Consider the following 230686-nt stretch of genomic DNA (forward strand, 5'->3'; position numbering starts at 1 on the left):
GCCAGCCGGCAGAGCACGCCGGAGTCGACGCGGTGCAGCCAGAGCGTGCCGTCCGAGGTGGTGATGGGTTCACCGAGTGCGCCACCAGCCGGAATCGTCGCGGGTGGATCACCCAGCCGCACCACCCGCCCGGCCTCCCGGTAGACCAGGTACGGACCGCCCGGCGCCTCCACCCCGACCGGTCGCTCCCCGGTGGGCGGGGTCAGCGTCCGCTCGACCGACAGGCTCGACTTGCCGAACTCGACGATCCGGGAGCGGCCGACCACATAGCCACTCGTGTCGCCCTGCACCACCTGGCTGCCCGGCTCGATGCCGGGCACCGCCGCCTGGGCATCCACCCGCCGCGCGGAGCCGTTGACGTGGACGACGGCGCCCAGCGACGGGCTCGCGACCCAGTGCCCGCCCTGGGCGAGTTGCAGGCCGGGCGCCGGCGCGACCACCCCGGAGGCGGCCGCCGTCACGGCGGCGAGAGCGGCAGCCACCAGCAGCACCAGCGGCAACCGGCCGCGACGCAGCGGTCCCCGGTCACGCCACGAGCGGACATCGACCCAGGTGCGCAGACGACGCGAGAAGCGCGTGCCACGCCAGGAGGTCAGAGTCAGGCGAAGCGAATTGCCCAGCTTGGTCACCCGCTGAGCATAGAAGGCCGGATACACGATCGGTCCATCCCCGGTACAACCGTTCAGGAGTCGTTCGTGGGCAGTACGAGTTCGAAGATCGCGCCGCCCTCTTCCGCGTTGTAGACGCGCAGCATCCCGCCGTGTGCCCGGGCCACCCAGCGCACGATGGAGAGGCCGAGCCCGCTCGACCCGCCACCGCTGCTGAACCGGTCGAAGGTCTCCTGCGCCACCTCGGCATCGATCCCCGGGCCGTGGTCGGCCACCACGAGGCGACCACCGGCGACGGTGATGTGCACGATCGCGCGGTCGCCCGGCCGCCGGCCGTGCCGTAGCGCGTTGTCCAGCAGGTTGCCGACGGCCCGCTGTACCAGCCCGGGGTCGACGTCCACCTTGGTCGGCGCGGCGGTCACCGTCACCTGCGCCCCGTCGGTGGGAGTCTCCTCCACCACGGTGGTGACCAACTGGTCCAGCCACACCGGTTGGATGGCAAGCTGCTCGACACCGGCGGCCAGCCGCGCCCGCACCAGCAGCCCGTCGATGATGCTGCCCATCCGGCCCGCGAGCGCAACGGTGCGCGGCAGCAGGTCGGCGCGCTGGGTAGGGTGTTCCAGCGCCGTCTCGGCGAGCGCGCGCAGCGCCGCCACCGGCGTACGCAGGTCGTGCGCCGTGTCGGCGAGGAGTACCTCCTGCTGTTCGAGAGCGGCCACGGCGGGCCGGATCGCCCAGCCGGAGAGCAGGTGCCCGGCCGCCCCGGCAGCGGTCACCAGCAGCACGCAGCCGATGACCGCGAACAGCACCGTCCGGTGGTGGCGGTCCCGCTCCGGCCCCGCGTCGACGGCCGCGACCACGGCGCCGATGTACTGCCCACGGGTGTTGCGGAACGGCTCCGCACCGACCCGGACCAGTTCCCCGTTCGTTCCCCGGACGTAACCGTTGAGCAGGCGTCCGGTCCGCGCCGCCTCCGCCGCCAGGCTGGCGAGCAGCGCCGGATCCACCGACACGCAGCTCTGCTGACTGAAGTGGCCGGTGAACCGCTCGGCGCCACCGGGCAGGATCGCGAACTGCGGACACCGGGTGTTGAGTTCGTCCTCGCCGACGAACGCCGTGATCAGGGTGCCGTCGTACTGGACCAGCCGGGTCGCGGTCGAGGTCACCCGGCGCAGTTCGCCGTCCAGCCGCTGCTCCCCCAGCTCCGCGTCCCACCCGACCGCGACCCACGCGAACACGATCGACCCGGCGGCGGTCAGTACGGTGAGGAAGAGCGTGAGCCACCGGCGGCGGCGGCGCAACCGGACGGTCGTCGGAGCGGTCACCGGGGTCACTCCGGCCCGGCGAGCCGGTAGCCGTGGCCCCGTACGGTGTGGATCAGCTCAGGTTCGCGCAGCTTCGCGCGCAGCCGCCGGACCACCACGTCGACCACGTTGGACATCGGATCGGTGCTGGTGTCCCAGCAGTGCTCGATCAGCTCGGCCCGGCCCACGGCCTGCTCCGGCCGGGCGACCAGGTATTCCAGCACGGCGAACTCCTTCGCCGTCAGGGTGAGCAGGACACCCGCGCGGCGGACCTCCCGGCGGGCACAGTCCACGACGAGGTCGGCGTGCCGCAGCACCGAGGGGCGGCCCGAGCCGGCCCGGCGGACCAGCGCGTGCACCCGGGCCGCCATCTCCGCCACGGCGAACGGCTTCACCAGATAGTCGTCACCGCCCTGCTCGAAACCCGCCACCCGGTCGGCGAGGGTGTCCCGCGCGGTCAGGAACAGCACCGGTACGGCCCAGCCCTGCTGCCGGCGGCGGTGCACGTACCCGACGGAGTCGCCGTCGGGCAGCATCCGGTCGAACACGACGCAGTCGTACCGTCCGGCGTGCAGCGCCGCGTCGGCGGTGGCGATGTCGGCCGCCTGGTCGACCCGCAGTCCGGTCCCGAGCAGTTCGGTGGTCACCGCCAGCCGCAGGTCCTCGTCGTCCTCGACCACCATCACCCGCACCCGGGACCTCCTGCGGATCGTGTCATCGGAACCTCATGTACCGGAACGGATGGTAGTGCCGACCGGAAACTACCGCTCGGGGCGCTGACGATTGAACCTTTTCCAACCTGGACAGCGCGGTGCGTCGCCCCGACTCCCACCTGCGGCCACCACGAACCGCAGGGGGAGGTTGAAAGAGGTTCATTGGGGAGGTCGGGAGTTGGTGCTCTTCCATGTGCTGGGCCCGATCGAGGTGCACGGCGGCACCGCCGTACGCCGGATCGGCGGGAGCAAGCCCGGTGCCCTGCTGGCAACCCTGCTCACGAAGCCTAACGCCTGGATGACGACCGACGAACTGGTCGCGACCGTCTGGCCGGAACAGGCCGTGCCGGCCTCGGCGGAGGCCAACCTGAAGACGTACGTCTGGACCCTGCGCCGCGGCTTGCCGGAGCACGATGGTGGCCCACGGATCGAGAGCCGTCCCGGCGCGTACCGGATCCGGGTCGGTCGGGGCGAGCGGGACATCGACCGGGTCGGCGAACTCGCCGAGCAGGCCCGATGCGCCTCGGCGGGCGGTGACGCGGGCACCGCGGCCACCCTGCTCGACCAGGCGTTGCGGATGTGGCGCGGACGGCCCTTCGCAGACCTCGACGGGGACGCGGCCACGGGTGTGCTGGCCCATCTCGAAGACCTGCGCCTGGGGCTGGCGGAACGGCTCGCCGAGGCTCAGCTCGCGGTGGGCCGGGGACAGGACGCGGTGGCCACCCTGCGGGCGGTCACCGCGGACGCCCCGCTGCGGGAGGAAGCCTGGGCGCTGCTGGTGCGGGTGCTGCACGAGACGGGCCGGCGGGCCGAGGCCCTGGCCGAGTACCGGCGTGCCCGGCAGCTCCTCTCCACCGAGTTGGGAGTCGAACCAGGAGCCTCGCTCGCCGAGGCGCACCGGCTGGCCCTCGGTGCCGCGCGGATCGGGCCGGTACGCCGGGAGCTGCCCCGCGACGTGCCGCTCACCGGCCGCCGGGCCGAGCTGGCCGTCGTGGGCCAGGCCGCGCGGGACAGCCCCGCGCCCGTGGTGCTGGTGCACGGGATGGCCGGGGTGGGCAAGACCGCGTTCGTGGTGCACGCGGGCCACCGGCTGGCGCCGGACTATCCGGACGGTCAATTTTTCGTACGCGTGGCCGCAAACGCCGACCGCGGTACGCCGGGAGCGGCGGCCGCGCTGCACCGGCTGCTGCGCGGCGTCGGGGTACCGGTGTCGGAGATCCCGCCCGACCTGGACGAGCGGTCCGCGCTGTGGCGCTCGGAGCTGGCCCGGCGGCGCGTCCTGCTGGTGCTGGACGACGTCCCCGGCCCGGATGGGCTGACCCCACTGCTGCCCGCGACCCCCGGTTGCCTGACCCTGGTGACCACGACGAACCGCGGCTGGCATCCGGACGGCGCGACCCGGGTCGGCCTGGCACCGCTGCCCACGGAGGCGGCCGCCGCGCTGTTCCGGTCCGCACTCGGCGGGCGGCACGAGGAGGCGGACCAGCCGAGCGCCCTGGCCGTCGCGCAGCTCTGCGGTGGTCTACCGGCCGCGCTGCGCGATGCCGCCGCCCGGCTGCTGTGTCGGCCGCACTGGACGGCACGGCGACTGGTCGACGAACTCGACGAGGATCCGTGCCGGGTCCTCTCCGACGCCGTACGGCGCTCGATCGTCGACGCCCGCCGGCCGCCGGCCGGTCGGGAACTGGCGCTGTGGTACGCCCTCGGTGACCTACCGGGCGAGTTCGGCACCGCCGCCGCCGCACGGGCGCTAGGGGTCACCCCGGGTGCGGCACGACCGGTGCTGGAGGCACTGGTGGACCGGGGACTGCTGGACGTCGCCGCGGCGGAGCGCTACCGCAGCCATGTCCTGGTGCGGCATATGGCCCGGTGCACCGCGCCGGTCGGCGGCCCGGTCCGGGAACACCACCGTGGCCGCCGGGTCGCGTGAGGCAGACGATCCGCCGATGACCGCCGAACTACGCACCCGCCCGAGTGGCCCGGCGCGAACCACTACGGAGGTGACCAGATGACCGCGAACCCGCTGGCCGTCGTCCGCGACCGGCACCGATCGGTCCGACCCGCCCGCCCGCCGGGACCGAGCCGCCAGGACACGCAGCCGCTGGTGCTGTCGACGCATGCCGGAATAGCGGCGACGCTGGCCACGGCGGGCCACGACGTCCTGATCGCCAGCACGCGGAGCACGGTCCGCGACGATCCGCTCGGCATGCTCCGGCGTATCGACCACCGGAACCTGCGGCGCGGGGTACGGTACCGCGTGCTGTTCCCGGACCACGCCCGTACCGTCCCGGCACTGGCGCTGCGGCTGGGCAGCCTCGCCTTGGCCGGGGCCGAGGTACGCACCGTACCCGACGTGCCGGCGGACGCGACGGTGGTCGACGAGGCGGTGGCCCTGCTCCCCTCCGAGCCGCGGGACGGCCGTGCGGGCGGCGTCGCGGTGTTCCGCCTGCCCAGTGTGGTGAACACGGTCGTCGAACTCTTCGAACGGGTCTGGCCCTCGGCCGTGTCGCTGATGGCGTCCGACGTACCGGACGGCGCCGGGCTCACCGAGCGCGAGCGGGAACTGCTCACGCTGCTCTCGGTGGGCTGCACCGACGAGTCCGCGGCGGCCCGGCTCGGCATCTCGGTCCGTACCGTGCGCCGGACGATGTCCGCGATCATGCACCGGCTCGGCGCCCGCAGCCGATTCCAGGCCGGAATCAAGGCGGCCAACTCCGGTTGGCTCGTACGGCCGGAGGGCGGATAACGGCCACAGTGCGGCGGCGGGCTACCGTAGACGGTTGTGCGCGTACTGGTCACTGAGGACGACGCCATTCTCCGGATAGCCCTGGACGCGTCATTGCGCGGTGCGGGGTTCGCCGTGGACACCGCGGTCGACCTGCCGCAGGCCGACGAGGCGTTGAGCGTCAACGGCTACGACTGTGCGGTCTTCGACCGGATGCTGCCGGCCGGGGACTCGCTGCGGTACGTGGCGGACCGCCGGCGTACCGGATGGGCCGTGCCCGTCCTGTTCCTCACCGCACGGGATGCGGTGAGCGACCGGGTCGACGGGCTGGCCTGGGGCGACGACTACCTGGTCAAGCCGTTCGCGACCGCCGAGCTGGTCGCCCGGGTGGGCAGTCTGTGCCGGCGGGGCGAGACCGGCCAGGCCCCGGTGCTGCGGCATGGGGACCTCGAGCTGGACGTCGGACGCCACGAGGCCCGGCGCGGCGACCGGGTACTCACCCTGACCGCCAAGGAGTTCATGGTGCTCGAGCGATTGCTGGCCGCGAACGGGGAACCGGTCCGCCGCACCGAGCTGATCGCGATCGCCTGGGACGAGTTGGTCCCGCCCGCGTCGAACGTGCTCGATGTGCTGATCGCACAACTGCGTCGCAAGCTCGGCCCACCATCGGTGCTGCACACCATACGCGGAGTCGGCTACCTGCTGCGCTGAGTACCCAGGTAGGTACGCCGCGTTCATTCGTACCTGGCTGTGCACATCAATCCGTACGCCGACAGGAGGCGGCAGGTATGGTGCCGCGGTTGCCGTGCACGGCACCGGTAGCCGGCATGGTTGTTGACCCAGTGCGAGTCCGTCAACCGTTTGCACGGCCGGCAACGGATCAGCCCCACCAGCAGACAGCGGCTGCCATCGGAATTCGGCTGTCCAGCGTCGTTAGCCGCAGCCACATGAGGCTTTTCGTAACGCGACCTGACACTTGACGCCATGAAGCAACACCGGCAAACATCATTGAATGCCGATGCTTGGAGGCACCCTCAGTAGGGCCGTTGCCGTCGCGGGGGTGCTCGCCGCCACCGCGTCGGCCGCTCCGGCGTCGGCCGCGCTGCCGGAGTACACCACCGCCGAGGCGGGCAACCCGATCGTGGCCGGGTGGTACGCCGATCCCGACGTGGCGATCTACAACAACCGCTTCTACGTGTTCCCGACCGCTTCCCGCCCGTACGCGGAACAGACCTATCTCGACGCCTTCTCCTCGACCGACCTGATCGCCTGGACCAAGCACCCGAACGTCCTCACCACCGCGAACGTGAGCTGGGCGCGGTACGCCGTCTGGGCGCCCGCCCCGATCGCCCGCAACGGCAAGTACTACCTGTACTTCGCGGCCAACGACATCCAGAGCAACAGCGAGCTCGGCGGTATCGGGGTGGCGGTGGCCAACCGGCCGGAGGGACCCTACACCGACGCGATCGGGCGGCCGTTGATCGCGCAGTTCGTCAACGGCGCCCAACCGATCGACCAGGACGTCTTCATCGACGACGACGGGCAGGCGTACCTCTACTACGGCGGCTGGGGGCACGCCAACGTCGCGAAGCTGAACGCCGACATGACGAGCCTGGGCACGTTCGCCGATGGCACGACGTACCAGGAGATCACTCCGAGCGGGTACGTCGAGGGCTCGCAGATGTTCAAGCGGAACGGCAGGTACTACCTGATGTGGTCGGAGGGCGGCTGGACCGGGCCCGACTACTCGGTGGCGTACGCGATGGCCGATTCACCCACCGGCCCCTTCACCCGCCTCGACAAGGTCCTGGCGCAGGACCCCGCGGTGGCGCGCGGCGCCGGGCACAATTCGGTGCTGAACATCCCGGGCACCGACACCTGGTACATCTTCTACCACCGCCGGCCGCTGTCGGAGACCGACGGCAACGCGCGGCAGGTCGCGTACGACCGGATGACCTTCAACGCCGACGGGACGATCCAGCGGGTGAAGATGCTCGTGCAGGACAACTTCGCCGACGGCAACGCGCTCGGCTGGAAGACGTACGGCGGGGCTTGGTCGGTCAGCGGCGGCCAGTACCGGACGACCGCCTCCTACGGCGGCAAGTCACTGCTCGACGACAACCACGTGAACGCGACGTACGACCTCGACGTCACGGTCGCGTCCGGCATCGGCGACGCCGGGCTGGTGTTCCGGGCCGCCGACGTGGGGACCGGAACCGACGCCTACCGCGGCTACTACGCCGGAATCACCCCGGCCGGGCGGGTGATCCTCGGCCGGGCCAACAACAACTGGATGCTGCTCGGCTCGGCGCCGCTGCCGGTCGCCGCCGGCCAGCAATACCACCTGCGCGTGGTCGCCGACGGCTCGTCGATCAAGGTGTACGTCGGCGACCTGACCACTCCCAGAATCTCGGTCACCGACGCCACCTACGCGTCCGGCAAGTCGGGCGTTCGCGTCTACAACGCGGCCGCCTCCTTCGACAACGTCGCCATCACCAACCAGTAGGCGCCGGGCCGCGGCAGAAGCAGATACCGGCAAGCAGAGTACGCAGTACGTCGCGGGTCCGGTTGGATGAACGCCTGAGCGCGGAAGATCCATGGTCTTGATCTATCAACGCGGGGTCTCCGTCAGGGGGTTGGCGTACATCTGGACGAGGACCCGGTCGAAGCGCAGCTCCGCGAGGTCCTGCCGAGGGATCGTCCAGTACACCGTGGCCATGGGGAGGCCCTCCCACTCTCCGGCGGGGCGGCGGCGTAGACGGCACGCCTGGCGTCGACGTCGAGGCGCGCCGCGCTGTCGCCGGCCAGGGCATGAGTTTCCAGCGTGGTCAGGACCCGCGGTGAGCTGCCGTCCAGCAGGTAGGCAACGGCCTGGTCGTAGACCTCCGCGCCGGACTCTGCCTTCACCATCTGGTCACATGATCCCTACGGGTGCCTTCTGGCGACCCCGGCCAGTCACGGCTGCCATACCATCGTCTGCTGGTGGAGTTGCCTGCCGCCCTGCCTGGCACCGGGAACCAACGGAGTCGGACCATGTCTGGCGAAGCCGACCCGTTCGAAGAACCGTACCGCACGCGTGTTCTCGGCCAAGGTCTGCAGGTAGCACCCGGGTGAGCCGGTCTGGACAAGTCGATCGAACCATCGCTTCATCAGGCCATCGGCGGCGCCGGTTCCCCGTGCCAGGGGCGTCACGTTGATGTGCAGATGGGCCGGCCAACGGGCATCGTCGAAGCCCCTCGCGGTGGGCTTTCGCCGGACCGCGGCCGACGCCATGTCGACCATGCCACGAGCGAGGAAGGCTGCGGGCCTGGGTCGGAATACCAGCCGATACTTCGCGATCGCCCTCTCCATCCGCTCTTTCTCGCTGGGAAAGGTCGAGCTGTCCAGGCACCCCGCCAAGTAGCCGACGACATGGCCACCCGTCACGGCGACAAACAACGAGTCCGGTTCCTGGCTCATGTACGGCTCCAGGTACATGGCCGCCTCCGACTCTTCGTGCCCCCACAGCAAGGAAGACGGAGAGCCCTCGCCCGCCCGGCCGAACAGCTCACGCAGCGCGGCGCGGTCAGTCTCCGCGAAGCTACGGATCTCGATCATCCTGGACCACTCCCCGACACCCTCCCCCGGCTGATCCGACCAGTCTGCCACGTCCATGACCAGGGAGTTCCGGAGATGATCTTGCGGAAGCGACCAGAGGATTCCGAAGACGATCTTGCGGGAGCGACCAGGGGATTCCGGAGATGATCTTGCGGGATCTGCCGCTGCTGGGATCCACTCGTGACGGGGCACCGGTGTCCGGCGCACGTCGTGAACCAGGCGACCCCGGCGCGCGCCAGGCGGTCGCGCACCCGCGCCCACTCCGGCGGACCCGCGCCCTCCTCGCCGTACCGCGCGTCGTGCTCCGCCACCGGATCCGTCACCGGATCAACCATGCCGACCGACCCGAGTGATGAGTTGTCACGCCCGCACCCGTCACACCTACGACGGGACACGACGAGGCGGAAGGATGACGCGATGAATGCGGACACGCGGCTGGAGGAGCTGGGCGTGAGCGGTCTGGGTGGCAGCGGGCTGGGCGAGGTCGACGAGCCGGCGTTCTCGGGGCTGGCGGAGCGGCACCGGAGGGAGCTGCACGTGCACTGCTACCGGATGCTCGGGTCGTTCGAGGACGCCGAGGACACCGTGCAGGAGACGTTCCTCCGGGCCTGGCGGCGGCGGGAGACCTTCGAGGGGCGGTCGACGTTCCGGGCCTGGCTGTACCGGATCGCCACCAACGCCTGCCTGGACCTGCTCGCCAAGTACCGCCCGGAGCCTGCGACCGGCGGCGAGGTGCTGTGGCTGCAGCCCTACCCGGACCGGCTGCTCGACGAGCTGCCCGCGGGCGACGCGGACGAGCCGGAGACCCTCGCCGTCGCGCGGGAGACGATCGAGCTGGCGTACCTGGTCGCAGTCCAGCACCTCGCGCCGCGCCCGCGGGCCGTGCTGATCCTGCGGGACGTGCTCGGCTGGCCGGCGAAGGACGTCGCGGAGCTCCTCGGGGACTCCGTCAACTCCGTGAACAGCGCACTGCAGCGGGCCCGCGCCGGCATGCGGGAGCACCTGCCCGCCGAGCGGCAGGACTGGACCGGCGGCGAGGAGGACGCCGGGACGCGCGAGCTGGTACGCCGCTATACCGACGCCAGCGTGGCCACGGACATCGACAGGCTCGCCGCACTGCTGCGGGACGACGTCCGCTGCTCGATGCCGCCCACGCCGGGCCTGTACGTCGGCCGCGACACGGTGGTGAACGACTGGGTCGAGAGCGGCTTCGAGGGCCTGAAGGGGCTGCGCGCCGTCCTCACCTCCGTAAACCGGCAGCCCGCCGTCGCCTTCTACCTCTGGCGGAAGCAGGAGGGCGCGTACCTGCCGCTGACGATCGACGTCCTGCGCGTCACCGGCGGGGCGATCACCGAGATCGTCACGTTCCACGACGACCGGTTCCTGCGGCTCGGGCTGCCGGAGCGCCTGCCGGCGGACGGCACCGAGTAGCCCCGGTACGGACGCTCGCGCTGCACGGTGGCGCGCGTGTCGCGGTGGCCGCTGCCGATCATGTGCAGCGGCCCGCCGGCCCGGTCGGGATCGGCATCCGGTCGCTCGGCCTGACCGCACCGGTCCATCCGCGCGGAGTGGTGCGACGCGTCCGGCGCCGTCACCCACGGGCAGGTGCAGCTGGAGCTGCGCGCCGGCGAGCCCGGGCCGGTCCTCGGACGCGACGCCGGGTTCTGGCTCCGCGGCACCGGCGTCCGCGTCCCGCGGAACCCCGACCGTCGCACGGCGAGGGTGCGCATCGTCACGCCCAGGGCCAGGACCGTCACATGCCAGTCAACACACCCCGTACGCCAGTTACCGAATGATGGAGGAACGACGTGAACAGCATGAATGACAGCGGGGGTGTCGCAGGCCCGGCATCGGGCCGAACCAGCCACACCCACCGACTCCGCGGGCTCGCCGTCACCGGCTTCATCGCCACGCTCGCAGCGGTGGTGGCCACCACCCTCGCCGCTGCCCTTGCCCGGGCCGTTGGCGTCGACTTCGAGGTCCCCGATGGTGGCGAGACGATCCCGTTGTCCGGGTTCGCCGTCGTGACCGGCTTCTTCTCGGTCGTGGGCACCGTCATTGCCGTCGCTCTTCTTCGTTGGAGCGCTCGCCCTGCCGAACGATTCGTGTGGACGGCAGTGTCGCTGACCGCGATCTCGTTGGTCCCGCCCCTCCTCTCCGGGGCAAACACCGCCACCATCACCGCTCTCCTCGGGCTACACCTCGTCCCTGCGGCGGTGATGATCCCCACCCTGACACGGAACCTCCGCACCCGGACCGATTGACGATCCCGCAACGGGACAACGCGACGCAAGGGCGTGCGCGCACCATCACGGTGGTCAAGACCCCGCCCGCGATGGCAAGGTCCAGCGAACGATGCTTCGGAGACTTCGGGGTGGCGTTCATGGTCGCGTGCCGGCCTTCGGCAAGCAGTGGGTCAGGCGAGCGTCCGTTCGACTACCCTGCTCAACGTAGCCCAAGGCACGGCGTCAACGGGCGAAAGGGTCAGCGGTGGAAGGGGTAGTAGTGGTAGACGGCCCCTTCGGTGTGGAGCAGCCAACACTCCTGGCTCTGCCGGTGCTGGTGCTGCTCGCCGAACCGCTGCTCGAACACTAGGCCGCAGCCTTGGCCGAAGGTCGCCAGCTCGCATCGTCTAGCCGCGTAGCTGCGCTGCAGAGAAGCCGCGAGTTGTTCGGCGACATGCTGCAGCGCGCTGGCACGATCACGAAACAGGAGCGGCTGATCGGGCTCGAATACCGAGTAACGGTTCATCGCCATTCGCGCCGCCGGAGGGCTGAGCGCCGTCACACGTTTCCCCAGCTGATCTAGCTGTGCACGGATCGCCGCAACTTGCAGGTCTTCGGTGTCCACGACCAGCGCGGTATCGGGATCGAGCCTCAGCCAAGCAACTTGGCCGTAGTCGTCGACGAGGTACTCCTGACGTTTCTCGAAGGCCGCAAACGCCTGCCAGCAGTTTCGGCAGCACCAACCGAACGCCTCGGACTCGGTGCGAGGGTAGAGGCGGGCGCCCCGGAGGGCACGTCGGCCGCAGACCGCACATGCTCGGTGTAGTGGCCGAAGGAGTCGCACCACGGCAAACTAACGCAGCCCGCGGCCGGCGGCCTGGATGAGCGATGCCGCCGGGCCGGCTGGCGTTCACGTGGTTCGCCGAGGACGAGGCCGACTGCGCGCAGCGGGATTTCGTCGTGCTGGTCGACGCGGCCTGGAAGGCAGTGCAGACGGTCACGTCGCCGCACATCGAAACCGCCGAGGGCACGCCCTTCCGCCGGTACCGGATCGGACCGGCAGCGAAGGCGCGGGCGCTCGATCGCCCGGACCTCCTTCGGCACGACCACGCGTTACGCCTGAGGATCCGCCCGGTCCGCCGCGTCCCTGACAATCTCCGCGCCGGCTGAGCCGAGACAGGCCCGCGCTACCTCGTGGTGATCGGGTAACCGATGACGGCGAGGTCTTCCCTCAGCTCGGCGACGGTGAGTTGGGGGTTCAGGGCCTGTACCACGGTTTCGGTGAGCGGCCGGTGGGCGACGACGTGCTCGACTGCCGCCCGGTCCACCTCGATCTCGTAGTAGTCGCCGGCGAACTCGACGAACCGGTCGACGATGTCGTCGAGCAGGATCTCAAGCATGCCGGACCCGTCCGGACCGGTGCCGTCGTACGGCCCGCGCAGTGGTGGGAAGGTGATGCCCTCGCCGGCGTGCCAGCGGTCGTCACCAACCAACCGCCACAGCACCGCAGTGGCGATGAACTGCCCGGACTCGTCGCAGAACGCCGGTTCCGCCACCTGCGGACGCAACACCACGGGGAGGCCGTCAAGCAGCCCCGGCCACAACTCGTAGTCCGGATCGCCGTAGGGCGACATCGCCGACTCGTGATCAAAGACCCGGATAAGTACGCCATCGGCGGTGAACACGACGGCCCACTCGTCGCCGCTGCCATTGCTCATCAGTGCCGCCTCGTCCGTGCCCCATGTCGAGGTGTAGGCGTAGTAGGCGTCCCCACCGTCGATGATGCGTTCAAGCACCGCCAATGCCTTGCAGCGCTGTCGTAGCCGGTCGATGGAAGGTAGCTTGGCGGCGATGCCGTACGAGGTCACTGGATGACCCTACTTGGGCAGGCAGCGGCGTGCTCACCACCAGCCGCGCCGCGATCTCGTCATTGGACAGGGGCGCATCCGCGGATCGGTCCTACGGCCGTTGCCTGCGGCGAGCACCCGCACATGTGGACCCGAATGCCGGGACTACATCTTCCCCGACCCGGCCGACTACTACTGGCCCGACGACGATCGCCCGTGGTGGGAATGCCGGGTACTCCTGTGCATGATCGACGGATTGCGGGTCACCAGTTCGGTGGCCGTGCTCCCGCGACATTCAATGCGCTGCCATCGACCCTGTCCAGGAGGCGACAACGCCGACTCGCGCTGACTTGCCCGGATGCTCGAGCGGAACTACCACCTCTGGTTCACCGACCACAAAAAGGACTGCTCGCCTCAGCGTTGCGGCTATCCCGCCCAGCCGACCACGTAGAGACGACGACCGCCAACGGCGACTGCCACGTCTGTACGATCCGCTGCGCTCATTTGCCGCCCGACCGGGCGCACCACCAGCCGAAGCCGCCACCGGAACGAGTGCCACGACCACGAGAACGAAAGCGATAGCTGCGGTGTCGAGCGACCTAGCGGCGGTGAGACCGAGCTGCCTACTTCACCGTCCGCATCACCTGACCGGTCAAGATGCCATAGCCGACACCAATAAGGATCATGACTCCGACCGCCGCGAAGGCCGCGCCAATCAGCCGTTCCAGCAGGATGAAACGCGCTAGACGCTTCTCGTACGGAACACCTGGCAACCAGCGCCACGGTGGAACTCGCCGCAACACGCTCGCCTTCACCATCGACCGCCGCACGTGCCATTCCGTCACGCCGCGAAAGTTGGTGGCCAGGACGACGCCGACGAGACTCACAGCCAGACTCATGGCGGCACCTGCCAGGAAACGCCATGTCTCCATCTGACTCCTCTGCTGCGGTCACCGGATCATAGCCGGCGATTCTTACGGGTACGCATCCATGCCGCCGCACCCCTGTTGGGCAGCACTTGTGTTGCTCAGAGAACGACTGCGCAGGTCAGCGGTGGCGAAGGTCAGCCAGCGGGAGCAGCGGCGCGCAGCCCGTACATCAACGGGATTCGCGGCTCGTCGGCTGGCAGCCGCCACCATCCTCGCTCCGTGGTGGTCATCCGGCGCCAGCGCGGCCACGGCACCTCGTCGGTCTCCCGTAGCGCGGTCACCTGCAGACCGGCGCCGACCAGCGCGGTGACCAGTTCACCGAGACCATGTGACCACTCGTAACTCACCGTAGACCCGTCCAGCGGCGGCCCGTCCGTGTAGCTGTGGGCCGAGTCGAGTCGGCGGGGGCCACGCCCGGCCAGATAGTCGTGGCGGAGCACGAGATCGGTGCCCTCGTCCGCGGCCGGAACCAGGCCGAGTGCGGCCAGCAGCGGGTGGAACTCCACCACGTACACGATTCCGCCGGGTCGCAACAGTTCGGCAACCACGCGTGCCCAGCGGTCGAGGTCGGCAACGTAGACCAAAGCACCCTTGCCGGTGTAGACGACATCGAACCGGCGACCGGAAACGGCCCGCACAGCGTCGAAGACATTGGCCTGTACGTACTCGATGTCAAACCCGGCGTCGGCGGCAATTTGCCGGGCCGCTGTCACCGCCGCGCCGGAGATGTCCAGGCCGACCGCGCGGGCCCCACGTCGGGCGAACGCCGCCGTCTCGGTGCCGAGATGGCACTGTAGGTGCAGCACGTCGCGGCCGGACACGCTGCCCAGGTCGGCCCACTCGAACTCGGCGAACCAGAACTCGGCATCCCGCCTGCCGACGCCGTAGAACTCACTGGCCACATGGATCGGTGTCCTGGCGTCCCAGTTGGCCTCAATCGCACGCATCATGCCGCTGACGGCTTCGTCGAACCCATCGGTCACCAGTCCATCCAGCCATGACCGGCCGGTCGTGTAAAGAACCGACATCACCAGGCCGCCGGCCCGGATGGCCGCGCACCGCACAGCCGCAACAATCACGGCGCACTGATTGCCGCGATCGGCGTGGCGCTGACCGGCTCACTTCTGACGGTCGATCTCAACCCAGGTCAGCGCGTCGAGCGCCGACTGCACCTCGGGAAGCGGGGTCCCGCACACGGTAGCCGGTAGGGCCGGCAGGAGCGTGGTGCCTGACGCGTCCGTCAGTGCCAGCAGCACCGGCATGACGAAGACGGCCGGACACGCCAGGTCGCCGGTAGTCTCCGGCGGCGGTAGGCGCAGTGCGCGGACGAGGTCGTCGAACGGACCGGCGGAACGCTGCCCGGCGACCCAGGTGACGCCGGATGACGGCGAACCCGCGGACTGCGCCACGGTCAGCCGGAAGGTACAGCGGACGGCCGAGACCGGCCGGAAGTCCGCAGGCACCGGGTCGGCGGACCGTTGTCCGGCCAGCCCGTCCACTGCTGGACAGGAAGCAGCCGGCTGGGTGAGGTAGGGCGCGCGCCCGGAGACGTTCGAGCAGGCTGCCACTGCCAGAGCAGCCACGAGCACCGAGCCGATCCGTCGGAGTCCCATGGCCATGAGACGGCACAGCCGCGTCGCCGGTTTCCAAGAGACCCCGAGCGCGCACCCGATGCACGGTCGAGAATGCCCCTTCCGGTGAGCCGCCGCCCGACCAGCCAGTTCATGATCCGGCATCCGCTTCTGGCCGGGCGGGGGCCGCAGATCCAATTGCAAAGAAGTAGCCGCCGAGCGGGCGCCAGGACTGCTGATTCTCACCCACCGTCGTGGGTTTTCCCCGGCGTTACCAAGCCCCGGTGCACCCGTCTGGCGGTTGGAGGGGATCAGGGCACGTGAGTTCCACGCGGAAGTCCGTTGCCGCCGGTCGCGCGATTCGGTATGTCTGAGCCCGGCGCGCCAGCGTGAGCGACGGTGTTGGAAGGGGTGGCTCAGCGATGGACGTCCTCGACCAGGTGCTGGTGCAGGCCACCGCCGATCCGCGGGTTCGCGGCGTGGTCCCGACCGGTTCGCGTGCCCGCGGCGTAGCCACCGCAGATGCAGGTTCTCGACGATCTTGTCGTTCGCCGGGCGACTGACCTGGGACTTGCCGGGGTTTCTCAGCGGTTGGTCGGTCCGTCTTTTCCATCCGTCTGTCGTCTTCCTGATGACTACGCGCTGGTGGGCCTGCGCCGGGTCACCGGGCTGAGGCGTCGGCGGGTCCGGGCTGTGCGATGGCCGTCGTCCGTCAGCGCCGGCGCATCCGGAAGCGCTGCGTCGTTACGGGTAACGCCGCCGCCCACCCCGGCGCCGGGACGGCGCGGGATGACCGGTGCGTCACGGGCAGTCGCATGCATCCTCCACCATGAACAACTTGGATCCGAGGTGAGTCTGCTCTCGCGCATTTCGATGTCGGCATCTACTTCAGCTCTGCGAGTTGTGGAAGGAGAGCCAGGTCAGTGTGGCCAGAACACGGCGGTTCCCGTCGGCAGGGGTGATGCTCAGCTTGTCAAAGACGTTACGGATGTTTTTCTCGATGGCGCCCATCGACAAGTGGAGATCTTCACTGATCTGCTGATTGGTACGTCCTTGCGCCATCAGGGCGAGGACGTCCCTCTCGCGCGGTGTGAGCTGATCGAGCGGGCGGCGGTTACGCGTGACCAGATCGTCGATGACCTTGGGATCGACGACGACCCCGCCGGCGGCCACGGTGTGAATGGCTCGGTCGAGTTCGGTGAGGTGGCCGACGCGGTCCTTGAGGAGGTATCCCACGCCACCGGGCTGTGTCTCTGCTCGCGTGAGGAGGCGGGAGGCATATTCCCCGCCGAGGTACTGGGACAGGACGAGGATCGCCACTGTGGGGTGGCGCTCTCGTATCGCCAGTGCTGCCAGCAGGCCTTCGTCGGTGTGGGTCGGTGGCATGCGGACGTCGGTGATGATGACCTCAGGAAGGTCGGTTTCCAGGGCGTCCACGACGCTGCGGAGTTGTTCGGCGTCCTTGGCGGCGTGGACGACCTCATGGCCGAGGGCGCCAAGCAGCGTAGTCAGACCGTCGCGCATCAGGGCAGCGTCTTCGGCGATGACGATGCGCATCAGTCGGGATCCGTTCCGGAGTGGGGAACGGTGACTCGGACCGATGTGGGTCCTCCTGCGGGACTGGTGATGGTCAGGCCGCCACCCAGGGAGCGTGCTCGCCTCCGCATTCCGGTGACACCGGTGCCGCGATCGGCGTCGACGCCACCAGCACCATCGTCGTGAATGGTGAGAACGATTTGATTCATGACTCTACGGGCGGTGATGGTCACTGCTGAGCAGCCGGAGTGGCGCAGGGCGTTGGTGACCGCTTCCTTGGCGATGAGGAGCAGCGCAGGTTCAACCTCCGCGGTCAGCGGGGGAATGTCGACGTCCGCTGTACCGGAGATGGGCAGCCTATCCACCAATCGCGTCAGGGCCGTAGTCAGTGAGGCTGGGGCGTCCGGACGCAGCCCGCTCGCGACCGAGCGCAGATCATCCAACGCTCGCTCGTTCTCATTGCGTGCGGCTTCGAGGTGCTTGGCGAGCTGCGACCTTGTGGTCGGTTCGCTGACCTGTTGCAGGGTGAGTTCGATCATGCTCAGGTGCATGGCGGTCGCCGCCAGGTGCAGTTGCGCCCCGTCGTGGAGCGTTCGTTCCAGTCGGGCCCGTTCGCCCGCGGCGGCCTCGTCCATGACTACCTGCCGGCGCGCCATCTCCTCGATGTGTGCCTGGAGAACCTCCTCCTGGGTCCACAGCGTCTTGGTCGCGATGCCGCTTGCGACGCGTGCGACGACCACGGCGAACCAGCTCGTCGCCGCCAGGGCCAGGAGCCCAGCCGTGACCGCGAGTACGGCGGCCGACGGGCCGGTCGGGCCTGATGCCCCGCCGATGACCGGTTGGTCGGCGAGTGCTCTGAGGGGCGCCTGCACGACCACGCCTCCGGCCGCGACCAGGATCGTCCAGGCCACGGTGCCGATGGCTGCCACCGGGATGCTGGTCAGAGCGTGCGCCATGACGCGCCATGAGTCGTTGGTCGGCCGTGATGCTGGAGGCGGCGCCACCAGCCCTGCCCGCCGCAGCGGAACTTCCAGATTGGCAGCAGCATGTGCCCACAACGGGAACAGTGGAAGCGCGATCACTGCGAGGACCGACAGCCACCCGAGGGCAGTCTGGGCGGTCAGGTACGCCAGGTGGCCCGGAACCTCGCGCGGGGACACCGCCACTGCACGCAGCCCCGGCGCGCCTTCACTCATAGGACACCAGGATAGGTCAGCACACTTGACACTTCCGAGAAGGCTGCCCGCCGCTCAGCGGTGGGGTTTTCCTTACCACAGACGGGAGGCCAACGGGCTGGGACCAAATCCTGAGGCTGCTGGGATGGAGACATGCCACCTGCCGCTTCCACCCACCACCTGTCCAAGTCCTTCAGCCCACCTGGCGGAGGGGAACCGACCGTTGTCCTCCACGATCTCACTCTGGACGTTCCCAGTGGCGGGATGACTGCAATTGTTGGCCCCAGCGGGTCCGGAAAATCTACCCTCCTGTTCTGCCTGAGCGGCTTGGAGAAGCCCTCCGCCGGTGAAGTCACACTTCTCGGGAAGCCGCTGAGCAGGATGCCAAGAACACAACTGGCCCGACTTTTCCGCGACGAGGTTGGCTTTGTATTCCAGTCCTACAACCTGGTGCCATATCTGAGCGCCGAGGACAACGTCCTACTCCCGGCTACCCTTGCCGGCCGCCGGAAAGACCGCGGGCTCGTCAAGCGGACCCTCTCCGGCTTCGGTCTCGACGGCAAAGCACGGCAAGTGGTGTCGACGATGTCCAGCGGCGAGCAGCAACGAGTCGCTCTGGCACGTGCGATCACCGCGCGCCCGCGCATCATCTTCGCCGACGAACCGACCGGGGCACTGGACAGCGCTACGTCGTCGTTGGTGCTCGACACTCTGCGCAGTCTCGCGGACGAGAACCACGCCGTGGTGATGGTGACCCATGATCTGGACGCTGCCTGCCGCGCCGATCGCGTCGCCGTGGTGCGTGATGGGCGACTCGTCGCCCAGGTGCAGGCCACGACGCCCACCGAGCTGCTCACTTTGCTGCGCTCCACCGGTGAGGCAGCGTGATGGCCGCGCTCCTCTCCCAGACTTTCCGCGCGCGGTGGCGGGCGTGGCTGCCGGCGCTGGGCGTCGTCATCCTCGTCTCCACCCTGGTCGGCGTGAGTGTCCTGCACTTCTGGACAACGACGACACCGCAGATGGCCGACGCCGTCGAGCAGGCTGGCACCACCCTTGCCGAAGTCCGCATCGCCGCTCAGACGGTTTACGTCCTGACCGCCCTCTTCGGCGCGATCGCTCTCAACGTCGTGGGAGCTGCCACCGTACAAGCCGAACGCACCCTGATGGCGCAATGGCGCCTGGCCGGTGCCGTCCCCCGACAGACCGCAGGGATGGCCATCGGACTCGTCGGCCTCACCGCGCTGGCAGGCTCAATCCCCGGGGCCATCCTCGCAGCCCTCATCGGCCCGCCCATGGTCAGTCTGCTGAACACCATGGCCGGGCCCGACATCGCCTCCGTACCCGTGACCATGCATCTCGCCCCCGCCGCCGTGACCATTCTGCTTACCATTGGCACCTGCCTCCTCGGCGCGGTTTCACCTGCCCGGCGCGCTGGCCGCGTCCCTGCCATTGAGGCACTCGTGGCGACATCACCTCGGCCGGTCCGCCTCACCGCGTGGCGATGGGTACTCACGGTGATCGGCGCCATCACCACCGGGGTGATCGCGGTCGCCGCGCTGACTGTTCCCGCGACCTCCAACGGGATGGTGACGATCGCTCTCTACCTCGGCCTGTGCCTCATCTTGACGTTCCATGTTGCCGCACCCGGCCTCGTCCCGGCGATCATTCGCGGCTTCGGCCGACTGCTCGCCGTTGTCGACTCGCCGGCCCTCCAGATCGCTCGGCGCTCCGCCGTGGCACGCTCTCGGATCAGCAGCGCTACGGTCGCTCCGTTGGCCGCGGGGCTCGGTTGTGTCGGCATCCTCGTGGGCACGCTGAACACCTTCCTGGCCCGAATGCGCACATTCGGCGTCACGGAGGCCAACGTGGCCGACACCTGGATCATCGTCACCGTCGCCGCCGTGATGCTCACCGCGTGCAGTGTGGCGGTTGTCGCCCTCACCTCACGCAACCGGGAACGGGAGTTCGCCCTCCTCCGGGTAGCCGGTGCCACACCGACGACGCTGGGTCGCGTCGTGCTCCTGGAGGCAATGCTCTACGTGGTCACCGCGCTCATCCTTGCGGCAGTCGCCACACTTGCCACCACCATGACCCTCGCTTGGCTCGGCTACCAAGCTGGCCTCCCCTTCACAGCCCAGTTCCCGGGCGTCACCCTGGCGGCGTTCGGCGCTGGCGCCTACATCGCGATAGCCATAGCCACTGCGCTTCCCGCCAAGAAGGCCATCGGAGCAAACCTTCGTTCATCTCTCAGCCCCGAGTGACAGGACGTTGGAGGTACTCGTTCGTATCGGTTCCTCGGCGACTTCCTCGACTCATTGAACCTTTTTCAACCTCCCCTTGCGGTCCACCGGACCGCAGGGGAGGTGGAAAAGGCTCGGTGGTTGCGGGGATCCGACCGGACCCGGGGATTGGGCTTGGCCCCGCGCCCGATCCCCGGGCCACCGCAACGGCGTCCTAGTCCAGGTCGATGCGCGGCCCCGCCTCGTCAACCGCGGCCACGCAAGTCTTGCTCTGACGTGGCGAGTCTTCCTCGATCCGACATCGTCGGACCGTCATCATCACCTGTCGGCCCGGCGAAGCATCGCGTCTGTTTCGGGATCGGGCATGAGCTCCCGAACCTCTTGCGCGCAGCGGCAGGCGCCGGCAATCTTGGCAGCCCACGTCAGCGCCTCCTCGCGTGAGGCCACGTCGACGACCACGAACCCGCCAATGACCTCCTTGGTCTCCGGGTAAGGGCCGTCGGTGACCATCCCGTCCGTGGCCACGACGCTCGCCCTCTGGCGTTCGAGTCCAGCGCCGAACACAAACACGCGGGCGTTCACGGCCTCCTGGACCACCGCGTGCGAGGCCTTGCCCACGTCGGGCCAATCCTCGTCGGGGATGTGGTCCATCGCGCCGTCACTGAACGAGATCAAGTACCGCGTCATCCCGTGACTCCCTTGTCCCGGCGGCCTCGTCCAGCCGCCTCTCGCCTGCTCTACGAACGACTCGCCCCGGATCCGACGCTATGCCAGAAAATTCTTACGGGATCTCCGCCGCTCGGCGCGGCCTCGTTGACCGCGTCCCGGCTGGCCACCGACGATCTCGCGGCGGTGCCGGACGACCCCGACCTCGGCGCGGTGGCCGCCATCGCGCTGGGCAGAGACGGCGGCCTGTCCGCACTGCGCGGCCTTGCCAGCCGCACGGGTACCACCAACGAACTGTCGCGGACGCTCCGGTTGGTCGCCCGAGGATGAACTCGGCGATGGCGAGCCGCTGACGTCCGGACGGATCTCACGACTTTTTCCGGCCGTAGCCGTCGAGTCGGTTGGCGCCGGTCACGCGTGCCGGCTCTTGCCGGCGATCATGTGGACGAGGGTATCGGTGAGGTCTTCGGCGGAGACGCCACCCCATTTGGGATCGGTGAGCTGGCCGCTGGCCTCCAGGCCGGCGATCCCGTTCGCGCTGCTGATGAGCAGGGCCGCGTATCGGCGGGCGTCCTGCTCGCCGACCAGGTCGGCGACGACGGCGAGGAACTCCGTCTGGCTGCGCTGGGCGGCACGGGCGAGTGCCATGGGGTCGCCGGGTGGGTTGCTGAACATGAGCTTGTAGAGGTGTGGCTGAGAGCGGCCGATGTCGATGAGTGCGATGAGGCCGCCGCGCAGTTTGTCGGCGGGCGACAGGCCCGGATCCGCGCGAAGGGCTTGCATGCGGTCTCCGAGCCTGTCCCAGGCCTGGGTCCCGACGGCGATCAGCAGGCTTTCCTTGTCGGGGAAGTGCCGGTAGGGCGCTCCCCGAGTCACTCCGGCGCGTGCTCCCACCGCGCGCAACGTCACGGCGTCGAGGCCACCGGAATCGAGCAGGTCAGCGGCCGCACCGAGCAGGGCGCGGCGCGTGGCGGCGGCCGATTCGGCGCGGCTGGTCACGCGGACGATCCTAGCGCCCCTGTGATGACAAAGTCACTCGACCCAGTTGACAATGTCATCCCACCAACGCACACTGAAAAGATGACAACGTCATCTGAAACTCAGGGACTCGTGGTCGTGACCGGAGCGTCAACCGGCACGGGCGCGGCCACCGCGCGGGAACTGGCCAGCCGCGGCTTCCACGTCCTCGCCGGGGTGCGGCGCGACAGCGACGGTGAGCCCCTGCGCGCCGCAGGGATCGAGCCGGTGATCCTCGACATCACCAACCCCGACCACATCGCCGCGCTCGCCGCACGCGTCGAGCGGGACCCGCGGCCGCTGCGGGCTCTGGTCAACAACGCCGGCATCCCCGGCGCCGGCCCGGTCGAAGTGACGCCGCTCAGCGAATGGCGGCGCATCTTCGAGGTGAATTTCTTCGGCCACGTCGCCGTCACCCAGGTCCTGCTTCCCGCGCTGGTGCGCGGCAAGGGCCGCGTCGTCAACATCACCTCGATGCTCGGCAAGCTCTCCATGGCCGGCTACGGACCGTACGCCAGCAGCAAGTTCGCGATGGAAGCAATGAGTGACGCGCTCCGCAACGAGCTGGCCCCGCACGGTGTGCAGGTGGTGGTGGTCGAGCCGGGCGGCGTCAAGACCGAGATGGCCAGCCACGGAACTGCCGGCTTGAGCGAGCTCGGTGCCCGGATGACGCCGGAGCATAACGGGCGCTACGGCGACCTGATGCAGGCGCTGCCCTCCCACATCGCGGCGTTCACCAAGGCCGGTGTGACCGCAGGCGTCGCAGCTAAGACGATCGCCAAGGCGGTGACCGACCGCAGGCCCGGCACCCGGTACACCATCGGCGCCACGGCCACCTTCCTCATCGGTGTCTCCCGCTTCCTGCCCGACCGGATGCTCGACCGGATGACGACCTCCGACCTGCGCAAGCACTACCCGGCCGAGACCCGCGGCCGCACGACCGCGACACGTACCGCCTGACCGACACCCGCCGTCTGAGACGAATCGAGAGGACAACAATGTCGACCACCAGCACCGCCCGCAATCTCATCAACGGTGAGTGGAGCGACACCGGCTCGGTCCACGAGTCGATCGACCCTTCCAGCGGTAAGGTCGTCGGCGCCTACGTTTCCGCGGGCCGCACCGAAGCGCGGGCCGCGATCGCTGCCGCTCGCTCCACCTCAAGACCTACGGCAGCATGGTCCCACAGCCGGCCTAAGAACCCGGCCCAGCGCGACCCCGGGCTGACGCCGGGCCCGCCACCGTCGAACACAGCACGCCGATCCCACCGCGCTCACTCGTCCGCGGCGCGCGGAAGACCACCACAGGGACTGCTTCGGTGAGCGGATCTGCCGCAGAGCACGCGCGGCGAGCCGGGGGCGCACAGGTCACAGAGCGTGGCGGCGTACGGCTGGCGCGCAGCGTCCGATCAAGTAGCCGAGTTGAGGTGTCGACCGTGCTCAACGGCCAAGCCTTGGCACCCGGAGTCGCTCCAGTCGGATCAGGCTGTCGGGGTGTTCAGCCGCGTAATCAGCCGATCCTGGACGGTCGCTGCCTCATTCAGGAACGCGACCAGCCACGCTACGAGCCCGTCGTGCCCGGCGATGCGATCGGGCCACGGAACATCCTGCATCCAACCCGCTAGATCCGGCCCGACTACCTCGGCGAACAGGTCCAGCATTCGATCCGGCACCGGCTGCGTGGTCGCGCACAGCCAGCTCAGCGCGGCGGCGAATCGCACGTCGGGCGTATTGGCCACGTCGGTCCACAGCGCACTGGTCCACGTCATCGCGTCCGGGTCGCCGTGCTCCACCGCCAACTGCGCGAGGGCCAACACCAGACTGATACGTACGACTTGAGAGGTCTCGGCCGCGAGCCGCGCCCGCAGCGCGGCCGGTACCTCAGGCGGTGGCCACAGTGCTCCAGCGAGCGCGTACGCCGTGTTCGCCCGCACCAGCGGATCAGGGTCGTCCAGCAGTCGGATCAACAGCGCCGCGTCGGCCGTGACCGCCTCCCGCGCCGCCTGTTGGGTCCATACGAGCGGGCGCCCGTATCCGTCGATCATCAGCTCGTCCGGATCATCGGCCACTTGGAACAGATCCGTCCTTAGGTCGGTCCCGAAGTGGTTGCGGTGGCCGGCCTCGGCCGCTAACCTCAGCACCCGACTGCGGCCGTGCGCCCCAGGCGTGGCAGCGATACGGAGCAGAAACGGTACCGCTAGCGCGAGCGCGGTGTCGCTGTTGCCCTGATGCCGCACCTTGTTCCAGAGATTGACCAGACCATGACGGGCGACATCGGGTTCCGGGGCGTACAACACCTCCAGCATCGCCGGCACGTCGTCGGCCGGCCCGTACGCGTGGCTGAACCTGGCCCAAGGCACACGATCCAACGTCAGGTCGCCGGCAGCACGGAGCTCCGCCATGACCCGCCGGACGTCCTGCTCTCCACCCGGTTCACTAATCTCGATCACGCCGAGATGATGACACGTTGCGAACGACAATTCCGGCTCTCGTGGCAGGTCGCTCGGTCGCGAACTCCAGGTAGGCACCGCAGACGGCCTGTCCAGGTTCGGGAGCTGCCTGCCGGGCGCGGCGCAGATGCGCAGCAGGTTCGCCGAATCCGTCCAGGGCAGTACTGCCGATCCTCCGGATGCGGCGGAGGCCCCGTTGCCGGTCGCCCCGGAGGCCTCCCCGGCTCGTCAAGGCGAGGGCGAGGACGGCGCTGACGGCCCCGACACCCGTACGGACGTGGAAGGAATCATGCTCAGCTTCGAGATCACCCCGATAGGTACCGTCCGGAACGACAGGACGGACGTTCAGTACACGGACAACTGGGGTGCCGTCCGCAGCACTATCACCATCGACGAGCGCTTCGGCGAGGCATGCCTCCAGGGCCTGGAGGGCTTCTCCCACGTGGAGGTCCTCTTCGTTTTCGACCAGTTCCCGGAACACGGCGATTACCGCGAGCCCCGCCCCTACCGCGGCCGTCCCGACCTCCCGCCCGTCGGCGTGTTCGCCGGCCGCGGCCCCCGCAGACCGAACCGCATCGGGGTGACGTGCTGCGCCATCGAATCCGTCCACGGCCGCGAACTGACGGTGATGGGCCTCGACGCGATATCGGGCACCCCGGTCATCGACCTGAAGCCAGCGATGGCAGAGTTCTTACCGGAGAACGTCAAGCAGCCGGAATGGGTCAGCCGCCTGATGTCGGAGTACTTCCAGCCGTAAGGCGAGGTCTAGGCGGTCGACCGGACTCCCCACCGACGCATCGATCTCTCGCATCCACAATCACATCAGCCCCACGAGAGTCAGCGGCCTTCCGAAGAAAATCCCGAGGCGGCCGAGCGACCATGATCCGACGTACTCTCATGGCCGAGCGGGCGCGGCGACAGGTCGCCCAGAAGGCACACAGGGTGACGGCTCTGCCTGGCGTGTGGCGCCGGTCATGCCGATGGGCGCGCGCCGTCATGGCGGGCGCGGTCGTCCTGACTTGCCAAAGGGCTCCGGCCTCAGCCCTCCACTGAACCTTTTTCAACCTGAACCGCGCGGCGCTCACACACCGCGTCCGACCTCGCGCTCCGACGGACCGCAAGGGGAGGTTGAAAAAGGTTCACTGTCCGGCCGGCGGCGTGAGACCCCCTGCTCGGTAGGCCGCCGCCACGATGGCATTGTCCGGTTCCGCCCACACGATCTCGAAGAAGTTGTCTTCCGGATCGGCGACGTACGCGGACCGGCCAGGAAAGAACTCAGCATTCGTCGGCTTCTTTGTGATGCCTCCTCCGGCAGCTCGGAACTGCTCCGCAAGGCGATCGACTTCGGCTGCTTGACGCACGACGATGCCAATGGTGAACCGGATACCGCCCCGGCCGAGTTCCTGGTCGCCGCGCCCATCGGCGGCGGGCTTCGTCGCCGGGAACAACGCCAGGACTACTCCGTGCAGCTCGAAGGCGGCGAAGTCGGCATCGTCGACAACCCTCAGCCGGCGCCGGCACGCTTCGTGACCGGGCTCGCATGTCGATCGGCGTCCGAAACAGCCGAATTGGGTACGTCTGACCTTGTATTTGGTCAGCGCCCTCGAATGAGTCGAAGGCCACCTATCCCACATGCAACGGTGGTTCACAGGTCGTGCAGCTGGCCGCGAAGGAAGGCGAGAATCTCGCGCCGTGCGGGCCGGGCGGCCGGTACAAGGCCGGGGATGCTGAGGAAGCTGTGTGTGGCCTTCGGGTAGCAGGTCAGGCGGGCATCGGTGCCGTCCTCGCAGAGCCGTTCGACGTAGCGGCTTCCGTGGTCGGCTATGGGATCCAGTGCGGCGGTGACGACCAGTGTCGGTGGTAGGCCGGCGAGATTGTCGAACTTCACGGGAGACACGCTGTGTGGGTCGAGGGTCGGCGGCACGCTCAGTTTGCGGGCGGCGCGCAACCGGGGCAGCGAGAGCGTGGGGTTGTCGGCGTTCTCCGTGACCGAGGGGTAGTTCTCCACGGTGTCGGTCCAGTCCGTACTCGGGTAGTTCAGCACCTGGGCGCGCAGCGGCGGACCGTCCTTGCGGGCCCGCAACGCAACGAGTGCGGCGATCATGCCGCCGGCGCTCTCCCCCATGACCGCGACGGCGGCGGGGTCGATACTCCAGCCGGCGGCGTCTTCGACAAGCCGGACGAGCGTGTCGTAGCCGTCCTCGACGGGCTGGGGCAGCGGGTGCTGCGGGGCGAGGCGGTACTCCACCGAGACGACCACCGCTGGACAGCGGGCCGCGAGGTGGCTGTTGAGCCAGTCGTTCTGCGCGGCGGTGCCCGCGATGAAGCCTCCGCCGTGGAACGAGACGATCAGCGGCAGCGTCCGGTCGGCGCGCGTCGGGCGGTGTACCCGCAACGCCAGGCGGCGGCCCGGAAGGTCGATCGTGGCGTTGGTGATGCGGGCGCGGCGGTCCGGCAGGCCGGCGATGATCCGGGCGGGACGAGACGATGCCATGCGGTTGACCTTCTCGCGCACGGCGATTAGCTGGTCGTCGGTCATGGCCTCCCAGTCCTGGGTGTCCCGGAAGATGCGGGTACCCAATGGAGCCTTGACTCTCATGGTGGCCTCCTGTCACCAGGTTACGCTACGAGCGGTAGCGTAATTGCCAGAGTAGCCTGGCGCGGTGCCGGTTTCCACCCCGTCCACGCCCGGGCGTCCTCGCGCAGACCTCCACGCGACCGTGTTCGCGGCCACCTTGCGCACGGTTCACGAACTGGGCTACGTGAACGCGACGATGGATCGCATCGCGGCGGCGGCGGGCATCGCGAAAACGACGATCTACCGTCGATGGCCGTCGAAGGGCGCCCTGATCACGGACTGTCTCCTTGACGCGTTCGGCGTCCTTGATGTGTTCCGCGCGGTGCCGCTGACCGGGGCCAACCGGGACGAGGCCGTGTCCGCACTGGTCCGCCTCCTTGACGCGTCCGGCCCGGTGCCGCTGACGGGCGCCACCCGGGAGGAGATCGTGTCCTCGCTGGTCCGCTTCCTCGCGGCGAAGATCGGCGAGCCCGGCGTGGGCGCGGCGTTCGCCGGCGTGTTCGTTGACGCCATCAGCGATCCGGCCCTGCGCGGCATCCTCTCCACACGCTTGCAGGCGCCGGGTTGGCTGGCACTCCAGGACGTGCTGGGCGAGCCGGAGGACCGGGTCCTGCTTATCATCGACGTCATCGTCGGGACGCTGCTGCACCGGATGGGGATGACCGGCGAACCGATGGTCGACGCCGACGTCGCCACGCTGATCGAGATCGTCCTGCACGTCCTTCGCTGACGGGATCCTCCTGCCGGGGCAGCAGCAGCGGACCTACCTACCCGGCGAGACGACAGGCGAGCGCGGGCAGCGGTACCGGGCCGTATGGGAAGTCCAGGCGGATGTGCCGGTGACCGTAGTCGCCGAGCGGTTCGGCGTGTCCCGTCAGGCGGTGCAGCCGGGCCGGCCGACGGGCCCGGCGCGGCGGAGTCGGTACCTTCGTGCCGCTGCTGCAGGCGGTCGGGTGGCCCCTCGACGTACAGACAGCCGGGCGTCCGCTCCACCTGCCTCGGCGTCAGCGGTCCCTCGTCATCGGTCCTCGCAAGCACGCCAGCGCGACATCGGCCAACTCGAGAGCGAGTTGATCGGCGCCCGCCAAGCGCATCGCCACCGACCGTGGTCACGCCGCACAGCCTGCGCTACGAGGAGCCGATTGGCTTCGTTAGGCAAGGTTGCGAGCCTTCCCGACTCACAGTGCGGATCGACCGAAGATCTCGATCGACCCCGGTCCGGTCAGGCTGGGCCGGTGACCAGCGGGTCGTGGACCCGGCCGAGGAACAGCGGTACGCCAGTGAGCTGGTCGTGGATGACGTACAAGAATGGCCGGTTGACGAAGAACTGCGGCCCTTGCGGGATCGACGGCGGCCGGATGATGACGGCCGACGCGGCTGCGGCCTCGGTACCCTTCTCGTCCACCGCGATGAACGTCTCGTGCACCACGTCGTCGATGCACAGGGCTGGTTCGGTGCTCATGGCGGTGAAGTCGGCCTGCGACGTGAACGCCGTGGGCATGCCGAGGCTGCCCAGCACGGCACCCAGCTCGGCCGGCAGGCGGAACGTCCACCGGGGCAGGCGCAGTTGGACGTCGACCAACCGGAACCCGGTCAACAACGCGCCCAGCCACGTCACATCGAGATCCGCCTCAACCGCAGTGAGATCGTCCCGGGTCGGCATGACGATGGCCATGGCGAGCCCGCCGCCCGCGTAAGGCACGTCGACCGCGCGCCACCCGTCTCCCTCCAGGTAGCCCATCCTGTCGAACGGTCCGCGCATGATCGGGACGTCGACGACGCTGCCGTCATCCCGGGTGAACGGCCCCACCGCCGTGGCCGTCGGGGTGAACGGGTACTTCCAGGCCGCCATGAGGTAGGTCGTGTTGGTGAGGATCAGGCTGGTGTCGGGGCTCACGGCGCCGGACCGCAACAGCTCCGGGATCTTCGCGTTGGTCCGGTCGGACACCCAGGTGTTGATCTCCTGACGGGCCACCTCCGGCGCGCCGCGGAAGTCGACCGGGTGCGGCGCGGCACCGTAGTAGCCGGCCAGGGTGTCCCGGAACCCGGGTCGCAGGCCCAGATCGAACCGTGTCCACAGGGCGTTGGCCGTGGTCAGCCGGGGCTGCTTGGTTCCGTCGCCGTCCTGGTACCGGCCGGCGAGCATCTGGTCGACGGTGTTGAACCCGCTGTCGAGCGCGCCGGGTCGCGGATACGGCGCGTGGAGCACGGCATCCATCTCGTCCGCCGTGGTCGAGCCGGCGCCCGCCCTGGTCATCGCGAGCGCGAGCCCGACCGAGTACGGCGCGCACACCATGTTGCCGCCTGCACGGGTCGACGCCAGGGTGCGGTAGAGGTCGGCCGTGAAGCCGCGTACCGCAGTCGCGGCGGCCTCCGTCGTAGCGGGGTCGGGGGGTACGCGTACCGGATCCGTCGACGTGGACGCCCCGCCGAGCCAACGGAGATGGCCTGGGGCGGCGGTAAGGGCAGCGGCCGCGAGCGGTACCGCCCGCAGGACCGATCGACGCGAGACCATGCAGCGACGGTAGAGCAGTCCTACGGGGACGCGCCAGGTACAACTCCAAAATTCATCGAAGTTCGGCGATGTTTGCCAGTTGTGCGCCGAGCGGCTTCGCGCAGTTCAGCCGAGCGGTGACGACCAGGGCTTTCCTCTCGTTGCTGCAGGCGGTGCGGGCTGTGACCGCACCGGTGCTGGCCAGATGCAACGCGCGGATGGACTCCGCGATGCCGTTGCCCGCCTTCGGCACCCCGGTGGCCCGGCCGGCTAGCACAACGTCGACGCGGCGTACGCGTCGAGCGGGGCGGACTTGCCCTTGGTCCGGCGTTGTCGCTGGTCTGGGCGGTCGACCTCCCCGACCTGGACCCTGTTGCCGAGTAGGTGCCGGGTCAGCCCGGCGCCGTAGGAGCCGTGCCCTGCACGCCGACAGCGTGCAGGGTGCCGAACGATCGCATCCACCTCAGCAGGTCGGCGTGACCGGCCGCGGTGGCCGGAAACTCCGCGTCCGCGAGCCGGTGACCGTTCATGAGAACCACGGCGCCGTGGTGGGTGCCCTTGTGGGTGTCGCCACCGCCGGCAACCCGGCGTTTCTTTGGCTTTCGTCGTCGTCACGCGGAGTTCGGCGATGCGTGCTCCGGATCATGCAAACGGCGATAGGCGGCGGCGTCCCACTCACCGTCCGGCCAGCCCTGGTTCGGCTCACGAGCTCGCGGCCCAGGTCTGTCCCGGCCCGCTGGACCAGCGGCTCGCGGCCACCCAGCCCGGCCGCGAGCACCGCGGTTACGTCTCCGTCGCCACGGTGCTCGCGCAGCGCAAAACCGCCCGAAACAAATTTTGGCAACTGTCTGGTCGGCGGATTCAACGCCACACATTGAACCTTTTTCAACCTGAACCGCGCGGCGCTCACGCACCGCGTCCGACCTTGCGGTCCGCCGGACCGCAAGGGGAGGTTGAAAAAGGTTCATTGGACTGTCGCGGACGCCGACCCGTCACGCCGGGGATCTCCAGGATCCGGAGAGCGGAACCCCCTCCGGCCACCCGACCCTACCCAACGTCATCCGACCAGCAACGGGAGTCGACATTGGTTGGTGGCGACGTACCGTGGCGACCATCGTCAACGCCGATCGTCAGGAGCGCGGCGGCGTAATCGCGAGGGTCTGGCACGTGTCGTTGATCGGGAAAATGTCACCGGGCTGGAAGAACTGCACGAAGCCCGAGCCTTGACCGGGATTTGAGCACTCGAGCCAGCCCCAGTAGCCGCCGGCCACGAGACTCTGTACGTAAAGTTGGCCCAGGTCCCAGGTACCGACTGTGCCGCCGTAGCAGATCACGGCACCGGGCGCGAGGACGAGCCGGATCTGCCTGGGGGTCTGGCTGGTGTTGCACGGCCGGGCATCGATCAGCGGAACCACGGGTGGGTTCTCAACCTGCGACGAGACGACGTGCGCCTCTTTCGCTGATGCGGATGCCGTGGTCACCGATGCCTGCGCCGGTAGCCCGGTCGCCATCGAGCCGATGATGACTGCGGTTGCCGCCAGGCCGGCGAAGATTCGTTTCTTGGCCACGGGATCCTCCTGAGCCGCATCGTGCCTCCGTTCTCCACGAAGGCTGTCCCCAGCTCAGCAGACGGCGCATTCAGTTCGACTTCACCGGTCGACGACCGTGCGCTGACGCCGTAGGGCGACGGGCGCAGATTGGTTCTGGCCCACTGGCCAACGCCCTCGACGAGCTGGGCGTCGCGCGGCGAATGGTCGGAGACTTCCTGGGCGCGGACGATCTGCTGCGCCAAGCCCTGAAGCTGCATCGCGCCCCGGGTCGGTGGCGCCCGTAACTGGCGGTCCTGGCTGACCAGCCGGCTGATCATGCTCTGCTACCCGCCGTTCCGGGCGCTGCACCGGACCCACCCGACCTACACCGCCGCCCCGCCCCGCCCGGAAAAATCCGATGGCGGCGGAGCCGTCGCCCCGACCAGGCTGAAACATCCACAGGCCCTGTTACGCATTAGCCCGGCGGAGCCGTTCGGCTGCCTGCACCCGCAGCGCATCGGCGCCCGCCGGGGTGCCACCGCACAGTGCCATCTCCCGGGCGTTGTACGCGGCCATCCACAAGCTGGCCGCCCATGCGATCTCCAGCTCCACGGCCGTGAACAAGCGCCCTCGAATGTCTTGATAAGCCACCAGGAACGCCTCGGAGCTTTCGATCGGCGCCAGCGTGGGCGGCCCGGAACTGGCGAACGACCCGCTCGCCGCGCCCACAAGCGCCGCCTCCGGCTGCCACGCCAGGCTGTCCCAGTCGTGCACCGCCCACACCTGCCAACCCTGCCACCGCAGGTTCTGCGCCTCGAAGTCGGCGTGGCCGAGCACGCACGGCAAGCCGGCGGCCAGCAGCCGCTCCCGGGCCCGCTCAGCCGTCCCGACAATGTGCTCGGACACGACACTCTGATCCCGGCTGTCGAGAAAGTCGATCGCCGGCCACACCCCAGAATCGGTGTGGTCCCAGCGCACCCAGGGCGGATTCGGCAGCGGCGGCGCGACGGGCACGCCGGCAAGTTCGGCCATCAGCCCGGCGAACACCTCCGCGCAGCGCATAGCAATGTCCGGGGAGTCCCCGTGCAACACCTCGCCTCCGGGCCGGAATTCTTCGGCGTGCACGGCCAGTGCACCGACACCGACCACCGGCGTGAGCGGCCGGGCACACGGAAACCCGCGCTCGACCAGCCGGGCCTGCGCCGCGACGCACGACGAGGCCCGGCCGTCGTCGGCGCGCGCCTTGACCACGACGTCCCTGCCACCGGCCAACCGCAGACCGAACACCATCGAGACCTGTCGCGACCGGAACAGCACGCCGGCGGGTTCGCCGCCCAGATGGTCAAGACACCAGGCCGGCAACCAGTCCGGCAGCTCGTCCAACGGCACACCCAGGACTGTGCCATAGTCACCGAACGCACCGGAGGCGAGATCGCCTGCTGGACGATCACCGGACCTCCGTGACGATCCGCCCTGCCACACATCGCCCGATGCGGTGCCGCAGTCATCACCGACCCGCACCTGTAGCAGCTCCAGCAACTCGACGTCCTGGACCAGTGCGCAGTTCTGCTCTCGCGAACCGGAAACATGCAGGTCACAGCATCAAGCCGGCCCGGAACCCTGAATGGTGAGCCAGGTCGGGTCCCATACCGCGTCCGACCTCGCGCTCCGACGGACCACAAGGGGAGGTTGAAAAAGGTTCATTGTCACCGTAGATGGTGACTGGGCGAGGATCTGCCGGCCCGCTTACGGGCTGCTCAGCTCGCCAGGTGCCGTCCGGCATACGCCGCCTGGCACCACAACGACGTCCCGGTGGCCAAGGCGCTCGCCGGTGCCTCGGGTCGACGGGTGTTACTTCTCGGCCGTGCCGGATTTCCCTTTGACCGACTCCTGATAGATGTCCGCGTAGGTGCGCGAGTCCTTGATCAGGTCGTCGCAGAAGGCCGCGACGTCGTGGCCGATGAGCTGCAGGACTCCCTTGCCGGCCGCGACGCCTTCCTCGAAGAAGTCGAGGATCCCCGAGAGCAGGGACCCGTCAGTCAGCCCGACCGGCCCGACCTTGAAGAAGTACCTCTGAATCTCCTTGTAGACGATCTGGTAATCCCGTGGGAGCGCCTTGACCCGCGCCATGTGCGCCCGCCACTGCTTCTTGCCCTCGATGATGTCTTGGATACCCACGTCTAGCCTCCTAGCCGGCCCAGTTTCCTTGCGACATTTCTGTTCAACTGCTCGCGCCACCGGTCGCGATAGCTCCGGGCCCCTTCTCCGCCGGCCAGCGCCGCGCAGAAGCCCGCGATGTCGTCACCCAGCACCTCGTGAATGTTCTGCCCGTCCGCCGCTGCCTCCTCGAGCAGCCCCAGGGCGCCGTCAGCGATCGGTGTCAGGTTGCGGCCCGTGAACCCGCCGTAGGGGAAGAGGTGAACCACGATCTGTCCCCATGCCGCCCGGTAGTCGGCCGGCAATGCCCCGGCCCGGGCTTCGAACGCCTTCCATTCCCTGGTGAGATCGCTGCCTGTGATGGTCTCCCAGAAGTTCATCTCCCGCCCTCCTTGAGCTTGTCGATCCGTGTTGTGATGTACTCCCATTTCGTCCAGAATGTCGCGAGTTCTTCGCGCCCCGCGTCGTTGAGCGCATAGAACTTGCGCGGCGGGCCCAGCCCGGACGGCCGTTTCGTCACTTGGACGAACCCGTTCTTCTCCAGTCGCAGCAGGATGGCGTAGACCGTCCCCTCGACGACGTCAGCGAAGCCGAGTTCGTTCAGCCGACGCGTGATGGCGTAGCCGTAGGTCTCCTCGCTGCCGATGATTTCAAGCACGCAGCCCTCAAGCGTGCCCTTCAGCATCTCCGTCAGGTTGTCCATCGTGAGTCCTCTTCGGTCTCGCGGTACTCAGTACTGCCGAGTACCGCTACACGGTATCACAGAGTAGTGCACGTGCCCAGCAAGCGCCAAGCGCAGACCAGCGATCTGGATCATCGACCCCGCGCTCGGTGCACGGCCCGTAACGGGTACTGGAGGTTGCTTGCCGGCGGGGGCGTTGTTGTGTAGGCCGACCCGTCCGTGCGGAGCGCCCGTGGCCTCGCTACGCCAACCGCGCGACACCTACCGCGCCCCGGGCGTCCTTGACGCCGTCGCCTGGCTCCGGCAATTGTCAGACCCGCTCCTCGCCCCACTCCGGCCGCAGGTGCCACGGTTGGAAGACCTTGTGCCGATGTGGGGTCCGCGCGGCCGGCCGTTGGAAAGGAGGCGTGGCGCTGCTGCGACTGCGGCGCGACCCGGGCCAGCATCGCGGCGACGTGGGCTGCCGTCACCGCAGGTGTGCGGTGTGTCCGTGGCAAGCGGGCGGCCACCGTCGGGCCCGGACGGCTCTGCGAACCGACCAGGACGCCGCAGTGGCCGCCTCAGGGTTGACGTTCAGCGCGGGGCTGGGCCGTTCTGCAAGCGGCCGGGCGGGAGCCGGTCAGCGCAGCCTGTCCGGGGGACCTGGCGCCCGGCCGGACCAATCACGGTGCCGTCAGGAGATTTTGCGGCGGTAGATGGCCATGGCGAAGACGTAGGTGACGATGAGGATGCCGACGCACCAGGCGAGGGCGGTCCAGATGTCGGTACCGACCGGCTGCTGTGTGAACAGGTCGCGGATGGCGTTGACGATGGCCGTTACCGGCTGGTGTTCGGCGAAGGCGCGTACCGGGCCGGGCATGGTGTCGGTGGGTACGAAGGCCGAGCTGATGAACGGCAGGAAGATGAGCGGGTAGGAGAAACCGCTCGCGCCGTCCACGCTCTTGGCGGTGAGGCCGGGGATGACGGCGAGCCAGGTCAGCGCGAGGGTGAACAGGATGAGGATGCCGGCGACGGCGAGCCAGGCCAGTACTCCCGCTCCGGAGCGGAAGCCCATGAGCAGGGCGACGCCGACGACGACCACGAGTGAGATCAGGTTGGCGACCAGCGAGGTCAGTACGTGCGCCCACAGCACGGACGACCGGGCGATCGGCATGGACTGGAAGCGCTCGAAGATGCCGCCCTTCATGTCCAGGAAGAGTCGGAACGCGGTGTAGGCGATGCCTGAGGCGATCGTGATGAGCAGGATGCCGGGCAGCAGGTAGTTCACATATGAGTCCGACCCCGTGTCGATAGCGCCGCCGAGCACGTAAACGAAGAGCAGCATCATGGCGATCGGCGTGATCGCGGTGGTGATGATGGTGTCGACGCTGCGGGTGACGTGTGTCAGGGATCGTCCCAGCAGCACGGCGGTGTCGCCGAAGAAGTGCTTGGTCATCGTTGTTCCTCTACTTGTCCGCGCCGACGGTGCGGGCGTTGGCGGCGCCGTCCTTGCCGGCACCGACGATGGCGAAGAAGACGTCCTCGAGGGTCGGCTGCTTCTCGACGTATTCGACCTTGGCCGGTGGGAGCAGTTGCTTGAGTTCGGTGAGGGTGCCGTTCACGATGATCCGGCCCTCGTGGAGGATCGCGATCCGGTCGGCGAGTTGTTCGGCCTCGTCCAGATACTGCGTCGTGAGCAGCACCGTCGTGCCCTGGCCGGCGAGCTTCTTGACGGCCTGCCACACCTCGATGCGCGCCTGGGGGTCGAGTCCGGTCGTCGGCTCGTCGAGGAAGATGACCGGTGGATTTCCGATGAGGCTCATCGCGATGTCGAGTCGGCGGCGCATGCCTCCGGAGTACGTCGACACCTTCCGGGCGCCCGCGTCGGTCAGCGAGAATCGCTCCAGCAGGTCATCCGCGATGATGCCCGGGTTCTTGAGGTGCCGCAGCCGGGCGACCAGCACCAGGTTCTCCCTCCCGGTGAGGATCTCGTCGACGGCCGCGAACTGCCCGGTGAGGCTGATGGACTCCCGCACCCGCGCCGCCTGGGTGGCGACATCGAAACCGTTGACGCTGGCCGCCCCGGCGTCCGCCTTGAGCAGCGTGGACAGGATCCGCACCACGGTGGTCTTGCCCGCCCCGTTCGAGCCGAGCAGGGCGAAGATGCTGCCCCGCGCCACGTCGAAATCCACGCCACGCAGCACACGTAGCTGCTTGTACGACTTCTCCAGACCCTTCACGTGGATCGCCGGGACATGCTGTGCCGTCATCAGATTTCCTCTCTTCCCTTCCGGTGTCTTCTCCGGTGGCGCGGTCGATCGCTCTGGTCAGCCGTTCCCGCTCCCGGACGATCCACTGACCCCTGGGGTAGTTGCGGACGGACGTCTCGATGAAGTCGACGGGGCGGAACGACCACCCTCCCGCTACTCAGCACCACTTACTACCGGTAGATAGTAGCACTGACTACCGGGCGGGCAAGCCTCCATGTGACGGCCAGGGGTGACGGCGGCACCGAGCTGGCGGCTACCGAGCCGGGGTCCGCCACCGTCTTACGTGCGGCCTGCCTCGCGGCTTCCTCATCGAGCCTCGGCGCGGCCAGGGGCAGCCTCGGCCCGTCGGCGACGACCCGTTCCCGCAACCCGTGCAGCTCGTTCTCGTCGAAGCGACGTCCTGGTTCTGCGGGTTCTCTTGCCGCAGCGTACGGTTCTCCTCGACCAGGCCGGTCGTCGGCCGGGTCCGGTTCCTAGCCTGGCCGCGCTTGCCGATCTTTCCAGCGGCTCCGGACCGCCGGCCATGCGGAAACAGCACCTGCGTGATCTGGTCCATGCGGGATTCATGTCGCTCGACGGCGTGCTGGATTCCCAGGTCAGCCCTTCACCGCGCCCGCGGTGAGCCCCTCGGTGAGGAAGCGCTGCCCGAAGGCGTACATGACCACCACGGGGATGCTGACGAGCAGCGACGCCGCGGCGAGCTGCCCCTGCGGCACGACGTCCCCGGTGATCATCGACTGCATTCCCACCGGGAGCGTCTTGTACTCGTCCTTCGTGATGAACACGAAGGCGAAGAGGAACTCGTTCCAGGCATTGGTCAGGGTGAACAGCGTGACCGCCAGCAGTCCCGGCTTGGCGAGCGGCAGCACCACCCGGCGGAACGCCTGGAGGCGGGTGCAGCCGTCGACCAGCGCGGCCTCCTCCAGCTCGACGGGGATCGACGAGAAGTACCCCGCCAGCAGCCAGGTGGCGAACGGAAGGGTGAAGGTCGGGTACGTCACCACCAGAGACCACAACGAGTCGGTGAGCCGCACCCCGATGAGTAGCTGGTACAGCGGGATGAACAGCAGCGCGCCCGGCATCACGTAGGTGATCAGCACCGTGACGGTGAAACCCTGCGCCCCGCGGAACCGCAGCCGGGCCAGCGCGTAGCCGGCCAGGACGGCGCAGAACAGCGCCACCACGGTGGACGCGGCGGACACCAGCACGGTGTTGAGATACCAGCGGCCGAACGGCTGGTTGGCGAACAGGGCGCCGAACTGATCCAGGGTCCACGGCGTCGGCCACAGGTCGTGTTCGCGCATGACGACCTGGCCCTCGGACTTGAAGGCCGTCACGGCGATCCAGTACATCGGGCCGAGCACGAAGGCGAGCAGGCCGGTCAGCGCGACACCGGAGCCCAGGCCCGACACGAGGGACGACGCACGGCGACCTCCCCGGGCCTGGAAAGCCGAGGCCACCCGGCCGACCCCAGCCGCGATCAGCAGGATCACCCCGAGGACCACCGCCGCCTTCCAGAAGATCTGCGGCGACGCCCAGAGCAGCAGACCGGCGACCGCCGCGGTGACGACCCACGGCAGCGCCTTCCGCGCCGTCCCGGCCCACCGCGCCGTCCGGGTATACCGGGGTGGCCTGGTACCGGTGTCCTGGCGCAACAACCGGACCAGGACGAATACCAGCCCGCCGATGATCGGCAGCATGACGAGCGTGACCGCCGCCCCCGCGCCGTACTGTAGCTGCAGGATCGCCTTCGAATAGGCGACGAGCACGTACGGCGCGGTCACGTCGCCCGGGCCGCCCTGCGTCAGCAACCAGATGAGGTCGAAGTTGTTGAACGTCCAGATCGACGACAGGGTCACCGTCACGGTGATCACGTGGCGCAGTCCGGGCAGCGTCACGTGGACGAACCGCTGCCACGACGAGGCGCCGTCGATGGTCGCCGCCTCGTACTCCTCCGCCGGGATCGCCTTCAACCCCGCGAGGAAACAGACGGTGAAGAACGGCACGCCCTTCCACACGTTGACGAGGATCACGGAGGGCATGGCCAGCGAGGCGTCGGACAGCCAGCCCGCGGGCCAGCTGTCGACCAGCTGCGCGGAGGCCAGCAGCGGCCCGATCCCGGAGGCGGTGAGCAGCGTGTTGACGCTGCCGAAGATCGGGTCGAGCAGGGAGCGCCAGCTGAACGCCGTCACCACCGTCGGCACCACCCACGGCACCAGAAGCAGCCCGGTCAGCAGGGCCCGCCCGCGACGCCGATGGTGCAGCAGCAGGGCCGCGGCCAGCCCCAGCACCACCTTGAACACCTCGGCGTAGGCGGTGAAGACGAAGGAGTTCACCACTCCCGTGTAGAACTGCTCGTCACCGGCAAGGGCGAGGTAGTTGCCCAGGCCGACGAACACACTGTCCGGGCCGTGTCGTTCCGTGGTGCTGGTGACGATCGACCGGGCGATCGGCACGAGCACGAGCACCCCGACCAGCACGGCCGTGGGCGCCAGAAACAGTGTCGCCAGCCGCCAGTCACGACCCAGCCGCCGCTGGGTCGTCGTGAGGGAGCCCGGCCCCGGCGGCGAGGATGCCCTCGTCACCGGGGCCGGCGCTGGACGAGCCGACCTCACTGCGGCAGCCCCTGCTGGGCGAAGATCCGCACCATTTTCGCGTGCGCGGCCGTCACGGCCTGCGCGGGCGCCGTTCCCTGGATGACCTGCTGCATCATGTCGGTGAGGACGTAGGCCGCGACGACGGCCTGCTGGCCGGCGCTGGCCTTCTGTGGGAAGGTCAGGCCGTTCTTGGTGGGCAGCGGCAGCGGCTGCTGGGACATGTTGCGCAGCATGGGAAACGCCGGGTCGCCGTTGGTGAAGAACGGGTCGGCGTCCCAGACCTTTTCCCAGGCGGGCATCGCCAGGCCGGGCGCCTCCTTGGCCACCCCGACCAGCGCCGGCGCACTGACCAGGTACTGCGCCAGCAGCTTGGCGAGCGCGGCGTTCTTGGCGCCCTTGAAGACGACGAAACCCTGGGACTGCCCGAACAGCAGGGACTTGTCGGTCGCCGGCCCGATGCAGTCGGAGAAGACGTGGGTGTTGCCGTAGACCGGGTACTTCTTGGTCTTGGAGTCCGCGTAGACGCTGAAGCTGTTGCGGGTGTAGCCGGAGATCCCGGCGAGCCAGTTCTCGTTGTTGCTGGTGTCGGTCCAGCTGGCCACCCCCGGCGGCAGCATCGGCCGGTACTTGGAGTTGGTGTAGATGTCCCCCAGGAAGGTCACCGCCTGCACCGTCTCGGGCGAGTCGAACGTGACCTTCCGGCCGTCGTTGGAGGCGATCGCCCCGCCATAGGAGTTGATCAGTGCCTCGATCATGCCGTTGCCGTCACCGGACCGATTGACGGTCATGCCCCAGCCGAACCGGCGCTTGGTCGGATCCGAGATCGCCAGGCACAGGTCCCGCAGCTCCTCCCAGCTGTAGACGTCCTTGGGGGCGATGCCCTTGTCCTGCATCCAGTCCTTGCGCAGGAACGACCCGATCCCGATGAAGTGGTACGGGATCGCGAACCACTTGCCATCGAAGACGCAGAAGTGCCTGGCCTCCGCGCAGGGCTCGCCGTACTTGGCCGTCAGCGCCTCGACGATGTCCGTCACCTCCTCCAGGTCGCCCAGCGCCTGGAACTGCGCGACGAACCGCGAGTCGGTCATGAACGCCAGGTCACGAGCCACGCCGCCCTTGACCTCTGCGTCGATCTTGGCCACCACATCACCGGCGTCGGCCTGGACCAGACTGTTCTCGATCTTCGTCCCGGTGGTGTCGGCGAATTTCTTGATCGAGCTGTCGAGCACTTCGTTCGCCGCCGTCGAGTACAGCTTCTGCGACAGCATTCCCATCGAAGAGCCCTTCAACGACGCCGCGGCGTCGAGCAGCTCCTTCGGAACCTCCGCCTGCGCTCTCGGGGGCGACTCCGAATCGCCCCCGCACGCGGCCAGACCGGCCGCGCCGAGCACCCCCACCCCCATCCCCAGAAAGCCGCGCCGGGACCACAACGGGTTGTCCTCCATGGCCACTCGTCTCCTTCCTATCCCCTCACCGCTGCACGCCGAAGGGGCCGGAAGGCCTGCCGCCTCCCCTGTTGACACCTGCGAACCGCTCACGAGGACAGATCGCCCGAACGGGGGGTCGCAGCCCGCCTCTGCCGCGCAGTCATCGGAAAGTTGCCCCGGTGCGCGGCGGCCCTTCCCCCGACTTGCCCCGAGACATGCGCGCCGCCGGCCCGGAACATCGGCCTGCCCGGCGGTGCGCTCACCTTACACATTCCGGAAAGTCGCGCCTAGAGGGTGAAGCAAAATCTGGGAAGCAACGCCATTGACTGCCGTCAACCACCCGTGATCGAGGTCGGGGCACGGTTCATGGGCCGCGCCATTCAACGACGTCGCTCCACATCGGGACGCCGAGATCCGCCGACGTGGATGCCCGCCTGTGTCGCTCTGCCGACGGCCTGGTCCTCGCGCTCCGTACCGGGCCGGCGGCGGCCGGCCGCCCGGCGACGCAGATCCGACCGGCCGGAGCCTCCATAGTGGACCTTCTTCAACCTGAACCGCGCGGCGCTCACCCACCGCGTCCGACCTCGCGCTCCAACGGACCGCAAGGGGAGGTTGAAAAAGGTTCAGTGGAGCGGCCTCGCCGGTGGTCCGGGCCTCCCGTCCGCCGCGGCCCCGTGCCGAGCTACCTGATCAGAGGGAGTACGTGTGCAGCACGGCACTGCGCTGCGCTGCTGAAAGGTCGTGGCGAGACGCCCTTCCCGGCGGTCGGCGCGCCAACGGAAGAAGCACGCCAGCATCCCCGAGGCGGCCCGCCGCCGCGCCACCTCGGCGCGCCACAGCGAAGTTGCGGGCTTACCGGGTCGCCCCTGCCCCGGTCGGGTGGGCGGTGACGCCGAGTAGATGGATGCGCCGGGTAGTCACCTCCATGACCACCAGCGCGTACCGGCTCCCAGTTCACCGCCTGTGCGACCAGTTTGGCGCAGTACACGGCGAGCAGCGTCTCCGTTCCGGAAGATTTCCGGAAGGGTGTTGACACGATGGCGAATCCGTATCGATACTTGCTCATCGACAGGCGTCTACCCATGTAGCTCGGGTTGATCCAGGACTCGCCACATGGTCATCGACCATGACAAGCAACCAGGGTCAGCCGCAGGCCAGCCACACCGGCGACAGCGCCGCGCCAACCGGGTTCAGCCTCAACGGCGCCGCCTGCCACTGGACCTCTTCGACCTGGACCGCGCGGCGCTCACGCACCGTGTCCGACCGTGCGGTCCGCCGGACCGCACGGGGAGGTCGAAAGGGTTCACTGAACACCCCGCCTGGTCCGGCACCTGCCGGGCTTCGGCATGAATGTCAACCACTTGATGCTGACCTGTAAGGAGATGCCTCGTGAGCAGCAACCCGAGCCAGCGTAAGAAAGGTACGAGAATTGCTCTGCTGCCGGCGGCGGCGCTGCTTCTGGTCGGCGGCGCGGTGATCGTTCAGTCGAACACGCCGGCCGTCGCGGCCGAGACGACGCTGCGGGCCGCGGCCGCCAAGGCTGGCCTGTTCTTCGGCGTCGCCGCCTCACCCGGCCGGCTCAGCTCGATCGTCAACCAGGAGTTCAACCAGCTCACCCCCGAGAACGACATGAAGCCGTCGACGATCGCCACGTCCACCGGAGCCCTGCAGAACACCGGCAACGCGGACACGCTGGTGAACTACGCGCAGTCCAACAACATGTTGGTCCGCGGTCACACCATGGTGTGGCACTCGCAGGCAGGCTCGCTGCAGGGCGCCAGCCAGGCGACGCTGAACACCTTCATCGGCAACGCGTTGACCCGCTGGGGCAACAGGATCGCGTACTGGGACGTGGTCAACGAGCCGTTGGCCGACAACAACACCGGCACGCGCCGCACCCAGTGGCCGCACACCCTGAACCGGGACGCGAACGGTGACGGTGACTTCTTCGACGCGACCGACACCGACGTCATCCGGGACTCGTTCATCCGGGCCAAGCAGGTCGTGCAGCAGAACAACCTGAGCACCAGGCTCTGCATCAACGATTACGACATCGAGGGCCTGACGGTCCAGGGCGGCACCGTCAACCGCAAGGCCAACGCGATGTACGACATCGTCAGGACCTACCGGCAGTACATCGACTGCGTCGGCTTCCAGGCACACTTCAACGACAACCCGAACAGCATCATCACCGACGATCTGCAGGCCAACATCCAGCGGTTCGCCGACCTGGGCGTCGAGGTGCACATCACCGAACTCGACATCGACGACGACCTGAGCAACAACGACATCGGCCAGGGCCAGGCGGACAACTACCGCAAGGTCGTCCGCGCCTGCCTGAACGTCGCCCAGTGCACCGGCATCACGGTCTGGGGCATCTCCGACAGTGAGTCGTGGCGCGCCTCCGAGCGCGGGCTGCTCTTCACCGGCAGCAACGGCAACTACCAGAGGAAGGCCGCGTACACCGCCGTGCTCGATGAGTTGAACAAGGGTCGGAACGTCTCGCCGTCCACCCCGCCCGTCTCGCCGTCCAGCCCGCCGGTAACGCCCTCGGTCCCCCCGGTGTCGCCGTCTGGGTCGCCCAGCTCGTCGCCGCAGCCGCCCGCCGGCTGCACGGCGTCAATGTCGCTGAACTCGTGGAACGGTGGATTCGTCGCCACGGTCCGGGTCACCGCCGGCTCCGCGCCGATCAACGGCTGGTCCGTCGGGCTGACCCTGCCCAGCGGCGCCACCGTGTCGAACTCGTGGAACAGCACTGCCAGCGGCACCAGCGGCGCTGTGCGGTTCACCAACGTGAGCTACAACGGCCGGATCGCCGCCGGGCAGTCCGCCGAATTCGGGTTCCAGGGTACGGGGAGCGCCACCGGGATCACCCCCACCTGTACCGCGTCCTGACCTGACCCGGTCCGGGACGGGTGTCGACTGCCCGTCCCGGACCGGCCGAGCTTGTACCGCTGCGATCAGGCCGCTGCCGGTGCGAAGACCACGTTGAAGTGGACGAACCGGCAGCCTGTTGTCCGGGTCAACCTGGCGATTTCGGTAAATCTCGTGGCGGGTCAGTACGGGTGGAACTGCTCGAACGGCGGCTCGACCAAGGAGTCCGGAAGCCGGAGAGCGCGGCAGCGGGGCACCGCCTCGGCTCTGGGGTCGTCGCCGATGTTCCGCAGGGTTCCGCCGCTGAAGGCGTCGGGAATCGCCGTCCAGCCCAGGTTTTGCTCGTAGTACCGCACCGCGGTGCGCACCGAGGGTGTCCAATCGTCGTCCACCACGATCAGTCCGCCCGGCCGGACGATCTTGCGCAGGAAGTAGAGGTCCACGAAGACCTCGTGATAGCGGTGACTACCGTCCACGAACGCCGCGTCGGCGACGAGACCCTCGCTGACAAGTTCGGGGAGCGCGATGGAGGACCACGTACGCACGAGCCTGGCGATCGAGTCCAGTCCCGCAGCGCGCAGTAGATCCCAGCCGACATTGGAGTACGCGTGGTCCTGAAAGGGATCGATGATGACGTGGCGGGGGCGCGGCGGGTCGACTGCGACCAGCGCCTCCCCGACTGCGAGGGCAGAACCGGCGTATGCAAGCCCGACCTCGACAACCGTCTCGACCCGCTCAGAGATCAACAGATCTCGAAGCAGATCGCAGTCCCGCTCCGGCATCGTGACCGTCTCGAAGTCACGCTCGTGAGGTCGCGTCCACGGGGGACCGTCCCGGGCAAGTCGGCGGCGTACCTCCCGAACTCGTGCCCCAAGCTTCGGTCCCGATGAGGGATGCGGTAATCCGATCATGCGGAGTCGCGCAGCACCAATCTCGTAGGAAGGATAAGGGAGGCGGCTTCCCGGCCCGCGATCAAGTCGATGAGCACTCGGGTCATTTCCTTTCCCAGGGACTGAACCGATTGATGAACCGTGGTCAATGGTGGATCGGTCCGTTCGGCTATTCCTAGATCGTCGAAGCCCACGACCGCTACGTCCGCCGGTACGGACCGACCGGACTCGCTCAGCACGCGCAGGGCTCCGGCCGCCATGTTGTCGCTGGCAGCGAACACGGCATTGAGATCCGGGTGGTCGTCGAGCAGCGTTCTCATCGCCACGGCCCCACTGGCCTCGGTGAAGTCACCTTCCGCCATGCCGTACGGAGTCAGACCCGCCATGATCATCGCCTCACGATAACCGCGGTAGCGGGCTGCGCCGACCTCAGTGCTCATCTCGCCCGTAATGGTGACAATACGGGTTCGACCGAGGCTGATGAGATGCTCGGTAGCCAGCCGCGCCCCACCGAGGTTGTCGGAGTCGACGTACCACTGCGGCTTGAAATGCAATGGCCGACCGCCGTACACGGCCGGCAGGCCGGCTCGGCGCACAATGTGGGTCAGCGGGTCGTCGCCGCGTAGCGCCATCAACATGATGCCGTCGACGCCCCGCGTGTTCAGCAGGTTCGTGAGCCGGGACCGGCCCCGACCGGAACTGGCCAGACACAACAGCAGGTGTAAGTCGGTGTCCTCCAGCGCCGAGGAGACACCGACAATGACCTGACCGAAGAACGGATCAGCGAACAACTCAGGATCGTCGTGGGAGATGGCGAGGGCGACGACTCCGGTCTGCTGGGTGGCCAGGGCACGAGCGGTGCGGTTGGGCAGGTACCCCAACTCCTTGATGGCCCTCTCGACGGCGTCGCGCGTGGCGCGACTGACGTGCGGCGCCTTGTTGAGGACCCGAGACGCGGCAGAGCGTGACACACCGGCGCGCGCGGCCACCTCGTCGAGCGTGGGCTGGCGCCGAGTTGTGCCTGTTTCCATCTTGATGCCGCGTCCTTCCTGCCTAACGTCGGGGACAGGCCGGCGACGGGGGACCCGGCGTGGCTCGATCGATGCCAACCCGGCTACCGACCGTGCTGACGTCGCCGGTAAATGGTATCGGCCTCCGACGACCAAGGTCGACACCGTCACGCCAGGTACGACCGTGATGCGTCGCCAGGGCCATCGGCATCTTCGAGTAGCCGGAAGCGGGTAGATCCTTCCCGTAGCCCCTCGGCGCGCGATGGGCGCATGCACGAACGTTGGTCCGCTCGCGCGCCGTCGCACCGCCCGAGTCCGACACTGCCGGCGTGAACCAGTGCCACATCCTGGAAGCGGTTCCAGTATCGCCGACGCCAGGACCGTGCGGCAGACCCGGGGCCTGGCGAGCAACCTTGACTTTTGCTCGTAACATGCCCAACATGAGATTGACGTCGCTGGATAGGAGCAAACTGGAAGCGCTTCCGGTCTGACTCAAACCTCAGGCCCGTAGGAGTTCACGAGCGCCGCCTCGACGCGGGACGTCACAGCGCACCGACCACAACGCGGTGACCAGACAGGTGGAGGTCGATCCGTCAGCTTCGGGACCCGGACGTCCACTCAGAACGCTTCCCCGCGCCGGTTGCCTGACGGCGACGCGGTAGGCAGCGGACGGGGCGAGCGTGTTCTGACCACCACGTCACCGTCGTTGGCGGTCCGGGGTTGGCGCAACCGCGGGTCCAGGCACTCAGCACCAGTTCATGTCGATGCACTTTCAACGCGCTAGGAGACTCGCAATGAAACGACCCGCCCGGCCGCTGCTCGCGCTTGCAGCCGCGCTGGCAGTGGCGGTCCCGACGATCCTGTTCGGCTCGTCGGCCGCCTACGCCGATCCGATCAGCCAGACCAGCGGCTTCTACGTCAATCCCCAATCCAGCCCCGCGTCATGGGTCGCCGCCAACCCTGGCGACGGACGCGCCAACGCGATCAGAACCGAGATCGCCCAGAAGCCGATGGCCTCCTGGTTCGGCAACTGGAGTGGCGACATCACCGCTGCGGTCGGCAACTACGTGGCGGCTGCGGACGCCGTCGACAAACTCCCCCTGCTCGTGGCCTACAACCTCCCTGGCAGAGACGCCTGCGGCGGACACTCCGGCGGCGGTGCCGGAAGTGTCGCCGCCTACGACGCATGGATCGCAGCCTTTGCCAGCGCGATCGGCAACCGGCCCGCTGTCGTGGTCCTCGAACCAGACTCACTGGGTGACTTCAACTGCATGACCCAGCCGCAGATCAACGACCGCGTCGGCATGCTCGCCCGCGCCGCCAACCAGTTCCGATCCAATGCGCCCAACACATGGGCCTACCTCGACGCCGGCAATCCTGGCTGGGTCGACTCTCGGACGATGGCGCAACGCCTCAACATGGCCGGCGTCGCCAACGCCCACGGCTTCGCCCTCAACGTATCCAACTACTTCACCACCGGCGAGAACACCAACTACGGCAACGCGGTTGCCTCCACGCTGCGTAACGACTTCGGATACACCAAGCCCTACGTGATCGACACCAGCCGCAACGGCAACGGCTCCAACGGTGAGTGGTGCAACCCGGCCGGCCGCAGGATCGGCACACCGACCCAGACCGGAGGCGGTGCCGAGATGCTGCTGTGGCTCAAGACACCGGGAGAGTCCGACGGCAATTGCGGGGTCGGAGCCGGATCCACCGCCGGTCAATTCCTACCGGAGGTGGCATATAAGATGATCTTCGGGTATTGAGCTGGGCGATACGCGACGATCACCGGACAAGCCGGTTCGCCCGGGCGCTCGCGCTGGCGCACCACCTGCCTTGGGGCCGGTGGTGGCCGGGTTCGCCCGGGTACGGCATCGAGATCGAGCTGTCGGCGTGATCGCGTTGCCCGAACCTGGATCACACGGTGTGGCGCACCGCGTGCAGCGTGGCGACCGCGCCGCACCGGCGTCGATAACAGAATTTCGCTGTTAGATTCATTGGGCATCCGATCCGATTCTCTTCGACGAAAAGTGTTATCTGTCGCCGCTGTACGCGTCGGGTTGTCCCAGGTGCGTCCCGTCGGTCGCTCCGGCGCTCATACGGGTTCACGCATTGATGCCCGCCCCTTGAATACCTCGAAATGTTCTGGCAATATGCCGTACATCCGCCTGAGCGGCTTCCCCGTGTCTCACTTGATGCCCGTGAGGCAATGCGGCCGGTCATGTTAGCGGTAACACCTTCGGTTCCGTACCCCGGGAGGGCAGATCAGAGCATTAGCGCGCTGGCGACGACATGGCCGGGCAATCCATCCGTCCACGCCGTCGCGCCGGAGTGCCGGACGGCGTCGCCGGCCACTCCCACGCTTCTACTGTGTCGTCCCGGGAAGCGCGGATCGCCACCACTCCACGCGTGGCGCAGGGCGCCTCGGGTGGTTCGGGCAAAGGAGAAAGACCATGGATGCAGTGGCGCAGGCGCCACCAGTCACGCCGGCTTCAGGACCGGCCCGCCAGAATTCGGCCCGCATCCCGCGACGTCGCGGGCGGTACGCGCTCGTCGTCACCGTGGTGGCCGCCCTCGTCGCTACCGCCGCGGTCGCGTTCGGTCCGGCACCGGCGTCGGCGGCGACGGTCGACACGAGCGCGTGGTACGTGTTGGTCAACCGCAACAGTGGCAGAGCGTTGGACGTGTACAACCTGGCCACCAATGACGGTGCGCGGATCGTGCAGTGGGCGCGGAACAACGGCAACCAGCAGCAGTGGCAGTTCGTCGACTCGGGCGGCGGCTACTACCGGCTGCGGTCACGGCTGTCCGGCAAGGTGTTGGACGTCTACAACTTCTCCACCGCCAACGGTGCCAGCATCGTGCAGTGGGCCGACGGCAACGGAACCAACCAGCAGTTCCGGTTGGCCGACTCCGACGGCGGTTACGTCCGGCTGATCAACCGGAACAGCAACAAGGTGGTGGAGGTACAAGGCGCCTCGACCACCGACGGCGGAAACATCGTCCAGTACGACGACTGGAACGGCAACAACCAGCAGTGGCAACTCGTCCGCGTCGACGGCGGCACCAACCCGACCACACCACCGACAACACCGCCGCCGACCGGTACCTGCGATCTCCCGTCGACGTACCGCTGGACATCGACCGGCCCGCTGGCGCAACCAAGGTCGGGGTGGGTCTCACTGAAAGACTTCACCTACGCCCCCTACAACGGCAGGCATCTCGTCTACGCGACGACACACGACACCGGAACGACCTGGGGCTCGATGAACTTCGGCCTCTTCACAAACTGGTCCGACATGGGCTCGGCCAGCCAGAACGCGATGTCGTCGTCCACCGTCGCACCGACACTCTTCTACTTCGCCCCACGCAACACCTGGGTGCTCGCCTACCAGTGGGGCGGACCCGCCTTCTCCTACCGGACCTCAAGCGACCCCACCAACCCGAATGGATGGTCATCACCACAGACGCTCTTCTCCGGAAGCATCTCCGGCTCCGGCACCGGACCCATCGACCAGACACTCATCGGCGACAACACGAACATGTACCTCTTCTTCGCCGGAGACAACGGCAGGATCTACCGGGCCAGCATGCCCATCGGCAATTTCCCGGGCAGCTTCGGCTCGAACTACACAACAATCATGACCGACTCGACGAACAACCTGTTCGAAGGGGTCCAGGTCTACAAACTCCAGGGCCAGAACCGTTACCTCATGCTCGTCGAGGCCATCGGCGCACAAGGCCGCTACTTCCGCTCGTTCACAGCCACCAACCTCGGCGGCTCCTGGACCCCGCAAGCCACGACCGAGAGCAACCCCTTCGCCGGCAAAGCCAACAGCGGTGCCACCTGGACCAACGACATCAGCCACGGCGAACTGATCCGCAGCAACGCCGACCAGACCATGACCATCGACCCATGCAACCTTCAACTGCTCTACCAGGGACGCTCCCCCAACTCCGGCGGCGACTACGGCCTCCTACCCTACCGACCAGGCCTACTGACACTGCAACGCTAACCCCATGACACAGGCCGGACTCCGACGTCCCTAACACATCCAGACAACGACACACGCCAAATCAGATGAGCGTTGTCAACGCTCGCGATCAGGATCGGACGGAACAAGAGCGGGCGGGCTCGGCCCAATGCCGAGCCCGCCCGGTGGATCCACGCTTCGCCAGCGTCGGGTTCGGCCGCACCGTGGCCCGGGTCGCGAACTGGGGCGGCACACCGACCCTGCCCTCTGACCCGCACCAGCCCTCTAGTCAACGCACCCTGTCGGGAGAGTTCGTGATGTCTGAAGTGACACGTAGGAAACTTCTCACGGTCGGGGCGGCCGGGGCGGGAGTCGCAATGCTGCCGGCGGGGTGGACCGCCGTCGCCCGAGCCAAGTCGGCGGCACCGCCGCAGGTGCTGGCCGCCAACGACCTGGCGCTCTGGTACGACGAGCCCGCCGGCACCGACTGGCTGCGGGCGTTGCCGATCGGTAACGGCCGGCTCGGTGCCATGGTGTTCGGGAACGTCGACGCCGAACGGTTGCAGCTCAACGAGGACACCGTCTGGGCCGGTGGACCGTACGACTCGGCCAACCCCCGGGGGGCGGCGTCGCTGGCGGAGATCCGGCGACTGGTCTTCGCGGACCAGTGGGGCCAGGCGCAGACGCTGGTCGACCAGGCAATGCTCGGCCGACCCGCGGGGCAACTGGCATACCAGCCCGTCGGCAACCTCCGCCTCGGCTTCACCTCCGGCACGGTGTCGCAGTACAACCGGACACTCGACCTCACCACCGCCACAGTTTCGGTGACGTACGTGCTGAACGGAGTGCGGTACCAGCGTGAGGTGTTCGCGAGCGCGCCGGACCAGGTGATCGTGATCCGCCTGACCGCCGACCGCGCGAACTCGATCACCTTCAGAGCAACGTTCGACAGCCCACAACGTACGACAGTTTCCAGCCCGGACGCCACGACGATCGCCATCGACGGCATCTCCGGAAACATGGAGGGCATCAACGGATCCGTCCGCTTCCTCGCCCTGGCCAACGCCACCGCCAGCGGTGGCACGGTCAGCAGCTCCGGCGGAACGCTGCGGGTGTCCGGTGCTACCGGTGTCACGCTGCTTGTCTCGATCGGCTCCAGCTACGTCGACCACCGCACCGTCAACGGCGACTACCAGGGCATTGCGCGCACCCGCCTCGACGCCGCCCGAAACGTCAGCATCGACCAACTGCGTAGCCGGCACCTTGCCGACTACCGGTCGCTCTTCGACCGGGTCACGATCAACCTGGGCCGGACGTCGGCGGCCGATCAGCCGACCGACGTGCGAATCGCGCAACACGCCGGCGTGAACGACCCACAGTTCTCCGCGCTGCTGTTCCAGTTCGGTCGCTACCTGCTGATCTCCTCCTCGCGGCCAGGCACCCAGCCGGCCAACCTTCAGGGCATCTGGAACGATCAGATGGCGCCGCCCTGGGACTCGAAATACACGATCAACGCCAACCTGCCGATGAACTACTGGCCCGCCGACACGACCAATCTCGCGGAGTGTCTCCTGCCGGTCTTCGACATGGTGCGGGAGCTGGCTGTCACCGGTGCCCGCACCGCCCAGGTGCAGTACGGCGCCGGCGGATGGGTCGCGCACCACAACACCGACGGCTGGCGGGGCTCGTCGGTCGTGGACGGCGCGCTGTGGGGCATGTGGCAGACCGGCGGCGCGTGGCTGGCCACGCTGATCTGGGAACACTACCTCTTCACCGGCGACGGCGAGTTCCTCCGGTCCAACTATCCGGCCATGAAGGGCGCCGCCCAGTTCTTCCTCGACACCCTCGTCACGCATCCGACGCTCGGATACCTCGTGACCAACCCGTCGAACTCTCCGGAGCTCCCGCACCACGCCAACGTCAGCGTGTGTGCGGGCCCCACCATGGACAATCAGATCCTCCGCGACCTGTTCGAGGGCTGCGCCCGGGCCAGCGAGGTGCTCGGCGTGGACACCACCTTCCGGATCCAGGTCCGGTCGGCGAAGGATCGCCTCCCACCCATGCGGGTCGGCTCCCGCGGCAACGTCCAGGAATGGCTGGCCGACTGGGTCGAGACCGAGCAGTACCACCGGCACATCTCCCACCTCTACGGCTTGCACCCCAGCAACCAGATCACCAGGCGTGGCACGCCGCAGCTGTACGAGGCCGCGCGCCGCACGCTGGAGTTGCGCGGCGACGACGGGACCGGCTGGTCACTCGCGTGGAAGATCAACTACTGGGCCCGGATGGAGGAGGGCGCCCGCGCGCACAAGCTCATCCGCGACCTCGTCCGAACCGACCGGCTCGCGCCGAACATGTTCGACCTGCACCCGCCGTTCCAGATCGACGGCAACTTCGGCGCCACCTCCGGCATCGCCGAAATGCTGTTGCAGAGCCACGACGGCGAACTCCACCTACTGCCGGCGCTGCCGACCGCCTGGCCCACCGGCCAGATGTCGGGTCTGCGGGGGCGCGGCGGATACACCGTCTCCATCGCGTGGACCAGCGGGCAGGCCGATGAGTTCCTCATCAGGGCCGACCGCGACGGCACCGTCAAGTTGCGCGCCCGGCTGTTCACCGGCGGCTTCACCGTTGCCGACGTCACCGACGGCAGCACGCCCACCACCACGCAACCCGAGTCCGACGCCGTCCAGCTCGGCGTCCGGGCCGACCACAGTTACCGACTGGCACGGCCAGCGGTACAGCCATCGCCGACCCTCAGCCCCACGGCATCGACGAGCCCGGGCACCCCGACGTCGAGCGCTACCAGTTCACCCGCGCCTTCCTCGGCCCGAGCAGTCTACGCGGTGACCAACTCGTGGCCAGGCGGCTTCCAGGGCGAGGTGACGATAACCGCCGGATCGTCGCCGATCCGCAGTTGGAACGTCTCCTGGGCGTTCCGCGACGGACAGGTGGTCAGCCAGGTGTGGAGCGGCTCGTACACGCAGAGCGGAGCGGACGTGACCGTGATCAACAGTGCCTACAACGGCGCTCTCCCCGCCGGCGGCTCCACCACCTTCGGGTTCATCGCCTCGGCGAGCGCCGTCAACGACCCGCCCACGAACATCACCTGTACGGCGACCTGAGCCGGTGCGGTGTGTGCCTCCTCCTCGACCACTCCCCCTCCGTAGGCGCGGAGGCGCGCCCGTGCTGGCCGGTGACGACGGCGGCACCACGGCGGGCACGCCGAGGCCGCCGGGGCCGGCGCCGACCAGGGCGGAGTCGGCCGTTGAAGTCGCAGGTCACGGCCGGAATCCAGCCTCCCCGCCGACAGGTCGTTGACGAGGACTGTGCGGATGAGTATCCTCATACGTCATATGATAGAGATCGATATCAGTCGATCAATATCTCGATTCGGCTTCGCCGCGAGGGCCATGCCGATGGGGCCGTGGCTGGCGACCCAGGTCGCAGGTGGGCAAAGCCAGCACCTCCGCCGCGGTGTGCCAGCCGATATCTGATGCCCAATGACTCATCGCGGTCACTCCGGACCGCACACCCTATGGAGGGCCGCGTGAAGCGCGTCATCACCACCGCAGCCGTCTTCGCCGCAGCCGTGCTCCTGGCATCCGGCTGTTCGGCGGGATCGGGCGGCGACTCCGACTCGTCCGGTTTCGAGTTCTGGTCGTTCACCGGAATCAACCAGAAGGCCGACGTCGAGGCCTACACGAAGGCACATCCGGACGCACGCGTCAAGCTCACCGAGGTGGGCAGCACGACCGAGACGGCCCAGGCACTCACCGCGGCACTGGCCGGCGGCAAGGTGCCCGACCTCGTGCTGATCCAGGGTGACGACCTGCCGAAGTTCATGCAGTCTCCGGAGAATTTCGTGGACCTGTCCACGCTCGGCGCCGACAAGATGAAGGGCGACTACCTCGACTGGGTGATGAAGCAGTCGACGACCGGGGACGGCAAAATCGTGGGGATACCGACGGATGTCGGCGGCATGGCGATCGCGTACCGCACGGACCTGTTCAAGGCCGCCGGTCTGCCCACCGATCGGGACCAGGTATCGAAGCTGTGGCCGACCTGGGACGCGTTCGCGGAGGTCGGCAAGCAGTACGTCCAGGCGACCGGCAAGCCGTTCCTGGACAACACGCCGACGAGCATCTTCTTCCAGGCGGTCAACCAGGGCACAGAGCGCTACTACGACGCGGACCACAAGCTGTCGTACGACAGGAACCCACAGGTCAAGGCCGCATTCGATCTGACGCTGAAGATCTTCGCGACGGGCATCTCCGGCAAGCAGACTTCGTTCTCGACCGGGTGGACCGCGGCCATGAGCAAGGGCGACTTCGCGGTCGTCTCCGCGCCGGCGTGGATGCTCGGCTCCATCCGTACCAACGCCCCGGATACCGCCGGCAAGTGGGATATCGCCACCATTCCCGGCGGCTCGGGCAACTGGGGTGGCAGCTACCTGGCCATCCCCAAGCGCGCGAAGAACCCGAAGGCGGCCTGGAACTACATCGCCGAGATGCAGTCGCCGGCCGGCCAACTGGCGAACTTCCTGTCGAAGGGGAACTTGCCGACGACACCGTCGGTCTACACGGATCCGCAGCTCGTCGGAAGGGCCGAGCCGTTCTTCTCCAACGCACCGATCGGCAAGATCTACACCCAGTCCGTTCTGAACATCAAACCCTTCTACATCGGTCCCGACGACGCCACCATCGGCAGCGAACTGCTCAACACCCTCACCAGCGTCGAGCAGGGCAAGGTCGATCCCGCCAACGCGTGGGACACCGCGCTGACCAACGTCAAGAACGCCCTTCGGGGCTGAACGGACGACTGATGCGCGGCGGTCGGTGCGGACCCGACCGCCGCACGTCGGGAAGGTGACCGCTGTGACCACCACGCTCAGCCCGGCCACGACCGCCCAGGCCCCGCCACAGCCCAGTCGGTACCACCACATACAGCAGGGCGTACGCGAGCGACTGGCGCCCTACGCCTACGTGGCGCCGTTCTTCCTCCTCTTCTTCGTCTTCGGTCTCTTCCCGCTGCTGTTCACGTTCTACGTCGCCCTGTTCGACTGGGACCCCATCGGCGAGCGGCACTTCGTCGGGATGGACAACTTCTCCCAGCTCGTCCACGACCCACGGTTCTGGGGCGCGTTGCGCAACACGTTCAGCATCTGGGTGCTGTCGACGGTTCCGCAGTTGCTGCTCGCGCTCGGCGTGGCGCACCTGCTCAACCACGTACGGCTGCGGGCGGCCACGTTGTTCCGGATGTCGGTGCTCGTTCCCTACGTCACCTCCGTGGCCGCGACGACCATCGTCTTCGCCCAGCTCTTCGACCGGGACTACGGCATGCTCAACTGGTTCCTGGAATTGCTGGGTTTCGAGCACATCGACTTCACGGCGTCGGTGTGGGGAAGCCACCTCATGATCGCCGCGATGATCGCCTGGCGGTGGACCGGATACAACACCTTGCTGTACCTCGCCTCGCTACAGGCGGTTCCCCGCGAGCTGTTCGAGGCCGCTGCTGTGGACGGCGCCAGCGGTTGGCAGCAGTTCCGCCACATCACCATTCCGGCGCTGCGACCGATCATCGTGTTCACCGTCGTCACGTCGACGATCGGCGGGCTGCAGGTCTTCACCGAGCCGCTGCTGGTCAATCCGGTGGGTGGACTCACCTGTGGAGCGGCACGGCAGTGCCAGACCCTCACCCTCTTCCTCTACGAGCAGGGCTTCGGCCGGTTCCACTTCGGCTATGGCGCCGCCGTCGCCGTCGCGCTGTTCGTCATGGTCGTGATCGTCGCCACGATCAACTACCTGTTGGTCACCCGCATCCGCTCGGAGCGTCCATGAACCCCGCATCCTCCACCGGGCGGACACCGCACCGCCGACGCAGCGTCAACCGGGTCCCGATCGTGGTGTACGGGGTACTCGGCGTCATGGTGTTGCTCAGCGTCTTCCCGCTCTACTGGATGTTCGTGGTGTCCACGACGGACTCGGCCACCGCGACCAGCCTTCCGCCGCACGTCCTGCCCGGCGGAAACTTCCTGTACCTGGCGAACATGGTCTTCGACACCGTGCCGTTCGTGCAGGCGCTCGTCAACAGCGTCATCGTCTCCACCGCGATCGGCGTGGGCCAGGCGGTGCTGTGCGCGCTGGCCGGTTTCGCCTTCGCCAAGCTGCATTTCCGGGGGCGCGACACGCTGTTCCTCATCGTCGTGTTGACCATGACCGTGCCGGCGCAGCTGGCCGTCATCCCACAGTATCTGATCATGTCGAAGCTCGGCTGGGTGGACACCTTGCAGGCCCTGATCGTCCCCGGGCTGGTGAGCGCGTTCGGCATCTTCTGGATGCGTCAGCACATGGGCAGCACCATCAACGACGAACTCATGCACGCCGCCCGGGTGGACGGCGCGACGACCTGGCAGATCTTCTGGCGCATCGCCTTCCCGCTGGTTCGCCCGGCGGCGTCCATTCTGGGACTGTTCGGGTTTGTCAACGCCTGGAACGACTTCCTGTGGCCGTTCATCGTGCTGAAGTCCCCGGAGCGGTACACCGTCCAGATCGCCATCAAGGCCCTGCAGAACAGTCGGGACCTCGACCTGGGTCTGGCCATGTCGGGCTCGTTCCTGGCCACGCTGCCGCTGCTGGTGTTGTTCGTTTTCGTCGGGCGGCGCCTGGTCCAGGGGATCATGGAAGGTGCGTTCAAGGGCTGACCAGCGCCGGTTCCCACGCCCGCGCCCGTATCGTGCTACCGCCCGTACTCCATCTCAAGGCCTGCCCGGAGTTGGCGGCGCGGAGGTTGAGCGACGGACGAGGGCGAATCCACCCTACTGAACCTTTCTCAACCTCCTCTTGCGGTCGGACGAACCGCAGGGCCGGACGCGGTGCGCGGGCGCCGCGCGGTTCAGGTTTGGTCGTGGTTTGCGACGTCGGTTCAGGACCGGCGGCTGCTGCCGCCGTGGCCGGGGGCCGGCGCGGAGAGGGCATACTCCGCGCCGGCCCGGCCGTGACCACCTCGCGACGGCTCAGCCGTTCGCCGCCGACCCGTCAGCGGTGCGGGTGGCCACGTCCTGGCGGGCCCGCCGGACCAGCAATCGGCGGTGCGGCCGTGGAGTGGCGGGTGGGGTCGTCCGCGGTGCCGTGGTCGGCCAACCCGCTACCGTGGCTGGAACTGCCACCAGTCGACGTTGAGCAGGTAGCCGCTGCCGCCGGCGAAGCGCAGGTACAGGTCGTGTGTGCCGGTCGCGCCGCTTATCGGGCAGGTGACGGTCGTCCAGGTCTGCCAGCCCCCGGTACCCGGCACGGTGCAGGTTCCCACGAGGGTGCCGTTGGTGCCGCCCAACCGCAGTTCGATGCGGCCGCCGCTGGTTCCCGAAGCCACTCTGGCGTTGAGGGAGGCGGCGCCGGAGCCGAAGGACACGCCTTTGACCTTGGTCCAGTCCCCGTTCTCGATCCAGCCGACGTTCATCCCCCCTCCGCTGGCCGGCTCGGTCTCCACACCGGTCTCCCAGGCGATCGTCTCGGCCTCCTGCCGGACGTAGGGATTCAGTGTCCCGACCTGCGGAGCGCCCGTCGCGGTCATGTTGATCGTCGGGATCGTGCCGTCGGAGTTGTAGGTGAACTTCTCCACCGCCACGGAACGGGTGAAGCCGCCGCCGCCCGGCAGGGCGCCGTTGTGGTAGAAGAAGTACGAGCCGCCGTTGAAGTCGATGACGCCAGCGTGGTTGGTGAAGCTGCCGCCCTGCCGGGGCATGACCGTTCCTCGGTACGTCCACGGCCCGGTCGGCCCGGGGGCGGTCGAGTAGCCGATGAACTCCGAGCAGCATTCCGCCGCGAAGACGTTGTAGTACAGCCCGTTTCGCTTGTAGACCCAGGGTGCCTCTTCGTAGAGGGTCGGGCGACTCGCGTTCCCGCTACGGGCGCCGAACCCCGCCGTGGTCAGCGGGATCTGCGTCGCGCCGCCCGAGAACGAGATCATGTCGGCGTTCAACCGCACGTACCAGAGATTGGGGTTGCCCCAGTAGAGGTATGCCTGCCCGTTGTCGTCGATGAAGGCGGCCGGGTCGATCTCCCCGTTCTCCACCAGTGGACGACCGAGCGCGTCCCGGAACGGCCCGGTGGGGCTCTCCGACACACCGACCCCGATCGCCATCCGTCCGGTCGCCCGGTTCTTGACCGGCACGTACCAGTAGAACTTGCCGTTGCGGTAGATGGTGTGGCCAGCCCACGCATCGGCGCTGGCCCAGCTGAAGGTGGCCAGACTCATCGGAGAGCCGTGGTCGGTCCAGTTCACCATGTCCGTCGACGACCAGACCCGCCACTCGCGCATAGTGAAGTACGTCGAGCCGTCCTCGTCGTGACCGGTGTAGAGGTACACCCGGCCGTTGTGTACCAGCGGAGCCGGATCAGCCGTGTAGATCGTTTGCACGATCGGGTTGTCCGCCCGCGCCACCCCGGGCACCAACGCCACGAGACACAGCAGCGCGGACATCATGGCCACGCCGCGTCTGCCCGCGACGCGGCCGAGAATTCCGGATTTCATGGTTGCCTCCTCGGAATCATGCTCATCTCCAGCGCGGACGCTTCGTCGCGAGTGGTGGTCGCGCCGGCCGGGCCGACGCGGAGCTTGCCCGCTCCGCGCCGGCCCTCCCAGGTCACGACGGCAGCGACATGTCGGCGTTGATGACGCTGCCGGCCGCGCCTGGAGTCCGCGCCCCGGCCCTGCCCGCTGCAGGCCGGCTAGCAGGGGGTATTGCCGTACGAGGCCGCGTGGCGTGCCTGACGATGTGCCGTCCTGGCGGCGCCGCTACCCGACGCGCACGAGTTGCCATTGCTGGTTGTTGCCGCCCCAGTCGGTGTACTGCACCACGTTCGCGCCGTCGTTGACGTCCGCGCCCTGCACCTCCAGGGCCTTGCCGCTGTTGCGGTTGATCAGCCGGACGTAGCCGCCCGCCGAGTCGGCGAGCCGGAACTGCTGGTTCGCCCCGTTGAGATCAGCCCACTGCACGACCGTGGCGCCGTCCGCGGTGGACGCGTTGGCGACGTCGAGCACCTTGCCCGAGTGCCGCGACTTCAGCCGGTAGTAGCCCCCACCGGAGTCGACGAACTGCCACTGCTGCCAGGCACCGTCGTTACGCGCCCACTGGGTGATCCGCGCCCCGTCGCTCGTGGCCAGGTTGTACACGTCCAACGCCTTACCGCTGTTGCGGTTTGCCAACACGTACCACGCGGTCGTGTCGACCTGCCCCGGGTTGGGGACGCTGCCGCCGTTGAGTGCGCTCAGCACCGCGTCGTAGGCGGGCTTCTTGTTGCCGTTGCCGTCGAAGAGCAGCGGGTTCTGCCCGGTGCGCCACGAGTCGGTGTCGCGGATGCCCCAGACGGTGATACCGGTGCAGCGGGCGACGGCAAGGCAGGCCCGGGTGACGGTCCCGTAGACGGCGGCCTGGTTCGAGCCGGAGATGTCCAGTTCGGTGATCTGCACGTCGACGCCGAGGTCGGCGAAGCGTTGCAGGTTGGCTTGGTAGTCGCCGGGCACCGAGTTGCTCAGGTGCGACTGGAAGCCGACGCAGTCGATCGGTACGCCGCGGGCCTTGAAGTCGCGCACCATGTTGTAGATGCCGGTGGACTTCGCGTTGATCCCGTCGGTGTTGTAGTCGTTGTAACAGAGTTTGGCGCCCGGGTCGGCGGCGTCCGCGGCGCGGAAGGCCGCCTCGATCCAGTCGTTGCCGGTGCGTTGCAGGTTCGAGTCCCGCCGCCCGCCACTGCCGCCGTCCGCGAACGCCTCGTTCACCACATCCCAGGAGTGGATCTTGCCTCGGTAGTAACTGGCGACCTGAGTGACATGGTTCATCGCCGCGTTACGCAGCGCGCTGCCGGACATGCCCTGCGCCCAACCTGGCTGCTGTGCGTGCCACAACAAGGTGTGACCCCGCACGGACATGCCCCGCGACCGAGCGTGGTTGACGATCCGGTCCGCGTTCGTGTAGCTGAACCGGCCCTGTTGCGGCTCGGTCGCGTCCCACTTCATTTCATTCTCGGCGGTGACGCTGTTGAACTCGCGGTTCAGGATCGTCAGGTACGTGTTGTCCCCCATCCTGCCGGCTGCGACGGCGGCGCCGAAGTAGCGGCCCTTCTCCGCCGCCGAGGCACCCAACGTGGTGCCGGCGCTGGCGGGACTGGCGATCTGCAGTGCCATACCGGCCCCGAACAGCCCGGTCGCCAGCAGTGACAGGATCGCCCTCGTCCACCATCGTCGCCGGGGAGGCCTGGTCGAGTATCCGAGTTCGTTCATCGATCAGTAGCCTTTCGAGATCGTTACCGGGCAGGGATCGCTGCCACATGAAGGGGTGGGCGCGGCGAGGTGCGGCCGGGATGCGAGTCCTCAGGCCGATCGCGTCCGCCGCCGATGCGATTCTCATGCGATACGGCAGCAACGCCCATGCGAAAAGTCCGAAACCTCACGCCGCCGGGAATGTGACCGGCGACCAGTCGCTCCATCGATCCTCCCTTGCGATGTGGTAGCGCATTCTGTGAGCGCTAACACACTTCGCCCACCTAGTCGGGGTTAGCGAGGGCAGACATCAAGGGAGCGCTCACATCGATGTATGGAGATTGCCAGATTGTTTCGCGGCCTTCAAGAGGTACGCGGTAACACCTACACGAAATCCGACCACCGCGCAGTTCGCTTCAGGTACGGACCTGCGACAGACGCGGTCGATAACACTTTTTGGACGGTGGTGACGAAATGACAAAGGCACAAGACCACAGCAGCTTTCTGTTATGGGAACCCGTGACATATGGTCGCCGCCGTCCCACCTCGGCAGTGGCACGCCGGGCAGTCCTCCTCCCCCGCTGGCGGTAGCCGAGGCCGCGGAAAGCTGTCCGGGCCGTATCCATCGCCGCCAGACCGGGGCGACCCGCAGCCCGCTGCCGCGCCCGTCCCTCAACCGCGACCGCGGCACGCGTCAGCGGGGGCAGAGGAGCAGTGCGAGGCCGGCTATCAGCCCCTGGAGGGGAATCGGTCGCCCGTGGCGCTGGCAGACCGTGCACGACCGGGTGTGCCGCGTGATGCGTTTACGCCACAGCGGGCTGGGGACGCCGTCCCAAGCCTCCAGCGTCGCACTCAGCCGTGCACACCTGGGACGCGCTTCCAGCGCGGCTACGAGTGACCGGCTCAGCTCGAGCCGGTCGCGCATACGCTGGACGCGTACACCGGCCTGAGCCACGCTCGTCGCCAGTGCCGCCGCGAGGGCGATCCTGGTCAGCAGCCCTACCGTCTCCAGCCACCACAGCGACAGCAGCCTTCGATCGTGCCGGTCCAGCCAGGAACTGGCGCGCATCACCTGCCCGCGCTGGCTGGACAGCTCCACCCGAAGCAGGGCCAACCCCTCCGCGTCGGCAACCGGTGCGTCGGCCACCTCGGCGAGCAGCGTGGTCCGTTCGGCATCGGCCCGCCGCCGGTGCAGGTGGGTGCTGACCTGGCGCGTCGCGATCGTCAGCAACCACGGCCGGAAGCTTTCTGGAGAGCGCAGTGCCCGCAGCTCCCGCAGGGCGCGCAACATGGTCTCCTGCACGACGTCGTCGGCATCGGGCAGCCCACCCAGTGCCCTGTGCACGACGGTGTAGACAAGCGGCAGGTACACCGTGACAAGTTCGTCGAGCGCCCGCCGATCGCCGGCCTGGGCCGCCACGACCACGCTCGCCTCGTCATCCCTGCTGGCCGGCATGCTCCGCACCATTGAACCTTTTTCAACCTGAACCGCGCGGCGCTCACGCACCGCGTCCGACCCTGCGGTCCGTCGAACCGCGAGGGGAGGTGGAAAAAGGTTCATTGGCGAGGTCTCGGTCAGGTCGTGCTCAACCAGATCGACGGGCACCCTGCCCACCCGAGGCGCCTGCCGTGGACCCGCCGCCGACCGCGGCCGCCGCCTCCCGGAGAGTTCGGTGAGTGGAACCGCACCCAGGGCCCGGCCCCACTCACCCCGTGCCGTCAGTTGCGCAGGTTCCACTGCTGGTTGGTGCCGCCGTGGCAGGCCCAGAGGTGCACCTTCGTACCGTTCGCGGTGCCCTGGCCGCTCGCGTCGAGGCACAGTCCGGACTGCACGCCGGTGACGGTTCCGTTCGCGTTGACGTTCCACTGCTGGTTGGCCTGACCGTTGCAGTCCCAGATGATCGCCAGGGTGCCGTTGGCGGCGCCCTGGCCGGAGGCGTCCAGGCACTTGTTGCCGTACACGGTCAGTTGCTTGCCCGCGGTGTACGTCCACCGCTGGTTCGTCCCGCCGGTGCAGTCCCAGAGCTGCGCCTGGGTGCCGTTGGTCGTACTCGACCCGCCGATCTCGAGGCAGCGGCCGGACTGACCCCCGACGATCTGCCCGTTCTGCTGGCCACCGCCGCTCTGCGGCCCGGCGGCCGCCATCACGGCCTGGGCGCCCGAGGGCCAGTTGCCGCCCGTCACCGTGACGTTGCCGGAGACGACGTTGCCCCGGTCGCCGTTGGTGACGTTGGTGCTGCCGTTGGTCGACCAGTTGTTGGTGACGGTGAAGTTGCCCATGTTCTCGGCGAACCAGTAGTTGGCGGTGGCCCAGGTACCGGTGTTCGAGAAGACGTTGTTCCGGGCGCTCCAGTACCGTGAGCCCTCGTCGAAATAGATCCCGAAGTAGCCGTTGGTCCGCAGGCAGTAGTTGTCGCTGATCAGCCCGCCCTGGTTCGCCGACAGCGTGTAGACGCAGCCGCCGTCGTTCATCTGCTGCATCACGTCGTGCACGTAGTTGCCGATGAGCCGGTTGTTCGACGCGGTCGTCGGCGTCGAGTACCGCGGCTGGTAGTTGTACAGACCACGGTCGGCGTAGTGGTTACTCCCGCCCGCGTCGTTGGCCCCCCACCCGTATCCCATCGACATACCGGTGTACGGCATGTTGTACACCTCGTTGTACGAGACGGTGGCGTTGGTGACGTACGTGGTCAGCACCGACACGATGCCCCGGTGCTCCACACCGAGGTCGTGCAGCCGGTTGTTGCTGATCGTGATGTCCCGGTTGACCATCCGCTGGTCGCCGGGGTGGTGCGCGTCCGCGCGCACACCGCCCACGATGATGCCGCCGGCCGAGTTGCGGGCGATCTCGGACCTGGTGACGGTGATGTTGCTGGCGCCGAGGCCGACCCCGCTGGCGTGGGCGCTGGGGTCGTTGCCGATCCCGACCGCCGTCTGCCCCAGGTTGACGAACTGTGAGTCGGTGAAGGTGATGTTGTTGGCGGCGGAGATCTGCACGGCGGCGGGCGACTGCAGCCAGTTCGGTCGGGCGGCCTCGAACTGCGGACAGCCGTTGTGGCAGGAGGTGAAGCTGGGCCAGCTCCAGTTGCCCGCGATGTAGGCACCGGTCTGCTGGTCCGCATAACCCTGGTTGCTGCTGGGTCCGAGCCAGCTCGTACCGGTGAAGGTGATCCCGCTGAAGGTCATGTGGTGGGCGGGCGCGTCGTAGCTGCCGCCGAGGTTCACCAGGGACTGGAGCGTGGGCAGTTCCACGCTGACGTTGCTCATGTTCTGGCCGCCGAGCGGGATGTAGGACAGTGCGCCGGTCGCCGGGTCGAGATACCACTCCCCGGGTGCGTCCAGGAACTCGTAGGCGTTGCTCAGGTAGAGCGGACCCGCCCGGTGCGGGCTGGTGAAGGTGTCGTACCCGAAGTTGTTGTTGCTCCAACCGGGCTGCTGCATCGCGATCAGGTTGCCGTTGATGTTCTGCACCGAGACGTACCGGTCGGTGAACGAGCCCACGCTCTCCAGCTGGATCCGGTTCTCGTTGGCCAGGTTGTTCAGGTAGCTCAGCGCACTGTTGGTGAACCTCATGCCGGTGCTGTCCGCGGTGAAGTCGGCCCGGTTGACCTGGGTGCGGGCCCGGGTGGCGATGGCGCCGTCGACGTAGAGCTGCCGGCTGTCGAGACCGGCGCCGACGCTGGCCCGCCAGATGTTCTTGCCGAGGTCCACAAGGGACCAGCCGGTGACCGCGCGGGCACCGCTGATCACGGGGCGGGCCGACGGGGCCGCCTGCCACAGCACCCGGTAGCCGTTCGTTCCGGAGTCGGCGGCCGTCAGCCGAAGCGGGGACGTGAGCCGGTACACCCCGTCGGCCAGCTCGACGACGATGTCGCCGGACATCGAGCCGGTGCGGGATCGGACCGCGGTCTGCGCGCCGGTCAGGGAACACGGCGCGGCGGCGGTGCACGCGGTGCCGCTGCCCGAGGGGGACGCGTAGAGGGTGGTGGTGGCCGCGAGCGCGGGGGTGGCCGAGGTGGCCACCACGGTCGCGGTGGCCACGGTGGTCAACGCCGCCGCGGCTCCGGCCAGCACCCGCCGCCGGGCAGCGGGAACTGAGGGTACGGACACGGGAGGTCTCCTTACCTGCATGGGGGTGGTGTGGTGTGGCCGATGATCCAGATGTGACTGGTCGACGCTGCGCGGCTGTCGACGCTGAGCAGGAGTCGCCGCCGGCAGCAGGCGTGGCCGGGCGCCGCGTCGGACGCGAACCGTGCCGCCGCGAAAGCGTGAACTCGATTGACAGAAGTTCATCATACGAATGATGTGTTTGCAAGGACCGATAGATCTACCTCCGATCGGCCGTCCCGGATGGACGTCCGCCGTGCCCTGCCGAGCCGGACCGGGTCGACGAACGCAAGAGCCGGCGTCTCAGCGGAGGATCCGCCGGAGATAGGACAGGCCGTCCTGGGCGAGCCGATCCTGTGACGGGGCGAGCGGACGCCAGATCGACGCGGCGGTGGCGATGGTCTCGTTCTCGGCGGTGAACGACTCGATACAGACCGCGCCCCGGTAACCGGTGGCGTCCAACGCGGCGAAGAAGCGGGGCCAGTCGAGATGGTCACCGCCGGGAGCGCCCCGGTCGGTGCCACTGACCTGGACATGCTTGATGTACGGGCCGGCCAGGACGAGGGCCCCGTACGGGTCGGCCTCCTCGATGTTCATGTGGTACGTGTCGATCATGATTCCGACGTTCGGCGGCAGGCCGTCGAGCAGTTCCACCGTCTGCTCGACGGTGTTGGCGACACTCGTCTCGTAACGGTTGAGCGGCTCCACACCGATGGAGACGCCCCGCTCCCCGGCGTGGTCGGCGACCGGCGCCAGCGCCCGGCGGAAGTCCGTGTAACAGGCCACGCGAGCCGCCGGGCTCATCCGCCAGGTCCGGCCCACCGCGGCGTAGACCGGCCCCCCGACGCAGGGCGCACCGACGACGGCCGCGCTGTCCACACAGTCCTTCAGGTACGCCACGGTCGCCTCGACGACGGCCGGGGCGGCGTCCACAAGGCCCCGCCCGGGCGGGGTGACCGCGCAGACGCCGGCCGCGGCCAGGCCGTGCGTCGCCAGCAGGTCCCGGGTACGGACCGGATCCCAGTCGCCGGGTTGCTCGATCGGCAGCTCGACCGCGTCGAAGCCGAACGCGGCGATCCGGGGAACCAGCTCGGCCAGGGCCTCGTCGTCGACCGGCGAGGCCCACACCCAGGGATTGACACCGATGGCGTGCAACGGGGCCTACTTCCAGCGCTGCGGGTAGCCGGGCAGGTCGCGGCAGCCACACATGGCGTAGTGCAGCGGCGGCATGTCCGGGTCGAGGTAGCTGTCCAGGTTCTCCCGGGTGACCGTCGGCTGGGGCAGCTTCCACGGGTTGGCCACCTGCTGGCCGTCGAGGATCCGCAGCGCGGCGATGACCGGCGTACGCCACTGGTAGGTCGGATAGGTCGGCGCGATCGCGGTGAGGTTCTTGTCCTTCCAGATCTTCAGGAAGTCGAGCTGGTCCTCGCCGTTCATGGGCGGCACCGGCTTGCCGGCGTCCTGGAACGCCTCGACCGCCGCCACCGCGACCGCGCCGGCGTCCATCCAGACGCCGTCGATCGTGCCGTACCGCTGGAGGTAGTCGTCGACGATCTTCTTGGTCTTGGCCGGGTCGCCGTCGGTGAACTCGACCCCCACGACGTCGACCTTCGCCTTGTCGAAGGCGACCTTCGCGGCGGACCAGCGGGTCTCCAGGACATCGACACCGGGCAGGATCCGCAGGGCGAGCAGCTTGCCCCCGGGCTTCATCTGCTGGCTGACGAACTCGGCTCCGACGTGGCCGAACCCGTACCCACCGATCGGGTTGATGAACGTCACCGGGCACTTCGTGTTCACGCCACGGTCGAAGACGACGACCGGCAGGCCGGCACGGCAGGCCGCCTCGACCGCGGGGGTGAGCGTGGCGGTGGTGTTCGGCGAGACGATGAGCGCGTCGCAGTCCTTGCCGAGCAGGTCGTTGATGTCCGCGATCTGCTTCTGGTCCTTGCCCTCGGCGTCGACGTGGACGAACTCCCTGATCCGGCTCCGCTGCGCCTCGACCTCGGCCTGCATGGTCTTGAACCCGACCTGCCGCCACGGGTTGTTCAGCGCCGCGTTGGAAAAGCAGATCTTGTACGGGCCGGGCTTCTTGAACTTCGCGGTGTCCACCATCGTCGGGTTGAGCGCCTGCTCCCACGGCTTGTCGGCCGGCCCGGTCGGGGTGGCGGCGAGCAGCGCAAGTTCGTCGTCGTAGTCGGCCTGCACGAAGAACTTCGACTGCTCCCCCGTGCCCGCTCCCGGGGCACCGGTGGAGCTGCCCGACGGCGTCGCGGCCGGCTCGTCGGTGGCGCAGCCGACGAGCGACAGCAGGGTGACCGCGGCTACCGCCGCTATGTGACGTCTCACTGGAATCCCCTTATCTGGAAGAGAAACGCAGGGCCGAGACCGCCACGGCGCACAGGATGATCGCGCCCTGGACGGTCGATCTGAGGGCGCCGGAGACGCCGTAGAAGTTCAGGAGGGCGAAGAGCAGCTCGAGGGTCACCGCGCCGAGCATCGCGCCGAGCACCGAACCGCGACCGCCACCCAGTGCGACGCCGCCGAGGACGACCGCGGTGATCGCCCCGAACTCCAGGCCGGCGCCGGCCTGGAACGAGACGCCGCTGTAGCCGCCGAGGAGGATCGCCGCGACCGCCGCCGCAAGTCCGCTGAGTACGAAGGCGGCGGTCCGGGTACGCCAGACCCGCACCCCGGTCAGCTCGGCCGTGCGCGGGTTGTCGCCGACGGCGACCAGCGTGCGGCCGAAGTCGGAACGCATCAGGAACACGGCCAGCCCCGCGAGAACCAGCAGGACGACCAGGGCGTACGGCAGACGACCGAGCACCGGCACGTCCTCGAACGCGCGTCGGCCGAACCGGCGGAACTCCTCGGAGAGCCCGCCCTTCGGAGCGCCGTCGGACCAGAGGTACACCGCGCCGACGAGGATCAGGAACATCCCGAGGGTGGTGATGAACGAGGGCACCCGCAGCCGCGTCGTGACCAGACCGTTCACCAGCCCGACTAACGCACCGCCGACGAGCAGCACCAGTACCACCGGCCAGGTTCGGGACGGATCGCTGTCGACGAGCCGGGCGGCGACGACGACCTGGGCGGTGACCAGGGAGCCGACGGAGAGGTCGAACTCGCCGGAGACGATCACGAAGTACTGGCCGGCCGCGAGCAGGATGATCGGCGCCGAGCGGCCGAGGAACGACATCAGCGACGGCGGGGCGAGGAAGTCGGGCTGCCGGACGGCGACGAGCACCAGCAGCACCGCGAGGATCGTGAGGATCGGCAGGACGCCACCGGCGCGGGACCGCAGGATCCGCAGCGGCAGCGGAGAGCGTTGCACGGTCTGCATGGCTAGGAGTCCGCCTTCCGCACGGCCCGGCGGGCGTAGACGGCGACCGCGGCGATGATGACGGCGCCGCGGATCACCTGCTTGAAGAAGGCGTCCACCTCGAGCTGGTTGAAGATGGCGTCGATGCTGGCGAGCAGCAGCACCCCGCCGACGGTGCCGATGACACCGCCGCGTCCGCCGGCCAGGGCGGTGCCGCCGATCACCACCGCGGCGATCGACTCCAGGTCGTAGAGCCCCTCGGTGCCGACCCGGGGCGCGCCCGAGCCGAGCCGGCTGGCGAGGTAGATCCCGGCGAGCCCGGCGCAGAGCGCGCAGAGCACGTGGGCGGTGACGAGTACCCGGTCGGTGCGGACGCCGGAGAGCCGGGCGACCTCCGGGTCACCGCCGACCGCGACCAGGTGGTGGCCGAACCGGGTCCGGGAGAGCGCGAACCAGGCCGCCCCGGTGACGGCGATCAGCAGCAGGAAGGCCAGCGGTACCGGACCGACGCGCTGGTATCCGAGGGTCTGCACGAGCGAGCGGGCGGTGCTGCCGGCAGGGCCGTCGTAACCGTTGTCGAGGTATCCCTTGAGCAGCAGCCCGACGCCGAGGGTCACGATGAACGCGTTGATCCGGAGCTTGGTGACGAGCAGCCCGTTGAGCAACCCGACGCCCGCGCTCACGGTGAGCGCCAGGCCGACCGCCGGCAGCAGCGCGCCGTCCCGGCCGTCCATCGTCTCGGCCGCGACGAGGGTACTGAGGCTGACCACGTACGCCACGGAGAGGTCGAGCGAGCCGCCGAGGATGACCAGGGTCTGGCCCACGGCGACGAGCCCGAGCCCGGCGGCGACGTGCAGCAGGCTCACCGTCGTCGCCTGGTTGAACAGCTGGCCGCCGTCGATCGTCACGACCAGCCAGCCGATCGCGAGGACGAGGGTCAGGGCCACGAACACGCCCGGTACGGGCCGCCGGGCCGACACGAGTGGAAGGCCACTCACTGGACCGCCTCTGTTCGCGACTGCGGGGCTCGCAAACCCGGCTCACTCCTCACGCTCACTGGACCGCCTCTGTTCGCGACTGCGGGGCTCGCAAACCCGGCTCACTCCTCACGCTCACTGGACCGCCTCTGTTCGCGACTGCGGGGCTCGCAAACCCGGCTCACTCCTCACGCTCACTGGACCGCCTCCCGTACGGTCCCGACCGCCAGGGCGACGACGTCCTCCTCGGTCGCGCCGGCGGGCAACTCGCCCGCGACGCGGCCGTCGCGCAGCACGACGATCCGGTCACTCATCCCCAGCAGCTCCGGCAGGTCGGATGAGACCATCAGGACCGCCGCACCGTCGCGGGCGAGGCGGCGGACCAGATCGTGGATGGCCGACTTCGCCCCCACGTCGATGCCCCGGGTCGGCTCGTCGAAGAGCAGGATCCGCGGGTTGACCGCGAGCCACCGGGCCAGCACGACCTTCTGCTGGTTGCCGCCGGACAGGAAGCGGATCTCCTGGTCGTCACCGGCGGCCCGGACCTGCACCGCGGCGAGCAGCTCGCGGATCCGCCCGATCCGGGCGGCGCGGCCGGACCGGGCCGCGAAGACGGCCCGGCTGGCGAGCAGCGCGTTGTCCAGTACGGACTGCCGGGCGACGATGCCTTCGCCCTTGCGGTCCTCGGTGATGTAGGCGACGCCGGCCCGCATCGCGGCGCGCGGCGAGCGAAGCCGGACCGGTGTGCCGTCGAGCGTGACCTCGCCGGTGGTGAACGGGGCCACCCCGAACAGCGCCCGGGCCAACGCCGACCGCCCGGCGCCCTGGAGCCCGCCGACGCCGAGCACCTCCCCCGCGCGCAGTTCCAGGTCCACGCCGCGCAGCTTCCGGTTGCCCCCGCCCCGGACGGTGAGCCGGACCGGACCCCGGTCCTCGGGGCCGGCCCGGTCCGGGTAGTAGCTGGACAGTTCCCGGCCGACCATGTGTCGCACCAGCTCGTCGGCGGTGGTGTCCGCGGTGGGCACGGTGGTCACCCGGCGGCCGTCCTTCAGGACCGTGATCCGACCGGACAGGTCGAAGACCTCGGCGAGCCGGTGCGAGACGTACAGCAGGCCGATGCCCCGCTCCTGGAGCCGGCGTACCAGCCCGTACAGCAGCTCGACCTCGTGGTCGGCCAGCGCTGCGGTGGGCTCGTCCATGATGAGCAGCCGCGCGTCGAGGGCGAGCGCCTTGGCGATCTCGACGACCTGTTGCTGCGCGACGCCGAGACCTCCCACCCGGGCGTCGGGCGGCAGGGCGGTCTCCCCGATCGAGGCGAGCAGTTGCCCGGTGCGGCGCAGCATCTCCCGACGGTCGACGAGCCTGCGGCGTACCGGCTCGTGTCCCAGGTACACGTTCTCTGCGACGGTGCGCTCCGGCAGCAGGTTGAACTCCTGGTGGATGATGCCGATGCCGGCCCGCTGTGCGTCGCGCGGACTGCGGAACGCGCGTGGTTCACCGGCGAACTCGATGCTCCCCTCGTCCGGGACGTACCCGCCCGAGACGATCTTCATGAGGGTGGACTTCCCGGCGCCGTTCTCACCGACGACGGCGTGCACCTCGCCCGGCGGGACGTCGAGGTCGACACCGTCGAGGACGCGTACCCCGAGGAAGGACTTGCCGATGCCCCGCAGGGCGAGCAGCGGCGCCGGTCGTGGATCTGACATCGCGGAAGCCCTTACAGATAGTAGTCACCGAAGAGGGTTCGTTCACCGCGCGCCGGGTCGTTCTGTTCGCACAGCAGCGAACTTTCGGGCGTGGTACGGAGGCTTACGTTCTGACGTCGCAAACATTCGCTTGACACGAGCGAAACATCACACGTATGAAGATAGATGTTTGGATGCGGCTCCGCAATCCTCGACCTGAGGCGATCGCCGGGCCCGCCACTCGACCGGCAGCGGCGCCGGAGCGAGGAGCCAGACACGGCGGCCCGCGCCTCGGAACCGACGTGAAACACAACCACAGCCATCGATGGATCTCGATAGGTAGCCTATCCCGACACCTTGCAGACCACGGGGCGAGGAACACACCTACGTCACGGTGTGTGACGTCCTGCGGGGCTGACTGCCGTTGCGGCGGACGGCACGACGCGACCAGCACACTCGTGCCCCAGGCGTGCCCAGGCACAACCTGACGCGCCACCGGGCCCGTGGCCGCAATCCCGTTGCCCGCCCGAACTAGGAGACGGCATGCGTCGCAACACATTGATCATCGGAGTGCTCGCCGGCCTGTTACTCTCGCTCGCGCTCATTCCCCCGGCGTCGGCGGCTCCCGCCTTCCGCGCGCTGCTGTTCACCAAGACCACCGGCTACCGGCACGACTCGATCCCCGCCGGGATCTCGATGTTCCAGCAACAGGCGGCGGCGAACAACTTCGAACTGGTGCACAGCGAGGACTCGAACGTCTTCACCCCGGCCAACCTCGCAACCTTCGACGTCCTCATCATGTTCCAGACCTCGGGCATGGTGTGGACCTCGGCGTCCCAGCGCCAGGCGGTGGAGGGCTTCCTCGCCACTGGCAAGGGCATCGTCGCCGTCCACAACGCCACCGACATGGGCATCGAGGGCGAGTACCCGTGGTGGGACCAGACCGTGAACGCCGGTGCCCACATGCCGGAGCACTCCCCCGGCGTGCTGCCCGGCACCGCCATCGTCGCCGACAAGAAGCATCCCTCGACGGCCGGCCTTCCGGACCGGTGGAACCGCAGCGAGGAGTGGTACAACTTCGACAAGAACCCGCGCGGTGACGTCCACGTCCTGGTGACCGCTGACGAACGCACGTACAACCCGGGCTCCCGGGCGATGGGTCCGGACCATCCGATCTCCTGGTGCCGCAACGTGAGCGGCGGCCGGGTCTGGGCCACCGCGATGGGGCACGCCGCCGAGTCCTACAGCGAGACCAACTTCCGCAACCACGTCCTCGGCGGCGTCAAGTGGGCCGCCGGCAACGAGCCCGGCGACTGCGGCGGCACCGTCTGGGGCAACTTCGAGAAGCGCGCCCTCGACGACAACACCGTCGACCCGATGGCGCTGGCGGTGGCACCCGACGGACGGGTGCTCTACGTCCAGCGGGGCGGGCAACTGAAGATCTTCAAGCCGTCCACCAGCACCACCGTCACCGCCGGCACGCTCAGCGTCTACACCGGCGGCGAGGACGGCCTCACCGGCATGGCGCTCGACCCGAACTTCGCCAGCAACGGCCACGTGTACCTGTACCACTCGCCGGCGGGCAGCACGACCGACGTCAACCGGGTCTCCCGCTACACGCTCACCGGCGACACGCTGAACCTCTCCAGCGAGGTCAGGATCATCGACATCCCCGCGTACCGCGACCGTACGTTCCCGGAGCCCGGACACACCGGCGGGTACCTCGAGTTCGGCCCGGACGGGAACCTCTACATCGGCACCGGCGACGACACGCCACCGAACCTCGACCCCAACTGGCAGGGCTACGCCCCGCTGGACTGGCGGCCCGGCAAGGCCAACCTCGACGCCGCCCGGACCGCCGGCAACACCAACGATCTTCGTGGAAAGCTGCTGCGTATCCGGCCCTCGGCCAGCGGCGGCTACACCGTCCCGGCGGGCAACCTCTACCCGCAGGGAACGGCGCAGACCCGGCCGGAGATCTACGCGATGGGCTTCCGCAACCCGTTCCGCTTCTCGATCGACCCGGCGAACGGCTGGGTCTACCTGGCCGACTACGGGCCCGACCGGAACCCCCCGACCACCAACCGCGGCCCGGAAGGGCTCGTCGAACTCAACGTGATCAAGTCCCCCGGCAACTACGGCTGGCCGTTCTGCCACGGCGACAACCAGCCCTACGCCCCGTACAACCCGGACACCGGCACCGTCGGAGCCAAGTTCAACTGCACCGCGCCGGTCAACAACTCGCCCAACAACACCGGCCTGACCACCCTGCGGCCGGTCGTCGCGCCGCAGATCTGGTACGGCTACGGCACCTCGCCGACCTTCCCGGAACTCGGCTCCGGCGGCTCCGCGCCGATGGGTGGGCCGGTCTACCGGTACGACCCGGCGAACCCGTCCGCGACGAAGTTCCCGCCCTACTACGACGGCGTGCACTTCTTCTACGAGTGGTCGCGCAACTACATCAAGGAGGTCCACTTCGACTCGGCCACGACGGTCACCCGCACCAACCCGTTCCTGCCCGCCGGCAACTTCAACAAGCCGATGGACCTGGAGTTCGGTCGGGACGGCTCGCTCTACCTGCTCGAGTGGGGCACCAACTTCGGCGGCGGCAACAACGACTCCGGGCTCTACCGGATCGACTACATCCAGGGTGGACGATCGCCGATCGCCAGGACCACCGGTACGCCCACCAGCGGCAACGCGCCGCTGACCGTCCAGTTCAGCAGCACCGGTACGGCCGACCCCGATCCCGGCGACACGCTGCGCTACCAGTGGACCTTCGGCGACGGCACCACCTCGACAGCGGCCAGCCCGTCGCACGTCTACACCACCAACGGCAACTACACGGCGCAGTTGAAGGTCACCGACAGCACCGGCAAGACCGGCTTCGCGAACGTGCAGATCACCGTCGGCAACACCGCGCCGGTGGTCACCATCACCACCCCGCCCAACGGCGGCATGCTCACCTTCGGCGACAAGGTGTCCTACACGGTCAACGTCTCCGACCCCGGGGGCGCCCCGATCGACTGCACCAAGGTGTTCGTCAAACCCGCCCTCGGGCACGACGACCACCACCACGAGACCACGGACTACCCGGGTTGCTCGGGCACCATCTCCACCGACCTACTCGGCGGACACCCCGACGGCGCCAACCTGTACTACGTACTCAACGCCCACTACACGGACGACGGCGGCGCCGGCGGCGCGGCCCCGCTCACCGGCTACGGGCAGGCGATCCTCCAGTCGAAACACAAGCAGGCCGAGTACTACAGCAGCCAGTCCGGCACCCGGATCGTCGACCAGGCCGGCGCCGAGAGCGGCAAACGCGTCGGGGACATCTCCAACAACGACTGGATCGCCTTCACCCCGATGAGCCTGTCGGGCATCACCAACGTCAGCTACCGACTGTCGTCGCCGTCCGGCGGCGGCACCATCGAGCTGCGCGCCGACTCGCCAACCGGAACGCTGCTGGCCACCACCCCGGTGCCCAGCACCGGCGGCTGGGACAACTACCAGTCCACGCCACCGGTGAACGTCGCCGCTCTCGCCGGAACCCACACGCTCTACCTGGTGTTCAAGGGCAGCGCGAACAACTGGTTCGACCTCGACTCGCACACCTTCGGCGGCGCCGGGGTCGGCGTTCCCAACACCGACGGCATAGCGGGCCGGACCTGGACGCTCACCGCGCAGCACAGCGGCAAGCTGATGGACGTCAGCGGCGTCTCCACCGCCGACGGCGCCCAGATCCACCAGTGGGCGGCCACCGGTGGCGACAACCAGAAGTGGCAGGCCGTCGACGCCGGTGCTGGTGCGGTCTACCTGAAGGCGGTACACAGCGGCAAGTGCGTCGAGGTGACCGGCGGCTCCACCACTGCGGGCGCCTTCCTCCAGCAGGCCACCTGCAACAACGGCAACCAGCAGAAGTTCACCGCCACGCCGACCGGAACCTCCGGGGTGTACACGGTGAAGAGTGTGCCCAGCGGGCACTGCGTGGACGTCAACGGCGCCGCAACCAGCGACGGAGCCCGGCTGTTGCAGTGGAACTGCCTCGGCAGCACCAACCAGCAGTGGCGGTTCACCGCGGCCTGACGGGACCGCGGCTGCCGCGTGGTCAGTGACGTCCCGGTCGGCACCGGCCTCCAGCAGGAACGGAACCGGTTCCGACCGGGACGTCGGCGTCGACCAGGGCGGGCCGGCCCGCCCTACCCGGGCGACGGCGCCAGCAGCCCGGCCGCCACCAGCGCGTCCCAGATTTCGTCGTCCGGCACGGTGGCCGCCGACCGCCGCACGGCCTCGGTCAGCTGAGACCCGTTCCGGACGCCGACCCCGGTCGAGACCACGGCCGGGTACCGGCGGACGAAGGCGAGCGCCGCCTGCGGCAGGGTGACGCCGTACGTCTCGCAGACCCCGGACGGCCGGACGGCCCACAGGTGGTGGTGCGCGTCGAGGACCCGGCACCTGACCGCCCGTCATCGGCCCAGCCAGCCGCCGTCCACGGGCAGCACGATCCCGTTGACGTAGTCCGAGGCCGCCGACGCCAGGAACACGGTGGCGCCGCCGAGGTCGTCGGCGCGCCCCCACCGGCCCGCCGGGATACGGGCGAGAATGGCCCGGTCACGGTCGGGGTCGTCGTGCAGCGCCCGGGTGTTGTCGGTGGCGATGTAACCGGGTGCGATGGCGTTGACGTTCACCCCACGGGGCGCCCACTCGTTCGCCAGCGCCTTGGTCAACCCGGCCACGCCCGACTTCGACGCGGCGTACCCGGGAACGGTGATGCCGCCCTGGAAACTCAGCAGCGACGCGGTGAAGATGACCTTCCCTCGACCGCGCTCCACCATGGTCCGGCCGATCTCCCGGCTCAGCACGAACTGGCTGCTCAGGTTCACCTCGATGACGTGGTCCCACATCTCGTCCGGGTGCTCGGCGGCCGGGGTACGGGCGATCGTGCCGCCGTTGTTCACCAGGATGTCGATCGGCCCGAGCGCGGTGAGGTCCCGGGCCAACCGGTGTACCGCCGCTCGGTCGGCGAGATCGGCCCGCAGCGCGGTGAACCGGCGGCCGGCTGCCCGTACCCGGCGTTCCACCTCGCTTCCGTCCGGTTCCATCTGGGCGGAGACGCCGACGACGTCGGCGCCGGCCAGGGCTAGGGCCTCGGACATGGCCAGACCGATTCCGCGCCGGGCGCCGGTCACGACGGCGGTCCGGCCGGACAGGTCGAACAAGGTGGTCACCGGTTGGCCTCCCGCCAGTCGAGCAGCACCTTCAGCACGCCGCCGCCCTCCAGGGCCGTGAACGCGGCGTTCACGGCTTCGACGGGCTCGACCCGGGAGATGAGCCGTTCCGCCGGAATCGCGCCGGACGCGACCAACCGAATCGCCTCCGCCATGTCGGCCCGTTGGTACAGGCGGGCGCCGAACAGCTCCAACTCGCGCCAGAAGAACCGGTGCAGGTTGACCTCCCGGGGCCGGGGGTGGATCGCCACCATCACCAGCCGGCCCCGGGTGGTCAGCACGTCCACCGCCGTGGCGACGCCGGACGCGGAGCCGGAGACCTCGAAGGCGATGTCGGCGCCCGCGCCGTCGGTGCGGTCGTTCACCAGCGCCACGACGTCGGTCGTCCCCGGGTCGACGGCCTCGATTCCCATCCCGCCCGCGGCGGCACGCCGGAACGGATCCGGCTCGACGAGGAGCACCCGCGCGCCGCAGCCCTTCGCGACGGTGGCGATCAGGACCCCGACGGGCCCGCCGCCGACCACGATCACCTGGTCGTCGGCGGTCACGTTTCCCCGCCGGACGTCGTGTACCGCGACCGCGACCGGTTCGACGAGCGCGGCGTGGTCGAGCGGCAGTTCCTGGGGCAGTGGCAGGACCAGATCCGCCGGGACGTTCCAGGACGACTGCATGGCGCCCGGCGAGTCGATGCCGAGGAAGTCCATGGCGTGGCAGATGTGGGAGTTGCCGCGCCGGCAGGCGGCGCACTCCCCGCACGAGCGGGTCGGCATCACGGTGACGGCCTGGCCGACGGACCAGCCGGTGGTCTCCGCTCCGACGGCCGCGATCCGCCCGGACATCTCATGTCCGATGATCGCCGAGGCGCCGACCCGGGCATCCATGTCCCCGTGGTAGATGTGCAGGTCGGTGCCGCAGATCCCGGTGTAGGCCACCGCGATCCGCACCTGGCCGCGACCCGGCGGTTCCGGGTCACGATCCTCGATTCCGAGGTGGCGCGCCCCCCGGTAGACCACTGTCCTCATCGATCCTCCGTCTCGGTGGTCGGTACGTCGTTCGTCCCGACCGGGCGGGACCGGGGCGCAACGCCGTGGCGGAGCACCCACGATTGCCTGTTCTGGCGGTCAGCTCGGGCTGAATTCGGTGAAGCTGAACTGGCCCGTCACGGGTACCGGGGCCGTTGTCGTCGGCGTTGGCGGCTCCGGTGGGAGCGACCACGACCGTGCGGGCCGCCGGGCTGCTCCGGCGCTCCCGGCCGGCGGCCCGGCGCCCACTCCGGCGGCCCGGCGCACTCCGGGGGCCAGCGGCGCGGCGGCATCCGCGCTGGTTCGTCTGGACGGTACGGGCGAGGGGCACGCGGAGGTCCTTTCGGTACGCGGACCGGTTGGGTCAGTGGCGTGCGGTGGACGACACGTCGTTGTGGGAGTGCAGCGGCGCGCCGGGGAACCGCCGCGCGGGGGCGATGACGTCGACCCCGGCCAGTAGTCGCCGTCCGGCCCGCTCGGGCCGGACGTGGGGGCCCTCGGACGTCTGCGCCTCCGGGTGCCGAGTGGTCGCCCGGATCTGGTCCTCGTCGACCCGGACGCCCAGGCCGGGCGAGTCACCGAGCACGAAGGCACCGTCCTCGACGTGCAGGTCGATGGAGACCCCGACCGGTGGAGCCAGGTCCTGCAACTCGCTGGTCAGGTGGTTCGGCACCGAGGTCGCGGCGTGCAGCAGCCCGACCGGACTGTTGCCGATCGGGCTGACCGGCAGGTCGTGCGCGTGCGCCAGGGCGGACGCCCGCAGGAAGTGGGTGACTCCCCAGACCGCGGCCATCTGCACGATGTCGACCGCACCGGCGGCGATCAGGGGACGGTACTGCTCCAGCCCGGTAAGGTTCTCCCCGGTGGCGACCGACGCCCGCACTCCCCGGCCGACGGCGGCGAGGCCCTCGGCGTCCCAGCGCCGGACGGGTTCCTCGATCCAGATGAGGTCGAGGGTGCGTTCGAGTTCGTAGACGTGCCGGACGGCCTGCTTGCGGGTCCACGCCTCGTTCACGTCGAGCATCAGACCCGGCCGCAGTCCGTGCCCGGCCTCGGTCAGCACATCCCCGACCAGGCAGAGGCGGTGCCGGTCGCGCTCGATGTCGAGACCGCCCTTGAGCTTGGCGGCCCGCAGGCCGTACCGGGCGTAGACCTCGTACGTCGCGACGAGTTCGTCGTCGGTCAGCCCGATGTCCAGGCCGGACGCGTAGGCGGGCACCCGCCGGTCACGTCCGCCCAGCAGCCGCCACAGTGGCTCGCCGGCCGCCTGTGCCTTGATGTCCCACAGGGCGGTGTCGAGCGCGCCGATGGTGCCGAAGACCGGGCCCGCGTGGCCCGCCTTGAAGGTGTGCCGCAGCATGCGGTCGTAGAGGGTCGTCACGGCGCGGGGGTCTTCGCCGTCGATGGCCGCGAAGATCCGCTCGATCTCCACGTGCGGCCCGAGGCCGACCCCCGAGATGCCCTCGTCGGTCTCCACGATGACGATCGACACCGGGACCACCCCGTCGGAGAAGACGCCGTTGGCGTCGCCGACGGGCCGCCCCCACTCCTGGACCGTGGTGAGTGTCCGATATCCGGTGATCCGCATGTCAGCCCTTCGTGGAACCGGCGGCGACGCCGTCGGCGATCTGGCGCTGGAGGAACAGGTAGACCACCAGGACGGGAACAGCGGCGATCAGGACCCCGGACGCAAAGGTGGGGATGTCGTCGGAGTACTGCCCCCGCAACGAGGTGACGCCGACCATGAGGGTCCGATGGTCGGCCGAGGGCATCATCACCAGCGCCATGAGGACGTCGTTCCAGCAGAACAGGGCGTTGAGGATGCCGACCGACAGCAGTGCCGGGGTGCCCAGGGGCAGCATGATCCGGCGGTACACGCCGTACACGCTGTTGCCGTCGATCCTGGCCGCGTCGACGATCTCCGGCGGGATGGTCTTGTAGTAGCTCGTCATCAAGAAGACGGTGAAGGGCAGGAACTGGGCCACGTAGACGAGGACCAGCCCGGGGTACGTGTCGATGAGACCGCTGTCTGCCATGATCCGGGCGAGCGGCACCATGATCACCTGGAACGGCACGAACAGTCCCGCGAGACAGCCCAGGAACAGCGCCGTCGAACCGCGGAACCGCAACTGGCTCAGGGCGAAACCGGCCATCGAGCCGAACAGCAGCAGCAGGACCACCGACGACGTCACCACGAGCAGCGAGTTGACGAAGTACCGGCCCATGCCGACGCTGCTCCAGGCCGTGCTGACGTTCTCCCAGCGCAGCGCGTCGGTCAGGGAGAACCGGTCGAGGATGTAGTCACGCCGGGTCTTCATCGCGACGTTGGCGGTGAACAGCAGGGGGTAGACAGTCGCCAGCGCGAGCAGCGCCATCGGGATGGCAACCAGCCACCGGCCCAGACGGATGCGAGACATCAGTCCTCTCTTCCCGCCCGCTTGAGCAGCTTGATCTGGAGCAGCCCGACGACGATCATGATCACGAAGAGCACCGTCGACGCGGCCGACGCGAGGGCCGGTCGGTTCATCTGGCCCTGCTGGATCCAGATGTAGTACTCCGGCAGGTACGTCGCCCCCTCCGGACCACCGCTGGTCATGACGTAGAGCAGACCGAACATGGACGTCAGCATCCCGATCATCGTGGTCACGAAGACGAACTGGATGGTGCGCGACAGGCCCGGGATGATCACGTGCCAGATGACCTGGGGTAGCGCCGCCCCGTCCACCCGGGCGGCGTCCAGGAGCGCGGTGTCCAGGGTGGCGAACCCGGCGAGGAACACCACCAGGGCCATGCCGAAGGTCGCCCAGACATGCACCCCGACCACCATGAAGATGGCGACGTCCGGGTCCCCGAGCCAGTCCACGGGACCGATGCCGACCGACCCGAGAACGGCGTTGAGCGGGCCGTCGAAGGCGAGCAGGAGGTTGAAGATCGCGCCGACGATGACCGGGGAGAGCACCGCGGGGAAGAAGTACACGCCGCGGTACACCCGATGACCGGGCACCCGGAGGTAGATGAACGTCGCGAGCAGCCCCGGAATCGCCACCGCCACCGGAAGCAACAGCACCAGCAGTCCCACGTTGCCCAGCGCGGTCCGGAACAGCGGATCCCGGAACAGCTGCAGGTAGTTGTCGAGACCGACCGCCACCCCGTTCCGCTCACCGTCGCCGGTGAAGGAGAAGTTGACCCCGAGAAGCAGCGGGTAGAGCCGCATCACCACGATGATCAGGACGGCCGGGGCCACCAGGACGTAGGGGGCGAGGCGCTCGGACCGCAGGCCACGGGTGCGCCGGGAACGGGCGCCGCCGCGATGGGTGGCGAACCCGGCCGCCGCCCCGTCGGTCCGACCGGCGCGGGCCGGCCGGACCGACGGCGGTACGTTTCCGATCGGCACGGGTTCAGCCCGCCTGGTCGGAAGCGGCCAACTGCTTCACCACCTCGTCGACGGTTGTCGAGCCGCTGAGCAGTTGCTGGGAGAGCCGACCCATCAGGTCCAGCGTCGTCGAGGAGAGCGCCACGTGCAGGGCCGGCTTGCCGCCTTTGATCTCGGAGACGATCGTGGCGACGGCCGCGCCACCCTGCGACACGTCGATCGTGGTGTCGGCGGCGATCGCACCGGCCTCGGCGTAGAAGGCCTTCAGCGCGTCGGTCGAGGTCAGCGCCCGCACCAGGTCGGCGGCCACCTTCGGGTCCTTCGTCCACCGGGCGACCCCGTAGCCGATGCCGCCGTCGTACGGCAGGCTCGGGGTGGTCCCGGCGGTGACGACCGGGGCGTCCATGACGCCGAGCTTGTCGGCCGTCAGGAACTCGTTGAAGTCCTTCCAGTGCCCCACGTCCGACATCAGCCCGATGACGTGGGCGGCCTTACCGGACTGGAAGAGTGCGAAGGAGTCGTTGAACATCGCGGTCGAGTTGGCCCCGTCGTTGTTCAGACCCGCGTCGCCGGCCTCCTTCCAGAGCTGGAAGACCCGCTTGACGTTGGGCGAGGTCCAGTCGCGCTTCCCGGCGATCCAGTTGTCGTACTCCTGCGCGGTGAGGATGCCCGACGCCAGGCCCGAGAGCCAGAACTGGATCCCGACACCCTCCTTGTTGCCGAGGGCGAAGCACTTGGCGCCGGCCTTGGCGATGGCGGCGCAGTCGGCGACGAACTCGCTCCACGTGGTGGCCGGGCTCGCCGGATCGATCCCGGCCTTCTCGTAGAGCGCCTTGTTGTAGTAGATGGGGTGGCCCTGCAGCGTCACCGGGCCGGCGTAGATCTTGCCTTCCTTGCTGAACGCGTCCCAGCCGGCCAGCCGCTGCTTGTCCTCGGCCACGTACTCGTCCAGCGGCACCAGCGCGTCCACCCGGTCACGGATCTGACCGCCTCCGTTGAACAGGATGACGTCCGGGCCCTTGCCGGACTGGATCGCCGCACCGAGCAGCGTGTAGTACTGGTCGAAGGGCTGGGCGACGAACTCGACCGTCACGTCCGGATGCTTCTTCGCGAAGTCCGCCTTCGCCTTCTCGATATAGGGTGCGGCAGAAGCCTCGCCAGACTTCCAGTCCCACACCACCAGCTTGCCCTCCGACCCACCCTGCGACGAGTCCGACCCTGTGGCACTTCCGCAGCCGGCCAGCGCCAGTCCCACAACGAGGATGGCCGGCCATATTGCTCGCTGTTTCATCGTTGTCACCCTTTGAATGAGGGGTGGCCGGCGAACCGACCGTCAGGCGTCATCATTACGCGGAAACGTAACTCGTATGATGTCTGCCCGTCAACGGTCGGCCGTACACTGACCACGGACACCGGGCTACCAGCGCGGTGAGCCACCCGGAGGGGACATGACGCGATCGCAGGAGACCGCCTTGAATGCTGCAGCGCCCCCGGCCTGGACGCGACGACCGACCAACCTCGCCCGGGCCGTCACCGCCGAGCTGGTGGAGCGCATCGTCCGCGGGACACACCCGTCCGGGACGTCGCTCCCGCCCGAGCCGGTGCTCTGCGAGACCTTCTCCGTGAGCCGGACCGTCGTCCGGGAAGCGGTGAAGATCCTTCAGGAGAAGGGGCTGGTACAGGTTCGCCAGGGCGCCGGCACCATGGTCACCCCGCCGTCGTCGTGGGACATGCTCGACGAACTCGTCCTCGCGGCCACCATCGCCGAGGACGACAGCCTCGCCATCCTCGACGACCTCGTCGTCACCCGGCGGGTACTCGAGTCCGACATGGCGAACGTCGCCGCCCGGCTGGCGGACCAGGAGACCATCGAGCGGTTACGCGGTCAGGTGAAGCGGATGGACGAACTCGTCGACGACCACGTCACCTACCACGAACATGACCGCGCCTTCCACGACACGATCATGCAGGCGTCCGGCAACCGCATCGCCCGTGGTGTCGTACGCGCGCTGGAGAGTCAGGTCGTCAACACCTCCCGGTACATGGGCCGGACCGAACGTTCGCTGTGCGTAGCGTCCAACCGCGGGCATCGGCGCATCTACGAACGCATCGCCGCCCACGACCCGGACGGCGCCGCCGAGGCGATGTTCACCCACATCACCGAGGCCTGGCTCGTCCGCCGCAGCGGAACGGGCAGCCCCAGCCGTCTCCAGCGGTGAGCTATCGCCGGACGGACGGGCTCCCGGTACGCAGCGGGTGCCAGCACCCCTGCTCGCCACGAGCCCGCCCGTCAGGTCCTTCCGACCCGTCTCAGGAGAACTGCGCGAAGAACCGCCAGATCTCGCCCTTGGTCCAGGTGGTGATGCCGCTCTCGGCATAGGTCCCGTCCACCGGACCGGGCATGTGTCCGTTGTCGAACGCGGCCCACTGCACGGGGTAGCCGGACCGGCATCCCGAGTAGGCGGTGGTGACGTGCGTCCGGCTACCCGCCCCCGGCTCCGGCGGGCTCTGCGCGGTGCAACCGTTGTTCCGGACGAACGTGTCCCGCAGCGACCGCCCCTGCGAGATGTTGAGGACGTTGTCCGAGATGCCGTGCAGCCCGAAGTACGCGATCGGCTGAGTACCGCCGCTACACCCGCTGATCTGCGCTCCGGCGATGACCGCGACGGCCCGGAACACGTTCGCCCGGGCGCAGGCGAGCGCGTAGCTCATGCCGCCGCCCCAGCTGAAGCCGAGGGCGAAGCGCTGCCTCGGGTTGACGCAGAGGTCCGCCTCGATTCGCCGGATCATGTCGTCGACGAATGTCACGTCCTCGCCGCCGGCATTGCCCCAACCGTTGCCGAGCCCCTGGGGCGCGACCAGGATCGCGCTGTTGCCCGACTGTTCCTGCTGGCCGTAGTAGGACCAGGCGGCCCCACTGGTGCCGCCCGAGGAGATGTCCTGCATGGTGCCGCCCCGCCAGTGGAATGCGAAGATCAGCCGGTAGGGGTTGCTGTTGTTGTAGTTTGCCGGCACCCGCAGGATGAAGGAACGGCTCTTGCCGTTGCTCTGGATCGTGTGCGTGCCGCTCGACAGCGTCGGGGCCTTGCCGCAGCCGGTACCACCCTGCGGTGGCTCGCCGCCGTCGACGCGGGCGAGCTGCCACTGCTGGTTCGTGCCGTTCCAGTCGGAGTACTGCACGACGTTCCCGCCGTCCGCCGAGGATGCGCCCTGTACCTCGACGACCTTGCCGCTGTGCCGGCTGACCAACCGCACGTGCCCCCCGTCGGAGTCGGCCAGCCGGAACTGCTGGTTCGTCGCGTTGAGGTCGGACCACTGCACGATCGCACCGCCGTCGGCGGTCGACCAGTCGTGCACGTCGAGGACCTTGCCGGAGTGCCGGGACTTCAGCCGGTAGTAGCCGCCGCCCGAGTCCACGAACTGCCACTGCTGGTTCGCGCCGTTGTTCCGCGTCCACTGGCTGATCCGCGCGCCGTCGTTGGTGGCCGAGGCGTACAGGTCCAATGCCTTGCCGCTGTTCCGGTTCACCAGCACGTACCAGGCGTTGGTGTCCACGGTCGCCGCCGACGCGGGCGCGGCGTTCACCGCGACGAGCGTCCCGGCCGCGACGACCGCCGCCGCCGCGACGGCCAGCCCTGACCGCCAGCGATGTCTCTGTGGAGAGGCGGGCCGAGCCTCACCGGTGGCCTTCATGATCCGCTCCTTCGGTCGGGGTCGCACGCAAGCAGAACGGACGCGTGCGCCCAGGGGTGGTGCCGGCGTCCGGTGGTGGCGTCGGCACGTGAAGTGATCCGCGGCCTCCACGCGGCCACCGCCCCCCGAATGTCCGGCCCTGCCCTGGGCCGGCGATGCGGCGAGTCCGCGCGAATCGCGGCGATGCATCGTCAGGGCTCCCGGCAGCGACCTGACCCGCGATCGACAAGTTAGCGCTCACATCATCATACGTCAAACGACTCATGTCAATGCCGAACCCGCCCGCTCGACCGCTGTCGCCTGTCGGCGGCCCGAACGTCTCCGAGACCGCCAGGGTCATCCCGGCGGCCTTGAATGGCTTAGATGTCGACCGAAGCGCATCCACGGCCGCCCTGGGTTGCGAACCGCCCGCAGCACCGTGCGTCGGGGGACACGCACCCGAAACTCGACCAACACGAGTCCACTCCGGACACAGACTTCCGATGAGCGCGCTCGGTAACACCTTTCAGTGTCGATGACGAGACGGCAAAGGAGCAGAACATCACAGCGCGTTTCTGTTATGGGAAGCGGTGGCACATGGTCCCAGCCGCCTCACCGCGCGCCGCCATGCCGCGACGGACGCAGATTCCCGCTGGACGCCGCAGCGACAAGGAGATGGAGACGGGCCTGATTCTTGTCCGGGCCACTGGACACATATTCGGCCACCGAAACTCCCGTCTTGCGCTTCCAAACGCGACGGCGTATGTTACCGCTCACATCGATGCTGACCCATGGGATGAGTACAGACCACCCGACCTGGCGCCGGCCTGGTGCGCGCGACTTCCGCCCGAGTGGTACGGGGCAACACGCTCACCCAGACCCCGGAACCCGCTCGGATGCGAAGTCCGACCGGCCTCACATCCAGGACGTGCTGCCGTCCGTCCCCGTAGCTCGCTGGAGGCTCAATGCACGCACGTACGAGATTGTTGGCCACCCTGACCACAGTTCTGGTGGCCGTGGGAGTGGCCGTTGTCGAGCCCACCGTCTCGCCGCGACCGGCACAGGCGTTGAACAACGGAGTGGCCCGGACTCCGCCGATGGGCTGGAACAGTTGGAACACCTTCGGCTGCAACATCAACGAGACGTTGATCCGGCAGGTGGCCGATGCCATCGTCAACTCCGGCATGCGGGACCTGGGCTACAAGTACGTCGTCGTCGACGACTGCTGGATGAACTCGACTCGGGACGCGCAGGGCAACCTCCAGGCCAACCCGTCCCGGTTCCCGAGTGGCATGAAGGCGCTGGGTGACTACCTGCACGCCCAGGGTCTGCTCTTCGGCATCTACCAGGCGCCGCTGGACCGGACCTGCGCCCAGTACTTCGGCAGCTACCCGGGGGCGACCGGCGCCCAGGGTCACGAGGCCCAGGACGCCCGGCAGTTCGCCGCATGGGGCGTCGACTTCCTCAAGTACGACTGGTGCTCGCCCACCGGAACGATCAACGACCAGGTGGCGAGGTTCGCCCTGATGCGTGACGCGCTGGCCGCCACCGGCCGACCGATCGTCTACAGCATCAACTCCAACAGCATCCACGAGAAGACCGGGCCGATGCGCAACTGGGGCGACGTGGCCAACATGTGGCGCACCACCGAGGACATCACCAACGCGTGGGACACCGGGCAGACCAACGGGTACCCGATGGGCATCCAGAACATCGTCAACGTCACCGTGCCACTGGCTCACTACGCCGGGCCGGGTGCGTTCAACGACCCGGACATGATGGAGGTCGGCCGGGGCGGCATGAACGACACGGAGATGCACAGTCACTTCGCGCTGTGGGCAATGATGGCGGCCCCGCTGATCGCCGGCAACGACGTGCGGAGCATGAACTCGATCACCCAGGCCATCTTGAAGAACCAGAACCTCATCGCGATCAACCAGGACTCGCTGGCCCTGCAGGCGGTCCAGGTGTCCTTCGACGGAACCCGGCGGGTACTGGCCAAGCGCTTGTCCAACGGTGACGTGGCGGTGGCACTGTTCAACCAGGGCGGTTCCACCACGACGATCTCCACGACCGCGGCGGCGGTCGGCAAGACCGGCAGCTCGTTCACACTGCGTGACACCTGGACCAACGCCACCTCCAGCAGCACCGGTACGATCTCGGCCAGCGTGCCGGCGCACGGCACGGTCGTGTACCGGGTCAGTGGCGGCGGCATCACCAATCCACCGTCGACCTTCCGGCTGCGCGGCGAGTCCAGTGGCCGATGCCTGGATCTCGACAACGGCAACACGGCCAACGGCACCGGCACGCTGATCTGGGACTGCCACAGCGGGGCCAACCAGCAGTTCAGCCAGTCCGGCCAGGCCCTGCAACTGCTCGGCAAGTGCCTGGACATCTCGCTGAACGCCACCGCCGGCACGCGGGTGCAGGTCTGGGACTGCAACGGCGGCACCAACCAGCAGTGGGTCCACAACGGCAACGGCACGATCAGCAGCGTCCGGTTCCCCTCGCTCTGCCTGGACGTCGACAACGCCGGAACCGCCAACGGCACCGCCGTGATCGTGTGGTCCTGCCACGGCGGAACCAACCAACGCTGGGCCCGGACATGACGTCGGTGTCGGTCGCGGACCACCGGACCGCGACCGACACGGAGTCGCCGACCTCCCGCGGGGACGGCCCCATCGACCGATCGAGCGAAGACCGGCCACCACAGCGTCTCCACTCGTCGTCGACGGGGCCGTCCCGGCGGCCAGACGCGACCCACCCACCACCAAGGAGGTACCGACAGTGCGCGGACACACACCTGGACCTGCCCCTTCCGGGGGTACGAAGGTCGGCCGGGTGGCACCCGGCGCCCGGGGCCGACTGCTCACGCTCGTCACGGCCGGGATGGCGGTAGCCCTCGGGATGTTGTCCACGGTGGCGACGACGACCGGCTCGGCGTCAGCCGCCGACAACCCGTACCAGCGGGGTCCGGACCCCACCCGGGCCAGCGTCGCGGCGGTGACCGGACCCTTCGCCACCGCGTCGGTCGGCGTCCCGACCGGGTACGGCTTCGCCGGTGGCGCGATCTACTACCCCACCGACACCAGCCAGGGGACCTTCGGCGCGATCGCCATCTCGCCCGGCTACACCGCGCTGTTCTCCGCCGAACTCGCCTGGACGGGTCCGTGGCTCGCCTCCCACGGGTTCGTCGTGATCGGCATCGAGACCAACAGCCGCAACGACTTCGACGTCGCCAGGGGCACCCAGTTGCTCGCCGCGCTGGACTACCTCACGCAACAGAGTCCGGTGCGTGACCGGGTCGATCCCAACCGGCTGGCGGTGTCCGGCCACTCGATGGGTGGCGGAGGCGCCCTCAACGCGGCCATCCGGCGCCCGTCGTTGAAGGCCGCGGTCGGGATCGCGCCGTACCTGCCGTCGTCGAACCTGGCGAACGACCGGGTCCCGACGATGGTCTTCGCCGGGCAGGCCGACACCGTGGTCACCCCGACCTACCTCAACGGCCTCTACGGCAGCCTGCCGGCCACGACGGAGAGCGCGTATCTGGAGATCGCCGGCGCCGACCATCTCTTCCCGGTCGGCAGGTCGAACGCCGTGACGATCCGGACGATGCTGCCGTTCGTCAAGATGTTCGTCGACAACGACACCCGGTACAGCCAGTTCCTCTGCCCACTGCTGGACTCGACCGGCGTGGTCGCGTACCGCAGCACCTGCCCGCTCCTGCCACCGCCCACACCGCCGACCGGCACCCCCTCCGCAGGACCCTCGAACACCCCGACTCCCCCACCGACCACCACCCCGCCGCGAGTCGGCGCGTGCGGCGCGACCTACCGCACGACCAACTCGTGGCCGGGCGGCTACCAGGGCGAGATCACGGTGGCGACGGGCAGCGCGGCGATCGACGGCTGGACCGTCCGATGGATCCTGAGCAGCGGCCAGACCGTCGACCAGGTCTGGAACGGCACGTTGAGCATCAGCGGCTCGACGGTTTCGGTACGGAACACCTCGTACAACGGCTCGCTCCCGGCGTCCGGCTCCACCACGTTCGGCTTCCTCGGCAGCGGAACACCGGCAACCGCGTCACCCACCTGCACCAGCCCGTAGCCACGGCCGACCCGCAGCCGACCGCGGCCGGCGCGGCGGTGGCGGACCCGCGCGATCGCGACCGTGCGACCGCGCGGGTCCACGTACATCCGTACCGGCGGCGCGGAGGTGGTCGACGGTGGATGACGGGATGGCCGGCGGGCTACCCGGGGCCGCTCGACGCCCTGCGGGTCAGCCGGTCGCGTACCGCCGGAACGATGCCGTGCGGCAGGAAGACCACGACCAGCACGAGCAGGACCGCGTAGACGGCGTAGGAGAGCACGGTGGGTGCATAGCCGGGCATCCCGGGCTGGGTGCCGAGCGTGTTGAGTACCTGGACGAGCAGGATGATCGCGGTAGCGCCGACGAGGGCGCCCCACAGGGTGCCGAGCCCGCCGACGACGGCCATCACCACGTACTCGATGGAGAGCAGCACCGGAAACGAACCCGGCGCGAGATAGCCGAGATAGAACGCGTAGATGCCGCCGGCCAGGCCGGCGAACGCGGCGGACAGCGCGAAGACGGTGAGCCGGTAGCGCCCCACCGGCACGCCGCTGGCCGCCGCGGCGGTCTCGCTGCTGGCCAGGGCCCGCAGGCCACGACCCGGACGGGAGGCGACGATGTTGCGGGCCACCAGCAGGGTGAGCGCGACCGCGACCGCGACCAGGTAGGCGTAGGAGATGTCGTCGGCGAACTCGTAGCCGCCGACCGACAGCCGTGGGATGCCCTGCAGGCCGATGGCACCGCCCGCCCAGTCCGCCCGGGCGACCAGGGACAGCAGGATCAGCTGCATGGCGAGGGTGGCGAAGGCGAGGTGGTGACCCCGCAGCCGCAGCAGCGGTACTCCCACGACGACCGCGAAAGCGGCGGAGACCAGTGGTGCGGCGAGCAGACCGAGCACCGGTGGCAGACTGTGCACGCTGAGCAGGCCGGCCGTGTAGCCACCGATCGCGTAGAAGGACGCCTGCCCGAGAGAGATCTGACCCGCGTACCCCATCAGCAGCGACAGCCCGACGGTGACCATCACGGCGAGGCCGAGCAGGATGTAGACGGTCAGGTGGCTGCCGGACAGCAGCGGTGGCAGGGCGAGCGCGCCCACCGCCACGGCCACCGCCGGCACCCGCCGCGACATCAGGCCGGCTCCTGCTCGGCCACCGGCGTGCGCGCCGCCTGCCTCATCATCACGGCGAGCAGCAGCACCAGCGCCACCTCCATCTGGTAGGCGGCACCGCCGTAACCGGCGACGAAGGACTGGGCCACGCCCAGCAACAGTCCACCGACGAGGGTGTGCAACGGCCGCATCAGGCCGCCGAAGACGGCGGCGGCGAAACCACCCACGATCAGCGTGACGTCGTAGTCGAAGGTGACGAGCTGGATCGGCGTGACGAGTACCCCTGCGAGCCCGCCGAGCGCACCGCCGATGCCGAAGGCCAGCAGCCCCATTCGGACGACGTCGATCCCGACGACCTTCGCGGCGTACGGGTTGGAGGCGCAGGCCGACAGTGCCCGGCCGATGTCGGTACGCGCGAACAGCGCGGCCGTGCCGGCGAAGACGACGGCCGTCGCGCCGATGATGAGCAGGTAGTGCGCCTGGAAGCGGACGCCACCGAACTCGACCGCACCGGGTACCCCGGCGAACGACCGAGGCTGGTCACCCCAGATCAGCACCTCGACCGCGTACGCGAAGACGGCCAGCCCCAGCGTGATGATCAGTGACGCGCCGGGCGGCGTACCCGGCCTGCCGATCGCGACCAGCCCGACGAGCAGCCCGGCACCGGCACCGACCGCCACCGCGGACACCTCGGCCAGGCCGTGCGGAAGCCCGCTGGCCAGCAGCGTCGACGCGGTCATCGCGGCGATCACCGCGAACGAGCCCTGGGCGAAGTTGACCACCCGGGTGACTCGGTGGACGACGACGAGACCGCTGCCGACCAGCGCGAACGCGCATCCGCCGCCAACGCCGGTGATCAGGTACTGGAGGAACTCCGTCACCCGGCCACTCCCAGATAGGCCTCGGCCACCCGTGGGCTGGCGGCCAGTTCCGCCGCGGTCCCGGCGGCTACGACCCGCCCCGCCTCCAGCACGTATCCCCGGCTGCACAGGTCGAGGGCGAGTCGGGCGTTCTGTTCGATGAGGAGCACGGCGAGACCGCGTTCGGCGTTCAGCTCCCGCAGGTGCCGCACCAGGTCGGCGACGACGAGCGGGGCGAGGCCGAGGGAGAGCTCGTCGACCGCCAGCACGTCCGGCCGGGCCATCAGCGCCCGACCGACGGCCACCATCTGCTGTTCCCCGCCGGAGAGCTGACCGGCGCGGCGGCGGCGCAGCGGGGTCAGGCCGGGCAGGATCTCGTAGATCGGGCCCGTGTCGCGGTTGCGGATACGCCAGCCGCCGAGCCGGAGGTTGTCGTCGACGGTCAGGTCGGGGAAGACCTGGCGTCCCTCCGGCACGTGGGCCAGCCGGCCGGAGATCGTCACCGTGCCACCGGCCGGCCGCTGGATCCCGGAGAGCGTGTTGACCAGTGTGGACTTTCCCGCGCCGTTGGGGCCGATCAGCGCCACCATCTCCCCGTCCGCCACGGTGAGGTTGACCGCGTGTAGCGCGACCGCGACGCCGTACCGGACGGTGAGGTCGACGACGTCGATCACGCGGGCACCCCTGTCCCGAGGTACGCGGCGACGACCGCCGGATCGGCCCGGACCGTGGCGGGGATGCCCTCGGCGATCACCCGGCCGAGGTCGAGTACGGTGACCCGGTCGGCCAGCCGGGTCACGAAGGCGACATCGTGCTCGATGATCACCATCGTCAGGCCGCTCGCCTTCAGCTCCTCGAAGAGTCGGGCCAGTGCGTCCCGCTCGGCCGTGCGCAGGCCGGCCGCAGGCTCGTCGAGCAGGAGCAGGCGGGGGCGGCCGCAGAGCGCGCGGGCCACCTGGAGTGCGCGCTGCTGCCCCAGCGGCAGCGACTCCGCCGGCCGGTCGGCCCAGTCGGCGAGGCCGACCCGGGCCAACGCCTCCCGGGCGCTCTGCCGGATCTTCCGCTCCTCCCGGCGGTGCGCCGGCAGCCGCAACACGGCGCCGACAAAACCTCCTCCGGTGACGGCGTGCGCGCCGACCATCGCGTTCTCCAGCGCCGTCATGCCACGGAAGATCCGGGCGCCCTGGAAGACGACGCCGATCCCGAGCCGGGCCCGGCGGTGGGCCGCAAGCCGGTCGATCCGGGTGCCGGCCAGCACGATCTCGCCGGTACGCAGTGCCAACTGGCCGCCGACCAGGTTGAACAGGGTGGACTTGCCGGCGCCGTTCGGCCCGATGACGGCCCGCAGTTCTCCGTGCGCGACGTCGATGTCGACCTCCCGCACGGCGTACACCCCGCCGAAGGTGTGCGACACACCGGCGACCCGCAGCAGCGGCTCGGTCACTTGCCCGCCACCGCGGCGAGCTGCTCCCGCGCCCAGTCGGTGGGGACGAACGCGCCGCCCCGCACGGTGTTGACGGAGATGTAGTCGGCCTTGAGGCCGGCGTGGTCGGTGGCGCTGTAGGTGTAGGTGCCGTTCGGGGTCGTCACCGTCAGCCCTTCCAGAGCATCCCGGATCTTTTCCCGGTCGGTGCCGCCGGCCTTCTCGATCGCGGCGACGAGCAGTCGTACTCCGCTGTAGCCGTCCTGGGCGAACTGGGGTGGCGGGTACCCGTACTTGCCGCGGAACGCACCGGCCAGTTCGTCGATCGCCTGCTTCTGCTCCCCGTCGGGGAGGGTGTCGCCGACCACGCCGATCGAGCTGGCCACCACCGCGCCCTCGGCGGCCGGGCCGACCGGGTCCAGCCAGAGCCTGCTGGCCTGCGCCCCGGTGAAGACTACCGGCACGTCGAGCCCGGCGGTGGCGTACTGCTTGGCCAGCGCCACGCCGGGAGCGCCGGTGGCCCAGACGACGAGCGCCTGCGCCCCCGAGGAGCGCACCTGGTTGAAGACAGCCGAGAACTCGGTGGTGGTGGTCTGGAATTCCGGGCTGGCGGTGAGCGTGACGCCGTGACCGGTCGCCTTCTCCCGGGTGCCGTCGAAGCCGGCCTTGGCGTAGGAGCTGCGCCCGTCGTACGCGACGGCGATCCTGGTGATGCCCTGCGCCTTGAGGTACTGCAGGATCCGGTCCGCATAGGTCGCCGAGGTGGCCGGCACGACGAAGACGTACGGGTGCACCGGGTCGACCTGCTCGTCGGCCGGGGTGAGCGAGATGTACGGGATCTTCTCCCGGTCGACCAGCGGGATGGTGGCCAGGGCGGAGTTGGAGAAGGGCGAGCCGATCACCGCGGCGACGTCGCGGCTGCGGAGGTCGTTGAAGGCCAGCACCGACTGGTCGGGCTGGCTCTTGTCGTCGCGGACGATCAGCTCCACCGTGCGGCCGAGCACCCCGCCGGCCGCGTTGATCTGCTCGACCGCGAGCGCCACGGACTTCTCGTTCTCCGTGCCGAGCGGTGCGTAGTTGCCGGTCAGGGAGACGATCTGGCCGACCCTGATCGGGCTATCAGCGTCTCCGGTGGACGGGTCGCCGCCGCAGCCGGCCGTGGCGACCGCCACGACGAGCGCGACGGCGGATACGGCGGTACGTCGCACGGTTGCCTCCCACCATATGAGGGAAAGCCCTGTCACGGAGACGCTAGACACCTATTGCACGCCGGTCAACATTCATGCCTAACGTTCTCACTCCGAGACGGCGTGTCTCCCGCCGCCGCCGACCGGCTCCACCCGGCGGTCCGCGCCGCCGGGGCGGGTGACGGCCAGCACCGCGGGGATCCGTCCCGCCGGGCACCCGGCGTCGGTCGGGGCAGGCTGGCCGGCTGTCGGACGACGCGGAATCTGTAGAGTCAGCCGCATGTCGATGCAGTCCGCGTCGCCCCCGACCGACCTGCCGCGCGTGCAGGCCGGCGGCAGCCCGCAACACCTGCTGTTGACGTTGCTCGGCGACTACTGGTATGGCCAGCGCGCCCCGCTACCCTCGGCGGCCCTGGTTGCACTGCTCGGCGAGTTCGGCATCACCGAGGTCAGCGCTCGGGCCGCGCTGAGCCGGCTGGCCCGGCGCGGGCTGCTGGAGCAGTCCAAGTCCGGCCGGCGCACCTCGTACGCCCTCAGCGAGCGGGCCGCCGGGGTGCTCGCCGAGGGTCGTGGCCACATCCTGTCGTTCGGCACCGGGCGGACACCGTGGACCGGCCGGTGGACCATGGCGGCGTTCTCGGTGCCCGAGGACGACAGGTCCCGGCGGCACACCCTGCGCACCCGGCTCGGCTGGCACGGCTTCGCCCCGCTCTACGACGGCCTCTGGGTCTCGCCGCACGAACGAGTGACCGAGGTGACGACGATCCTGTCCGAGCTCGACATCGACCGGGCCACCGTCTTCACCGCCGAGCTGGCCGACGGCGGGCCGACCGGCGGGCACCCGATCAACGCCTGGGACCTGGCCGCCCTGCGCGCCGAATACGAGCGGATCCTCGCCGCGTACGAGCCGGTCCGGCGACGGTGGCGCACCGGCCGGATCGGCACCGCCGAGGCCCTCGTCGCGCGGACCGCCCTGATGGACGACTGGCGGACCATGCCGAGCCTCGACCCGGAGCTGCCGACCGAGCTGCTGCCGGCGCGCTGGCCCCGAGCGGCGGCCCGGGCGCTCTTCGTCGAGCTGTACGACGGCCTGACCGGACTGGCCGAACAGCGCGTGGTCCAGGTTGTCGCCGGGCACGACCCCGACCTCGCCGCGCTGGTGCGTACCCACACCAGCCGGACAGGCGATATGTGACACTAGTCTTGACGCTAGGCACATAAATAGTCAGACTCGGTCCAGGCTCGACGCCGTCGGGCCGCGCGTTTGCACCGGACGACACCAGCGACAGGGACCAGCGGGGAGACCGGGATGGCCGAGCCAGCGTCGATCGTCGTGCGCCGTCGTCTCGAGTGGTCGGACACCGACCCGGCGGACAGGTGGCACTACGGTGTGGTCCTGCGGTTTGTGGAGAGCGCCGAGAAGGAGCTGCAGGACCAGCTCGGCGTCACGGCGGCGGACGCCCGCTGGATGCCCCGGGTGAACCTCACGGTCGACTACCTGGCAGCCCTGCACTTCGGCGAGATCGCCGAGACCACCCTGGCGGTGGAGCACGTCGGACGCGCCTCGCTGCGCTACGCCTTCACGGTGGCCCGGGACAACACGACGCTGGCCCGGGGGACGTTGACCGTGGTGTGGATCGATGCCGACACGGGCCTGAGCAGTCCGTGGCCGGACCGGCTCCGCGCGCTGCTGACCGGGACCGGGCCGGCGGAGGGCTGACGGGTGCGGAGCAGCATGGGCTCGATGCCGCTGTCCGTCGGGATGATGCTGCGCCGGGCCGCCGCGATGGGCCCGCACGCCCGGCTGGTCGGCTATACGGAGGCGGGTCGAGCGGAGTGCCGCTGGCCCGAGCTGGCCGGCCGGGCCCACCGACTGGCCAACGCGCTGACCGCGCTCGGTGTCCGCCCGGGCGACCGGGTCGGCACATACGCCTGCAACGGGCTGTCCCACCTGGAGCTGTGTTATGGCGTGCCGCTGGCCGGCGCGGTGCTGCAACCGCTGAACACCCGCCTGCATCCGGACCAGGTGGTAGCGATCGCCACGCACGCCGAGGACCAGGTGATCTTCGTGGCGGCGTCCCTGACCGGACAGCTCGCGCCGATCCGGGGCCGGCTCCCCGGCGTCCGGCACTACGTCGTGCTGCCAGACGGCAGCGCACCGCACCCGGACTTCGCCGACGCGACGGACTACGAGCAGCTCCTGGCAAGCGCGCCGGAGGACCAGCCGGCGGAGGTGGACGAGTGGAGCGCCGCGTGCCTCTGCTACACCGGTGGCACCACCGGCCGTCCGAAGGGCGTGGTGTACTCGCACCGGTCACTGACCCTGCATGCGATGAGCGGTCTGTTCGTCGACTCGTTCGCCATCCGGGAACGCGACGTCGTGCTCCCGCTCACCCCGCTCTTCCACGCGCTGTCCTGGGGCATGCCGTACTCGGCGGCGCTGGCCGGGGCCGGTCTGGTGCTCGCCGGTGCCGACACCAGCCCGGCCACCGTCGTACGCCTCGTGCGGGACGAGCGGGTAACCGTCGCGGCCGGGGTGCCCACCTTCTGGCTCGCCGTCGACCAGCTCGCACCGAGCCCGGACGATCTGGCCAGCCTGGACCGGATCCTCTGCGGCGGCTCGGCGGTCCCGTTGGAGCTGATCCAGCGCTATCAACGGCGCGGCGTCGCCATGCGGCAGGGCTGGGGCATGACCGAGATGTCGCCGTCCGGCAACCTGACCATGGTCCGGCGGCACCTGGAGGACCGGCCGGAACAGTGCCGGCAGGCACTGCACGCCACCCAGGGCGTACCGACCGCCGGGGTAGAGCTGCGGGTGGTCGACCCGGACGGCGTGGTGCTGCCGCACGACGGGCGGTCCGCCGGTGAGGTCGAGGTACGCGGGCCGTGGGTCACCGAGTCGTACCACCAGCCGGAGGACGACGCCAACACCGCCCGGTTCCGGGACGGCTGGCTGCGCACCGGCGACATCGGCACCGTCGACGGCGACGGCTACCTGCGCCTGCTCGACCGCGCCAAGGATCTGGTCAAGTCGGGCGGCGAATGGATCAGCTCGATCGAACTGGAGAACCACCTCATGGACCACCCGGCGGTGGCCCAGGCCATGGTCATCGCCGTACCGCATCCGACCTGGGGCGAACGGCCCGCCGCGCTCGTCGTCGCGTGCGCCGAGGTCACCGCCGACACGCTCGTCGCGCATCTGCGCCCCCGGGTGGCGAGCTGGTGGCTGCCCGACATCGTCCGGTTCGTCGACACGCTGCCGATGACGGCGACCGGCAAGTTCGACAAGGTGACGGCCCGCCGGGCCTGGCAGGACGTGTTGGCTGCCGAGCTCGCCTCGGCGACGGAAGGACAGCCGTGAGCGAGTGGAGCGAGCGAATCAGCCAGCTCAGTGCGACGGAGCCTGATGGCGGCACGGAGCGAAGCGGAGTGCCGGCATGAGCGGATTGTTGGCGGAGCGGGTCGCGGTGGTCACCGGAGCGGCGCGCGGGATCGGCAGGGCGACCGCCGAACTGCTCGCCGAGCACGGTGCCCGGGTGGTCTGCGCCGACCTGGACGGCGACGCCCTCGCACGCACCGTCGGGTCGCTCGGCGGTCGCGGTGTCGCCGTCGCGGCCGACCTGACCGTGCCGGCGGCACCGGCCGAGGTCGTCGCCCGCGCGGTCGACGAATACGGGCGGCTCGACATCGTGGTCAACAATGCCGGCTACACCTGGGACGGCATCTTCCACAAGATGACCGACGAGCAGCTCACCGCCATGCTCGACATCCACCTCACGGCGCCGTTCCGGCTGCTGCGTGCCGCCGCGCCGGTGCTGCGCGAGGCCGCCAAGCGGGACGCCGCAGAGGGCCGCGAGATCTTCCGCAAGGTGGTCAACGTGACCTCGATCGCCGGCACGATGGGCAACGTCGGGCAGGCCAACTACGCCGCCGCCAAGGCGGCCCTGACCGGCCTCACCAGGACGCTCGCCAAGGAGTGGGGCCCGTTGAAGATCAACGTCAACGCGGTGGCGTTCGGATTCGTGCAGACCCGGCTGACCGCCGACGCCGCCGAGGCCGGCACCTTCGACCACGGCGACCACCGGATCCCGCTGGGCATCCCCGGCGCCGTGCGGGAACAGGCCGCGGCGCGCATCCCGCTGGGCCGGCCCGCCACCCCGGCGGAGGCGGCCGGCGGCATTTTCCTGCTCTGCTCGCCGTGGTCGAACTTCGTCCACGGCCAGGTGCTCACCGTCGCCGGTGGGCAGGCCGAAGGGATGGGCTGAGATGCGACCCGCCGGACAACCCGCCGACCTCGCCGGGAACCGGTGATGCGGCTCTCCGGGGTGGCGATGCCGGTCAACCTGGTCTGGTCCTCGCCGTTCTGCCGCTGGCAGGGTCCGCTCGCCGAGATGTCCAGCCTGGACCTGGCGGTCGACGTGACCGGCCGGGCGCTGACCAGGGGCGGGATGTCGACCTCCGAGATCAGCCAGGTCGCCTTCGGCACCACCGTGCCGCAGCCGGCATCCTTCTACGGAGTCACCACCATCACCCCGCGGCTCGGGCTCGACACCGTCACCGGTCCGACCATCGCCCAGGCCTGCGCCACCTCGGTGGCGGTGGTGCAGGCCGCCGCCGTCCAGGTCGAACTCGGCGCCCATCGCACCGTGCTCGCGCTGGCGGCCGACCGCACCAGCAACGGTCCGCTGCTGGTCTGGTCGGCACAGCACAGCCCGGGCGCGGCACCCCGGACCGAGCACTGGGTGCTGGACCCGATGCGGCACGATCCCAACACCGGTCAGTCCATGCTCGACACCGCCGAGCACGTGGCCGCCGAGGAGGGTTACTCCCGCGCCGAGATCGACGATGTCACGCTGCTGCGCCACGAGCAGTACCGGTCATCCGCCGCCCGACGTCCCGGCCACCTGGTGCAGGTGCACGTGCCCGGCCGGCGCGGCAGCGTGGTGGTCGACGACGACCACGGCGTACACGACACCACGGCCGAGGGGCTCGCCGCGCTCTCCCCCGTCCGGCCGGACGGCGTCGTCACGTACGGGTCGCAGACCCATCCCGGCGACGGCACCGCCGGAGCGGTGCTCAGCACGGTCGACCGGGCCCGCGAACTCAGCGGCGGTACCGGCGTCGCACGACTGCTCGCGGTCGGGTTCGCCCGCACCGACCGAGCCCGGATGCCCAGGGCGCCACTGCCGGCCGCCCGCGCCGCGCTCACCCACGCCGGCCTCGACATCACCGGCATCGACGTGGTGACCACGCACAACCCGTTCGCCGTCAACGACCTCTACTTCGCCCGGCAGACCGGCTTCGCGCTGGACCGGATGAACCCGTACGGCTGCAGCCTGGTCTACGGGCACCCGCAGGGGCCCACCGGCCTGCGCGCGCTCGCCGAACTCGTCGCCGCGCTGCACGACCGGGGCGGCGGACGCGGCCTGTTCACCGGATGCGCGGCCGGGGACACCGCCGGCGCCGTGGTGGTGGAGGTGACCGACTGATGACGTCCTTCGACGAAACCGTCGTCGGCCGCTGGAGCGAACCACGCCCGTTCGACGTCACCCCGGCCGGCCTCGCGGCGTACGCCGACGCCGTCGGCGGACCCTCCCCGGTCTACGCCGTCGTCCCCGCCATGGACCTGGTCTTCATGGTCGCCGGTACCACCGCCGCCACCGAGCTGCGCGCCAGGGTCGTGCACGGCCAGCAGGACATCTTCTTCCACCGCCGGCTGCCGGTCGGCGAGACGGTCACCGTCCGCGCCGCCGTGCTCGGGCTGCACGGCAAGCGCAGCGGAACGATCGCCACCATCGGGGTGCGGACGTACGACGCCCACGGCGCGCTCCTGAACGAGCAGTACGTCACCGAGTTCTACCGCGGCATACCGACCGACCTGCGACTGGGTACACCCTCCCCCACCCTGCCGGCGGATGCGCCCAGCGGCCCGCCACTGCGCACCGCGACCACACCCCTGCCGCTCGACCTGCCGCGTCGCTACGCCGACGCCTCCGGCGACCGCAACCCGATCCACCTCGACGACGACTTCGCCCGCACCGTCGGGCTGCCCGGCGTCATCGTGCACGGTTTGGCCAGCCTCGCCGTCGCCAGTCACACCGTGCTCGCCGGCGGGGCCGACCCGGCGCGACTGAGCTGCCGCTTCACCCGGCCGGTGGCGCCCGGCGACACCCTCACCACCCGGGTCTGGGCAGACGGTCACGGATACCGGTTCGAGAGCGTGGACCAGGCCGGCGCCGTGGTGCTCGGCGCCGGCCTGGTCGAACTCACCCGAACCTGCGTCACCTGACAGTGGGCGTTGCCGTCGACACTGAACCTTTTTCAACCTGAACCGCGCGGCGCTCACGCACCGCGTCCGACCTTGCGGTCCGCCGGACCGCAAGGGGAGGTTGAAAAAGGTTCACTATTTGCGCCGTCATTGACTGCACGCCGCGCCGTTGAGCGTGAACTGGGTCGGCGCCTGGTTGGCGCCGCTGTAGGTGCCCTGGACGCCGAACGTGACGCTCGCCCCGATCCCGATCGCGGCGTTGTACGCCGTCACCTGCGCGCCGGACTGGCTGACCGTGGCGTTCCAGGCGTTCGTCACCTGCTGGTTGCCCGGCCAGTTCCACTGAACGGTCCAGCCGTTGACGGCGGTGGTCGAAGTGTTGGCGACCGTCACGCTGGCGGTGAAGCCGCCGGTCCAACTGTTGGCCGTATAGCCGACTCGGCAGGCACCTGCGGACGGCGGCGGGGTGGTCGTCGGCGGCACGCTCGGCGAGGTCGTGGGCGTACCGGTGGTCGGGTTCGGGGTCGGTGATCCGCCGTCGAGGCCGAAGAACTGCACCGCCGCCTGTGCCATGCCACTCATCGGCAGGCTGTGGCCGGCGCCGTTGACACTGATCGCCTCGAGCAGCGTGACACCCCCGCTGGTCCAACGCCGCCGGTTCCAGTTCGCCTGGGGCGTGTCCGTGGAGGTCGGTGTGAGACTCAGGCCGTGCACGTTGGTCCACTGGTCGACCGCCTCCTGGAGCAGTTGGAACGGCACGAGCGTGTCGTTGGTGCCGTGCCACAACTGGATACGCGGGCGGGCACCGCTGTAGCCGGGATAGGCCTGGCGCACGGCGTCGCCCCACTGCTGCGGCGTCCGGTCCATCCGCCCGTTGACGCACTGGCTGTTCTGGGGCGGGAAGTCGGCCGCGTTGGCGAAGCAGTTGAACGGCACCCCCATGAACGCCGCGCCCGCCTTGAAGACGTCCGGGTAGAGCGCGAGCATGGCGTTGGTCATCATGCCGCCGGACGAACTACCCGTGGCGTAGACCCGGTTCGGGTCACCGCCGTACTGCCGCTGGACGTACGTCACCATGGACATGATCGACACCGGATCGCTCCCGCCGCCCCGGCGCTTGGACGCCGCCGACCAGACGTCGAAGCAGTTGCCGAAGCCCGCCTGCTGGGTCGCGGTCGGATAGATCACGACGAACCCGTACCGATCGGCCTGCGAGGCGAACTCGCTGCCGGAGTAGAAGCCCGGACCCGACCCGCCGCAGCCGTGCATCGCCACCACGATCGCCGGGTTGGTGGGACGGGAGTCCGGAACGTAGACGTGCATCCGCATGCCGCCCGGGTTGTCGCCGAAGCCGGTCACCTCGACCAGGGACGCCGCCGTGGCCGGTGGAGCGAGCACGATCCCGGCGGTCGCCGCGAGCGCGGTGGAAGCCAACGCGACGAGTGCCACCCGGAGCCGGCGCCCGATCACTCCATTGATAGTCATCATTGCAGCAAGCTAGCAACTTGGCTGACGGTCGTCAATAAAATGTCTTAGAGTGGCACCCGACCGACGCCGCGGTGGCCACCCTCGGCGAGCCGGCAGGTCCCGGAACTCAGCGGCCCGCATCATTGAAAGCCTCCGGCCGGCCCGCTGCGGCAAGGAAGCCCCGGCCAGCAGCAGGCCGGCAACACCGATCGCCGCTGCGAGCCGGGCGATGGCGTGGTGGGCGAGGGTACGCCGATCTCCGCCGAGTCCGGATCTCCGCACGGAGTCGAGCGATCGTCAGGATCGCGTAGTCGGTGCCGGTCGCGACGACGAACGCGACCACCCCTCCACGAAACAGCACAAGCACCCCACCGGCGCCGCGGTCGGGGAAGCCGGGACACCCAATCCCGCTGTCGTCCCACATGGCGAGCCGTCCGAGCCAGCGCCGGACCGGCCCGGTGGCCGCCCGGGCGGGCGGATCCACACCGGCAAAGAGCCAGCCTGCGATCCGGAACGCTCGGACAGCTTCGCCGCGCTCGCGCGGGCCGGCGAGCACGCCCCGGCCGGGGTCGCCCCAAATTCAACGCTTAACATTTCCATTGACGACCGTCACACCCACTCCTATATTGGCACTGATAGTTGTCGATGGATGCGGAGGTGGGCTCGGGTCGGTGCAGGCCGACCCCCTTCGCGCAGGAGGGGGGCCGGGGAGGTCACGCGCCGCCGGCTCGCGGCCACCGAAGCGGTCAGCCGAGTGCGGCCGCGTAACCGCAGCGATCGACACGCCGCCGATGTCGGCCCGCGCTGACCCGGTCTGCCGAAGTGCCGGGCGCCGCGGTGAGATTGCAACCTGGAGGAGGAAAGGTGACTGAGCGAGCAACTCGCCGAGGTCGTGCGACGATCCTGTCGCTGTCGGGCGCCGCGGCCGCCGCGGCCGTCGCGGTGCTGTTAGCGGCCGCGATGCCGTCGGGTGCAGCCGCGCCGAGAGAGGCGGGGGCAACCACGCTGGACACCGGCGTCGGCGTCTTCGCGTCCACCGCCGGATGCGGTCGGACACCAACACTGACCAGCGGCACGCATTCCATACAGAGCGGCGGGAAGACTCGTAGCTTCGTCCTGAGGATCCCCGACAACTACGACAACAGCCGCCCCTACCGACTGGTATTCGGATTCCACTGGTTGGGCGGCAACGCCAACTCCGTCGTGAGCCAGAGCTACTACGGGCTCCTGCCGCTGTCGAACAACAGCACGATCTTCGTCGCCCCCGAAGGCCTCAACAACGGCTGGGCCAACTCCGGCGGTGAGGACGTGACCTTCACCGACAACATGATCCAGACGATCGGAAATGCTCTCTGTGTCGACACGGCACAGTTGTTCTCCCTGGGGTTCAGCTACGGCGGCGGGATGAGCTACGCGCTGGCGTGTGCCCGGGCAGACGTCTTCCGCGCGGTCGCGATCTACGCGGGTGGCGTGATCAGTGGATGCAACGGCGGCACCCAGCCCATCGCCTACCTTCAGGCGCACGGGCTCAGTGACAACGTACTCAGCATCTCCGGCGGACGAGCGATGCGCGACAGGTTCGTCAGGAACAACGGCTGCACCGCGGCAAGCCCGCCCGAGCCGGCACAGGGCAGCGGCAGGCACACCGAATTCCACTACTCGGGATGCTCGGCCGGACACCCGGTTGCCTGGTACGCGTTCGACGGAGGCCACACCCCCACACCGCAGGACGCCGGCTCCAACGCGCCCTGGCTCCCCCAGGAGACCTGGACGTTCTTCACCCAGTTCCAGAGCACGCCGACGCCGGGCCCGAGCACGCCGACGCCGGGCCCGAGCACCCCGACGCCGGGCCCGACGACACCGCCGCCCTCCACCGGCGCCTGCCGAGTCACCAGCACCGTGAACGCGTGGAACACGGGCCTGACCGAGAGCATCACCATCACCAACACCAGCACCACCGCGATCAACGGCTGGTCTCTCGTCTTCGCCCTGCCGAGCGGGCAGACCATCACCTCAAGCTGGAACGCCAGCTACTCACCGGCCTCCGGACAGGTGACGGCCAGGAACGTCTCCTACAACGCCGCCATCGCAGCCAACGCATCGGTCAGCATCGGCTTCCAGGCCACCCACACCGGCAACACCTCCAGGCCAACCTCATTCACCCTCAACGGCGCGGCCTGCGCCCTCGCCTGACCGTCAGCGGAGACCTGGGGGTGGAGCCCGACCGGGCCCCACCCCCAGACCCTTTCGCCGGAGCTCCGCGGATCTGAGAGCCGGTCTCCGGAGGCTTTCCGGCCCGCCCAGCGGCGGTCGGCGAATGGTAGCCGTGGGCCGGGCGCTGACGGCCCGGCCCGGACCGGCTCGCGGCGCACGAACTCACGCGGTGCCTTGCCCCGCTCGTCGTCGCCGACTGCACACACCTGCGTACGCTCCACCTCGGGGCGTCGCTCGCCGTGCCGCTAGTGGTGCCCGTCCTGCCGCACGGGATCGTGCCGGCCGTCCGCGACCGGCTGTCTCAAGTGAGCGCCGCCGCAGGGTAACGCCCGGGTGGGGTGGCAGCGATCCCGCGTCGGACGACCCTCCGGTCGACGGATCCGTGCGGCGAATGGTTGCGGGGTGCCCGGACTCGCGCGCGGTAACGATCATGGGGTGGTGAGGTCGAATCGGCGTACGGTGACGGAGCCGCCGAGTGCCTGGGTAGCGTGGTTGAAGATGCCGAAGCGGTAGCCCATGAAGAACTGCCAGGCGTTGTTGAGGGTGAAGGCCGGCCCGAGGCTGGTGAAGCTGGTGCCGTTGGTGCTGTAGGAGAAGCGGGCCTGTCGACCGCTGCCGGGTCGGATGTCGGCGTTGACGCGTAGCCAGATCCGGCCGCCGGAGACGGTGGCGGACGCGCGTTCGGTGCCGGTGCCGGTGGTGTTCCAACTGCTGTCCATGGTGAGGCCGTCGGTCATCACCACCCGGGTGGTGCCGTTGTCGCGTTTGACGCCGATCCAGGCTGACTGGTCCCGGAGCATGGCCAGGCCGGTTCGGTCGCCGTCGCGCATGGTGGAGTAGTCCAGCTCGATGGTGGCGGTCGAGGATGGTCCCTGGATGCGGTGGGTCAGGGTGTTACGGGCGCTGTAGAGGTCGTTGGTGACGGTGGCGGTCTGTAGGCGCAGGCCGCTGTTGAGCGACCAGCGGGTGTTGTCGGGGACGTGGTTCCACTCGTACTGCGGCCCGAGGGTCGTACCGGTGAAGGTGTCGGAACCGGTGAGGGGTTTGACCTGCCGGGTGGGCAGCGGGTTGGGGTAGCTGACGCCCCAGCCGCCGTTGACGGTCTGGATGCTGGGCCAGCCGTCACCGCTCCAGGTGATCGGGGCGAGAGCGGGGACCCGGCCGCCGGGGTAGGCGTCGACAAAGCTCATGTAGTACCAGGCGCCGTTCTGGGTCTGGACGAGGCCGCCCTGGTGGGGCACGCCGCCACCGGCGATCGGACCTGGCATGTCGAGCAGCACCTGGCGCATCTCGTACGGGCCCCATGGGTTGTCGGCCTTGAGGACGTATTGACCATTGGCGGGGCGGGTGAGCCAGATGTAGTAGCTGCCGTTGCGCTTGTAGAACCGGGCGCCTTCCAGGGTGCCGACGCTCGACGGGGTCTGGAACACCTGCTGCGCGCGGACCTGGGACAGACCGTCAGCGGAGAGCTGCGCGACGCTGATCGCGCCGTTGCCGTACGCGACGTACATGGTGTCGTTGTCGTCGACGAGCAGGCCGGCGTCGTAGTAACAGTTGTTGATCCGGGAGCGCTTCGTCCAGGGACCCTCCGCCGTGCTGGCGGTGTAGACGTAGGTACGGTTGAACTCGGTACAGCCGATCCAGTAGAAGGTGTTGTTGCTGCGCCGGTGGCCAAGGGTGGAGGCCCAGATGCCCCGCACGTACGCCCGTCCGCCGGTCAGGCTGTAGGCGTTGTTCTCGAACTCGGCCAGGCTCGGCACCGAGTGGCCGGCGAACTCCCAGTTCACCAGGTCGTAGGAACGCAGGATCGGCGCGCCCGGGGAGTAGTGCATGGTCGAGGCCGTCATGTAGTAGACGTCGTTCACCCGGATGACCTCGACATCGGCGAAGTCCTGCCACACCACCGGGTTCGCGTACGAGCCGCCGGGCGGCGGTGTGGTGGGGTTGCCGCCGCCGTTGACACGGACCAACTGCCACTGCTGGTTGGCGCCGTTCCAGTCGTCGTACTGCACCACGTTTCCGCCATCGGCGGTCGAGGCGTTCTGCACCTCCACCACCCGGTTACTGTTCCGGTTGACCAACCGCACGTAACCGCCATCGGAGTCAGCCAACCGGAACTGCTGGTTGGTCCCGTTGTGATCGGCCCACTGCACAATGCTGGCACCGTTCGCGGTGGAGGAGTTGTACACGTCCAGGACCTTGCCCGAGTGCCGCGACTTCAACCGGTAGTAACCACCACCAGAGTCCACGAACTGCCACTGCTGCTGGTTACCGTCATTCCGCGCCCACTGCGTGATCCGCGCACCGTCGCCGGTGCCCAGGTTGTACACGTCCAATGCCTTGCCACTGTTCCGGTTGACCAACACGTACCAGGCACTGGTGTCCACCGTCGCCGCAGCAGCCGGCACCGAACCCACCGCCACGGCACCACCGCCCACCAGCACCGCCACCGCCGCCACGGCGACAACCCGCGGCGACCACCCTAACCGCGGCGGCGCAGGCCGCGAGAACCGGCCGAAAATACCCATGATTTTCCTCCAATTGGCGATACTCGGGCCGACGCCGACCGGCGGGTGCACCGCGGCGCGCGAGAGCGACCCGCTCGCACCGTCTGATTTAGAACGCTCACAGGGTGTCCGGATGCCCTGACGCAGCACCCGGAGCTACGACGAGGTGGCTCGCCCGGTGAGCCACCTTCACGTCACCCTTCGCCCATCGACTGTGAGCGATAACATCGCTCGCCGTCAAGTTGTAGCGGCGCCGCAAAATCGGTACAGCCAGGCCATCGCTCCCTCCTGCGGTTGCCGCCGTCGACTATCGCCCCCCGACGACGAACGTTCCCTGGGCTCCCGGGCGCAGGGTGGATACGGCGACCAGACCGCACATGGGGCGCACTTATACGTTTCTGCCCGGATTTCGGCTCTATGTCGTACCGGCAACAGCACGCTTGCGGCGCGCCACCGGAGGATGTATGTTACCGCTCACATCGACGTCTGCGTATGACATCAGACGTCTGCCCGTCCTCTACCGGTAACGACCTCGGTCTGAGCGGTCCAGACGGCACCGCCGGATCGCCGGCCGCCCGACCACGCCTAGCGCTTCCGTCACCACCGCCGGGCCGGGGGCATCTGCCGCCCGGCCCGGCTCACCGCCCGCCTCGACCGACCAATGGCCGCCGTCCCACCCGGCCCGCCACTCCGCGCTACAGGAGAACCACCATGCCGTTACCCCCCATGAGCCGGCGCCTGCTGTTGCAGGCTGCCGGTGCCGCCACCGTCGCGACAGCCGCCGGTGCCACCACAGCCGCCGCGCCGGCACTCGCTGGTGCTCCGGCAGCCGCCGCACTCCCCCCGGTCCGGCCGGACATCGGCGTCTCCGCGTACCCGTTCGAGCTGGGTCAGGTGCGGCTGACCAACAGCCGATGGCTGGACAACCAGAACAGGACGATGAGCTACCTGCGTTTCGTCAACGTCGACCGGCTGCTCTACAACTTCCGGGCCAACCACCGGTTGTCCACCAACGGCGCCGCCTCGAACGGCGGCTGGGACGCACCGTCGTTCCCCTTCCGCACGCACATGCAGGGGCACTTCCTGACCGCCTGGGCGCAGGCGTACGCCGTGCTCGGCGACACCACCTGCCGGGACAAGGCCAACTACATGGTGGCCGAACTCGCCAAGTGTCAGGCCAACAACGGCGCCGCCGGCTTCAACACCGGTTACCTCTCCGGTTTCCCGGAGGCCGACTTCACCGCCCTCGAGGCGCGCACGTTGAGCAACGGCAACGTGCCGTACTACGTCATCCACAAGACCCTGGCCGGCCTGCTCGACGTGTGGCGGCACCTCGGCAACAACCAGGCCCGCGACGTGCTCCTGGCGCTCGCCGGCTGGGTCGACTGGCGCACCGGCCGGCTGACCTCCAGCCAGATGCAGAACATGCTCGGCACCGAGTTCGGCGGGATGAACGCCGTACTCACCGACATCTACCAGCAGACCGGCGACAGCCGTTGGCTGACCGCGGCGCAACGGTTCGACCACGCTGCCGTTTTCAACCCGTTGGCGGCCAACTCCGACCAGCTCAACGGGCTGCACGCCAACACGCAGGTCCCGAAGTGGGTGGGCGCCGCCCGGGAGTACAAGGCCACCGGTACCACCCGCTACCGGGACATCGCCGGCAACGCCTGGAACATCTGCGTCGGCGCGCACACGTACGCGATCGGCGGAAACAGCCAGGCCGAGCACTTCCGCCCGCCGAACGCCATCGCCGGGTACCTCCGGCAGGACACCTGCGAGCACTGCAACACCTACAACATGCTCAAGCTGACCCGGGAGCTGTGGCTGCTGGACCCCAACCGGGCGGCGTACTTCGACTTCTACGAGCGCGCCCTGCTCAACCACATCATCGGGGCGCAGAACCCGGCCGACGGCCACGGACACATCACCTACTTCACCCCGCTCAACCCGGGCGGTCGACGCGGCGTGGGTCCGGCGTGGGGCGGCGGCACCTGGAGCACCGACTACAACTCCTTCTGGTGCTGCCAGGGCACCGGCATCGAGGTCAACACGGCGCTGATGGACTCCGTCTACTTCTACAACGGCACCACGCTGTCCGTGAACCTGTTCATGCCATCGGTGCTCAACTGGACCCAGCGCGGTATCACCGTGACCCAGACCACCGGCTACCCCGTCAGCGACACCAGCACCCTCACCCTGTCCGGCACGATGAGCGGTTCGTGGAGCATCCGGGTACGGATCCCGGCCTGGACCACCGGCGCGACGATCAGTGTCAACGGCACGGTGCAGAGCATCGCCACCACCCCGGGAAGCTACGCCACCGTCACCCGCACCTGGGCCGCGGGTGACACCATCACCGTCCGCCTGCCCATGCGGGTCATCATGCAGGCCGCCAACGACAACCCGAACGTCGCCGCGGTCACCTACGGCCCGGTCGTGCTCTCCGGGAACTACGGCAACACCGCCCTGGGCGCCTTGCCGGCACTCGCCGTCTCGTCGGTCACCCGGACCAGCGGCACTTCGCTGGCCTTCACCGCCACCGCGAACGGCGGCACGGTCAACCTGGGTCCCTTCTACGACGCCCACGGGCACAACTACACGGTTTATTGGAGCACCAACGGCGGCGACCCCGCTGCTGTCAGTCACCGGCTGGTTAACGCCGGCACGGGCCTGGTCCTCGGCATCCAGGACATGTCCACCGCCGACGGCGGACTCGCCGTGCAGTGGGGCGACACCGGCACCGCCGACCACAACTGGGTGGTCGTCACCGAGGGCAGCGCCATCAAGCTACGCAACGCCAACAGCGGCAAGGTCCTCGGTGTGCAGGACATGTCGACCGCCGACAACGCCCGCGTCCTGCAATGGTCCGACAGCGGTACCGCGGACCACCTGTGGACGCTCCTGGATCAGGGCGACGGAACCTACAAGATCCGCAACGTGCACAGCGGCAAGCTGCTCGGCATCCTCAACGGCTCCACGGACTGGGGAGCGCAAGCCGTGCAGGACCCCGACAACGGCAGCGCCGACAACCGCTGGCGGCTCGTCCGCAACACCTGAACATCCGCGACGGCCGGGCACCCGGCAGTGACCCGGATGGCGGTCGATCTCGTCGTTGACCGGCAGCGGCTTCGCGGACTCAGGTGTGCTGACTACCTCCGCATGCCGCGGACAACGACACCGATCAGCGTGTCCGCGGCGTAGTAGCCGGCATTCCTCGAGTCGTAGCTGGCGTCGGCGTTGTCGCCGAGGACGATCAAGCGGCCGGGTGGTACGACCCGGTCGGGCACGGGTACCCCGGCGGGTACGGGATCCCCCGGTACGGCCACGGCACGCTTGATGATCAGCAGTTCGCCTGGTGGATCGCGTCGCGCCGCGGCCGACCGGGCGGGACGCCGTGGCAGGTCGCGGTCGGCGAGGACGACGACATCGCCCCGGCGGACCGTGGCCAGTCGTACCCGCCGCACCAGCAGCCGGTCGCCCTCGGTGTACGTGGGTACCATGCTTCGTCCGGCCACTGTGGTGACGAGAAAGGTGTGGCGTAGCCACCACCCCGCCACCCCACCGGTTGCGGCCGCCACGACCACGGCGCTGACCACCGCCCGCGTCATCATCGGATCTCCTCGACCGCCGTTGCGCCGTAGCCACTGGCCTGGGTACGGAACAGTTGCGCGTACCGGCCGTCGAGGGCCATCAGTTCGTCGTGGCTGCCCTGCTCGGCGACCAGGCCGCCGTCGAGCACGACGATGACGTCCGCGTCCCGAACCGTGCCCAGCCGGTGCGAGATGAGCAGGCTGGTGCGGCCAGCACGATGCGTCCGGAGACGCTGGTGGATCTCGTGTTCGGCCTTTGCGTCCAGGCCCGCGCTCGGTTCGTCGAGGATCAGCAGGTCCCGCGTGTCACGCATGAACGTCCGGGCCAAGGCCAGGCGCTGCCACTGGCCGCCGGACAGCACTACACCAGTTTCCGCGTCGTCCTTCTCCTCCTCGAGGTAGAAGATGCGGCTGAGCAGCGTGTCGTAGCCCCGCGGCAGTGCGGCCAGATTGGTGTGGATGCCAGCTACGCCGGCTGCCTCCTCGACCCGCCGCCGGTCGGTTACCGCGTCGATGTCACCGACCCCGATATTCTCGGCGGCGCTCAGGTCGTACGACACGAAGTCCTGGAACAACACGCCCATCCGGCGCCGAAGCTGCGCCGGATGCAGTTCACGGATGTCGACACCGTCCCAGAGGATCGCGCCGTGGTCCGGGTCGTAGAACCGGCACAACAGCTTGACCAGGGTACTCTTGCCCGCGCCGTTGAGCCCGACCAGCGCGACCGCCTGGCCCTGGGAGATGGTCAGGCTGACGCCCTGCAGGATCCACGGATGGTCCTCGTGGTAGCGGAACCACACGTCCCGCACCTCGATGCCCTGCCGCAACGGCGGGAGATGTGCCGATCGGCGTGCGGGTGGCAGGTCGTCACCGAGGCGGCGTACGGCGGAGTGGTGGCTGACCATCAGCAGCGCCTGGTGCCCGCTGGCGATGCCGCTGACCAGGCCCATGAGCGATCCCTGGATACCCCCGACCGCCACCACGAATGCCGTCACGTCGCCCAACGTCAGCCGGCCGGTGGTGGCGCTGTGCACCGCCCAGACCAGGCCGAGCCCGGAGACCACCGCGCTCAGCAGCGCCAGCAGTGACTGGGTACGCAGCACCTTGCGGTCGAGCCGCCGTTCCCCGTCCTGCACCTCGCGCAGTCCTCGCAGCAGCCGACCTTTGAAGAAGTCACCAAGGCCGAACAGGCGGATCTCCTGTGCGGCCCCGACGTCGGTAATCAACTGGCTGTAGAAGGCCTGCCGCCGCATCGCCGGTGACAGGCCCAGGTACATCCCGACCCGCTGCCTGGCCAGCGAGATCTCCGCCAGCAGCGCTGGCACCGCCGCGACCACCACGACCGCGGTCATCACCGGGCTGAGGATGTACAGCGCGCCGAGCAGACTGACCAGCGTGATCACGTCCCGGCCGATGCCGAGCAGGCCGGACGTGAGCGGGCTGAGCGCCGGACCGGTCGCCTCGGTCGCCATTCGCAGCCGGTCGAGGAACCGAGGGTCCTCGAACCTGGACAACCCCTGGAAGGAGTTCACCGCGGTGTACAGCTGGTCCTGCATCAGGCGGTCCATCCGCCGCTGCTGCTCACCCTGCAGGTAGCTGGTCAGCTGCGGCAGTACCGCTGCGACCAGACCGGCCCCCGCCAGGCCCACTCCGGCGCCGACGGCCGCCTCGACCCGACCGGCTGCCAGCCCATCCACCACAAGTTTGGTCAGCCACACCGTGGTCGCCGGCAGCAGGCCGCTGGCCACGGTCGTCACCACCTGCGACACGGTCAACCACGGACCGGCCCGCCACGCCGTCCGCCACACCCCCGCCAGCTCGTGGAGCGGGCGCCGCGGGCTGTCCGGCTCTGCCGCCGACATCTCGGGAGCTGACACCGTCAGGACGTGGCCGCCGCTTGCGCCACCACGCCGCGGACCGTGGCATCCGCACCGGCGATGACGCCGCCCGCATCGACCCGTAGAAACGTCGGGAACCCCCGTACCCCGAACGCCTGGGACACCGTGAAAGCGTCCGGTTCGACGACCACCGTCGCCTTGCCGCTCAGCGAGGTGGCCAGCTCAACGGCTTCCGGACCGGAGTCGGTGATGACCGCGACCGCGGCAGTGGCGTCGTCGCCCTGCTCGGCCAACCACGTGGCGAATACGGGTGCCTGTTCGTGGCACGGCGCGCACCCGGCGGAGAAGAATCCCACCAACCCCGGTCGGCCCATCAGGCTGTCCCGGGTGACCGGTGTACCGTCGATCGCGGTCGCCGCAAAGGCCGGCACCGGCGTACCCACCAGCTCTTCCGGCGCGGGCATTCCGGGCGGTAGGGCACCGGACAGTCGGCTCAACTCAGCGGTCTGCTCGCGCAGCCGACGCAGTATCCCGAACGTCAACAGCAGGTTCACCATGCACAACGCCCCAAGCAGGACGACGGCGGCGATGACGAAGGGCATGGTCATTTCCTCCGAGTATTTCCGGGATGGTACGTGGGGCGGAACAACGCCACCAGGTCATCGAGCCGCAATATGAAAGGCAACACCGCCGCGGCCACGGTGAGCGCCACGGCGATGCCGGCGGGATGCCGGCTGCCGTCCGTCGTCGCGGTCGTCGCCACCAGGCCGACCAGGCACACGACAACCAACAGCAGGTTGCGCACCACGTGCGGGACGCCGAGTGGAGTCTCCGATGCGCCGAAACACCGGCACGGGGACCGCTGGCCGCGCCTCATCGCCAGCACGACCGCGACCGAGAACGCCGCCAGGAGCGCTGCCGCCAGTGCCAAGCCCGTCGGTGCCGTCGCCGGAATCACCACCAGCACCGTCACGGCAGCCTCGGCAATCACCGTACCGGCCGCGGCCGCTGCCACACCGCGTCGCGGCCGGCCCAACAACTCGCCAGCCGACGCGACAAAACTCGAATACGCCACTGGACCGCGAAGCTTGCTGATCAGCGAGCACAAGAAGACGCCGAAGACCAGGGCACGGCAGGCCACTGCCACATACGTCACCGGCCGCCTCCCGCCACGCCCTGGTCCCCCGCTCCGGACAGCGCCGGTCCTAACAGCCCTCTGTCGAGAAGATGGTCCATGAGGTGCAGCTCATGGGTCGACTCGGCCCGTAGTAGCAGCACCGCCGGCTCCAGCGGTACCGCACGTTGTTGAGGGTCATACACCTGTACTCGGTCCAGCAGTCGATGGCGTGGGCATCGGCGCGAGGCACCACAACCTCAAGCAGCCGGTCAGCTACCGCCTGCATCCGTCGGACGACACTCCCCATGTTCGCTCCTGATCCATACACAGTCGTGATCTTGGCGAGGAGGGACGGTACACCACACCGCGTCCGATCAACAGTGACCCACGCCTCCACACCCGCCTCCCTGGTCCTCGTCGCCTGCCACCGGACCGGCGCCTGCCTGGTCCGGCTGGCCACCCTGGTGACAGAACGGGGTAACCTCGGATTTCCGCGGATTCGTTGGGTTGTCGGCCCATTGGCGATGGGATGGGATGGGCGGGTCCCACAGTTCGTCAGCGAGCGTCGCGGTGATCATCCGGTATGCGACACGAACAGGATCTTGCACCGCCCCTGCGGGTCCGGGATCGGCTTTCGTCCTGGATGCCGTGGGTCGCGTTCGGACTCGGGCAGCAACGGCCCGATGCGCTGCCACAGCTCGTCCGGCACGATCCACGGCGGCTGTTCAGCACGCCTCAGGACGGAAGATCGCAGATCGGCATCCGCAAGAGATGGAACACCCATAGATCACCTTGTCAGAAACTCTAGCTGGACGGTGCTCTTGCGTTTCGACCTTCTTGGCCCGCTGACCGTCTCCCGTGACGGTCGGCCGGTTCCGCTGGGCTCGGTGAAGCAGCGTCTACTGCTGGCGGCCCTCCTGTTGCGGCCCAACGAAGTTGTCGGCACCGATGAGCTGGCCGCAGTGTTGTGGGACGACAACCCACCCCCGTCAGCGGCGGCTAACCTGCGTACCTACGTGCGGGGGTTGCGGCAATCGCTGGGTGGCGGCGAGTCCTGGGAGGGGATTTCCGCCGCGGCCGGTGGCTACCGGGCCCGGGTGGGGCCCGACGAGCGGGATCTGGACCGGTTCGACGCCGCTGCGTCCCGTGGCCGGGACGCTCTCGCCGCCGGAGACGCGGCCCGGGCCGAGGCCGAGCTCGCCGCCGCCGTCGGCATGTGGCGTGGGGCGGCGCTGTCCGATCTGCCGCTGGGGCCACTGCTGGCCCGGCGGGTCGGGCAGTTGGAGGAGCGGCGAATGGTCGCCGAGGAGGACTACGCCGAGGCGATGTTGGCGCTCGGCTCGGCGGCCGAGGTGGTCCACCGGCTACGTGCCCTTCTCGACCGGCAACCGTTGCGGCAACGGGCGTGGGGTCAGCTGATGCTCGGCCTGTACCGCATCGGCGACGTGGCCGGCGCGTTGGACGCCTTCCGGCAGGCCCGGCAGGTACTGGCCGACCAGACCGGTCTCGACCCGGCGCCGCAGCTGACCCAGTTGCACGACGACATCCTGCACCACCGCCCGAGCCTGGCTGCGGGACCGGCGACCGGTCCGGACAGGCCGGTACGCGACGTCGCACTGTCGGACCCGCTCGGCGGACGCCCCGAGCAACTGCCTCTCGCGGTGCCGGGATTCGTCGGCCGCAGCGCCGAACTCGCCAGCCTCGACGCACTCCTCGACGAGGGGGCGCAAGGGCGGACGACGGTGGTCATCTCCGCGGTGTCCGGCATGGCCGGGGTCGGTAAGACCGCCCTGGCGCTGCACTGGGCACACCGGGTGGCCGGGCACTTCCCCGACGGCCAGCTCTACGTGAACCTTCGCGGGTACGACGAAGCCGACGTGGTGCCCCCGGCCGACGCCCTGCTCGGCCTCCTTGAGGCGCTCGGTGTGCCCCAGGCCAAGATTCCGTCGAGCGTGGAGACCCGCACCGGGCTCTACCGTGGCCTGCTGTCCTCTCGCCGGATGCTCGTGGTGCTCGACAATGCACGGGACTCTGCCCAGGTACGCCCCCTGCTGCCCGGTGCCGGCGGTTGTGTGGTCGTGGTCACCAGCCGCGACCGACTCAGCGGCCTGGTCGCCGCGGAGGGCGCCGCACCCCTGACGCTGGACGTACTCACCACCGAGGAGTCGATGAGCCTGCTGGCCGGCCGGCTCGGCTCCCACCGACTCGCCGCCGAACCTGCCGCGGTCGCCGGCATCATCGCCGCCACCGGTCGACTTCCACTCGCCCTGTCGATGGTGGCGGCCCGCGTCGCCACGCACCCCTCGTTCCCCCTCGATGCCTTCGCCGCCGAGCTGCATTCGGCCGAAGCGAGACTGGACGCCCTGGCCGACGGGGATGCTCGGCGTGTCTTCTCGTGGTCGTACCTGGCTCTGAGCCGGGACGCGGCACGACTGTTCAGATTGCTGGGGCTGCATCCCGGCCCCGACCTGACCCCCGACACCGCCGCCGCACTCGCCGGGACGACCGTGCCGGCCGTCGTTCCGCCGCTGCGTGAGCTGACCCGGCTCCACCTGTTGACAGAACATGTGCCAGGCCGGTACGCCTTCCACGACCTCCTTCGAGGCTACGCGGCCGAGCTTGCGCAGTCGTCGGAACACGCCGACGAACGGCTGGCCGCCCGGCACCGGTTGTACGACAACTATCTACACAACGCCTATCCAGCCGCCTTGCTACTCCAGCCGCAATGGGCGCCCATCGACCCGCTGCCAGCGCTGCCGACTCACCTGAGCAGCCCGGCCACCGATCACGACACCGCGCTCGCCTGGTTCACCGCAGAGCACCGCGTACTGCTCCGCCTGGTCTCCCAGGCCGCCGAGACCGGATTCGACGCGTACGCCTGGCAGATTGCCTGGACGCTGAACGCGTTCCTCGCACCGCTCGGTTTCTGGCAGGACCAACTCGCCGTCCAGGAGGTCGCGCTCGCGGCCGCGGAGAAGATCGACGACGTCGCCGGGCAGGCCGCGGCCAACCGGCTGCTGGCCCGCGCGTTCACTCGACTCGGCCAGCACGACACCGCCGAGTACCGACTGACGCGCGCGCTCGATCTGCACGAACGCCTCGGCGATCCGACCGGCCAGGCCCAGACCCTGCACAACTATTGCGAACTCTGCTACCTGCTCGGCCGGCTGGACGAGGCACTCGCGCATGCCCGCGAAGCGCTCCGGCTCTACCGGCTAGCCGGCAACCGCTCCGGGGAAGCCCGGGCGCTGAACGCGATCGGTTGGTTGTACGCCAGCACGGGCGACTACGCCCGGGCCATCGAGAGCTGCATGGAGGCACTCGCCCAGCAGAAGCGCAGCGGCGACCGCAACGGCCAGGCGGCGACGCTGGACAGTCTCGGCTTCGCGTACGACCGCCTCGGCGATCACGCCCGGGCCCTGAGCTGCTACGAACAGGCGATCCAGCTATTCCGCGACTCCGCAGACCGGTACCACGAGGCCGAGACCCTCATTCGGCTCGGCGAAACGCGGGAAGCGACTGCCGACCTGTCCGGGGCGGCGGCCGCGTGGCGGCGAGCGGCGCAGATCTACGACGATCTGGGTGACCCGGCGGCCGAGGACGCCCGCCGCCGTCTTCAACGCCTGGGCTGATCCTCCGGTCAGCCGTATGCGCGTGTCTCGACGTAGGGTGCGGGAGATCATTCGCGAAGTTGACGTCATCCTCGTGCGGCACGAAGCGGTGCGCCGTACCAGGCCACGTCCAGGGCAACGATCGTCGCCGTGTGCGCCCGGCTCCGGTTGATACTCCCGGACGACGCGTCGTTCCTCGGATCAGGCGATAGCCGCCGCATCGCGCTGGCGGGGGCCCGGCTCGACCGCCCCGGCCACCCGTCGCGCCCACTGCTCCCAGTCGTCGAAATCCAGAAACCGGCCCAGCCGCGCGAGCTGCGCCAGCGGGTCGTCGACGAGGTCCTCGTACGTCATCGTCAACAGGTCCCGCGGCCCGGCATCGGTGATGGCCTGCTCGGCCTCGCTGGTGAGGAACGCGCACAACCTCCGGTAACGCTGGACGTCCCGGCCACGCTCGCTCAGCGTCTCGGCGGTCAATCGGCTCGGCAGGTAGCGCTCCAACTCCTCGGGCACCTGCTGGTCGGCACCGAGGTGGAACGGATCGACCCCGTACTGGCCGAGAAACTCCAGGCTGAGCTGGAGAAGCTGGAAGGAGGAGTGCCGGCTCATCGATCGGGCGGTGTCCTCCCGGTTGCGGGTCAGGTAGACGATCTTCGCGGTGGGGAATTCCTCCAGCAGGTATCGCGCGAGGTGGCTGGAACCGCCCGAACGCTCGACCCAGCGCCGCCGGGCGGCGAGCGAGGTGAGCAGGTCCAGGAACATCTGGTGGTGCCGAGCCAACGGCTGAGCCGGAAACCCGGGCACCAGCTCGGCAAGGATGTCGAACAGCCGGTCCGGGTCGGGCGAGATCTTCGGCAGCGTGGTCGCGAGGATCCGGGGCAGCTCGACGAGGTTGCCGGCCCATCGACCGTCAGTCGGGTAGCACACCTCGGCCGGGCCGAGGCCGATCCGGAACAGAGTGGCGAGCTCCGGTCTGGGGCTGCTCAACCGTGACCAGTATTCGGCTCCGCTGAGTACCCCTCTGTCGCTGGTCCAGGTCTCCACCGACGCGAAGAACTCATGGGCTGAGAGGGTGTCGGACTGCTCGGCGATCAGGTCGGACAGCAGCGTCGACCCGCACCGACCGGTACTGATGATGATCGCCTGGCCGGCGGGCGGTGACTCCATCGAAGCTCCTCCTCTGCGATGCGGATCAGTGAGTGGATCAGTGGGCGGTCGCCGGTGCGGACGGCTGGTCCTGACCGTCATGACCGGAGAGCCCGGTGATGTCCGGCTGGCCGGGTGGCAGGCCGCAGTCCTCGCGTAGCCAGGACAGGACGATGTCGCGTACGGCAGCCGGCTGGTCGACCAGGAGGGAGTGCCGCTGGCCGGGAACGGTGACGAACCGCGCCCGCGGCAACAGCCGTCGGGCCTCGGGGACCAGTCCGACCACGGGCGAGTCGCCGCCGTACACCCACAGCACCGGGCAGCCGATCGCGGCAATCCCCTCCTCCGCCGGTAGCCGGCTGGCCGGCAGGTCGCGTACGAGGCTCGTGGCGGCGAGCACCTCGCGGGCGGTCCTGGCCCGACGGCTGGCGAGTTCCCCACGTTCGGCCCTGATCTCGGCCAGCGCGTGCTCGCGCGGCAGGTACGCGGCGGCGTGGTGAAGCTGCTGGGCCACCCGCTCGAACCACGCCACCGTGGGCGGGGAGGACTCGATCGCGGCGACGGCGGTGACCCGCTCGGGGTGGCGTACCGCGTAGCCGAACGCGATCGTGCCGCCGAAGGAGTTGCCGAACAGGTGGATCGGGCCGGTCACGTCGAGCGCGGCCAGCAAGGCCGTCAGGTCGTCGACGAAGTCGTCCAACGCGTAGCCTTCCGGCGGGCGTTCGGTGTGCCCGTGGCCGCGCAGGTCGTACATGATCACGCGGAGGCCGGCGGCGGCGAGCGGCTGGGCGAGGGTGAGATACCAGCTCGCCAGGGTGTCCGTGGTCAGGCCGTGGATCAACACGGCGGTCGGTGCGGCACCGTGCCAGCCGGCAACCGCCTCGGCCGGGGCGAGTTGCTCCACGTGCACGGAGAGGCCGTTGGCCCGGACCATACTCATGCCGGCACTCCGCTTCGCTCCATGCCGCCAGGAGGCACACACACCCTGAGCCTGAGGATTCGCTCGCCACCCTCGCTCATGCCGGCGTACCCGCTCTGCCCTGGCTGCTGTCCACGGCGCCGACCCGGGTGTCTGCGGTGCCGCTGGCATCCGTCCGGTCGAGCGCGGCGGCGATGTGTTCGACGAGGTGGCCGACCTGTAGTTGCCGGATCGAGTCCAGGTCGAGGCCGGCCACGAGCTTGGCGAGGTTGACCGCGTCGCCGTACCGCCCCTGTAGGCGACCGGCGAGGGAGACGACGTCGATGCTCTCCATCTCCAGGTCGTCCTGGAACCTGGTCGCCATGGTGATCTCACCGTCGACTCCGGCGTCGTCGAGGATCGCGTGCAGCATCTCGGCAACCTCGGCGAGGATGCCGGCCCGGTCCACAGGCATGTGATGTCTCCTTCTCGTGGTCCCGGTCGCTACGGGCGGCCGGTTCGGTGGGCAGGCTCCGGCCCCCAGGTCCAGCCGACGACGTACCGCCGTGCGGGCAGGTCTTCAGGATTGACTACGTCTCGGTGCGCGACCCGGTAGACGCGGTTGCCGACCTTCACGGTCAGGGTGCTCGGGCTGGCGCCCACCACCGCGAACCGGCGCGGGTCCCCGGTGATGTCGGTGCCCTCCGCCTTGGCGGCGGCCTCCTTCGCGACCCGGAAGCGGGCGAGCCACGGGCACAGATCTTCGCCCGTCGCCACCGAGTCGAGCAGCCGCCGTTCCGGTTCGGACAGCGCGGCCGTGACCGTGCCGTCCGGCTGGTCCGCGATCTCGGCAACGTCGATGCCGACGCCGGGGGCACCGGGCGGTGCGTCGGGCGGGCGGGGCTTCGCGATCGCCACTCCGATCTCGGCCGTGTGGGCGAGTGAGACGTCACAGTCGCGGAAGCCCCGGCCGGGCCGCAGGCGTACCCGGGGCCGGCCGTTCGGCTCGTCCGTGACGGTCAACTCGATCGGGTAGACGTCGGTGTGGCCGTCCTCCCACTGCTGGAAGCGGACGGCGTCCTTGACCGCGATCCGGCCGAGCAGCCAATGCTTGCGTGCCTTGGGCGGCTGCCGCTCGTAGTCGGCGTAACCGCTGGTGCCGAGGATGCCGCGGGCGGCCATGGCGCGGGTGACGAGGTCCGTCCAGCAGTCGAAGGCCATGGTCCAGCCCTCCGGTTGGCGCAGCGACATCGGGTGGCGTTCGGGGAAGCGCTCCGCCGGACGGGCCGTGGGGTGGCTGTCGAACCGCCGGTCGACGCAACCCTCGATCTGTGCCCATACCCGGCCGTCGACGGAGAGCTGGGTGTCGGCGACGAGTTGCCGGTTGTCGATCGAGCGCACCCGGGCTACGCACTCGAACGCCGTACCGGGCGCCGGCGACGGCCCGAAGAACCGGACGTGGCCGAACTCCATCGGCAGCGCGACGGTCCGCACCGGCTGCGTCGTGATGAGCCAGTTGCCGACCAACTGGAGCGCGTTGTCGAGCAGCGCGCCGGGCGGGGCCGGGGCGATCACCACGCCGCGGACGTGCATGTCGCCGAGTGCGTGCACCTTGGTCACGCCCCGGAACAGGGGACCGTGGAACATCAGGCGTTCGGCGTACATCTGCTCGGCGTGCAACTGCGGCGGCCGCTCGGTGGCCGGGTCGTACCGCCAGACCGCCGGACGGTCGGCCGGGTAGTTCGGCGCCACCTCCACCGTCGCCCGGGCGTAATTGTTGAGGATCACCTCGAGTCGGCCGGGCCCGACCGGCTGGACAGTGATCTCGACGTCCTGCGGCGGCGCCGCGATCAACCAACGGTTGAACCGCGCGGCGCGTACCCCGACCACCCGGGTACCCGGGGCGGCCTGCTCGGCGGCGTCCACCATGTGCTGTACGACGGTGGTGGCCGGCACTACCGGCCAGCGGTCCTCCGCGTCGGGCCAGTCGTCGGGTTGGACGAAGAAGCAGTGGTCACGCAGGTACGGCATGGTGTCGAGGGCGACCCGCAGGACCGTGCGGTACGGGCGCGGCGGTGGTGTCCGGGCCGGCTGCCCCGTCCCGCCGTCGGTGGCCGTTACGGCCGATGTGTCGGACAGCAGCATGGCGAGTTCCGCCGCGGCGCTGGAGTGGCCGGCGAGCCTGTGCAGCGTGGCCAGGGCCGGCGATCCCGGCAGCGCCGCATCGGCCTGCGCCGTTGTGCAGCCCTGCGCCGGCACGGAGTCCTGCGCCGTTGTGCAGCCCTGCGCCGGCACGGAGTCCTGCGCCGCCATGAAGCCCTGCGCCGGCACGGGGACCATCCCTCCCTCGACGGCTGAGCCCGGTCTGCCCGGTACCGCGATCGGGCTGGACGTGGCGCCGGCGCCGCCGGTGTCGTCCGGACTGCCGCCCGGCGCGAGGTGCACCGACACGCCGAGCAGAGCATCGGCTCCCTCGCCGAGGCGGACCAGCGGACCGCCGAGGTCGAGCCGCACGGTCGGGCCGCGGCGGGCGGACTGGGCGGTGCTGGGCGCCGTGATCCGGGTACGACCCACGGTCGGCGGCGCGAGTGCGCGCAGGTCCGGTGCGGCGCCCTCGACCCACAGTGCGGTGGCGACCCGGCGCAGTTGGTCCAGCCCGCTGCGGTGGGTGACGTTGACCGGCATGGCGAGGTGGTCCCGGCCACGCAGGTTGTCGCCGATGACCGAGGCGAGCTGTCCGGCGCCGACCTGTAGGAACACCCGGATGCCGGAGTCGTACATGGCCTGGACCGTCTGCCGGAACCAGACCGGTTCGAGCATGTGTCGGATGAATATCTCCAGTACCCGGGCCGGCTCGGTAGGGAACGGCGCCCTGAGCGTGGTGGACCAGACGGGTACCCGGGTGGGGCGGACCTGCCAGCGGCGGAGGGCCGCGCCGATCGACTCCAACCCGGACGCGAACATCGGCGTGTGGAAGGCGGAGCGGAACGGCAGCTTCTGGCAGAGCAGGCCGTCGTCGCGAAGCGCCTCGACGAGCAGTTCTATCTCGCCCTCGGGCCCGTTGACGATGCACTGGGCGGGCGCGTTGTCGTGGGAGAGGGCCACCCCCGGGTAGCCGGCGAGCCGCGGGGTGACCTGTTCCGCGGCCCCGCCGACGACGGCGAATGCGCGGCCGGGCACCTCGATCGACGTCGAGTTGAACCCGGCGAGGAAATCGTCGATGGATCCCGAACTGATCTGCCCGGTGGTGGCCGCGGCGGTCCACTCACCGATGCTGTGCCCGGCGACCGCGTGCGGGGTGATTCCGATCCGGTGCAGGGCGTCGTTGAGCAGCCTGCCGACCTCGATCACGCCGGCGCCGTGCCGGCCGAGATCGTCGGCGGACCACTGACGGTCCGGCAGGCCGAAGTGCGCCGCGATGTCCGCGGTGCGCGGACAGAACTCCGCCTCGAGCCCCGGATACACGAAGGCGAGCTGCCCACCGGAGTCGTCGGCGAGCAGTGGGGTGGGGCTGAACCAGATGTCCCGGGCACCGCGCCAGGACTGTCCTCTGGCCACGGCGCGCCGGGCGGTGCCGAGGTGTTTGGCGTCGGGGCTGACGATGCCGAGCCGGCAGCGTTCGCCCGCCGCCAGCGGCCGTACGCCGGTGGGACTGGCCTGCCGCGCCCGGGCGGCGCCGAGGATGCGTACGTTGTGGTCGTCGGTGTCGAGCAGGCGGGCGAGCGCGGCCGGCTCGGGGGCGGCCAGCCACAGCACCTCGTCGGGCTGCTCGACGGTGACCCGCACCGTGGCCTGACCGCCCGCCTCCCCCGGGCCCACGGACTCCGCCGCCGCCACGGACTCCGCCGCCGCCACGGACTCCGCCGCCGCCACGGACTCCGCTGCGGCCACCGGCACCGGCCCGGTCACCGGACCGGCCGAGCCCGTGCCGCCCCGCCGGTCCGCGAATGCCTCCGGTGTCTCCTCCAGGACCACGTGGGCGTTGCTGCCGCCGAAGCCGAACGCGTTGACGCCGGCGCGGCGTGGTCCGTCGCTCTCCCACGGCTGGGCGGTGGTGATCGGCGCGAACCGGGTACGCCCCAGCTCCGGTCGCGGCGTGTCGCAGTGCAACGTCGGCAGTAGCACGCCGCGGTGCACGGCCAGGGCCGCCTTGATCAGGCTGGCGATACCGGCCGCCGGCATGGCATGGCCGATCATCGACTTCACCGAGCCGATCACCGGTCGTGCCCCACCTTGATGCGGACCGAACACCTCGGCGAGGGTGGCGAGTTCGACGGCGTCCCCGGTCGGCGTCGCGGTGCCGTGCGCCTCCAGCAGGCCCAGCGCATCCGGTGCGGTCGGGTCCAGCCCCGCGGCCGCCCAGGCTTGCCGGACGGCCAACACCTGACCGGCGCTGGCCGGATTGACCATGCTCGCGGCGCGCCCGTCGCTGGACATCCCGCTGCCGCGGATCACCGCGTACGTCCGGTCACCGTCACGCACCGCGTCGGCCATCCGCTTGAGTACGACCACACCGGTGCCCTCGCCGATGAGCAGCCCGTCTGCCGCGCTGTCGAACGGTCGGATCTCGCCCCGCCGGGAGAGGGCGCCGAGTTGGCTGAACACGGACCAGAAGCTGATGTCGTGCACGTGGTGTACGCCACCGGCGAGGACCGCGTCGAGCCGGCCGCTGTTCAGCTCGGTGATCGCCTGGTCCACCGCGATCAGCGACGAGGCGCAGGCGGCATCCACCGTGTACGCGGGCCCGCGCAGGTTGAGCCGGTTGGCCACCCGGGAGGCGGCCAGGTTCGGCACCAGTCCGATCGTCCCCTCCGGCTGGTGTTTGCCTAGCCGCTCGTCGAACCTCGCCCGTACCGCGTCCAACCGGCCCTCCGGCAGGTCCGGGATCAGCTCGCGGAGCACCTGGATGACCTGGCTGGACATCCGTACCCGCTGCGCGTACCGAGCCTGGGCCGGGCTGAGGATGCCACCCCGGCCGAGGATCACCCCCACCCGCTCACCGGCGGGCAGCCGGTCCAGCCCCCCGGCGTCCTCGACCGCCGCCGCCGCGACGTTCAGCGTGATGAGCTGGTCCGGCTCGATCTCGGCGACGGACGCCGGCATGATGCCGAACCTGAGCGGATCGAAGGTGGCCAGGTCGTCGACGAAGCCGCCCCGGCGGCAGTAGAGCCGGTCCGGCCGGTGTGCCCGCGCCGGGTCGTAGAACTCCGGGTCCCATCGGTGCGGCGGCGTCTCGGTGATCGCGTCGACGCCCTCGACCAGGTTGCGCCAGTAGCTGTCCAGGTCACCCGCGGCCGGCAGCAGCACCGCCATCCCCACGATCGCGACCGGGTCGCCGGGCATGCCGGTCACCAGACCGACGCGGTGTGGACGACGGAGGTGAGCGTCGGGTCGCCCCAGGCCAGCTCGCTCAGCAGGCTCTGCGCGCCTTCCTCCGGGTCGATCAGGCCGACGCCGCGCCGGGCGAGTTCCCGACCCAGTTCGGGGCTGACCATGCCGCCGTGCCCGTCGGTCGGTGCCCACGGCCCCCAGTGCACCGTCAGGCAGCGGTTGCCGGTTCGGGCGGCCCATCGGGCGCCAATCGTCTCCAGCGCGTCGTTGGCTGCCGCGTAGTCGCCCTGGCCGCGGTTGCCGTACACCGCCGCGATGCTGCCGTACAGCACGACGAACCTCGGTCGGCTGCCGACGGCGTCCAGCGCGTCCAGCGCCGACCGGGCACCCGTCACCTTCGTGTCGAAGACCCGGACGAACGACTCAGGGTCCTTGTCGACGATCAGTTTGTCCTCGATCACGCCGGCGGCGTACACCAGCCCGTCGATGCGGCCGTACTGATCGTGGATGGCGTTGATCAGCCGCTGGGTCGCCTCCGGGTCGCGGACGTCGAGGTTGTGGTAACGCACTCTGGCGCCCAGTTCACCGAGTTCCCGCACGGTGGCCCCGACCTCCCGGCCGGCGAGGACCGCCTGGGCCGCGCGGGCGATCGCCGCCGGGGAGCCGATCCGCTGGCGCGCGAGCACCGCCCGCACCGCCGCCGCGTCCGTGGCCGCAGCCAAGGCCGGATCCGGGGGGCCGGCCGGCAACGGAGTACGGCCGGCCAGCTCGATGCGGCACCGGGCAGCCGTCGCGAGGGCACGGGCGACCCAGGAGGTGATGCCACGGGCGCCCCCGATCAGCAGCACCACCGAGTCGCGGTCGAGCCCCATCGCCCGCGCCTCCGCCACGCCGTCGCCCGCCGGGCCGGCACCACCGGCCGCCAGCGCCCCGAGGCTCGCCGGCATCAGGTCGTACGCACACCGCCGGCCGCCGCCCCGGTTCACCACCGCCGCCTCGCCCCCGAGCAGCATCTCGTCGACCAGCGTCTGGGCGAGCCGCGCCGCAGGCTCCGTACCGTCCACGATGACCAGGCGCGAGCTGATGGAGGGATACTCCCGGGCGATGGTGCGGAACAGGCCGCGCAGCCCGTCCGCCTGTGCACCCGTGTTGGGGTCGGCGGCCGCCAACACCCGGCGCACCCCGCCGGTCAGGGCCCTCTTGATCGACTCGAACGCACCGGGGAGCACCGGTGCCTGCCCGCCGACCAGACCGTCGAGCAGGACCAGCCCGTCCGCCCCGTCCAGGCTGCCGGGCTCGGCCGCGGTGCCGGTGCGTACGGTCGCTCCGTGCCCGCGTAGCAGCTCGACCAGCCGTACGGCGGTCGGACCGGATCCGGTGACCACCAGCGTGCCACCCGCGAGCACCGTCGCCGGTTGCCTCGGTGCCTCCGGGACCGGAACCGTCGTGCAGAGCATCCGCGTCGGCGCGACACCCAGCGACGTGGCACCGCCCACCGGTCCCGGGCTGCCCGTCGGCGGCGCCGGGAGCGGGTACTCCTGCCCGGCGGGCACCGCCGCGGCCGGTCCGGTACGTGCCCGTGCCGGCGCGGTGGGCGCCGCCTCGGTCGCTGTCGGCCGGGCGGCCGCGACCGAGGACTGTACCGGCACCGTAGCGGCCACGGCTGCGTTCACCCGGCTGGTGAGCCAGTCGACCATCGCCCGTACGGTCCGGGCCTTGACCAGTCCCTCCAACTCCGATTCATCTCCCTCGGCCGACAGGCCGAGCCGGGCGGCCACCTCGCCGGCCACCTCCGCCCGCTTGATCGAATCGATGCTGAGATCGGCCTCCAGATCCAGGTCGAGCTCGATCAGGTCGGCCGGGTAACCGGTCCGCTCACTGAGCACCACCAGCACCGCGGCCTGGAAGTCCACCGCGATCGGCATCGCGCCCCCGCCCGGCACCGGCGAGACGGCCGGGGCGCCGGGCCCTCCGGCTGGCGGCGCCGTGTTGGCCACGTTCGCCGTCAGCGTCCGGACCGCCGGGGCGGCACCGACGGCCGCCGGAGGGGCAGCATCGGCACCGTTCGCCACCCGGGACGCCACGACGTCGTTCACCCGGCTGGTGAGCCAGTCGACCATCGCCCGTACGGTCCGGGCCTTGACCAGTCCCTCCAGCTCCGATTCATCTCCCTCGGCCGACAGGCCGAGCCGGGCGGCCACCTCGCCGGCCACCTCCGCCCGCTTGATCGAATCGATGCTGAGATCGGCCTCCAGATCCAGGTCGAGCTCGATCAGGTCGGCCGGGTAACCGGTCCGCTCGCTGAGCACCACCAGCACCGCGGCCTGGAAGCCGAGACCCGGCGGTTCCGCCGCGAGCGTGCCGACCGGTACGGCGGCCACGGCGCTCCGGGTGCCGGCGCTGGTGCCGGCTCCTCCTGCGCCGGTGCCGGCTTTTCCGTTGCCGGGCGGCTCGACCATCGGCGCCGTGACCGACATCGGTCCGGCCGGGAGGGGCACGGACGGGCTGCCCGTAGCCGGCCCAGGCGAGATGGACAGGGCCTGACTCGCCGGCGCCGGCAGGATCGGTACGTCGTAGCTCGCCGCCGTCTGCGTCTGGGTTGGCGTTGGCGTTGGCGTTGGCGTTGGCGAGATCCGTACCGGCGGACCGGCCGTGACGGCTGTGCTCTCGACCGGCGGGCCTGCCGGATGGTGGTTCCCCGGTAACCGTCCGGCGAGATGTCCCCCGCCGGTGCTGCCGAGGTAGGCGAGCAAGACGTCGTGCTGAGCGGCGATCAACTCGCGATTGGTCCGGAGGAACTCGGCGAGCAGTTCCTCCCGCCCGTCTCGCCTGTCACGGTCGTCGGTGCCGCCGGCCGTGGGTCCGACTGTTGCGATCATGGACAACTCCTTGCTACGTCGCGGGGCCGTCATGCCTCCGGGGAGACTGCCTCCGTCGCGGTCGCGGACGAGTTGCCCGTCGACGGTCCAGAAGGGACGGTCGTCGGGTTCGGTCGTACCCGCCACGGCGGTGTCGCGGCTGTGGAAGAGCCAGCCCGTCTGTACCGGTACCCCGGTGCACGCGAGCTGTGCCACGGCGACGAGGAAGTCCCGGAGCCCTTCGCCGGTACGCCGGTCGCAGGGCACGGCGAGGTGTGGCCGGTCGGCGAGGATGGCCTGGACCAGGCCGGTGAGCACCTGCCCGGGTCCGGCCTCGACGAAGGTGCGGGCGCCGGCCGCGTACATGGCTTCGATCTGTTCGACGAAGCGGACCGGAGCACCGATCTGGGCCGCGAGTTCGTGCCGCAACTCGTGGGCGTCCGCCGGGTAGGCGGTGGCGGTGCGGTTGGACCAGACCGGGATGGTGGGCGTGGTGATCGGGTGAGCGGCGAGCATCTGCGCGAAGCGATCTACGGCGGTGGCGACGAGCCGGCTGTGGAAGGCGCAGGCGACGTTGAGCCCGCGAGCGGTCAGACCGGCGGCCTTGAACGCCGAGATCGCCGCCTGCACCGCCGGGGTGCGGCCGGAGATCACCTGCTGGGTGGGCGCGTTGCTGTTGGCCAGGACGACCTGGTCGGCGAGGCCGGAACTGTCCAGGACCGCACCGACACGTTCCGCGGTGGCGACGACCGCAGCCATGGTGCCCGGATCGGTGTCTGGATCGTCGCCGACGGCGGCGAGGATCGCGTCCGCGCGCTGCCGGCTGAGCCGCAGCAGGGTCGGCGGGTCGTACGCGCCGGCGGCGCACAACGCGACGAGTTCGCCGTAGCTATGTCCCGCGGTGAGGTCGGGGTGGATGTTGAGCCGGCGGAGCAGGTGGTCGACGGCGAGCCCACCGACGCCGAGTACCGGCTGGGCCACCCGGGTGTCGCGGAGCCGATCCTGCTGGGCGCCCTCCGTGGTGGGATCGAACGCGCTCGGCGGGAACAGCAGGTCTGCCCACTCCTGGCCGAGCCCGAGATACTGGCGCAGCTCGGGAAAGGTGACGAACAGGTCGGCCAGGGCGCCGGGATGTTGACTGCCCTGCCCGGGGAAGAGGAACGCGACCTTCCCGGCGGCGTTGCCGGATCCGGTGCGCTGCGGTGGCGGCTGGACGAGTCCCTGTCCGGGATCGTGCTCGCCGGCGAGCGCGCGGTTCAGCAGCAGATCGAGTTCGGTGACGTCCCGGGCGACGATCGCGACCTGGACCTCTCCGGAGCGTGGGTCGGCCTGGGCGGCGGCCGTACCGGCCAGGTCACGTAGTCGCCACGGCCGGTCGTACCGGTCGGTGGTCCGCAGCGTGGCGGCCAGCTTCCGTACGCCCCGGTGCGCCGCGGCCCGGTCGGGGCCCCGGAAGCAGAACAGCTCCGCCGGCCACTCCTGGCGCGCGTGGCGCGGTTCCGGGGTACGCGGGTGCGCGGCGAGCACCACGTGGTAGTTGGTGCCGCCGAAGCCGAAGGCGCTGACCCCGGCGAACCGCTCGCCCGGCGGGGCGCTCCACGGGCGGGCCGAGGTGTTGAAGGCGAACGGGCTGCGCTGCGGATCCCAGGCCGGATTGGGGCGGGTCAGGTTGATGGTCGGCGGCCGGACGCCGGTGTACAGCGCGAGCGCCGTCTTGATCACACCGGCGAGCCCGGCGGCGCACTTGGTGTGGCCGATCTGTGACTTGACCGAGCCGAGCGCACAACTGCCCGGCCGGGCACCCGACTCGACGAAGAACCTGGTCAGGGTCTCCAACTCGGTACGGTCTCCGACGACGGTGCCGGTGCCGTGCGCCTCGACCAGCCCGACCTGTCGCGGGGAGATGCCGCTGCGCGCGTACGCCCGGTCGAGCGCCCTGCGTTGCCCCTCGGCACGCGGCGCGGTCAGGCCCAGGGCGCGCCCGTCGCTGGACCCGCCGACCCCCTTGACGACGGCGTAGATGCGGTCACCGTCGCGCTCGGCGTCGGCGAGCCGTTTGAGCACGACACAGGCGACACCCTCGCCGAGGGCGATGCCGTCGCCGGTGCTGTCGAACGGGCGGCACCGGCCGGTGGGCGACAGCGCGTGCGCCGAGGTGAACATCAGATAGTCGTTGATGCCGTTGTGCAGATCGGCGCCGCCGCAGATCATCAGGTCGCTGGTGCCCGCCGCCAGCTCCTTGCACGCCGCGTCCATGGCCGCCAGCGACGAGGCGCATGCCGCGTCCACCGTGAAGTTCGGTCCGCCCAGGTCCAGTCGGTTCGCGACCCGTCCGGCGATCACGTTGGCCAGCATGCCGGGGAACGAGTCCTCGGTGACCCTGGGGAGCTGGTCCTCCAGCTCGGCGGGGACCTCCCCGAAGTACGCCGGCAGCATGGTACGCAGCGTCTGCGCGTGTCCCATATCGCTGCCCGCCTCGGCACCGAACACCACCCCGCTACGGGAGTGGTCGATGCCCGGCACGTCGTGGCCGTACCCGGCGTCGACGAGGGCCCGGTGCGATGCCTCCAGGGCCAGCAGTTGGGTCGGGTCGATGCTCGCCAATGCCGCTGGCGGGATGCCGTACCGGATGGCGTCGAACGGCACCGGCGCGATGAACGCGCCCCACTTCGACACGCTGATCCGGCCCGCCCGGCCCGGCTCCACCTCGGACGCGTAGTAGGTCTCCACCGGCCATCGCTGGGCGGGCACCTCCCGGATGGCATCGCGACCGCCGAGAATCGTCTGCCAGAAGCTGGCCAGGTCCGGCGAGTCCGGAAAGATGCAGGACATGCCGACGATGGCGACGTCCAGCGGGGCCGCCGGCACCGGTTCGGCCGGATCGGTCCCCAGTTCGGGCGTCGCCGCCAGCGCGGCTCTCCGCTCGGCGTGGAAGCGCTGCGCCCCGACGGTCACCCCGGCGTGCAGGTCGGCCACGGTCGTCCGGGCGTCACGCAGCACGGCCACCTGGCCCGCCATGAAGAGCCCTTCAGCGCGCTGGCCCGCCTCGTCCACCGCGACCAGCGCGTCCCCGTCGCGCCGTCGGCCCTTGCTGGCGATCCGCAGCCGGCCGACGTTGAGCATCTCCAGCCGCTCCCACACCTGCCTGCCGGCCGCCCCCGTCGCCGCCAGTTCCTGCCGCACCCGCTGGAAGTCGTCGACATACGGGCTGGGCAGGCAGCGGGTGACGTGTCCCGGTGCCGTCTCCAGCGTCGCCGTACCGGTCGCCGCGATCGCCTGGCGCTGGAACAGCGGCTGGATCGCCCCGCAGTCGACCGCCTCCCGGGTGAAGAGGTAGGCGGTGCCCAGCAACACCCCGACCTGTACGCCGCGCCGCGCCAGCGGCCCCGCCAACGCCGCCACCATCGCCGCCGAACGGGCGTCGTGGATGCCACCGGCGAAGAACACCTGCACCTCACCGGCGGTCCCGGCCGGGGCGTTGTCGAGGAAGTCCGCCAGGGTCAGCACCTGCGCCTCCCAGAGCGGAAAGCTCGTCCGTGGCCCCACGTGTCCACCGCACTCGGCGCCCTCGAACACGAACCGCCGCGACCCGGCGCGGAGGAACTGTCGCAACAGGCCCGGCGACGGCACGTGCAGGAACGTGGTGATGCCCTCGGCCTCCAGGGCCTTGGCCTGCCCGGGCCGACCGCCCGCGATGATCGCCACCCGGGGCCGGACCTCCCGCACCGCCGCGAGCTGCCCGGCCCGGACCTCCTCCGGGACGAACCCGAGCACCCCCACCCCCCAGGGCCGCTCGCCCAGCGCCCGCCCCGCCTCCCGCAGCATCCGTTGGGACTGTTCGCCGCTGGCCAGGGCGAGCGCGATGAACGGCAGCGCGCCGTCACCGGCCACCGCCGCCGCGAACGCCGCCACGTCGCTGACCCGCGTCATCGGCCCCTGCGCCACCGGGATCCGCACCCCGAGCGCCCGCGCCAACGGCGCACCCGGGGCCAGCAGCTCGCCCGGCGCGTCGTCGGTGACCGCGTCGTCGATCTCCGCACGGATGCCGCGCACCGCGGCGGCCGTACTTCGCCAGCGCTCCCGGAACACCGCCGCCAGCCAGCCGTCCTGACCGACCGGGAGCAGCTCGGCGGTGCCGTCCGGCCGACCGTCGCGACGTACGCCCCGCACGCCGTCGCGCAGCACCGTCTCCGAGCCGTCCATCCGCCCGATCACGGCCCGCACGTCCTCCGGCAGGTCCGACTCCGGCATCAGCGCCAACTGGTTGTCCAGGACCACTCCGGTCGCCCCACCGACCACACAGGCGGCGGCGGTACGCGGCCCGATCCCGCCGGCCACCCAGATCGGCAGGTCCAGCGCCTCGTCAGCCAGCAAGTGCTGCAACAGGACGAACGAACTCAGCTCGCCGACCCGTCCGCCCGACTCCGAGCCGCGGGCGATCAACCCGTACGCACCGGCGGTAGCCGCCGCGTGCGCCTCCGTACGACTGGTCACCTCCGCCAGCACCCGGTACCGCTGGGCGGCCTCACCCACCGGCCACGCGCCGTCCGGCGGCAACACCACGAGGCTCACGTTGCCCTTCGCGGCCCGCTCCACGTGGGTCACCGTGGCGACACAACCCGCCGGGATCCGTACCCCGATCGGCGTCGCCGACCACGACGCCGCCTGTTCCAACGCCCACAACGCCCGGGTGTCTCCCCGGGCGAGATCGAACACGCCCACCCCGCCGCCGCTACCGGCGGCCGCCACGATCCGTGGGCCAGGCTCGACCCCGCCGCACGGGTTCACCACGATGATCGGATCACGCCCGGCGGTAGCAGTATTCATGCGAACTCCCGTCCTGGGGCCAGGCGCGGCGGGGACCTCGTCCGCCGTGCCGGTGCGGTGTCACGGGCGCCGTCTTGACCCCTGCCAACTTACGCCATTTGGCGACGTTTTTGCAGGTCATGGGCCAAAAGAGCTAAAAGCGAGCTACTCTCTGGTTCTTCCGAAAAAGCCTCGGGAACCACGATCTTTTGGCGAACTCAATCGGCCCCGCCGGGCCTGGTCCCGGCGCCCGCAGCCGACGCCGGCCCCAGCCCCTTTCCGGCGCGCGATGCCGCGCCCCTCGTCTCCCTCGGAGATCCCTCGCGCAGTTTCACGTTCCCTGCGCCTGCCGCCCCATTCGTGAGCTAGCGTCATGATATGGCCGGTTATCGCCCGCCTTGGACCGGAGGGGCCGATGGCGCATGACACCCGTTTTAGTACTGCTTCAGGCTGATTTGGCGCGCTCTGTGTGCGTCGGCGGAACCCGCGCACCCTCGGTGTCCCGGACGACATAGGCGATTCCCGGGGCGCCATCAGCGGCCTCGTCATGGGCCGACCCCCCTTCGCGCGCCAGCGGATGCTGCCCATCAGACGGTTCAACCCCGCCTTCCCCCCGCCCTCCCCTGCCGTCCGCCCTGCCGACGTTCGTGGCGACAGCCACGCGACGAACCGCAACCCGAAGAAAGGACCACGCATGGACAGGACCAGGAACATTGCCCGGTCTCTGCTCTCCACCGCCACCGTCATGGCGACCTCGCTCGCGCTCGCCGCCGTGCCGGCACACGGCGCCGCCGACAGCGAAGCACCGGCGGAGAAACGCCTGCAAGACGACAAGCCGCTCGAAGGCGGCCAGGCGCTGGCGACGCCGGCCATCAGCCCGGAACTGCTGGCGAAGGCCGCACCGGACGAGTGCTTCGGCGGGAGCGGCCCGCCGCCCTCGGCCTGGGCCGGATGCGAGACCGGGCTGCCGAAGGTGAACCAGTCGTACGTGTGGGGCCTGACCGCGTCCGGCGACCACCTGTGGTTCGGGACGGCGTCCAACGTCCACTGCCTGACGATCGGGACAAGTCTGGCGGTGACCGAACCAATCGAGAACGACGACTACGTGTGCGAGTACGGCGAGAGCCCGCAACGGTCGGAGAACCCCGCCATCCCGCCGGCCGGAGGTGACTGGCGGCCGCCGAAGATCTACCTCTACCACAAGCCGTCCCGCAATCTGGTGGACAAGACCGCAGCTATCGCGAGAAGGTCCGAGGCCGATCGGCAACGGTTCGAGTCGACGGTGGGAATTCGTGCCGCCGGCTCACACCGGGGCGTCGTACTGCTCGGCGGACCGAGCATCCTCGGCCTCAACCTGTTCGCGTTCGACGGCGAGTCGGGCGAGTACCTCGGTTCGACAACCCTCGCCGCGTACGGCAATGTCCGGCACTTCCTGGTCGCCGACCACACCCTCTACGCCGGTGTGGGTCTGGGGACCGACGGTCAGGCCGGCGGAGCCGTGCTGCGCTGGACCGGCAGCAAGTCCCGCCCGTTCGACTTCAGCATGGTGGCCAGCCTGCCGCAGCAGGTCGCGGACCTCGTCGTGCACAAGGGTCGGATGTTCGTCACGACCTGGCCCAGCATCGCCCGCAGCTTCGACAGCGACAACACCGCCGGCATATGGATGAGCCCGTGGCTGGTGGACGGTGCCCGGGGGCTCACCACTGCCGACGCCAACGCCTGGAAACGGGTGTGGAACGTGAGCCAGTACGAGCCCGACCCGGTCATCGCCGCGACCTACGGCCTCGGCGGGCTCGCCTCGTACGAGGGAAACCTCTACTGGGGAACGATGCACGTGCCGATGAAGGCTGCCCAGGCCCACACGACACGCTACGCGCCGGAGAGCGACGCGCAGAACCTCGTCGCTACGAAGAACACGCAGCGGACGACGAGCATCTTCCGGGCCAGCAGATTCGACAACGGCAAGGCCAGGGCCGACCTGCTGTATGGCGCGGCGGAGCTGCCCGCGTTCGACCCGGAGGCAAACGACGGGGCGGGCGAATGGCAGCTCATCCCGACCGGATACAAGCCCAGGTACGGCGCGGCGGGCTTCGGCAACAGCTACAACAACTACACCTGGAAAATGCTGGTGGCCGGAGGTTCGCTCTACATCGGCACCATGGACTGGAGCTACCTCGTCAAGGATCTGCCGTTGGAACTTCGCGGCGCGGTCGAGGGCGGGCTCGGCACGGCCGATCCCGCGTCGTACGGCGGCGACCTGTGGGTGTTCGACGACACGCACGGGCCGGCCAAGTCGGCGAGCACCACCGGGCTCGGTAACTACCTCAACTACGGGTTCCGCACGATGGTGGCCGATGGACCGGCCGTCTACAGCGGCATGGCGAACCCGATGAACCTGAGGACCGACAGGGACGACGATGTCCCGGAGGGCGGTTGGGAACTGATCCGGCTGCCCGTGGCCAACTCCCCGGCTACGGCCCGGCAAGAGAAGGCCCTCCGCGCGCAGCGGTGAGCCCTGCCAGCGCAGACATCTGAATATCCGTTGGAAGTAGCGATCCGTACGGTCGTTGGCCGGTCGGTGCGGGACACCGACCGGCCAACGACCACCGGTGACGAGAACGGGTCCCACGAGGGATGGAGGCGAGGCTTCATGGACCGGCGAGCTAGGGTCTGTCGCACCACGGTGGCGGTGCTGGCGATCGCGAGCGTCCTCACCGTACTGACCGGCTGCGACCTGGTGCGGTCGCCGCGGCGGGAGGCGGGCGTACCGACCCCACCGGCCAGCGTCGCCCCGACCGGGCCAGCGGCGACCGGGCCCGAGCCAGAGAACCGGGCCGTCGCCACGGGGTCGTCGGTGCACCGCGTCACGGTGGACGGCCGGAGTCGCACGTTCCGGCTGTACCGGCCGGCCAAGTTGTCGTTGTCGACGCCGGTACCGCTCGTGGTGATGTTGCACGGTGCCCTGGGCAGCGGCCGCCAGGCGGAAACGACGTACGGCTGGAACGCCATGGCGGACCGTCACGGCTTCGTGGTCGCGTACCCGGACGGGCTGAACCGGTCCTGGGCGGTCAGCTCCGACTGCTGCGGATCGCCGGCCCGGGACGGGGTCGACGATGTCGCGTTCATCGCCGCGACGGTGGCCGACCTCTCCACCAAGCTGCCGGTCGACCCGGACCGGATCTACGCGACCGGGCTATCCAATGGCGGGATGCTCGCCTACCGGTTGGCCTGCGAAACCACCACCTTCGCCGCGATCGGGGTGGTGGCCGGTACGCTCCTCGGGCCGTGCCCGACGCCAGCACCGATCTCCCTGCTCCACATCCACGGCACGGCCGACGGCGTGATCCCGTACGACGGTCGCCCGGGGGCGCTGAACAACGGCGGAGCCGGGCCGCTACCGGTCAAGATCGACGGCGGTCCCGTGCGCGACCAGATCGACAGGTGGCGGGAGCTCGCGCGGTGTCCCACCCCGGAGGTCCGTACCGCGGGAGCTGTCACCACCTCGGCGGCCCACTGCCCCGACGGGCGCGACATCGACCTGATCACCGTCGCCGGCGCCGGACACCAATGGCCGGGAGCGACACAGTCGACAGTGGAGCGTCTGCTCGGGCTGGATCCGCCCTCGACGGCGCTGACCGCCACGGAATCGATCTGGAGCTTCTTCGACACCCACCCCCGCGTGGACTGAGGTCCCGGCGGCACTGCGCGGAGGCCGACCGCCACAGCCGGGGACGCCGGCGGCGAGTACGGCCGCTCTTCGTCTCGTCATGTCGCTGTTTTCCATCATCAGCGGACGTTCGGCTCGCCGGCGCTGGCCGGCGAGCGGCGGCGTTCCTGGGCGGCGGCAAGGATGAGGTAGCTGCTGGCGGTCCAGGTGTAGGCGCGGTCGCGCAGCCCCGCGCCGGTCTCGGCGTCGAAGTTCTCGGCGAACCCGGACTTCTCGCAGAGAGTGCGGAAGCGGTGGCTGATCTCGTCGGCGAGACCGGTGTGGCCGGCGCGGCGTAGGCCATCCTCGATCAGGATGGTGGAGGGTGCCCAGATGGGGCCGCGCCAGTAGCCGTCCGCGACGTAATCCGCCGAGTCGACTGGTTCGGTGGCCAGGCCGTACGCGGTCAGGTGGGTCTCGATGCGGCGGGCGAGGGCGGCGGCGACGTCGGCGGGCAGGTCTGCGCCGAGGGTGATCGGCATCAGGTCGAGCAGGCTGGTGCTTGCCTGCGCCTGGCCGGTTTCGGCGCTGCGGGCGGCGAACCGGTCGCCGGTCCAGAGCTGATCCAGCATCGCGGTGAAGATCTGTTCCGCGGTGTGGTTCCAGTCCGCGACCGCCTGCGGTTGGTCGAGTTCGGCGGCGAGGTCCGCGAGCTGGCGCAGTTGGACGACCAGGAACGCGGCGAGGTCGGCGGTCTCGACGACGCGGTGGTGGTCGAAGGTGGTGGCGTTGTCCCAGCCGCTGTCGTTGCCGTGCTGGTAGTGCGGCAGGTCGTGGTCGGGCACTCGCCGGGCGGTGAGCCAGAATTCCGTCCACCGCGCCAGCCGGTCGTAGGTGTTGGTCAGCTCCGCCCGGTCCGGCGGCGTGGTCAGGTGTCGGCGCAGGTGGTGGAGCGCCCAGCCGTGGATGGGGGGCTTGACGTAGTTGTAGAGGACCTCCGAGTGGGTGACCGAGTCGGGCAGAGCGCCGGTCTGGTCCTGATGGTCGAACGGGAGCTGGAACTGGTGCCAGGCCAGTTCCGGCTGCCCGACGGCGAGGGCGAGGGCATTGAAGCAGTGATCCCAGCTCCAGACCTTGTCCATCCAGTGCTTGGACATCAGCACAGCGGGCCGGGCGAGGAAGCCGGCCGGCGCGACGGTGGCCGACCACAGCACGTACGCGGCCAGCTCGGCGGCGGGGGTGTCGGGGCTACGCCACGGGGCCACCGCGTCGACGAACGCGGTGAACGCCGCTCCCCCGGCGCGACAGACCTCGTCGAAGGTGGCGGTGGCGGCGTATGAGCGGCGGGCGGTGTCGTACTCCTCGATGGCGATCTCCCACGACCGTCCGGCCGGCAGGGTCACGCTCCGTTCGGCGGTACCGAGAGACTGCACGCCGGCGGCTCCGTCCAGGTCGCCGTGCAGCATGGTGAGGCGGTAGCGACGGCCGGTCTCGTAGGAGGTGAACACGTGGGAGCCGTCGACCGGGTCGCGGTAGAGGTAGATGCCGCTGAACGGGGTCAGGGTGGCCGGGGCCGCGGCGATCCGCATGCCGAGGCCGTCGCCGCGCAGCCGGATGGTGTCCGGGCTCTCATAGGTGAGCTGGACCCGGCCGGTGCCGTGCCGCCACGTCAACAGCGCGGGTGTGCAGGTCACCGAGGTGTCGGCGGACGGGGTGAACCGGAGTACGGGGTGCAGGCCGGTCTGGTGTGAGACCAGATGCAGGTCGTCGGCGTAGGTGTTCTCGGCGACCACCGGTGAGATGTTGATCCAGGATCCGCGGTAGCTGAACGGGATGTCCTGGATGGAGAACGTCGGACCGGGTGGGGCGACGGCCATGGGTTGCGGCTCACTTTCTCGTTGTGCGCAGTGCAGGTGTCAGTCCTTGACCGCGCCGGCGGTCACGCCCGCGGCGACGTACCGCTGGGCGAGGACCAGCAGGATGGTGGCGGGGATGGAGGCGACCACGGCGGTGGCCATGATGGCGTTCCACTGCTGGTTGTTGTTGCCGATGTACTGGTAGATGCCGAGCGTGATCGGCTGGTGCTCGCCTCCGCCGTCGAGAGTGGACGCGAAGACGAAGTCGGACCAGGCCCACAGGAACGCGAACAGCGACACGGTGACGATCGAGTTGCGGCTGACCGGTAGCACCACCGACCAGAACGTGCGTAGCCGGCCAGCCCCGTCGACCACGGCGGCCTGCATCAACTCCTCCGGTATCCCGGACATGAACGCGGTGAAGATCAGCACGCCGAACGGCACCGCGATCGTCGAATCAGCGAGGATCAGGCCGGGTACCGAGTTGAGCACGCCGAGGTGGAGGTAGATGGCGTAGAAGCCCATCGCCATGATGATCCCGGGAATCATCTGCGCGACCAGCAGTACGAAGCTGAGCGCGCCGCCGCCAGCCGGCCGCAGTTTCGCCAGCGCGTACCCGGCCGGAGCGGCGAGGGCCACGGTCAGTGCCACGGTACCGAGCCCGACCAGCAGGCTGGTACCGAGGTAGGGCAACTGCTGGTCGAGCACCGCCCGGTACCCCTCGAGCGTCCCGTCCACGGGGAACAGGTGCGGCGGGTCGGCCCGCATGTCGCGGTCGCGGGTGAACGACACATTGATCATCCAGTAGACGGGGAAGAGCATCAGCGCGGTCAGCGCGAGGCCGACGCCGGTCTTCCACCACGTTCGTCGGGTCGGCTGCCTCATCGCGGGTGCTGCTTCCGCTGGAGCCGGATGTAGACCAGCCCGGCGACCAGGGCCATGACGATCAACAGGTTGCCCACGGCCGCGCCGGGCCCGAACGCGGGCAGCAGGTTGCCGAACCCGAGCCGGTACGACCAGGTGGCGAAGGTCGTGGAGGAGTCGGTCGGGCCGCCCCTGGTCATGATCCAGATGATGTCGAAGACTTTGAGCGTGTAGATCAGCCCGAGCAGGAGCGAGATCGCCGACACCGGGCGTAGTAGCGGAAACGTGATCCGCCAGAACCGCTGCGGTCCGGTCGCGCCGTCCAGCGCCGCCGCCTCGTAGAGGGTGGCCGGGATCGCCTGCAGGCCGCTGTAGAGCACGACCAGGTTGAACGGGATGCCGATCCAGACGTTCGCGATGATCACCGAGACCAGCGACCACCGCGGCGAGGTGAGCCAGTTGACCGGCTCGACGCCGACCACGCCGAGCGCGGCGTTGACCACGCCGGCGTCGCTGTTGAGCATCCACGACCAGGTCGACGCGGACACGATCAAGGGCAGCAGCCAGGGTACGAGGAACAGCGCCCGCAGCGTACGCGACAGCGGGAAGTGTTGATAGAAGAAGACCGCGAGCGCCAGGCCGATGGTGAACTGGAAGGCCAGTGACACGACGGTGAAGACCACCGTGTGCAGCAGCGCCGGGCCGAAGGTCGGGTCGGACAGGACCGTCTGGTAGTTGTCCAGCCCGGCGAACGGGGCGCCGCCCTGGACGAATGACCGGACGGTGTAGTCGCGCAGGCTCAGCTCGACGTTGCGATAGAGCGGGTAGGCGTAGAACGCCAGCAGGTAGACGGTCACCGGGGCCAGAAACGCCCACGCCGCCCACCGGCCGCCGGATCGATGCCGGCGGCGCCCCGGGCGCGCGGGCGGGGCGACGGTCGCCGCCCCAGCACGGCGCGCTGACACCAGCGTCGGGTGGCTGGCCATCGCTACCTGGTCGCGGCGGCGGCGGTGGTCTGCGCGGCGGACAGTGCCTCCTGCGGCGCCTTCGCGCCGCTGAGCGCGGCCTGCACCGCGGTCCACAGCGGCTCGGAGATCTTCGGGTACCTGGTGCCCAGGTTGTCGCCGGTGCGTCCCTTGGCGGCTCCCACCGCGTCGACCCAGACCAACAGGTCGGGGTTGGCCGCGACCTGCTTGTCCTGCACGGCCGCGACCGGTGCGATGTACGACAGCGTGGTGTCGGTGGTCAGCAGATTGTCGGCGCTGGTCAGGCAGCCGACCAGCTTCTCCGAGGTCGCGTACCGGCCGGTGTCGCTCTGCACGGGGATCGAGACGAACTCCCCGCCGGTGGGAGCCGGCGCCGTGCCGCCGCCGCTGGCGGGGATCGGGATGATTCCGTACTCGAAGTCGAGCTTCTCCGCGTTGGCCAGCTGCCAGGTGCCGTTCTCGCCGAACGCGTAGTCACCACTGGCGAACTCCTGCCAGCTCGTGGTCTGGGTGTTGTTGATGACGGAGTTCGGCGCGTACCCCTTCGTCAGCCAGTCCGTCCACAGTGTCAGCGCCGAGACCGCCTGCGGCGAGTCCAGCGCGGTCAGCCGCGCGCCCGAGCCCCAGAACCACGGCAGAAACTGGAAGCTGCCCTCCTCGGTGCCGATCGCGGCGAACGTGATTCCCTTCTTCCCGGCGGCGTCGACCTTGGCCAACGCCGCGGTCAGCGACGGCCAGTCCACCACCTTCGCGACGTCCACGCCGGCCGCGGTCAGTACGTCCTTGTTGTAGTACAGGGCCAGGGTGTTCGCGCCGATCGGGACGCCGTACGTCCTGCCCCCGACCTGTCCGGCGCCGAGCAGGTTCGGCTGCATCGCCGACGTGTCGAGCTTCGTCTCCTCGGTCGCGGTGAGCGCCCCCGCCTCGGCGAGCGTGGAGACCACCGGGTTGTCGATGATCAGTACGTCCGGCGAGTTGTCCTGCTGCGCGGCCAGCAGGGCCTTGTTGGTCAGGTCGGTGGTGTCGTAGCCGGTCCGCTCGACCGTGACCCCAGCGGAGGTGCCGCAGTCCTTGAGCAGCTTCACCCACCCGGAGTCGTCGTTGAACTGCGGATACGGGTCCCAGATGGCGTAGCTGCCGCCCCCGGATCCGTCGGACGCGCCGTCGGAGGACGAGCAGGCGGTCGCGCCACCCGCGACCGCGACGGCGACCAGCGCGGCGCCCACGGTGCGCCACCTGCTGGAGGATGTCTTCATGTGATGCCCCTCTTGACGTTGGACCAGTGCGAGGGCTGGCGGGCCAGCCGGAACGGCGGCAGAACGGCGTCTGCACGGCGCCGGGTGCGCAGCGGCCGGCCCAGGTCGGACGCGGCGGACGTGCCAGATCGTCAGTGTGAGCGAATCGGTTCGGCGAATCGGTTCGCCAGAACATAGGACGGCCGCTCGTCGCCGGTCAAGGGGCTGGATTGGCCTAACCTCGCCCCAGAAGCACGGGCCGTTACCCGGACGACACCATATTGACACGGCTGAGAGGCGAGTCCTAGGCTCGCCAACGAACCGATTCGCCACTTCTGCCGCCCCCAGAGACGGACCATCCCGGCGCTACGTCAAGCTCCTCGTACGTCGCGCCGCGCCGAACCGATTCGTGAGGAGTGCGAGATGAACATCGGCGAGATCGCCCGCCGGGCCGGGGTGTCCCGCAGCACCGTCTCGTACGCCCTCAGCGGCAAACGGTTCGTCTCCGAGCAGACCCGCCAGCGCATCCAGGCCGTCATCGACGAGCTGGACTACCGGCCCAACGCCGCCGCCCGCGCCCTGAAAGAGGGCCGCACCCGCACCCTCGGCCTGGTCATCCCCCCGGCCAGCCTGCGGCTGACCGACATGCAACTCGGCTTCGTCGCCAGCGTGGTCGAGGCCGCCGCCCGCGCGGACCTCGACGTGCTGCTCTCCCCCTCCGGCGGCGACCACGACCGCTCCTTCGAACGGATCGTCAGCGGCCGGCGGGTCGACGGTGTGATCCTCATGGAGATCCGTCTGGAGGACGAACGCGTCACCCGGCTGCAGCAGACCGGCCTGCCGTTCGTCACGATCGGGCACACCGCCCACCCGCACGGCACCTGCTGGGTCGACGTCGACTACACCACCTTGATCGCCCGGTGCGTGCACCACCTGGCCGACCTCGGCCACCGCCACATCGCCCTGATCAACCGGTCCACGGAACTGGTCGCGGCCGGCTACGGCCCGGCCCAGCGTGCCCTGACCGGCTTCACCGAGGCCATCACCCAACGCGGCCTGACCGGCGTCGACCTGTGCTGCGCCGACGACGCCGCCGGCGGCGAGGCCTGCCTCGAACAGCTACGCGACCAGCACCCCGACGTCACCGCCATCGCCACGATCAACGAGGCCGCGCTGCCCGGCATCCAACGCGCCCTCGAACGTGCCCGCATCACCGTGCCCAGGGACATGTCGATCGCCGGCGTCGCCGCACGGCACTGGGCCGAGGACTTCCGCCCCCCGCTGACCGCCGCCGACGTGCCGACCGAGATGGGCAACCACGCGGTCGACCTACTCCTGGAACGCATCGCCACACCCGACGCGCCGCCCCGCCACCTGCTGCTCACCCCGCCGATCTCGCTACGCGAAAGCACCGGACCGGCACCCACCAGGTAACCCCCAAGATCCGCCCGGGACGCGCCACTAGCTCGCCCCGCGCTCCCGGCTGCCCGGCACCCGTCCACCCCCACACCCGAAGGAGCCACCGTGACCCCCGCGACCCCACGCCGAGCAAGACGGCTCGGCACCCTCGCCGTCGGCATCCTCGCCGTCTCCCTCGTCCCCCACGCCGCACCCGCACAGGCCGCCGACGAGTCCATCACCGTCAACTTCTCGATAGCCGGCGGCTCCCCGACCTACCGCGCCTCGGGCTGGATCTACGGCATGACCGAGAACGCATCGGGGCCGGCCGACAACTTCTACCGGGACGTGAAGTTCCGGTACATGCGCGCCGGCGGCGCACAGCTCGACAGCCCGGGCGGCTGGGTCTCCGGCCGCTACGACCGCCGCTGGAACTCCACCCTGGCCCAGGCACGCCGCACGATCGCCCTCGGCGGACAGTTCATCCTGCTCCCGCACGACCTGTGGGGCGCCGACGGGTACCCGATCTCCCGCTTCCCCGGCGACAACGGCAACTGGACCGACTACGACGCCTTCCTCACCCGGCTGATCAACGACGTCCGGGCGGCCGGCATCACCGTGCAGTGGGACATCTGGAACGAACCGAACCTCGGTCTGTTCTGGAACCGCCCGCAGGCCCAGTACTTCGAGCTGTGGCGCCGCACCTACCAGCGGCTCCGCGCCGCGTTCCCCAGCCAACTGATCGTCGGCCCGAGCTGTGCCTGCGTCCCCACCACGACCGGCGCCTGGTGGGGCCAGTACCTCGACTTCATCAGGTCCACCAACACCGTGCCCGACATCATCAGCTGGCACAGCCTGCCCGGCGACCCGGTGGCCAACGTCGCGGCGGCCAACACCACCCTCGACTCGCGCGGCATCCCGCACCCACGTCCCTACCAGATCAACGAATACGGCTCGCCGAGCGAGCAGAACCCGGGCGACGGATCCTGGTACATCGCCCGACTGGAACGCGCCGGCGCCGACGGGCTACGCGCCAACTGGGCCAGCAGCGGAAACCTGCACAACGACCTCGGCAACCTGCTCGTACGCAACTCCGCCGGTCAGCACCAGCCCAAGGGCGAGTGGTGGGTCTACCGCTTCTACGGCTCACAGACCGGCCAGATCGCGTCCGTCACACCCAGCCGCGCGTACGACGCCTTCGCCACCAAGGCGACCGGGGTCGGGAAGATCCTCGTCGGCGGTGGCGGCACCACCGGCAACATCGCGGTCAACCTGCAACGCCTGGACACCACCAGCGGCCTCGTGCAGAACAACCAGATACGGGTCCTCGCACAGCGGATCCCGTACAACGGCGGCGGCGCGGTACAAGGCCCGGTAACCATCCAGAACTCGGTGGTGACGCTGTCCAACAACGCCACGACGATCAACCTGCCGCATACCAACGCCGACGAGACCTTCACCCTCACGCTGCTGCCCCCGTCGGCCAGCGGCTTCCAGTCCGTCGCCCAGCAATCCCGGAGGTGACGTCCGACGGCAACGACGCGCACGATTACCAGCTCGTCGCCCGGCCGGCGGCAAGCGCGTGGACGTGAGCGGGACCTCGACCCCGGCGCGGGCGCGGGTCCACCGATGGACCTACGACGCGGCCAGCCAAGCCGGCCCGCCCCACCAGACCTGGCGGCGGTGGGGCCGTTGACGCCACCGCAGCACGGCGCTGGGCCGCCATCCCAGGCGGTCCAGCACCTGCCGGCCGGGTGTTCAACACCAGCAGGCCGCCGTGCGCGGGCTCGACCAGTGGTACGGCGCGTGACCCGAGTCCGCTTCCCCGGTCGCCGGAGGGTCTTGCGGCACTTCATCGGGCCAGGGCGGGTTCGACCTGCGCTCGGTGGGAGGTCGATGCTGTTGTCGAGGGTGTCGGCGGACACCGGCGCGGTCTCCACGTCGAGGGCTACCGGGAGGGGACGAGGTCGTACCGGACCCAGGGGTCAGGACGACCGGCGCAACTCGTCCAGAATCGCTCGGGCGGCGGCGTCGTTGTGCCGGAAGGTCGGGGCGTCGACAGCCGGCGGTGCGAACGCCATCGCGTGCCGGCCGTCGGTGTAAGGGCCGAGCGCGAACCGGCGTGGATGTGCGGTCCCGGTCCGGTCGATGATCCGGGAATCGGCCGACGCCACCCGCAGGCGGCCGGTGGGCACCAGCACCCCGCCGCAGTCCACGACCGCCGGTACGACGTCGCCGACATCCCGCAGGTCGCGCAGCAACGGATCGGCGAACCGGTCCAGGGTGGCCGTCGGCAGGCGTGCCTCCACCAGGACACGCGCCCCGACGGTCTCCGGGGTCGTGGCAGCGCCCGCCCGGTACACCCGTCGGCGGTCGTCGGGCGACACCCACATCCGCTCGCCCAGGAACGAAACCACGCCAGCATCGGCGACCGCACGCAGTTGCTCGAGCCGGTGAGCGGGCGGCCCGGTGGCGAGGTGGCCGAGGAGGCCTGGCCACCAACCCTGCACCTCGGTGCGCACCGATTCGGCGGAGAACCGGCCGGCCGAGGCGAGCCGGTCCAGCTCACCCCACACGGACATGGCGGCGAGTAGCCCGCCGAGGTCGCCGCTGCGGGCGGGGTCGGTACGGCGGCGGGCCGACCGGGTCAGCCACCGGCGCAGGTACGGCTGAAGTTCGGCCAGCGACCGGGCACGGATCCGGCGGAGCGGCCGGTCCAGGCGGGCCAGGTCCAGCGTGTCGGCCCGGTCCGGTACGGCTCGACGGACCAGTTCGACGCGCCTGGCGGAGTACCAGTCGAGTGCGGCGTACCGGTCGGCGAACTCGGCGAGGGGCAGGGCCGTGCGCTCCGGATGCGTGCTGAACAGCTCGTGATAGTAGCCCCAGCCCAACTCCTTGGCCATCGCCGGCCACACCGCGGTGGCGAAGTCGAGTGGGCGTTCCGCGTCCAGCAGCGCCCCGGCCTCGAAGAACCGGGGTAACGTCGGCGGTTCGCCGGCCAGCCGGTACCCGAACTTCGCCAGGTGTGGGACGCCACGCCGCGACCCGACCAGCAGGCGTGGCTCCCGACCCGACGGCCGGTACCGCAGCACACCCCCGCCGTCGCGGTGGTACTCGCCGCCCCGTCCCTCGGTGACCAGCACCATCAGGTCCACGAAGGTCAGGCCCAACCCGCGCACCAGTACCGGTTCACCGGGCGCGAGCGCGCTGAGGTCAGCGTCGGCGGGGTTGCCGGGTGGCAGGTAGGTCAGGTTGTACCGGGCGGCAAAGTCCCGCAGCCGGACCTGCTCGGGATCGAGCTCCGCGCCCAACTGCCCGACCGCGAGCACCACAACGTCGGCGAGCAGCGGCTCGGTGCCGCCGTCCAGGTAGAGCCGTTGCTGCCCCCGGCGGTCGCCCCGCAGCGCCCGGACCCGGGTCGGGTGGACGCGGACCCGGGCGGCGGGGCCGAGTTGCTCCACGGCCCGCTCCCACACCCAGCTCAGGTAGCGGCCCTGCGTCGCCCGGGTGGCGAAGTCCTCGGCCCCGATGCAGGCCCACTGGGCCAGGGTCGGACCGGACCGAACCGGACCGGCGCAGGTCGCGCTCGGATCGGTGAACATCGTGACGTTGCCGGCCGCAGTGTTCAACCTCAACAGTGCCGACTGGTCGACCCGCCAGACCCGCCCCGACCCGGCCGGATACGGATCGACCAGGTGTACGTCGAGGGGCCCGTTCCCCAGCAGTTCCGACCGGCTCGCGCCAAGTCGCTCCATCAGACCCACCGCCCGCGGCCCGGCGCCGACCACCGCCACGGTCACCGGCGCCCCGGTCACCGGTCCCCCGGTGCGGTACCGTCCGGTACGGGCGCCTCCGCACCTCCGCTGTCCGGTACGGGCACCAGCCCATGACAGCCGACCAGCAGAGCCAGCAGCTCGCGTACGCCTTCCCGGGTGGCCGGCAGCGGTGCGGGACGGTCCGGACGGGCTGCTTCCGGGCGGGCCCTTCCCGAACCCGCGCCACGGACGAGGTCGTCGAGGAGTACGCCGACCCGCACCACCCGACCACCGGCCAGCGATGCCAGCAGTCGCCGCACCCCGGCCGGCCGGACGGCGGTGTGCAGGACATGCCCGTTCGCCGCGAGCATCGTCCCGGTCCCGGCGGGCGACCACAGCAGCGGAACCTGCGGCGCCACCTGCACCGGGGTGGAGTCGTCGAGCCGGCGCGGTGGGGCCGGCGCCGGCACCGGCCGGAAGCCGCCGGCGGTCCAGAACCGCAGCGACAGCGCGGTCGTCCGATCCCGCAATCCACCGCCGTGGGCGAGGTCGCGCAGCGCGGCGGTCGCCTGCCGGAGGCTGGCCGGCAGCGCGTCCGGCAGCCGTCCGTCCGGTCCCGGCCCTGGGGCGTACGGCGCGGCCGGCACCGGTTCGAGCTGGTCGAGGCCGGCGGTCGAGTCGCCGATCCGGACCGGGTCGACGTCGGCAAACAGCTCCGGCGCCGCCAGCACACCCGAGGCCTCCCGGGGAATCCCCACGTTGACACTGGTCGCCGGCTCCGCCCCGGCGCTCTCGCCAACGTGGTAGTAGCTCGCCGGCCAGTACAGCAGGTCGCCGGGGCCGACCTCGACGGCGAAGGACTCCGGGCGGTAGCCGTCGTAGTCCAGCACCGTCGTCACCGGCGCGGACCACGGCCGGTCGGCCCAGAACCGCATCCGTTTGCGGCCGCGCAGGCCGAGCATGAACGTCCCGTACCGGTCCCGGTGCACGCCCACCGGGCTGTGCTCGTACGTGCCGTGGAACATCGTGGTGATCGCGCTGACGTACGGCAGCCCGACCCGCTGCCAGAGCGGCGCGAAGAACGACCGCTGCCGGCTCCACAGTCCGTAGTCGAAGGCGTGGAAGCAGTTCATCACCAACGCGTACCGTCGTCCGCCGAGCAGGACAGCCAGCCGCTCCTGGTAGCCGTCGAACGACCCGTCGTCGTCGACCGGCAACTGGTCCCCTGCCTCGACCCGCTGGAGTCGTTCGACGGTGAACTGCGCGTTCGGGGTGAGCGCCGGTCCGTTGCGAGACGGCTCGGCCGCCCGCACCGCGGTTCGGAAGGTCGCCGTCTCGTCGAACGGCGGGTTCGACACCCCCCGATACAGCACCGGCCGGCAATCCCAGTAGGACGAGACGAAGGTGTCCCAGTTCAGGTCGCCGTCGACCACCGCCAGGTCGGGCATCCTCACGGCTCCTCCCCCGCCGGTGCGTCCAGCACCTCGATGCCCCGCAGCCGGTACAGGGTGGTCAGCAGGGCCAGCGCACCCGGATCCGGCGTACCGTCCCCGGACGGGCCGGATACGTCGGCGACCCGGACCGGGACGCCGAGCGGGAGTCGACGCAGCAGCGACCGAGCGGCGCCGCGTACGACGAACGCATGCCCGTGCACCGCCCAGATCCAGCCGGACCGGACCTCGCGCATCCGGACCACCTCGGCGGTACGCCGTACCACGGTTCGGGCAAAGAGCTGGACCGGTTCCCTGGCCGGCGGTACGGGTTCGAGGCCGCCCGCGCTGACCCGGGCCGCCCAGCGGACCCGTAACGTACGGGTCAGTTCCGCCGCCGTGCTCAGCTCCCGTACCGCGGTGGCGGCCCGGGCCAGCGGGTCCGCCATCGGCACCGGGCCGATTCCGTCCGGCGGCGGCACCGGCAGGTACGGCACCACCTCGTCGGTGGCCGGACCGTCGCCGGCCAGTTCGACGGCGGTGTCGTGCACCGCGCCTACCGCGAGTCGGGAGTCGCTGGGCACCCGGAGCAGCAGGGTCAGGCAGTCGTCGGCGAAGGTCTCGGCGTAGGGAAGCCCGGCCGGCCAGTACGCCAGGTCCCCCGCCCCGGCCCGGCACCGCACCGCGCCGGCTACCCGGACCTCCAGCCGACCGCGCAGTACCCAGACCAGCACCGCGTGCCGAGAGTCCCGGGTCAGCCCGCCGGTACGGGTCACCCCGTTCCCGAAGGCCAACTCGGCCCGGACCGGTACGACCGGGAACCCCACCCGTCGCCAGAGTCCGTCGATGCTGTTCCGGACCCGGAGCCACCCGGCGAAGTCCCCGAACAGCGGCTGCTCCACGTCGAGCAGCCAACCCTGTCCGGCTAGTTCGGCGCCGAGCCGGCTGCGGTAGCTGTCGGGATCCGTGTCGGCGGCACCGGGCAGGAGGTCGCCGGGCGCGCGGATCCGGCCGCCGGCGGTGCCGAACCGCACGTCGGGCAGGACGTGGAACCGGGTACCCGCGCGGAACGGCGCGCTCGCCTCGGCGATCATCCGGTACGCGTCCGGGACGGTCAGCGGCGCTGCCATCGGTACGACCGCCGGGGCGACGTTCCAGCACCGCTCGGCGAACCCGGCCCAGTCGTCAAGGGTCGGCCCGTCGAGGGTCGGCCCGTCAACGTGTGGCCCGTCAAGGGACGGCCCGTCAACGTGTGGCCCGTCAACGGTCGGCCCGTCAACGGGCGAGGTCTCGGGCCGCACCGTCGACGAGCGGGCGCCGGAAGGCTGGGCCACACTCCCGCCGGCAGGCGACCGAGTGGTCGGCGACCCGGTCACACTCCGCACCCGCACGGCGCCTCCTCGCTCGTCCTCAATGGATCGTGACGGTTGGTACTCGGCAGGTAGCGGTTCCGCAGCCGGTGTGCGTAGCGAACCAACGGCTCCAGCCGCATCCGCCGGCGACGTTCGTCCACCGTCTCCGGACGCTCGATCGGGTACGGCACCAGCACGCCGTCCCGCTCGACGAACTTCGTGCCGAACAGTTGCGGACGACCCTGGCGGACCCGCAGCGCGTCCGTCAGGTACGCCACCTGCCGCCACGGCACCTCGCCGCGCCGCGCGGCGGTCCGCACCAGTCGGAGACAGCGCCGGTGGTGTGCGATCGGGACCTGCGCGTGCTGGACGAGCCGGCAGGCTGCCTCGGACGCCGCCGGGCCGACCAGCGCACGGGTCGGCCACCCATATCGGCGTACCACGTCGCCGAGCCAGGCCGAGGCCGCGTCGGTCAGGGTCCGTAGCTGTTCGGCCAGCGCCGGATCCGAGCGGCCATGCACCAGCCGCGACCGGAGGGCCTTGTCAATCCGGTGGACCCGCAGCAGCCGCCCACGGACCTGCCCCCAGTCGGGCACGTCCGGCTCCGCCGATTCGCCCGACGCTGCCGGTCCGACCGCCTCGCCCGACCGCTCCGGCGCGTTCGACCCGGCCGCCCCGTTCGGCGCTTCCGCCATGACCGACAGCGGGTCAAGGCGGAGCCGTACCACGTTGGCGGTCCAGACGAAGGTAATCCGGTGCCCCTGCTCCGGCCAGTCGAAGCTGACCTCGCCGTGCTGCGCGTCGGTCAGCCGTACCTCGACGCCCCGCCGCGGATCCGTCAGGGTGGGCCCGGGCAGGTCGGGGAGGACGTACTCGATGGCATCCCGCAACGCGACGCCCAGCGCGACCAGGTCGAGGTCGGCACCGGTCCGCACCGCGGCGGACGGGGAGGACCGGCGGTCCGGGCCGAGCCGGGTGCCGGCCGGCAGGGTACGGAACCCGTGGCTCGGCGGGGCGAGCCGGCGCAGCGGGCCGCCGGCGGCGGGGCGGACGAAGTACGGCACGTCCAGCTCCCGTAGCTGCGCTAGCTCGCCGGTACCGTACCGGATCGCCGGGTCGTCGGCCCGGGGTGCCGCGCCGCCGCCCGAGTAGCGGCGGCGGCGGATCGCGTCGAGGTAGTCCACGGTCGGCCGGGCGAGAACCCGGACAAAATTGTCCCGGCAACGCCGCTCGACGAACCGGGCGATCCGGACCCGCTGTGTGCAGGCGAGCGTCCAGAGATCGAACATGCCACGCAGGAACTCCGTCAGGTACGGCCCGTAGCCGATTCCGCCACGGCTGTCCGCCACCACCGACCGGGCCTCCCGCCGGGTCCAGGACCGGTCCGCGCGGCAGAGCTGGTATCCGCCTTGGCAGCCGGCTCGGAGGTACTCCAGCGAACCGGCGATCGTGCACCAGCGTGCCTCGCGCTCGATGCCCACGTGGTGGTGCCCGCCGTTGACCGGATCCATCACCAGGCCGGTCTCGGAGAGCCGGCGCACCGGAGAGAAGTAGACCTCCAGGTCCACCGGGTAAAGCATCGGGGTCCGGTCCTCCGGCCGGGCGCCGGCGAGCAGGTTCTGCTCGAACAGGTCGGCGAGCCCGAAGGCGAAACAGGCCGCGGCCAGAGAACCCGCCCGATGCCAGAAGTCCCCGGCCTGGCGTACCGGGAGCCGGGTACCGGACAGGCGACGGCTGCCGGAACGGCGCAGGGTCCCCCACTGGGCCGGGTGGTCAATCCACTCCTGCCAGAGGTAGGCCTGCCGATCCCGGCCTCGGCCACGCCAACACCGCAGCACCGGAAGCCGCACAGGGCCGGAAACCGCGGGCAAACGGTTCAGCAGCTCGAACACCGAGCCGTCCCGGCCGGGGCTGCCCTGGGCCAGGAAGAGCAGCTCGCCGTTTGCCGGGCGGGGCTTGTACGCCACCGCCCCGCCGCCGTGCAGCCGTACCCGCAGAACCCGTTGCCGGCCGTTGTGCGTCTCCTCGCCCTGGGCCTGGAGTTCCACCACCGGACCGCGGAACTCCGGCCGGTCCGGCCAGCCCGCGTCGATGTCCCGGCGCAGCCGTCGCAGGAATGTCGCCAGGAACGCGGCGTATCGTGCGGCCTCCTCGGCGGCGAGACGGCGGGTGTGGGTCAGCCTCCCGGCCGCACAGGCCACGAACATCTCGGCGACCACGGGGCCGAAAAGCTCCGCGTTGGTCACGGTAAGCAGTTCCGACCGCAGCACCTCGCGGTAGCCCGGAGCGGTACGCCTGCACCACTGGTCGAGCCGTTCCAGCAATGCCAGCAGCGGGCCGAACTGAGGCTCCACCAGCACGGACGCCAACCAGGACGCATCGGCGTCGCCGGCAAGTCGACGGGTCGCCGTCAACGACGCGCCATCCGGGGACGGCGCGGCCACCGGCGGGAACAGGCCACCTCCGGTGCCGGCCCGTACTGCGGACAGCACCTCCCGGGCCACCGGCGGCAGGGCGTCGGTCCTGGCGGGTCCGGTTGCCAGGGACGTCGTCGCGACAGCGGTCGGCGACGGCTCCCACAGCACACCCCTCACCTTGCTACCCCCTCGTCCTCGGTCAGCCGAAGCCCGGTGCTGTTCCGCCGGTCCCGGAGTCGGACCGGCAGAACAGCATCGACAAAATCGACGGGCAGCGGACCTTGGCTCATCGCCGCCAGAATCCGCTGCCCCGTCGCCATGCAGCGCCGAGGTCAGGCGCAGTACATGGCGCCCGGCGCGCAGGAGGTCGGGTCAGCCTTCGTCCGGGTCGGGATCGTCTTCTCCAGCTCGCGGACGATGACACTGAGCCGGTTCGCGCTGCCCGATGCCGCCTTGTTGGTCGTGGTCTTCCGGACCGCACTGCTTCTCATGGCACGTCTCCTCTCACCGAGGGTCCGGCTACCGAAGACCGGACCCGAAAACGGAATCAGTCTCGCCGTAAGCGCTGTCTACCTGCTTTCATCTGGCTTACAGAGCGCCATCGACCATGGACTGCCATATCTGTCGCGCGCAGGCACGCGCAGACCCTCCGACCCCAGCCCACAGACATCCGCGGGGCCCGGCGAGCGCCTACAGCCACACGAGGAGTCTGAAACGCCGGCCCAACGTCGAGATCGTCCTGAGCATCGAGGTGCTGCCCCGGCGGTCCGCCGAGCGACCGGCGCGCCGGCAGCCCGGCAAGTCGGACAGGCCAACAGGCAGCGGCCGCGGCCACGGCCACGGCGAGCGGTTAGCCTGCCGTCATGAGCGCCGAACTGGATGAGTTGATCGTCGCAGACGCCGACGCGCTGCGCGCGTGGTTGTCGGCCAACCACGCCACGTCGCCCGGCGTCTGGCTCGCCCTGACCAAGAAGGGCGGCACAGTCACCACGCTGACCTGGCAGCAGGCGGTCGACGAGGCCCTGTGCTTCGGCTGGATCGACGGGCAGGCCCGCAGACGGGATCAGGAGACCTCCTGGATCCGGTTCACCCCTCGCACGCCCCGCAGTTCCTGGTCACAACGCAACGTCGCCCACGTGGCCCGGCTGGAGGCACAGGGGCGGATGCTGCCCCCGGGCCGCGCCGCGGTGGAAGCCGCGAAGGCCGACGGGCGGTGGGCGGCCGCCTACGCCCCACCGTCGGAAGCCGAGATGCCGGCCGACCTCCTCGCCGCCATCGCCGCCGATCCCGCCGCCCAGGCCATGTTCGACGTACTCACCAGAACCAACCGGTTCGCCCTCATCCATCGCGTCAATGCCGTCAAACGGGCGCAGACCCGTGAACGAAAGATCGGCGAGTTCGTCGCCATGCTGGCCCGCCACGAGACGATCTACCCGCAGAAGGCCAAGCCTCCGACCTCGCCGTAATCGACATCTTCATGATCAAGTGCACTCACGTGCCGCCGAGCGGGCGCGGTGACAGGTCGCCTACAAGTCACACAGGGTGACAGCCCTGGCTGGCGTGTTGCGCACGGTCATGCCGATGCCAGTGCGGCGCCCGCTGCGGTGGATACCTGGCGACGGCGTTGCTAAGGTAGCTGTTCCAGATCAATGGTTCGCCTCTCCTGACCGTCCGGGGGAAAGGCGGAAGTCGACAGGGCGGCCTGAGGGTCGCCGTGCTTGTCGCACAAAACCGCTCCGTCGTACGTTGTGTCTGGGCCGTCTTTTTCGTCAATGGAGTCGTGCTCTCCAGTTGGGCTCCGCGAATCCCAGAAGTGGCCCGACACCTCGATCTGAGCGATAGCGAACTAGGCGCTGCCTTGTTCGGCGTCGCCGCCGGTTCCGTTCCCGCGCTGCTACTCGCCGGACGGATCCTTCACCGCATGGAGCCGGCCCGGGTCTGTGTCGTCACTGCGCTGGTCTTCAGCGCGGCGCTCCCATTGATCGGCGTGGCCGGCGGCGTCTGGCAACTGACCGCGATACTGATGGTGCTCGGCGCGGCGAGCGGCGTCCTCGACGTCGCTATGAACACGCTCGCCATCACCTGCCAGGAGCGATCCGGCCGCCGGGTGCTGTCTCGCATGCACGGCGGATACAGCCTCGGGGTGCTTGCCGGAGCCGCAGGTGGCGTCGTGGCAATTCGACTCGGTGCCACCGTAGCTCTACACCTCGCAATTGTCGCGACCGTCCTTGCCGCCATCGTTCTGGCCAGCGCTATAACGCTGTGGCCGCATGACCATGGCGACGCCGGACGGCAGTCCGTGGATACCCGCGCCGGCTCGCCAACCGGACGGTGGGGCATTCCGCTGACCGTCGCGGCTCTCGCCGTCTGCGGCCTGCTCGTCGAAGGCCTGATCACCGACTGGTCGGCCCTGCTCATCAGCCGCGATCTCGGTGCATCGGACACCACAGCCGCCACCGCCCTGGCCATCTTCAATCTGGCGATGTTCATCTCCCGCTCGATCGGCGACTCCGTGCTCAGCCGGTTCGGCGAGGGTCGGCTTCTGACGACAACAGCCGTCTCCACCGCCTTCCTGATCACCGTCGGGTTGCTGATCGCTCAGCCTTTAGTCATGGTCCTGGCCATCGGCTTGACCGGACTGGCCATCGGACCGATCTTCCCGCTAGCCGTCCAGGCCGCCAACCGGTCCACTCCCGGCCGGGCGGCAGCGATGACGGCGCGGGTCAGCGCCGTCGGCTACATCGCCTATCTCGGCGGGCCGCCGCTGGCCGGATTTGTCGCCGAAGCCGTGGGCCTGCCCGCCGCCTTCGCTGTCGTCACACTTGTCTGCAGCGCAGGGATCGCCGTCGCTCGCCGCAGGCCGGCACAAGCCATGACAGAGCGCTGATCTTTCAACGGAGGGGCATCCGCTCATGGCACAGTGCGGCTGGTGCCTGCCGGACGGGATGTCAGCCCTGGACTGCGGCTAACCTTCCGCGGCTTCCAGTTGTTCCAGTCGCCGCAGCACCGCCGGTGGCAGTTCGTGTGCTTCGAGACGGTACCGCTTCCAGCGGTCGTTGGAGCCGTCCTTCATCGACGCACTGAAGCGATACCGGCCCTTGCTACTGGGCTCACCGAGAGTCTCCGCATAGACCGTGCTGGGAACGAGCCATGCCTTCATCACGATCCCATGGACCACGTCGATCGCGACGAACAGCATGTCCAGGTCTTCTCGGGGGACGAACGTCTGCGACCGCACGAAGGCGACGAAGCCTTCCGACTGGATGCGCTTGCTGTCGGACATCCGAGCCTTGACCTGGACGGCGAGCGTTCTGGTGGAGCCGCGCCGATGAAACACGAGGTCTACCCCCTCGTCATCGACGAGGGAGGTGGATACGTTGAGAGCCCCTCGCGTCGCAAGGATGCAGAACGCCGCGACCAAGTGTTCAGCCGCCTTCCCCATGCGGCCGGCGTCCGCTGACTTCTGGGTGTAGTCGTAGTCCGCTTCCTCGTCCACGAGCCTAACGTAGCGGCCTTCCAAGCAGTGAACCCTTTTCAACCTGAACCGCGCGGCGCGCACGCACCGCGTCCGACGCTGTGGTCCGACGGACCGCAAGGGGAGGTTGAGAAAGGTTCACGTGGTGACGACGTCTCATGCCACAGAGCAGGCGCGGTGGCGGGCTGCGCGCGGGGTCACAGAGCGTGGCGGCGTACGGCTGGCGCGCAGCGTCCGCTCATGCTGATGACCTGGTACGTGATCTTGGCTGAGTGGACCGGTCGACCTAGCCTGGGCCGTCTCCCGAGATTGTCAGGTGACCTGACTAGGGGCTTGTATCTCAAGCCGCTTGAGATCGCATAGTGGGCGTCGTGGACATGAACGAGCTGTACGCCATCGGGGATGTCGCCCGGCGGACCGGCCTGAGCGTCAGCGCCGTCCGGTACTACGCCGACGCCGGTGTCGTAACGCCGGCCGCCAGTACCCCGGCCGGCCACCGCCTGTACGACGTGTCGGCCATCGCCCGGCTGGAACTGGTCCGGACGCTACGGGAACTCGACGCCGGCCTGGACGAGATCCGGCGGGTGCTGGCCGGCGAGGCGACGCTGCGCGAGCTGGCCGCCACCCACCTGGCTCTGCTGACCCGGCAGGAGGCACGGCTGCGCAGCCGTCGCGCGGTGCTGTCGGCCATCCTGCGGCAGGACTCCACGGCCGAGCAGGTCACGCTGATGCACAAGCTGGCCGGCATGCCGGACGAGGAGCGCGACCGGCTGATCGACGAGTTCTGGACCGACGTCTCCACCGGCTGGGAGCCGCCGGAGCGGATGGTCGAGTGGTGGCGGGCAGCCCGGCCGGAGCTGCCCGAACATCCCACCGCAGCCCAGCTCGAGGCGTGGATAGAGCTGGCCGAGCTGGTCCGCAACACCGAGGTCCGGCAGGCCGTGCGTCGTGAGCTGTACGAGGTGTGCACCACCGGGGCCGGGCCGCTGATGACCTCATCGCCGATGCTGGACACCCTGGAGGCGGCCACGCCGATCGGCCAGGCGGTGATGGACGCGGCGCGGGAGCGGGTGCCGCCGGACTCGCCGCGGGGGCGGGAGATCGCCGACCGGTGGATCGGGTGGCTGACCGGCATCTTCGCGACACCGGACAGCCCCGGGATGCCGGACACGCCCGAGTTCCGGATCCAGGCGGCCGACCACATGCTGGCGGGCGCGGAGTGGGACCGCACCCCGCCCGAGCCGGAGGGACCGTTCGACCGGTACATGGCGCTGGTCACCGCCGTGAACAACGCGCCGCCGGAACGGTTCCCGTTCGAGTGGCTGGCCGCCGCACTGCGCGCGTCCGCCCTACCGGCTACCTGATCGGCGGTACGCGGCTCAGCCGGTTGGCCTACCCCCAGTCGATGTGGCCCATCGGGCCGGATTCCTGCGCATTGCAGAAGTGACCGGCGAGCACGGGGTCGCTTCGGATCCATCCCTGCTGGCCGGCCAGCCTCCTGCGGTCAGCGCTCGATGCTCAAGGCGGGACGGCAAGCTCACGTCATGTCGGGTCGCGCACCGCCCTGTCGACAGGAGCCCCAGGTCGCCGGTGCTTCGTCACCTATGCCGACCACCGTCGTGCCGGATCCGATCGGCGCGATGGCCGCAGGCGGGCTCGGCTGCATCCGCTACTGCCGAGAACCGGGCATCCGACCATGTTCGGCAAGCTGCGAATACAGGCGCTACTGGGCGTTCCACAGGCTGGGGTCGTCGTAGTGGCTTTTGGCGCCCTTGCGTAGGACTGCCCGCAGCTGGGCGAGGCCTTCGGCGTCGGTCGGAAGGCGCAGGTGTTCCAGCAGAGTGAGCGTCTCCGCCGGTTGAAGGTCGCCGTAGACCGCGTGATAACCGGCCAGCAGACCGTGGAACACCGCCGGGTGTAGCTCACCGACAGTCGCGGCGGCTCGGAAGATGTCGTGCTTGTCGGCCCAGCAAACCGTGCCCGAGTCCTCCAGTACGTGGCGGGCGCGGCGGTGCAGCGGACCGTGGGCCAGCCGCGGCAGGCGATCCTCCGCCGCGAGACGGCGTACGTCGTCGCCGATCATCGCAGCGAAGGCGGCCTTGGAAGTGCCGCCGACAAACCAGTACGTCCGTAGGGACAACCGCAGATTCTCGATCGGATCGGCTACTTCCATACGTGCACGGCAGCCGGCCCAGAACGTGTCGATGACCGCCGGATCAGCATGGTCGACGACGTACGCGTTCAAATGGGTCAGCACCTCGAACTCGCCGGTCAGATCCAGCAGGCCCAACGCGGTGCGGACACGCCGTACCGGACCCGATTCGTCGTCGAAAACCATCGGGTACGCGCAGGCGAAAGCCACGTCGTCGTTCGACATCTCCGTCACGCCAGACGATTTGCTGTCCAGCCAGCGGCCGGGGCCGACCGGTGTTATCCCCGCCTCGGCCAGCCACTGCAGGGCCAGGTCCGCATCTGACGTACGCATGCCGTGGAGTGTGTACGCATCCAGAGCGAATCTCCATCAGATAGCGAGGTCCCTCGCGAGATCCACCGACTCGATGCTGATCGGCTACGTCGCCGTCATGATTCCCGATCCAGCCACTCCTTGTCGGCAAGGTCAGCCATCCGCTTCTACCGCCGTCCGAGTGTGACAGCCGTCGGGCGGCGCGCTCGAGCCGGTCAGCTCACGCGGGGCCGTCGAGATGGCCGACGTCCGTGCAGCCCGACGCGACGCGGACGCGATACCCCCAGTGCCGTAAGACCTGGGCGATCTTCGCGGCGCCGGCCGGGTTGACGGAGTGGGTTCGGAGCGGGCTGCCCCACACGGCCGGCCGGTCCGACAGCGACCCGTCCTCGACCGCCGGGAAAGTCACGGCCGCCGGGCGGCGATGATCGTCGACCAGGTCCAGCGCCAGCCTGACCAAGGGTTCGAGGCGGGCCGCCCCACACGACTGGCCGGATCGTACGAACCCTGCCGGCGGGCCCCCGTTCACCGCCGCAACGCCCACCGTACTCGGCTTGCTAGCGACGGGCTCGTGGATCGTGGTCGCCGCCGCATCGGTAGCCAGCCGCCGTACTCGATGCGGCAGGGTGATGGTCGGTGAGGCGGTCGAGGGCGCCGGCGCTGGCCTCGTCGGCGGCGAGGTAGACGATCAGCCGCTGCTCGTCGGGGTCGGGCAGCTGCAGGTTCTCGTACGCCAGCCGGAGCTGCCCCACCTGCGGGTGCGCCCATCGCTCGACGCCGGTGCGCGTGGGCAGTGCGGCCGAGCCTTCGAACCGGTCGCGGAAGCGGGCGCCGGCAATGATGGTCAGTTCCTCGGCGAGTAGCGCTGCGTGTGGGTCGCCGAGCGCGGCCGCGGTCCGCAGCGCGGCGGCCCGGTCGTCGGCGAGCGTGTCCCAGTCGGGGTGAGCATCGTGCGCCCGAGGGTGGGTGAATATGTATCGGGCCAGGTTCGGCGGCTCTGCCTCCAGCAGCCCGGTCGGGCCGGCCAGCCTCGCGAACCCGGCCGTCCACGCGAGCAGGTCGCCGGGTTGGTTGGCGACCAGCGCCGGTGCGGGCTCGAGCCGGTCCAGCAGCGCCTGCACGGTCGGGCGCACTGTCCGGGCCGGTGTCGTGGCGGCCGCGTCGCATGCGCCGCCGCCGGCGGCGGTCTTCGCTAGCCGGTACAGGTGGATCCGCTCGTCACGGGACAGCCCCAACGTCTGCGCGAGCGCGGCGAGGACCTGGGCGGACGGGCTGCGGTCGCGCCCCTGCTCCAGCCGGGTGAGGTAATCCACGCTGACGCCGGCGAGCGTGGCCAGCTCGGCCCGGCGCAGCCCGGGTGTACGGCGCCGGGTTCCGTCCGGGAGCCCGACCGCCGCCGGCGGGACCGCCTCCCGGTGCGCGCGTAGAAACGCGCCCAGCTCTGCCTCTCCCATCAGCGGTGATTGTATTCAACGCGAGCCTAGCCCTGCCAAGGCTAGGGAAACCGCAGCCTGGCCCGACACCCCTGGCGCCGGGACGCTTGCAGGCATGAGCACCTTCACCGACGGTGGGCACGCGTCCCTGAACGGGGCGCCGCTGCGCGGGCTGCTCGGGTGGCTGGCCACGGTCGGCCCGGAGGTCGCGCCGCACGTCACCCCGCTGGGGTGTCTCACGAGCGCGGTCACGAGGCGCTCGTGACCGGCAGCCGCGTCGGCACCACCTTGGCGGCGAGCAAGCGGTTCATGCCCGAGCGAGAAAGATCTAAGGGAGTAGGTTCGTGATCCAGATCGCGATCATTCTGGGCAGCACCCGCCCCGGGCGCCGGGCAGAGGCCGTGGCCCGGTGGGTCACCGAGGTCGCGGGCCGGCATCCCGCCGTCAAGGCGGGGCAGGCCAGCATCGAGCTCGTCGACCTGGCCGACTACGGGCTACCGCTGTTGGACGAGCCCCTGCCCGCAGCCTCCGGTTCGTACCAAAATCCACACACCAAGCGGTGGGCGGCCACAATCGACAGGTTCGATGGGTTCGTGTTCGTCACCTCGGAGTACAACGGCTCCATGCCCGCCGCGCTCAAAAACGCCATCGACTACCTGTACGCGGAATGGAACCACAAGGCAGCCGGGTTCGTCAGCCACGGGGTAAACGGCGGCATCCGCGCCGTGGCACAACTACGACAAATCATGGGCGACATCAAAATCGCCGACGTGAACCCCCAAGTCGCACTCCTCACGTATACCGACTTCGACCTCACCGGCTTCGACGCCACCGACATCACCACCTACGCAGGCGTCTGCGCCCCCGGCGAACACCACGAAACCGCCCTGAACACCATGCTGGACGAAGTCCTCACACGGTCCCACGCCCTCCGAGCGCTACGGGGCCCCACCGTGAGCGCCGATCCCCGGCCCGGGCCGACCTGATCCACGCGCTCTACTCTGCCCGACACCTCAGATGGACGTCTTCCAGATCGAGGTCATGGCAGAGGCCACCCGGATCGCCGACGCGCTACCTGCACGAGAAAGGACCCAGGATGAAGGTAGAGGTATACGACGACATCGCATGCCCGTGGTGCCGCCTCGGCACGCACCAGTTCCACCGAGCGGTGGCCGCGGCCGGTGCAGAAACGGACGTCGAACTCGTCCATCGTCCGTACCAGTTGATGCCCGACGCGCCCGAGGATCCCCGACCACTGATGGACACGGTGGTCGAGATGTTCGGTCCGGAACAAGCCGAGGCGATGCTCACACAGATGACACGACTCGGTGCCAGTGAAGGGATCGAGTACCGATTCGACCGTGCCATAGCGGTCAACACCTTCACCGCGCACCGGCTGCGGTGGCTCGCCCTGCACCAGCACGGTGCCGCGATGCAGGCCGCACTGACTACCGCGCTCTTCGACGCGTACTTCCGCGATGGCGTGAACATCGCCGACCACACCCAACTCACCGAGCTGGCCGAGCAGGTCGGCTTGGATGGCGGCCGGGTCCGGGACTGTCTCACCTCCGAGGAGGGGCACGCCGAAGTACGTGAGCAAGTGACCGCAGCGCGGCGGTATGGCGTCACCACCGTGCCGAGGTTCGTCTTCGACAACGGCGACCTGATCGTCGGTGTGACCAGCGCCGAAGCGCTCGGCGACGCGCTCAGGAAGGCCAGCGGCCGGTAATGACGCCCCGGCCACGACGAGCAACGACTCCGAACGACACAACGCCCCGCTCCGCCGGTCGCGACGCTAGTGGTCGGATCGCCCAAGAGGCGGCTCCATAGGCTGAAGGACGTCTCGTAACTCGGTGAAGGCGTTGCCTGGCAAGGGGTTGGTGTCACCCGGTCAGGTCCGCAGGCCGTAGGCGTCCGCGATCAGTCGCACCAGCCTCACGGCCTCACCGACGTCCACGCCGAGACCGGTCGCCGCACCGTGTCGCCCACCCGCACCACAGCATTGACGGAACCGCCAGGCAGCAGCTCCGGCCCGTCCGCGCTCACTCCACGGTCCTCCGCACCTCCGCACAGACCGTACTAATCTGCCGCAGACGGTGCGCGGCTTCTCAGGGCTCAGTGTCGGCGTCGCTGTAGCCATGCGCCTCAAGCACGGTGAGTAGTAGTTCCTGCCACGCCTTCTCGTCGCTGTCCTGCCAGCGGTGGTTCCGTGGGCACTGCCAATTGGGCGGCTCGTCCTCGACGATGCAGCCGCCGAGTGCAAGCTCTCCGTGGTCGGCGGCATCACGCGCTTCCGGAACCGGCAGGCCAAACAGCAGCGGCACACCCGGCGCACCGCATTCAGGGCAGGTGGAGATCACGTCGAGAGGGTATTGGGCCGGCCGCTCTTCTGTCGCCGCCCCGGTTGCAGGGCTGCTCGGGTAGGGACGGCATGCGGCGGGCCGAGTCGTGCTTCTTCGGGCAGGTAGGGCGTCGAGCCCACGCCCGGCGGGCTCAGACCGCCTGCACATGCGGCTTGAGCAGCGCCGCGTTGGCGGTTCCATCCCCGACAACACGGGCACGGCGCGTCGTCGGCTGGAAACTCTAGGACCAGCTTGACATACGGACGGTGTGACGCCACCACCCTCAGCCGCCGACCGCGTAGCCGGCCCCGCCCCTGCCCCAGGCCCGACCACTCCTGACACCGCGCCGATACACGCACATCGCTGCCCTCCCAGACCGGGCCGAGGGTGAACAGCGTGCAGCGGTGCTGGCGCGCCTTGGCCGTGAGCCGTCGCGCCAACTCTCCCGAACACTCGCGTCGACGGGTCCACCAGAACCGCCTCCATCCCCGTCACCGGAGCCCCGACCACATCCGCCCACGACGGCCCGGGCTGAGACCAACGCCAACGCCTCCAGCCGGATACCCACCTCCCGGGCGGCAAGACGGCCGAACGCCGGCAGACCGACCACACCGCACCAGCCGCCCGCCGCCGACACCCCCGGCCAGCATCATCATCGCCAGCGACGACCGGCCTGCCGCCCCCTCGATCGCGACCACGGCACCACGCCTCACCCGCCCGCTGAACAGCGGTTGCACCGGCGCCAGCAACGGCAGACGACTATCAACGCCCCGCGACGGTCTGCTTCTCGCAGCGCCGTCCGCAACCGGGCGACGTCAGCCATCACGACCTCGCACCGACGTCACGCCGACGCGATACCCGCAACGGTCGCCCGGTGTCCCACCAACCCACGCCGAACAGCAGCAGGCCAGAGCGCTAACGTAGTGCCGCTCCGGCCTACTTGCCACGACGGAATCTTTGGTGTGCAGCTGGTGGTAGATCTGCTCGGCCGTTTCGTCAGGATGCCAGCGTTGACTTATATAAGTGGTAGCCGGTACGATCCCTATTCATACACGCGTTCGACATCCTCGGCGACCCTCGACGCCGGCGCATTCTGGAGCTGCTCGCCGACGGCGAGCAGACCTCTGGCGCGATTACGGACGTGATCCGGGCCGAGTTCGCCATCTCCCAGCCGGCTGTCTCACAGCATCTGCGCGTGCTGCGTGACAGCGGGTTCGCGTCGGTACGGACTGAGGGCGCTCGCCGGTTCTACACCGTCGAACCCGCGGCGCTGAGCGAGGTCGACGCATGGCTGGACCGGTTTCGCCGCTTCTGGGAACAGCGCCTCGACGCTCTGGAAACCGAGCTGGCCCGGGGCAGGCGTGCAGCTCGGACTCCGGCTGGCGAAGATCCCAACCGACCGACTGGGTCCGGGCTCGGTGCCGGCAAGACCGATCCATCAGCGAAGGGAGCGTGACATGAAAGACATATTGGACGAACTGGCCGCCACTCGCCGGGCAATGGGCACGGGCAGCGTGCCCGCCGGCGACGCGTACACCGTCGAGGTGCGGCGTCGATACGAAGCGCCGATTGACGACGTCTGGGACGCCCTTACCAGCCCCGAGCGGCTGCATCGCTGGTTGAAACCGGTCACCGGGGACCTGCGGCTAGGCGGGAAGTTCGAGCTGGACGGTGGTGAGCACGGCGAGATCCTACGGTGCGAGCCACCGCGTCTGCTGAAGGTGTCCTGGCTCTACGGGCCGGACGCCGACGCTTGGACCGGCACGAGCGAGGTGGAAGTGCGCCTGGTCCCGGACCCGACCGGCGGCACCGAATTCGAGCTGATCCACGCAGCGGTCGTCGAGGAGCCCCTCTTCCCGACCTACGGCCCCGGTGCCGGTGGCGTTGGCTGGGACCTGGCTCTCCTCGCCCTGGCCCGGATGTTGGCCGCTGGCGAGACCGCCGACCGCGAGGTGGTTGAGAAGTCACCCGAAGGGCGCGAGTTCATCCGGCGCAGCGCCGCGGCCTGGGGCGAGGCTCACCTGGCCGCCGGTGGCGAACCGGAGCACGTCGCAGCCGCAGTCGAGGCCACCACCAAGTTCTACGCACCCGACCCGACCTGACCTGACATCCCCGCTGCGGTGGGCTGACCGGCATTCCTGGGGCCTCCACCGCCGATGAGAACTGTCAATCGCGAAACGGATGTCAGACCTCTCCCCGAGGAGCAAGACGAGCAGTACAACAGCATGTTGTCCCACACCTAGAAGGGAATTCGCGCCATGAAGTACACCAACTCGATCGAGATCGCGCTGCCGCGAGAGAAAGTGGTCCAGCTGCTCGCCGACCCGACACACCTACCGAAGTGGCTGCGAGGCATGGTGCTGCACGAGCCCGTGAACGGGATACACGGACAGCTCGGCACCAAATCTCGGGTCGTGATGCAGTCGGGAAAGCGGAAGTTCGAGTGCATCGAAACGATCACACGCCGGGAGCCGGCAGACCTGCACGAGATCCCCAAAGAGGTCGTCGTTCACTTCGACCGCGAGACCGTCGGCGCGGGCATGTGGAGTGTCGTGCGCGATCGGCTGACCGAAGCCAATCCAGAGACGACGCTCTGGGAGAGCGAGAGCGAATACCGGTTCAGCGGCCTGCTGATGCGGCTGGTGGGGCTCCTAATGCCCAGCGCCTTCCACAAGCAGTCGCAACAGCACATGCAGGATTTCAAAGCGTTCGCCGAAGAGGGGAAGGATGTCGGCGAAGGGAAAGACTGACCCGTCGCAATCAGCAACGAGAATCTTCGACGGCGATCGGCCGCCGCTCGGCGTGATCGGGATCTGGCACTTGCGTTCCCACGTTCGGTTCCTGGTGGGTGATCCCATCCGGGTGGGACGCGTCTCTTGCGGGGTATCGAAGAGCAGGCGTCACAACTCAGAGATGTACTTCGACAAGTCCATCACGCCGGATGATGCCCGCTGGTCGCACCCCGAGCCGCTCCATGACCGCCCGCGAGGCACGGTTGTGCACCTCGGTGAACGCCACGATCGGCAGATCCGCATGGTGGGTTACCGCCCAGTCCAGCGCCGCCCGGCCGAGCTCCGTCGCATAGCCACGGCCCGTGCGGGCGTGTGCCTTGATCCGCAGGTAGTACGAGAGTGAATTCTCATGCCGCCGATCGGGCGCCACGTTCTGCGACGGTCGAATCCTCCACAGCCACGTGGCGGCGGTCGATTCCGGCCCGGACGCCGGACCAAGGACTGCGGCATCATGACGTCGCGGCAGGTAGCATGCTGCGGTGCCGACCGACATCTACGGCTTCCTCGAGGTCCGTCGCCCCCACTTTGACGGCAGCTCAAATCCGTGGATCTGCCTGATGGATCTCGCTCCGCTCCATGACGGCATGGACTACGCGGCGCTCGGTTGCCTGTTCGGGGTGAGGAACTGGCTCTCCTGGGAGCCGGTCGCGGCCGACCGCGGTCTGCCGCCCGACGTGTCGGCTCCCGTCCGGGACGATTACGAGAAGTGGTCACGGCTGGACGGAGCCGTCCATGGCGCCACCTGGGTTTCCTGGGCCGAACTTCGTGACCTCGACCTGTCGGTCCCCGCACCTGGTCGCGGTGTGTTGGAGATCCAGGAAGGACCACGGGCAGGCCATCCCGACTACAACCGGTGGCCCGCCGGAAACCCCGAGTGGTACGGCCTCCGCCAACGAATCCGGGTGGACGACGACTGGCCCGATGACGTCGTCGAGACGTACGGCGTCCCGCCGGTCGGCATCACACCGGTTGAGGCGTCGCCGGGTTGCTGGGCAACCGCCGACGCAAGATTCCAGTACGACTCACGAACGCGGCAGGACTTCATCGGACCGGAAACTGACTGGGAACACGTCTTCGCTGTGATGCGCGCGCTCGGCCAGCGCTTCGGCGACGATGGGGTACGTCTGGTCGTCTGGTTCGACTAGCCGGGTTTCAGGGGTCGGGTTGAAGCATCGGATGGCCTCGCGGTGGGTCTTGCCTTCGCTGGTGCGTCGTTCGACGTAGGCGCGGCTGCGGGTGCGAGTGCGAGTGCCCCAGCGGAGCCGGGCGACCACGAGGATGTAAAGGGCAGAGTTGGCTCGTCTGTCGCCGCCGCTGTTGAGGCGGCGGCGTTGGGTCTTGCCGGAGGTGGCTCCGATGGGGCTGACGCCGCAGAGGGCGGCGAACGCCGCATTGATGTTGAGGCGGTCAGGGTTGTCGCCGACGGCCAGGAGCAACGCGCTGGCGGCGTCTGGTCCGACGTCGTAGCGTTCCAGCAACCCGCCCCTGAAACACGGCTAGCTAGCGGATCCAGGCGTGCGGACGTCCGGAAATGCCGACGACGGTGCGCGTGGTCACGGCGAGGTCACCGCTTGGCCTCGCGCGCCGATGGCCTGGTATTGCAACGGCGGTCGGACGACGCGGGCACTGGCCGGGGCGGGGGCGCAGGTGACGGTGACCGCTCGGGACGACAACGCCCGCTGGCCGTCAGCGGGCGTAACGGGGCTCGTTGAGCCGGTGACGGAACTCTGCGTGCGCGGTCTGGAAGACTCCGTTGAGCCGTTCGAGTTCGGACTCGGTTGGCTCCCGCCGCAGCCCGACATCGATCTTGAAGTCGCCGTCTACGATCGCCACGTCGAGGCGGTCGAGCAGGTCCGCGGGAAGTCTGGTGATGACGAACTCGCGGAACGCGTCGGCGATCGTGCCCGCCATGTCGCCACACCCGCAGGTGCGACCGTCCAGGACCGCACCGAGGTGGCTGCGGCCGATGATCGCGTCCGGGTGTACGGGATCCATGACGGTCAGGCCCTCCTCCAGGACCGTGCGGGCCTCCGACAGCCGCGCCTCATGCTGGAGGAACAGCCCGAGAGCGACGCAGGCCCGCCCGACCGTGTCGTAGTCGGTGCCTCGGCGCGCCTGGCCCACTGCCTCGGTCAGCCGTTGCTCCGCCAGGCCCACCTGGCCGGCCTCCTTCAGCGCGAGGCCCCAGTTGCGCAGCACCTGGCTCCGCAGCTCCGGACGACCGATGCGCTCGGCCCTCGCGTGCGCCGACTCGTACGTGCGCAGCGCCGCCTCGGCATCGCCGGCTTCGTCCTGGGCCATCGCCAAGCCGAGCGCTGCCATCAGCGCCTCCTCCTGCCGGCCCTGCCGGTCGTACGAAGCGAGCACGCGCTCGATCGCATCAACCCGCCCCACCTGGTCACCGAGATCACGGCCGAGGTTCGCCAGCGCGGACAAGGCGTTGAGCGTCGCCTGGTGGTCAATGCCGAGCCGCTCTTCCAAAGCGGCGACCAAGGAGGTGAGCAGGGCCTTGGAGGCTGGATCGTCGTGGTCCAGCATCTGGGTGACGGCTCGCCCGATCTGCTCGACGACCTCGTCCGGCAGTTGGTGCAGTCCCACGAAGAGCGGCTCGCCGGTGCCACCGGCCTGCACAATCGCCGCTCGCAGCGCCAACGCGGAAGCCACCCGCTCGTGCCCGTCACGCCACAGGTTGGCCACCGCCTCCTCGACGACCTGCCGCGCCTCCGCCACGTCGCCACGCTCCCGCAGCAGGTCCGCCAACGGTTCGAGACCGAACGCGTACCCGGCATGCTCGCGACCGTAGAAGGCGAGCCGCTCCTGAACGCCCTGACGCAACTCCGTCTCCGCCTCGTCGAGTCGTCCGACCATGCGCAGCGCCAGTCCCAGATTGAGTCGGTAGGTCAACTGGTCCTTGCGGGACTCGTGATCGCGCGGCGTCGCGGAGACGGCCCGGCGGAAGCACTCGATCGCGCGGTCGAGTTGACCGGCGTTGAGCAGCACATTGCCGAGGTCGCACTGGGCCGAGGCCCATTCCGGGCTGCCGTGACCGTGGTTGTCCGCCGCGGCCTGTAGCTCGCGCGTCATGAGGTTCTCGGCGTCGCCCATGCGGCCCTCCCGCAACAGCCCGAAGGCCACGTCGACCGGGGTGGGATGTGTCGTCACGAGCCGGAAGTTTACGGCCGCCCGCCTGGTGGCGTTCGCGCACCGCTGGGCTCGCCTCGAACGAGGCTTTGACCATGCTGAACCGCCTGTGCCTCGGGCCGCGGGTTAACCGCGGTCAGTCGCGGTATCCCGAGTTTGTTGTGGCGGCCGCGCGGCGCCGGCCGTAGGCGGACAAGCTGCGCGACTACTCTGAGTCGGCGTGGTAGCGCCATCGGCGGGCATCGGGGTAACTGATCAGGCTGTGAGTGGCGTGGCGGCATGATCCTGGTCCTGCCGGTCGTGTGGATATGCCACTCCGGAACGGACAGATCATGCCGCTTCGACCGATCTCGCCCGCGTCGGAGACTCCTCACGACCCACCAGCCAAGATCCACGCGCCTGCCTTGGCTGTTCAGCGCGCCGGACGGCGGAGCCAGCGGCGGAGTGTGCGTGGTGGGTCGAGGTGGCCGCCGGCGTACAGCCAGGACTCGAAGCGGTCGAGGTCGGCGCGGAACGAGGAGTCGACCGGTTTCGGATGGTCGAGTGCCCAGGTGTCGAACAGTGGCCGGAACTCCGTGCCGAGCCGTTCGGCCAGGTCGGGGCGCAACCTGGCCGCGACCGAGCGGCGTTTGGACTGGAGCGCCCGGGCCTCGACCGCGACCCGGTGCGCGTCGAACCCGGCCGGCACTTGGCCGCCGGCCAGCAGCGCGCGAAGGAGTTCCCGCTGCCGCGCGGCCAGTTTGTCCCGCTGTGTCACGGGGTTCCGCCGCCGCAGCCACCGCCACCACCGCCGCTGTCGCTACTCGACGTGGGCGGGCCGTAGTAGTAGAAAGCCTCCCGCTGGCGACCTCGGCCCTTCCTCTTGGGCGGGGTGGCCGACGCGATGAGCGTCGCGCGTAGCTCCTCGTCTGGGTAGGCGGCCATCCCGGACACCGCGACTCGGTCGACCCCGTCGAGCTGGCGGGCGGCCAGCGTCACCACCGGGTTCCTGCGCCGCGCGCCGGCGGGAAGCGGCCAGACCGCGATATAGAACGCCGAGATGATCGCCATGCTGACGATGAGCTGGATGAGCAGGTAACCGATCGGGTAGCCGTCGGTGATGCCGTCGACCAGGCGGGCCACGCCGACCGCGAGCACCAGGCACAGCAGCGCCAGCGAGGCGTACTTGGCAAGCGCCCGCTCCCGCGGCGACCGGGAGCGCTGACCGGGGGCCACGCGTTCGGCAAGCGCCCGAACCTGGGGCATCGCCTTGAGCCGACGCCGCAGAACGTGGACCTTCGTCGGCTGCTGGCGGACGACCTCGTAGACGTCCCGGTCGATCGGGTGGTCGGAGACCGGGTCACCCGGTGCGGACAGCACGCCTCTGCGGTTCACCCTGACCTGTTCACTGTGGACGAGCCGGGCGACGGCAGCGTCGACCACCCGATCGGTACCACCCGCGAGGAAGGCCACCTCCGCATACTCCACGGCGGGCGGCAGCTCGGCCGGCGCGGTCCGGTTGGCCCAGCGGCGGGCGTACCCCGCCACGGCCAGGCCGGCGATCACGGCGAGCGGGTAGAGCAGCAGGAACTGCGGGCCCGAGATACCCCACGGCTGCATCAGGATTCCTTGGAGGCAGCGACGACGGCACGGATCGCGGCGAGTTCGGCAGCCAGATCGGCGTCCGGTGGGAAGTCGTCGTCGCGTTCCAGCATGACCCCCGGCTGGTCGACGCGGGCGCACAACGCGGCGAGGACGTCCAGCACCTGCGGCGGCACGGCGTGAGCGTGCGTGTCGTGGTAGAGCCCGTCGTGGGTGACCCCGCCCGCGACGTGCACGTAGGCCAGCCTCTCCAGCGGCAGCTCGTCGAGGAAGGTCTCCGGCGCGGTGCCGAGGTTGACCGCGTTCGCGTACAGGTTGGCGACGTCGACCAGCAGCCAGCAGTCGGTGCGCTCGACCAGCTCGGCCAGGAACTGTCCCTCGGTCAGGTCGCTGTCCGGCCAGTCGAGCAGCGCCGCGATGTTCTCCAGCGCCAACGGCACCGGCAGCTCCGCCTGCACCCGATTCACGTTGTCCACCAGCACGTCCAGCGCGTCACGGGTGCGCGGCACCGGCAGCAGGTGCCCGGAGTCGAGCCCGCCGGCGCGGCTGAACGCCACGTGCTCGCTGACCAACGGCGCGTCCACCGCCTCCGCCACGGCGGCCAGGTGCGCGACCCGCGTGCGGTCCACCGGCTCCGCGCCGCCGAGCGACAGCGACACCGCGTGCGCGATCACCGGCACCCCACGTTCGCGCAGCACGGTCAGCGACACCGGCAGCGGGTCCGGGTGGATGTTCTCCGCCAGCACCTCCACGAAGTCGACACCGGGCAGCCGCTCCACCGTCAGGTCGATCTCCGGCCGCCAGCCGATCCCGACGCCGAGTCTCGGCCCTGTCATGGTGCCGCCTCCACCGAACCCGCTGTCGTGCGGCAAACCCGGTCCACGGCAGACATCAGGGGGTACCGCCGCCACAGCCTCCGCCGGACGAGTGGTCGCCGGAGGACGCGGTGTAGTTGTGCGTGTAGGTGCTGCCGCCGGACGAGCCGATGTGCACGAAGGAGTCGAACGAGCCCGCGGAGGCGTAGCTCCACGTGCCGCCGGCGAACGCCACGGCCGCGCCGGCGGTCAGCGCCTTGGAGAGCTCCTTGTCCGGGTAGGCGTGCGGGCCGCTCACCGCCACCCGCTCCAGCGGATCCGCCGCCTGGCCTCTCGCCGTGACCTCGGCCAGCACCCGGTCGCCGTGCACCGTCCGGGCCTTGGGGGCGGACGTGAGCCGGGTGCTCAGGTACACACTGGCGATGAGCGCCGCAGCGAGCAGAAAACTCAGATAGTTGGTGGGCAGGTCGTTGGCAATCCCGTTGATCCAGCGGGCCAGGCCGATCACGAACAGCAGGTACAGCAAGACCGGAGCGAGCCATCGTGCCCGGACCGCACGGGCCGGCGCGACGAGCAGGCCTCGGCGGACCAGTGACTCGCCGATCTCGGTCATCACCGGTTTGCCCGCAAGCCTCTCGGCCACCGTCGCGACCTTCTGCGGTGCGGTGAGTTCGGCGAGCACCGCGTCGTCGAGCGGGCGTCCGGTCGGCTCGCCGTCCGCCGTGGCGGTCAGGGTGCCCTGACGGTCGACTCTGACGTCACCGGCGTCGACCAGCCGGACGACGCCGACCTGGACCGCGTGCTGCGGCCCGCCCGCGAGGAAGCCCAACTCCTCGGGAGCCGGCGGGTCGGGCGGCTCGGCAAGCCGTGGCCTGCGCACCGCCATGCGCACCCCGACCGCCACGGCAAGCCCCACGACCAGGCCGGCGGAGTACAGCCAGAGGAACTCCGGCCCCGACAGTCCCCACGGATGCATCGCCTACCCCTTCCCCACGCTTGGCGGACATTGTCTCTGGTGTGACTCAGCGGCGCCCACGAAGGGGCTCGGCATGGACGAGCCGCGTCTCCACGCGGTCGCCGTGCACCCTGCTTCAGGGTGCATAACGGTTTAGGTGCGGGTGACTGGCCGGCCGCACTGGGGGCACTCGGCGCCGACCAGTAAGTGCAGCCTGGGGAAGAGCTCGACCGCGGCCACGTCACTGAACCGCGGGAACCCCCCGCTGGCCCTCCGCGCCCGACGGCTCGGATGCCCGCACCAACCGAAATCACGTACGCGCTTCTAGCCGCCGACCCTGCGCGCCCGTGCTGGCGTGTCGGGCACCCTCGGTAGCCGCTGACCTCATCATGGCCAACTGCGAGGACGTCCGCACGTGTCGGAGACGAGCGCGTGGGATTGTGTAGTGAAGCCATCTGTGGGATGCCTGTACCTCTCTGGCCGTTGTGGCGCTCGGCCTCGGCAACCTCGACGGTGACGGGCTGTAGGTCCTGTCCGGCTGGGCCACCGTCTAGCAGGCTGGGCCACCGTCTAGCAGGAGGTCCACCGCCGGTGCGCCGCGGCGCGGACGATCTGGTTGGATCGGCAATCATGCAGATGGTGGAACGCCCATGGGGGATCACCGCGTTCGGCGCGGCGAGTGTGAAAGCAGTCCCGGATCTGGTCCGGGTGCGGTTCAAGGTCGTACGTGTGGAGCAAACCCCGAACGCCGCGTTCGAAGCGGCCCGCGCCGCCGTACGGGCCGTGCGTGGCGCGCTACGGGCACACGGGATCAGCGATGCGGCGGTCGAGGGTTCGCGGTTGGACCTAAAGACCGCTACCGAGTACGTGGACGGCACACGCAAGTTCGTCGGCTACCAGTGCCAAGCCGCCTTCGCGGTCGAGTCTCGCGCGCTGGACGACGTTGAACCGCTGCTCGTCGATGTCGTCGCGGCCGGCGCCAACGAGATCGAGGGCGTCGACTTCGATGTCGTCGCCAAGCGCGAACTGCGGGCCGAGGCCCGGCGCAAGGCGGTCGCCGCAGCCCGCGCGAAGGCCGACCTCTACGCCGAAGCGGCCGGCGTCCGCGTCGGCGCGGTCCTGCATGTCGAGGACGTCGACCCGGAACAGCCCGGCACTGCCCGCTACCGCAGCCACGCCGAGGCTGCGGCCACCACAGCCCAGGACCTCGCCCCGGGCCACATCGTCGTGTCTGCCGCCGTGATCCTCGGCTACGCCGTGGCCCGCGACTGAAGCCGTCGCTCGCCGCCCCGCCCGGTTGGAATTGTCGAACTGGTCGCACGTGCGACCTCTCCCGCACCGCCAGCGCCCCCGTCCAGGTGCCGCCGGGTCGTACGACATGTCGCATCGTGGCGGGGCGACGGGATAGGGCGGCCGCGCGCAAGGGCTTGCTCGATCGGATACCGCAGAAGCTCGCCAGCGTCGATGGACCCGGGGCACCGGGCCCACGGTCGTGCTGAGAGTAGTGCTCACTCGGCGAGGCACCGCGGATGTCTTGCAGTGGGGTGGATTAGGGGGCACCAGCACGATAGTCGCAACCGTCAGTGTCGCAGCGGTTACTAGCCCGGTTCCCACGGACCAGCGGTCGACGATCGCGCCGGCCACGGCGACTCCTGCGGCCCCGCCCAGGGCGGTCGAGGCGCCGAGCCAGGCGAACGCCTCGGTGTCGCTGCCGTTCTGGGTCCGACGCCACCAGGCGGGCCAGGTTGGTCAGTGCGGGCGCGACCTGACGCCGGCAAGAACCATGAGGGGACGCGCGGCGAAGTGTATGCGCTGCGGTAGAACGCGAACGATGACGGCACGTAGTGAGGCACCCGGCGCCGGCAAAAGCAGTGGCGCGGCCGGGCCCCAATCGAGAAGATCGATCGCGTGCTTGCCGAACTCTGGCCCCAATATGGCCTCACGATAACCACGCCACGGCTGAAACTACGCCTGCCCCACGAGGCCGAGCTGACCAAAATCGCTCACCTAGCCGGCGCCGGGGTTCACCACCCGGCCGAGCGCCCCTTCCTCACTCCCTGGACCGACGGCAGCTACGAAGACCGCGCACGGGCCGTACTTCAGGGCCACTGGAACGGCCTCGCAACATGGCAGACGACGGCATGGCAACTCGGGTTGGGAGTCTTCCACGCGGACGAGCCGATCGGCCTGGTCAACCTTCGAGCACGCGACTTCCCGGTCGTTCGCGAGGTCACTACCTCAGCCTGGCTCGGCGTCGAACACCAGCGCAAAGGCTACGGAACGGAGGCCCGCCTAGGCCTGCTCACCCTGGCCTTCGAGCACCTCGGTGCCAACGCGGCACTCACCGAGGTGTTCCAGGACAACCACTCCTCCCAAGGCGTGTCCCGCAAACTCGGCTACGAACACGACGGCATCTCCGTCGACGCCCGCGGCAGCGAAGCCGTCATATCCGACCGCCTTCGGCTGACACGACAGAAGTGGACCACACAACAACGGCCCGCAGTGACGATCGAGGGATGGCCAGCCTGCAAGACCATCTTCGGTCTCTGACCACGCAACGACCGCCCGAGTCACCTAGCCTCTGCAAGATCAGTCGTACTTGCCTCTGCACTACGACGGCTCTGGCAAGATTTTCGTAGTGGAAGATCGTCAGCCAGTCGCGGTGCTGCGCCGTAGGTGTGCGATGAGTACGACTCTTTGGCGTAGGAGTGGGATTTTTGCTCGGCCGGCCATGAGCCGCTTCTGGAGTTTCACGTCGGTGATGCGGCCTTCGTTGACGCCGGAGCTGTAGGGCGAGGTGATGGCCTGCACGACTGCCGGCAGGTCATCGCGGATCACCCTGGCGAAGCTGGGTAGTCCGGGCAGATGGCAGGTTTCGAGTTGGTTGAGCCAGTCTGATAGCGGACCGGGTTCGCCGGTGTCGAACAGGGTGGCGAAGGTCCGGACCAGGCTATGGGTGCGCTCGAGTTCGGGGCAGTGTGCCAGCAGGCGCTGAAGCCGTTCGATGGTGTCGAGGGTTCGGCGTGGTGGGCTGGTGGTGATCCAGCGGGCGGCTTCGCGTGGTGACGGGGCACGCTTGTGCGGCTCGTCGATGGGCAGACCGCGGCGCAGCGGCGCGATCGCCATCTTCACCCGCTGATAGTGGCCGAGGAAGCCCTTGGCTTTCAGCTCCGCATGGAGCACTTTGGCATTGTGTTCGCCCTCATTCCAGCGTTGCTGCAGGTACTGCAGGTAGGGGTCAAGAGCGGACGGGACCCGTGGACGCTGGCGGCGTACGCAGTCCTGCCAGCTGGTCGCGGTCGCGTACTTGCGCACGGTGCGCCAGTTCATTCCCAGCTCGCGGGCGACGGCGTTGTAGGCGCGGCCGGTGTCGGTCAACGCGTGGACGGTTTCGAACAGGTGCCGGGCATGGCTGGCCGATCGGCTGTCGGCTGACCGGGTCGCCTCGGTGTCAGCGGGGGCTGGGCGAGCTGGTTCGGGTTCGGGGTTCGCGGTGGGTAGGCAGCCGCGGTGAACGGTGGTGATCTGTTGCACGCGCCGGGACAAGCCCTGCCACAGGTGAAACCGGTCGCTGACCTGGATGGCCTGGGGGGCGCCGCTGGTGATGCCCTGACGATAGGTCGGTGAGCCGTCCCGGCAGGCGATCTGCACGCCCGGATGTGCCTGCAGCCAGTCACGCAGCGTCTCGGCGTCGCGTCCTTCCCACAAGGTGATCGGCAGCCGGGTGTCGCCGTCGACCAGCAGCGTGCCGTAGACGCGGCCATACAAGGCGAAGTCGTCCACGCCCAGGACTCGTGGGGTGACCGGTGTCGGCAGCGGCATTCTCATCAGATGCGACAGCACGCTGGTCCGGGACAGCCCGGCATGCAGCAGGTGCAGCAGCCGGGCACCGCCGCGGCCGGCGAGCAGAACCCCTGCGATCTGCGTCAGGCGTTGCAACAGCGGCGTGCGGCGCTGATAGCGCACCGTCAGCCCGTCGATCTGTTCGGCGAAGGTCACCTTCGAGCACACCGGATTTTCGCAGTACAGGCGACGGACCCGCAGCTCGATACGAGCCGGCCGCCCGCCAATCGCGGTGTCGGCCAGCCAGCGTGTGTATCGACTGTGGGCCCAGTCGCTCACGCTGCCACAACCCGTGCAGGACGACGCCTCGTCTTCGCGGGTACGGGCACGGATGACCAGCACAGGACCAGAGCCGTCAACCGAGGTGACCACGACCGTGGCCAGATGGGGCAACAGCTCAGACAGCTCGACGTCACATTTGGACAGGATCTCGTAGACGCCATATCCAGTGCTATCACCCGTACAAGTGATCTTCCACTACGAAAATCTTGCCAGAGCCACTACGACGGGTACCGGACTACGACAGGTACCGGACACCCCGCAAGACCGACGTCGCGGACGCCGCCGGCGTCGCCCACGCCGCCATGCGACACAAACGGCTGCGCCAGGTCGTCGCCGAGGACCACCACACCCGACTGCGACCGCTCTCCGAACGCCGCGACGACCTGGCCCGCGAACGCGTCCGGCTGCTCAACCGAATTCCATTTCCTGCTCCGCGACCTGAGCGGCGCAGCGCTGGACCTCACCGCCGACAAGGCCGCCGCGCTGCTGGTATGCCCGTTGTCAGGAGTCCTTGCTGGGCGCACGGCGCCTTCGCATGGTTGATCTTCTTTATTGCGTCCCATTGGGTCCTTGTGCTCTTTCCCGGAGACGATCCGACCGGTGACGGCCGCCCGTGGGGCATGACCGCCTACGTGATCCTCAACGTCGTACTCATCTCAATGTCGGTCGTTGGGGCAGCCGTCGCTGTAGCCACAGTCCGGCCGTGGGCTCGAAATCTCCCGCAGTGGTTACTCCTGACGCCGCTGTGGTCGGGGAGCATGCTGCTCGTCCTCCGGGGTGTTTCAGGGATGGCCGAAAATCTGCTGATGGTCACGGGCATCCGTCGCGGCGGCTTTCTGGGGGCACAGGACATCTCCACGGGTGAGTTCTGGGCCGGCCTCGGAATCAACACCTACTTCTTCACAGGGGCGGTGCTGCTGGTTGCGACGACCGTCTCCTACACCGGCCGCTCGCAGGAAGGTGGGCAGGAGAGATCCGCGGACCCTGTCTGAGTCTCCTCAACTGCCGCCGCGCGTGCGCACTGACCGATGGCCCCCTCGTCACTGTACGTAAACATGCGTCGTCGGGGTGGACGCTGCCAGTGCACGCACGTGCCGAGGTCAGCGCGCTACCACAACGCGGGCCACCCGGATGGCCGGTCGCCTCGGGCAGGCGGCCGGCCATCCGGTTCGGGACTACCTCACGACCCCAGACGGGTAGCTCAGTGCCAGACGCGGAACTTCACTGTCTGAATGACGGGGTCGATGTAGTCGATGGCATAGATCACGATGTAGCGGGCGTTGTTGGGCACATCGCGGGCCAATACCGTACGGTGCCGGCCACACGCGGTTACCGGATCCGTGTAGGTGAGGGAGCCGTCGACGAGCGGCCAGAACCCGAGCAGGAAGGTCTGGCACCGGTCGGTCGGATTGGCCGGATCCTGGATGTGGGAGACGCTGATCGTCGAGCAGCGGGAGTTCGGCGTCGTCAGTTCCTCACTGCCGACCCGGCCGGCCTCGTAAAATCCGGACTCGGGCCGGATCGGCACACACCGGTCGGCGTTCCCCCCGACGGTGCGGTGGGCGGTGACCGCAGTCGCGTCGGCCGTTGTGGCCACGTCGCTCGCGGTCGCCGGACCGGTACTGGCCGCCAGCGCTCCGGTAGCCAGCGCCGAGGCGAGCAACACGGCGACGGTGACGCGTACGGCGGCGCCGCGATGGCGGGTGCGGGGGGTTCGTGGTTGATGCATGGCGGACTCCGCTTCCTGAGTTCCTGGATGAGCTGTCAACCAGTTGGTCCTGCGGCCAGCGCCTGCGGTTCGCCTGTGTCGCGGGATTGACAGTCCGCACGGGCCGCTCCACCCGACGCACCTGTCGTCGACTCGCTCCAGTCGCGGCGATACGCGGTAAGGGCTCGACCGGGTGTTACGCAGCGTCATGGGCATTGATCGAGCCATTGTCCGGGCGTGCCGGGAGTAGTACGTCGATCATGAGTAGATGTGCTCCTGGCAGGTTGACATTAATCGATTGATCGTGGTCCTCGGTCGCCCTAGGGTCGCCGGACCATGGGATCGAACGTTTTGGGGCCGGCGGACTGGCTTGAGGTGAACCGCGCCAACTGGGATGCGCGGGTACCCGTCCATCGCAACAGCCAGTGGTACGACATTGCGGGTTTCGTGGCCGGGCAGGAGACGCTTCGCGCCTTCGAGCCGGCCGAGGTCGGCGATGTTCGCGACAAGACCCTGCTTCACTTGCAGTGTCATCTAGGTCTGGACACGTTGTCCTGGGCACGGCGGGGTGCGACTGTCACGGGTCTGGACTTCTCGGCGCCAGCGCTGGATGTGGCCGCTTCCGTGGCGAAGCGGATAGGCACCGATTCCGCACGGTTCGTGCTGGCGAATGTCTACGACGCGGCGACCGTACTGGCCGGACAAATCTTCGACATCGTCTATACCAGCATCGGCTCCCTGCAGTTCCTGCCCGACCTGCAGCGTTGGGGCCAGGTCGTTGCCGAGTTGGTCGCTCCGGGTGGCATCTGCTACGTGGTCGAGGGTCATCCGTTGGTCCATTTTGTGGGGGATGACGGCCGGACCCTGCGCGGGGACTACTTCAGCCGGGACGCGATCGTCCTGGACGAGAGCACGTACGCCGACCCGAGCGCACCGCTGGCATCGTCGGCCAGCGTCGAATGGGTGCACCACACCGCGGAGGTGGTCAGCGTTCTGGGCGCCGCCGGCCTGCGGGTGGAGTTCCTACATGAGCACGACTGGACCGGCTATCCGCTTCTTCCGGTCCTCACCGAGCAGGGCGACGGCCGCTGGGGGTTCCCTCCAGGGCAGCCACGGATCCCGCTGCGCTACTCGCTGCGGGCGGTGAAGGACCGATCGGCCTGACAGCCAGCACCCCGTACTGATTCCGTAGAGCCGAAGCTGACGTCCGACGACGCACCTGCCCTGCGATCTTGCCAACGCACACTTCTGCCGCCGAGAAGGCACGGCACTTCAAGCAGGTCTGACCGCCCAGCTCGTCCTGCCGGCTGGACCTGTCAGACTTCCGACCTTCCAGGATGCCGCTTCCTTAACAGCGCTTGCGTTCCTGCTCCCACAGTTCGTCGTCGCTCAGCGAGGCATGCTCGGGCCGCATCTTCGAGGTCAGGCCGTAAAAGCCCGAACTCGGTCGGTCGGTGCTACGCGAGACGACCAGCGCGCTGCACAGCGGCTCACCCTGGTCGAACGCTCGACGGGAGACCTGGTCGAGCGGCTGGCTCAGGAAGTCCGGCCCGGTGTCCATCCGCCTCGCGAGGAAACCATGGCCGATCAGTCCCTTCGCCGTTGCGACGCCCAAAAGGATGTCCGCGATATGGTCGACCCGGTCGACCTCGAACGTCTCAGGCATCCGGTCACCGTCGAGCAGGTCTTGCCCGTGACGGTTCAGCTGATCCGCCACACCTGTGGCCATACAGGTCCTTCGAAGCGTCCTCACCTGTCGCGATCCGCGTGGACACAGATCGACGGAGGGCGTACCCAGAGGTCACCCCGGCCATACTCCGATGATGGGGAAAGCGTCAGTGGCGATGTGGTGCTGCGCGGCGGTAGGTCTTCTCCTCGCCGGTGCAGCGGCGTGCGGAGGCGATCAACGCAGGGAGGTACGACCGAGTCGTAGTGCGTCCACTGGCGGCACGGCACGTACCGCCGAGGTGCTCTGCGAGGTGAGCGACCTTCCGCCGGGGCGGAGGCGGGACGCACCAACCGAGCCGGAGCTACGGCGGGAGTTCCTGGAGATGGCCGAGGCTGACCAGGCCGAGCGTACTGGCAAGGTGAACACCAACAACGACGTCCGCCGGACCGCCCGGCTCCGCGACGTTATGGACAAGCACGGCTGGCCGGACGCGCGTCTCGTGGGCGCGGACGGCGCCAGTGCGGCCTGGCTGATCGCCCAGCACGCCGATCACGACGTCGCGTTTCAGCGTCGGGCGTTGGGACTGATGTGCGTGGCGGTGGCCGCCGGGACCGCTGACGCGACCGAGTTGGCCTATCTGGAGGATCGGGTGGCGGTGAACTCGGGACGGCCACAGATCTACGGTACTCAGTTCGGTGGATGCGAGGGTGGACGCCCGGTGCCGAGGCCGATCGCCGACGAGGCCGGGGTACACGAGCGGCGCGCCAAGGTTGGCCTCCAGCCGCTGGACGAGTACCTTGCACAGTTTCAGGACGCCTGCGACGAATAGGCGATCCTCGCCGTGTGGCGACGACTTGACCTTGGGCATGCGATGGGGCGTCGTACAACGGGAGCGGATTCCCGAGCGGCGAAGGCCGAGTCGAGGTCTGGCGAGACCAGATGCACGCAACTGCCGCCGTCCGAACGCGCCGCCCCAGCCGGAACCGTCACGCTTCGTGACCGACCTGCCGTGACGGTCGACGTCCAAAGGTGGCTGACGCGGCGTCGGCGGAACCGAGCGCCGCGTCAGGACCGCCTGGGTCAGACCATCCGCAGCACGACCTCGGCCACCGGCGCCTCGGGTGAGACACGCAGCGCGACGGCCGTCCACACCAGTTGCTCGGCCGCGATGGCGAACTGCCCTTGGTAGCCCGGCAGCGGTAGACCCGTGACCGGGTCGATGGGCACTCCGGTCAGGGGGTGCAGCGCTGGCAGAACGGAGATGAGCTTCCTTGGTTCGGTGGGGATCCGTCGGCCGTGCGGCCGCCCGATGCCGACGCCGGTTTCGTGGACCCGCCGGCGCTCCTCCGCCTCGTCCCTCTCCCGTGCCGTCCACAGCGGACGCAGGAAGCCGAGCTCGATGACCGCGCCTCGGTCGTCGCAACGGGGCAGGCCCTGCAGGTAGAGGCTGCGCCCGTGACCCAGCACCTGAGCGGTCAGGCCCTCGCCGGCCGGCAGCGCCGTCCCGCGGAGGCGGCTGCCTGGCCAAGACGGATGCTCCGCCTCGGCCGGGCCCGTGACGACCGGGGTGAGCGTGTCTCCGGGTGGCTCGCCGGTCGCCCGGGACCCGTCCAGGTGCACGACGTCGACGAGCAGCGCCCTGCCGGCCGCGACCAGGGCGTCGAGCGCATGGTTGTCCTCCGTGGAGCCCAGCGCCTGCGCGATCCGTTGGCGCAGCGGGTCGTACGCCGGCCGGGCGGCCACCAGCCGGGTTCCGGCGACGGCGCCGGCCGCCACGACGACAGCCCGCGCGAAGGCGACACGACCGGCGGCCTCCCCACCCGGCGCATCGAGCAGCGGCTTGAGCCGGGTCACGAAGTCGGCCCGTGAGGCGACCCGACCCAGTCCGCGCAGCGCCTCGGCGTCGACGAACCCCAGCTGGCCGTTGGACGGGTCGAGGATCGGCACCTCACGGACGCCGCCGGCCAGCGGCCCGGAGGGCACGGCCGCGTTCCAGGCCTCGACGGCCGCGGTCAACTCGACCTCACCGGTCGGCGCGCAGCCGAGCAGCGCAGTAAGGAACACCGACTCGAAACCGCCGAGGGTGCCGGCCTGCCGGGCGACCGCGGACGCGTGGCCCAGCACCGCGCGCAGCGGAACCGCGTCCAAGACCGCGAGCTGGCCGAGAATCCCGGCCGTTGCGTTCGACAGCGTGGTGAACGCCGGGCGTGACCCCTCCAGGGCCTGGGCGTGCAGGGTCGTGAGGGAACGCAGGGTGGGTGCCGGGAGGTTGGCCCGGACCAGCCCCGGCTCGAGCGTCAGAGTCATCTCGTTCACATCCCGTACGTGTACTGGCGCAGGACCGCGACGGCGTCGCGGACGGACGTCTCGGGCGAGACCCGGACGTGGCGCAGGGCCTCGACCGTGAGGCGCTGGTAGTCGCGCAACGTGGTGAGCCGCGTCCGCGGCACGCGTTCGACCCACCGCTCGACGCCATCGGCGGTCAGACGCCACTCGGGCGCCACCAGCAGTTCCTGGAAGACCGCACCCGGGTCGTGCAGCGTCCCGAGCTCGTCGATCTCGGCCAGCTCGCCCATCAACAACGAACCGGTCGGTGACCGCTGGAAGAGGCCCTGGCGGCCGGGCCCGATCGGCACCATGCCCCCGACAAGCTGGGCCTCGGCGGCCCAGAACGGCACGGCGAAGGCCTCGTCGAACCGGCCCTCGACCTCGCACTTGTGCGGATGAGGCTCGATGGTCTTGTGGCCGAGTCCGTGGTGCGGGCGATGGCCCGACGCCGGTGCGTGATGCGAGGGCCCCACGTGGCCGTGTGGGTGGGCGACGTACGGCTTGCCGTCGCGAGTCTCCAGCCGCACGTCGGAGTGGACGGGAACCTTGTCGCCGGACGCATGCTCGCGGCTGTGGTGGTCGCCGGACCCGCCGAAGAGACCCTGGAAGAACCCGGCCACGGCGCCGATGATCCCGCCTGCCAGCGTGCCCACCCCGGGGATGGCCGAGCCGAGGAGAGCGCCCCCAGCCGCGCCGGCCGCCGTGGAACCGATGACCTCCCCGACCTTGCCGGCCGCGTGCTGGACGTCAGGCCCGCCGCCGACGTCGCGGGCCAGCCCGGCCAGGTCCCGCGACATCTCCTGTGAGCTTGTCACATGGGAGAAGACGTGTGCGACCTGGCCGATGGGCGTCTGACCCAACGTGCGGCTCGCGACGTCGAAGATCGTGCTGTGCTGGGCGCCCCCGCCGGAGTGGGAAGGTGCGCCACGCGAGGACGCCAGCCACTGGAACTGGTCCATTTCCGCTGTGACGCCGCCCAGCCGTGACGCGGACTGGAACGCCGCGGCGGCGGCCGACTCGAGCCCGTCGAAGCCGCCGTACAGGTCGACGGTGTCGCAGATGGAGCCGAGCAGGTGGTTACCGACGGCCGGAGAGGTCACGCCGATCTGGCCCAGCACCGCCGAGAGCCCGTTGCTGTAGGCGGTGAACGCGTCGTCCGGCCAGAGCTTGCCCGCGTCGGTCACGTAGCGGAACCCCTCGGTGCCGATCGCCGCGTGATGCAACTCCCGCAGCCCCAGCCAGGCCACGTCGGGTTCGACCAGCGCGATGAGCGACGGCGCGATCCACAGGTCGCCGGCCGCGTTGGCGCCGGTGGCGTCGGGCGGCCCGAGCCGCGAAAACCATTCGTCAGACATGTCAGCCGCTCCTTCGGTCAGCCGGCGGCGATGGCCGCGCGGTGGAGGTACGTGAGCACGGCGAGGACCCGCCGGTGGTCGCCGGGTGCCGGTTCGAGATCAAGCCGCACGAATATGCTGCGGATGTGCGACTCGACGGTCTTCGGGGTGAGGAACAGCCGGTCGCCGATGCCTTGGTTGGACCGGCCGGCGGCCATCAGCTCGAGCACCTCGCGCTCGCGGTCGCTCAGCGCGGTGACCGGATCGCGCCACAGCGGCGGTGGTGCGGCGTTGGCGCACCGGGCCCGCAGACTCGGTGCCACCGCGCTGCGACCGGCCGCGACGGTGCGGACCGCGGCGACGAACGCCGGCAGCCCGACATCCTCCTCGACCAGGTAGCCGAGGCCGTCGGCGCCGGCCGCGAGCAGGGCCGCAAGCAGGTGCTCGTCGGTGCGGTCGGCCAGCACGACCAGCCGGTGCGTGCGGCGCAGCCCGACGAGCGTGTCGGTCATGTGTTCCGTCGCCGTGCCGCGCCGGTCGACAACCACGACGTCGGCCGCCACCCGGCGCATGACGGCCTCGAGAGCGGCCAGGGTCGGCGCCACGAGGCGGACGGCGCAGCCGGATCCGCACAGCGCCGCGGCGAGTGCCTCGCCGGCCAGGCCGGTGCCGGCCAGGACGATGCGGGTCGCGGCCGGGCGGGCCGCCTGGTGCAGGTCCGTGCGCATGCTCCTCCTCCCACGTCGGTACGCCAAGTAGATGCGGCCCGGTGCACGTCTGATCCGTCGAGCGGCGGTCGTTTTCCAATCGCCGAGACGGACCGGACGGATCAGGGATGCCGTCGCAGGCATCTGGTAAGCAAGCCGTGGAGGTGAGCGATGGAGGCCGAGGTGCTCGCGGCGGCTCGTACCGGTGACCAGCGGGCCTGGGACGCGATCGTGGACCGGTACACCGGCCTGCTGTGGTCGGTGGCGCGCAGCTTCCGGCTCGACGCGGCCGACGCGGCCGACGTCGTGCAGCTCACCTGGTTGCGCCTGGTCGAACACCTTGACGACGTCGTCGACCCGGACCGGCTCGGAGCGTGGCTGGCCACGACCGTCCGCCGCGAGTGTCTGCAGTTACTGCGGCGCCGGCGGGAGCGGCCGGCGGCGGTCGACGACTGGCTGGCCTCCGTGCCCGACCCGGGCCCGCCGGTCGACGCCCGGATGCTGCGGGTCGAACGCGACGCCGGCCTTTGGCGGGCCCTGCACACGCTGTCGGGCCGATGCCAGCAGTTGCTGCGCGTGCTGATGGCGGTGCCGCCGCCGTCCTACGCCGATGTGTCGGCCGCCCTCGACATGCCGATCGGCGGCATCGGCCCGGCCCGGCAACGCTGCCTGGCGGCGTTGCGCCGCGCGCTGGACGAGACGCCACTGTCCCCAGGAGACCGCCGTGACGGATGACGAGGCGCCACTGTCCCCAGGAGACCGCCGTGACCGATGACGAACTGCTGGCCGAGCTGACCCGGGTCGCCGCGGCCGCCGACCCGCCGCCCGAGTTCGTCGTGGCGAGCGCGCGGCACGCGCTGTCGACCCGCGGGCTCGACGACCGGCTGGCCGCCCTGCTGGCCGACTCCGCGCTCGACGCCGACGTGCAGGTGGTCCGCGGCGACGACCAGCTCCGGCTCCTGTCCTTTGCCCACGCCGACACGACGATAGACCTGCAGATCCAACGCACCGCCGACGGCCTGGCGGTGCGCGGCCTGGTCACCGGCGCCGCGGGCGAGGTCGTCGTCGACGCGAGTGATGGCCCGCACGCCGCCCCGCTCGACGAGGCCGGCTGGTTCACGGTGGCCGATCTGCCGGGCGGGCCGCTGCGGGTGCGACTGCCGGGCCGGCCGGCCGGCGGCATCTCGACCGGGTGGATCGCGCCGTAACGTGTCGGCTGCCGCCGCGCTCGCCGCTCGCGCGTTGGATCTGGTCGGCGCGGATCCGCGCCGCGCGCTGGAGACGGCGGACGCGGCCGTACGGGCCGACGGGTCGGACCGCGCGGCCGTCTCCCGGGCCCACCGGGCGGCCGCGCTCGCGCTGCGCGAGCTGGGCGATCCGGCCGCGGCCGAGCGCCGCCTCCGGGTGGCCGTGCGTAGCGCCGGGCCCGTCGCCGAGGCCGCGGCGGAGGCGCGGATGAGCCTCGCATTCGTGCTGGTCGACCGGGGCCGACTGCGGGCGGCGCTGGTCGAGGCCGACCGAGCCGCCGCCGCGCTCGACGGGCTGCCGGCCGTGCGGCTGGCAGCTCAGCGGGCGTTGATCCTGCAGCGGACCGGGCGGCTGGCCGAGGCCCTGTCCGGGTACGCCGCCGCGCTGCCGGCCCTACGGTCGGCCGGCGACACGCTGTGGGAGGCGCGGGCCCTCAACAACCGCGGTCTGCTGCACAAACACCGCGGGACGCTGGATGCTGCCGACGCCGACCTGGTGCGGGCCGCAGCCCTCTACACCGAGCTGGGTCTGCACCGCTTCGCGGCAGACGCCGAGTGGAACCGGGCCACCGTGGCCGCCCATCGCGGCGACGTACCGGCCGCGCTGGCCGGCTTCGACCGGGCCGAGGCGGCTCACGCCCGGGCCGGCACGCCGCGGCCGCAGCTGTGGCTCAACCGCAGCCAGGTGCTCATGTCGGTGGGGCTGACCGCCGAGGCGTACGCCACGGCAGTCCGGGCGGTGGCGGCCCTGCGGGCCAGCGGGCACGCGACCGATCTGGCCGAGGCGCGGCTGCTGCTGGCCGAGGCGGCCGTGGCCGACGGCCGTCCGGCCGAGGCGGTGACGCAGGCCCGCACGGCCGGCCGGGCGTTCGCCCGCCAGGGCCGCGACGGCTGGGCGCTGCTGGCCCGGCTCGCCGCGCTACGCGCGACCTCGGCCCGGCCCCGAGTCGGCATGCGCGACGCACTGGTCTGCGCCGAGGCGCTGGCCGCAGCCGGCTGGCGCGGCGCCGAACAGGACGCGCGGGTCGTGGCGGCCCGGTTCGCGCTCGCCGCAGGCGACCCCGCAGCGGCCGCCGCCCAGCTCCGGCGTGTCCGGCCGCGGCGGGCGACCGCCCCGCTCGACCTGCGCGTGCGCTGGTGGCATGCCGAAGCCGACCGGCGCCGGGCCGTCGGCGACCGGGCCGGCGCCCTGAGCGCGCTCCGGGCCGGCCTGCGCCAACTCGACGACGCCCAGGCGGTGCTCGGGGCGACCGACATGCGGGCCCACGTGGCCGGACTCGGTCATACGCTGGCCGCCGACGGGCTGGACCTCGTGGTGGCCTCCGGCCCGGCGCGGGCGGTGCTCGTCTGGGCCGAACGGTCGCGGGCGCGAGCGCTGCGGCTGCGTCCGGTCCGTCCGCCGGACGACCCGGAGCTCGCCGCAGCGCTGGCCGACCTGCGCCGGCTCGCGGCCGCGGCGGGCCCGGCCGGCCCCACCGCGGCGGCGCGGGCGGCCGCCGAGAGCCGGGTGGTGCGGATCAGCCGCATGACGGGTGGACCGTTGCACCGGCCGGCGGACCTGCCCCCCGACCCGGCCGCACTGGCGGCGGAGCTGGGCGAGCGGGCACTCGTGGCGTACGTCCGCCATCGCGACGAGCTGCTGGCGGTCTCTCTTGCGGACGGACGCTGCACGCTGCACCGGTTGGGCCCGGCGTCGGCGGTGACCGCGCCGTTGGAGACGTCCCACTTCACGCTGCGCCGGCTCGCCCTCGGCCTCGGGCCGCCGGCGGCCACCGATCGCATGCGGCACCTGGCCGAGGCGGCCGGCCTAGCGCTCGACCGGCTGCTCCTGGCCCCACTGCGGCGTGCGGTCGGCGACCGGCCGCTGGTCGTCGTGCCTACCGGCCTGCTGCACGCCGTGCCGTGGGGGCTGCTCCCCAGCGTGTCGGGGCGGCCGGTGACGCTGGCTCCGTCGGCGGCCGCCTGGCTGCGGGCGGAGTGTCGGCCCGCGCGCCGCGGGCACCGGCTCTTCGCCGCCGGCCCGGGGTTGCCCGGCGCCCGCCAGGAGGTAGCGGGTCTGGCCGGCCGTAGGGCCCTGCTGGACGGCGCGGCGACCGTCGAGTCGGTACTGTCCGGGATGGACGGCGCTGCGCTGGCCCACGTTGCTGCCCACGGTGTTCTGCGGGTGGACAATCCGCTGTTGTCGGCCCTGACGTTGGCCGACGGTCCGCTGACCGTTTACGACCTCGAGCGGCTGGCCACGGCACCGGACACGGTCGTGCTGCCGGCCTGCCAGTCCGGCGTCGCCGCCGTGCGGGCCGGTGACGAGCTGCTCGGCTTGGCGTCGGCCCTGCTCGCGCTCGGCACGCGAACGGTCGTCGCGACCGTCCTGCCGGTGGCCGACGGGGCGACCGAGCCGCTGATGCGCGACTTCCACCGGCGCCTGCGGTCCGGGCAACGCCCGGCCGCCGCGCTGGCAGCCGCCCGGGCCGGCGCCGGTCCCGACCACGCCGCCTTCGCCGCGGCGGCGAGCTTCGTCTGCCTCGGCGGCTGACTACCAGATGCTCTCGACGTCGCCGGCCGGCAGCAACCGGCCGGTCAAGCCGGGCCACGGCACCGGCGGCAGCTCGGCCAGCAGCCGGTCGCGGTGCGCGGCCACGGTGCCACCGGCGGGGTCGGCGATCAACCGCCGGGCCAGCTCGGCCGCGAACAGGGGTGCAGCGAACGACGTACCGCTCCAGCTAGCCCAGCCGGCGAAGGCCGACCCGGCCTCGTCCTCGTGCCCGTCGATGTAGGCGCTGCGCAGCCGAACGCCTGGCGCGTACACGTCGACCCACGGGCCCCGGTTGCTGAACGGCGCCGGCGCCGGCCCGCCGTCCACCGTCTGATAGGCGCCGACCGCGACCACGCCCTTGATGGCAGCCGGCCAGAACGGCCGCTCGGCGCGCTCGGCGCGCTCGCCGTCGTTGCCGGCCGCCGCCACCACGACCCGGCCGGCGGCGAGGATCCGGCGCACGGCCGCGATCAGCGCCGCCGGCGGGGTGTCGCCTTCGGTGTAGCCGCCCAACGAGAGGTTGACGATGGGTGTGGTCGCCTCCTCCAGCAGGGCCAGCGCGATCCGTGCCTCGTCGCCTTCGCCGCTGGCGTGCAACACGGTGGACACCGCGACGCCCGCTGCCGGCGCGACCCGGCCGACCAGGCCGCAGATGAAGTAGCCGTGCCCGGCCTGCCGGTCCAGCCGCCCGTCCTCGTTCTCGTCCAGTGGGTTGCCGATCCGGTCCGGCACCGGGAACCGCTCGACGACGAGGGCCCGCAGGTCACCGGGAAGCTCACGCCACCGCGGTGGCATCGCGGTGTCGAGGATGGCCACGTGCGCCGTGCCGTGCGCCTCTCCTTCGGCGAGCGGCCAGTGCGTCGGCGGCGGCACCGGGAGCGGCCGGTCACCGGGGCCGCCGTGGTACCAGTCTTCGCCGACGAACACGTGGTTGAGCTGGACGCTGGCCCCGCGCGCTCGCAACGCGGCCACCAGGTCGGGCAGGTCGCGGCCGCGGCGGTCGGTGACCGTCCACAGTCTGTGGTGAGCCTCGGCCGCGGCCAGACGCTCGTTGACGTCGCCGTAGTCGGGTCCGGCCACCCGGTCCCGCCAAGGCGCGTGGCCGGGCACGTACGGCTCGGCCGCGACGTCCGCGGCGTCCAGCAGGTCAGGCAGATCGGGCTCGACCTCCACCCCGACCAGGAGCTCGTCCGGCCGGAACCAGCCGTCGCGGCCGGCCACGACCGGGGAGACGGCTCCCTGGGGCAGCCATTCGATGGTCATCGCGGATCCTCTCGTGGCGGTGGTGGCACCAGCATGGCGCCGGGGCCACCCCTCGCACCATCGGCCGTTAGAGCGCCAGCAACGCCAGTCCGACGACGAGTAGCCCTTCCAGCAGTCCCACGCCGCCGGTGCCGTCGCCGCCGCCTTCCGGCAGGAGCGGGGCTTCGTCGATGTAGCCGATGGCCTGTCCAAATCGGTCGACCACGGTGATCATTGTTCGTCCTTTCCTTCCATCTCGGTCCGAAGCTGAGTCGCGGCCGTCGCCACCCGGCCGGCGATCAGCTTGGCGAACGCGGCGACGTCGCCGTCGGTGGTCCGGTCGATCAGCGTGCGGATCTGCACCATCGCGTTGTCGAACGCATGGGCGGCGTCCGGCTCGCCGAGGGCGGTGCGCTTTTCCTGCAGGGCGTCCAGCTTGGACCGCACCTCGTCGGCTCGGCCGGCCAGTACGTCGGCCAGCCGTGTGGTGGCCGTCACGTAGTCGTCCAGGGTGCGGCCCAGCCGTTCGCGCGCCGCGGCCCGGCCGTCGGCCGATCCGCCGAGCACCGGCACGGATGCCCGCAACTCGGCCACGAGCCCGACCGTACGGGCCACGTCGAGCCGTTCGTCGATGGTCTTCCTGTCGGTCATCACCTTTCTCCCTTCGGTTCTATCCCACGTCGAAGTGCATGACGTCGCCGCTCTCGCGAGCGCCGAAGTCGCTGGCCCCCCACCGCATGCGGCGAGTGCCGAGGATCGCGTCGCCCACGTGGATCAGTGAGCACACCAGTTCCTTCCGGAGCTGGAGGAACCCGTGGGCCGGATTGCGCGTCGCCGTGATCGGCTGGGCCGGGTTGCCGTGGAGCATCGGGGTGCGGACGGTCTCGTAGTCGCGCAGCATCTGCCAGTACTGCTGCTCCGGCCCGTACGGCCAGCCCTGGTGGTTCTGGGCCCAGAACTCGTCGGCGTAGAGGAACTCGATCGCCGGGATGGCGGCGTCGGCCGGCTGGGCCAGCTCGGATGCGGGGATCGCGCGCAGCGCCGGGTGGCCGTCGGGCAGGGCGTGCGCGTCGGCGATGGGTGGCCGGTTCACCCGCACGTGCACGGCCGAGATCGCCCAGGACAGGTAGAACACCAGCGCGTCGGACAGCTCGCGGAACCGGTCGTAGGTGAACTCGATGGTGTCGTTCACCCGGATGCTGGTGTCGGACCGTCGGCCGCTGAACGTGAAGAACGCGACCGCCCGGTCGTAGACCTCGACCACCCGCCGGCGCAACTCCTGCTGGTCGTGCGCGGCCGCCTCGCCGCCGTACGTTTCACCGGTGCGCGTGACGATGTACGGGCACTCGGTCACGTTGAGGTCGACGGCCGCGCCGGTGGCGTGCCGGCCGTCGCCGGGCCGGGTGCCGATGACCGGCTCGACCAGACCGGCCCAGGGGTGGAAGTCCGCTTCGTCCGGCGAGGCCTTCCACGTGCTCCACAGGTCGTCCTCCACTGCGGTGAGGACCTGGGCCATGGTCGCGTTGACGCCGCCGGTGATCGGCTGGCCGAGAAAGGTGTCCATCGGGTATCTCCCGTCAGTGCAGAAAGTCGACGACGCTCTGGCCGCCGGGCACCGCGACCATGTTGCGGTCCACGAGGCCGGCGATGCCGGGAATGCCCGCGCCGATGGCGTGCTGCCAGACCGAGTAGTCCGACCAGCCGCGCGGCAGCAGCGGGCCGTTGGGCCGGGTGGCGTGGGCACCGTGGCCCAGCGGCCGGCCGTAGCTCGCGATCCACAGGTGATGCTTGCCGTCGAAGGTGGCGTTCCCGCGCATCTGGCTGGTCCAGAACGACGGGTACGTGTAGATCAGCGGACGCTGTCCGGTCGCCTGCCACACGATGCTGATGAAGAACTGGAGCGACACCACGGCCTGCTCCGCGGTCACCCCGTGCGGCAGCGTCTCGACGTCGACCGCCGGCGGCAGCTCTGCGCCGCCGCCCGCCGCCGTCAGCACGTTGGTGAAGTGGTCGGCCTGAGCGCGGGTCGCGTCGGGCGTTGTGCGGGCATGGAAGTAGTGGTAGGCACCGCGCGGCAGATGGCCGGCGCTGCCCGCCCAGTTGTGGGCGAACTGGTTGTCGGTGTGGTTGTCGCCCTCGGTGGCCTTGATATAGGCGAAGCCGAGACCTGCCTGGCCGACGGCCGACCAGTCGATGGTCCCCTGTGCGTAGGAGACGTCGATGCCGTCGACGACCTCGAACGCCGTGCCGGGGGCGCTGAGCGCCCGCAGCTCCACCAGGGTGCCGTGGTGGTAGAAGATCGAACCGTACTGGAAGTGGCTCACCCGGCCGACCGGCTGCCCGCCGACGACGTCGTCGACCTCGTCGCTGACCGGGAAACCGAGGGCCAGCGGGCCGCCGAGCTCGAGGTAACGGGCCAGGATCGCCCCGTGCACCTCGAACGTGCCGGTGTCCGGGTGCTCGTAGATCGTGACCGCTACGCCGTTGGACAGCACGTACCCGAAGAAGCGTCCGTGGGTGCCGGGTGCGGGCAGGGGTACGACCGGCAGCGGCACGGCCGGCACCCAGCCCTGATGCAGCAGTTCCTGGTACTTCTCTTCGATCCCGCTCATGACCCCAGGGTCCGGCCTGGGACCGGATCCGCCATCCGGGTTAGCCCTGAAGCCCGGCGGACGGATCCGTCGATCGGCTTCGGGACTGGAGAAGGAGATCTCGAAAGGCTGCGGTCTTCGTCGCGCGCGAGACGAAGCGGCGAACCGGGCCGAGGAGTATCGGTTCACCGCTGCGGAAGAGGGCCACCTACCCGGTCCGTCTGCTCTGCCGCCTCCTCGGCGTCGGACACAGCACCTTCTACGGCCGGCTTCTCAAGCAGCACGTTGGTAGTCGCGGATGAACTTCCCGGGGACCTCCGGAAACCTTGACCTTGCTACTCTACTCCCAGCCTGGGCTACCGAGGATTGCTCGCCTGATTGTGCCTGACGTAAGGCTTCGAATATGGATAGTGGATTGCTGGCGACACGAGACCACGAGACCGTATCGGCGATCAATCAGCGTACTGGCACGGGTCTGAGGGTCATTGGTCGCGCTCCACACGGGAGGCTCGGCGGCGCGATCTACGCCTCGTGGCCGGACGGCCGACTTGCTGTGGTGACTCGTTTCCTGGGCCCACTCGCCGAGGCGAGGCGTACCGCCGAAGTGCTTGCCTATGTCCGTGACCGCGGGCTACCGGTGCCCAGGCACGACCTGGTGGTCGAACTGGATGACGGCGTAGCGTTCGTGCAAGAGCGGCTGCCCAGTGCACCGCCCCGGCGCATGACCCCTGCGCGGGTAGACGCGATTGTAGAGATCAACGACCGTTTCACAGGCGCTCTTGCCGCGCGGCCCGATGTGCCGGTGCGGCCGCTATGCCCTGATCGCAGCGGCGATCCATGTCCCCGCCACGAGGTGATGGAGGCGCACAGTCCGCGCAGCCACTGGGTGCTGAGTGAAATGCTTCGCATTCTCCAACGCGAGCCACACGAAATGGTTGGCAATGACCTGGTGCACGTCGATCTCACAGCGGCGAATGTTCTCTTCGATGAGAATGACCGCGCTACCGGGGTCGTCGACTGGAATCTCGGTGCATACCGTGGTGATCGACTCTTCGCTCTCGTCCAAACCCGTCTTGATCGAGAGTGGTTCGTCCGGTCACCGGACGCCGACCCCGTCGAGAACGCGGCTGCAGCCCACCTGGACGAGATTCTCGTCGACCGGATCGCCCCCGCAACCCTCCGGATGTACTGGGCACATTGGATGCTGCACCAACTCTCCCGGGTGATCGGATCCGCTTCATCTGAGGTCATCGACTGGCATTTGGACGTGGCTGAGTCCCGGCTGAGCTGAACCAGGCTGGGCACACCGCGCGACTCGTTGCATGCCGTCGTGTTCATGACCTCAGGCCCCATCGACGCAATCCCCTATCCCGCCTCGACATGACTGAACCTTTTTCAACCTCCCCTTGCGGTCCGGCAGACCGCAAGGTCGGACGTGGTGCGTAGGCGTCGCGCGGTCCAGGTTGAAGGAGGTTCACTGGTTCACTCGGGACATGGCACCCGTGGCAACCGCCTCGATGGCGACCAGGGGTGTCAGCCCGCGTTCGGCCGCGGCGGACTGGGTGGCGAAGTCGTAGAAGGCATCCTGGTCATGGACTCGTCACCGCCGGCAAGGGCGAAGTCGACGTCGTTCCAGCCCATCTCCATGGCCGCCGACCAGATGGCCTGGCGTCCGGACCCGCACAACCGGTTGACGGTGTAGGCCGGTGTGGATAGCGGAAGTCCGGCGGCGATGGCTACCCGACGAGCGTTGTAGGGCATCGGGCCCGACCTGGCCGACGCAGCCCATCACGACTTCCTCGACGGCGTCGGCAGGCACCTCCGAGCGCGCCAGCGCCGCCCTGGTGGCGACGGCGCCCAACTCGTGAGCGGGCGTGTCCTTGAACACTCCACCGTAGTTGCCTACCGGTGTACGGGCACCGTCGACGATCACGATCCGCTGGTCCGGCCTGGTCATATCGAAATTCCTCCGTCCACGGGAAGGACAACTCCGGTGATGTATCCGGCCTCTTCTGAGGCGAGGAACGCCGTGGTAGTGGCCATTTCGCTGGGCGCCGCGAACCGACCGAGTGGGATGGCGGCGGCGAGTTCTTGACGCTTCTCCTCAGGAATCGAGCCGATCATTCGCGTCTCGGCGTTGGGCGAGATGGCGTTGACGGTGACACCGAACGTCGCGAGTTCCTTGGCCGCGGTCTTGGTGAAGCCGATGATTCCGGCCTTGGCCGCGCCATAATTTGCCTGCCCGATGTTGCCGCGCAGGCCCGTGTACGAGGTCACGTTGATGACGCGGCCGTACCGCTGCTCTCGGAAGACAGGAACCGCAGCGCGGGTCAGCCGGAAAGTCCCGCCCAGGTGGACGTCCAGCACCTCGGCCCAGTCCTGGTCCGAAAGCTTCCACAGTCGACGGTCCCGGAGGATGCCGGCGTTGTTGACGATGATGTCCAGGCGGCCGGCCGTCGTGACCACCAGCTTCACCAGGGCCTCGACGGCTTCGGTGCTGGTGACATCGCAGGCAACGCCGACGGCGCCCAACTCGTCTGCCGCCAGCGCGACCGCGTCGGCGTCGGCGTCGACCAGGAACACCGTCGCCCCGGACTCGTGGAAAAGGCGGGCGAACTCGAGTCCGAGTCCTCGCGCCGCTCCGGTCACGATCGCGGTTCTCCCCGCGAAGTCGAACGTCAGGTTCGGCAACTCCTGCTCCTCCTCACATGCCCGGGTAACGGCCGACGAGCTTGTTCATGATTGCGTTGGAGTCCGCCCAGGTCCTGGTAACCCGGGCGGCCTTCCAGGCACTCCCCACGCGATACTCATTGAACCTTTTTCAACCTCCCCTTGCGGTCCGTCGGAGGGCGAGGTCGGACGCGGTGTGTGAGCGCCGCGCGGTTCAGGTTGAAAAAGGTTCATTCATGATCCTGTCCGCCCCGGCTAGCGCAGTTCCTCCGCCGCGTCTCTCAATGAGGTCAGGACGCGGCGGGTTTGCGGCGTGTCAGGGAGCAACGCGAGGAGCAGTGGAGAGGTGGAGAAAGTCGACTGCTGGACCATGAGGCGGCGGACCCATTCCATGCCCGCCTCCAACTCGGCGACGGCGTCAGTCGCGCCGCCGCTGCGTACCCAGTTTCCGAGCGCGGATCGGTGGATCGCGTCGATGAGGGCCGCAAGGGCCGTCGACTGAAAAGGCGGGGCGTCGGCCGAGAGATGATCGCGCAGGAACGAACGTGTGAGCGCCACGTACCGCTCGTGTTCAATGACCTCCCGCTTCCGTAGCTCGGGCACGACGCGCGTCAGTTTGTATCGCCGGAGGACCAGTTCGGGTCGACTGAGGAAGTCGCGCAACGACTCCTCCGTGGCTGCGACGACGGCCTCTACCGGATCCGTATCAGGAGCGGATTCAACGAGGCATCGCTCGACGAGCCTGATGCGTTCGGTGTGGTCCGGAAACGCGAGTTCGTCCTTGCTTTCGAAGTGTCGGAAAACGGTGCGGCGGGACACGCTCGATGCCTCCGCGACGGCTTCGACAGTAACATTTGCGTACCCCTCCTCGAGGAACAAGGCCATTGCCGTTTCCGAGATCCGGTACTTGGTCTCGAGTATTCTCCGCGAAGTCACCGACAGGTGCCCTCTCCTGATCTGGTGTTGCGCGAAGTTCAGTTCCCGCGCATCGTGAGTTTGCCGAACTCTGTAACCCTGCGAGACGTCTGCAGCGGCTCACGGCCCGCGCCTCGCCGGGTCGGCACCGGCCGACGTGCGGCGCGACGACGTACGGCGCTGCCGCCAGGCCAGCCATTGGTGACGAACGGTACCCCAGACTCCACGCCGGAACAGCAACACCACGAGGACGAAGACCGAGCCGGTGACCAGGTCGATGCCGTCGAAGCCGGACGAGGCGAGATAGTCGGCGAGCATCACGGACAGGAACGCACCCAGGACCCCTCCCCACAGCGTGCCGATGCCGCCCAGCACCGTCATCAGCACGACTTCGCCGGAGGTGCTCCAGTGGAGTTCGGTCAGCGCGACGAAACCGTGGTTGATGGCGAACACGCCGCCGGCCAGGCCGGTCAGTCCGGCGGAGAGCACGAAGGCAATGACCTTGTACTTCTCCACTTCGTAGCCAAGCGCCCGTGCTCGCTGGGTGTTGTCCCGGATCGACACCAGGACTCGTCCGAACGGCGAGTGCACGATCCGCCAGGCTGCCCACATGCCGAGCAGGAGGATCGGCAAGGCCGCATAGTAGAAGTAGAACGACTCGGTCTCCACCAACTCGATGCCGAAGAACTTCCGGGGCACCCCTTGCAGCCCGTTTTCGCCGCCGGTCAGGTCGCTCCACTGGTACCCGATGAAGTAGACCATCTGCGCAAAGGCGAGGGTCACCATCGCGAAGTAGATCCCGGACCGGCGCACCGACAGATAGCCGGCGGGAAGGGCGAGAACCATCGCGAACAGGGCGCCGCCGACGACGGCCACGGGAAACGGCACACCGTAGTGCGTCGCGATCAGGCCCGTCACGTACGCCGAGCTGCCCCAGAACGCCGCGTGTCCGAAGGACAGCAGGCCGGTGTAGCCGAGCAGGATGTCCAGGGCGATCGCGAACAGCGCCATGGCCACGATGTCCATCGCCACGGGCGGATAGACGAACCACGGCAGCGCCAGCGCTGCCACCAGGCCGGCGGTCAGCAGAACCCATCGCAGCCTCGGGCTTTCGGCCGCGACGGGAGCACGCGCCTCGGTGACCGGGGGCTGGGTGACCACGGGCTGGGTCATGCCGTCGCCTCCTTGCGTCCGAACAACCCTGCGGGGCGGACCAGGATGATCAGGGCCATCAGGACGAAGATCAGGATCTGCGCGAACGTCGGGGCGTAGGCCTGACCGAACGCCTCCACCAGGCCCACCATGAAACCCGCGAGCACGGCGCCGACGATCGAACCGAGGCCCCCGATGACCACGACCGCGAACAGGATGATCGCGAAATTGTTGCCCATGTCGGCCGTGATCGCCCGAAACGGTGCGGCGAGCACGCCGGCCAGGCCAGCGAGCGCGACGCCGAAACCGAAGACCGGAGTCACCCAGCGGCCCACGTTGATGCCGAGGGCACGGGCGAGCTCGGGCTTCTCGGTTGCCGCCCGGACGATCATGCCAATCCTGGTCCGCGTCATCAGCAGCCAGACGAGCACACAGATCGCCACGGAGAACAGGAAGACGAACAGTTGGTAGCGCGGCAACACGACGCCGGCCAGGTCGACGCGTCCCGATAGCGCGTCCGGAGCCTTGTACGGCAGCCCGGAGACGCCGTACCTCTGCTTGACGAACTCCACGAGGACCAGCGTGAGGCCGAAGGTGAGCAGGAAGTTGTAGAGGGGGTCGAGCCGGAGCAGCCACTGCACGAGCAACCGCTCCACCACGACGCCGAAGACGAACATCAGCACCGGCACCACCAGCAGCGACCACCACAGCGTGAGACCGAGTGTGTCGAGCAGGACGGCTGCGGTGACCGCGCCGAGCATGTAGAACGCGCCGTGGGCGAAGTTCACCACGCCCAGGACGCCGAAGATGATCGCCAGTCCCAGGGCGGCCAGCGCGTAGAAGCTGCCGGCCGCCAGGCCCTGTACGGCGTACTGCAGCACTGCGTTCATGGGTTCCTTTCCCGGTGCCGACCCTGGGCGCCGAGGGGTGCCTGGGGCTGGGGTGCCTGGGGCTTACGAAACCGGACCACCGCTCAGATCGCGCACTCGGACGCCTCGGCAGGAGGGAATGCCTTCGCCGCGGGGATCGTGGTCACGATCTCCTCGTAGTCCCACTCCTCCTTCACCTCCGACGGCTCCTTGACGCGGGCCAGGTACGCGTCGTGGACGACGAGGTGGTCCTTGGCGCGGATCTCGCCATTGCGCAGGAACACGTCATTGATCTTCTTGCCTTCGAGCTTGCCGACGACCGCGTCGGCGTCGTCGGTACCGGCCTCCTGGACCGCCTCCAGGTACTGGAGCGCCGCAGAATAGTTGCCGGCATGTTCGAAGGTCGGGCGGGTCCCGGTCTCGTCGCGGAACCGGTCCGCCCACACACGCGACTCGTCGTCCATGTTCCAGTACCAGGCGTCGGTGAACATCGTGCCGGCGAACTGGTCGACGCCCAGAGAGTGGATGTCGGTGATGAGCATCAGCCCGACGGCCAGGTCGATGCCCTTCTCCTTCAACCCCGACTCGTTGAACTGCTTGACGACGTTGATCAGGTCACCGCCGGCCTGCATCGTGCCGATCACGTCGGGATTGGTGCTGCCTGCCTTGGTGAGGAAGGTCGCGAAGTTGTCGTTCGGGAACGGCGTCGGGATGGTGCCCTGCACCGTGCCACCTGCCTTGGAGATCGCGTCGGTGAAGGACTCGGTCATGTTCTGGCCGAACTCGTAGTCGGGGTAGATGATCTGCCAGTTCTTGCCACCCTGCTCGGTGACGGTCGTGCCGGTGCCGTTGGCGAGCATGTAGGTGTTGTATGCCCACTGGAAGGTGTACTTGTTGCACTGAGCGCCGGTCAGTTCGGTGGTCGCCGCGCTGACGTCGAGAAACAGCTTCTTGTGGTTCTTCGCCTGGTTGGCGACGGCCAGCGCTGCGGACGAGGTCGGCACGTCGAGGATGACGTCCGCTCCCCCGCGCTCGTACAGCTCCTGAGCCTTGGTGTTCGCGATGTCCGGCTTGTTCTGGTGGTCGGTCGACGTCACCTCGATCTCGTCGACGACGGCCCTGTCGCCGTACTTCTTCTGGTAGTCGGCCACCGCCATCTTGACCGCCTTGACACTGTTGGGCCCCGACGCGTCCTTGTAGACGCCGGACTGGTCGTTGAGCACCGCGAGAACCAGCTTGCCGTCCGTGAAATCACCACCCGAACCCCCGGGGCCGCCGCGACCGCAGGCGCCGAGGAGCAGTACCCCTGTCATGGCCGCGGCCCCGGCCCGAATCCGCTTGCTCTTCATGGTGGTTCTCCTCGTGTCGTGTCGGATGTGTCGCGTCGTCTGGTCGACCGGTCAGATGCCGAGGTGCTTGAGGAGTTCGCCCTCGCGCCGCCGAAATTCGGAGTTGTCGAGGGTCTCGACGATGCGGCCCTGGCTGAGCAGGTAGTGCCGGTCAGCCACGGTGGCTGCGAACTTGACGTTCTGCTCGATGAGCAGCACGCCGACGCCGGTGGCCTTGATCTGGCGGATGATCGCCGCGATCCGGGCCACGACCACCGGGGCCAAGCCCTCGGAGGGCTCGTCCATCAGCAGCAGCCGGGCACCGGTCCGGAGTGCCCTGGCGATGGCCAGCATCTGCTGCTCCCCACCCGACAGCGTGGTGCCCGGCGCCTTGCGGCGGTCGGCGAGCACCGGGAACGTTTCGTAGACCCGTTCCAGCGCCCATGCCCGGTCGGAGACCTTGGGCGGAAGCAGCAGGTTCTCCTCCACGGTGAGGCTCGCGTAGATGCCGCGGTCGTCCTGGACCCAGCCCATGCCGGCGCGGGCCCGCTGGTGGGCCGGCACGCGGGTGACGTCGCGGCCGAGGAAGGAGACGCTGCCGCCGACCTGCCGGTGCAGGCCGATCAGGCACCGCACCAGGGTGGTCTTGCCCGCGCCGTTGCGTCCGAGCAGGGTGACGACCTCGCCCTCTCCCACGCGCACGCTCACCCCGTGCAGCGCCTGCGCCTCGCCGTACCACGCCTTCAGACCATCGACCTCAAGCATGGTCGGCCTCGCCCAGATAAGCGGTGATCACCCGTTCGTCGTTGCGGACTTCGTCGTAGGCACCCTCCGCCAGGACCTTGCCCTGCTGCAGCACCGTCACCCGGTCAGCCAGGCTGCCGACCACGTGCATGTTGTGGTCGACGAACACCACCGTGCGGCCGACCGCGATGCGACGGACCAGCTCGATGGTGCGGTCGACGTCCTCGATCCCCATCCCGGCCGTCGGCTCGTCGAGGAGCATCACCCGTGGGTCCAGCGCCAGCACCAGTGCCAGCTCCAGCGCGCGTTTCTGCCCGTAGGCGAGCAGTCCGACCGGCTTCTCCGCCAGCGGTGTCAGCCCCACCTGCGCGAGCAGCTCGTCCACGCGGGCGCGGTTCCTGCCGAGTAGCTTCTCCGACCGCCAGAACCGGAACCCCTGGCTGGTGAGCCCCTGGAGAGCAAGCTCCACGTGCTCCCGGCTCGTCAGGGTCTCGAAGAGGCTGGTGATCTGGAACGACCTGGCCACGCCACGGCGCGCGACCTGCTCGGGCTGGTGGCCGGTGACGTCCTCGTCGAACACCGCGATCGCCCCGGACGTCGGGGACACGAATCCGGTCAGGAGGTTGAACAACGTGGTCTTGCCCGCACCGTTGGGACCCACCAGCGCGTGCACGCTGCCCTCGCGAACCTCGAGGTCCACCGAGTCGACCGCGCGGAAGCCCCGGAACACCTTCGTCAGGGACCGCGTGCGAAGCGCCACCCGACCGCTGGTCGTCACCCGGCTTCCTTCCTGGCGACCTGCGGACTCCTGGCGACCCGCGGGCTCCGAGTGACCTGCGGGGGCCGGACACCCGCGGCCGGACAGGTCATGGACGTCGCACGCCGGGAACCAACGGTGGTACATGCCAGACGCGCGGAGGCGGAGATGCCCTGGACTGTGGTCTGTCGGAGTACTGGCGAACCAACGTCCTGCGCCCCCCTGACAGGTAGCTGGCCGCACCCACACGAGCCTGCTGTCAACTCGGCTGCACTCCCCCGGGCGAGGAGCAGCGCTGGCGGTCGAGGCATCTCAGTCCCTTCTCAGTCACACGGTTCGCGCGGCTCTGCGCCGCGGCTGGTCACCGAACCTTTTCCACCTGAACAGCGGGGCACCTGCGCCCCGGCCGTGCTGGGGCGCCGACGGAGCGCCACGGCGCGGCGCGTGGTCGGCTGACGTCAACGCGCACACACGAAGCTGTGGGCGCTGTCGGGATCACCCGAGCGGTACTTCGGCCAGCGCGGGTACTCGCAGAGCGGGCGCGTTCTGCCGCTCCTGCCGTCTATAGCCACCGGTTTGACAGGCGGCCGTCCTTCCTCGACCCAACGTTCGAGAGCGGAGAGCGAGTCCCAGTTGGCGGCGAATGCGGGTGCGCCGACGTTGGCGTGATTTGCACCCGGCACGAGGTAGTACCGCATGAATTCCTGTGTCTGCCGGGGCCCTACCGTGTCGAGCACCCGCCGGTAATAGTCGTTCGTCGAGCGGTGGGAGACCAGCTCGTCCGCCGAACCATGAAGGAGAAGCAGCTTTCCGCCGGAGCGCGCGAAGGGACGGAGGTCCGAGTTGTTGCGATCCTGGATGGTGGAGAGGTAGCTGATTCGGGGGAGCCATTTTCCTGGTCGCCGAGGGTCGATAGCAAGGGAGTTGTAGTCGGGGTCCCTCGTCAGGAAGTACTTTACCCACTGGTCCCAGTACTGGGCCCCATATCCACTTGTTGCCGGCATGGGGTTAGCGGGCGCGGAGGTGCCGAATCCAAGAACCGGCGTTCTCATGTCGGCACCTGAAAGGAGAGGAAAGCCGGGATAGTACCGCTCACCGCTGGCGATCCGGTATGGCCAGCTGAACGGCCTGGACGCGGCAATGACCGATGTGATCTGCGGATCGGAGAGACATGTCGGGCCGGCATCGACGCCTTCGGGGCAGCGGAGCACGCGGGGGTCGAGGTCACAGCCGTCGAGGTTCGAGATGATTTTGTCCTCAAGGCCGTCTCGTCCGTCGCATGCCTCCATGACGCTGTTGTAGAGGAGGGCCTGCTTGTCGGGCCCGGGAAATGCGCCAGGACGGGACATCACCTGCGCAAGGTATCCGAGATGCAGGACTTCGGCCGTGTTGTTCCAGGCAGGGTAGGCGGAGATGACGCCGTCGAAGGCGTCCGGCCACCGTTGCGCGACGACGAGAGCCTCACGACCGCCTGTCGAACCGCCCGCGAAGTACGTTCGGCTGGGCCCTGCACCGTAGCCACGACGGACGAGGTACATGGCGGCATCGCGGGTCTTCTTGAGCGCATCGCCGGCGGCGAAATTACGAAGTGCCTCGTCGTTCATGCCGAAGGACCCGTCCAAGGAGCCTGCGGGACCTGCCTGGTGGCCGGAGTCACTTGCGAACGTCACGTACCTACGGGCCAGGGGTGTCGGTTGATCGGGACGCCCGAATGGCACGTTCTGCGTGATGTTGGGAATCGTTCCGTTGTATCCGCCGCCACCGAACATCATTGCGTTGCGGTTCCAGTCGACAGGCATAGCGATGTGCAGCCTGATGTCCGGCGCGGAGGGATCGATTGGGAAGAGCGCCGCACCGACGCTGCAGTACTCGATGGTCTCGCCAGCCACGGTCTGGGTTACCAGGGCTGCCGACCCGACGCGGCCGCCCTTGGTCGGCAAACTGATTGCCGACGCCGGAATCTCCCTGCCCGCCAACTCCGCGCAGCTCGGAGCCGTGTCCACTGAACCTTTTTCAACCTCCCCTTGCGGTCCGTTGGAGCGCGAGGTCGGACGCGGTGTGTGAGCGCCGCGCGGTTCAGGTTGAAAAAGGTCCACTGTGGCGGCGGCAGGCGCAGGCCCGAGGACCGCCGTCGCGCTCGCCAGCGTGGTGGCGAGCACCAGTCCGGCAGGGAATCGTCTCGATCTTCCACGAACTCGCAGCACTTGGCTCATTGCGGACCTCCTGCCTAAGCACGCTGTGCCGCCAGGCCGCTCGCAGACGGCACTGAGTGCCATCACTGTGCCATGCGTCACAACCGCCCGCAAGGGCCGACGGAGGAACGCCAGGTGTCGGACCCTTGAGGACTCCTCCTGGCCTGAGCGGCGGATCAAGGTTTCGCGGCGCCGTCGAGCCGGCCAGGGAGCAGCGTCACCTTGCGGGGCCGACGGTGGTCCGCAGGCAAGCGGCCCGGCCCTTGCCCCGCGTAAGTGATGCATGCAACAGTGCTGGCACGCGGTGGCAATGTAGATGCGATAAGGCGACACCGCGTGCCAAATCCTGAACCCAAGGAGGCAGTGCCGATGCCTGCTATGCCGTCCGGGGCCACAATCGTCCGGGGATCGGCCGGGCGCCGTCGCACGACGTCATCTCTGCTCCGGCTGATCCTCGGCATCGTCCTTGCGACCGCAATCCTGGCCACCATGCCGTTCACCAGTGCGTCCGCCCACACTGTCCGGCCTGGACACGACCCGACCCTCGTCCGAACGACGCTGGGTCCGATCGTCGGGCGGGACGAGGGCCGGTCGACCGGGACGTACTCGTGGCTGGGAATTCCATACGCCGAGCCGCCGGTGGGCGATCTCCGATGGCGGCCGCCGAAGCCCCACCGGTCCTGGATGGATGTCCGGCGCACCCAGCAGTACGGGGCGGGGTGCACGCAGCCGGGACGCTTCTTCAGCCCGTCGCCGAACGGGCCACTCTACGACCTGGCGGTGCGCGACGGGCTGCGGCAGCCCGTGGGCGAGGAGGACTGCCTGACGCTGAACGTCTTCCGTCCGTCGACGTCGAAACGCGACCTGCCCGTCGTGTTCTTCATCCACGGCGGGAGCAATGTCGTCGGCTATTCGGCGGATCCGATGTACGACGGGCGGGAGCTGGCCAGGCGCGCCCAGGCCGTGGTCGTGACCGTCAACTACCGGGTGGGAATCTTCGGCTGGCTGAGCGCCGAAGGCTCAGGGGACGGCGACCCGCTGTCGGCGTCCGGCAACTTCGGCACTCTCGACCTTATCGACGCGCTCCGCTTCGTCGACCAGAACGCCCGGAAGTTCGGTGGCGACTCCGACAACATCAGCGTCATGGGCCAGTCGGCAGGTGCGGTGAATGTATGGTCCCTGCTCGTCTCCCCACTGGCGCGCGAAATGGTCGACAAGGCAATCCCGCTCAGCGGCGGCCTGAACACCCGAAGTGTGGCCAACGCGAGGGCTTACGCCGACCGTGTCATGCAGGCCGCGGAGAGCGACCACCCCTCTCCGGGCAGAAGCGGCATCGACCTGCTCCGTTCGCTCTCCGCCGACGACCTGGTACGAGTGCTCGTCAGGCACCAACTCGACGCAACGCCGGCGGTCATCGCCGATGGCACGGTGATCCCCTCGGACCCGTACGCCGTGCTCGAGTCCGGGGTCGATCGCGACGTGCCCCTACTGGCCGGGAACACCCTCGAGGAGGGGAAGCTGTTCGGCAGTTCAATCGGCGCGCACAAGCCGAGTGACTACGACCGGTTCACGTTGCAGTACCTGTTCGATCCCGACAACCCCGGCAACCTGACCACCTCCGACTTACTCAGGGACGAATATCTTCCGGTAGACAAGCCCGAGGGCTGGAACGATGCTGCTGCCGCGCTGACCGAAGCCGTCTTCACGGGCATCAACCGGGATTCACTGGATGCGTTGGCTCGCAGCGGGAATCGATCGCTCTACCATTACAGGTTCGACTGGAATCAGGAGCCCGCGCCGTTCGACCAGGTGTACGGCGCCGTACACGCGATCGATCTGCCCTTCGTGTTCGGCAACTTCGGGCGCAACGTCTTCTCGTACGCCTTCAGTCAGCAGAACCAGCCCGGCCGACTGAGGTTGTCGGACCTGATGATCGCCAGCATCCGGAGCTTCGTCCACACGGGATCGCCGCAGCACCGGGGACTCGGGCGCACCTGGGACCGGTGGCCGGCGAGCCTGGTGCTGGACGCGGACGATCGGCACATCCGTCTCGGGTCGACGACCGACCGGTGAGGACGGTCTCCGCCTGACGACGGCCGGGGACACCCTCGCAGAAATGGAGGAATTGTGCGCGGACTGATGCAGGACAGGTCGCTCGACGTCGGCCTGTTGATGCGACGGGCGGACCTGGGATTCCGCCACAAGCGCGTCGTGACGGCGACCGCGTCGGGCGAGACGATCTCGACCTGGGGCGAAGTGATCGACCGCGCGCGGCGACTCTCCGCCGTGCTCGACGTCCTGGAGGTCCCGAACTCGGCACGGGTCGGCACCTTCGGCTGGAACAGCCAGCGCCATGTCGAGCTGTACCTGGGTGTTCCGTCGGCCGGCCGCGTCCTCCACACGATCAACCACCGGCTCTTCGCCCGCGATCTGGTGCACATCATGTCCGACGCGGCCGACGACATCGTCTTCGTCGACCGGTCGCTGCTGGGCACGGTGTGGGACGCCATCCGCTCCATCGCAACGGTTCGCTGGATCGTCGTGATGGACGACGGTGGCGACGAGAAGATTCCGGTCGATCCGCGCGTAGTCGACTACGAGGCGCTACTCGCCCGATGTCCCGAGCCGGCAGCGGCAGCGTGCGTCGACGAGAACGACGCCGCGAGCATGTGCTACACCTCCGGTACGACCGGGCGGCCGAGGGGCGTGCTCTACAGCCATCGCTCCATCGTCCTACACGCGATGCTGCTGCTGGGCGTCGACAGCTTCGCCGTCTCGGAGCGGGATGTCGTCATGCCCATCGTGCCGATGTTCCACGTCAACGCCTGGGGGCTGCCCTACGCGGCGGTACTCGCCGGAGCCGAACTCGTGCTTCCCGGCCCGGCAATGGCCCCAACGGATCTCATCCAGCAGCTCTCCCGGCACCGCGTGACATTCTCAGCCGGCGTGCCAGCGATCTGGCGCGGTCTGGAGCCACTCCTGGGCACCGCAGACCTCTCGTCGCTGCGCATGGTGGTCAGCGGCGGGAGCGCCCTGCCAGACGCGCTGTCCCAGGCATGGGAGCGGGCGATCGGCGTACCCATCACAAGTTCATGGGGGATGACCGAGACGAGTCCGCTCGTTGCGTGCGGGCGGGTGTCGTCCGCTCACGACGCACTACCGGCCGGCGAACGCCGACGGTTGCTCGGCCACCCCGGGCCGACAATGCCGTTGGTCGACGTACGGATCGTGGACGCCGAGCGTCGACCCGTCGCGCGGGACGGAACCGCGTCGGGCGAGCTCCAGGTGGCCGGGCCGACGATCGCGGCCAGCTACTTCGGCGCCGATCCGGGCACGTCGTCCTTCACCGACGATGGCTGGCTGCGGACAGGTGACGTCGCGACGCTCGACGAGTTCGGCTACCTACACATCGTCGACCGCATCAAGGACATGATCAAGTCCGGCGGGGAGTGGATTTCGTCGGTGACGCTCGAGAACGAGCTGATGGCACACCCGGCTGTGCGGGAGGCAGCAGTGATCGGCGTCGTCGACGACCGTTGGGGGGAGCGGCCGTGGGCATACGTCGTACTCGCGGCCCGGGTGGGGGGCGACGAGACGGGCCTGCGCGAGTACCTTCGCGGGCGGGTCGCCTCGTGGTGGATCCCCGATCGCTTCGTCGTCATCGACGAGATCCCCAAGACGGCGACGGGCAAGTTCTCGAAGGTGGCGCTGCGTGACCTCACCGAGTCCGTTGCCAGGTCGCAGCCGGCGTGACGACTCCGCGCCGTCCCGAGCTGGTGGGCGGTGGCCGTGACGCGGCAGGGCTCCGCGCCGCCCTCCGCCGTCATCGTGGTATACATAGGTCTCGATGGATGGACGCGTGGAGGTGCAGTTCATCCGTACCCCTGACCCAGCATCGGCGAACTCGGTGAACGCGGTGATCCCGCAGACGGTGCGCAACCGCAGGTACACCCTTGCCAGCCGGTCGGACGGCGACGTGCAGAACCGTCCGAGCACCGCGCCCACGACGGCGGCCTGCCACACCGCGACCCACCGGCCGGCCGCGGGAGTCCGCGCCGACCCTACGAATGAGCAGGTCCCACCCCTGATTGGAATCGACCTATGCCCCGACGATCTGCCCGCGCCGCCCTGGCCGGTGCCCTGACGCTGCTGACGGCCCTGGCCATCAACACCACGTTCACCGGTGACCGAGCGGATGCCGGTGACACCGTGAGCGCCGGCGATCCGGCGGATGTCGGAGCCCTCGCCGGCACGACTGGCCCCTGCACCCCGGGCGCCTCCTACCCGTCGCCGCTGCCCGCGCCCACCATGGCCGCCACCAGGATCAGCGGCGGCTTCAGCTTCCTGGAGGGACCGGTCTGGCTCGCCGGGTCGGGCCAACTGCTCCTCTCCGACATGCGCGGCGGTACGGGCCCGGAGAACGTGCAGCCTTCGACGATCCGCCGGTTCACCCCGCCGAACACGTTCGACGTGTTCAGCGAGAACGCCGGCAGCAACGGGCTGGCCGTGACCGGGGACGGCACCCGGATCCTCGCCGCCACCCACGACCAGCGCAGCGTGTCCTCCTACCTGCTGTCCGACCGAAGTCGCAGCTCAGTGGCGAGCGACTTCCAGGGACGACGGTTCAACTCCCCGAACGACCTCACGGTCCGCGCCGACGGGACCGTCTACGTCACCGACCCGAACTTCCAACGCGGCAACCGGCCGGACGAGCTGGGCGGGATGACCGGGGTCTTCCGGGTGAGCGACGGTGAGGTGTCCCTCGTCGACGGCACCGTGTCCCAACCCAACGGCATCGTGTTGTCGCCGGACGAGACGACCCTCTACACAGGCGGCAACGCCGACAACACCATCTTCCGGTACGACCTGATGCCGGACGGCAGCACCGGGCAGCGCACCACGTTCGCGAGCCTCGCCGGCCCGGACGGCGCGACGGTGGACTGCGCCGGCAACATCTACTGGGCTTCCTACACCGACGGGCGGATCCACGTCTTCGCGGCCAGCGGCGAGAAGCTGGGCACGATCTCCGCGGGCCGGAACACCACCAACGCCGCGTTCGGCGGCCCCGACGGCCGAACCCTCTACATCACCTCCGGCACGTGGGGCGACTTCGGCCTGTACCAGATCGAACTCAACGTGCCGGGATCGCCGTACTGACGGGCAGGGCAGCTCAACCAACCACTCCGATACCCGGGCGCCGGGTGGGCAACCGGAGCACAAGGAGAACGTCCAGGTGCACCGCTACGACCCGCTGACCGGCGCGCTCGTTGCCGGGCAGTGACGGCGCTCCCCCGATGGCGGGCGCCCGGGGAAACCCGTCGGTGCGTCCCTTCGTGCGGTTTCCCACCGCGCTCCTCAGCCCGGGCTCGGGCCGTGGTGCGACTACCGACGTCTAGCCCACACCGGGGGCACTCGACGCCACCGTGGTGTCGCACTGGCATCCGAATGCGAGGATCAGGACCGTGCGGGATGTCTGGGACGTCGAAGGGCAAAGGCACACCCCGTCCGGCGAACGGGACGTGATCAAGCCGATACCGCCGCTGTTGCGGGACAACGCCCGGCGGTACGGGGACCGGACGGCGTACGCAGACGACCGACGCGCCGTGACCTGGGGCGAGCTGGAGCGGCGTACGGCCCGTCTCGGCGCCGGTCTCGGCATCGAACGTAACGCCCGGGTGGCGTTCTGCCTCGACGGCGGCGTCGACCTGGTGGAGGTGCTATTCGCGGCGGTCCGGGCGACGGCTGTCGGCGTCCCGCTCAATCCACACTGCACCGAGGGCGAGTTGGCGGCCCTGCTCGCCGACTGCGAACCGGCGGTACTGGTGATCGACGAACGACGCCTCGGCCAGATCGCCCGAGTGACCGCGGGACTCCGTCCGCTACGGCTGGTGGTGGCCGGAGCGGGTCCGTTGCCGGCCGGCGCGCGGCGGCTGAGCGACCTCGCTGCCGGTGGCGACGAAACCGGGGACCCCGTCGGAGACGTGCCGGACGACCTCGGCCTCGACGAGCCCGCCTTCATGCTCTACACCTCCGGGACGACCGGAGCGGTCAAGGGCGCTGTCTCGACCCAGCGGGCGGCCCTGTGGTCGGCGGTCAGTTGCTACGGGCCGGTGCTCCGCCTGACCTCGGACGACCGTCTGCTGTGGCCACTGCCGATGGCGCACAGCTTCGCACACTCGCTCTGTGTACTCGGCGTCACGATGGCCGGCGCGAGCGCGCGGATCGTCTCCGATCCCGCTCCCGCGACGGTGGCCCGGCTGCTCGACGAAGCGGCACCGACCGTCGTCGCCGGGGTGCCGGTGACGTACCGCCAACTGCTGGACGCCGACCCGCCGGCGGTGTCGTCGTTGCGGATCTGCCTGACCGCCGGGGCGGTCAGTGACGCAGGGCTGCGTGCGGACGTCGAGGCCCGACTCGGCGTCCCGCTGCTGGACTGTTACGGCAGTACCGAGACCTGCGGCATGATCGCGGTGGAACCGGTCGCGGGACCGCGGGTGAGCGGTACCAGCGGCCCCCCGGCCCCGGGCGTCGAGGTGCGGCTGGTCGACCCGGCGACGGGCCGGGCGGCGGCACCGGACGCGGACGGCGAGGTCTGGGTCCGGGGGCCCAATCTCATGCTCGGGTACCACGGGCAACCGCAGGCGACGGCGGAGGTACTGCGGGACGGCTGGTACCGCACCGGCGACCTGGGACGAATCGATGAGCACGGCCACCTGAGCATCGTCGGACGGGTCGGTGACCTGATCATTCGCGGCGGCACCAACGTGGACCCGGCCGAGATCGAACAGACGCTGCGACGCCTACCCGAGGTACGTGACGCCGCCGTCGTCGCCCGGGCCCACCCGCTGCTCGGCGAGGTTCCGGTGGCCTTCGTCGTGCCGGTGGACACCGCCGGGGCGACCGACCCGGCCGGCCTGCTCCGGGCCTGCGCGCGGGCGTTGTCCGCGTACAAGGTGCCGGAGGAGATCGTCTTCACCCCCGTGATCCCGCGTACCGCCTCCGGCAAGCCCCGACGCCGGCTGCTGCGCGAGGCGCTCGCGGCCGGCTCGTCGCCGGAGACGACGGCCCGGTTCGACGGCCTGACCGCCGTCGAGCGCCGGGCCGTGCTGACAGACCTGGTCCGCGCCGAAGTGGCGGCGGTCTGCGGCCCGATCGCCGAGCTGACCACGGCGTTCGCGGATCTGGGAATGACGTCGATGGCGGCCATGACGGTGTGGCACCGGCTCAGCCTGCGTACCGGGTCGCGGCTGCCGACGACGGTGCTGTGGGACCAGCCCAGTCCGGCGGCGCTGGTGGCCTATCTGGACGATCGCCTTTCCGGAAGTACCCCGGTCACGGTCGCTCGGCGCCCGAGAGCCGCCACCGAGCCGGTCGCGATCGTCGCGGTCGGCTGCCGGTACCCGGGCGGGGTGCGTTCACCCGAAGAGCTGTGGCAGCTCGTCGTCGACGGCGTGGACGCGACCAGTGAGTTTCCCACCGACCGCGGCTGGGACGTCGAGGCGCTGTACGACGCCGACCCGGACAGGATCGGTACGACGTACACCCGCCGGGGTGGATTCCTGCACGAGGCGGCGGATTTCGATCCGGCGTTCTTCGGCATCTCACCGCGCGAGGCCCTCGCCACGGATCCGCAGCACCGGCTGCTGCTCGAGGTCGCCTGGGAGGTGTTCGAGCGGGCTGGTATTCCCACGCCTGGGCTGCGCGGCACCGACACCGGCGTCTTCGTCGGACTCATGCACGCCGACTATGCGAGCCGGTTGTCCGCGCACGAGTTGGAGTCGCATCTCGGAATCGGCTCGGCCGGCAGTGTGGCATCCGGGCGCATCGCCTACGTGTTCGGGCTGCGCGGCCCGACGCTGACCATCGACACGGCCTGCTCGTCGTCATTGGTCGCGATGGACCTGGCGGCGAAGGCGCTCCGGGCGGGCGAGTGCTCGCTGGCCCTCGCCGGCGGTGTGACGGTGATGGCGACGCCGGGGCCGTTCCTCGCGTTCAGCCGGCAGCGCGGCCTCGCCCCGGACGGTCGGTGCCGCTCGTTCGCCGCCGGCGCGGACGGTACCGCCTGGGCCGAGGGAGCCGGGCTCGTCCTGTTGGAACGTCTGGCCGACGCGCGGCGGCACGGGCACCCGGTGCTCGCGATCCTGCGCGGAACCGCGGTGAACTCCGACGGCGCCTCGAACGGACTCACCGCACCGAACGGCGAGTCGCAGCGGGACCTCATCCGGCTGGCGCTCGCCGACGCGGGCCTGCGGGCATCCGAGGTGGACGTGGTGGAGGGGCATGGTACGGGCACCCGGCTCGGCGACCCGATCGAGGCGGCCGCGATTCTCGAGACGTACGGGCAGGACCGGGAGCGTCCCGTCTGGTTGGGTTCGGTGAAGTCGAACCTCGGTCACACCCAGGCAGCGGCGGGCGTGGCCGGCGTGATCAAGATGATCGAGGCGATGCGCCATCGACGGCTCCCCCGGTCGCTGTACGCCGAGGAGCCGTCGCCGTATGTCGACTGGACCGCGGGTGCGGTACGGCTGCTCGACACGGCGCGGCCGTGGCCCGCCGAGGGACGGCCACGACGGGCGGCCGTCTCGTCGTTCGGCATCGGCGGCACCAACGCGCACGTGATCCTCGAGGAGCCGACCGCCGGGGTTGCCGTGCCGGCCGCCGAGGCCGGCTCGGACGACGACTGCGCCGCCGATCCCGCCGAGGCCGGTGCGTCGGCGCCCGCCCGGTCCTCACGCCGGGGCACCCCGCCGTGGCTGCTCGCGGGCGCCGACGAGGCCGGGCTGCGGGCGTACGCCGGGCGGCTCGCCGCTGCGCTCCCGGACGCCTCCACGCTGGACGTCGCGTACTCGCTGGCCACCGGGCGGACCGCGCTCGGACACCGGGCGGCGGTGCGGGCCGGGCACCTCGACGCGGTACGCGACCTGGCTCGCGGGATGCCGAACATCGACGTACGCCTGGCGGTCGCCCGCCGCGAGCCACGGCTGGCGTTCCTGTTCACCGGGCAGGGTGCGCAGCGGCTCGGGATGGGCAACGAACTGGCGGCAGTCTTCCCCCGGTTCGCCGAGGTCTACGACGCGGTCTGCGCCGCGTTCACGCCCCACCTGGACCGGCCGCTGCGCACCGTGGTCGAGGGCGACGATGCCGAACTGCTGGACCGCACGGACTACGCCCAGCCGGCCCTGTTCGCGTACGAGGTGGCGCTGCACGCGCTGTACCAGGCGTGTGGCGTCCGGCCGGACCACCTCGCCGGACACTCGATCGGTGAACTCGTCGCCGCGCACGTCGCAGGCGTACTCTCGCTGCCGGACGCGGCCCGGCTGGTCGCCGCACGGGGGCGGTTGATGGCCGCCCTTCCCCCGGGCGGGGCGATGGTCGCGGTCCGGGCGACCGAGGCCGAGGTGGACAAGCTCCGCACCGACGTCGCCGGCCCGGTCGGACTGGCCGCGGTGAACGGCCCGGAGTCCGTCGTGCTCTCCGGTGCCGAGAACGCCGTTACGGAACTGGTCGCACGGCTCGGGCGTCGTGCCGACCGGCTGCGGGTGAGCCACGCGTTCCATTCGCCGTTGCTCGATCCGATGCTGGCCGACTTCCGGGCGGTGGCCGAGTCGGTGACCTACCACCGCCCCTCGGTGCCGGTGGTCTCCGGGTTGACCGGTCGGCCCGAGCCGGACGCGCTCGGCAGCGCCGAATACTGGGTCCGGCACGCCCGCGAGACGGTTCGGTACGCCGACGCGGTCGCCTGGCTCGACCGGGCCGGCACGTCCGCCTACCTCGAGGTCGGGCCGGACGCGGTCCTCGGCGTCCTCGCCGAGCGGTGCGTCGCGGCGGACTCCGATGCCGCCTTCGTACCCGGCATCCGATCCGGGTCCACCGAGGTCGCCGGCTTCCTCGACGCGTTGGCGACGCTGCACCTGCACGGCGTGTCAGTGGACTGGCAGGTGGCGTACGCCGGCAGCGGTGCCCGGCGGTGCGATCTGCCGACGTACCCCTTCCAGCGGCAGCGCTACTGGCTGGACGCCACCCCGCCGGCCGCCGGGGCGTCCCATCCGATGCTCGGCGATCCGCAGCCCGCCGCCGACGGTCCACAGGTACGCCACTCGGGGCTCCTCGGCACCGCCCGCCAGCCGTGGCTCGCGGACCACGTGATCGGCGGCGACGTCGTCGTGCCGGCGGCCGCACTGGCCGAGATGGCGTTCCGGGCGGCGGATGCCGGGGACGACGCCGCCGTCCGGCTGGCCGAGCTGACGATCTCCACCCCGCTGGTGCTGTCCGGACCGGTGGACGTCCAGGTCGTCGTGGACGCGCCCGGCGGGACCGGTGACCGCCCGCTGACCATCTGGGCCCGCCCGCACGGATCTCCGGGACCGTGGACCCGGCACGCCACCGCCGACGTCACGGCCGTGACCGGCCGTGCCCCGGCGCCCCGGACCGACTGGCCGCCGCCCGGTGCCCGGCCGGTCGCCGTCGACTACGACCGGCTCGCTGCGGCGGGATTCCGCTACGGCCCGGCGTTCCGCCTGGTCACCGGCTTGTGGCGGGATGCCGACACCATCTATGCCGACCTGGCCCTGGCACCGGGCGAAGCCGGCCGGTACGGCCTGCATCCGGCGTTACTCGACGCGGCCCTGCATGCCAGCCTGCTGGCCGAACCGCCGGACCGGCCACGGATGCCGTTCACGCTCGGCGGCGTCGAACTGCACGCCACCGGAGCCACGGCCGCGCGGGTGGTGCTGCACCGGATCGGACCGGACGAGGTACGGGTCACCGTCGACGACCCGCTCGGCCGACCCGTCGCCACGATCGACTCACTCGTCACCAAGGAGATCGACGCCGCGACCGTGGCACGGGCGACGGCCCGCCGGGCGCTGCACCGGGTCGACTGGGTACCGGCACCGGCCGCCGGCGACGGCAGCGGGTACGAGTTGTTCCGCCCGGCCGCGCCCGCCGACGGCGACCCACCCGCCCGGGCACGCGCACTGCTCGACAGCACCCTGCGCCGGCTCACCGACTGGCTCGGCGCCGACCGGCCGGGACGCCTCGTCGTCGTCACCGAACGGGCCACCGGCGCCGACCCGGATCCGGCCGCCGCTGCGGTGTGGGGGCTGGTCGGCAGCGCCCAGTCCGAACACCCCGGCCGGTACACCGTCGTCGACCTCTGCGGCGCGCCCGCCTCGGAGGCGGCCCTGGACCGGGCGGCCTCGCTGGCCGAACCACGGCTCGCGGTCCACGGCGGCACCATAGTCGCGCCACGGCTCGCCCCGTCCGTCGCGGCGGACGGCGCCGAGCCGGCCCTGGATCCGGACGGCATCGTACTGATCACGGGCGGCACCGGCGCCCTCGGTGCGATCCTGGCCCGCCACCTCGTCGCCGAGTACGGGGTCCGGCACCTGGTGCTGGCCAGTCGACGCGGGACGCCGCCGTCCTGGGCGGACGAACTCCCGGCCCGGGTCAGCGTGCGCGCCTGCGACGTCGGCGACAGGTCGGAGGTCGACGCGCTGGTCGCCTCCTGCCGGCCGGGACTGACCGCCGTGTTCCACCTCGCCGGTCTGCTCGACGACGGTGTCCTCACCGCCATGTCGCCGGAGCGGATCGCCGCCGTACTGGCGCCGAAGGCAGACGCCGCCTGGCATCTGCACGAGGCCACCCGTGGGCTCGGTCTCGCCGCGTTCGTGACGTACTCCTCGGCGTCCGGCGTGCTCGGCCGACCGGGTCAGGCCAACTACGCGGCCGCGAACGCGTTCCTGGACGCGCTGGCGCAGCACCGCACGACCCGGGGGTTGCCGGCGCAGTCGCTGGCCTGGGGCCTGTGGGAAGCCGACGACGACGCCGGAGGCATGTCCGGCAGAGCGGTGACCGACACGGCCCGCCGGCAGTTGACCGACGGCGGAATCCGGGCGCTCACTCGGGCGCAGGGCACGGCGCTGCTCGACCGGGCGCTGCGCACCCCCGAGCCGGTGCTCGTCCCGCTCCTACTGGACGTGCCGGCGCTGCTCGGCGCCGCCGTACCGCCGGTCCTCAGCTCATTGGTGCCGGCCGCCCCGGGCGGAGCCGCCGCAGCCGCCGACGACGGGCGGGGGGCGTGGCGCGCGGCCCTCGCCGGGGTGCCGGCGGCGGACCGCGAGGCGACCCTGTCGACCCTGGTCCGGGCGGAGGTGGCCGCCGTGCTGGGCTTTACGGACGCGGCGTCGTGGGACGCAAAGCGGCACTTCACCGAGTTGGGCCTCGACTCACTCGCCGCGGTCCAGCTCCGCAACCGGCTCAGCACGTTCACCGGGGTACGCCTGGAAGCGACGACCGCCCTCGACCATCCGACCCTGGCGGAACTGACCGCACATCTGTACCCGCTGCTGGCCGAGACCCTGCACACGGAGGCGACGCCGCTCGACGACATGCCGACCGGGGCGACACCGAGCGGCGAGCGAACCGCGTCGGACCGGTTCACCGCGATCTATCACCGGGTCATCCGTGCACAGGGTGTGCCGGAGGCGATTGCGCTGCGGTACCTCGCCTCGTACGGCCTGCCGACGTTCACCGTCGAGCAGCGAGCGCAGCACGTCGTCCCGCCCGTTCGCCTGGCCGGGGGTGATCCGCGCCGGCCGATCCTGCTGTACATTCCCGGCTATCTCGCGCTGTCCGATCCGACTCCGGTCGGGTTGGTCCGGGCGCTCGACAACGAATTCGACCTGCACATGCTCGTCAATCCCGGCTTCGGTGCCCGCCGCGACATCCCGGACAGCGCCGCCACGCTGGCCAACCTGCACGCCGACACGGTCCGTACCATGGCCGGCGACCGACGGGTTGTCATCGTCGGCGAATGCACCGGCGGCCTGGTCGCGCACGCCGTCGCCGGGCACCTCGCATCCGACGACGCCCCGCCGGCCGGCGTGATCCTCATCGACAGCCACCACGGCACCGAGGGCCGGGACGACCGACGTGCGCTCGCGCTGGTGGCGGCGGACCGCAACCGTCCAGCGGAGCTGTTCCACGGCTTCTTCTCCGACGCCACGATGATCGCCGGTGGCGCCTACGTACGGATCTTCGATGGCTGGCAACCTCAGCCGTCACCGGTACCCACGCTGCTGCTGCGCGCTGCTCCCACCCGGGAGATGCGCGACGCCGATCCCGGCGGAGACTGGTCGCCGTGCTGGCCGCTACCGCACGAGGTCGTCGACATCCCGGGTGATCACTACACGATGGTCGACGGCGACGCCGGAACGACCGTGGCCGCCATGCGAAGCTGGCTCCGCGAACTGGACCCGGCGTGGTAACCGCCGGGCCGACCCGGCGACGCGGCTCTGCGCGGGCACGACCGGCCACGGAGGGCTCGGGCGCGAGGTAGCGACTCGGGTGGGTACCTCGGCGCGCTCGATGTTCGCCGCGTTGCACCGGACGCAACACGGCTCGCTGGGACTGGGAGGCTTCATATTCGGTGGTCGAGTACCGTGTCGAGTGGCGGGGTTGACGTGCGTGCGAGCAAGTGTGCGGCGAACAGTGCCAAGGCGAGGGCGGCCAACGCCCACTGAATCGGCAGAAATATGGTTGCCGGAGCGAGCGCGGCGACGACCAGGTTCGCCGCACGTCGGCCAGCGATCCGGCGGCGGGCGCGCTGCCAGACGAGATGGTCGGCCAAGAGGTAGACGACGATTCCGCAGGTGAGTGTGACCTGTCCGAACATGGCGAGCGAGGCGGAGTCCCGTCCCTGCTGCGGCAAGGTCGTGCGCAACCCGAAGGCGACCAGTACGAGGCCGACGACGAGGAACAGGTGCAGGTACGCGTAGGCGTCTCGGGCTAATGCACCTCGTTGGCGGCTTTCGGTGAGTTCGGTGAACCGCTGACCGACGACGATGTCGGTGCCGACGTAGGTCCACCACATCGCGGACAACAGGGTGGCGCTGAGCGCGACGGTGACGAATGTGGACGTCGAGATGGGTGGGTCGCTGGCGGCGATGCCGGTGGAGATGACCGCCTGGCCGAGCGCGATGAGAAGTATCAGGTTGAAGCGGCCCATCCATCGGCTGACGGAGCGCAGTCGCCAGTTGCGGGACCCGATGAGGTATCCGCCGCCCACGTCGATGACGATGGCGGCGGCCCAGCACAGTGCGGTCAAGGGTGTGAGCGGGTCGCCGGTGGCCAGGGCGATCGACGCTGCGGACAGCAGCAGGGCGATCCCTACTCCGGTCGGTACGGCCGCGCGAACGACGATGGCGCGAAGGGCGACGTCATGGCGGAGTATCCACCAAAACGACGCCAGGTGGAGCAGGCGCACCGCCCCGTACGAGGTGACAACGATCAGCGGCGCGGGCAATCCTCCGGACACGTCGCTGAACGTCTGGGGCGCGGCGATGCCGAGCGTCAGGATCAGCGCCACCGCGGCCAGTACGACCAGACGCAGTCGCAGGCTGTTCTCCGGACCGCGGATTGTCGTGGTGAACCAGGTGTAGTTGACCCACGACCACCACAGAAGCGCCAGGACGGCCAGTCCCAGGGTCACCCCGGTCACCGATGGATGTCGGGTCATAATGACAGTGACCTGGAGGAACGCGTACACGAAGACCAGATCCAGGAAGAGTTCCTCCGGGGTGGCGTCGACCTCCCGGCTGACCGTTGCCGCGACGGCGCGATGCAGCTCGCGGTGCCGGTGTCGTAGCGCTGTCAGATGGGCGACCACCACACAGAACAGAGCGACGGCCAGGATCGTGAGCGCCCCCAGCGCTGTCAGGTAGCGGGCCGGTGCCGCCAGCACCGCCACGAGAACAAGGCCGAACACGGGTCCGCGACCGATCCGCCGGACGGTGCGCCACTCGAACGCCACCAACCCGACCAGGTACAGGACCACACCGCCGTAGAGGACCGCCAGGTCCGCCATGGTCCAGTGTTCAGGATGACCGGCCGGCGTTCCGCCCAGCGCCTTCTTGAGCCCGAACGCCACCAGGATGAGGCCGGCGATCATCGGCAGATGCAACAGTGTGTAGGCATCACGGGCGCGACGTGACCGTTCGCGCCGTGGGGTGGACTCCAACGCGACCTCCCCGGCGGGCGCCGCAATGTCGAAGTACGCCCACCACAGGAACGCCACGACGACAAGAGCGAGCACCGCCCCGGCGAGTACCGACCAGGTGATCGGATCGTCGCCGACGAGTCCTCGACTCGTTCCGATCGAGATGATCGTCTCGCCGAGCGCGATCAGCATTATCAGGTTGTGTCGCTCGGCCCAGTGCCGAACCGACGTGAGCTGCCATGTCCCGATTCCCGGAGCCCGCAGCCCCAGGTAGTCGACGACGATCGCGACCACGACAAGCACGAGTTGAAGAACCTCCGCGCCCCGTCCGGACGGCAGGTGAGGGGGCAGCAGGACTGCGGACAGCAGTAGCGGCAGGCTACCGGCCAGCGGCAGCCAAGCCCGTCGAGCCGCAGCGGACGATCTCTTCGTGCCTCGCCGCGCAGCGGAGACGATCAATAGGGATCCAACGCGGGCCGTCAGGAAGCCGACGACGAACACGAGGGGGCCGGACAAGCCAGCAGATTGCCCGACGAACACCTCCGGGATGGCGACCGCCACAAGCAGAATCGCGGTAGCCATCGCGAACACGGCGACCGGCAGCCCGTTGCGGTCGAGCCGGACCAGGTTCCCGACCCAGGCGTACCCGGCCCAACTGCGCCACAGGAGCAGCACCACCAACCCTCCGAAAAGCAACGCATCCGTGGCTGATCGTTCCGACATCAGATGGGCGACGTTGAAGAAGGCGAAGACGAAGACCAGATCGAGAAAGAACTCCGCGCGCGTCACCCCGCCGTGTGTCGCGGCCTTGACCCGTCCACCGGCCCCGAAAGCCCCCTCCGAGGCCATCTCCCCACTGCCACTGCTCACCCTCCCACTGTCCCAACCAACGGCATTAGCGGCAGGCGATTCGCCGAGCCACACCAGGCGTTCATGCCGGCGACAAGATCACCCGGACACCCGTCGACGAGAACGGTGAGTTCCGCAGGCTCGGTCGTGCGCGCCACGACTGTCGCACGGAGAGGGAATTGCTGTGCATTCGGCAGCATCTATTCCTGAAAGGTTCGGGGCAGACGGTTTGAGATTTCAGGTCGACGTAGGCGGAATGGGAGTCGTCGTTCTTGACGACCGTGCCGCCCAAAGCCGCAGTACAGGTCGACGCGACATGACAGATCCTCGCGCGCCGGAGCCCGCGTTCCGGCCGACCCAGTTCGTCCAAGAGCCTTTCGCGGACAAGGAGAAACTGCTCCGCGACCTCCTCGCCGACGTGTACGCCAAGGCACGCGAGCGACTCAACGGCCGCACCCACGGAACCACGACCTGACCGACGCCGCGCAACTCCACAGGGTGCCGCCGGGCGGCGCCGGGTCCGCCGGGTTACCGTTACGGCATGTCCCGGGAGACGTGGACCGTGGTCCTGGTGCTGGGTGGCATCGTGGCCGTCGCCACGCTGGCCGGGGCTGTCGTGCTCGTGGTCAAGGTGCTGCGTACGCGCAAGCTGCTTGGCGAGTTGGGGGCCGGCGGCAAGGTGGCGTTCTACGGCGCGTTGATCTACACGGTGCTGCCGGTCGACCTACTGCCCGATCCGATCTACCTCGACGACATGGGCATACTGGCTGGCGCGTTGCTCTACCTGACCCGGCTGGTCCACCAGCGCCGGGCGGGCCGTGCCGGGTCAGTGGATCGTCGGCCCGGTGGCGACGCGCAGCCGTTGCCGCCCGGAGGACGGGATCGGACGCGTACCCGACGATGACCCTCTGGAGCCTCCGCTCCTGAGACTCGCACCGACCGTCGACCTCACCCTGGCGGAACACGGCAGGCATTGTCCGTAGGGCGGACAAGTCCGGGCGAAGGCGCCAAGCCAGTCAGACCAAGAGCCAGACTCACCACCGCCGGCTATCAGCCCAGCACCGCTGAACCGACCCCGCCATGCTCACAGTCAGCCCAGACATCCAGGTCCTTGCATCAAGAGACACGGATTTGCCGCCGTCAGCCCGCCCTCCAGTACGCTGCCGGGGCGTTGTCATGCCATGGCTATAGGGCACCGGACATGGGCCAGTTGCCCCAGTGCGTGTTGGGTGGCAGGGTCGGCTGGTAGTGGGAGGGGTCGGCCAGGGCAAGGACCTCAGCGATCTGCCGATAGGTTTCGATGTCGCTCGGGCGGATCTCGAACGGTACCCGCTGCTCGGGTGGCACGTGTCGCGCGAGGTTCTCGTGCAGGTGACGTCGCCGGTCCCGCTCGGCGCTGGGTGGCCTGACGCGCAGGGCGGTGTGGTGCCAGTCGTCCAGCCGCAGTACCCGTGGTAGATCGGTCGGGACGAGTTGGCGTAGCTCGGCACCGGTCCCGAGCATCAGGTCGCGGTGTTCCGGTACGAGCAGCCGGAACAGTTCCTGGGGAGGGATCGTGGGGGCGGCGTCCGCGCGTAGCTCCTGGCCACGCACGACGATCGGTACCTGGCGGTACCGGGGCGGCCCCGGTTGCTCCTCGAACAGATCTTGGAAGTTGTCGACTCGGTTGACGAACTGCGTCGCCCAGTTTTCCGCTGTGCCGATGAGGCAGTTGCCGAGAGCGTGTTGGGCGTCCACCACGTTGGCGGCGCGGGGGTTGTATCCGACGGCCTCGACGACCAGCGCCCAACGGTCAGCGTCGCTGAAGGCGTGCAGCCGGGCGGCCATCAGGTAGCTGTGCGGGTGTTCCGGCTGCGGGAACCGCAATTGTTCGGCTGCCCGGTCGAACACGGAGAGGATGCCTTCGGCCCGCAACACGCCACACATCGTACGCAGCGCCACCGCCGTCGATTCGGTTCGACGGATAGCAGACCCAATCGCGGGGCACCTACCCGGTGCCCGCCGGATGTCGAGCGCCCGGCGACTGCGGTAAGCTCAGTTCGATCGACCAACCTCTATGAGTTGCGTCCGATGCTGCCGGACCGGGGGCGCCATGCGTACGAGAACTGCTGTCGCAACCTCATTGGCGCTTGTGATGGCGTCCGCGGTGCCCGCCCGAGCCGCCGCTCCCATTCCGTCGCCACCGCCGACCGCCTCGATGGTCGTCGACGTGGTCACCGTGAGCGGGTCAGGCTGTCCACCAGGAACGGTGCTGGTCACTGTGGCCCCGGACAACACCCGGTTCTCGCTGATCTACAACTCGTTCTTCGTCCAGGTGGGTGTGGGCGCCGGACCCCTCGATTTCCGGAAAAGCTGCCAGGCCGTCCTCGCCTTGCAGCCGCCCGCCGGATTCACTCTGGCGGTCTCCGGGGTCGACCACATGGGATATGCCTTCCTGGCCGACGGCGCGACCGGTATCCATCAGGCAAGCCACCACCTCCAGGGAAAACCACGGCCGGCTTTGATCTCCCACCCGCTCATCGGACCGATGGACGACCTGTGGCAGGCAACCGACGAGGTGCTCATCGAACCGGTCTACCTCCCGTGCGGCACCACGCCCATCATCGTCCTCGATACCGCGCTACGGGTCGGTGCCGGCACCTCAGACCCGCAGACCAGCACGAGCTTCGTCTCCTTAGACGCGGTCGACATCAGCTATAGCAGCAGCTACCGCCTCGACTGGGCAACCTGCTGAGCCGGCACCCCACCGGCCTCGATCAGCGGGGTGGCGTGTCATGCCTGGGCGGCGTCTCGGCCGTCACCGTGCGCGCGGCGGGGCGGTGGACTCGCGGACGCGCAGGGACGGGCTGATGACGACCCGGTGGGTGGGGCGGGCGGGATCTGCGAGGCGGTCGGCGACCAGACGCACGGCGGCACGGCCGATCGAGCGGCGCGGCGGCCTCACCGCGGTCAGCGGCGGGCTGAAGAGGCCGGCAACCTCGTCATCGTACGCCACGATGGACAAGTCACCGGGCACGGACAGCTGTCGCTCCTCGCAGTGCTGCACGAGGGCGATCGCCTCCGCGTCGGCGTGCACCAGCAGCGCGGTCGTGTCGGTCGCCCGGCAGCGGTCGAGGATCTCGTGGAGCAGAGTCTCCCGTTCCGGCGAGCGCGCGTCGGGCAGCACGACCTCGACGGTTGACGCGGGGTCCAGCCCGCACTCGTCCGCGGCCTCCCGCCATCCCCGGCGCACGTGCGGGCGGGTGGGGCTGTCGGCGTCCAGCACTACACCGACCTTGCGGTGGCCGAGGGAGGCGAGATGCCGCACCGCCATGGCCGCGCCCAGCGCGTGGTCGGTCACCACCGACTCCATCACCGCGTGGTGGGCGCCCACCGTGGCGGTACGCTCCAGCAGCACGGCCGGGATCCCCTCGCGGGCCAGCCAGTCGACGGTCCGCTCCGCGGTGGACGTGTCCATCCGCGGCGCGATGATCAGCCCGTCGACACCCATCCGGTCCACGAGACGTTCGAGCTGGGGTTTGTCGTCCTCGCTGTCGTACGAGGAGCCGCGCAGCACGACCCGCATGTCGAGTTCGCGGGCGGCCTCCTCGGCGCCCCGGGCCACGTCCGGCCAGTAGTAGTCCAGCGAAGGCACGAGCATGCCGATCGTGCGTCCGCTGAGGGAGTACGGGCTGACGGCTGGTGCTTCCTCCGGCGCGGGGGCCTCGTCCGGTGTGATGAGTGCGACCCCGCCGTGTACCCGCCGCACCAGCCCTTCGGCGGCGAGCTGGGCGATGTCCCGCCGGATGGTGATGGCGGCGGCGCCGAGCGCCTCGGACAGGTCGGAGATGCGCATGGCTCCGTCGCGTTGTAGCGCCGCCAGCAGCTGCTGGCGGCGGGCGACCTGCAGGGGCGCCCGGTTCTCTACCGGGCTGGTGCCACTGCCGTCCAGGGTCATCTGTTACCTCCAAGGAACGCTTCGCGCGGATGGACCTCTCGACCGCGACGACGAATGCGCCCTCCGTTCCGAGTGCGCCGCCCTCGATCGCCAGGCGGGTGAGCCGCTCTTTCCATATCACGGTGCGGCCGGGGCCACGGCTGCGGCGGAAGTGCGGCGTCCGGCGGCACGGGTACCAGCGCCGGCGATTCCGCTCCGGCGCCGGGCCAGCCTGGAGCGGGCGGGCCGACGAAGCGGTCTGCGGTGGCCATGGTTCCTCAGGCAGGTAGAGCAGCTATGAACGATTCTGATCGTATCAGAGCGGTTGTGGCACCCAGCCGCCACTGACGCCAACGATCACGCCAGCACGGATCCGGCTGGACGCGCCGACGGCACCGACTTGGGGGCATTACGCCCGCTAATGACCCATCTATCGGCCTGGACGAGGCGGCCCACGCCGCCGCGAGGGCAGCCGCCGCCTGCGCGCTTTTGGTCGAAAATGTTCATCTCGGTTTGATAACGTCATTGACTTGCTCTGTTGTGAGCGTTTTACTTCGGAAACCCGGCCGTTGCCTGTACGTCACATGTGCGGGTGACGCCCAGTCGCCACGCGTCATGGAGGCGGATCGATGCGACAGGACTGCGGATGATGTCCGGCACCACCGGTCCGACGGCACCCGGGAGACGCTCGGGGGCCGGAATGGCCGCGAGCTGGAGCCGCGACGACTGGTTGGCCCTCGCCGACCGGATCCTCGCCGCCGCCCGCCCCTTCACGTCGCCCGGCCAAGCTCTCGTTACCTTTCCCGGCCCGGAGGGCGGTTACGGCCGGACCGTCGACGGACTGGAGGGGTTCGCCCGCACGTTTCTGCTGGCTGGTTTCCGCATCGCCGGCGCCCGCGGGGTAGGCGTGGACGACCTCGTCGACCGGTACGCGACCGGCATCGCCGCCGGCACCGATCCGGCCTCACCGGAGCGCTGGGTGCGGCTGGACGAGCACCCCCAGGCGAAGGTGGAGGCCGCCTCGATCGCCCTGATCCTGGACATGACCCGCCCGTGGATCTGGGACCGGCTGCCGTCCGCGGTGCGGGAGCGGGTGGTGGACTACCTGGCTCCGGCGGTCGGTGACCACACCTACCCGCGGATCAACTGGGTCTGGTTCCGGCTGGTGGTGCAGACGTTCCTGCGCTCAGTGGGCGGGCCGCACGCGCTCGACGAGATGGCCGAGGATCTGGCCACCCACGACGGCTTCGCCCGCGCCGACGGCTGGATGTCCGACGGGCCGGAGCGCGCCTACGACCACTACGTGGGGTGGGCTCTGCACCTGTATCCGACGTTGTGGGCCCGGATGGCCGGCGCGGCGGACCTGGCGGCGGAGCGCCGCGAACGGGATGTGGCCGGCCTCGACCGGTTCCTGCGGGACGCGGTCGCCCTGGTGGGCGCCGACGGGTCGCCGCTGATCCAGGGGCGGAGCCTGATCTACCGGTTCGCCGCCGCAGCGCCGTTCTGGGTCGGCACGATCGTCGGGGTGCCCTCGGTCAGCCTCGGCCAGTTGCGCCGCGCCGCCACCGGCATCGTGCGCCACTTCGTCGACCGCGGCGCCCCGGACGACCGCGGCCTGCTCACCCTCGGCTGGCACGGGCCGTGGCCGCGGCTGGCCCAGACCTACTCCGGCCCCGGCTCGCCGTACTGGGCCAGCAAGGGCCTGCTCGGCATCGCGCTGCCGGCCGACCATCCGGTGTGGACGGAGCCTGAGCGGCCGCTTCCGGTCGAGGAGCACGACGCGGTACGGGCCATCCGCGCGCCGGGCTGGCTGGTCTCGGCCACCCGCGCCGACGGAATCGTCCGCGTCGTCAACCACGGCACCGACCACGCACTGGACGGCGCAACGGTCTGCGACTCCCCGCTCTACGCCCGGCTCGGTTACTCCACCGCCACCAGTCCGGTCCTGGACGAGACCGGCTGGGTCAATCCGCTCGACCAGTCCGTCACCCTCGTCGACGGCGCAGGCCGGGCCACCCACCGCGCCGGCATGCGCCTGCTGACCCTTCAGGTCGACGGCGACGGCGACGGCATCGGCGTGGCGGGGTCGCGCGCGCTCGCTCACTGGGTCGACCCGGATCCGGGCCAGCGCGACCACGGCGGCGGCCGTACGGGCCGGTCCCGACCGGCCGGGCACCTCACCGTGTACTCGCTGGTTCGCGGCCCCTGGGAGCTACGCCTGACCCGCGTCGACAGCCTCGCCGACGGCGTCGAGGCGGCTGCGCTGCGGCTGCGGATCGGCGGTTGGGCCCTTGCCGGTGATGCGACGGCCGCCTTCGGCGGCAGTGTGGCGACCGTGACCGGGGCCGGCCTGATCAGCTGGCTCGAGGCAGTCCATGGCGGCGGAACGGCCGGTGCCACCGCCGTTCCACGCGGCGGGCCCCTGGCCGGCGGGCTGGTCGTGCCCTGGCTGGAGCACCTCGTCCAACCAGGAGGGTGGATCGCCACCCTCGTCGAGCTGTCCGAGGAGTACGCGGCCACGGCTCCCCGGCAGCCGTGTCAGGCCGTGCTGGACGAAGACGCCGACGGCCTCCACGTGGTGGTCGACTGGCCGGACGGTGCCAGCACGGCGACCCGCCTGGACACGGGGCAGGCCAGGCCCGCCGCCAGGCGACCTGCTAGCAGCGCGGGCCCGCCCGGGCCCCTGACCTAAGGAGAAAGGGATGAAGCGCGCGATACCGGCCGTCATCGGCGCCGCGACGGCGCTGACACTCGTCCTCGCCGGTTGCGGCGGCGAGGACGAGCCAGCCGACCCCAACGCCCCGGTAACGATCACCCTGGCGGGATGGACCCTGTCCTCCACGCCGGAGTTCAAGACGCTCGCCGACGGATTCAAGGCGACGCACCCCAACGTGACGGTGGAACTCAAAGAGTACGACGCCGCCAACTACGACACCCAGATGACCGCCGACCTCGCCGCAGGCACCGCGCCGGACGTCTATGTGCTCAAGAACCTCAAGAACTTCTACACGTACCAGAGCGGCGGCCAACTGCTCGACGTCTCCGACACCGCCGCGGACCTCGGCTCGGTTCCGGCGCTTGCGCCGTACCAGGTTGACGGAAAGGCGTATGCCGTACCGTACCGCCAGGACTCGTGGGTGCTGTTCTACAACAAGGAGCTGTTCGGCAGGGCGAAGGTCGCTCCACCGGACGGCACCTGGACCTGGGACGACTACACCGCTGCGGCCAAGCGGCTGACCACCGGGCTGAAGGCTGCCGGCTCGAAGGCGACCGGCGCCTACCAGCACATCTTCCAGTCGACGGTGCAGGGCTTCGCGCTCGCCCAGACCCCGAACGCGGACCTGCTCTCCGGCGACTTCGGTTACCTGAAGCCATACTACGAGCGGTCGCTGGACCTACAGGCCGCCGGCGCGCAGCCAACGTTCGGCACCGCGAAGACCAACAAGCTCACCTACCAGGCACAGTTCGGCAAGCAGCAGGCGGCGATGATGCCGATGGGCACCTGGTACGTGGCCACCCTGCTCAACCAGCGCAAGAGCGGCGACGCCGACAGGTTCGAGTGGGGCATCGCCCCGGCGCCACAGTTCGACAGCTCCACCACCGGCACCTCCGCCACGCCGGTCACCTTCGGCGACCCGACCGGGATGGGCATCAATCCGAGGATCGACAAGTCGAAGGTCGCCGCGGCCAAGGCCTTCCTCGGGTACGTGGCCGGTCAGGACGCCGGCAAGGCGCTGGCCGGGATCGGCATCACCCCGGCCCAGGTCACCGAGGCCGTCACCGCGGCACTGTTCGGGCTCGACGGGGTACCGCAGGACGACCTGTCGAAATTCGCGTACGCCAAGCACACCATCAAGCCGGAGAACCCGGTGTCGAAGCACACCGCCGGCCTGCAGAACGTCCTCGACGAGACGCACTCGGCGATCCTGTCCAACAGCAAGGGCGTCGAGGCGGGGCTGAACGAGGCGCAGAGCCGCGCCAAGAACGAGGTCCTCGACCAGTGAGCCCCTGGCGGGTCCGGCGCGTCCCGTACCACACGCCGGACCCGCTTCCGCGCCGAATGCTTCCCGGAGAGTCTCGATGACAACGATGCCGCGTACGCGGCCCAGACGCAGGCGGCTGGTGTGGCGTAACACGCTCGCCGGATGGTCGTTCATCCTGCCGAACTTCGCCGGCTTCGCACTGCTCACCCTCGTACCCGTCGTGGTGCTGTTCTACCTGGCCTTCACGAACTGGAACGTCTTCGGGGTGGCCGAGTGGACCGGCACCGCCAACTTCCGGCGGATGTGGGGCGACACGAGCTTCTGGACCGCGCTGCGCAACACCGTCTACTACACGGTGTTCCACATCCCGCTCACCATGCTGGCATCGCTCGGACTGGCGCTGCTGCTCAACCGCAAGCTACGTGGCGTGCGGTTCTTCCGCACCGTCGCCTTCCTCCCCTACGTCACCTCGATCGTCGCGATCGCGGTGGTGTGGAATCAGCTGTTCAGCCCGGAGTACGGACCGGTCAACGCCTTCCTGAGCGCCGTCGGGGTCGGCCGCCCGCCCGGCTGGACCACCTCGGCCGACTGGTCGATGCCGGCGGTCATCATCGTCGGCACCTGGCGTTACATGGGCTACTACATGCTGCTGTTCCTGGCCGGCCTGCAGACCATCCCGACCCAGCTCTACGAGGCCGCCCAGATCGACGGCGCCACGCCCTGGCAGCGGTTCGTGAACGTGACCATCCCCGGGCTGCGCCACACGACCTTCTTCGTCACCGTGATGCTCACCATCGAAAGCTTCAAGGTCTTCGACCTCATCCTCGTGATGACCGACGGCGGCCCGGGACAGTCCACACTGGTGCTGTCGCAGTACATCTACCAGAAGGGCTTCGAGGAGAACCAGTTCGGCTACGCCTCGGCGGTCTCCATCGTCCTGTTCGCCATCTGCTTCGGCATCACGGTCATCCAGTTCATGGTCAACAAGCGGAGGAACAGTTGATGACCGCGACCGACCTCTCCGCGCCCGCCCCGCCCATCACCGTGCCCGTCGGCAGCAGGCCAGGTGGCCGGCGCGGCGCGGCACGTGGCTGGCGGATCGTCGGATACGCCGCCCTCGGGCTCGCGGCGGGCGGGCTGCTGCTGCCGTTCTACTGGATGGTGGTCGCCTCGTTGAAGACCAACAACGACGTGTTCACGATCCCGATCAAGTGGCTCCCCGATCCGGTGGTGTGGCACAACTACGTCGACATCTGGCAGCGCTCGGAGATGACGACGTGGCTGAAGAACACGCTGCTGCTCTCGGTCGTCGTCACCTTCCTGCAGGTGTTCACCGGCAGCTTCGCCGCCTACGGCTTCGCCCGGATCCGCTTCCCCGGCCGCAACCTGCTCTTCCTCGCCTACCTCGGCACCTTTGCCGTGCCCTGGCAGTCCTACATGATCCCGCAGTTCATCCTCATGTCGAAACTTGAGCTGTCGAACACGCTGTGGTCGATCGTCGCGCTACAGGCGTTCGGCGCGTTCGGTGTGTTCCTGATGAAGCAGTACTACGAGACGATCCCCGAGGAGTTGAGCGAGTCGGCGCGGGTCGACGGGCTGACGGAGTTCGGCATCTACCGGCGGATCATGCTGCCGCTGTCCCGGCCCGCGCTGGCCAGCCTGACCCTGCTCACGTTCGTCACCACCTGGAACGACTACCTCGGCCCGCTGATCTACCTGCGCAGTCCCGAGCTGCGCACCATCCAGCTCGGACTGCGCACGTTCATCGACGAGTACAACGCCGAGTACGCGCTGATCATGACGGGTTCGGTGCTCTCCGTACTGCCCGTGGCGGTCATCTTCCTGCTCGGCCAGCGGTACTTCGTCGAAGGCATCGCCACCACCGGACTGAAGGGCTGAGGCTGATGCGTTCGCGCCACCACACCATCTCCGGCATCTTCGACGGCGTCCTGGTGGCGCTCGTCTCCAACCTGCTGCTGGTGGTCGGCTGCCTGCCGCTGGTCGGGCTCGTGTTCACCACGGAGGCGGCGCGGGCCTGGCCGCTGTACGCGCTGGTGGCGCCGGCATGCGCGCCCGCGCTCTGCGGGGTCTTCGCGGTGATGTCCGATTACTCCGCCGGCACCGGCACCGACGGCGTGCTGCGCACCTTCGGCCGCGCCTGGCGGGCCACCGCCCGTCCGGCGATGCGCTGGGCCGCCGCGGCCACCGCCATCCTGGTCGTGCTGGGCGTCGACGCGTACGCGGTGTGGGGTCACCCGGCAGGGGCGCTCGCGCTGCCGATCCTGGCCATGCTCACCGTACTCACGTCGGCCACCGCGCTGCTGGGGCTGGTGGCCATCGCCGCGCGACCCGCCGCACGGCTTCGCGACGTGGCCCGCGCCTGCGCGTACCTTTCGGTGCGCCGCTGGTACCTCAGCGTCGCGTCACTGCTGGTCCTCGCACTGCTGACGCAGCTCTTCGTGGCCCGGCCCGCGATCGCGCTCGGCGTGGCGGCGGCGCCGCTGCTGTACGTCGTGTGGGCCAACAGCCGGTTCAGCCTGCGCGCCGCACTCGACCCACCGACGACCGCGCCGCAGAGCGCCTGACCACGTCCACGTCGACGTCCCGGCGACCGACCCGGGACGTCGACGGCACCGGCCCGGACCCGAGGGAGAACAGCATCCGATGACGGCGACTGACGTCCGTCCCAGCCCCGACGCCGAAGCCATGGCGGCCGCGGTGGCCGCCGCGATACGCACCGTCGACGCGAACATCGACAGCTTCGGCGACCGCTATCCCGCGGACACCACCGCCGGCAACCGCTACCCACTGCGGCCACCGGTCGCCGGCCAGCCACCGGGCGCCAACGTCGGCTGGACCACCAGCTTCTGGCCCGGAATGCTCTGGCTGGCACACGATCTCACCGGTGCCGACCGCTACCACCGGGCCGCCATGTCCCACGTGGACAGTTTCGCCACCCGGGTCGCCCGCGGCATCGACCTGGACACCCACGACCTCGGATTTCTCTACACCCTCTCCTGCGTCATCCCGGCCCGCCGTACCGGTGACCCGCGCGCCCGGGGCGCGGCCCTGGCCGCCGCCGACCGCCTGATGACCCGGGTCCTCGAACCCGCCGGGATCATCCAGGCCTGGGGCGACCTGGCCGACCCGCGCCAGCGCGGCCGGACCATCATCGACAGCCTCATGAACACCCCGCTGCTCTACTGGGCCAGCCACACCACCGGCGACGACCGCTACGCCGCCGCCGCCCACCGGCACACCGCAGAGCTAAGCCAGCACATCCTGCGCCCGGACGGCACCACCTTCCACACCTTCTACTGGAACCCGGAGACCGGAGCACCACTGCGCGGCGAGACCGAGCAGGGCCATGCCGACCATTCCTGCTGGGCCCGCGGCCAGGCCTGGGGCATCTACGGGTTCAGCCTCAACCACCGGCACACCGGCGAGCCGGCGCTGCTCGCCGCCGCGCGGACCTGCGCCGACCGCTTCCTCGCCCAGCTACCCGCCGACCACGTCGCCTACTGGGACCTGGAGTTCGGCGACGGCAGCCGCCAGGAACGTGACAGTTCAGCCGCCGCCATCGCCGCCTGCGGCCTGGTCGAACTCGCCGACAACCTCGACGACGCGAACCTCGCCGACCGGTACCGGACAGCCGCCGGCCGGATCCTGCGCTCCCTCGCCGACAGCTACTCCACCGACGGCCATCCGGCCTCGAACGCGCTGATCCTGCACGGCGTCTACGACAAGCCCAAGGGCATCGGCGTCGACGAGGGCACCCTGTGGGGCGACTACTTCTATCTGGAGGCTCTCACCCGCGCCACCGCCCCCGGCTGGACCAGCCCCTGGTAATCGCCGCCCTGACCGCCCGATTCCCGGAAAGGTGATCATGGACTACCGCTACCACTGCACCCTCCCCGCCGACGACGGCCGGAACACGCTGCCCTTCAACCCCTGCCGTCTGCTGGACTTCAGCCTGCTGCGGCTGCCGGCCGGCGGTTCCTGGACCGGCGAGTCCGGCGGCCGGGAGATCCTCGCGGTCATCCTCGGCGGCACCGCCAGCTTCACCATCGCCGAACACCGCTTTCCGGATGTCGGCCGGCGTCCGGACGTCTTCTCCGGCAAGCCGCACTCCGTCTACATCCCGGCCGGCGCCGACATCACCGTCGAGGCTGTCACCGACGTGGAGGTCGCGCTGCCCAGCGCACCCAGTGACCTGACCACCGCCCCCTACGTCATCGCACCGGACCAGGTCACGGGCGGCCGGTGGGGCGCGGCCAACTTCGGCCGCACCTACCACCAGATCCTCACCGAGATCTCCCAGCCGGACCTGCCCGCCGGCCGGCTCATCGTCGGCGAGACCTACACGCCCTCCGGCAACTGGAGCACCTACCCACCGCACCGGCACAAGGTCGACAACCTGCCCGCGGAAGCCGCGCACGAGGAGATGTACTACTACCGCGTCAACCCGGCCGGCGGGTTCGGCATCAGCCGGGTCTACACGGACGAGGGTTACGAGGAGAACGCCACCATCCGCGAGCACGTGATGCAGATGATGCCGGAGGGGTACCACACCGTGGTCAGCGCGCCCGGCTACACCACCTATTTCCTGTGGTTCCTGGCCGGGACCCAACGCACCCAGGGCGCCCGCGAAGACACCGACCTGGCCTGGGTGGGTCGGACCGTACCGACCCTACGCAGCATGGGCCTGTAGCGATGATCCTGGACACCTTCCGGCTCGGCAGTCGCGTCGCCCTCGTCACCGGCGGGAACCGCGGCATCGGCCAGGCCATCGCGACCGCGCTGGCCCAGGCCGGCGCCGACATCGCCCTGCTGGGCCGCACCGACCCCGCCGAAACCATCGCGGCAGTCGAGAAACTGGGCCGCCGGGCTCTGGTCGTACCTGCCGACCTCTCCACCGCCGGGCCGGACGCGCTCGCCGACGCGGTCGAGGCGGTGGTCGCCGGACTGGGCCGCCTCGACGTGCTGGTCAACAACGCCGGCATCATCCGCCGTGCCGCGGCGGTCGCGCACCCGCCCGAGGACTGGGACGCGGTGCTCCGGGTGGACCTCGACGCGGTGTTCCACCTGTGCCAGGCGGCCGGGCGGGTCATGCTCGGCCAGGGCCACGGGAAAATCGTGAACGTGGCGTCGATGCTGTCGTACCAGGGTGGCATCAAGGTCCCGTCGTACACCGCCGCCAAGCACGCCGTCGTCGGCCTCACCCGGGCCCTGGCCAACGAGTGGGCCGCCGGCGGGGTCAACGTCAACGCGATCGCCCCCGGCTACATCACCACAGACAACACCGCGCCGCTGCGCGGCGACCCGGACCGGGAACGCGCCATCCGGGAACGCATCCCGGCCGGGCGTTGGGGCGCACCCGAGGACCTCATGGGCGCCGTGGTCTTCCTCGCCTCCGACGCCGCGCGGTACGTGCACGGCGCCGTCCTTCCGGTGGACGGAGGCTGGCTCGCCCGATAGGAGTGTGCGCATCGTGGAGACAGATCGGTTGTTCAGCGCGCAGCGGCAGGAGCGGCTGCTCGCCGAGCTTCGCGGGAGCGGCGCGGTACGGGTCCGTGACCTCGCCCGCGAGTTCGGGGTCAGCGAGCTGACCATCCGCCGCGACATCGCCGCCCTCGCCGAACGCGGCCTCGTGGCCAAGGTCCACGGCGGCGCGACGCTGCCGTCCCACAGCAACACCCTCGTCCAGCCCCGACGAGCCCCCGTCCGCTTCACCATCGGCATGGTCGTGCCCTCGCTCGACTTCTACTGGCCGCCGATCGTGGCCGGCGCGCGCGCCGCCGCGGCGGCTCTCGGCGTCACGATCCAACTGCGCGGTTCGAGCTACGACCCCGACGAGGACCGCCGCCAGATCGGCCGCCTCGTCGAGGCCCAACAGGTCCAAGGCCTGCTGCTCGCGCCGAGCCTGGACGGCGACGACGCCGACGAGATTCTCGAATGGATCGGCCAACTGCCGGTCCCGACCATCCTTGTCGAACGTCAACCGCGCCGATGGACGCCCACCACACGCCAGATCGAATGGGTGCGCAGCGACCACGCTCTGGGCCTCGAGATCGCCGTCTACCACCTTCGGCAGCAGGGGCACCGACGAATCGGCCTCGTCCTCGCGCAGGGCAGTCCGACCTCGGTACACCTGAGGTCCGCCTGGCGGACGGCGTCCACCGATCCCGGCACCTGCGGCACCCTCGTCATGCAGGAAACGGTCACGGCGCCCGGGGAGCGGGACGCCATCGTCCGGATCCTCCGGGAATGCAGGCTCAGCAGGATCACCGCGTTGATCGTCCACAGCGATCCGCACGCCATCGCCGTCGCCCAGTTCTGCGCCGAGCTGGGCATCGCCATCCCCGGTGACCTGGCGATCGTGTCGTACGACGACGAGATCGCCCATCTCGCCGATCCCGCGATCACCGCCGTGCGGCCGCCCAAGAGCCATGTCGGGCGGCTCGCCGTCGAGCTCATACTCTCGCGCCTGCTCGACGGCGGACGTCGTCCCCCACACCGTGTCCTCCTCGCGCCCGAACTGGTCGTCCGCGGATCGTCACTTCCACTCTCACGACTCCACTAGTGAACCTTTTTCAACCTGAACCGCGCGGCGCTCGCGCACCGCGTCCGACCGTGCGGTCCACCGCACCGCAAGGCGAGGTTGAAAAAGGGATCCTTCGCTTCATCCGGAAGGTGGACCGCCGCCCGGCCCTCGACGGCCCCGCACGGCTGCCTGCGGCGGCCCCGCACGGCTGCCTGCGGCGGCCCCGCACGGCTGCCTGCGGCGGCGGACAGGGTGCCGCCTCCGGGCCGGCCCCTGACGGCAGGCGCTCGACACTCCTTGTTTCGACGATGCCATCGGGGGACGGTCCGTACGCCGGGGGCCCGGCGACGCCGACCACCGAGAAGACTTCGGCGACCATCTATAGATCGACCCCGTCACGTCGGCTCCGAGCTGGGCAAATGATCCTAGCGCCGATGGCGCACGCCATCGCAGCCACTGATGTTCATTTATGAATCTCCATGGTTGAATCGGTTCGAAGTATGGCGCGCCGGTGCACGCTCGATTACCAAGGTGTTGCCGGACCGTCAACACCTGCGGTCCGGGGTTGGCCGGTCGGACGCCGGTGCCGTCGCCGAAGGGCCAGGGCGGGGGATGCGCCAGGGCGGCACCAGCAAGGCCCTCGGCCACCCGACCACAGAGAACCGGACAGAAGGGACACAAAGTGAACAGGAGCAGGTGTTTCCTATCGCTGGGGATGTCGCTCGTCGTCACCGCGGCGGCGGTCATCACGGTGGTGACAGGAACGGGCACGCCCGCCCGGGCGGCACCGGTCACCATCACCAACGGCACGCAGTTCAGAGACACCAGCGGCAACCTGCTACAGGCCCACGGTGGCGGGGTACTCAAGGTCGGCAGCTACTACTACTGGTTCGGCGAGAACCGCAACCCGGACAACACCTTCCGCGCGGTCTCCGTCTACCGCTCCACGAACCTAGCCGACTGGGAATTCCGCGCCAACGTCCTCACCCAGTCATCCGCGCCCGAACTCCAGGTCGCCAACATCGAACGACCAAAGGTCATCTACAACGCCAGCACCGGCCGGTACGTGATGTGGATGCACAAGGAAAACGGATCCAACTACAGCGAGGCCCGCGCCGCCGTCGCATCATCAACCACCATCGACGGAACCTACACCTACCACGGCAGCTTCCGACCACTCGGACAACACATGTCCCGAGACATCACCCTCTACAACGACAACGGCACCGCCTACATGATCTCCGCCGCCGACGAAAACTATGACCTACACATCTACCGCCTCACCACCGACTTCCTCAACGTAGCCACCCTGGTCGGCAACTTCTGGAACGACGCCCACCGCGAAGCACCCGCAATGTTCAAACGCGGCAACACCTACTTCCTCCTGACCTCAGCAGCCACCGGCTGGAACCCCAACCAGGCCAGATACGCCACCGCCCCGAGCATCTCCGGCCCATGGACCGGCTGGACCAACGTCGGCGACGCCACCACCTACCGATCCCAACCAACCTTCGTCCTCCCGATCCAAGGCACCTCCACCACCAGCTACCTCTACATGGGCGACCGCTGGGCCGGCGCCTGGAACGGACCGGTCAACGACTCCCAGTACGTCTGGCTACCCATCACCTTCCCCACCACCACCAGCATGGCCCTCACCTGGTACCCGTCGATCACCATCGACACCGACACCGGCACCATCACCGGCCAGTCACCGCCCTACTACCGGATCACCGCCCGACACAGCGACAAAGTCATGGACGTCGTGAGCAACTCCACCGCCAACAGCGCTGAAGTCAAGCAATACGCCTGGAACGGCGGCGGAAACCAGAAATGGGAATTCCAGGACGCCGGCAACGGCTACTACCGGATCGTCAACCAGAACAGCGGCAAATGCCTCGACGTCGCCTCCGCCTCCACCGCCGACAACGCCAACATCGTCCAGTACACCTGCAGCAACAGTACCAACCAACAATGGCAATGGACCGCCACCGGCAGCTACCACCAACTACGAGCCCGCCACAGCGGCAAATGCCTCGACGTGGTCAGCGGCGGCACCACCGACGGCACCGACATCACCCAATACACCTGCGGCAACAGCACCAACCAACAATGGACACGTACCCAATCCTGAACACCGAGCGCCCCACCTGACACGTCCAGCGTGATCATCAGGACGAGACCTCCCCGGCGCCCGGCACCGGCGATCCGGCCCCCGGACGACGCGTCCGCAGCGACCCGACCCCCACGCAGAAAGGCGGAGAAAGCAATGAGCGAAGCGAGACCGCTCTGCCCGCGCGACGCCGCGCCCGCACCGGCATCGGCGACCACCGAGCCGGACCGGCCACTGAACCTTTTTCAACCTGAACCGCGCGGCGCTCGCGCCCCGCGTTCGACCTCGCGGTCCACCGGACCGCAGGGGGAGGTTGAAAAAGGTTCACTGTGGCGTACCGGCCCGGGAACGCGGAGGTGGTGGCAATGATCCGGACCGTCCGCGGCAGCCTCGCCCTCACCGTCCTGCTCGCCGGCACCATGGTGCTCGCCCAGGCGCCCGCCCGGGCGGCCGCATGGGAGACACTCATCGACGGATCATCGTTCGCCGACCGCGACGCGCTCATCGCCGAGTGGAACTTCCGCTACCCCTGGGGCTCCGACCACAACGGCAGCGCCCGCATGTACGCCAGCGCCACCGACAACAACCACGTCTACCTCTCCCCCAGCGGACAACTCAACATCAAGGCCACCCGTATCACCTGGGACGAAGGAACCAGCTCAGCCGACCCACACCTGCCGATCCGCTACCACTCCGGCGCCATCCACGCCAAGGACCAGGTACTCGTCAACGACCAGTTCCCGAACTACGAGGTCAGAGGCGAATTCCAGGCACCGTCGACCCGCGGCACCTGGCCGGCGTTCTGGCTCACCGGAGCCAACAGTTGGCCACCGGAGAGCGACATCCTGGAATACAAGGGCGACGCCCGCAACTGGTTCAACACGTACGACGGAGCATGGGACAACACCATCGTCGCCGTGTCGAACCCGGCCGCGTGGCACGAATACCGGGTCTGGATCACCAAGGTCAACACGACCGACGTCGACATCCACTACTACCTCGACGGCCAGTGGAAAGGCCAGCACCGCGGCTCCAACTTCGTCGGCAAACCGATGTGGCTGATCATCAACCTCCAGATGGAAGGCTCCTCCGGCTCACCCGGGCCGACCGCCGAGACCCTCTACCGCGCCCGCAACATCTACCTCGGCCGTACCCGCAACTGACGACCCTCATCGGCGGACGTGTGGGCGCCGGTCCGGCCGGTG

General features: G+C 69.6%; 179 protein-coding genes and 4 pseudogenes (2 of these 183 only partly in view). 76 read left to right on the forward strand and 107 right to left on the reverse strand.

The features are described 5' to 3' along the window. The 3 genes in view from ACQEVC_RS36105 to ACQEVC_RS36115 are tightly spaced (at most 53 nt apart) and all read right to left on the reverse strand, a layout consistent with a single transcriptional unit that may run on beyond the window. Nucleotides 1-629 carry the start of a fibronectin type III domain-containing protein gene (locus ACQEVC_RS36105; protein ID WP_432887092.1) on the reverse strand. The gene continues 1315 nt to the left of window position 1, outside the view, so only the first 629 of its 1944 coding nucleotides appear in the window; its start codon is at nucleotides 627-629; its stop codon lies beyond the left edge, outside the window. A gap of 53 nt (nucleotides 630-682) precedes the next feature. Further along, nucleotides 683-1933, reverse strand: a complete 1251-nt coding sequence (locus tag ACQEVC_RS36110) for a sensor histidine kinase (RefSeq protein WP_432887095.1) — start codon at nucleotides 1931-1933, stop codon at nucleotides 683-685. Nucleotides 1934-1938: 5 nt separating this feature from the next. Then, the gene (locus tag ACQEVC_RS36115; RefSeq protein ID WP_432891896.1) at nucleotides 1939-2595 is read right to left on the reverse strand and encodes a response regulator transcription factor; all 657 of its coding nucleotides are present in this window, start codon (nucleotides 2593-2595) and stop codon (nucleotides 1939-1941) included. Nucleotides 2596-2806: 211 nt separating this feature from the next. Here ACQEVC_RS36115 and ACQEVC_RS36120 point away from each other — a divergent pair, with 211 nt between their 5' ends. From ACQEVC_RS36120 to ACQEVC_RS36135, 4 genes are all read left to right on the forward strand, one after another. Next, on the forward strand, nucleotides 2807-4555 hold the full coding sequence (locus ACQEVC_RS36120) for a BTAD domain-containing putative transcriptional regulator (RefSeq protein WP_432891899.1): 1749 nt from the start codon (nucleotides 2807-2809) through the stop codon (nucleotides 4553-4555). Between the two features lie 78 nt (nucleotides 4556-4633). Further along, nucleotides 4634-5371, forward strand: a complete 738-nt coding sequence (locus ACQEVC_RS36125; protein ID WP_432887098.1) for a helix-turn-helix transcriptional regulator — start codon at nucleotides 4634-4636, stop codon at nucleotides 5369-5371. Between the two features lie 36 nt (nucleotides 5372-5407). Then, nucleotides 5408-6061: a winged helix-turn-helix domain-containing protein gene (locus tag ACQEVC_RS36130; protein WP_432887101.1), complete on the forward strand. Its 654-nt coding sequence runs from the start codon at nucleotides 5408-5410 to the stop codon at nucleotides 6059-6061. 301 nt (nucleotides 6062-6362) lie between these two features. Beyond that, nucleotides 6363-7856, forward strand: a complete 1494-nt coding sequence (locus ACQEVC_RS36135) for a family 43 glycosylhydrolase (protein WP_432887104.1) — start codon at nucleotides 6363-6365, stop codon at nucleotides 7854-7856. Between the two features lie 449 nt (nucleotides 7857-8305). On the opposite strand, the gene ACQEVC_RS36140 is transcribed toward ACQEVC_RS36135, so the two are convergent. Beyond that, on the reverse strand, nucleotides 8306-8947 hold the full coding sequence (locus ACQEVC_RS36140; RefSeq protein ID WP_432887106.1) for a GNAT family N-acetyltransferase: 642 nt from the start codon (nucleotides 8945-8947) through the stop codon (nucleotides 8306-8308). 417 nt (nucleotides 8948-9364) lie between these two features. On the opposite strand from ACQEVC_RS36140, the gene ACQEVC_RS36145 reads away from it, so the two are divergent. Together ACQEVC_RS36145 and ACQEVC_RS36150 are read left to right on the forward strand one after the other, a co-directional pair. After that, nucleotides 9365-10378, forward strand: coding sequence for an RNA polymerase subunit sigma-70 (locus tag ACQEVC_RS36145; protein WP_432887109.1), 1014 nt, complete (start codon nucleotides 9365-9367; stop codon nucleotides 10376-10378). A 386-nt stretch (nucleotides 10379-10764) separates the two neighbouring features. Next, a complete protein-coding gene (locus ACQEVC_RS36150; RefSeq protein ID WP_432891902.1) occupies nucleotides 10765-11211 on the forward strand; it encodes a DUF6069 family protein in 447 nt (148 codons plus the stop codon). 220 nt (nucleotides 11212-11431) lie between these two features. On the opposite strand, the gene ACQEVC_RS36155 is transcribed toward ACQEVC_RS36150, so the two are convergent. Beyond that, nucleotides 11432-11797: a hypothetical protein gene (locus ACQEVC_RS36155; protein ID WP_432887111.1), complete on the reverse strand. Its 366-nt coding sequence runs from the start codon at nucleotides 11795-11797 to the stop codon at nucleotides 11432-11434. A gap of 263 nt (nucleotides 11798-12060) precedes the next feature. Between ACQEVC_RS36155 and ACQEVC_RS36160 the strand changes: the two genes are divergently transcribed. Further along, entirely contained in the window at nucleotides 12061-12342 is a 282-nt protein-coding gene (locus tag ACQEVC_RS36160; protein WP_432887114.1) for a hypothetical protein, read from the forward strand. A 17-nt stretch (nucleotides 12343-12359) separates the two neighbouring features. Here the strand turns inward: ACQEVC_RS36160 and ACQEVC_RS36165 are convergent, their stop codons facing one another. From ACQEVC_RS36165 to ACQEVC_RS36190, 6 genes are all read right to left on the reverse strand, one after another. After that, nucleotides 12360-13040, reverse strand: coding sequence for a hypothetical protein (locus tag ACQEVC_RS36165; RefSeq protein ID WP_432887116.1), 681 nt, complete (start codon nucleotides 13038-13040; stop codon nucleotides 12360-12362). A 602-nt stretch (nucleotides 13041-13642) separates the two neighbouring features. Beyond that, entirely contained in the window at nucleotides 13643-13951 is a 309-nt protein-coding gene (locus ACQEVC_RS36170) for a hypothetical protein (protein ID WP_432887119.1), read from the reverse strand. Nucleotides 13952-14082: 131 nt separating this feature from the next. Beyond that, nucleotides 14083-14931 carry a class I SAM-dependent methyltransferase gene (locus ACQEVC_RS36175; RefSeq protein ID WP_432887122.1) on the reverse strand — a complete coding sequence of 283 codons (849 nt, stop codon included), beginning with the start codon at nucleotides 14929-14931 and terminating at the stop codon, nucleotides 14083-14085. A 135-nt stretch (nucleotides 14932-15066) separates the two neighbouring features. Beyond that, nucleotides 15067-15561 carry a hypothetical protein gene (locus ACQEVC_RS36180; protein WP_432887124.1) on the reverse strand — a complete coding sequence of 165 codons (495 nt, stop codon included), beginning with the start codon at nucleotides 15559-15561 and terminating at the stop codon, nucleotides 15067-15069. Between the two features lie 846 nt (nucleotides 15562-16407). Next, entirely contained in the window at nucleotides 16408-17076 is a 669-nt protein-coding gene (locus tag ACQEVC_RS36185; RefSeq protein ID WP_432887126.1) for a response regulator transcription factor, read from the reverse strand. Beyond that, nucleotides 17076-18251: a sensor histidine kinase gene (locus ACQEVC_RS36190; RefSeq protein WP_432887129.1), complete on the reverse strand. Its 1176-nt coding sequence runs from the start codon at nucleotides 18249-18251 to the stop codon at nucleotides 17076-17078. Before ACQEVC_RS36190 ends, ACQEVC_RS36185 begins: the two co-directional genes overlap by 1 nt. A 132-nt stretch (nucleotides 18252-18383) precedes the next feature. Between ACQEVC_RS36190 and ACQEVC_RS36195 the strand changes: the two genes are divergently transcribed. Further along, nucleotides 18384-19118, forward strand: a complete 735-nt coding sequence (locus tag ACQEVC_RS36195) for an ABC transporter ATP-binding protein (protein WP_432887132.1) — start codon at nucleotides 18384-18386, stop codon at nucleotides 19116-19118. Then, complete coding sequence (locus ACQEVC_RS36200) at nucleotides 19118-20491, forward strand: FtsX-like permease family protein (RefSeq protein WP_432887135.1); 1374 nt, start codon at nucleotides 19118-19120, stop codon at nucleotides 20489-20491. The genes ACQEVC_RS36195 and ACQEVC_RS36200 overlap by 1 nt, the downstream gene beginning before the upstream one ends. A gap of 297 nt (nucleotides 20492-20788) precedes the next feature. On the opposite strand, the gene ACQEVC_RS36205 is transcribed toward ACQEVC_RS36200, so the two are convergent. Next, complete coding sequence (locus tag ACQEVC_RS36205) at nucleotides 20789-21157, reverse strand: YciI family protein (protein ID WP_432887137.1); 369 nt, start codon at nucleotides 21155-21157, stop codon at nucleotides 20789-20791. A gap of 126 nt (nucleotides 21158-21283) precedes the next feature. Between ACQEVC_RS36205 and ACQEVC_RS36210 the strand changes: the two genes are divergently transcribed. Next, entirely contained in the window at nucleotides 21284-21466 is a 183-nt protein-coding gene (locus tag ACQEVC_RS36210) for a hypothetical protein (protein WP_432887140.1), read from the forward strand. 81 nt (nucleotides 21467-21547) lie between these two features. Here ACQEVC_RS36210 and ACQEVC_RS36215 read toward each other — a convergent pair whose 3' ends face one another. Further along, nucleotides 21548-22135 (reverse strand): TetR/AcrR family transcriptional regulator, encoded by a 588-nt coding sequence (locus ACQEVC_RS36215; protein WP_432887142.1) that lies wholly within the window; start codon nucleotides 22133-22135, stop codon nucleotides 21548-21550. Nucleotides 22136-22159: 24 nt separating this feature from the next. On the opposite strand from ACQEVC_RS36215, the gene ACQEVC_RS36220 reads away from it, so the two are divergent. Next, nucleotides 22160-23113 carry an SDR family oxidoreductase gene (locus tag ACQEVC_RS36220; RefSeq protein WP_432887145.1) on the forward strand — a complete coding sequence of 318 codons (954 nt, stop codon included), beginning with the start codon at nucleotides 22160-22162 and terminating at the stop codon, nucleotides 23111-23113. Between the two features lie 520 nt (nucleotides 23114-23633). Here ACQEVC_RS36220 and ACQEVC_RS36225 read toward each other — a convergent pair. Continuing rightward, a complete protein-coding gene (locus ACQEVC_RS36225) occupies nucleotides 23634-24602 on the reverse strand; it encodes a hypothetical protein (RefSeq protein WP_432887148.1) in 969 nt (322 codons plus the stop codon). A gap of 127 nt (nucleotides 24603-24729) precedes the next feature. On the opposite strand from ACQEVC_RS36225, the gene ACQEVC_RS36230 reads away from it, so the two are divergent. Beyond that, entirely contained in the window at nucleotides 24730-25359 is a 630-nt protein-coding gene (locus tag ACQEVC_RS36230; protein WP_432887151.1) for an SAM-dependent methyltransferase, read from the forward strand. A 382-nt stretch (nucleotides 25360-25741) separates the two neighbouring features. Here ACQEVC_RS36230 and ACQEVC_RS36235 read toward each other — a convergent pair whose 3' ends face one another. Together ACQEVC_RS36235 and ACQEVC_RS36240 are read right to left on the reverse strand one after the other, a co-directional pair. Continuing rightward, a complete protein-coding gene (locus ACQEVC_RS36235; RefSeq protein ID WP_432887154.1) occupies nucleotides 25742-26050 on the reverse strand; it encodes a hypothetical protein in 309 nt (102 codons plus the stop codon). A gap of 197 nt (nucleotides 26051-26247) precedes the next feature. After that, nucleotides 26248-27141 (reverse strand): alpha/beta hydrolase, encoded by an 894-nt coding sequence (locus tag ACQEVC_RS36240; protein ID WP_432891905.1) that lies wholly within the window; start codon nucleotides 27139-27141, stop codon nucleotides 26248-26250. A gap of 124 nt (nucleotides 27142-27265) precedes the next feature. Between ACQEVC_RS36240 and ACQEVC_RS36245 the strand changes: the two genes are divergently transcribed. Then, the gene (locus ACQEVC_RS36245; protein WP_432887157.1) at nucleotides 27266-27910 is read left to right on the forward strand and encodes a TetR/AcrR family transcriptional regulator; all 645 of its coding nucleotides are present in this window, start codon (nucleotides 27266-27268) and stop codon (nucleotides 27908-27910) included. 492 nt (nucleotides 27911-28402) lie between these two features. Here the strand turns inward: ACQEVC_RS36245 and ACQEVC_RS36250 are convergent, their stop codons facing one another. From ACQEVC_RS36250 to ACQEVC_RS36305, 12 genes are all read right to left on the reverse strand, one after another. After that, a complete protein-coding gene (locus ACQEVC_RS36250; RefSeq protein WP_432887160.1) occupies nucleotides 28403-29695 on the reverse strand; it encodes a serpin family protein in 1293 nt (430 codons plus the stop codon). Between the two features lie 52 nt (nucleotides 29696-29747). Continuing rightward, nucleotides 29748-29927 (reverse strand): hypothetical protein, encoded by a 180-nt coding sequence (locus ACQEVC_RS36255; RefSeq protein WP_432887163.1) that lies wholly within the window; start codon nucleotides 29925-29927, stop codon nucleotides 29748-29750. A 273-nt stretch (nucleotides 29928-30200) separates the two neighbouring features. Further along, complete coding sequence (locus ACQEVC_RS36260; protein WP_432887166.1) at nucleotides 30201-30584, reverse strand: helix-turn-helix domain-containing protein; 384 nt, start codon at nucleotides 30582-30584, stop codon at nucleotides 30201-30203. Between the two features lie 220 nt (nucleotides 30585-30804). Next, complete coding sequence (locus ACQEVC_RS36265) at nucleotides 30805-31242, reverse strand: hypothetical protein (protein WP_432887169.1); 438 nt, start codon at nucleotides 31240-31242, stop codon at nucleotides 30805-30807. 429 nt (nucleotides 31243-31671) lie between these two features. Beyond that, nucleotides 31672-32742, reverse strand: coding sequence for a hypothetical protein (locus tag ACQEVC_RS36270; RefSeq protein WP_432887172.1), 1071 nt, complete (start codon nucleotides 32740-32742; stop codon nucleotides 31672-31674). Nucleotides 32743-33054: 312 nt separating this feature from the next. Beyond that, a complete protein-coding gene (locus ACQEVC_RS36275; protein WP_432887175.1) occupies nucleotides 33055-33381 on the reverse strand; it encodes a DUF1048 domain-containing protein in 327 nt (108 codons plus the stop codon). Nucleotides 33382-33383: 2 nt separating this feature from the next. Further along, on the reverse strand, nucleotides 33384-33740 hold the full coding sequence (locus ACQEVC_RS36280; protein ID WP_432887178.1) for a DUF1048 domain-containing protein: 357 nt from the start codon (nucleotides 33738-33740) through the stop codon (nucleotides 33384-33386). Further along, nucleotides 33737-34063: a PadR family transcriptional regulator gene (locus ACQEVC_RS36285; RefSeq protein WP_432887181.1), complete on the reverse strand. Its 327-nt coding sequence runs from the start codon at nucleotides 34061-34063 to the stop codon at nucleotides 33737-33739. Before ACQEVC_RS36285 ends, ACQEVC_RS36280 begins: the two co-directional genes overlap by 4 nt. A 652-nt stretch (nucleotides 34064-34715) precedes the next feature. Then, the gene (locus ACQEVC_RS36290; protein ID WP_432887184.1) at nucleotides 34716-35477 is read right to left on the reverse strand and encodes an ABC transporter permease; all 762 of its coding nucleotides are present in this window, start codon (nucleotides 35475-35477) and stop codon (nucleotides 34716-34718) included. A gap of 10 nt (nucleotides 35478-35487) precedes the next feature. Beyond that, entirely contained in the window at nucleotides 35488-36291 is an 804-nt protein-coding gene (locus tag ACQEVC_RS36295) for an ABC transporter ATP-binding protein (protein WP_432887187.1), read from the reverse strand. A 596-nt stretch (nucleotides 36292-36887) separates the two neighbouring features. Beyond that, complete coding sequence (locus ACQEVC_RS36300) at nucleotides 36888-38876, reverse strand: ABC transporter permease subunit (protein ID WP_432887190.1); 1989 nt, start codon at nucleotides 38874-38876, stop codon at nucleotides 36888-36890. Between the two features lie 26 nt (nucleotides 38877-38902). Next, complete coding sequence (locus tag ACQEVC_RS36305) at nucleotides 38903-40333, reverse strand: extracellular solute-binding protein (RefSeq protein ID WP_432887192.1); 1431 nt, start codon at nucleotides 40331-40333, stop codon at nucleotides 38903-38905. 1371 nt (nucleotides 40334-41704) lie between these two features. Between ACQEVC_RS36305 and ACQEVC_RS36310 the strand changes: the two genes are divergently transcribed. Further along, nucleotides 41705-43210 (forward strand): endo-1,4-beta-xylanase, encoded by a 1506-nt coding sequence (locus tag ACQEVC_RS36310; RefSeq protein WP_432887195.1) that lies wholly within the window; start codon nucleotides 41705-41707, stop codon nucleotides 43208-43210. 161 nt (nucleotides 43211-43371) lie between these two features. On the opposite strand, the gene ACQEVC_RS36315 is transcribed toward ACQEVC_RS36310, so the two are convergent. Together ACQEVC_RS36315 and ACQEVC_RS36320 are read right to left on the reverse strand one after the other, a co-directional pair. Beyond that, nucleotides 43372-43971, reverse strand: a complete 600-nt coding sequence (locus tag ACQEVC_RS36315; protein WP_432887198.1) for a class I SAM-dependent methyltransferase — start codon at nucleotides 43969-43971, stop codon at nucleotides 43372-43374. 125 nt (nucleotides 43972-44096) lie between these two features. Continuing rightward, a complete protein-coding gene (locus ACQEVC_RS36320; protein WP_432887201.1) occupies nucleotides 44097-45110 on the reverse strand; it encodes a LacI family DNA-binding transcriptional regulator in 1014 nt (337 codons plus the stop codon). A 773-nt stretch (nucleotides 45111-45883) separates the two neighbouring features. Between ACQEVC_RS36320 and ACQEVC_RS36325 the strand changes: the two genes are divergently transcribed. The 7 genes from ACQEVC_RS36325 (at nucleotide 45884) to ACQEVC_RS36355 (ending at nucleotide 55769) form a co-directional block, all read left to right on the forward strand. Next, on the forward strand, nucleotides 45884-46858 hold the full coding sequence (locus ACQEVC_RS36325; RefSeq protein WP_432887203.1) for a glycoside hydrolase family 6 protein: 975 nt from the start codon (nucleotides 45884-45886) through the stop codon (nucleotides 46856-46858). Continuing rightward, nucleotides 46855-46989, forward strand: a complete 135-nt coding sequence (locus ACQEVC_RS36330; RefSeq protein WP_432887205.1) for a hypothetical protein — start codon at nucleotides 46855-46857, stop codon at nucleotides 46987-46989. The genes ACQEVC_RS36325 and ACQEVC_RS36330 overlap by 4 nt, the downstream gene beginning before the upstream one ends. 556 nt (nucleotides 46990-47545) lie before the next feature. Continuing rightward, nucleotides 47546-49108 carry a non-reducing end alpha-L-arabinofuranosidase family hydrolase gene (locus ACQEVC_RS36335; protein ID WP_432887208.1) on the forward strand — a complete coding sequence of 521 codons (1563 nt, stop codon included), beginning with the start codon at nucleotides 47546-47548 and terminating at the stop codon, nucleotides 49106-49108. A gap of 275 nt (nucleotides 49109-49383) precedes the next feature. Further along, nucleotides 49384-52191 (forward strand): glycosyl hydrolase family 95 catalytic domain-containing protein, encoded by a 2808-nt coding sequence (locus ACQEVC_RS36340; RefSeq protein WP_432887211.1) that lies wholly within the window; start codon nucleotides 49384-49386, stop codon nucleotides 52189-52191. Nucleotides 52192-52604: 413 nt separating this feature from the next. Beyond that, complete coding sequence (locus ACQEVC_RS36345; RefSeq protein ID WP_432887214.1) at nucleotides 52605-53879, forward strand: ABC transporter substrate-binding protein; 1275 nt, start codon at nucleotides 52605-52607, stop codon at nucleotides 53877-53879. Nucleotides 53880-53943: 64 nt separating this feature from the next. Then, nucleotides 53944-54906: a carbohydrate ABC transporter permease gene (locus ACQEVC_RS36350; RefSeq protein WP_432887217.1), complete on the forward strand. Its 963-nt coding sequence runs from the start codon at nucleotides 53944-53946 to the stop codon at nucleotides 54904-54906. Then, nucleotides 54903-55769, forward strand: coding sequence for a carbohydrate ABC transporter permease (locus tag ACQEVC_RS36355; RefSeq protein WP_432887220.1), 867 nt, complete (start codon nucleotides 54903-54905; stop codon nucleotides 55767-55769). Before ACQEVC_RS36350 ends, ACQEVC_RS36355 begins: the two co-directional genes overlap by 4 nt. A gap of 443 nt (nucleotides 55770-56212) precedes the next feature. Here the strand turns inward: ACQEVC_RS36355 and ACQEVC_RS36360 are convergent, their stop codons facing one another. From ACQEVC_RS36360 to ACQEVC_RS36400, 9 genes are all read right to left on the reverse strand, one after another. Continuing rightward, nucleotides 56213-57598, reverse strand: a complete 1386-nt coding sequence (locus tag ACQEVC_RS36360) for a glycoside hydrolase family 43 protein (RefSeq protein WP_432887223.1) — start codon at nucleotides 57596-57598, stop codon at nucleotides 56213-56215. Nucleotides 57599-57862: 264 nt separating this feature from the next. Beyond that, entirely contained in the window at nucleotides 57863-59347 is a 1485-nt protein-coding gene (locus ACQEVC_RS36365; RefSeq protein WP_432887226.1) for an endo-1,4-beta-xylanase, read from the reverse strand. 673 nt (nucleotides 59348-60020) lie between these two features. Continuing rightward, nucleotides 60021-60932 (reverse strand): RNA polymerase sigma factor, encoded by a 912-nt coding sequence (locus ACQEVC_RS36370; protein WP_432887229.1) that lies wholly within the window; start codon nucleotides 60930-60932, stop codon nucleotides 60021-60023. Nucleotides 60933-61045: 113 nt separating this feature from the next. Then, entirely contained in the window at nucleotides 61046-63436 is a 2391-nt protein-coding gene (locus tag ACQEVC_RS36375; RefSeq protein WP_432887232.1) for an RICIN domain-containing protein, read from the reverse strand. Between the two features lie 300 nt (nucleotides 63437-63736). Further along, nucleotides 63737-64588 (reverse strand): sugar phosphate isomerase/epimerase family protein, encoded by an 852-nt coding sequence (locus ACQEVC_RS36380; protein WP_432887234.1) that lies wholly within the window; start codon nucleotides 64586-64588, stop codon nucleotides 63737-63739. A 6-nt stretch (nucleotides 64589-64594) separates the two neighbouring features. Then, the gene (locus ACQEVC_RS36385; protein WP_432887237.1) at nucleotides 64595-65779 is read right to left on the reverse strand and encodes a substrate-binding domain-containing protein; all 1185 of its coding nucleotides are present in this window, start codon (nucleotides 65777-65779) and stop codon (nucleotides 64595-64597) included. A gap of 10 nt (nucleotides 65780-65789) precedes the next feature. Then, entirely contained in the window at nucleotides 65790-66773 is a 984-nt protein-coding gene (locus ACQEVC_RS36390; protein WP_432887240.1) for an ABC transporter permease, read from the reverse strand. Between the two features lie 2 nt (nucleotides 66774-66775). After that, a complete protein-coding gene (locus ACQEVC_RS36395; RefSeq protein ID WP_432887243.1) occupies nucleotides 66776-67750 on the reverse strand; it encodes an ABC transporter permease in 975 nt (324 codons plus the stop codon). Nucleotides 67751-67923: 173 nt separating this feature from the next. Next, nucleotides 67924-69435, reverse strand: coding sequence for a sugar ABC transporter ATP-binding protein (locus tag ACQEVC_RS36400; protein WP_432887246.1), 1512 nt, complete (start codon nucleotides 69433-69435; stop codon nucleotides 67924-67926). Between the two features lie 522 nt (nucleotides 69436-69957). Between ACQEVC_RS36400 and ACQEVC_RS36405 the strand changes: the two genes are divergently transcribed. Then, nucleotides 69958-73503, forward strand: a complete 3546-nt coding sequence (locus ACQEVC_RS36405; protein ID WP_432887249.1) for a ThuA domain-containing protein — start codon at nucleotides 69958-69960, stop codon at nucleotides 73501-73503. Nucleotides 73504-73883: 380 nt separating this feature from the next. Here the strand turns inward: ACQEVC_RS36405 and ACQEVC_RS36410 are convergent, their stop codons facing one another. The 6 genes from ACQEVC_RS36410 to ACQEVC_RS36435 form a co-directional block, all read right to left on the reverse strand. Beyond that, entirely contained in the window at nucleotides 73884-74645 is a 762-nt protein-coding gene (locus ACQEVC_RS36410) for an SDR family oxidoreductase (protein ID WP_432887251.1), read from the reverse strand. Then, entirely contained in the window at nucleotides 74642-75667 is a 1026-nt protein-coding gene (locus ACQEVC_RS36415) for a zinc-dependent alcohol dehydrogenase (protein ID WP_432887254.1), read from the reverse strand. The genes ACQEVC_RS36410 and ACQEVC_RS36415 overlap by 4 nt, the downstream gene beginning before the upstream one ends. Nucleotides 75668-76031: 364 nt before the next feature. Beyond that, nucleotides 76032-77255 carry a mandelate racemase/muconate lactonizing enzyme family protein gene (locus tag ACQEVC_RS36420; RefSeq protein WP_432887257.1) on the reverse strand — a complete coding sequence of 408 codons (1224 nt, stop codon included), beginning with the start codon at nucleotides 77253-77255 and terminating at the stop codon, nucleotides 76032-76034. A gap of 1 nt (nucleotide 77256) precedes the next feature. Next, entirely contained in the window at nucleotides 77257-78084 is an 828-nt protein-coding gene (locus ACQEVC_RS36425) for a carbohydrate ABC transporter permease (RefSeq protein WP_432887259.1), read from the reverse strand. Beyond that, on the reverse strand, nucleotides 78084-79061 hold the full coding sequence (locus ACQEVC_RS36430) for a carbohydrate ABC transporter permease (RefSeq protein ID WP_432887262.1): 978 nt from the start codon (nucleotides 79059-79061) through the stop codon (nucleotides 78084-78086). The genes ACQEVC_RS36425 and ACQEVC_RS36430 overlap by 1 nt, the downstream gene beginning before the upstream one ends. Nucleotides 79062-79065: 4 nt before the next feature. Continuing rightward, nucleotides 79066-80331: an ABC transporter substrate-binding protein gene (locus ACQEVC_RS36435; RefSeq protein WP_432887265.1), complete on the reverse strand. Its 1266-nt coding sequence runs from the start codon at nucleotides 80329-80331 to the stop codon at nucleotides 79066-79068. A gap of 181 nt (nucleotides 80332-80512) precedes the next feature. Between ACQEVC_RS36435 and ACQEVC_RS36440 the strand changes: the two genes are divergently transcribed. Further along, a complete protein-coding gene (locus ACQEVC_RS36440) occupies nucleotides 80513-81259 on the forward strand; it encodes a FadR/GntR family transcriptional regulator (protein WP_432887268.1) in 747 nt (248 codons plus the stop codon). Between the two features lie 91 nt (nucleotides 81260-81350). Here the strand turns inward: ACQEVC_RS36440 and ACQEVC_RS36445 are convergent, their stop codons facing one another. After that, the gene (locus ACQEVC_RS36445) at nucleotides 81351-82733 is read right to left on the reverse strand and encodes an RICIN domain-containing protein (protein ID WP_432887271.1); all 1383 of its coding nucleotides are present in this window, start codon (nucleotides 82731-82733) and stop codon (nucleotides 81351-81353) included. Nucleotides 82734-83677: 944 nt separating this feature from the next. On the opposite strand from ACQEVC_RS36445, the gene ACQEVC_RS36450 reads away from it, so the two are divergent. Together ACQEVC_RS36450 and ACQEVC_RS36455 are read left to right on the forward strand one after the other, a co-directional pair. Continuing rightward, the gene (locus ACQEVC_RS36450; RefSeq protein ID WP_432887274.1) at nucleotides 83678-85321 is read left to right on the forward strand and encodes a glycoside hydrolase family 27 protein; all 1644 of its coding nucleotides are present in this window, start codon (nucleotides 83678-83680) and stop codon (nucleotides 85319-85321) included. Nucleotides 85322-85553: 232 nt separating this feature from the next. Further along, complete coding sequence (locus ACQEVC_RS36455) at nucleotides 85554-86819, forward strand: cellulose binding domain-containing protein (RefSeq protein ID WP_432887277.1); 1266 nt, start codon at nucleotides 85554-85556, stop codon at nucleotides 86817-86819. A gap of 142 nt (nucleotides 86820-86961) precedes the next feature. Here ACQEVC_RS36455 and ACQEVC_RS36460 read toward each other — a convergent pair whose 3' ends face one another. Genes ACQEVC_RS36460 through ACQEVC_RS36480 form a run of 5 tightly spaced genes read right to left on the reverse strand, consistent with a single transcriptional unit; the run spans nucleotide 86962 to nucleotide 91400 of the window. After that, nucleotides 86962-87930, reverse strand: coding sequence for a branched-chain amino acid ABC transporter permease (locus tag ACQEVC_RS36460; protein ID WP_432887280.1), 969 nt, complete (start codon nucleotides 87928-87930; stop codon nucleotides 86962-86964). Next, the gene (locus ACQEVC_RS36465) at nucleotides 87930-88790 is read right to left on the reverse strand and encodes a branched-chain amino acid ABC transporter permease (RefSeq protein WP_432887283.1); all 861 of its coding nucleotides are present in this window, start codon (nucleotides 88788-88790) and stop codon (nucleotides 87930-87932) included. The genes ACQEVC_RS36460 and ACQEVC_RS36465 overlap by 1 nt, the downstream gene beginning before the upstream one ends. Beyond that, complete coding sequence (locus ACQEVC_RS36470; RefSeq protein ID WP_432887286.1) at nucleotides 88787-89443, reverse strand: ABC transporter ATP-binding protein; 657 nt, start codon at nucleotides 89441-89443, stop codon at nucleotides 88787-88789. Before ACQEVC_RS36470 ends, ACQEVC_RS36465 begins: the two co-directional genes overlap by 4 nt. Then, complete coding sequence (locus ACQEVC_RS36475) at nucleotides 89440-90213, reverse strand: ABC transporter ATP-binding protein (RefSeq protein WP_432887289.1); 774 nt, start codon at nucleotides 90211-90213, stop codon at nucleotides 89440-89442. Before ACQEVC_RS36475 ends, ACQEVC_RS36470 begins: the two co-directional genes overlap by 4 nt. Beyond that, nucleotides 90210-91400 carry an ABC transporter substrate-binding protein gene (locus tag ACQEVC_RS36480; protein ID WP_432887292.1) on the reverse strand — a complete coding sequence of 397 codons (1191 nt, stop codon included), beginning with the start codon at nucleotides 91398-91400 and terminating at the stop codon, nucleotides 90210-90212. The genes ACQEVC_RS36475 and ACQEVC_RS36480 overlap by 4 nt, the downstream gene beginning before the upstream one ends. A gap of 259 nt (nucleotides 91401-91659) precedes the next feature. Between ACQEVC_RS36480 and ACQEVC_RS36485 the strand changes: the two genes are divergently transcribed. From ACQEVC_RS36485 to ACQEVC_RS36510, 6 genes are all read left to right on the forward strand, one after another. Beyond that, nucleotides 91660-92574, forward strand: a complete 915-nt coding sequence (locus ACQEVC_RS36485; RefSeq protein WP_432887295.1) for a PaaX family transcriptional regulator — start codon at nucleotides 91660-91662, stop codon at nucleotides 92572-92574. 114 nt (nucleotides 92575-92688) lie between these two features. Then, complete coding sequence (locus ACQEVC_RS36490) at nucleotides 92689-93099, forward strand: acyl-CoA thioesterase (protein ID WP_432887298.1); 411 nt, start codon at nucleotides 92689-92691, stop codon at nucleotides 93097-93099. Between the two features lie 24 nt (nucleotides 93100-93123). Then, on the forward strand, nucleotides 93124-94740 hold the full coding sequence (locus ACQEVC_RS36495; RefSeq protein WP_432887301.1) for a long-chain-fatty-acid--CoA ligase: 1617 nt from the start codon (nucleotides 93124-93126) through the stop codon (nucleotides 94738-94740). A 76-nt stretch (nucleotides 94741-94816) separates the two neighbouring features. Further along, on the forward strand, nucleotides 94817-95644 hold the full coding sequence (locus tag ACQEVC_RS36500; RefSeq protein WP_432887304.1) for an SDR family NAD(P)-dependent oxidoreductase: 828 nt from the start codon (nucleotides 94817-94819) through the stop codon (nucleotides 95642-95644). Between the two features lie 45 nt (nucleotides 95645-95689). Beyond that, nucleotides 95690-96868: a thiolase family protein gene (locus tag ACQEVC_RS36505; RefSeq protein WP_432887306.1), complete on the forward strand. Its 1179-nt coding sequence runs from the start codon at nucleotides 95690-95692 to the stop codon at nucleotides 96866-96868. Next, nucleotides 96868-97668 (forward strand): MaoC/PaaZ C-terminal domain-containing protein, encoded by an 801-nt coding sequence (locus tag ACQEVC_RS36510; protein ID WP_432887309.1) that lies wholly within the window; start codon nucleotides 96868-96870, stop codon nucleotides 97666-97668. Before ACQEVC_RS36505 ends, ACQEVC_RS36510 begins: the two co-directional genes overlap by 1 nt. A gap of 126 nt (nucleotides 97669-97794) precedes the next feature. Here ACQEVC_RS36510 and ACQEVC_RS36515 read toward each other — a convergent pair whose 3' ends face one another. Then, nucleotides 97795-99135: an extracellular catalytic domain type 1 short-chain-length polyhydroxyalkanoate depolymerase gene (locus tag ACQEVC_RS36515; RefSeq protein ID WP_432887311.1), complete on the reverse strand. Its 1341-nt coding sequence runs from the start codon at nucleotides 99133-99135 to the stop codon at nucleotides 97795-97797. A gap of 801 nt (nucleotides 99136-99936) precedes the next feature. Here ACQEVC_RS36515 and ACQEVC_RS36520 point away from each other — a divergent pair. Further along, nucleotides 99937-101307, forward strand: a complete 1371-nt coding sequence (locus ACQEVC_RS36520) for a cellulose binding domain-containing protein (protein WP_432887314.1) — start codon at nucleotides 99937-99939, stop codon at nucleotides 101305-101307. Between the two features lie 449 nt (nucleotides 101308-101756). Here ACQEVC_RS36520 and ACQEVC_RS36525 read toward each other — a convergent pair whose 3' ends face one another. Then, nucleotides 101757-103856 carry a family 43 glycosylhydrolase gene (locus ACQEVC_RS36525; protein ID WP_432887317.1) on the reverse strand — a complete coding sequence of 700 codons (2100 nt, stop codon included), beginning with the start codon at nucleotides 103854-103856 and terminating at the stop codon, nucleotides 101757-101759. 690 nt (nucleotides 103857-104546) lie between these two features. On the opposite strand from ACQEVC_RS36525, the gene ACQEVC_RS36530 reads away from it, so the two are divergent. Then, a complete protein-coding gene (locus tag ACQEVC_RS36530; RefSeq protein ID WP_432887320.1) occupies nucleotides 104547-106895 on the forward strand; it encodes a beta-L-arabinofuranosidase domain-containing protein in 2349 nt (782 codons plus the stop codon). Between the two features lie 92 nt (nucleotides 106896-106987). Here the strand turns inward: ACQEVC_RS36530 and ACQEVC_RS36535 are convergent, their stop codons facing one another. The 4 genes from ACQEVC_RS36535 to ACQEVC_RS36550 are packed head-to-tail and all read right to left on the reverse strand — an operon-like array spanning nucleotide 106988 to nucleotide 110422. Beyond that, on the reverse strand, nucleotides 106988-107449 hold the full coding sequence (locus ACQEVC_RS36535) for a S26 family signal peptidase (protein WP_432887323.1): 462 nt from the start codon (nucleotides 107447-107449) through the stop codon (nucleotides 106988-106990). Then, a complete protein-coding gene (locus ACQEVC_RS36540; RefSeq protein ID WP_432887326.1) occupies nucleotides 107446-109290 on the reverse strand; it encodes an ABC transporter ATP-binding protein in 1845 nt (614 codons plus the stop codon). Before ACQEVC_RS36540 ends, ACQEVC_RS36535 begins: the two co-directional genes overlap by 4 nt. Before the next feature lie 17 nt (nucleotides 109291-109307). Continuing rightward, nucleotides 109308-109868, reverse strand: coding sequence for a TlpA family protein disulfide reductase (locus tag ACQEVC_RS36545; protein WP_432887329.1), 561 nt, complete (start codon nucleotides 109866-109868; stop codon nucleotides 109308-109310). A gap of 2 nt (nucleotides 109869-109870) precedes the next feature. Further along, a complete protein-coding gene (locus ACQEVC_RS36550; protein ID WP_432887332.1) occupies nucleotides 109871-110422 on the reverse strand; it encodes a MauE/DoxX family redox-associated membrane protein in 552 nt (183 codons plus the stop codon). Nucleotides 110423-111270: 848 nt separating this feature from the next. On the opposite strand from ACQEVC_RS36550, the gene ACQEVC_RS36555 reads away from it, so the two are divergent. Next, a complete protein-coding gene (locus ACQEVC_RS36555) occupies nucleotides 111271-114015 on the forward strand; it encodes a BTAD domain-containing putative transcriptional regulator (protein ID WP_432887335.1) in 2745 nt (914 codons plus the stop codon). Between the two features lie 180 nt (nucleotides 114016-114195). On the opposite strand, the gene ACQEVC_RS36560 is transcribed toward ACQEVC_RS36555, so the two are convergent. The 5 genes from ACQEVC_RS36560 to ACQEVC_RS36580 all read right to left on the reverse strand — a co-directional run bounded on the left by ACQEVC_RS36560 (nucleotide 114196) and on the right by ACQEVC_RS36580 (nucleotide 129054). Continuing rightward, nucleotides 114196-115161 (reverse strand): sulfotransferase domain-containing protein, encoded by a 966-nt coding sequence (locus tag ACQEVC_RS36560; RefSeq protein WP_432887338.1) that lies wholly within the window; start codon nucleotides 115159-115161, stop codon nucleotides 114196-114198. Nucleotides 115162-115198: 37 nt separating this feature from the next. Further along, complete coding sequence (locus tag ACQEVC_RS36565; RefSeq protein WP_432887341.1) at nucleotides 115199-116080, reverse strand: alpha/beta fold hydrolase; 882 nt, start codon at nucleotides 116078-116080, stop codon at nucleotides 115199-115201. Nucleotides 116081-116156: 76 nt separating this feature from the next. After that, nucleotides 116157-116513, reverse strand: a complete 357-nt coding sequence (locus ACQEVC_RS36570; RefSeq protein WP_432887344.1) for an acyl carrier protein — start codon at nucleotides 116511-116513, stop codon at nucleotides 116157-116159. A 29-nt stretch (nucleotides 116514-116542) separates the two neighbouring features. Further along, nucleotides 116543-121381, reverse strand: coding sequence for a beta-ketoacyl synthase N-terminal-like domain-containing protein (locus ACQEVC_RS36575; protein ID WP_432891907.1), 4839 nt, complete (start codon nucleotides 121379-121381; stop codon nucleotides 116543-116545). 5 nt (nucleotides 121382-121386) lie between these two features. Next, nucleotides 121387-129054 (reverse strand): SDR family oxidoreductase, encoded by a 7668-nt coding sequence (locus ACQEVC_RS36580; RefSeq protein ID WP_432887347.1) that lies wholly within the window; start codon nucleotides 129052-129054, stop codon nucleotides 121387-121389. Between the two features lie 673 nt (nucleotides 129055-129727). Between ACQEVC_RS36580 and ACQEVC_RS36585 the strand changes: the two genes are divergently transcribed. Together ACQEVC_RS36585 and ACQEVC_RS36590 are read left to right on the forward strand one after the other, a co-directional pair. After that, nucleotides 129728-131545, forward strand: coding sequence for a hypothetical protein (locus tag ACQEVC_RS36585; RefSeq protein ID WP_432887350.1), 1818 nt, complete (start codon nucleotides 129728-129730; stop codon nucleotides 131543-131545). Nucleotides 131546-131683: 138 nt separating this feature from the next. Next, nucleotides 131684-132721: an extracellular catalytic domain type 1 short-chain-length polyhydroxyalkanoate depolymerase gene (locus ACQEVC_RS36590; protein ID WP_432887353.1), complete on the forward strand. Its 1038-nt coding sequence runs from the start codon at nucleotides 131684-131686 to the stop codon at nucleotides 132719-132721. Nucleotides 132722-132819: 98 nt separating this feature from the next. Here the strand turns inward: ACQEVC_RS36590 and ACQEVC_RS36595 are convergent, their stop codons facing one another. The 4 genes from ACQEVC_RS36595 to ACQEVC_RS36610 all read right to left on the reverse strand — a co-directional run bounded on the left by ACQEVC_RS36595 (nucleotide 132820) and on the right by ACQEVC_RS36610 (nucleotide 137641). Further along, nucleotides 132820-134556 (reverse strand): amylo-alpha-1,6-glucosidase, encoded by a 1737-nt coding sequence (locus ACQEVC_RS36595; RefSeq protein ID WP_432887356.1) that lies wholly within the window; start codon nucleotides 134554-134556, stop codon nucleotides 132820-132822. A 39-nt stretch (nucleotides 134557-134595) separates the two neighbouring features. Then, a complete protein-coding gene (locus ACQEVC_RS36600) occupies nucleotides 134596-135420 on the reverse strand; it encodes a carbohydrate ABC transporter permease (protein WP_432887358.1) in 825 nt (274 codons plus the stop codon). Then, nucleotides 135417-136256, reverse strand: a complete 840-nt coding sequence (locus ACQEVC_RS36605; RefSeq protein ID WP_432887361.1) for a carbohydrate ABC transporter permease — start codon at nucleotides 136254-136256, stop codon at nucleotides 135417-135419. Before ACQEVC_RS36605 ends, ACQEVC_RS36600 begins: the two co-directional genes overlap by 4 nt. A 131-nt stretch (nucleotides 136257-136387) precedes the next feature. After that, nucleotides 136388-137641 (reverse strand): sugar ABC transporter substrate-binding protein, encoded by a 1254-nt coding sequence (locus ACQEVC_RS36610; RefSeq protein ID WP_432887364.1) that lies wholly within the window; start codon nucleotides 137639-137641, stop codon nucleotides 136388-136390. Between the two features lie 402 nt (nucleotides 137642-138043). On the opposite strand from ACQEVC_RS36610, the gene ACQEVC_RS36615 reads away from it, so the two are divergent. Both ACQEVC_RS36615 and ACQEVC_RS36620 read left to right on the forward strand, forming a co-directional pair. Next, nucleotides 138044-139054 (forward strand): LacI family DNA-binding transcriptional regulator, encoded by a 1011-nt coding sequence (locus tag ACQEVC_RS36615; protein WP_432887367.1) that lies wholly within the window; start codon nucleotides 138044-138046, stop codon nucleotides 139052-139054. Between the two features lie 90 nt (nucleotides 139055-139144). Then, nucleotides 139145-140542, forward strand: coding sequence for a beta-xylosidase (locus ACQEVC_RS36620; RefSeq protein WP_432887370.1), 1398 nt, complete (start codon nucleotides 139145-139147; stop codon nucleotides 140540-140542). A 461-nt stretch (nucleotides 140543-141003) separates the two neighbouring features. Here ACQEVC_RS36620 and ACQEVC_RS36625 read toward each other — a convergent pair whose 3' ends face one another. The 5 genes from ACQEVC_RS36625 to ACQEVC_RS36645 all read right to left on the reverse strand — a co-directional run bounded on the left by ACQEVC_RS36625 (nucleotide 141004) and on the right by ACQEVC_RS36645 (nucleotide 148463). After that, nucleotides 141004-142833, reverse strand: coding sequence for an FAD/NAD(P)-binding protein (locus ACQEVC_RS36625; protein WP_432887372.1), 1830 nt, complete (start codon nucleotides 142831-142833; stop codon nucleotides 141004-141006). Then, complete coding sequence (locus ACQEVC_RS36630; protein WP_432891910.1) at nucleotides 142830-144221, reverse strand: JmjC domain-containing protein; 1392 nt, start codon at nucleotides 144219-144221, stop codon at nucleotides 142830-142832. Before ACQEVC_RS36630 ends, ACQEVC_RS36625 begins: the two co-directional genes overlap by 4 nt. Before the next feature lie 2 nt (nucleotides 144222-144223). After that, nucleotides 144224-145537, reverse strand: a complete 1314-nt coding sequence (locus tag ACQEVC_RS36635) for a hypothetical protein (RefSeq protein WP_432887375.1) — start codon at nucleotides 145535-145537, stop codon at nucleotides 144224-144226. A gap of 38 nt (nucleotides 145538-145575) precedes the next feature. After that, nucleotides 145576-148140 (reverse strand): DUF4135 domain-containing protein, encoded by a 2565-nt coding sequence (locus ACQEVC_RS36640; RefSeq protein WP_432887378.1) that lies wholly within the window; start codon nucleotides 148138-148140, stop codon nucleotides 145576-145578. A 164-nt stretch (nucleotides 148141-148304) separates the two neighbouring features. Next, nucleotides 148305-148463 (reverse strand): hypothetical protein, encoded by a 159-nt coding sequence (locus ACQEVC_RS36645; protein WP_432887380.1) that lies wholly within the window; start codon nucleotides 148461-148463, stop codon nucleotides 148305-148307. Nucleotides 148464-148835: 372 nt separating this feature from the next. Here ACQEVC_RS36645 and ACQEVC_RS36650 point away from each other — a divergent pair, with 372 nt between their 5' ends. Together ACQEVC_RS36650 and ACQEVC_RS36655 are read left to right on the forward strand one after the other, a co-directional pair. Then, complete coding sequence (locus ACQEVC_RS36650) at nucleotides 148836-149438, forward strand: YdeI/OmpD-associated family protein (protein WP_432887383.1); 603 nt, start codon at nucleotides 148836-148838, stop codon at nucleotides 149436-149438. A 248-nt stretch (nucleotides 149439-149686) separates the two neighbouring features. After that, the gene (locus ACQEVC_RS36655) at nucleotides 149687-150859 is read left to right on the forward strand and encodes an MFS transporter (protein ID WP_432887386.1); all 1173 of its coding nucleotides are present in this window, start codon (nucleotides 149687-149689) and stop codon (nucleotides 150857-150859) included. Between the two features lie 78 nt (nucleotides 150860-150937). On the opposite strand, the gene ACQEVC_RS36660 is transcribed toward ACQEVC_RS36655, so the two are convergent. Continuing rightward, complete coding sequence (locus tag ACQEVC_RS36660; RefSeq protein ID WP_432887389.1) at nucleotides 150938-151468, reverse strand: hypothetical protein; 531 nt, start codon at nucleotides 151466-151468, stop codon at nucleotides 150938-150940. Nucleotides 151469-151818: 350 nt separating this feature from the next. On the opposite strand from ACQEVC_RS36660, the gene ACQEVC_RS36665 reads away from it, so the two are divergent. Next, nucleotides 151819-152811, forward strand: a complete 993-nt coding sequence (locus ACQEVC_RS36665) for a MerR family transcriptional regulator (RefSeq protein ID WP_432887391.1) — start codon at nucleotides 151819-151821, stop codon at nucleotides 152809-152811. Between the two features lie 359 nt (nucleotides 152812-153170). On the opposite strand, the gene ACQEVC_RS36670 is transcribed toward ACQEVC_RS36665, so the two are convergent. From ACQEVC_RS36670 to ACQEVC_RS36680, 3 genes and pseudogenes are all read right to left on the reverse strand, one after another. Continuing rightward, nucleotides 153171-153932 carry a hypothetical protein gene (locus ACQEVC_RS36670; protein WP_432887394.1) on the reverse strand — a complete coding sequence of 254 codons (762 nt, stop codon included), beginning with the start codon at nucleotides 153930-153932 and terminating at the stop codon, nucleotides 153171-153173. 199 nt (nucleotides 153933-154131) lie between these two features. Further along, nucleotides 154132-154248, reverse strand: a pseudogene (locus ACQEVC_RS36675) (cyclic-phosphate processing receiver domain-containing protein); the annotation flags it as partial. 220 nt (nucleotides 154249-154468) lie between these two features. Then, nucleotides 154469-155365 (reverse strand): helix-turn-helix transcriptional regulator, encoded by an 897-nt coding sequence (locus ACQEVC_RS36680; RefSeq protein WP_432887397.1) that lies wholly within the window; start codon nucleotides 155363-155365, stop codon nucleotides 154469-154471. Nucleotides 155366-155459: 94 nt separating this feature from the next. Here ACQEVC_RS36680 and ACQEVC_RS36685 point away from each other — a divergent pair, with 94 nt between their 5' ends. The 3 genes from ACQEVC_RS36685 (at nucleotide 155460) to ACQEVC_RS36695 (ending at nucleotide 157073) form a co-directional block, all read left to right on the forward strand. Further along, complete coding sequence (locus ACQEVC_RS36685) at nucleotides 155460-155609, forward strand: hypothetical protein (protein WP_432887400.1); 150 nt, start codon at nucleotides 155460-155462, stop codon at nucleotides 155607-155609. A gap of 79 nt (nucleotides 155610-155688) precedes the next feature. Next, nucleotides 155689-156330 carry an NADPH-dependent FMN reductase gene (locus ACQEVC_RS36690; RefSeq protein WP_432887403.1) on the forward strand — a complete coding sequence of 214 codons (642 nt, stop codon included), beginning with the start codon at nucleotides 155689-155691 and terminating at the stop codon, nucleotides 156328-156330. A gap of 110 nt (nucleotides 156331-156440) precedes the next feature. Then, the gene (locus ACQEVC_RS36695; protein WP_432887406.1) at nucleotides 156441-157073 is read left to right on the forward strand and encodes a DsbA family oxidoreductase; all 633 of its coding nucleotides are present in this window, start codon (nucleotides 156441-156443) and stop codon (nucleotides 157071-157073) included. 379 nt (nucleotides 157074-157452) lie between these two features. Here ACQEVC_RS36695 and ACQEVC_RS36700 read toward each other — a convergent pair whose 3' ends face one another. After that, nucleotides 157453-157704 (reverse strand): hypothetical protein, encoded by a 252-nt coding sequence (locus ACQEVC_RS36700; RefSeq protein ID WP_432887409.1) that lies wholly within the window; start codon nucleotides 157702-157704, stop codon nucleotides 157453-157455. 1030 nt (nucleotides 157705-158734) lie between these two features. Here ACQEVC_RS36700 and ACQEVC_RS36705 point away from each other — a divergent pair. The 3 genes from ACQEVC_RS36705 to ACQEVC_RS36715 all read left to right on the forward strand — a co-directional run bounded on the left by ACQEVC_RS36705 (nucleotide 158735) and on the right by ACQEVC_RS36715 (nucleotide 160436). Next, a complete protein-coding gene (locus ACQEVC_RS36705; RefSeq protein ID WP_432891913.1) occupies nucleotides 158735-159142 on the forward strand; it encodes an ArsR/SmtB family transcription factor in 408 nt (135 codons plus the stop codon). Between the two features lie 13 nt (nucleotides 159143-159155). Beyond that, nucleotides 159156-159788: an SRPBCC domain-containing protein gene (locus ACQEVC_RS36710; RefSeq protein WP_432887412.1), complete on the forward strand. Its 633-nt coding sequence runs from the start codon at nucleotides 159156-159158 to the stop codon at nucleotides 159786-159788. Between the two features lie 156 nt (nucleotides 159789-159944). Next, complete coding sequence (locus tag ACQEVC_RS36715; protein ID WP_432887415.1) at nucleotides 159945-160436, forward strand: SRPBCC family protein; 492 nt, start codon at nucleotides 159945-159947, stop codon at nucleotides 160434-160436. Nucleotides 160437-160593: 157 nt separating this feature from the next. On the opposite strand, the gene ACQEVC_RS36720 is transcribed toward ACQEVC_RS36715, so the two are convergent. Further along, nucleotides 160594-160971 carry a GNAT family N-acetyltransferase gene (locus ACQEVC_RS36720; protein WP_432887418.1) on the reverse strand — a complete coding sequence of 126 codons (378 nt, stop codon included), beginning with the start codon at nucleotides 160969-160971 and terminating at the stop codon, nucleotides 160594-160596. Between ACQEVC_RS36720 and ACQEVC_RS36725 the strand changes: the two genes are divergently transcribed. Beyond that, a complete protein-coding gene (locus tag ACQEVC_RS36725; RefSeq protein ID WP_432887421.1) occupies nucleotides 160958-161623 on the forward strand; it encodes a hypothetical protein in 666 nt (221 codons plus the stop codon). The two genes, ACQEVC_RS36720 and ACQEVC_RS36725, sit on opposite strands and share 14 nt — an antisense overlap. Nucleotides 161624-161725: 102 nt before the next feature. On the opposite strand, the pseudogene ACQEVC_RS36730 reads toward ACQEVC_RS36725, so the two are convergent. From ACQEVC_RS36730 to ACQEVC_RS36755, 6 genes and pseudogenes are all read right to left on the reverse strand, one after another. Continuing rightward, nucleotides 161726-161956: pseudogene (locus ACQEVC_RS36730) on the reverse strand (transposase); the annotation flags it as partial. 208 nt (nucleotides 161957-162164) lie between these two features. After that, entirely contained in the window at nucleotides 162165-163640 is a 1476-nt protein-coding gene (locus ACQEVC_RS36735; RefSeq protein WP_432887424.1) for a tetratricopeptide repeat protein, read from the reverse strand. Between the two features lie 391 nt (nucleotides 163641-164031). Then, the gene (locus ACQEVC_RS36740) at nucleotides 164032-164376 is read right to left on the reverse strand and encodes a hypothetical protein (RefSeq protein ID WP_432887427.1); all 345 of its coding nucleotides are present in this window, start codon (nucleotides 164374-164376) and stop codon (nucleotides 164032-164034) included. Beyond that, a complete protein-coding gene (locus ACQEVC_RS36745; RefSeq protein ID WP_432887430.1) occupies nucleotides 164373-165218 on the reverse strand; it encodes a TIGR04222 domain-containing membrane protein in 846 nt (281 codons plus the stop codon). The genes ACQEVC_RS36740 and ACQEVC_RS36745 overlap by 4 nt, the downstream gene beginning before the upstream one ends. Beyond that, on the reverse strand, nucleotides 165218-166036 hold the full coding sequence (locus ACQEVC_RS36750) for a DUF692 domain-containing protein (protein ID WP_432887433.1): 819 nt from the start codon (nucleotides 166034-166036) through the stop codon (nucleotides 165218-165220). Before ACQEVC_RS36750 ends, ACQEVC_RS36745 begins: the two co-directional genes overlap by 1 nt. A gap of 55 nt (nucleotides 166037-166091) precedes the next feature. After that, the gene (locus ACQEVC_RS36755; RefSeq protein WP_432887436.1) at nucleotides 166092-166991 is read right to left on the reverse strand and encodes a TIGR04222 domain-containing membrane protein; all 900 of its coding nucleotides are present in this window, start codon (nucleotides 166989-166991) and stop codon (nucleotides 166092-166094) included. A gap of 570 nt (nucleotides 166992-167561) precedes the next feature. On the opposite strand from ACQEVC_RS36755, the gene ACQEVC_RS36760 reads away from it, so the two are divergent. Continuing rightward, a complete protein-coding gene (locus ACQEVC_RS36760) occupies nucleotides 167562-168242 on the forward strand; it encodes an SIMPL domain-containing protein (RefSeq protein ID WP_432887439.1) in 681 nt (226 codons plus the stop codon). A 636-nt stretch (nucleotides 168243-168878) separates the two neighbouring features. Then, the gene (locus ACQEVC_RS36765; protein ID WP_432887442.1) at nucleotides 168879-169520 is read left to right on the forward strand and encodes a GNAT family N-acetyltransferase; all 642 of its coding nucleotides are present in this window, start codon (nucleotides 168879-168881) and stop codon (nucleotides 169518-169520) included. A 99-nt stretch (nucleotides 169521-169619) separates the two neighbouring features. Here ACQEVC_RS36765 and ACQEVC_RS36770 read toward each other — a convergent pair whose 3' ends face one another. Beyond that, on the reverse strand, nucleotides 169620-171185 hold the full coding sequence (locus ACQEVC_RS36770) for an ISL3 family transposase (protein ID WP_432891278.1): 1566 nt from the start codon (nucleotides 171183-171185) through the stop codon (nucleotides 169620-169622). Between the two features lie 116 nt (nucleotides 171186-171301). On the opposite strand from ACQEVC_RS36770, the pseudogene ACQEVC_RS36775 reads away from it, so the two are divergent. Together ACQEVC_RS36775 and ACQEVC_RS36780 are read left to right on the forward strand one after the other, a co-directional pair. Next, nucleotides 171302-171502, forward strand: a pseudogene (locus ACQEVC_RS36775) (IS110 family transposase); the annotation flags it as partial. Between the two features lie 213 nt (nucleotides 171503-171715). Beyond that, nucleotides 171716-172087 (forward strand): hypothetical protein, encoded by a 372-nt coding sequence (locus tag ACQEVC_RS36780; protein WP_432892127.1) that lies wholly within the window; start codon nucleotides 171716-171718, stop codon nucleotides 172085-172087. Between the two features lie 209 nt (nucleotides 172088-172296). Here the strand turns inward: ACQEVC_RS36780 and ACQEVC_RS36785 are convergent, their stop codons facing one another. Beyond that, on the reverse strand, nucleotides 172297-172758 hold the full coding sequence (locus tag ACQEVC_RS36785) for a hypothetical protein (RefSeq protein WP_432887445.1): 462 nt from the start codon (nucleotides 172756-172758) through the stop codon (nucleotides 172297-172299). A gap of 381 nt (nucleotides 172759-173139) precedes the next feature. Here ACQEVC_RS36785 and ACQEVC_RS36790 point away from each other — a divergent pair, with 381 nt between their 5' ends. Beyond that, complete coding sequence (locus ACQEVC_RS36790) at nucleotides 173140-173967, forward strand: class I SAM-dependent methyltransferase (RefSeq protein ID WP_432887448.1); 828 nt, start codon at nucleotides 173140-173142, stop codon at nucleotides 173965-173967. Nucleotides 173968-174151: 184 nt separating this feature from the next. Here the strand turns inward: ACQEVC_RS36790 and ACQEVC_RS36795 are convergent, their stop codons facing one another. Continuing rightward, nucleotides 174152-174520 carry a hypothetical protein gene (locus ACQEVC_RS36795; protein WP_432887451.1) on the reverse strand — a complete coding sequence of 123 codons (369 nt, stop codon included), beginning with the start codon at nucleotides 174518-174520 and terminating at the stop codon, nucleotides 174152-174154. Nucleotides 174521-174782: 262 nt separating this feature from the next. Here ACQEVC_RS36795 and ACQEVC_RS36800 point away from each other — a divergent pair, with 262 nt between their 5' ends. After that, nucleotides 174783-175301 (forward strand): DUF6624 domain-containing protein, encoded by a 519-nt coding sequence (locus tag ACQEVC_RS36800; protein WP_432887453.1) that lies wholly within the window; start codon nucleotides 174783-174785, stop codon nucleotides 175299-175301. Nucleotides 175302-175552: 251 nt separating this feature from the next. Here the strand turns inward: ACQEVC_RS36800 and ACQEVC_RS36805 are convergent, their stop codons facing one another. From ACQEVC_RS36805 to ACQEVC_RS36815, 3 genes are read right to left on the reverse strand one after another with little or no spacing between them, the layout of a single operon-like run. After that, nucleotides 175553-176779: a hypothetical protein gene (locus ACQEVC_RS36805; RefSeq protein ID WP_432887456.1), complete on the reverse strand. Its 1227-nt coding sequence runs from the start codon at nucleotides 176777-176779 to the stop codon at nucleotides 175553-175555. A 5-nt stretch (nucleotides 176780-176784) separates the two neighbouring features. Then, nucleotides 176785-178155, reverse strand: a complete 1371-nt coding sequence (locus tag ACQEVC_RS36810; protein WP_432887458.1) for a hypothetical protein — start codon at nucleotides 178153-178155, stop codon at nucleotides 176785-176787. Between the two features lie 17 nt (nucleotides 178156-178172). Beyond that, nucleotides 178173-178862 (reverse strand): response regulator transcription factor, encoded by a 690-nt coding sequence (locus ACQEVC_RS36815; RefSeq protein ID WP_432887461.1) that lies wholly within the window; start codon nucleotides 178860-178862, stop codon nucleotides 178173-178175. Between the two features lie 150 nt (nucleotides 178863-179012). Between ACQEVC_RS36815 and ACQEVC_RS36820 the strand changes: the two genes are divergently transcribed. From ACQEVC_RS36820 to ACQEVC_RS36830, 3 genes are read left to right on the forward strand one after another with little or no spacing between them, the layout of a single operon-like run. Then, nucleotides 179013-179576: an RNA polymerase sigma factor gene (locus tag ACQEVC_RS36820; protein ID WP_432887463.1), complete on the forward strand. Its 564-nt coding sequence runs from the start codon at nucleotides 179013-179015 to the stop codon at nucleotides 179574-179576. Nucleotides 179577-179605: 29 nt separating this feature from the next. Continuing rightward, nucleotides 179606-180049, forward strand: coding sequence for a hypothetical protein (locus ACQEVC_RS36825; RefSeq protein WP_432887466.1), 444 nt, complete (start codon nucleotides 179606-179608; stop codon nucleotides 180047-180049). A gap of 1 nt (nucleotide 180050) precedes the next feature. Beyond that, the gene (locus ACQEVC_RS36830; protein ID WP_432887468.1) at nucleotides 180051-182621 is read left to right on the forward strand and encodes a CHAT domain-containing protein; all 2571 of its coding nucleotides are present in this window, start codon (nucleotides 180051-180053) and stop codon (nucleotides 182619-182621) included. Here the strand turns inward: ACQEVC_RS36830 and ACQEVC_RS36835 are convergent, their stop codons facing one another. The 5 genes from ACQEVC_RS36835 to ACQEVC_RS36855 form a co-directional block, all read right to left on the reverse strand. Further along, complete coding sequence (locus ACQEVC_RS36835) at nucleotides 182622-183884, reverse strand: S8 family peptidase (RefSeq protein WP_432887471.1); 1263 nt, start codon at nucleotides 183882-183884, stop codon at nucleotides 182622-182624. Between the two features lie 67 nt (nucleotides 183885-183951). Next, nucleotides 183952-184098 (reverse strand): hypothetical protein, encoded by a 147-nt coding sequence (locus tag ACQEVC_RS36840; RefSeq protein WP_432887474.1) that lies wholly within the window; start codon nucleotides 184096-184098, stop codon nucleotides 183952-183954. After that, nucleotides 184095-184514, reverse strand: a complete 420-nt coding sequence (locus tag ACQEVC_RS36845; RefSeq protein ID WP_432887477.1) for a hypothetical protein — start codon at nucleotides 184512-184514, stop codon at nucleotides 184095-184097. Before ACQEVC_RS36845 ends, ACQEVC_RS36840 begins: the two co-directional genes overlap by 4 nt. A gap of 19 nt (nucleotides 184515-184533) precedes the next feature. Beyond that, on the reverse strand, nucleotides 184534-185427 hold the full coding sequence (locus ACQEVC_RS36850) for a hypothetical protein (protein ID WP_432887480.1): 894 nt from the start codon (nucleotides 185425-185427) through the stop codon (nucleotides 184534-184536). A gap of 13 nt (nucleotides 185428-185440) precedes the next feature. Further along, entirely contained in the window at nucleotides 185441-186475 is a 1035-nt protein-coding gene (locus tag ACQEVC_RS36855) for a GH25 family lysozyme (RefSeq protein WP_432887483.1), read from the reverse strand. A gap of 382 nt (nucleotides 186476-186857) precedes the next feature. Between ACQEVC_RS36855 and ACQEVC_RS36860 the strand changes: the two genes are divergently transcribed. Beyond that, nucleotides 186858-187745 (forward strand): phosphotransferase, encoded by an 888-nt coding sequence (locus ACQEVC_RS36860; RefSeq protein ID WP_432887486.1) that lies wholly within the window; start codon nucleotides 186858-186860, stop codon nucleotides 187743-187745. A 242-nt stretch (nucleotides 187746-187987) separates the two neighbouring features. Here the strand turns inward: ACQEVC_RS36860 and ACQEVC_RS36865 are convergent. From ACQEVC_RS36865 to ACQEVC_RS36905, 9 genes and pseudogenes are all read right to left on the reverse strand, one after another. Continuing rightward, nucleotides 187988-188411, reverse strand: a pseudogene (locus ACQEVC_RS36865) (hypothetical protein). Beyond that, complete coding sequence (locus ACQEVC_RS36870; protein WP_432887489.1) at nucleotides 188408-189145, reverse strand: SDR family oxidoreductase; 738 nt, start codon at nucleotides 189143-189145, stop codon at nucleotides 188408-188410. The pseudogene ACQEVC_RS36865 and the gene ACQEVC_RS36870 overlap by 4 nt, the downstream one beginning before the upstream one ends. A gap of 234 nt (nucleotides 189146-189379) precedes the next feature. Beyond that, nucleotides 189380-190060, reverse strand: a complete 681-nt coding sequence (locus tag ACQEVC_RS36875; protein ID WP_432887492.1) for a TetR/AcrR family transcriptional regulator — start codon at nucleotides 190058-190060, stop codon at nucleotides 189380-189382. 99 nt (nucleotides 190061-190159) lie between these two features. Then, nucleotides 190160-191212: a branched-chain amino acid ABC transporter permease gene (locus ACQEVC_RS36880; RefSeq protein ID WP_432887496.1), complete on the reverse strand. Its 1053-nt coding sequence runs from the start codon at nucleotides 191210-191212 to the stop codon at nucleotides 190160-190162. Beyond that, a complete protein-coding gene (locus tag ACQEVC_RS36885) occupies nucleotides 191209-192081 on the reverse strand; it encodes a branched-chain amino acid ABC transporter permease (protein ID WP_432887499.1) in 873 nt (290 codons plus the stop codon). The genes ACQEVC_RS36880 and ACQEVC_RS36885 overlap by 4 nt, the downstream gene beginning before the upstream one ends. 83 nt (nucleotides 192082-192164) lie before the next feature. Further along, nucleotides 192165-193409, reverse strand: coding sequence for an ABC transporter substrate-binding protein (locus tag ACQEVC_RS36890; protein ID WP_432887502.1), 1245 nt, complete (start codon nucleotides 193407-193409; stop codon nucleotides 192165-192167). 51 nt (nucleotides 193410-193460) lie between these two features. Continuing rightward, nucleotides 193461-194153: an ABC transporter ATP-binding protein gene (locus ACQEVC_RS36895; protein WP_432887505.1), complete on the reverse strand. Its 693-nt coding sequence runs from the start codon at nucleotides 194151-194153 to the stop codon at nucleotides 193461-193463. Beyond that, nucleotides 194146-194910: an ABC transporter ATP-binding protein gene (locus tag ACQEVC_RS36900; RefSeq protein ID WP_318396353.1), complete on the reverse strand. Its 765-nt coding sequence runs from the start codon at nucleotides 194908-194910 to the stop codon at nucleotides 194146-194148. Before ACQEVC_RS36900 ends, ACQEVC_RS36895 begins: the two co-directional genes overlap by 8 nt. A gap of 437 nt (nucleotides 194911-195347) precedes the next feature. After that, nucleotides 195348-197102, reverse strand: a complete 1755-nt coding sequence (locus ACQEVC_RS36905) for a tannase/feruloyl esterase family alpha/beta hydrolase (protein WP_432887509.1) — start codon at nucleotides 197100-197102, stop codon at nucleotides 195348-195350. A 348-nt stretch (nucleotides 197103-197450) separates the two neighbouring features. Between ACQEVC_RS36905 and ACQEVC_RS36910 the strand changes: the two genes are divergently transcribed. From ACQEVC_RS36910 to ACQEVC_RS36925, 4 genes are all read left to right on the forward strand, one after another. Next, nucleotides 197451-199154: a carboxylesterase/lipase family protein gene (locus ACQEVC_RS36910; RefSeq protein ID WP_432887512.1), complete on the forward strand. Its 1704-nt coding sequence runs from the start codon at nucleotides 197451-197453 to the stop codon at nucleotides 199152-199154. A 54-nt stretch (nucleotides 199155-199208) separates the two neighbouring features. Further along, nucleotides 199209-200834 carry a long-chain fatty acid--CoA ligase gene (locus ACQEVC_RS36915; RefSeq protein ID WP_432887515.1) on the forward strand — a complete coding sequence of 542 codons (1626 nt, stop codon included), beginning with the start codon at nucleotides 199209-199211 and terminating at the stop codon, nucleotides 200832-200834. A gap of 348 nt (nucleotides 200835-201182) precedes the next feature. After that, nucleotides 201183-202238: an SMP-30/gluconolactonase/LRE family protein gene (locus ACQEVC_RS36920; protein ID WP_432887518.1), complete on the forward strand. Its 1056-nt coding sequence runs from the start codon at nucleotides 201183-201185 to the stop codon at nucleotides 202236-202238. A gap of 305 nt (nucleotides 202239-202543) precedes the next feature. Then, the gene (locus ACQEVC_RS36925) at nucleotides 202544-210349 is read left to right on the forward strand and encodes an SDR family NAD(P)-dependent oxidoreductase (protein ID WP_432887521.1); all 7806 of its coding nucleotides are present in this window, start codon (nucleotides 202544-202546) and stop codon (nucleotides 210347-210349) included. A 152-nt stretch (nucleotides 210350-210501) separates the two neighbouring features. On the opposite strand, the gene ACQEVC_RS36930 is transcribed toward ACQEVC_RS36925, so the two are convergent. Continuing rightward, complete coding sequence (locus ACQEVC_RS36930) at nucleotides 210502-212868, reverse strand: low temperature requirement protein A (protein WP_432887524.1); 2367 nt, start codon at nucleotides 212866-212868, stop codon at nucleotides 210502-210504. 376 nt (nucleotides 212869-213244) lie between these two features. Here ACQEVC_RS36930 and ACQEVC_RS36935 point away from each other — a divergent pair, with 376 nt between their 5' ends. Together ACQEVC_RS36935 and ACQEVC_RS36940 are read left to right on the forward strand one after the other, a co-directional pair. Beyond that, nucleotides 213245-213403, forward strand: coding sequence for a hypothetical protein (locus ACQEVC_RS36935; protein ID WP_432887531.1), 159 nt, complete (start codon nucleotides 213245-213247; stop codon nucleotides 213401-213403). 66 nt (nucleotides 213404-213469) lie between these two features. Next, the gene (locus ACQEVC_RS36940) at nucleotides 213470-213832 is read left to right on the forward strand and encodes a hypothetical protein (protein WP_432887533.1); all 363 of its coding nucleotides are present in this window, start codon (nucleotides 213470-213472) and stop codon (nucleotides 213830-213832) included. 281 nt (nucleotides 213833-214113) lie between these two features. Here ACQEVC_RS36940 and ACQEVC_RS36945 read toward each other — a convergent pair whose 3' ends face one another. Beyond that, nucleotides 214114-214845, reverse strand: coding sequence for a DUF7003 family protein (locus ACQEVC_RS36945; RefSeq protein ID WP_432887536.1), 732 nt, complete (start codon nucleotides 214843-214845; stop codon nucleotides 214114-214116). A gap of 280 nt (nucleotides 214846-215125) precedes the next feature. On the opposite strand from ACQEVC_RS36945, the gene ACQEVC_RS36950 reads away from it, so the two are divergent. Then, entirely contained in the window at nucleotides 215126-215662 is a 537-nt protein-coding gene (locus ACQEVC_RS36950) for a DUF4360 domain-containing protein (RefSeq protein ID WP_432887539.1), read from the forward strand. Nucleotides 215663-215725: 63 nt separating this feature from the next. Here ACQEVC_RS36950 and ACQEVC_RS36955 read toward each other — a convergent pair whose 3' ends face one another. Next, nucleotides 215726-216865 carry a substrate-binding domain-containing protein gene (locus ACQEVC_RS36955; RefSeq protein WP_432887542.1) on the reverse strand — a complete coding sequence of 380 codons (1140 nt, stop codon included), beginning with the start codon at nucleotides 216863-216865 and terminating at the stop codon, nucleotides 215726-215728. A gap of 679 nt (nucleotides 216866-217544) precedes the next feature. Here ACQEVC_RS36955 and ACQEVC_RS36960 point away from each other — a divergent pair. The 11 genes from ACQEVC_RS36960 to ACQEVC_RS37010 all read left to right on the forward strand — a co-directional run bounded on the left by ACQEVC_RS36960 (nucleotide 217545) and on the right by ACQEVC_RS37010 (nucleotide 230644). After that, nucleotides 217545-219536 (forward strand): DUF2264 domain-containing protein, encoded by a 1992-nt coding sequence (locus ACQEVC_RS36960; protein ID WP_432887545.1) that lies wholly within the window; start codon nucleotides 217545-217547, stop codon nucleotides 219534-219536. A 10-nt stretch (nucleotides 219537-219546) separates the two neighbouring features. Next, nucleotides 219547-220848: an ABC transporter substrate-binding protein gene (locus tag ACQEVC_RS36965; protein WP_432887548.1), complete on the forward strand. Its 1302-nt coding sequence runs from the start codon at nucleotides 219547-219549 to the stop codon at nucleotides 220846-220848. A 76-nt stretch (nucleotides 220849-220924) separates the two neighbouring features. Continuing rightward, nucleotides 220925-221830 carry a carbohydrate ABC transporter permease gene (locus ACQEVC_RS36970; RefSeq protein WP_432887551.1) on the forward strand — a complete coding sequence of 302 codons (906 nt, stop codon included), beginning with the start codon at nucleotides 220925-220927 and terminating at the stop codon, nucleotides 221828-221830. Then, complete coding sequence (locus ACQEVC_RS36975) at nucleotides 221830-222726, forward strand: carbohydrate ABC transporter permease (protein WP_432887554.1); 897 nt, start codon at nucleotides 221830-221832, stop codon at nucleotides 222724-222726. Before ACQEVC_RS36970 ends, ACQEVC_RS36975 begins: the two co-directional genes overlap by 1 nt. Nucleotides 222727-222731: 5 nt before the next feature. Then, a complete protein-coding gene (locus ACQEVC_RS36980; RefSeq protein WP_432887557.1) occupies nucleotides 222732-223412 on the forward strand; it encodes a hypothetical protein in 681 nt (226 codons plus the stop codon). 79 nt (nucleotides 223413-223491) lie between these two features. Next, a complete protein-coding gene (locus tag ACQEVC_RS36985) occupies nucleotides 223492-224676 on the forward strand; it encodes a glycoside hydrolase family 88 protein (protein ID WP_432887560.1) in 1185 nt (394 codons plus the stop codon). A 37-nt stretch (nucleotides 224677-224713) separates the two neighbouring features. Beyond that, the gene (gene iolB, locus ACQEVC_RS36990) at nucleotides 224714-225538 is read left to right on the forward strand and encodes a 5-deoxy-glucuronate isomerase (protein ID WP_432887562.1); all 825 of its coding nucleotides are present in this window, start codon (nucleotides 224714-224716) and stop codon (nucleotides 225536-225538) included. A 2-nt stretch (nucleotides 225539-225540) separates the two neighbouring features. Next, the gene (gene kduD, locus ACQEVC_RS36995) at nucleotides 225541-226305 is read left to right on the forward strand and encodes a 2-dehydro-3-deoxy-D-gluconate 5-dehydrogenase KduD (protein WP_432887565.1); all 765 of its coding nucleotides are present in this window, start codon (nucleotides 225541-225543) and stop codon (nucleotides 226303-226305) included. 4 nt (nucleotides 226306-226309) lie between these two features. Then, complete coding sequence (locus tag ACQEVC_RS37000; protein WP_432887568.1) at nucleotides 226310-227410, forward strand: substrate-binding domain-containing protein; 1101 nt, start codon at nucleotides 226310-226312, stop codon at nucleotides 227408-227410. 676 nt (nucleotides 227411-228086) lie between these two features. Next, complete coding sequence (locus ACQEVC_RS37005) at nucleotides 228087-229502, forward strand: RICIN domain-containing protein (RefSeq protein WP_432887570.1); 1416 nt, start codon at nucleotides 228087-228089, stop codon at nucleotides 229500-229502. Between the two features lie 344 nt (nucleotides 229503-229846). Further along, a complete protein-coding gene (locus tag ACQEVC_RS37010) occupies nucleotides 229847-230644 on the forward strand; it encodes a hypothetical protein (protein WP_432887573.1) in 798 nt (265 codons plus the stop codon). On the opposite strand, the gene ACQEVC_RS37015 is transcribed toward ACQEVC_RS37010, so the two are convergent. Further along, a protein-coding gene (locus tag ACQEVC_RS37015) for an iron chelate uptake ABC transporter family permease subunit (RefSeq protein WP_432887576.1) crosses the window boundary here: on the reverse strand, nucleotides 230547-230686 show its 3' portion. It continues 535 nt past the right edge of the window; 140 of the gene's 675 nt are visible here — the last part of the coding sequence; its start codon lies beyond the right edge, outside the window — the gene reads right to left on this strand; its stop codon occupies nucleotides 230547-230549. The genes ACQEVC_RS37010 and ACQEVC_RS37015 overlap by 98 nt on opposite strands.

Source organism: Plantactinospora sp. CA-294935 (assembly GCF_050936445.1).
Lineage (GTDB): Bacteria > Actinomycetota > Actinomycetes > Mycobacteriales > Micromonosporaceae > Plantactinospora.

Excerpts from the sequence above, each read along its gene's own strand:
- ACQEVC_RS36115 (WP_432891896.1), bottom strand. The coding sequence starts at position 2,595 with ATGGTGGTCGAGGACGACGAGGACCTGCGGCTGGCGGTGACCACCGAA.
- ACQEVC_RS36125 (WP_432887098.1), top strand. The coding sequence starts at position 4,634 with ATGACCGCGAACCCGCTGGCCGTCGTCCGCGACCGGCACCGATCGGTC.
- ACQEVC_RS36135 (WP_432887104.1), top strand. The coding sequence starts at position 6,363 with ATGCCGATGCTTGGAGGCACCCTCAGTAGGGCCGTTGCCGTCGCGGGG.
- ACQEVC_RS36140 (WP_432887106.1), bottom strand. The coding sequence starts at position 8,947 with ATGATCGAGATCCGTAGCTTCGCGGAGACTGACCGCGCCGCGCTGCGT.
- ACQEVC_RS36145 (WP_432887109.1), top strand. The coding sequence starts at position 9,365 with ATGAATGCGGACACGCGGCTGGAGGAGCTGGGCGTGAGCGGTCTGGGT.
- ACQEVC_RS36150 (WP_432891902.1), top strand. The coding sequence starts at position 10,765 with ATGAATGACAGCGGGGGTGTCGCAGGCCCGGCATCGGGCCGAACCAGC.
- ACQEVC_RS36160 (WP_432887114.1), top strand. The coding sequence starts at position 12,061 with ATGCCGCCGGGCCGGCTGGCGTTCACGTGGTTCGCCGAGGACGAGGCC.
- ACQEVC_RS36170 (WP_432887119.1), bottom strand. The coding sequence starts at position 13,951 with ATGGAGACATGGCGTTTCCTGGCAGGTGCCGCCATGAGTCTGGCTGTG.
- ACQEVC_RS36180 (WP_432887124.1), bottom strand. The coding sequence starts at position 15,561 with ATGGGACTCCGACGGATCGGCTCGGTGCTCGTGGCTGCTCTGGCAGTG.
- ACQEVC_RS36185 (WP_432887126.1), bottom strand. The coding sequence starts at position 17,076 with ATGCGCATCGTCATCGCCGAAGACGCTGCCCTGATGCGCGACGGTCTG.
- ACQEVC_RS36190 (WP_432887129.1), bottom strand. The coding sequence starts at position 18,251 with ATGAGTGAAGGCGCGCCGGGGCTGCGTGCAGTGGCGGTGTCCCCGCGC.
- ACQEVC_RS36195 (WP_432887132.1), top strand. The coding sequence starts at position 18,384 with ATGCCACCTGCCGCTTCCACCCACCACCTGTCCAAGTCCTTCAGCCCA.
- ACQEVC_RS36200 (WP_432887135.1), top strand. The coding sequence starts at position 19,118 with ATGGCCGCGCTCCTCTCCCAGACTTTCCGCGCGCGGTGGCGGGCGTGG.
- ACQEVC_RS36205 (WP_432887137.1), bottom strand. The coding sequence starts at position 21,157 with ATGACGCGGTACTTGATCTCGTTCAGTGACGGCGCGATGGACCACATC.
- ACQEVC_RS36220 (WP_432887145.1), top strand. The coding sequence starts at position 22,160 with ATGACAAAGTCACTCGACCCAGTTGACAATGTCATCCCACCAACGCAC.
- ACQEVC_RS36230 (WP_432887151.1), top strand. The coding sequence starts at position 24,730 with ATGCGCAGCAGGTTCGCCGAATCCGTCCAGGGCAGTACTGCCGATCCT.
- ACQEVC_RS36240 (WP_432891905.1), bottom strand. The coding sequence starts at position 27,141 with ATGACCGACGACCAGCTAATCGCCGTGCGCGAGAAGGTCAACCGCATG.
- ACQEVC_RS36250 (WP_432887160.1), bottom strand. The coding sequence starts at position 29,695 with ATGGTCTCGCGTCGATCGGTCCTGCGGGCGGTACCGCTCGCGGCCGCT.
- ACQEVC_RS36280 (WP_432887178.1), bottom strand. The coding sequence starts at position 33,740 with ATGAACTTCTGGGAGACCATCACAGGCAGCGATCTCACCAGGGAATGG.
- ACQEVC_RS36285 (WP_432887181.1), bottom strand. The coding sequence starts at position 34,063 with ATGGACAACCTGACGGAGATGCTGAAGGGCACGCTTGAGGGCTGCGTG.
- ACQEVC_RS36290 (WP_432887184.1), bottom strand. The coding sequence starts at position 35,477 with ATGACCAAGCACTTCTTCGGCGACACCGCCGTGCTGCTGGGACGATCC.
- ACQEVC_RS36295 (WP_432887187.1), bottom strand. The coding sequence starts at position 36,291 with ATGACGGCACAGCATGTCCCGGCGATCCACGTGAAGGGTCTGGAGAAG.
- ACQEVC_RS36305 (WP_432887192.1), bottom strand. The coding sequence starts at position 40,333 with ATGGAGGACAACCCGTTGTGGTCCCGGCGCGGCTTTCTGGGGATGGGG.
- ACQEVC_RS36315 (WP_432887198.1), bottom strand. The coding sequence starts at position 43,971 with ATGCCGGAGCGGGACTGCGATCTGCTTCGAGATCTGTTGATCTCTGAG.
- ACQEVC_RS36320 (WP_432887201.1), bottom strand. The coding sequence starts at position 45,110 with ATGGAAACAGGCACAACTCGGCGCCAGCCCACGCTCGACGAGGTGGCC.
- ACQEVC_RS36325 (WP_432887203.1), top strand. The coding sequence starts at position 45,884 with ATGAAACGACCCGCCCGGCCGCTGCTCGCGCTTGCAGCCGCGCTGGCA.
- ACQEVC_RS36335 (WP_432887208.1), top strand. The coding sequence starts at position 47,546 with ATGGATGCAGTGGCGCAGGCGCCACCAGTCACGCCGGCTTCAGGACCG.
- ACQEVC_RS36340 (WP_432887211.1), top strand. The coding sequence starts at position 49,384 with ATGTCTGAAGTGACACGTAGGAAACTTCTCACGGTCGGGGCGGCCGGG.
- ACQEVC_RS36345 (WP_432887214.1), top strand. The coding sequence starts at position 52,605 with ATGGAGGGCCGCGTGAAGCGCGTCATCACCACCGCAGCCGTCTTCGCC.
- ACQEVC_RS36355 (WP_432887220.1), top strand. The coding sequence starts at position 54,903 with ATGAACCCCGCATCCTCCACCGGGCGGACACCGCACCGCCGACGCAGC.
- ACQEVC_RS36360 (WP_432887223.1), bottom strand. The coding sequence starts at position 57,598 with ATGAAATCCGGAATTCTCGGCCGCGTCGCGGGCAGACGCGGCGTGGCC.
- ACQEVC_RS36365 (WP_432887226.1), bottom strand. The coding sequence starts at position 59,347 with ATGAACGAACTCGGATACTCGACCAGGCCTCCCCGGCGACGATGGTGG.
- ACQEVC_RS36390 (WP_432887240.1), bottom strand. The coding sequence starts at position 66,773 with ATGCAGACCGTGCAACGCTCTCCGCTGCCGCTGCGGATCCTGCGGTCC.
- ACQEVC_RS36400 (WP_432887246.1), bottom strand. The coding sequence starts at position 69,435 with ATGTCAGATCCACGACCGGCGCCGCTGCTCGCCCTGCGGGGCATCGGC.
- ACQEVC_RS36405 (WP_432887249.1), top strand. The coding sequence starts at position 69,958 with ATGCGTCGCAACACATTGATCATCGGAGTGCTCGCCGGCCTGTTACTC.
- ACQEVC_RS36415 (WP_432887254.1), bottom strand. The coding sequence starts at position 75,667 with ATGAGGACAGTGGTCTACCGGGGGGCGCGCCACCTCGGAATCGAGGAT.
- ACQEVC_RS36420 (WP_432887257.1), bottom strand. The coding sequence starts at position 77,255 with ATGCGGATCACCGGATATCGGACACTCACCACGGTCCAGGAGTGGGGG.
- ACQEVC_RS36425 (WP_432887259.1), bottom strand. The coding sequence starts at position 78,084 with ATGTCTCGCATCCGTCTGGGCCGGTGGCTGGTTGCCATCCCGATGGCG.
- ACQEVC_RS36435 (WP_432887265.1), bottom strand. The coding sequence starts at position 80,331 with ATGAAACAGCGAGCAATATGGCCGGCCATCCTCGTTGTGGGACTGGCG.
- ACQEVC_RS36445 (WP_432887271.1), bottom strand. The coding sequence starts at position 82,733 with ATGAAGGCCACCGGTGAGGCTCGGCCCGCCTCTCCACAGAGACATCGC.
- ACQEVC_RS36450 (WP_432887274.1), top strand. The coding sequence starts at position 83,678 with ATGCACGCACGTACGAGATTGTTGGCCACCCTGACCACAGTTCTGGTG.
- ACQEVC_RS36460 (WP_432887280.1), bottom strand. The coding sequence starts at position 87,930 with ATGTCGCGGCGGGTGCCGGCGGTGGCCGTGGCGGTGGGCGCGCTCGCC.
- ACQEVC_RS36485 (WP_432887295.1), top strand. The coding sequence starts at position 91,660 with ATGTCGATGCAGTCCGCGTCGCCCCCGACCGACCTGCCGCGCGTGCAG.
- ACQEVC_RS36490 (WP_432887298.1), top strand. The coding sequence starts at position 92,689 with ATGGCCGAGCCAGCGTCGATCGTCGTGCGCCGTCGTCTCGAGTGGTCG.
- ACQEVC_RS36495 (WP_432887301.1), top strand. The coding sequence starts at position 93,124 with ATGCCGCTGTCCGTCGGGATGATGCTGCGCCGGGCCGCCGCGATGGGC.
- ACQEVC_RS36500 (WP_432887304.1), top strand. The coding sequence starts at position 94,817 with ATGAGCGGATTGTTGGCGGAGCGGGTCGCGGTGGTCACCGGAGCGGCG.
- ACQEVC_RS36505 (WP_432887306.1), top strand. The coding sequence starts at position 95,690 with ATGCGGCTCTCCGGGGTGGCGATGCCGGTCAACCTGGTCTGGTCCTCG.
- ACQEVC_RS36510 (WP_432887309.1), top strand. The coding sequence starts at position 96,868 with ATGACGTCCTTCGACGAAACCGTCGTCGGCCGCTGGAGCGAACCACGC.
- ACQEVC_RS36515 (WP_432887311.1), bottom strand. The coding sequence starts at position 99,135 with ATGATGACTATCAATGGAGTGATCGGGCGCCGGCTCCGGGTGGCACTC.
- ACQEVC_RS36525 (WP_432887317.1), bottom strand. The coding sequence starts at position 103,856 with ATGGGTATTTTCGGCCGGTTCTCGCGGCCTGCGCCGCCGCGGTTAGGG.
- ACQEVC_RS36530 (WP_432887320.1), top strand. The coding sequence starts at position 104,547 with ATGCCGTTACCCCCCATGAGCCGGCGCCTGCTGTTGCAGGCTGCCGGT.
- ACQEVC_RS36535 (WP_432887323.1), bottom strand. The coding sequence starts at position 107,449 with ATGATGACGCGGGCGGTGGTCAGCGCCGTGGTCGTGGCGGCCGCAACC.
- ACQEVC_RS36540 (WP_432887326.1), bottom strand. The coding sequence starts at position 109,290 with ATGTCGGCGGCAGAGCCGGACAGCCCGCGGCGCCCGCTCCACGAGCTG.
- ACQEVC_RS36545 (WP_432887329.1), bottom strand. The coding sequence starts at position 109,868 with ATGCCCTTCGTCATCGCCGCCGTCGTCCTGCTTGGGGCGTTGTGCATG.
- ACQEVC_RS36560 (WP_432887338.1), bottom strand. The coding sequence starts at position 115,161 with ATGGAGTCACCGCCCGCCGGCCAGGCGATCATCATCAGTACCGGTCGG.
- ACQEVC_RS36565 (WP_432887341.1), bottom strand. The coding sequence starts at position 116,080 with ATGAGTATGGTCCGGGCCAACGGCCTCTCCGTGCACGTGGAGCAACTC.
- ACQEVC_RS36570 (WP_432887344.1), bottom strand. The coding sequence starts at position 116,513 with ATGCCTGTGGACCGGGCCGGCATCCTCGCCGAGGTTGCCGAGATGCTG.
- ACQEVC_RS36575 (WP_432891907.1), bottom strand. The coding sequence starts at position 121,381 with ATGCCCGGCGACCCGGTCGCGATCGTGGGGATGGCGGTGCTGCTGCCG.
- ACQEVC_RS36580 (WP_432887347.1), bottom strand. The coding sequence starts at position 129,054 with ATGAATACTGCTACCGCCGGGCGTGATCCGATCATCGTGGTGAACCCG.
- ACQEVC_RS36585 (WP_432887350.1), top strand. The coding sequence starts at position 129,728 with ATGGACAGGACCAGGAACATTGCCCGGTCTCTGCTCTCCACCGCCACC.
- ACQEVC_RS36590 (WP_432887353.1), top strand. The coding sequence starts at position 131,684 with ATGGACCGGCGAGCTAGGGTCTGTCGCACCACGGTGGCGGTGCTGGCG.
- ACQEVC_RS36595 (WP_432887356.1), bottom strand. The coding sequence starts at position 134,556 with ATGGCCGTCGCCCCACCCGGTCCGACGTTCTCCATCCAGGACATCCCG.
- ACQEVC_RS36600 (WP_432887358.1), bottom strand. The coding sequence starts at position 135,420 with ATGAGGCAGCCGACCCGACGAACGTGGTGGAAGACCGGCGTCGGCCTC.
- ACQEVC_RS36610 (WP_432887364.1), bottom strand. The coding sequence starts at position 137,641 with ATGAAGACATCCTCCAGCAGGTGGCGCACCGTGGGCGCCGCGCTGGTC.
- ACQEVC_RS36615 (WP_432887367.1), top strand. The coding sequence starts at position 138,044 with ATGAACATCGGCGAGATCGCCCGCCGGGCCGGGGTGTCCCGCAGCACC.
- ACQEVC_RS36630 (WP_432891910.1), bottom strand. The coding sequence starts at position 144,221 with ATGCCCGACCTGGCGGTGGTCGACGGCGACCTGAACTGGGACACCTTC.
- ACQEVC_RS36645 (WP_432887380.1), bottom strand. The coding sequence starts at position 148,463 with ATGAGAAGCAGTGCGGTCCGGAAGACCACGACCAACAAGGCGGCATCG.
- ACQEVC_RS36650 (WP_432887383.1), top strand. The coding sequence starts at position 148,836 with ATGAGCGCCGAACTGGATGAGTTGATCGTCGCAGACGCCGACGCGCTG.
- ACQEVC_RS36670 (WP_432887394.1), bottom strand. The coding sequence starts at position 153,932 with ATGCGTACGTCAGATGCGGACCTGGCCCTGCAGTGGCTGGCCGAGGCG.
- ACQEVC_RS36680 (WP_432887397.1), bottom strand. The coding sequence starts at position 155,365 with ATGGGAGAGGCAGAGCTGGGCGCGTTTCTACGCGCGCACCGGGAGGCG.
- ACQEVC_RS36685 (WP_432887400.1), top strand. The coding sequence starts at position 155,460 with ATGAGCACCTTCACCGACGGTGGGCACGCGTCCCTGAACGGGGCGCCG.
- ACQEVC_RS36695 (WP_432887406.1), top strand. The coding sequence starts at position 156,441 with ATGAAGGTAGAGGTATACGACGACATCGCATGCCCGTGGTGCCGCCTC.
- ACQEVC_RS36715 (WP_432887415.1), top strand. The coding sequence starts at position 159,945 with ATGAAGTACACCAACTCGATCGAGATCGCGCTGCCGCGAGAGAAAGTG.
- ACQEVC_RS36720 (WP_432887418.1), bottom strand. The coding sequence starts at position 160,971 with ATGTCGGTCGGCACCGCAGCATGCTACCTGCCGCGACGTCATGATGCC.
- ACQEVC_RS36745 (WP_432887430.1), bottom strand. The coding sequence starts at position 165,218 with ATGCAGCCGTGGGGTATCTCGGGCCCGCAGTTCCTGCTGCTCTACCCG.
- ACQEVC_RS36750 (WP_432887433.1), bottom strand. The coding sequence starts at position 166,036 with ATGACAGGGCCGAGACTCGGCGTCGGGATCGGCTGGCGGCCGGAGATC.
- ACQEVC_RS36755 (WP_432887436.1), bottom strand. The coding sequence starts at position 166,991 with ATGCATCCGTGGGGACTGTCGGGGCCGGAGTTCCTCTGGCTGTACTCC.
- ACQEVC_RS36780 (WP_432892127.1), top strand. The coding sequence starts at position 171,716 with ATGACCGCCTACGTGATCCTCAACGTCGTACTCATCTCAATGTCGGTC.
- ACQEVC_RS36790 (WP_432887448.1), top strand. The coding sequence starts at position 173,140 with ATGGGATCGAACGTTTTGGGGCCGGCGGACTGGCTTGAGGTGAACCGC.
- ACQEVC_RS36805 (WP_432887456.1), bottom strand. The coding sequence starts at position 176,779 with ATGACTCTGACGCTCGAGCCGGGGCTGGTCCGGGCCAACCTCCCGGCA.
- ACQEVC_RS36810 (WP_432887458.1), bottom strand. The coding sequence starts at position 178,155 with ATGTCTGACGAATGGTTTTCGCGGCTCGGGCCGCCCGACGCCACCGGC.
- ACQEVC_RS36815 (WP_432887461.1), bottom strand. The coding sequence starts at position 178,862 with ATGCGCACGGACCTGCACCAGGCGGCCCGCCCGGCCGCGACCCGCATC.
- ACQEVC_RS36820 (WP_432887463.1), top strand. The coding sequence starts at position 179,013 with ATGGAGGCCGAGGTGCTCGCGGCGGCTCGTACCGGTGACCAGCGGGCC.
- ACQEVC_RS36835 (WP_432887471.1), bottom strand. The coding sequence starts at position 183,884 with ATGACCATCGAATGGCTGCCCCAGGGAGCCGTCTCCCCGGTCGTGGCC.
- ACQEVC_RS36840 (WP_432887474.1), bottom strand. The coding sequence starts at position 184,098 with ATGATCACCGTGGTCGACCGATTTGGACAGGCCATCGGCTACATCGAC.
- ACQEVC_RS36845 (WP_432887477.1), bottom strand. The coding sequence starts at position 184,514 with ATGACCGACAGGAAGACCATCGACGAACGGCTCGACGTGGCCCGTACG.
- ACQEVC_RS36850 (WP_432887480.1), bottom strand. The coding sequence starts at position 185,427 with ATGGACACCTTTCTCGGCCAGCCGATCACCGGCGGCGTCAACGCGACC.
- ACQEVC_RS36855 (WP_432887483.1), bottom strand. The coding sequence starts at position 186,475 with ATGAGCGGGATCGAAGAGAAGTACCAGGAACTGCTGCATCAGGGCTGG.
- ACQEVC_RS36860 (WP_432887486.1), top strand. The coding sequence starts at position 186,858 with ATGGATAGTGGATTGCTGGCGACACGAGACCACGAGACCGTATCGGCG.
- ACQEVC_RS36880 (WP_432887496.1), bottom strand. The coding sequence starts at position 191,212 with ATGACCCAGCCCGTGGTCACCCAGCCCCCGGTCACCGAGGCGCGTGCT.
- ACQEVC_RS36885 (WP_432887499.1), bottom strand. The coding sequence starts at position 192,081 with ATGAACGCAGTGCTGCAGTACGCCGTACAGGGCCTGGCGGCCGGCAGC.
- ACQEVC_RS36890 (WP_432887502.1), bottom strand. The coding sequence starts at position 193,409 with ATGAAGAGCAAGCGGATTCGGGCCGGGGCCGCGGCCATGACAGGGGTA.
- ACQEVC_RS36895 (WP_432887505.1), bottom strand. The coding sequence starts at position 194,153 with ATGCTTGAGGTCGATGGTCTGAAGGCGTGGTACGGCGAGGCGCAGGCG.
- ACQEVC_RS36905 (WP_432887509.1), bottom strand. The coding sequence starts at position 197,102 with ATGAGCCAAGTGCTGCGAGTTCGTGGAAGATCGAGACGATTCCCTGCC.
- ACQEVC_RS36910 (WP_432887512.1), top strand. The coding sequence starts at position 197,451 with ATGCCTGCTATGCCGTCCGGGGCCACAATCGTCCGGGGATCGGCCGGG.
- ACQEVC_RS36920 (WP_432887518.1), top strand. The coding sequence starts at position 201,183 with ATGCCCCGACGATCTGCCCGCGCCGCCCTGGCCGGTGCCCTGACGCTG.
- ACQEVC_RS36935 (WP_432887531.1), top strand. The coding sequence starts at position 213,245 with ATGACAGATCCTCGCGCGCCGGAGCCCGCGTTCCGGCCGACCCAGTTC.
- ACQEVC_RS36940 (WP_432887533.1), top strand. The coding sequence starts at position 213,470 with ATGTCCCGGGAGACGTGGACCGTGGTCCTGGTGCTGGGTGGCATCGTG.
- ACQEVC_RS36950 (WP_432887539.1), top strand. The coding sequence starts at position 215,126 with ATGGTCGTCGACGTGGTCACCGTGAGCGGGTCAGGCTGTCCACCAGGA.
- ACQEVC_RS36955 (WP_432887542.1), bottom strand. The coding sequence starts at position 216,865 with ATGACCCTGGACGGCAGTGGCACCAGCCCGGTAGAGAACCGGGCGCCC.
- ACQEVC_RS36960 (WP_432887545.1), top strand. The coding sequence starts at position 217,545 with ATGGCCGCGAGCTGGAGCCGCGACGACTGGTTGGCCCTCGCCGACCGG.
- ACQEVC_RS36965 (WP_432887548.1), top strand. The coding sequence starts at position 219,547 with ATGAAGCGCGCGATACCGGCCGTCATCGGCGCCGCGACGGCGCTGACA.
- ACQEVC_RS36970 (WP_432887551.1), top strand. The coding sequence starts at position 220,925 with ATGACAACGATGCCGCGTACGCGGCCCAGACGCAGGCGGCTGGTGTGG.
- ACQEVC_RS36975 (WP_432887554.1), top strand. The coding sequence starts at position 221,830 with ATGACCGCGACCGACCTCTCCGCGCCCGCCCCGCCCATCACCGTGCCC.
- ACQEVC_RS36980 (WP_432887557.1), top strand. The coding sequence starts at position 222,732 with ATGCGTTCGCGCCACCACACCATCTCCGGCATCTTCGACGGCGTCCTG.
- ACQEVC_RS36985 (WP_432887560.1), top strand. The coding sequence starts at position 223,492 with ATGACGGCGACTGACGTCCGTCCCAGCCCCGACGCCGAAGCCATGGCG.
- iolB (WP_432887562.1), top strand. The coding sequence starts at position 224,714 with ATGGACTACCGCTACCACTGCACCCTCCCCGCCGACGACGGCCGGAAC.
- kduD (WP_432887565.1), top strand. The coding sequence starts at position 225,541 with ATGATCCTGGACACCTTCCGGCTCGGCAGTCGCGTCGCCCTCGTCACC.
- ACQEVC_RS37005 (WP_432887570.1), top strand. The coding sequence starts at position 228,087 with ATGTCGCTCGTCGTCACCGCGGCGGCGGTCATCACGGTGGTGACAGGA.
- ACQEVC_RS37010 (WP_432887573.1), top strand. The coding sequence starts at position 229,847 with ATGATCCGGACCGTCCGCGGCAGCCTCGCCCTCACCGTCCTGCTCGCC.